Here is a 226537-nt window from a genome sequence, read left to right as displayed (position 1 = left end):
TACTGGAGCATCCGGGGATCTCGCAGGTTGCGGTGATCGGCGTGCCCGATCCGCGAATGGGTCAGGTGGGCAAGGCGTTTGTGGTGAGAAGTGCCGCGGCCGCGCCGCTCTCCGAGACGGATCTGATCGCCTGGAGTCGCGACCGAATGGCCGGGTTCAAGGTGCCGCGCTCGGTGTGTTTCGTCGACGCGCTACCGCTGAACGCCACCGGCAAGGTGGACAAAGCGCAGCTGGAGGCAAGGGCCCTCGAGACCGGGGCCTGACGCGCCGTGTATATCTGCTTGTGCGCCGGTGTGACCAGCCAGCAGGTCATCGACGCGGCCCGAGCCGGTGCCACGACCACCAAGCAGGTCGGCGAGTGCACCGGGGCCGGGACGGTGTGTGGACGCTGCCGAAACAACATCCGGGCCCTGATCTCGACGACCCTGCAGGAATCCAAAACGCTGACTTGAGTCACTCGCTGTGCGTCGGGCCGCCAAGCGGCTACTGTCGTGGCCGTGGTGGACAAGCCGGAGAAGATGACGGCGCGCGAAGCCCGGCGGCTGCAGACGCGCGAGCGGTTGCTGGGCGCGGCGACCGCGGAGTTCAAGCGCACCGGAATGGCTCAGGCCGACGTCGGCGCCATCGTGGCCGCCGCCGGCGTCGCGCACGGCACGTTCTTTTTCCACTTCCCCACCAAGGAGCATGTGCTGCTGGAGTTGGAGCGCCGGGAGGAAGAGCGAATCGCCAAGCAGTTTGAGAAGTATCTCGTCAAGCATCACGACCTTTCCGATGCCCTGGCCGAATCCGCGCGCCTGATCATCGATTTAGAGCGGCGCCTGGGCGATCCGCTGTTCACCGAGTTCCTGGCGCTGCACTTCTCGCCGACCCGGCCGCCGGCCGAGAACGGCGAGCATCACCCGCTGATCGTTCTGATCGCCGAGCGAATCGAACTGGCGCGGGAGTGCGGCGAGATCGACGATGACGTGGTGGCCATGAACAGTGCCGTCTTCTTTCTGCTTGGCCTGTATGCACTCCTGATCACCACCCACGACTGGCCGACCCGGCCGGAGTTGGTCGCCGACTACCTGACCAGAACGCTGCGCAGCCTGGGGGCCACGCGATAAGCCCTTGAGAAAGTTATTGACTTAAGTCAGTGAGTTTCTTACCGTCGTAGGCGTGCGACAGCTAGCGCGCGACGGCCTCGGGCTCGATGAGCACCTGGCGCAGTCACGGGCCGCGCAGCGCCGAGCAGACCGGTGGATGACCTGTGGGGGCATGCTTATCGGTACGGCAGCATGCGGTGTCTTCGGTCTACCGCTCTTTCTGCGGGGAATCTGGTTGCAGCGCAACGCCCAGCGCGACGGACTGACCGTGCGGCCCATGCTGGTGACACTGCTGGGCTACCTGGTGATCATCGACGCCGCGATCAACGCCGTGGGCTGGGCGCTGGACACGGTGGCCAATCACACCCTGCTGGCTCGGGTGCTGCTCAACGGCTGGGGCGCGATGTTCGACGGCGGCTACTTCTGGCACTACAACGAGCTGTGGATCGGCGGCGCGGCCGGCCCCGGTGAAAAAGGCTGGGAGATCGGCCTGATCTTCACCGTCTTCACCATGCGCATCGCCGCGGCGATCGGGTTTCTGCAGATGAAGCGGTGGGGTCATCAGTGGATGGTGGTGACCTGCTGGATGGGCGTGGTGATCTGGATCGGCTACGTGTTCAGCATGACCATGTACGCCGATGTGCGTTACGCCGGTGTGGTGTTCCCGGTGATCGGCTGGTGGCTCTACGACATCTTCTACATCACACCGTTTTTGGCGATCCCGTACCTGCACACCGTCAACCGGGAGATCTTCTCCGACTGACCAACGATAGGAAACCATGATGACCTGGCTTTGGGAGATTCTGCGCTACGTCGCCGCATGGGGCGGAACATGTTTGATCATCGCGTTCTGGTACTGGATGTTCTCCAGCATCGGAACCTTCTGACCGAGGCGGACGTGGACCCCCTGGCGTTGGAGACCAGCTGCGCGCTGACGGCAGTCGCATTGAGCGACCGACGCCGCGACTGTGCACGGTTGATGACCGGCGCCCGAAGAAGTTTCAGCCTGAACCCGAATCTGTCCACCGTCTATGTGCCGCATCCGCCGCATTCCTCAGGGCCGGGCTGGACCAGACGGACGCTGACTTGCGGGGTGGCGCTGCAATGCTCTCCCTCCAAGGAGCGAATCGCACAGTTCCGGTTGGCCGACCTATCGCCGCGTGAGCTTGCGGCCCTGACGTTCGTGGAGTCGCAGGTGGCCCTCGGTTGGGTGGCTGGGCGGTGGCCGGGCCTGGTGGCCGAGCTGCAGCGGGTGCTGCCGGACCTCGAACCCGCCGATCCCGAAATGGCGGCCGACGAGATGTTCGATCGCGCGGCCGCCTTGGCGCGCACCCGGCAACCGCTGGCCGGGCATCCACTGACCGGAACGCTCCCGGCCGCTTGGACCGAGCCGGGGCGGCTGGCCTCCTCGGTGCGCCGCCTTGGCCGCATGCCGTGGTCCAGCAACCAAAAGCGGCGCCCCCGTCCGTATTCGGTACCGGTGGGTGGTGACGGAGGAGTTCGCAACCCCACCATGCCGCTGCCGAGCCGACCCGAAGACGACGATCGCTTCCTGGGCCGCGACCGGCGAGCGGGTATCCCGTACCCCGAGTGGAACATGCACACCGGCAGCCTGTTGTCCGACTACGTCGCGGTGGTGGAATGCGACCGACGAACACCATCGGGCGAACCCTCACCGGCCGCGATCGAACTGCGTAAATGGTTCGAACAACACACCATGCGCGCTATGACCAATCGGCTCGCCGACGGATCCGATCTCGACGTCGACGCCTACGTCAGTCACCGTCTCGACGTGCTGGCCGGGGAGGCGGGGGAGCCGCGCATCTTCCGGGAGTTGCTGCCGGCAGGCCGGGACGTGACCACCGCGCTGCTTCTCGATGCGAGCTCGTCGCTGGGGGTGCACGGTGGCCGGCTGTTCGGCCTGGAGCTGGCCTGCGCGGACGCGCTCTCGGCAGCGATGACGAGCGCGCGTCAGCGCCACGGCATCTTCGCGTTCACCGGCAACACCCGCCACCACGTGGAAGTGAACTGCCTCAAAGACTTCGGCGACCGCAAGTTCGTCGCACCGAGCGGTCTGGGACTGCGCACCGGCGGCTACACCCGGTTGGGTGCACCGCTGCGTCACCTGACCAGCCGGCTGCTGGCGCAGCCTTCCGAGCGGCGGCTGCTCATCATGATCGGTGATGGACTGATGTCCGACGAGGGCTACGAAGGCCGATACGCCTGGGCCGATGTCGCGCATGCCGTCGAAGAAGCCGACCAGGCCGGCGTGTGCGTGTACTACGTCGGCGTCGGGCCCGTGCGCGTCGATCCACTCCCCGAGGTGTTCGGACCGCGCCGTTCCCAACGGATTCGGCGGGTCGCCGAACTACCGCGCGTATTGGCCCACGTACACCGCGAACTGACCGCAGCATGACCGACGACGTGCGAGGAGCCCGATGAGCAGCGATGTCTACTTCGCCAACGGCAACGAAGTGCAGTTGTTCGAGAGGGCCTACCTGCGCCGCATCCCGGTGATGCTCACCGGCCCGACCGGCTGCGGTAAGACCCGGCTCGTCGAACACATGGGCTTGCTGCTGGGCCGGCCGGTGATCACCATCAGTTGCCATGACGACCTGACCAGTTCGGATCTGGTGGGCCGCTTCCTGGTGGCCGGCGGTGACGTGGTGTGGACCGACGGGCCGCTGACCAAAGCCGTGCGGTCCGGGGCGATCTGCTACCTCGACGAAGTGGTGGAGGCACGGCATGACTCACTGGCCGTGCTGCACTCGCTGACCGATCACCGTCGCACCCTGTATCTGGATCGGGCCGGTGAAACCATCACGGCGCCAGACACCTTCATGCTGGTCTGCTCCTACAACCCCGCCTACCGGAGCTCGCTCAAAGAGCTGAAGCCTTCCTTTCGGCAGCGGTTCGCCACGCTGCCCATGCACTACCTGCCGCCGCAGCGCGAGGCACAGGTGATCGTGGCCGAGACCGGTATCGAACCGCAGATCGCCGATCGCCTGGTGCAGTGCGCCATCGCCCTGCGCACCGCCGACCAGGCTTTCCACTTCGAACCGCCCTCGACGCGCACCTTGGTCAACGCTGCGCAACTGGTCGCCGCCGGCGTCAGCGAGTCCGAGGCCGCCGAAGCGTGCATCCTGGCGCCGCTGACCACCGACGGCGGAATCCACGACGGCCTACGGGAAGTGGCCGCCAGCGTGCTCACCACCCAGACCGAGCGCCCCTAAGAAAGGAAGCGGACGTGGACCAGCAAGAACGTAACCGCAAGCGAGCATTGATCGTCTTTCAGGTCTTCATCTACGGCTATCTGGCCATCATGTTCGGCATCCAGCTGTACATGTCCTTCGCCCGGGGCTGGTGGCAACTGTGAGCGGGGCGGCCTCGGCGACAGACTTTGCCGCCCTCGAAGACCACGAGACGCAATCGCGTGCCGCCCAGCGTCGAGCCGACCGCTGGATGATTGCCGGCACAGCGTTGATGGGAATGTGGGTGCCCGGCTTCCTCGGTTTGCCGATCTTCCTGCGCGGGGTCTGGCTGCAACGCGAGGCCCAGCGTGCGGGTCTGGCGGTGCGGCCCATGATCGTGACCCTGATCGGATATCTGGTGCTGATCGACGGCATGCTCAACAGCCTGGGCTGGTCGCTGGACCTGGTCGCCAATCACACCCTGATCAACCGAGTACTGATGATCGGCTGGGGCCATATGTTCGACGCCGGCTATTTCTGGCACTACAACGAACTGTGGGTGGGAGGCGCCGCTGGGCCGGGTGAGAAATCCATGGTCTTCGGCATGATCCTCACGGTGTTCGCGATGCGCTGCGCCGCCGCGATCGGATTTCTGCAGATGAAGCGCTGGGGTCACCAGTGGATGATCGTCACCTGCTGGATGGGCGTACTCATCTGGATTCTCTACGTCTTCAACATGACCATGTACGCCGACGTGCGGTACGCCGGGGTGATCTTTCCGGTGATCGGCTGGTGGCTCTACGACATCTTCTACATCACACCGTTTTTGGCGATCCCGTACCTGCACACCGTCAACCGGGAAATCTTCTCCGACTGATAAAGGGGCACCACTATGGAAAGACCTGCCGCCGAAGGACTGCCGCCGGGGACCACCGCGTACTACGCGCGGATGCACACGTGGATCAAGCGCGCCACCCTGGTGTGCCTGGTGGCGCTCGTCATCGAGGGCGCATTCACCCTGCCGTTCATGGCGGTGTACTACGGGTATCCGACGCTGAGCCTCACCCAGATCTGCAGTGAGCTGCTGAAGACGCGGTTCTCCGACGACGCTTTGGAGTGCAAGTACCCTTACCCGCCGCTGGGTCCTCCGGAGGGCGCCGAGGGCAAGGACACCGCCAAGGACATCTGGGGTATCCAGCCTGTCCCGCAATACCACCGGCTCGGCTTCCGGGAGTTGGTTCGCATCCACGAAGAGCGGCTGGCCCACCAGAAGTAGGGATAGCGCATTACCGACTCCGGTGGTCAGCGCCGAACAATGCCGCGACATCGCCGGGCCGTACCTTCAATGCCGCGTTGCGTGGCAGCTCATCGACGATCGCAACGGCAACGGGCACATGATGGCTGGGCAGTGTCTCGCGCACCAGGCCGATGAGCTCATCGGCGGTCGGCGACGGAAAACCGTCTCGCAGTTCGACCGCGGCGGCCGGCACTTGGCCGAGCCGGGGATCGGGGATACCGACCACGCAGGCGTCGCGAACCGCCGGATGCGTGATGAGTACGGCACGCACCGTTTCCGGCAGGATCTTGAACCCGCCGCGATTGATCGCCCCGTCACCGCGGCCGTGCAGGGTGATGAAACCGTCGGAGTCCACCGACGCGATGTCGGTGGTGCGGATCCAGTCCGGACGCACCACGGCTATTCGGGCTTCCAGCAGGCCGCGCTCACCGACCGCGACCTCGTCGCCGCTGTCTGGATCGATGATGCGGACCTGCACGCCGGGCAGTGGCTTGCCGGAGCTGTCTGGCTTCGCCGCACCGTAGCGGCGGTAGAGCTCCGGTGTCCAGGCGCAGACGGATCCGGCGAACTCGGTTGCGCCGTAAGCCCACAGCAGGGGTATGCCGAAGCGAGACTCGAACTCTTCACGCAGCTGGGGCTCGAGCGGCCCGGAACCCCCGGGCAAGTACTCCAACGAGGCGAGGTCCTCCTTGGCGACGTCGGCGTCGAGCAGCATCCGCAGGATCGCGGGCTGCACACCCGTGCGCCTGATCCGGTAGGTCTTGACCGCGTGCACCCACGCGTCGACAGTGAACTTCTCCAGCAGTACGACCCGCTTGCGCAGGTACGGGCCGACCAGGAGTTGGCAGACCCCGATGCTGCCGAAAGGCCAGTACACCAGCTCCGGCGGGTCGTCGGGGAGCGGCGTTTGGCCGACCGTCATGGTCAACACGGTGTGCTGCAACGCCGATGTGTCGACCGGTACCCGTTTGGGCGGTCCGGTGGTGCCACTGCTGAGGATGTGCAGGCCGGGGCGGTGCTGTTGCGGCTCGGTCTGGTCATCGTCGAGCTGTCTTCGCCGGGTGAGCGCTTCGACGCCGAGGGGACGATCGGACAGCGCGATCGCGGCGGATCCGCGGGCGTCGGCAGCCTCGATCGCCACATCGCTCCAGTCCAGCCGGTCCGCCAGGATCGCCGGTAGCCGCAGCCCGGTGATGTCGCGTGCGATCGCCCGCGCGGATTGGTAGGAGTAGATCATCACGATCGGCCGTTCGGCGGCGATGAATCCCAGGATGACGGCGGCGTGGGGTACTCGGTTGCGCACCACCAGTCCGACCGGCTCGCCGGGACCGATTCCGGCCCGCCGCAGGTGATCTTCGACAGCAGTGATGTATCCGGTGATGTCGTCGCCGGAATACCAGTGCCGATCGAATTCGATACACGGTGCCGCGCCGTAGCTGGTCAAACTCGTAGACAGGGCCGCGCTGAACCGCTCCATGGCGTGCTCAGTACTGTGTGCAGCCCTGATCCACCGCAATCGCCGCGGCGGTGACCAGGTGCGAGTCGCCGCTGGCCAGCCAGCACACGGTGCCTGCGATGTCCTCCGGTTCGGCTACCCAGGTGGGCAGGAAGGGCGTGAGCATCTGGGACAGCTGGGGATTGGTCTCCATCGCCTGGCCCAGCGCGCTGACCATGTCGCCGGTGCCCATGTCGGTGTTGACCGGGCCGGGGTGCACGCTGTTGACCCGAATTGCGTGCTTGCCCAGTTCAGCGGCGAACGCGCGGGCCATTCCGGTGACGGCGTGCTTGCTGGCCGTGTAGTGGACCATGAACGGCTGCATCTTGATGCCGGCGGCCGAACTGATCAAGATGATCGAGCCGCCGCGCTTCCCGGCGATGATGTGCGGGGCTCCCGCCATCACGGTGTTCCAGGTGCCGGTCACGTTGATGTCCATGACATCGCGAAAGTCCTCCGGGGAGATGGCATCCCAGGCCTGCGGGGCAGCAACGCCGGCGTTGGCAACGATGATATCGAGGCGCCCGAGTTTGGCGACCCCATCGGCGACCGCCTCACGCAAGCCGTCGTAGTCGCGGGTGTCGACGATCGCGGAGACCATCCGCTGGCCGGTGGCCTGCACCCGTCGGGCGGTTTCGGCCAGATCCTCCGGACTTGCCGGGTGGTATGGCACGCAGTCGGGCAGTTTCCCGGCCACGTCCACCGCGATGATGTCTGCGCCCTCGCTCGCCATCCGTACCGCGTGGGCACGTCCCTGTCCTCGCGCCGCTCCGGTGACGAATGCCACCTTGTCGGCCAGTCGGCCTGTCATATCCGTTCCCTCCGTTGTTGGTTCACACCTGTGTCGGCGTAATACCCCGTGGTCAACATGTCTCGTACGCGCCGTTTGTCCACTTTGCCGGTCGGCCCGTGCGGGATGGCATCGGGCCCGGGGACCATCAGCCATACCGCCGGCACTTTGAAAGAGCTCAACAGGTCGCGGCATCGATCGCGCAGTCCTTCGATGCTCAGCCCGTCGCCGGCCACCATCGCTCCCACCCGGTTGCGTTCCCCGTCGGGCACGTTGGTGACGACCGCGGCCGCAACACCGGCGATGCTGCGCAGGGCCTTCTCGACTTCGCTGGGATAGACCGTGGCGCCGCTGACCTTGAACATGTCATCGGATCTGCCGTGGTAGAACAGGAATCCGTCGCGATCGAGGCGGCCCAGGTCGCCGGTGGGATAGAAGCCGTCGACGGTGAAGACCTCCTCGCGAGTGCGCCCGCAGATGCCGCGCAGCGTGTGCGGCCCGCGCAGCTGGATCGTCCCGACGGTGTCGGGAGGCACCGCAGCGCCGGTATCGGTGTCGACGATTCGAACCTCCATGCCGGCAAAGGGTTTACCGCAGCTGCCCCACGCCGAAGGCGGCAGGTCGGTGTCGGCGGCATAGCCACAGTAGGGCCCGAACGCTTCGGTCATCCCGAACAGGTTGGCTCGTGCCCCGGGCTCGGCGCGCAATCCCGGCGGTAGCAGTGCCTCCAGGCTGCCGGGCCGCAGCGCCGACAGGTCGGTGGCCCCGGCATGGCGTGCCAGTGCTTCGGCCTGGTCGGGCCAGCCACGGAACAACGTGACCCGCTCGGATTCCAACAGGCGCAAAGTGGTCTCGGGCTTCGGGATCTCCTCGGTGATCAAGGTCGCCCCGGCCAGCAGTGCCGAGAGCACGCCGCCACCGAAGCCGCCGACCCAGAAAAAGGGCATGGGCAGATACAGTCGGGTGTCCGCGTCGATGCAGCGGGCGGTCAGGCCGGAGGCGACCGCGCCCAGCGCGCTGCCGTGCGAATGCAGTACTCCCTTGGGTGGGCCGCTGCTGCCGGAGGTGAACATGATCAGCATCAGGTCGGCGGGAGTCACGGTTGCGGTCAGGGCGTCGATGATTCGAGTGGGTCCGGCTTCGGCGGCCGCGCCGGCCAACTGATCTGATGCCCAGATACGTTGCAGCGACGCAAGATCCCCGGGCAGGCCGTCGAGATAACGGCGGCCACGGAACTCCTCGACGCTGATCAGAAACTGCACCGAGGCAACACGCAGCTGCGCGGCCAGTTCCTGCGGTGTCAGCAGCGTGCTCAGGGGAACCAGTACCGCCCCGATCCGGGTCACGGCGACCGCGATGCGGACCCAGTCGACACCGTTGGGCATGATCAGCCCCACCCGGCTGCCCTTGCCGATACCAGCCTGCACGAGCACCGCGGCCAGCTCACGCGATGACACCTCGAGGTCGGAGTAGCTGAGCCGGTGGAGCGGGTCGATCACCGCCGGCTTGGCCGGATCGGCGGAGGCGCGCGAGCGCACCACGGTGTCGACAGTCAGAGCCTCAGGCATCGAGTACCTCCGCTAACCGTCGCAGATCGACTTTCCCACTGGACAGCAGCGGGATCTGGGCGGCGGGGACATAGCTGATCCGGCGCGGGATCTTGTAGGCGGACAGCTCGGCGGCAAGCCGCGCGCGTAACTGTCCCTCTTCGACATCGGTGTCGCCGGCCACGATGACCGCGGCCACCAGCTGACCCCGTCGCGGGTCGGGCACGGCGAACACATGCGCAACCGATCCGCCGGTGACCTTGGCGATGGCTCGCTCCACCTCGGCGGCAGACACATTGGCTCCCGCGGTCTTGATCACCCGGTCTTGCCGGCCCCGGTAGTAGAAGAAGCCGTCGGCGTCGGTGCGGACCAGATCACCGGTGTGAAACCACCCGTCGGCGTCGAAACACTCCTCCCGGCTGCGCTTGTAATAGCGCTGCATCAGGTAGGGGCCACGCACCCACAGTTCGCCGGACTCGACTCGGCACTCGAATCCGGGGGCCGGCACCCCGAAGCTGCCGCGCCGGTGTTCGGGCTGGTCGGTCTCGTCGCCGCTGAGCAGTACCACGCCGCCGGTCTCGGTCAGCCCGAGCATGTTGTGCCGCAGCTCGGGATCGGCCGGACGAACATCGGTCGCCATGATCGGGTAGAGGTTGCCACGGCGCAGGGTGGACACATCGCGTCCGGCGAAGCTCGGGTGCTGCGCAAGGGCGGCGATGCCGGCGACGAAACCATTGGTCAGCGTGGGCTTCTCGGCCTCCAGCAGGTCCAGCGTGGCAGCGGGGTCGGCGGAGTTGGAGCACAGCAGTGTCGATCCGGCCACCATCGTGGCCAGCAGCGCGAACGCGAACCCGCCGATCCAGAAGAACGGCGAGTTGCAGAACAGGATGTCGTCGGCGGTGAGTCGCCGGATCGCGTTGAGATTGCGTTGGTGGCCGATCAGGGCGGCATGGCTGTGCACCGCGCCCTTGGGCGTGCCGCTGGAGCCGGAGGTGTAGATGATCGCCAGCGCGTCGCCGCCGTCGACCCCGGATTCCAGGTTTTCCAAGCCTTCCAGGGTGTCCTGGTCGGTCGCTGCTTCCGAGCGTTCGGCATCGAACAGCACATGGCGCAGTTGCGGTGCGTGGACGCTGAACAGCGGTGCCGCGCCGTCGATATCGACATCGTCGAGGACCTCGGCCAACCGTGCCCGGTAGTCGTGCGATCGGTAGGATTCGGCGGCCAGCAGGATCTGCACGTCGCTGTGCACCAGTTGGTCACGCAGCTCGGGAGCAGTTGACAGGGTGGGGAAGGGCACCACCACCGCGCCGATCCGGCCGGCCGCGAGCATGCCGACCACAAACGCTGGGCCGTTGGGATACAACAACCCGATGTGGCTGCCCTTGCCGGCGCCCATTGCGACGAGCCGGCGGCCCAACGCCGCGGAGCGCAGCTCGGCGTCGGTGTAGCTGATCCGTTCGGTGTCGCAGATCAGCAGCGGGTGGGCGCCGCGGGTCCGCGCTTGGCTGCGCAGGATCTGCGGCAGGGTCTCAGTGGGCATGCTTGCCCGACATGCCGATCAGCTCCCGAACCGCGCCCAGGTCGGCCTTGCCCGACGGAGTGCGCGGGATGACGTCGACGATCGCGATCTCGGTGGGAATCTCATAACCGGCCAGCCGGCCGCGCAGAAATGCGGTCAGCATCCCGGCGTCGGCGACAGCTCCAGAACGCAGCTCGACCGCCGCCACCGGTGTCTGTCCCAGACGGTCGTCGGCACGGCCCACCACCGCCGCGCCTTTGACCGCCGGGTGTGCCTCCAGCGCGACCCGCACATCGTCGGGCAACACCTTGAATCCGCCGCGGATGATGGCCTGATCCGCCCGGCCCAGGATCCACAGGAAGCCGTCGGCGTCGATGCGGGCCAGGTCGGTGGTGCGCATCCAGTCCGCGGCGGGCCCCAGCTGGCCGGGCTTGACCTCGAGCAACCCGGACTGATCGGCGCCGAGCGGCGCGCCGTCGTCGTCAACGACGCGCAGTTGCGCGCCGAGGCTCGCCCGCCCGACACTGCCGCGTTTGTCCTGCCAGTACTGCTGATAATCGGCCAGGGTCCAGCCCGCCACACCGCCGCCGAATTCGGTTGCGGCGTAGGAGGTGAGCACCGGGATGCCGAACTTGGCGGTGAACGCGTCGGCGTCGTCGGCGGACAGCGGGGCAGTACCCGAGGTGACCGCACGGATCCCGGCCAGATCCTCGCGGCTCAGATTGGAATGCAGCACCGCGCGCAACGCGGCCGGCACCAACGAGACCGCGCGCGGCCGGCAGGTTCGTACCGCCTGGACCCAGCGCTGCAGCTCGAATCGCTCCAGCAGCACAAAGGGTCGTGCTTCGGCGATGCACTGCAACACCCGGTACACGCCTCCGATGTGCACCAGCGGCGCGTTGACGATCGCGATGCCGCGGCGCACCTCGGCCGGTGTGGGGAGATGCTCGGGGTCGGGGCCGATCACGCTGTGCGCCAGCATGTCGTAACGCAGGTCGACGCGCTTGGGTGGTCCGGTGGTTCCGCTGGTCAGCATCCACACCGCCACACCGGGGCGTCCGGGATCGGGGTTGGGCTCGCTGGCCGCGGCGATCTGTGGGTCTGCGGTGAGATCGGAGATCGTCACCAACGTGGTGTGCGGTGTCTCAGTGACCAGGGCGGCCAGATCATCGGCCTCCCCGATGATCACCGGCAGCTCCAGCGCAGCGATCTCGGAGCGGGTGCGGTCGTCGCCGCGCGACGGGTTGATCACCACCACACAGCCTCCGGCAAGCAAGACCCCGAGCAAGGCGGCCACCTGCGGGGGGCGGTTGCGCAGCAGGATCCCTACTCGTCCACCGGCCGGTGTCAGGTCCGCGATGCGCTGCGCCAGGGCTCCGAGTTGCGACCAGGAAGACCACCGGCCGTCGTACTGCAATGCCGGCGCCTCTGGCGCCAGATGAAGCACCTCGGCGATGCGCCGGCTCAGCGGATGCGTCATCAGCGGATCCGCGGCGGTGCGGCCGGGCGCGGCGCTAGCGTGTCGAGTTCGGCCTTGCCCAGTGGGTTGCCCAGTCTGGTGTAGATCAGGCCCTGGTCCAGGGCGGCGCGGTACGGCTTGTCCAGGGATTCCCAGATCGCCTTCACCGTGCCCTGGGTGGCCGACGGCGGCTTGGCCGCAATCGTGGCGGCAATCTCGTGTGCTCGCGTCCAGAGTTGTTCGCGCGACACGATTTCCGTTACCAGGCCGATGCGCAACGCGGTGTCGGCACTGACCCGCTCGTCGTTGCCCATCAACGCGATCCGCAGGGTTTCGCCCAACCCGATTCGACGCATCAGCCCGATCGGCTCGAGTGCGCAGACCAGTCCGGCGGAGACGTGGGAGTCGAAGAACGTGGCCTCGTCCGAGCAGATCACCACGTCTGCCTCGTTGATGAAGTAGAACGCACCCGCGGTGCACATGCCCTGCACGGCACAGATGACCGGCTTGAACATCTTCTGCCACTTGGGGCTCAGCAACTCGCCGGGATCTTCGTGGTTCCAGACGTTGTCGGGCTGGCCGTAGGAGGACTTGATGTCCAGTCCGGCGCTGAACGCCCGGTCCCCGGCGGCACGCAGCACGACGGCGTTGACCTCAGTATCAAGTTTGACGATCCGCCATGCCGCGGCCATCTCCTCGCACATGGTGCGGTCGAACGCGTTGAGCCGGTCCGGCCGGTTCAACGTGATGGTCGCGACGCGTGCGGTGCGGTCGAAGTCGAGCAGGACCGTGGTGAATTCGCCGCTCATCGGCACTGCCATTCCGGTGCGCGCTTCTCGACGAAGGCCCGCGGCCCCTCCAGTGAGTCCTGGGTGTGCAGGTTGCGCTCCCGGAACGACTCCGCGAGCATCTCCGCCTCGTGCAGTGGCAGATCCAGGCCCTTGAGGATCGCCAGCCGCGTTCCGCGTACCGCCAGCGGAGCGTTGGAGTTCAGCACGTCGGCGATCTCGTGTGCGCGGGTCAGCAATCGGTCGTGCTCCACCACCTCGCTGATCATTCCGAGGTCATAGGCGCGTTGGGCGTCCATGCGTTCGTGCTTGCCCATCATGGCCATCCGTAGCGCGATGGAGCGGGGTAGCACCCGGGCCAGCCGAACCACTTCGCGTCCGGCGACCAGGCCGATCGAGACGTGCGGGTCGAAGAACGTCGCGCGATCCGAGGCGATCACGATGTCACAGGTGGTCACCCAGTCCAGCCCTGCGCCGCAACAGATCCCGTTGATGGCTGCCAGCACCGGCTTGGCCATCGTCCGGAACGGGGGAGTGCCCTCCTGCGGCGCCTCCCACTGCTCGTAGGTGGACAGATAGGGGCGTTCATTGATCACCTTGCCGTCGCAGGGGATCTCCTTCACGTCGGCGCCGGTGCAGAACGCCCGCCCGGTGCCGGTGACGATGACCACCCACACCGCCTCGTCGCTCTCGGCCTCGGCATAGGCGGTCCGTAGTTCGGTGACCATGTGCGGGCTCAGCGCGTTGAGCGCCTCGGGGCGGTTCAGCGTGATGGTGGCGGTGTGCCCGCGCACGTCGTAGTCGATGGTGTCGAACGTCGGCATTGCCGTCTCTTTCCTTGTCAGCGGCCGGTGAATCCAGGTGGTCGCCGCTGTGCAAACGCGGCCAGGCCCTCTTTGAAATCTGCTGTACGGCAGCTGAGTTCAAGGTTGAACAGCTCCTGGGTCAGGGCTTGCGGCAACGTCGTGTGCTGTGCGTGATGCAGCGCCTGTTTTGTCAGGCCGATCGCTACCGTGGGTCCCTGCGCCAAGGCGGCTAGCAGCTCTTCGGTGGCCGAGTCCAGGTCCGCCGGCGCCACCGCCTGGTGGATCAGTCCCCAATCCTGCGCGGATGCGCCGCTGACCTGTTCGCCCAGCAGCAACATGCGTCTGGCCCGAGCCAGTCCCACCAGTCGTGGCAGCAGCCAGGTCGACCCCGAGTCGGGGCTGAAGCCGCGCGCTACGAACGGTTCCCAGAACACCGCGTCGGTGGCGGCCACCGTGAAGTCGGCGGCCAGCGCCAGGTTGCAGCCCAGGCCCACCGCCCAACCCCGGACGCTGCACACGACCGGCAACGCGATGGTCTGCAGCAGTTCGATCGCCCGGTGCGCGGCGTGCGGGACGCGGCGCACCAGATCGCCGGTGCGGGGTCGTTGGCCGCCGGCATTGGTGGCCACCCAGTCGGCGCCGGCGCAGAAATCATCGCCGGCGCCCCGGATATGGATGGCGCGCAGCGTGTCGTCGCTTGCCGCCTCGGTCAGGGTCGTGACCAGTGCATCGGTCATCGACGAGCTCAGGCTGTTTCGACGATCCGGGCGCGCCAGGGTCAGGCGGAGCAGCGTGCCGTCACGCTGCGCCGTCACTGTGCCATCGCGGGCGGAGCCGGGCCCGGAATCGGGGGAGTCGGCCACGGTGGTGTCCACCTTTCAACGCTATATCGTGATAGCTACAGTAGGCTATACGATTAGCGCGATTCGGCGGAGAAAGGCCTATGGCGGACGGTTCGGGGAACTCTGTGGTTTCGGCTGGCGATTCCGCCCGTTTCGGTGAGCTGCCGCTGGGGCAGACCGTCGCGGTGGCCGGTGCCATGCGGCGCCTGACCGGGCTGCTGCTCGCCTTGGAGCACCCGCATCCGGCGGTGGACGACATGCTGACGCAGTTCGCCGACTGGGAGCGGCGACTGGCTGGGGTCGCCCCGGTGGAGGCCATGCCCCGCCTGGAATCGGCCGACGGTCCGGACGGTCGGGTCTACCTGGCGCACGCATTCGACGTCGGATCGTTCAACCCCTGCTTTCCGGAATACCGGTTCGACCACCTCGATGGCGAGACCGCCTCGGGCACAGTCACCTTTCCGCTGCCCTACGAAGGTCCTCCGGGTCTGGTGCACGGCGGCTTTCTCGGGGTGTTCTTCGACTGCGTGACTCAACACCAGAACTGTGCGGCGGGCTCGGCCGGGCGTACCCGCTCACTGCTGGTCACCTACCGGCGCCCGACGCCGATCCTCACCGAGCTCGACTTCGACATCGTGCGAAGCGAGGTGGAGCGGGGTATCGCTTCCACCGCGCGGCTTCTCCACCGCGGCGAGCTGCTGTGTACCGGCGAGGTCACCACGGCGGCGCCGCCGCCGAACAAATTGAGTGCCATTCGCTTCGGCCGCAGACAAGATGAGGGGTCCCACCGATGAGCGCAGCCCAGACCGGCGACGACCGCGTGCTCTTCGATGTCGATCCCGACGGGCGCATCGCAACCATCACGCTGAACAATCCGGGCCGGCGCAATTCCTACGACGCCGCGATGCGCGACGCGGTCGCCCGTTGCCTGGACCGGGTCGCCGAGGACGACGATCTGGTCGTGGTGCTGCTTCGGGGCGCCGAAGGAGTTTTCAGCACCGGGGCCGACATGAACAACGCCTACGGCTGGTATGGCGAAGGCGGTGCGACTCCGCAGCCGGCGGCCAAGGGCAGGCCCAGTCAGCGACGCCGACTTGCCGTGGACCGCAAATCTTTCGGCTTCTACCACAACCTGATGGGCTTCCCCAAGGTCACCGTGGGTGAGATCAGCGGCTATGCGCTCGGCGGCGGTTTCGAGATGGCCCTGATGACCGACATCTCGGTGATCGCGCGGGACACCAAGATCGGCATGCCCGCGACGCGGTTTCTGGGCCCGGCGCTGGGCAGCCTGCACATGTTCTTCCATCGCCTCGGGCCGGTGCTGGCGCGGCGGCTGTTGTTGACCGGAGACATCATCGAGGCCGGCGCGGTCGAACACCTGGGTGTGTTCACCGAGACCTGCGATCCGGCGGCGGTGACCGCGCGGGCCCGATACTGGGCCTGCAAGGCCGCGAAGATGCCCGCCGACGGAGTCGTCATCGCCAAAGAGGCGTTTCGGCTCGTCGAGCAGAGCCAGGCGTATCAGGGCGAAGAGGTGGCCAGCTATCTGTTTCACGCCTATGGCACCAACCTGCAGTTCGCGCCGGGGGAGTTCAACTTCGTCAAGACCCGCGCGCAGCACGGAACCAAGGAGGCGTTCCGGCTGCGCGACGAGCACTTCCACGTCCCAGAGCCGGAGCTTTACAAAAACGCCGAATAATGTAAGGTCGGAAAAATGCCTACACCTGTCATCGTCGGCGCCGTTCGTACGGCCATCGGACGTTCGTTCAAGGGAACTCTGGTCAACACGCCCCCGGAGGCGCTGATCACCACGGTGCTGCCCGAGGTGGTGCGCCGGGCCGGCATCGAGCCGACCGAGATCGACGACATCATCTTCGCCGAATCCCACTACGGTGGCGGCGATCTGGCTCGCTACGCGGCCGCCGCGTGCGGCATGGAGTCGGTGCCCGGCCAGTCGGTCAACCGGCATTGCGCCGGCAGTCTGACCGCGATCGGCAACGCCTCCGCGCAGATCGGTTCCGGGATGGAGCGGGTGCTGATCGCCGGCGGCGTGCAGTCGCTGTCGATGACGCCGCTGACGAAGTGGCGGGTGCCCGGCCCCGAGGTGACGTTCGTCGAGCCCTGGATGCCGCCGACGCACCCGGAGACCCCGGACGCACCCACCCGCGACATGTCGATCACGGTCGGCTGGAACACCGCGCAGGCGGCGGGCATCACCCGCGAGGAGATGGACGCCTGGGCCGCGCGGTCGCATCAGCGGGCGATCGCCGCGATCGACGCCGGCAAGTTCTTGGACGAGATCATCCCGTTGAAGGTGGAACTGCCGGACGGATCGGTGACCGAGTTCAAGGTCGACGAGTTCCCGCGCCGCGAGACCACCGCGGAGAAGCTGGCGGCCCTGAAGGTGCTGCACCCCGAGATCGAGGGCTTCTCGATCACGGCCGGCAACAGCAGCGGCACCAACGACGCCGCGGCCGCGGTCGCCCTCGTCGACTCCGACTACGCCCGCGACAAGGGCCTGACCGTGATGGGCACCGTCAAAGCCTGGGGCTCGGTGGGTGTCGCACCGCGCGACACCGGGCTCGGCGGCGTCAAGGTGATCGGCAAGGTGCTGGAGCGGGCCGGGCTGTCCGTCGGCGACGTCGCGCTGTGGGAGATCAACGAGGCCTTCGCCTCGGTGCCGATCGCGGCGTGCAAGGAATACGGCATCGACGAAGAGCTGGTGAACTTCTCCGGCAGCGGCTGCAGCCTCGGCCACCCCATCGCCGCATCCGGTGCCCGGATGGTGACCACGCTGCTCTACGAACTGAAGCGGCGCGGCGGTGGCATCGGTGTGGCCGCCATGTGCGCCGGCGGTGGCCAGGGTGGCGCGGTGGTAATCGAGGTCTAGCCCGCCTCTAGCGTTTGGCCGAAGCCGGCGTGGCGCGACGCCGCGCCGGCTTGGCGTTCTGCTCGATCAGCCGCTCGGCGTGATCGAGGATGCAGTTGAGCCCGTATTCGAAGTTGGCGTCATCTGCCGCGCCGATTCGATGCCCCTGCCTGGTGGTCTCTGCCAGCAGCGGGGTCACGGCCGGGTCGATGACGAGGGCCTCCTCGAAATCGGACGGCCCCTCGGCATCCGATGCCCGGTTCTTCTCGTAGAGCCGCTGCAGCACCACCGACCCACGGATGTGTACCGAGACTGTCGAATAGGTGTCGAACGCATCCTGCGGCGACAAGCCGGCCTCCACCAGGCTGGCAATCGCCCGCTCCACTTCCTGGACGCCGAGCTGGGCGGCCCGCGGGCTCAACGCGGCCCGAATCAGGATGAGATCGCACAAGATCGGGTTGCCTAGAAACGTCGACCGCATGCTGTGTGCGTGATTGCTCAACGTCTGACGCCAGTCCTTGGCCTCCACGTACGGGGTGGCGAACGTGTACTGGCGCAGGGCCCGGGTGGTCATCGCATTGAGGAGGTCATCCTTTTTGCGGAAGTACCAGTAGATGCTCGTCACGCCGACGCCGAGATGCTTACCGAGCAACGGCATGCTCAGGTTGTCGACCCCGATCTGTTCGGCGAGTTCGAACGCGCCGTCGATGATGTCATCGGGGTTGATCGATCCGCGTTCGCGCCGTTGCCGTTTCTCGGCGACTGGCTGCTTTGCCACTGCGGGTACCTCCAGTTCTGGTCGACACGGCCGGATTCTTCGCTGTTAAACCTAGCCGTCAAACCTACCTGTGCCGCTCGCCTGCGCGGGGTAATGAGCTTCTCTTACCGTAAAGCCTATGGTAAGCATTTTGATATACCTTGTCACAACGCCTGAAGGGTGAGCCGTGTCAGAAGCGGTACTGCGTGAGCGTCGCGGACGGATTCTTGTCATCACGATCAATCGGCCGGAAGCGCGCAACGCGGCCAACAAGGCGGTCGCCGAGGGGTTGGCTGCGGCCTGCGACGAACTCGACGACACTGCCGAACTGTCGGTGGGGGTGCTGACCGGAGCCGGCGGCAATTTCTGTGCGGGAATGGATCTCAAGGCGTTCGCGGCCGGGGAGTTGGCGTACGTCCCGGGGCGTGGACTCGGCTTCACCGAGCGCCCGCCGCGCAAGCCGCTCATCTCCGCGGTCGAAGGGCATGCGGTGGCCGGCGGCACCGAGCTGGTCCTGGCCACCGACCTGGTGGTGGCCGCCAAGGACGCGAAATTCGGTATCCCGGAGGTCAAGCGGGGACTGGTAGCCGCCGGCGGTGGCCTGTTGCGGTTGCCGCACCGGATTCCGTATCAGAAGGCGCTCGAATTGGCTTTGACCGGTGAGAGTTTCACCGCCGAACAGGGCGCCCAGTGGGGATTCGTCAACGTGCTCACCGAGCCCGGCGAAGCGCTGGACGGAGCCATCGCCCTGGCCGAGCGGATCACCGCCAACGGCCCGCTGGCCGTCGCGGTGACCAAGGAGATCATGGTGAAGTCCGCCGGCTGGAGCCAGGATGAGATCTGGCAGAAGCAGGGCGAACTGATCGCGCCGGTGTTCACCTCCCACGACGCCAAGGAGGGTGCCATCGCGTTCGCCGAGAAGCGCGCCCCGAACTGGACCGGCGCCTGACACTGGTCTGCGGCCGTGGATCTGGGTTTGCGCAACGCGCGCGCCGTCGTCGTCGGTGGTGGCCGGGGGATGGGACTGGCCACCGCCCGTTGTCTGGCCGACGACGGGGCTCGGGTGGCGGTCATGGCGCGCTCGGCTGCCGACCTGGACCGCGCGTGTGACGACCTGAGGGGACGCGGCAGTCCGGAGGCGATCGGCATAGTCGCCGATGCCTGCGACGAGCAGCGGGTGCGCGAAGCCTTCGCCGAACTCGGGAGGCGCTGGGGCGGCGAACTCAACATCCTGATCAACGCGGCCGGCCCCGACGTGCAGGGCACCTTCGAGGATCTCACCGACGAGCAGTGGCGCCGGGCGATCGACCAGGGCGCGATGGGGATGGTGCATACCGTGCAGGCGGCGCTGCCGTTGCTGCGCAAGGCCGAATGGGCCCGGATCGTCAATTTCTCGGCGCAGTCGACGCAGCGCCAAAGCACAGTCCTGGTTGCCTATACCGCGGCCAAGGCGATGGTGAACAGCATCTCGAAGAACCTGGCGCTGCTGCTGGCGCCCGAGGAGATTCTGGTCAACGTGGTCTCGCCCGGAAGCGTCGCCTCCGAGGCGCTGGTCGGCTGGGCTCGCTCGGTCGGTGTGGACGACTCGGACGGGGTGGATCCATACCGGCTGATGGAGGCCATCACCGAGCATTTCGGCCACCCGGCGCAGCTGCCACGGGCGGGCCTGCCGGACGAAGTGGGCGCGGTCGCAGCCTTTCTGGCCTCCCGTCGCAACGCCTACATGACCGGCGCCAACGTCAACGTTGACGGCGGCTCGGATTTCACCTGATCAGCAGACCCGAATTTGCTCCTGACCTGCGTGCATAGTGGCTTAAGGCAGGAACCTCGGAGGTTGCGGAATGCGCTACCGAAAGGTATACAGTAAGAACTATCAGGTTGCTTCGAAGCGGAGGTTGCGGGGTCGATGACCGCGGTGCTCTACGACGTGCGTGACGGCGTCGGGCTGATCACCTTCAACCGTCCGGAGCGGCTCAACTCCTGGGGCCCCGATATCGCCGCCGGTTTCTACGCCGCCATCGATGGTGCCGAGGCGGATCCCGCGGTGCGGGCGATCGTGGTGACCGGTAGCGGCCGGGGATTCTGCGCCGGTGCGGATCTGGGTGGCGGCACTCAAACGGGTCCCGACGCCGTCGACGCATCCGGCACCGACGTGTCCCAACTGGTCGGGGACCGTCCCCCGCATTTCCTGACCGAACTGCGCAAACCCGTGATCGCGGCGATCAACGGCTCCTGCGTCGGGATCGGTCTGACGCACGCCCTGATGTGCGACGTCCGATTCGCCGCCGCCGGAGCCAAATTCGCCACCGCTTTCACCCGGCGCGGACTGATCGCCGAACACGGGATCACCTGGATTCTTCCGCGCTTGGCCGGCTGGGGCGCGGCGATGGACCTGCTGCTGTCCGGGCGCACCTTCTTCGCCGAGGAAGCCCGCGAGTTCGGTCTGGTCAACCACGTCGTGGCACCCGAGCTGCTGCTGGAACGCGCCGTGGACTACGCCGCCGACGTCGCCGCGAACTGCTCACCGGCATCGCTGGCGGTGATCAAGGCGCAGGCCTACGGCGACGCGCTCGACGACGTCGCCGCGGTGAGCGCGCGCGCCGAAACCCTGATGTACCAATCGTTGGCGCGCCCCGACCTCATCGAGGGCATCACGAGCTTCTTCGAGAAACGCCCCCCGAACTTCCCGCCCCTGTCTTGAGAAAGGTTGAGCGCATGACTGCCGCACCTGAACGGCTCCCGTACCTGGCCGTCGACGTCGACAACCACTACTACGAGCCGCTGGACGCATTCACTCGACACCTGCCCAAGGAATTCCGCAGCCGCGGTGTGCAGATGGTGCAGGACGGCAATCGCACCCTGGCGGTGTTCGGCGGGGTCGTCAACCACTTCATCCCGAACCCGAACTTCGATCCGATCATCGAACCGGGCTGCCTGGATCTGCTGTTCCGCGGCGAGATCCCCGAAGGCGTGGACCCGGCGTCGTTGATGAAGCTCGACCGGCTCTCCGAGCATCCCGAATACCAGAACCGCGACGCCCGCGTGCAGGTGCTCGACCGGCAGCGGCTGGAGACGGTGTTCATGCTGCCGACATTCGCCTGTGGTGTGGAGGAGGGACTCAAGCACGACATCCCCGCCACCATTGCTTCGGTGCACGCGTTCAACCTGTGGCTCGACGAGGACTGGGGCTTCGACCGTCCCGACGGCCGCGTGGTATCCGCACCGATCATCTCGCTGGCCGATCCCGAAAAGGCGGTCGAGGAAGTCGAATTCGTGATCGGTCGCGGCGCCAAGCTGGTGTGTGTGCGCCCGGCGCCGGTACCCGGCGAGGTTAGGGCCCGGTCCCTCGGTGACCCCGTGCACGACCCGGTGTGGGCGCGCCTTGCCGAGGCGGGCGTCGCGGTCGTCTTCCACCTGTCCGACTCCGGTTACATGGCGATCCCGGCGTTGTGGGGCGGCAGCGGTGTGTTCAAGGGATTCGGGAAGCGCGACCCGCTGGACATGGTGATCATGGACGATCGCGCGATCCACGACACCATCGCCTCGATGATCGTGCACCAGGTGTTCACCCGTCACCCCAAGCTCAAGGTGGTCAGCATCGAGAATGGCTCCTACTTCGTCTACCGGCTGATCAAGCGGTTGAAGAAGTCGGCCAACAACGCGCCCTACCACTACAAGGAAGATCCGATCGAGCAGCTGCGCAACAACGTCTGGATTGCCCCCTACTACGAGGACGACGTGAAGCTGCTGGCCGACACCATCGGCGTCGACAAGATCCTGTTCGGTTCGGACTGGCCGCACGGTGAGGGCCTGGCCGACCCGACCACCTTCACCGCCGACATCCCGCAGTTCCCCGAGTTCAGCGCGGAAGATACTCGAATGGTAATGCGGGACAACGCATTGACTCTGCTAGGTGATCCGAACCGCGCCGCGCCGGGCGTCGCCCACCTGACAGCTTCGGTCTGACGGTGGGCGAATGGACCCTGGGCGCGGTCCTCGACGCGATCGCCGAGGCCGTGCCCGACCGGGCCATGACCATCTGCGGGGACAGGCGAAGCACGTTCGCGCAATCCGCGGAGCGGGCCCGCCTGCTGGCCAACTACCTGGCCGGACGCGGGCTCGGGGTCCAGCGCGAGCGTTCGGAGTTGCGCAACTGGGAGTGCGGCCAGGACCGCGTCGCGCTGCTCATGCACAACGACCTGTACCCCGACATGGTGATCGGCTGTCTCAAGGCCCGCACGGTCCCGGTCAACGTCAACCACTACTACACCCCGGCCGAAGCCGGCGAGCTGCTCGACTATCTGCGTCCCCGAGCCGTGATCTACCACGCCAGTCTGGAGGCGAAATTCGTTGACACGCTCCGCGAATCCGGCGCCGAGCTGTTGATCCGGATCGACGACGGCGCCACCGACGGACTCGGGCTCGACGCGGTATCGCTGGACGATGCCCTGGCGCAGGGCGATACCGATCAGGCGGTGACGCCGTCCCCGGACGATCTGCTGATGATCTGCACCGGGGGAACCACCGGGCGCCCGAAGGGCGTGCTGTGGCGACAAAGCGACATCTACGTGTCATCGATGGTCGGTGACGACCACGCCTGTGCGGCGGAGATCCACCAGAAGGTGCAGTACGCCGGTGCGCCCTGGTTCGCGCTCTCGCCGCTGATGCACGCCGCCGGACTGTGGACCGCGTTCTCGGCGATCCTGAGCGGCCAGACGGTGATCCTCAATGACACCCGCACCAGATTCGATCCCCGTTCGGTGCTGGAAACCGCCGCACGGGAGAAGGTCGGCTTGATGACCATGGTGGGCGACGCCTACGCCGCGCCACTGGTCGCCGAACTGCGCAGGGGCCCCTATGACCTGCCTTCTTTGCACTCGATCGGAACCGGCGGTGCCGCAACCAATCCGAAGTACCAGGCGGCGCTGCTGGAACTGCTCCCGCAGATCACCCTGATCAACGGGTACGGCTCCTCGGAGACCGGCAATCTGGGCTTCGGGCGCAGCCAGCGCAACGCTCGGCGTGACACCTTCGACCTGCGGACCGGGGGATCGGTGGTGTCGCAGGACCGTACCCGGTTTTTGGAACCCGGTGATCCCGAGGTGGGTTGGGTGGTGCGGACCGGCCGGATCCCGCTCGGATACTTCGACGACGCCGACGCGACACAGCGCACCTTCGGTGAGATCGGCGGTCAGCGCATGGTGATCTCGGGCGATCGCGCCAGCATCGAGAAAGACGGCACACTGCGGTTGTTCGGCCGCGACTCCCTGGTGGTCAACACCGGCGGGGAGAAGGTGTTCGTCGAGGAGGTCGAGGACGTGCTGCGCGCTCACCCGGCGGTGACCGACGCGCTGGTGGTGGGCCGTCCGAGCGAGCGCTGGGGTGAAGAGCTGGTGGCGTTGGTTGTCCCGCTGGCGGATTCGGGCGCTACCGACGAGCAGTTGGACGCACACTGCCGATCGGTGCTGGCGGGCTTCAAAGTACCCAAGGCGTTCGTCACGGTGGCGCAGGTGCGCCGGCTGGGCAATGGCAAGGCCGACTACCGCTGGGCTAAACGTCAGGTGAATGAGGTGAGTACGGCATGAGCGAGCAGTCACAAGTCATCGATTGTCTGGTGAACGTGCACTTCGGCGAGAACGAGCAGCCGTCCTGGATGGTCAGAACGCGCGATGACTACTTCAAGGGACCCGAGTCGATGTTCGCGCCGGCCGACATGTCGGCGCTGCTCGACGAGATGGACGCCCACGGCGTGGCCAAGGCCGTCTTGATGGACAACCTGGTCAAACCGTCGGTGACCGCGCGAAAGTTCGTGGAAGCCAGGCCAGACCGGTTCGCGCTGGCAATGGGCGGCATGAACCTGCTGCGCCCGGTGGCCGCGCTTCGGGAGTTGAGTGCCGTCGCGGGCGACCTGCCGGTGGTCTACGCCGTTGTGGGGCCCAGCTTCTGGGGCGATGGCCAGTATCCGCCGAGCGACGCGGTTTACTACCCGCTGTACGCCAAGTGCGCCGAGCTGGATCTGCCGCTGTGCGTCAACACCGGAATTCCGGGGCCACCGATCCCGGGGGAGGTGCAACACCCGATCCACCTGGACCGGGTCTGCGTGCGGTTCCCCGAACTGCGGCTGTGCATGATCCACGGCGCCGACCCCTGGTGGGACGTGGCGATCCGGATGCTGATCAAATATCGCAACCTACGGCTGATGACCTCGGCTTGGTCGCCGAAACGACTGCCGGAAACCCTGCTGCACTTCATGCGCACCCGAGGCGCCGGCAAGGTCCTCTTCGCCTCGGACTGGCCGGTGCTGCGGATGGACCGGGTGGTGCCCGAGGCGCGCGCCCTGGACCTGCCACCCGACGTGCTCGACAAGTACCTCTACCGCAATGCCGCCGACTTCTTCTTCGCCGAACGCGGCGCCGTACCCGAACAGGAGAGCTGAGATGGATCGTTTCGAACTGCGCCGGTTGGACTACAGCCTGACCGAAGACCACGTTGCGTTGCAAGCTGCGTACAAACAGTTCTTCACCACGCACTGCGGAATCGAAACGGTTCGTGCCGCAGAGGAATCCGGTTTCGACAAGAACTTGTGGGAGCGGCTGTGTGCGATGGGCGCCACCACCATGGCGTTGCCGGAACCGGTCGGCGGCGACGGCGCCACGCTGGTCGATCTTGCGCTGGTCGCCGAGGAGATCGGTCGCTCGCTGGCGCCGGTTCCCTGGATCGACCAGGTCTGCGCCGCGCGCCTGCTGGGCCGCCTCGGTGGGTTATCGCCGGACGCCGACGACACCTCCGACATCGTCAGCGGGAATCGACTGATTGCGTTCGACCCGCACCAGGAGGCCACGGCCGGCCCCCGGCTGCTGCCGACCGGCTCGATCGCCGACACGATCATCGTCCGTGACGGGGATGCGGTGGTGCGACTCTCGTTCGCCACCCGGCCGGTTCGGGTCGACAACATCGGCCGGTTGCCGATGTCCTGGGTCGACCCGGCGGACGCCGACGCGGCGACCGTGCTGGCCAGTGGTCCTGAGGCGTTGGCGGAATATCAGCGGGCGCTGGATGAATGGCGGCTGCTGACGGCCTCCGCGCTGGTCGGGATGGTGGAGCAGACCATGACCATCGCCGCGGAGTTCGCCAAGACCCGATACACCCTGGGTGTGCCGATCGGAACCCTGCAGGCGATCTCGCATCCGTTGGCGAATATGGCGATCACGGTCGCCTCCGGGCGCAACCTGGCTTACCGCGCCGGATGGTTCATGGACAACGAGCCCGAGGAGCGTCCGGAGCTGGCGGCCTCGGCCTTCGTGTTCATGGCAGAGGAAGCCGCCAAGGCCGCCACCATGGCGGTGCACATTCAGGGCGGTCTGGGTGTGTCAGCCGAAGCCGCGGCCACCGCTTATCTGGTCCGGGCTCGCGGCTGGCCCCTGGCCGGGGGTGACCCCGGAGCCACCGCCTGCCGCATAGGCGACATCATCGCCGCCCGCGAAACCGCCACCCGCGCAGCCGAATAGGACACCGAACATCATGGACTTCTCACAACCGCAGCTGACCGACGACGACCTGGCTTTCCGCGACGAGGTGCGCGCATTCCTGGCCGCCCACGTGACCGAGGACGTCAAGCGCCGAGACCGCGAGACCGGGGACAACTTCGACGAGGTCGTTCACCTGGCGCTGGGCGCCGCGGGTTACCTGGAGGCGGAGTGGAAAACCGAGGCCGACGGCGGCTTCCCCCGCGTGCGGCGACGAATCTGGGAACTGGAGAAGCGCCGCGCCCATGTGCCGTGGGTCACCTGGGGAACCACCGCGATGGTGGCCCGCTCCGTCGCGTCGTTCGGCTCGCCCGAGCTGTGCGAGGAGATCCTGCCCGGGGTCTTCAGTGGCCACGTCCGGCTCTGCCTGGGCTACACCGAGCCCGAAGGCGGCTCCGACGTCGCAACCTGCAAGACCCGCGCGGTGCGCGACGGCGACAGCTGGGTCATTAACGGCTCCAAGATGTTCACCACCGGCGCGCACAACTGCCAGTACGTCTTCCTGATCACCAACACCGACCCGGACGCGCGGAAGCACCAGAGCCTCACCATGTTCCTGGTGCCGTTGAACACTCCGGGGATCGAGATCCAGGGCCTGCGCACCGTCGACGGCGACCGAACCAACATCGTCTACTACAGCGACGTGCGCGTCGACGACAAATACCGCCTGGGCGAGGTCAACGGCGGCTGGACCGTGCTGCGCGAGCCGCTCAACGTCGAACACGGCGCGGTGGACGCCAATCCCGATGGATTGCAGGATGTCTCGATCATGATGCACCAGGCGAACTTCATGGCTATCGCCGTCGACAAGGCGGGCGAGGTGGCCGGGCGGTCGGGGAGCATCGCGGATCGTTCGGTGGCCTACCGGCTCGGGCGCGCTGCCGCTCGGGTGGAGGCGTCCCTGTCGGCTCCCTCGATTTTCGGACGGGTGGCACTGGCGCAGGCGATGCGCGATGTCTCGCCGGACCTGATGGACTTGCTCGGAAGTGCGTCGGCGCTGCCCATCGACACCGACGGTGCCATCGACGGTGGGGCCTCGGACTACGTCTTCCGGTTCGCTCCACTGGTCGGCATCTACGGCGGGACCCTGGAGGTGTTCCGCAACATGATCGCCCAATACGTGCTGGGCCTGGGCAAGCCGAATTACTCGCCGCCAGTGGTCAAGGCGCCGAGTTGATGCGGCGGTGGTAGCTCGACGGGGCTTCACCGGCGAAGCGGGTGAACGCCCGGGTGAACGCGGACAGGCTGTCGAAGCCGATAGCCGTCGCGGTCTGCTGGACCCCCTGATCAGGAGCGGCCAGCAGCGCCATCGCCTGCAGCATTCGGGCGTGTAGCAGGTAGGTGCGCCAGGACATGCCGATCACCGCTTCGAACTGACGGCGCAGGGTGCGCTCGGAGACGGCGACCGCGTGGGCGACCTCGGCCGCGGTCACCGACGCCAGGTGCTCCTTGGTGTAGACCATGGCCGCGCCGACGATCGGATGATCCGAGGTGGGCAGGCTCAGCGGCGCCTCGTGGTCCAGTGCGGCGGAGACCAGGTGCCCCAGGGTGCGGAAGAAGTCGTCGGAGACCACGTCGCCGTCGGGCCGTTCGATCGGCCAGCGCAGCGAATGCAGCATCATCTCCCGGATCAGCGGCGAAACGGTCAGGATGCGGGCCCGGTCGCCGGCGTGGGCGACCAGCTCGGGGTCGAACATCACCGCCACCGTGCGCACCTCGGCACGCATGACGGCCTGATGCTCCAGGCCGGCGGGGATCCAGGCCGCCTGCTGCGGGGGCAACAGATAGTGCGCCGTGGTGGTCTCGACTTCGACCACACCACCGACGGCGTACTCGATCTGGTGCAAGTCATGGGAGTGCCAGCCGGTGACCAGTTGCCGTCCCTCGTAGAGGTAGCTGCCGGCCCGCGCGCGGCCGCCACGGCGCAGATCAATGTTGGCCGGTTCTGCAAAATCTATGGCCGAACGCGCGGAGACGGTCACGATTTTCCAGGGTACTAGTAGAGCCATGAACATCGACGACTTGATCCTGGTCAGCATCGACGACCACGTGGTGGAGCCGCCCGACATGTTCCTCAACCATGTCCCGGCCAAGTACAAGGCGGAGGCGCCGATCGTCGTCACCGACGACAAAGGCGTCGACCAGTGGATGTATCAGGGCCGCCCGCAAGGGGTCAGCGGGCTCAATGCCGTGGTGTCCTGGCCGGCCGAGGAGTGGGGGCGCGACCCCGCCGGCTTCGCCGAGATGCGCCCCGGCGTCTACGACGTGCACGAGCGGGTCCGCGACATGAGCCGCAACGGCATCCTCGCCTCGATGTGCTTCCCGACCTTCACCGGATTCTCCGCGCGGCACCTGAACATGACGCGCGAGAACGTCACGCTGGTGATGGTGTCGGCCTACAACGACTGGCACATCGACGAGTGGGCCGGTTCCTATCCGGGCCGCTTCATCCCGATCGCGATCCTGCCGACTTGGAACCCCGAGGCGATGTGCGCCGAGATCCGCCGGGTGGCGGCCAAGGGCTGCCGCGCGGTCACCATGCCCGAACTGCCCCACCTGGAGGGCCTGCCCAGCTACCACGACGACGAGTACTGGGGCCCGGTGTTCCGCACGCTGTCGGAGACCGGCGTGGTGATGTGTCTGCACATCGGCACCGGCTTCGGGGCGATCAGCATGGCGCCCAACGCCCCCATCGACAACCTGATCATCCTGGCCACCCAGATCTCGGCGATGTGCGCCCAGGACCTGTTGTGGGGCCCTGCGATGCGCAACTACCCGGACCTGAAGTTCGCGTTCTCCGAGGGCGGTATCGGCTGGATCCCCTTCTACCTCGACCGCAGCGACCGGCACTACACCAACCAGAAATGGCTGCGCCGCGACTTCGGCGACAAGCTGCCCTCGGAGGTGTTCCGCGAGCACTCGCTGGCCTGCTACGTCACCGACAAGACATCGCTGAAACTGCGCCACGAGATCGGCATCGACATCATCGCGTGGGAATGCGACTACCCCCACTCGGACTGCTTCTGGCCGGACGCCCCCGAGCAGGTGCTCGCCGAACTGGAGGCCGCCGGCGCCGACGACGCCGACATCAACAAGATCACCTGGGAGAACTCCTGCCGGTTCTTCGGCTGGGATCCGTTCGCCCACACCGCGCGCGAGCAGGCGACGGTGGGAGCGCTGCGGGCGACGGCCACCGATGTGGACGTGTCGATCCGGCCGCGTGCCGAGTGGGCACGCCGCTACACCGACAAGCAGCTGGCACAGGCGTAGCGGCGCCATGGTTTCGGTGATTACCGGCGGTGCCGGGGGGATGGGGTTGGCCACCGCGAAGATCGTCGGTCGCGAGCAGCCCGTGGTGCTCTGCGATGTCCGGCAAGACCGGCTGGACGCCGCGGCGGGTGTGCTGCAGGAGCTCAACGTCGTGACCGTCCACTGCGACGTCACCGATCGCGACGCGGTCGCAGCGCTGTTCGCCACCGCGGCAGGACTCGGGCCCCTCACCTCGGTGATCCACACCGCCGGAGTCAGTCCGAGCATGGGCGACGCCGACTACGTCATGCGGACCAATGCCGTGGGCACCCTGAACGTCAACGAGGTCTTCCACCAGATCGCGCCCGAGGGGGCCGCGATTGTCAACGTGGCGTCGATGGCCGCGCACCTGCTGCCCGAGGAGTTGATCCCGGTCGGGCAGTTCCCGCTGGCACTGCAGGACGTCCCGGCGTTCCTGGATGCCATGGCGGCCGGCTACAGCGGGTTTCCCGAAGAGGTGCGCTCGGGTTTCGCCTACGCCGTGAGCAAGGCGTTCGTCCGCTGGTACTCCAGCTCGCAGGCCGAGCGGTTCAACGGTCGCAGCCTGCGCATCGTCTCGGTCTCGCCCGGTTCGGTGGACACCGAAATGGGCCGGTTGGAGGAGCGGGCCGGCGCGGGGGCGATGGTCACCGACGCCGCGATCCCGCGCTGGGGAACGCCCGAGGAGATGGCTGAACTGCTGGCGTTCTGCGCCAGCAACCAGGCGGGATATCTCACCGGAACCGACATCCTCAACGACGGCGGCGTCGTCGCCTCGATGCGTGAGCGAGCGCGGGTGGCGGCCACCGGCTGACGCCCGCCGCGAACTTGCGCGCGTCGACTATTCGACGTACTTTTCGAAAGTATGACGGCAGCGACGGACGGCGACGGCACGGTGCGTCCGGTCTCCTCGCCGCCCACCGAGCGGGTGATGCGGATCCTGGAGCTGCTCGCCGCCGACCCGGAACGGCACTTATCTCTGTCGGAGATCTCGCAGACCCTGGGCATCAGCCACGGCACTTGCCACGCGATCCTCGCCACCTTGGCCAGCCGGCAGTGGCTCGTGCGGGACCGCCAGTCGGGCGGATATTCCTGGGGCCCAGCGCTGGCCGCGCTCGCCCGCCCCATCAACCGGCAGGCCTTCCGGCCCGAGCTGCAGCGGCTTTTCGACGCGGTCGGCCGACAGGTGATCCTCGGTGCTCGCCAGGGCGCGACAGTGGTGGTGACCGATTCGGTAGGGGAGTCGATCGCCGGTCTGCGGTTGGGCGCCGGCTTCCGGATTCCGCTGGTGGCGCCGTTCGGCCGTGAGTTCATCGCCGGCGCAGGCGAACCGGTCAAGAAGGAATGGCTCGGCGGGCTGGGCGCACCATCGCCGCGGTTGCGGCGACGGCTGGCCGCCGTGCTCGACGAGGTCGGCCGGCGCGGCTACGCAATCGACCGGATGAGCCGCGAATATGTGCGGGTGTACTCGGCGCTGCAGGCACTGGCGGCCGACGGCGAGCCCGACGCGATCACCGCCCGGTTGGCCACGGCGTTCGCCGATCTCACCGAGGTCGACTACCTGCCCGACGAACTCGGCAACACCGAGCGGCATCCGATCGCCAGTGTCTCGGCTCCGGTCCGCGACATCGACGGGACGGTGACGATGTCGGTGGGAGTCGCCCCCTTCGCAGCCCTGACCGCCGCGGAGGTCGACGAACTTGGTGCGGCCGTGCGCGAGACCGCCGCACGCATCCAATCCCAGTGGTCTGCACGTGGAGAACATGAGGAGAGCTCGTGAGCGTGACGCTCAGCGCCGAACAACGCCAGCTCGGCGAGTCGTTGCGGCAGTTCGCCGGCCGGCACGCACCGATGGCCGACACCCGCAAGGCCTTCGATGCGCTGGCCGCCGGGGAACTGCCGTCTTGGTGGGACGACTTGGTCGCCAACGGGTTTCACGCGATTCACCTGCCTGAACAGTACGGCGGACAGGGTGGCGGGCTGCTCGACGTCGCCGCGGTACTGGAGGCCGCGGGAACAGTGTCGCTGCCGGGTCCGCTGCTGCCGACAGTGACCGCCGGCGCGGTCGGTCTGCTCGCCGAGGCCACGCCGGCGCGGGAGGAGTATCTGCGTGCCCTTGCCGCCGGTGCGCCGGCGGCCGTCGTGCTTGGCGGGCAATCGGACTTCGTCGCACGACGAGCCGACGAGGGCTGGCTGATCAGCGGTGCCTCGGACGTGATCTCCGGTGCCCGCTCGGCCCGCCTCGCGCTGGTCTGCGCCCGCTGCGAGGACGGGACCGACCTGTGGACCGTGGTCGACACGGGCCGAGCAACGATCCAGACGGTGGCCGGCACGGACCTGCTCACCGACCTGGCCACGATCACCCTGGCTGATCACCCGGCGCGCGCCGCCGAGGTACTGACCGGGATCGACACCGGGCGCGCGGAGTATCTCGCGGTCGGTCTTGCCGCAGCGGTGTGTGCCGGCATCGCCGGGTGGTGCGTCGAGGCGGCCACCGCGCACCTGCACACCCGCGAACAGTTCGGCGTCCGGATCGGCACATTTCAGGCATTGCAGCACCAGGCGGCCATGTTGCTGGTCAGCGCCGAACTGGCCTGTGCCGCGGCGTGGGACGCGCTGCGAGCCGTCGCCGATTCCGCCCCGCAGCATCGCATCGCCGCCGCTACCGCAGCGTTGGCGGCGGTCGCGCCGTGTCCGGACACCGTGTTCGACACCTTGACGATGTTCGGCGCGATCGGGTTCACCTGGGAACACGATCTGCACCTGTACTGGCGTCGCGCCACCAGCCTCGCCGCGTCGATCGGTGCGGCCACCGACTGGGCTCGCCGGCTCGGCGAGCTGACCGTCGCGCAGCAGCGGGACTTCACCGTCGACCTCGGCGGTGCCGAAGCCGAGTTCCGGGCGGAAGTCGCAACGACTCTCGACGCAGCCCAGGAGCTGGCGAACGACGGTCCGGGACGCCAGGGCGACTACCCGCACTTCGAAACGGGCCCGCAGCGGACGCTGATCGCCGACGCCGGGCTGATCGCACCGCAGTGGCCCGCGCCGTGGGGACGCGACGCCTCCCCACTGCAGCAGCTGATCATAATCGAAGAGTTCGCCAAACGGCCCGGTCTGGTCCGGCCGTCACTGGGCATCGCCGAATGGATCCTGCCGTCGCTCGTGCGCGCCGCACCGGATGCCTTGCAGCAGCGGCTGATTCCCCCGACCCAGCGCGGCGAACTCGCCTGGTGCCAATTGTTCTCCGAGCCCGGTGCCGGCTCCGACCTGGCGTCGCTGACCACCCGAGCGGTCAAGGTCGACGGCGGATGGCGCATCAACGGCCACAAGATCTGGACCTCGGCGGCGCAACGCGCCGACTACGGCGCACTGCTGGCCCGTACCGACCCCGCGGCGGCCAAGCATCGCGGGATCGGCTACTTCATCGTGGACATGCGCTCGCCGGGCATTGAAGTCCAGCCGATCGTGATGGCCACCGGGGCAGCAGAATTCAACGAAGTGTTCCTCACCGACGTCTTCGTGCCCGACGAGATGCTGCTCGGGGAGCCCACCGAAGGCTGGCAGCTGGCGATCGCCACCATGGCCGAGGAGCGCACCGCCATCAGCGGATACGTCGAGAACGACCGAGCTGTGGCGCTGCGGTCCATCGCCGCGGCACCCGGCCGATCGCGCAATGACGCACTGCGCGCACTCGGCGAAATCGACGCCTACGCCAACGCGATCAGGGCGCTCGGGGTACGCGAGACCATCAGGCTGCTGGACGGCGAGGGCATGGGGGCGTCGTCAAGCATCGCGAAAGTGGCGATGAACGTGCTGCTGCGCCGCACCTTCCACGCGACGTTGGCGACCGTCGGGCGATTGGCGATGGTCGCCGATTCCGACCCGGCCGTCGTCGAACCGTATCTGTTGTCGCCGGCCGAGCTGATCGGCGGCGGTACCAAGGAAATTCAGCTGAACATCATCGCCCAGATGATTCTCGGCCTGCCCCGCAAATGAGATGAAGGATCGCCGCATGGGACTACGTGGAGACGCCGCGATCGTCGGCTATGTCGAGCTGGCGCCGGAACGGATGAACAAGGCCACCCCGGCCCCGTTCACGCTGGAGCAGTGGGCCGAGTTGAGCGCGGCGGCGCTGGCCGACGCGGGCCTTCCGGGCGAACTCGTCAACGGCATCGTCACCTCGCACCTGGGCGAATCCGAGATCTTCGTGCCCTCCACGATCGCCGAATATCTGGGGGTTCCAGCACGGTTCGCCGAGATCGTCGACTTGGGCGGGGCCAGTGCCGCGGCCATGGTGTGGCGCGCCGCGGCGGCGATCGAACTGGGCATCTGTGATGTGGTGCTGTGCGCGCTGCCGGCCCGCTACATCACCCCGATGTCGGAACGTAAACCCAAGCCACTGGTCGACGCCATGTTCTTCGGGTCCTCGAGCAACCAATACGGTTCCCCGCAAGCCGAGTTCGAGATTCCCTACGGCAACCTGGGGCAGAACGGCCCCTACGGCCAGGTCGCCACGCGCTATGGCGCCGTCTACGGCTACGACGAACGGGCGATGGCCAAACTGGTCGTCGATCAGCGTGTCAACGCCAATCACACCGACGGCGCCATCTGGCGCGACACCCCGCTGAGCGTTGAGGACGTACTGGCCAGCCCGGTGATCGCCGACCCGCTACACATGCTGGAGATCGTGATGCCCTGCGTGGGCGGTGCCGCGGTTGTGATCGCGAGTGCCGACATCGCCAAGCGAGCCCGCAACCGTCCGGTGTGGATCAAGGGATTCGGCGAACACGTGCCGTTCAAAACGCCGACATACGCCGCCGATCTGCTGGCGACTCCCATCCGCGAGGCCGCCGACACCGCCTTCGCCATGACCGATCTGACGCGCGCGGACATGGACATGGTCTCCATCTACGACTGCTACACGATCACCGTGCTGCTGTCGCTGGAGGACGCCGGCTTCTGCGAGAAAGGCAAGGGCATGCAGTTCCTCGCCGATCACGACCTGACCTTCCGCGGCGACTTCCCGCTCAACACCGCGGGCGGTCAACTCGGATTCGGCCAGGCCGGCCTGGCCGGCGGCATGCACCACGTCTGCGACGCTACCCGCCAGATCATGGGCCGGGCTCAGGCCGCGCAGGTGGCCGACTGCAACCGGGCCTTCGTCTCGGGCAACGGCGGAATCCTGTCGGAACAGACGACGCTGATCCTGGAAGGGGACTAGACCGGAGATGATCACTTTCGAACGGCCGATGCCGGTCAAGACCCCCACCACCGCTCCGTTCTGGGATGCGCTGGCGCAGCACCGCATCGTCATCCAGTACTCGCCGTCGACCGCGAGCTACGTGTTCTATCCGCGAGTCCGCGCTCCGCGCACCCTGGCCGATGACCTGGAATGGCGCGAGATCTCCGGGATGGGCACGCTGTACTCCTTCACGGTGGCCCGCCGCCCGGTCGGGCCGCACTTCGCCGACGCCGTCCCGCAGCTGCTGGCGATCGTCGAATGGGATGAGGGCCCCCGATTCTCGACCGAACTGGTCAACACCGATCCCGCCGATCTGGTGGTGGGAATGCGGGTGCGGCCGGTGTTCTGCGACTATCCGGAACACGACGTCACGATGCTCCGCTACGAACCGGCTCCGAGTCGTGGCTGACGACACCGCGGCGCAGATCGAGGCGATCAAACGCCTGAAGTCCCGCTACTGCCGCTACCTGGACACCAAAGACTGGGCGGCTTGGCGCACGCTATTCACCGATGACTTCGTCAGCGATACATCGCATGCGGGTGGCAAAGTCATCACTGGCGCCGACGAATTCGTGGCTTTCACCCGTAGAAGCCTGCAAGATCAACCCACGGTGCACCAGGTCCACGCGCCCGACATCGAGCTGGACTCGCCGACCTCGGCGCACGGGGTGTGGGCGCTGGAGGACGTGGTGCGGTTCGGCCCCGGCGTCAACCTGCGCGGCTACGGCCACTACACCGAGACCTACGAAAAGGTCGACGGCGACTGGCGGATCAAGACCTCGACGCTGACCCGGCTGCGCGAGGACATCTTCAACGGGGTGTTCGCGGTCTACCTCTCGCCGCGTATCCGATCGTCGCTGGCCAGGGTCGCCGGCCGGTTCCTCAACTGAGCGCCTGAACGCGCCTGCCGGACACCCTCGTACGCCATACTGAATGGATTACGGGAATAGCTATAGTATAGGCGCCGGGGTGGATCCCGGATCGTCGTGTCCAAACAAGGGGAGTGTTCGTGGAGATCGAAAACAAGCGCGCGATCATCGTCGGTGGCGCATCGGGTTTCGGTAGGGCGACAGCGGAGCTGTTGGCCAAACGCGGTGCCCAAGTGGCGGTCTTGGACCGGCCACAGTCCAAGGGCAAGGAAGTGGCCGAATCGATCGGCGGGCTCTTCTTCGAAGCCGACGTCACCGACTTCGCCGGTACCGAGCGGGTGCTGAACGAGGCGGTCGAGGCGTTGGGCGGGCTGCACATCGCGGTTACCACCGCAGGAGGCACCACCGCAGGCGGCGGTATCGGTGAGCGAACGATCAAACGCGACGGGCCGCACGACCTGGAGGCGTTTCGCAGCACCCAGGATCTCAACGTCGTCGGGACCTTCAACGTCAGCCGGCTCGCGGCCTGGCACATGAGCACCAATGAGCCGGAAGACGATGAGCGCGGCGTGATCATCAATACGTCCTCGATCGCGGCGTTCGAAGGCCAGATCGGGCAGATCGCTTACACCGCCTCCAAGGCTGCCATCGCCGGGATGTGCCTGACGATGGCCCGTGATCTGGGTGGAGTGGGCATCCGGGTGCTGGCGATCGCGCCCAGCCTGTTCGCCACGGGCCTCACCCAGGGCATCCCCGACGAATTCGCCGCCGTGCTGACCAAGGATGCGGCGTTCCCCAAGCGGCTGGGCCGCCCGGAGGAGTATGCCAAACTGGCGGCCGCCATCGTCGAGAATCCGATGCTCAACGGCCAGTGCATCCGCCTGGATGCCGGCCAGCGCTTCGCACCGAAGTGACCCGGCAACGTTAGGCGTCGGCGAGCGCCGGCGGCTTGAGCGCGGCCGGATCCGGATTCGCGATCGGGCGCCCCATGAACCGGCGGGCATTGTCGCCCATGAAGTCATAGGTGCGCCGAACGTCCATTCCCTCGGCGTAGCGCCAGAATCCCTTCGGCTCGGCCAGTCCCTCGGGATGCGGATAGTCCGACCCGAACAGCACCTTGTCCCAGCCGACGGTGTCCACCACGTCGGAGACGGCGCCCTCCCAGAACGGGCTGACCCAGATGTTGCGCCGGAACACCTCATGCGGATGCTCCGGGAAGTTCTGCGGCATCTTCCTGTAGAGGTCGCCGAAGTCGTGAAACAGCGGCCCGATCCAGGAGCTGCCGTTCTCCACGCTGGCGATGCGCAGCTTGGGGAATCGGGTCAGGGTGCCATGGCAGATCAGCGCGGTGATCATGTCGGCGATCTCGCGGTGCCCCAACACCATCCAGCGGAAAGCGCTCTGTGTCATGAAGTTCTGCGTGTACGGCGGCTCCCAGCGGCCGACGTAGTCGTCGAGCGGCGGGAAGCTGGCATGCAGCACGATGGGAAGTCCGGCGGCCTGGACATCACGCCAGAACGGGTCGAACTCCGGCAGCGCCGGAGAGCGCCAACCGCGGATACCGTTGACCGGTCCGGGTTTGATCAGCGCCACCGCAGCGCCCTGACCGAGGATGTACTCCAGTTCGCGCTGCGCGCCCTTGACCTCGGACAGGTTGATGATCGGCGTGGAGAACACCCGGCCGTCGTAGTCGTAGGACCAGTGCTCGGCCATCCACTGATTCAGCGCGTGAATGATGGCCAGCGTGAGCTCCGGATCGTCGGCGCTGGAATGCTCGACCAGGCTGGCCAACGTGGGGTAGTTCAACGCTTCGGTGACGCCCTGGCGGTCCAGCTCGGCGACCCGGTCCGCGGGGTTGCGGGTGGCCGACGGTGCCTCGATCGCCTGGCCTTGCATCTCACGCAGGGTCAGGCCCTCGGTGTTCTCCCCGGCGAAGAACTTCTCGTGTGCGCCCGGTGCGGCGACCCGCTCGAAGGTGGGGTTGGGGATGAAGTCGCTGACCTTGCCGTTGATGATGATCCGGGTCTGGCGGCCGATCTGGGCGAATTGGACCGCCCGCGAGTACTTCTCCGGCAGGTATTTGGTCAGTGCCTCGGGGGTCTCGTACATGTGTTGGTCGGCATCGAAGATCGGTGCGTCACGGAACTGGCTCATGGGTGTCTCCCGGTCGCTAGGTGGTGAGGATGGTGGCTGCGGCGGTGCCCGGCGCGCCGTAGAGCTGAGCGAATCCCACCTTCGGGCCCCCGGGCACCTGCCGGTCGCCGGCTTCGCCGCGCAGCTGGCGGACCAGCTCGTGGATCTGGCGCAGTCCGGAGGCGCCGATCGGTTCGCCGTTGGCGATCAGGCCGCCGTCGGTGTTGACCGGCAGTGACCCGGTGATCTCGGTCGCGCCGTCGGCCAGCAGCTTCTCCTGGTCGCCGTCGGCGCAGAAGCCGCACTCGGCCATGTGGATGATCTCGGCCCCGGCGTCGGTGTCCTGCAACTGGATGACGTCGACGTCTTCGGGTGCGACGCCGGCCTTTTCGAAGGCAGCGCTGGCGGCGTACACCGTGGGCGCAACGTCTTCGGTGACCGGGGCGAAGGTGGTGTTCACCTCGTAGGCGCCGTAGCGCCGCGTGCGGACCTCCACCGCGCGCAGGTATACCGGCTTGTCGGTGTAGCGGTGCGCGATGTCGGCGCGGCACATGACCACCGCCGCCGCGCCCTCGTCGGGAGCGCAGAACATGTATTGGGTCAGCGGATAGTTCAGCATCGCCGAGCCCAGGATCTCCTCCTCGGAGATCGGCTTGCGTCGGAACGCATTCGGGTTCAGCGCGCCGTTGCGGAAGTTCTTCGCCGCAACTTTGGCCAACGTCTGTTGGGAGATGCCGTGCTCGTGCAGGTAGCGATTGGCCTTCATGCCGAAGAACTGAGTGGTCAGGTACTGACCGTTCTCGGCATACCACCGCGGCATTCCGACCAGCGCCGGGTCTTCGGTGAACGCCCCGCGCGGGTGTTTGTCCAGGCCGACGGCGATGCCGATGTCGTAGTCGCCCAGCCGGATACCGTCGGCGCAGACCTTGACCGCGCTGGCCGCGGTGGCGCATGCGTTGAACACGTTGGTGAACGGGATGCCCGACAGCCCGACCATCCCGACGATCGCATCCGGATTGGCCACCGTCCAGCTGCCGCCGGTCGCGGCCCCGATGTCCTTCCAGTCCACCCCCGCGTCGGCCACCGCCGCAAAGATCGCGTCGACCCCCATTGTCATCGCGGACTTGCCCTCGAATCGGCCGAACGGGTGCAAGCCGACACCGATGATCGCTACGTCATGAGTCATAAGATCGCGTCTCCTAAACCGGCCGAAAGGCGAAGGTGATGACCTCGTTGCCGTCGGCATCGGAGGTGAACGGCACCATGACCAACTCCACCGGCATGCCGAATTCCAGCTTGTCCGGGTCGTTCTCGGTGAGGCGACCTTCGACCCGGATGACGTCGCCCAGCTGCACCAGACCGACACCGAACGGTACGAAGTCCTTACCGGTGGGACCCAGATACGGCGCCCCGGGCGGAAAGCCCTGGGTGGTCCAGGCCACCAGGGTTCCGGTGCGCGGCAGCAGCTCCTGGCTCATCCGGTCGCCGCTGCAGCTCGGACAGCGTGGCTGGGCCGGAAAGACCGTGGCGGCGCAGTCCGCGCAGCGACTGCCCACCAACTGCGGGCTTTCCTCCGGCCAGGTCGAGATGTCGGGAGCTAGCGCCTTCTGCATCGGTCCTCCGTTGACTCTGCGTTGGTGGTGGAAAAGGTCGGGTAGGCAGCGCCGTGGCCGCAGACTCAGCGATGGTTAGGCGATAGCGCCTGACTCCTTGAGCTTTTCGATGCGGTCCCAGTCGATCCCGAGCTCCGTCAACACGATCTCGGTGTGCTCGGATGCCTGCGGGGCGCGGGTCGTCTCCAGTGGCTCATGGTTGAACTGGACCGGGCCGCGGACCACTTTGAATGCCGGCCCGCCGTCGCCGGCCTCGACCTCGACGATCATGTCGTTGGCGATGGCCTGTTCGTCGGAGCCCAGGTCGACCAGGCTCTGGAACGGTGCCCACTGGCCCTTCATGGTCTTGAGGTGCTGACGCCAGTACTCGAAGGGCTTGGAGCCGATCGCGTCGACGATCAGAGCGCTGGCTGCCTCGGCGTTCTGCATCAACGGCAGCACCTCGGAGAACCGGGGGTCGTCGGCCGCATCGGGAATGCCCAAATGCTCGAAGGTGTCGCGGATGTATCCGGTCGGGCTGACGATGCACAGGTTGATGGTGCCGCCGTCGGAGGTGGTGTAGTTGCCCAGGAACGGATTCGCCGGTGAGCCACCGGATTGCGGCATGAGTGCACGCATGGCTTCGCCGGTCTCCATGCCCTGGGTCACGCTGGCGCCGGCCGCCCACCACGCGGTGGACAGCAGCGAGACGTCGACCTCGAGGGCTTCCCCGGTGCGCTCGCGATGCAGCAGTGCGGCGGCGATGCCGCCAGCGATGTTCATGCCGCCGACCGAATCGCCGAACGCCGGGATTCCCTGGGACAGTGGCGCACCGAGCTCTTCGGGGCTCAGGGCGTGCCCCACTCCGCTGCGGGTCCAGAACGCGGTGCCGTCGAAGCCGCCGGTATCGCGTTCGGGGCCCTTGTCGCCGTATGCGCTGCCGCGGGCATAGACGATGTTCGGATTCGCGGCGCGGATGTGTTCCACATCGAACCTGTTCTTCTGCCGCGCCCGCGGCAGGTAGTTGGTCAGGAACACGTCGGCGGTGGCTGCGAGCTCGTAGAGCACCTGCTGGCCGTCCGGGGTCGAGACGTCGATGCCGACGCTGCGCTTGCCGCGGTTGGGATGTTCGATCAGCGGATGTCGATCGGGGTCGAGTTCGAAACCGCCCATCCGGATAAAGCCGCGCTGGGTGTCGCCGCGCACCGGGTGCTCGACCTTGATGACGTCGGCCCCCCAATCGGCCAGGATCGCCCCGGCCGCCGGAACGAACGTGAACTGCGCGACCTCCAGCACCCGGAAGCCATCCATCACCTTGATCAACTCAGCGCGCTCCTGCCGCCGTGTGAACCTCGCAAGAACCAATTGAAGTATTCTACTGTAATGGTTACGGTTGGGCATCCGAAAGGGGTCAGGTGAGCGACGTCGGACAGCGGGTCAGCAGCGTTGAGATCGGCGAACGGGCTGCCGCGGCGGCAGAGTCGCGCCTGCTGATCGACGGCAAGCTGGTGGCAGCGGCCTCGGGTGCGCAGTTCGACAATGTCAGTCCGGCCACCGGGCGGCTGTTGGGGACCACCGCGGCCGCCGACCGCAACGACATGCTGCAGGCGATTGGGGCGGCTCGGCGAGCGTTCGACGACACCGATTGGTCGACCAACCGAGAACTGCGCAAGCGCTGCCTGGCGCAACTGCAGTCGGCGCTGGAGGCCGAGAAGGAGGAACTGCGCACCGAGCTGATCGCCGAGGTCGGCTGCCCGGTCATGACGACCCAACTGGCACAGCTGGATTGGCCGCTCGTTGACGGGCTGCGTTACCCGGGACGGTTGATTGATGAATTCGAGTGGGAGCGGCAGCTCGACGGCGGCGGACTGTTCGGCGACCGCAACATCCGCACCGTCGTCAAAGAGCCGGTCGGTGTGGTCGCGGCGATCACGCCGTCCAACTTTCCGATCGAGGTGATCCTCAACAAGCTGGGGCCGGCCCTGGCGGCCGGCAACACGGTGGTGCTCAAGCCCGACCCGAACACCCCGTGGAACGCTACCCGGCTGGGTCGCCTGATCGCTGAGCACACCGACATCCCCGCGGGGGTGGTCAACGTGGTGCCCACGCCGTCCAACGAGGTGGCCGGACTGCTGGGCACCGACCCTCGCGTCGACATGATCTCCTTCACCGGATCCACTACGGTCGGCAAGCTGCTGGCCCGCGCCAGCGCCGACACCATGAAGCGGACCTTCCTGGAGCTGGGCGGAAAATCGGCGCTGGTCGTGCTCGACGACGCCGACCCGGCCAAGGTCATCCCCGGTGCGGTAGGGGTGTGCGTGCACGCGGGGCAGGCCTGCGCGGCCACCACCCGGATGCTGGTGCATACCAGCCTCTTCGACGAGTTGGTCGCCGCGGTCACCGCGGCCTTTGCGGCCGTCGCCGTGGGTGACCCGGCGCTGCCGCAGACCCTGGTTGGCCCGCTGATCAGCGCCGCACAGAAGCGGCGGGTGCTCGATGCCTACGCCCAGGCCCGGCGCGACGGGGCCGAGATCACCATCGGCGGAGGCGAAGTCACCGGCCTGCCGGACGAGCTGGCGGGTGGGCACTACGTGGCGCCGACGGTGATCGTCGGGGTCGACAACAGCGCCGCCATCGCGCAGCGGGAGGTGTTCGGGCCGGTGCTGGTGATGCTGCCGTTCAGTGACGACGACGAGGCGGTGCGGATCGCCAACGACAGTGCCTACGGGCTGGCCGGCGCGGTGGTCTCGACATCGAACGAACGGGCGCTGGACGTGGCGCGCCGGATCCGAACTGGCGCGATCGGCGTCAACGGCGGCATGTACTACGGCGCCGACGCGCCGTTCGGCGGCTACAAGAGCAGCGGCTGGGGCCGACAGTGCGGAATCGAGGGGTTCGCGCAGTACTTGGAGACCAAGACGATCGGCTACCGCAAACCGCGCGGCGCCTGGCCCGCAGCCCCGCGCAGGCGCGAGCCGGCAGACTTATCAGGCGGTGAAGGTCACCGGAAGTGACCGCGGGGAGCGAAACGGCTGCCCATAGATGTGCGGGTTGTCATCGGTGACCAGGGTGATCTCGCCGAGGCGGTCCAGCAGGCATTCCATCGCGACCCGCATCTCCATGCGCGCCAGATGCAGACCCATGCAGGTGTGCTCGCCGGCGGCGAACGTGATGTGCGGAATCCACTTGCGGAAGATGTCGAAATCCTCCGGCCGTTCCCACCGGGCCTCGTCACGGTTGGCCGACCCGATGCAGACATCGACGACGGCGCCGGCGGGAACTTCCACGCCGGCCACCTCGGTGTCACGGATGGCGGTGCGCTGCACCGTGGTCAGCGGCGTCTCATAGCGCAGCCCCTCCTCGATGGCGGCGCCGATCAGATCGTGGTCGGCGCGCACCGCCGCGAACTGTTCGGGATGGGTGAGCAGCAGGTAGAGCAGGTTGCTGGTGGCCCGGTAGGTGGTCTCCAGACCCGCGGGCAGCAGCAGGCGCAGAAACGAGAAGATCGCTTCCTCGGTGAGCTTCTCGCCGTCGACCTCCGCGGTGACCAGGTCGCCGATGATGTCTTCGGTCGGCTGGGATTTGCGTTTCTCCATCTGAGCCAGGAAGTAGTCCTTCAACTCCACCGAAGCGGCGAACGCCCGCTCATAGTTGACGGTGTAGCTGATCAGCTCGATCGCGCGCTGGCGGAACCAGGGCAGATCCTCTTCGGGTAGGCCCAACAGCTTGGAGATGACCCGGGTGGGGAACTCGAAGGTGAAGCCGGACACCAGATCGGCGGTGCCGTCGACGATGAACTCATCGATCAGGGCGGTGCAGACCGGCCGCACCACCTCCGGCTCCCAGTGCACCAACGACTTCCGCTTGAACGCCGACGAGACCAAGTTGCGATGCTTGCGGTGCGGCTCGCCCTCCATCGCCAGGATGGTCGGTCCGATGAACAGGCCGATCGTGACGTCGTAGATGTGCGAGTTGAACGAATCCGCTTCGCGGAACACCTGATTCACTGCCTCGAAGGAGACCGCGGCGAACTGGGTCTTGGGCCGAAGCGATGCCGGGGTCTTGGAGTAGTCCATGACCGTTCCGGGGAAGACCCCGGGTCCCTCGCGCTTGCTCCGAAAGTACGGGTAGGGGTTCTTCAGGTAGTCGGCAGGCTTGTCGAGTGCGGCAGCGATGTCGTCAACCTGGCTTTCCACGGCTGATCTCCCGTCGGGCGTAGCAACATACTGTAAAGATTACAGTAAAGGATTAAGCAAGTGTCGCGCCAGCGTCAGGCCAGGCTGATCGGCATCCGCTTGATGCCGTGCACGAAGGTGCTCTGCAGGTATTCCGGCTCGCCGAGGGTGACCTCGGGCAACCGGGTGAGCAGCTCGTAGAACAGGTGCCGCAGCTCCATCCGGGCGACGTGGGTGCCCAGGCAGTAATGCGCGCCGCCGCCGCCGAAGCCCAAGTGCGGGTTGGTGGTGCGGGTGAGGTCGAACTCATGCGGCCGGTCGAACACCGACTCGTCGCGGTTGGCCGAGCAGTAGTACAGCGCCACCTTCTCGCCGGTCTTGATCTCGGTCCCGGCTACCTCGGTGTCCACCACCGCGTGGCGGGCGAAGGCGAGTACCGGTGTCGCCCAGCGCACGAATTCCTCGACCGCCCCGCCGATCCGATTGTCGTAGTCGTCCAGCAGCCAGGCGCGCTGCTCGGGATGTTCGACGAGGGCCTTGAATGCGTGCGTGGTGGCCTGCTTGGTGGTGTCGTTGCCCGCAGAGCCGAGCAGCACCATGAAGGAGCCGAGCTCTTCGTCGGTGAGACGGTGGCCGTCGACCTCGGCGTTGACCAGCTCGGTCATCAGGTCATCGTGTGGTTCGGCGCGGCGGCGCTGCGCCAGTTCGACGCCGGAACCGGCCAGCACGCCCAGCTGGGTCATGACGTGCACCGCCCGCTCCTCTAGCGAGGCGTACTCGTCGTCGCTGCCACTGAACAGGCATTCGGCGGCGTAGGCGACCTTCTGCTGGTCGGCCGGGTCGATGCCGATCATGTCGGAGACGGTGCGCATCGGCAGTTGGCCCGAACAGCTTGCGACGAAGTCGATCTGGTCGCCGCCGCGCAATTGGGTCAACAGGTCGTCGACAATGCTGCGGGAGTTGGCCTTGATCTGGTCCTCGATGCGTCGGACCTGCCGCGGTGTGAAGCCCGAACTGATGAGCTTGCGGTACCGGGTGTGCTCCGGCGGGTCCATCGCCAGGAAGAACGTCATGTTGCGTTGGATCTCGGCCGGCATCGGGTCGACGCTGACGCCTTCGCGGGAACAGAACAGCTCTTCGTGCTGGCTGATGAACTTGACGTCGGCGTGCCGGGTTGCCGCCCAGTAGCCGGTCTCCTGGTGGGGGAACACGGCGTCCATCGGCCGGTGCCAGGTCAGGCCCGGTTCGCCGCGCAGCGTGGCGAACGTTTCGTCTCGGGTCCGGAAGTCCTTGCCCCAGAACTCGGTTTCGGAGATGTCGAGGCGATGGTAGGGGTGCGGGGAAATCGGTGCGGCAGGTGACGAATCGATTGTCATGGTTTCCTCTCGGAAGGTTGTTCCCCGAAAAGTCGACAGTAAGCACGACTGTAACGAATTCGGCGCCCGTGAACAATGCTACGGTTGCCCTTACCGGATAGCCGAAAGCTGCCTTGAGGAGCCGAGAATGAGCGCAACGGGCCAGGTCGTCGGATTCGTGGGAGCCGGCCAGATGGGCGAACCGATGGTCGCGCGCCTGGTCGCCGCCGGGTATCGCGTTCAGGTCTATGCCCGACGGCCGGAGGTGCGTGAACGGCTCGCGGCCGCCGGCGCCGTGCCAGTGGAGTCAATCGCCGCGACCGCCCGCGACGCCGGCGTCGTGATCAGCTGCCTGTTCTCCGACGCGCAACTGCTCGAGGTTGCCACCGGCGCCGACGGCTTGCTGGCCAATGCCGACTCCAGCACCGTCGTGGTGTCGCACACCACCGGGACGGTGAGCACGCTGACCGCACTGGCGGCGGAGTTTCCGAACGGCCCGGCGCTGGTGGATGCTCCGGTCAGCGGCGGCGCGCATGACATCGAGGCCGGCAGGCTGACGGTGCTGCTCGGCGGCCCCGACGACGCGGTGGCCCGTGCGCAGCCGGTCTTGGCGGCCTACGCCGACCCGGTGATCCTCACCGGGGGACTGGGCACCGCGCTCAACCTCAAGTTGATCAACAACGTGCTGTTCGCCGCCAATGCGCAGCTGGTCGCCGCCGCGGTCGAGCTGGGCAAGAACCTCGGGGTGCGCGATACCAGCCTGTTCGAGGCGCTCGCGCAGTGCAGTGGCGGCAGCCGGGCCGCGGGATACGTGCAATCGGCCGGTGGGGTGGACAGTTTCGCCAAAGTGGTTGCACCCTTTATGCGCAAGGACGTTGCGGCCTGCATCGAGGCCGCCGCCGACCGTGGCGTCGAACTGGGCCAGCTGCAGACCGTGGCCCAAAACGGGCCACTGGATCTGTCGTGACCGCCGAGTTGGCGAGTCTGCTGGAGAAGCAGCGGCGATCCTTCGTCGACGACGGGCCGCCGGGTGCCGCGGTCCGGCGCAACCGCATCGATCGGCTGCTGGCGATGGTGCTGGACAACGTGGACGCCTTCACCCAGGCGATGGCGCAAGATTTCGGAACTCGGTCGCGGGCGGCCTCACTGGCCACCGAGATGATCGGCATCGTCCCCGTGGTCGAGCACACCAGATCGCATGTCCGGCAATGGATGCGTCCCAGCAGGCTGCTGCGAGCAGCCCGGCTGGTCGGGTTGCGTGCCGAGGTGCGGCCCAGTCCGCTTGGCGTGGTGGGCATCATCGGGCCATGGAATTTCCCGCTGCAACTGGTGGTGGTGCCGGCGGCGGCAGCCTTCGCGGCGGGCAATCGGGTGATGGTGAAGATGTCCGAGATCACTTCGCACACCGCTCAGCTGATGGCGCAACTGGCACCGAAGTACTTCGACGAGAACGAATTCGCCGTCGTCACCGGCGGCGCCGATGTGGCGGCCGCGTTCGCCGGGCTGCCGTTCGATCACGTCTTCTTCACCGGTTCGCCGTCGGTGGGTGCGTTGGTGCAGCGCGCCGCCGCGGACAACCTGGTCCCCGTGACCTTGGAACTGGGCGGGAAGAACCCCGTCGTGGTGGCGCCCGGCGCCGACATCGCGCGATCGGCGAAGCGGATCGCGGCGGCCCGCATGGTCAACGGTGGCCAAGTCTGCGTATGCCCGGACTACGTGCTGGTGCCCGAGCGCGACATGGACGCATTCTTCGATGTCGCCCGGAAAACGTTGCGGGACATGTTCCCGACGATCCTGACCAATGGCGACTACTGCTCAATTGTCAACGAAGCCAACTTCGACCGGGTGCTGGGCCTGATCGACGACGCGCGCGACCGCGGTGCCGTGGTAGAGACCATCGCGCCCGACGGGGAGGCGCTGCCGGATCGCGGTTCCCGCAAGATCGCCCCCACCCTCGTGCGCGGAGTCGATGCGTCCATGCGCATCTCCGACGAGGAGATCTTCGGTCCGGTGCTGATGGTGCAAGGCTATAGCACCCTCGACGAAGCGATCGAGACAATCAACGCGCGCCCCGCTCCGCTGGTCGCCTACTGGTTCGGTCCGGGCGGCAAGCGCTTCCGGTACTTCGTGCAGCGCACCCGAAGTGGCGGAGTGGCCCGTAACGACTTTGCAGCACAGATGATTCCGTCGGGGGCCCCGTTCGGCGGGGTGGGCCGCAGCGGCATGGGTGCCTACCACGGCAAGGCCGGCTTCGACGCGTTCAGCCACTACCGGACCGTGGTGGGCTCCGACCTGCCGTTCAGCATGACCGGCAGCGCGGCGCCGCCGTTTCGACCCGCGATGCGCTTCTACGCCGATGCGATGCTGCGCTCGGCGCGCAACCGGACTCGCCGCCGGATCACACGCGGCCGACGACGCTAGCCCTGCTCGGCCTGTTCGCGCGCCCACCGGTAGTCGGCCTTGCCGGCCGGGCTGCGCACGATCGTCGACCGGAACACCACTGCCTTGGGCAGCTTGTAGCGGGCCAGTGACCCGCCGGCATGCTCGATGAGTTCGGCGGCCGTGACGGCGGCATCCTCGGCGAGGGCCACCACGGCCACCACCTCCTGGCCCCAGCGTTCGCTAGGCCGGCCGGCGACCACCACGTCGACGACACCCGGATGTGAGGCGAGCGCCGTCTCGACTTCCTCGGCAAAGATCTTCTCCCCACCGGAGTTGATCGTCACCGAATCCCGGCCGAGCAGCTCGATCGACCCGTCGTCCAGGTGCCGAGCCCGGTCGCCGGGAACGGCGAAGCGCGCCCCATCGATCACCGGGAACGTCGCCGCGGTCTTGGTCGCATCGCCCTTGTAGCCCAGCGGGACGTAGCCGCGCTGGCCGAGCCAGCCCAGGCCGTCGTGCCCGGGCTGCAGCACGGCCCCAAGGTCCTCGGCCACCACGCAGGTGTCCGGTCCGCCGGCGAAGGTCCCGGTGGAGACGGCACCCGATGTCGACATGTGACGCATCTGGGCGCCGGTCTCCGACGACCCGACCCCGTCGATCACCATGGCGCCAGGCAGCGTCTCAACGATCTGCTGCTTGACATATGGCGTCAACAGGGCGCCGCCGTTGGCCACCACCAGCAGCGACGACACATCGGCGCCGCCCTTGCGGATCGCGTCCAGCAGCGGCCGGGCCATCGCGTCGCCGACCACGGTCACCGACATCACTTTCTCCCGCTCAATGGCGCGTACCACGTCATCGGCGTCGAAATGGTCCACAACCGAAGGGAAGACCAGGGTTTGGCCGGTGTTGATCGCGGTCATCACGGCCCACTGCGCGGCTCCGTGGATCAGCGGCGGCAGGATCATCAGCTTGATCCCCGGGTTCGCCCCGGCCGGCCCCACGATGTCGTCGATGGAGCTGACCTCTTCGGCGGTCATCAGGTTGCGGCCGCCGAACGAGCCCATGAAGATGTCATGCTGACGCCAGAGCACACCCTTGGGCATCCCGGTGGTGCCGCCGGTGTAGAGCACATACAGGTCGTCGGGCGAGGGTTGCACCGGTGGCGGCTCCGGGGAATTTTCCGCCAGCACCGTCTCGTAGTCGACCGCCCCGTCAAGTAGGGCGTTGCCGGAGTCGTCGGCGATCTGGATCAGGACCTTGAGCTGCGGCAGATCGGGGAGTACCTCGGCCAGGGTGGGGGCGAACGCGGCGTGATACACCAGCGCGGTGGCACCGGAATCGGCCAGCAGATAGGCCAATTCCTTGCGCACGTAGCGGTAGTTGACGTTGAACGGCGCCACTCGGGCCCGGAAGCTGCCCAGCAGGGTCTCGACGAACTCGTTGCCGTTGTAGGCGTAGATCCCCAACAGATCCTGGCCGGTCTCGTGCGCAGCCAGGTCTGCCCGCGGCGTGTGGCACCCCAACCCGCGGGAGTGCAGGTAGGACGCCAGCCGGTTGGACCGCTCGAGGACCTGCGCATAGGTGTAGCGCCGGTCGCCCTGGATGATCATGTCGCGGTCCGGAATCGCCGCGGCCACCGCGTCGGTGACCTCCGGCACGGTGAACTGGGTCAGGGTTGCCACGTGTCCATCAGCTCCTGTGTGGTGGTGATCGTCGCCAGCAGCGACAGCGTGTTGTCGATGATGGCAGCACCGTACTCGGCCGGGACACCGGCCACCGCGTCGCGGGGCACCACTACGCGGTAGGCGGCGTTGACCGCGTCCATGACCAGGTTGGGGATGGCGACGTTCAACGAGACCCCCACCGCGACAACGGTGGATATTCCCAGGTTGCGCAGGATTGCATCCAGATCGGTTCCGCCCATCGGCCCGAGGCCGTGGTAGCGGCTGAGGACCAGGTCAGAGGTCTCCGGCCCGAACTCGGGCAGCAGGGTGGCGCCGGCGCTGCCCGGATCGATGCGCACCGTGCGGCGGCCGGCGGAAAACAGCCGCGCGTTGTGGTTGGAGCCCAAGCCGTCCGGGCGACGGTGCACCAGGCAGTGCACCACCGCAACGCCGGCCGACCGCGCCACCGGCAGCAGCCGGCCGATGTTGGGCAAAGCCTCACGGCGCGCCTCGTCGGCGAGGGTCGCCAAGCCGGCGTCGGGTCCCACCACCGCGCCCTGCAGCTCCTGAGTGATGAGTGCGGTGTGTGCAGGCGCTACCAGGTCCGCCAGCGCGGCGGTCATGTCAAGACGGCCTCGGTGGGCGGCACATCGTAGAACTGTGTCGCCCATTTCCGCAGCGTCATAAACGGTTTCGCGTCGACCTTGGACAGTGCCGGATTCTGGATGTAGCGCTGGTAGCGCCAGATTCCCAGGTCGTCTTCGACGGTGGTCAGGAACTGCTTCTCGACCCGCGCGCGCACGTCGTCCGGCGGTGCCTCGGAGTCGTCACCGGGAATCCGCGGCCACCAGATCGAATAGAACAGGTCCGAGCGGCCCTCGTCGACCGGGGTGCAGGTGAAGATCAACCGGTGCTGCTGCACGCCCTCGAAGATGCTGATCGCCCCGCCGAGCCCGAACAGATGGCTGTGGAATCGCAACGCCATCTGCTCCGGGTCGTCGGCGCGCTCGTCGGGCCAGCCAGCAACGAACTGCCATTCCTGGTCGGCCATCTTCCAGTCGAGCACCCTCGGTGTCACCGTCGCATGGTGCACGTACTGGAAATGTGCACTGTCAGCGGCATTCTCGGCGACGATCTGCGGGTGGACCGGTTCGCCCTCGAGGCGTCGGGAGAACTCCGGGTAGGCGCGGTAGTAGTCCTGCGGGCCGGCGGTGAACTGGGGAAACGTGCCGAAGATGTCGGGCATCTCCCAGTGCGGTTCGGCGCCGTCGGGGTGGTGCCATGCGAACACGCAGCCGTGCTGTTCGCGGACCGGGTAGACCCGCAGGCGCAACGCCTTGTTCGGCCGGTCCGGCTGATAGGGAATGAACTTGTTGCAGCCGTCGGGGCCCCACTGCCAGCCATGGAACGGGCACTCGACGCGGTCTTCGACCACCGTGCCGCCGTGGCCCAGGTGGGCGCCCATGTGCTTGCAGTGCGCCTCCATCACATGCAGTTCGCCGCCGGCGTCGCGGTAGGCGACCAGGTCCTCGCCGAAGTAATGCAGGGCACGGGTCGTTCCGGTGGCGAACTCCGGTGACCAGCCGATCATGAACCAGCCGGTGACCTTCCAGGTGAACGGAACCTTCATCGCATTTCCTCCACAACATCCAACTGAATACCGTACCGTAAACCCATCGATAAGTGCACCCGTGCGGAATGGAGTGTGGTCATGGGCCGATCCGAGCGGGTCCTCGATGAACTGGGCTACTACCTGCTGGCCGGCGCCGGCGGGGAAGGCCCCGCCGTGTTGATGGATGAAGCCCGCCGTGGCGAGGAACTCGGGTTCGGGACCGCGTTCATCTCCGAACGCTGGAACGTCAAAGAGGCGTCGTCGTTGGTCGGGGCCGCGTGCGCGGTCACCGACCGAATGCAGATCGCCACCGCGGCAACCAATCACAACACCCGCCATCCGTTGATCACCGCGTCATGGGCGACCACCATGCACCGACTGTCCGGGGGACGGTTCACCCTGGGCATCGGCCGCGGCGTAGCTGCCATGTACGCCGCATTCGGGATCCCCAACGTCACCACCGCGCAGATGGCCGACTTCGCACAGGTGATGCGCCGACTCTGGCAAGGCGAGGTGATCTTGGGCCACGACGGGCCGATCGGCCGCTATCAGGTGCTGTTCTTGGACCCGGACTTCGCCGAAGACATCCGGCTGGCGCTGGTGGCATTCGGGCCGAAGACGCTCGAGCTGGGCGGAGCCTTGTTCGACGACGTCATCCTGCACACCTACTTCACCCCGGAGACCTTGCAGCGCAGCGTGAAAACGGTGAAAGATGCCGCGGAGCGAGCCGGCCGCGACCCGGCCGACGTGCGGGTGTGGTCGTGTTTCGCCACCGTGGGCGATCACCTGCCCGAAGAGCTGCGGCTGAAAAAGACCGTGGCGCGGCTGGCCACCTACCTTCAGGGCTACGGCGACCTGCTGGTGCGCACCAACAACTGGGACCCGGCCGTGCTGCAGCGCTTCCGCGAGGACCCGGTGGTGACGTCGATCCCGGGCGGTATCGACCACAAGGCCACCGCCGCCCAGATCGAGCACATCGCGACGTTGATCCCCGACGAGTGGCTGGAACCGGCGGCCACCGGTCCGGCGCGGCGCTGCGCCGAGCGCATCCGCGAGGAGTTCGGCTACGGCGCCGACGCGGTGATCTTGCACGGGGCCACCCCTGACGAGCTGGAGCCGGTGGTCACCGCGTACCGCGACGTCGTGGGTTGAGCGTCAGTCCAGGCCACCGCGGATCGCGTCGAACGCCTCGCCGAGAACCTGCGGCAACACCAGCGACTCATCGCCCAGCCAGCGTTCGTAGGCGCTGAGCGCCACCCCCAGCATCATCCACGCCACCGTCTGCGGCCGCAGGTCGTCGGCGTCCAGACCCGCCCGGCGTGCCACGAACTCCGCGATGACGCTGCGCCAGCCGGCGTACATCGTCATCGAGTAGGCCTGCAGCTCATCGGTCTGCAGGATCACCCGCATCCGCCTGCGGTGGCGCGCGGTCTCACTTGCGTCGAAGGTGTTGAACGCCAACAGTGCCGCACGCAGCGCGTCACCGAGTGGCGCCCCGGGTTCGATGCCGTCCAGCAGTTCCCGGAGCTGGTGCAGGTGCGCGTCGAAGTCGCCCCACGGGATGGCGTTCTTCGAGGCGTAGTACCGGAACACCGTGCGACGGCCGATGCCGGCGGCCTGGGCCACGTCGTCGACGCTGACCTCACCGAATCCGCGGGCGGCGAACAGGTCGATCGCTACGTCGGTGATGTGCTGCGGGGTGGTGGAGCGGCGCCGCCCGGCGCGGGGGTGCGGACCCGGCGTACCGCCCATCTGACAGCCCCACTTCCTTTACGGCACTCGATGCCATATTCTGTCCGAGATTGTGACCGACACGACAGTCTTTTGTCGAACCCGAACGTGAGAAAGGCCCGCGTCATGGACCAGAACCAGCAGAACGAGACTTCCGCCGAGATCGTCACCGAGACCCTGGTCGAAGAGGTGTCCATCGACGGCATGTGCGGCGTCTACTGACCATGCCGGAGGTCGCCGTGCAGTCGGAGGCAACAGCGTTCGACCCCGACCGCGGCTGGGAGCTGCACCCGCAGGTGGCGCTCCGCCCGGAGCCGTTTGGTGCGCTGCTGTACCACTTCGGCACCCGTAAGTTGTCGTTCCTGAAGAACCGCACCATCGTCGAGGTGGTGCGGTCCCTTCCGGACCACGACGATGTCCGATCCGCCTGCCGCGCAGCCGGAGTCGACGATGCCGATCAGGGTCCGTACCTGCATGCGCTGGGCGTGCTGGCGGACTCGAAGATGCTGATGCCCAGGGAGGGCCAATGACATCCGTGGCACCGGTGCCCCGGCTTATCGAACAGTTCGAGCACGGGCTTGACGCTCCGATCTGCCTGACGTGGGAGCTGACCTACGCCTGCAACTTGGCGTGCGTGCACTGCCTGTCCTCGTCGGGCAAGCGCGATCCCCGCGAGCTGTCCACGCAGCAGTGCAAGGACATCATCGACGAGCTGGAACGCATGCAGGTGTTCTACGTCAACATCGGTGGCGGGGAACCCACAGTGCGCTCGGACTTTTGGGAGCTCGTGGATTACGCCACCGAGCACCACGTCGGCGTGAAGTTCTCCACCAACGGCCTGCGGATCACCCCAGAGGTGGCGGCCAAGCTGGCGGCGAGCGACTACGTCGACGTCCAGATCTCCCTGGACGGTGCTACCGCAGAGGTCAACGACCCGATCCGTGGCCCCGGCTCGTTCGATATGGCGATCCGGGCGCTGGAGAACCTGGCCGCGGCCGGATTCTCCGACGCCAAGATCTCGGTCGTCGCGACCCGCCACAACATCGACCAGCTTGACGACTTCGCCGCGTTGGCCAACCGCTACGGGGCCACGCTGCGCATCACCCGGCTGCGGCCGTCGGGGCGCGGCGCCGACGTGTGGGACGACCTGCACCCGACCGCCGACCAGCAGGTCCAGCTCTACGACTGGCTGGTGGCCAACGGGGAACGGGTGCTCACCGGTGACTCCTTCTTCCACCTGTCCGGGCTTGGCGCGCCCGGCGCGCTGGCCGGGCTGAACATGTGCGGCGCCGGGCGCGTGGTGTGCCTCATCGACCCCGTCGGTGATGTCTACGCCTGTCCCTTCGCCATCCACGACCGTTTCCTGGCCGGAAACGTGTTGGCCGATAATGGTTTCGACAACGTCTGGAAGAACGCCCCGCTCTTCCGCGAACTGCGGGAGCCGCAGTCCGCTGGCGCCTGCGGAAGCTGCGACCACTACGACAGCTGCCGGGGTGGCTGCATGGCGGCAAAGTTCTTCACCGGCCTGCCACTGGATGGGCCCGATCCGGAATGCGTCCAGGGCTACGGCGCACCCGCGCTGGCCGCCGATCGCACCAAGCCCCGTCCGGCCGCGGACCATTCCCGCGGCAAACCGATCACCACTGTGGTGCCGTTGACGCTGTCCATGCGTCCGCCGGCCCGCCTCTGCAATGAAAGTCCAATCTGAAAATGGCTCGTGATGTCTGGTTCGAAACTGTTGCTATAGCCCAGGAACGAGCCAAAAAGCGGCTCCCGAAGTCTGCTTACTCCTCGCTGATCTCGGCCAGTGAAAAGGGCCTGACGGTCAGCGACAACGTGGCGGCGTTCAGCGAACTGGGATTCGCCCCGCATGTTGTGGGTGCGCCGGCCAGTCGTGAGCTATCGACAACGGTTATGGGGCAAGAGATCTCGATGCCGGTGATGATCTCGCCGACCGGGGTGCAGGCCGTCGACCCGGACGGCGAGGTTGCCGTCGCGCGCGCGGCGGCGGCGCGTGGCACCGCGATGGGTCTCTCATCGTTTGCCAGCAAGCCGATGGAAGAGGTCATCGCGGCCAACCCCAAGACCTTCTTTCAGATCTACTGGCTGGGCGGACGCGACGCGATTGCCGAGCGGGTGGAGCGCGCCCGGGCGGCCGGGGCCGTCGGGATGATCGCCACCACCGACTGGAGCTTCTCGCACGGGCGGGACTGGGGCAGCCCCACCATCCCGGAGAAGATGGACCTCAAGACCATGGTCAAGATGATGCCGGAGGCTCTCACCAGGCCGGGATGGTTCCTGCGGTGGGCCAAGACCATGCGTCCGCCGAGCCTGCGGGTGCCCAACCAAGCGGGCCGCGGCGAGGCCGGGCCGCCGTTCTTCCAGGCCTACGGGGAGTGGATGGGTACCCCACCGCCCACCTGGGAAGACATCGCCTGGCTGCGTGAGCTGTGGGGCGGGCCGTTCATGCTCAAGGGCGTGATGCGGGTAGACGATGCGAAACGTGCTGTGGATGCTGGTGTTTCGGCGATCTCAGTCTCCAATCACGGCGGCAACAACCTGGACGGAACCCCGGCGGCGATTCGGGCGCTGCCGGCCATCGCCGAGGCCGTGGGCGACCAGATCGAGGTGTTGCTGGACGGTGGCATCCGGCGGGGCAGCGACGTCGTCAAGGCGGTAGCGCTGGGAGCGCGTGCCGTGATGATCGGACGCGCCTACCTGTGGGGGCTGGGCGCCGCCGGGCAACCCGGGGTGGAGAACGTGTTGGACATCCTCCGGGGCGGCATCGACTCGGCCCTGATGGGGCTGGGCCGGGCCTCGGTGCACGATCTGTCGACGGACGACATCCTGATTCCGGCCGGATTCACCCGGGCGCTGGGTGTGCCCGCCGCCGAGGCCTAGTCAAGTGGCGCCGGTCCGCCGCTCGTCGGGCCGGCGTGCCCACCTGCCAAATCAGGGCCAATTCTGATACTCCCGTGGCGGACGGGACGGACGTGGTCACCCGGGAGCATTCCGGCCCCTGGCGCGAAAAATTTACGGCGGACGTACTCGTCAACAACTGGTGTACGACAGGTGAATTCGCTTACCATCGTCCGATGGCGGTTGGCGGCGAGCTCGGTGGTTCGACCTGGAGCGAGCTGCAGAACCGGCTACCGGGTCAGCTGTCGGGGCGGGGGATGATGCTTTTGGTCCCGGTGGGGTCGACCGAGCAACACGGCCCGCACCTACCGCTGGACACCGACACCCGGGTCGCGCAGGCGCTCTCCCAGGAGCTGGCCGAGCGGTCGGCGGGGGCTGGGACGGGGCACGGCTGGGCGGTCGCGCCGGCCATCGCTTACGGGGCCAGCGGGGAGCATCAGAGCTTTGCCGGCACCATCTCGATCGGCACCGAGGCGCTGATCCAGCTTTTGCTGGAGTACGGCCGTTCGGCCTGCTGCTGGGCGCAGCGGGTGGTTTTCGTCAACGGCCACGGCGGCAATGTGCCCGCCTTGATCGAGGCGGTGGGTCGGCTGCGCTTCGAAGGCCGCGACGTGGCGTGGCTACCGTGTGCCGCTCCTGGTGCCGATGCCCATGCTGGCCACACCGAAACGTCTCTGCTGCTGCATCTTTCGCCCGATAGTGTGAGGTTCGAGCGGGCGCTGCCCGGCAACAGCGCGCCATTGGCGCAGCTGCTGCCCGCGATGCGCGAGGGCGGTGTTGCTGCGGTGAGTGCCGTCGGGGTGCTGGGGGACCCGACCACCGCCACTGCCGTCGAGGGGCAACGACTATTCGGCGAGATGACCGAGGCCGGCCTGGCGGCCCTCGGCGCCTGGGCGCCCGGGCCCGACGGGATGCTGCGATGACCGCGGCTCGGCTGCCGGACGGTTTCGCCGTGCAGGTCGACCGGAAGGTGCGGGTCCTGGGGCGGGGCTCCACGCTTCTGGGCGGTTCGCCGACCCGGCTGCTGCGGTTGGCGCCGGCCGCTCAGGGGATGTTGTCCGATGGCCGGTTGGAGGTACGCGACGCCGTGAGCGCACAACTGGCCCGTACCCTGCTCGACGCCACCGTTGCCCACCCACGGCCTGCAGGCGGGCCATCGTATCGAGACGTGACGGTGGTTATCCCGGTGCGAGACAACATCGTCGGGCTGCAACGGCTGGTGGCGGCGCTCCGCGGCCTGCGTGTCGTGGTGGTGGACGACGGGTCACTGGTCCCGATCCGCCAGGAGGATCTGACCGCCGCGCCGTGTTGCGAGGTGCAGGTCCTGCGCCACGAGGAGAACCGGGGACCGGCGGCCGCGCGTAACACCGGGTTGATGGCCTGCACCACAGATTTCGTGGCGTTCCTGGATTCCGACGTGGTGCCGCGCCGGGGCTGGCTGGAGGCACTGCTGGGGCACTTCTGTGACCCGGCCGTGGCCCTGGTGGCCCCCCGTATCGTCGGCATGGCCGACAGCGGACACCTGGTCGCGCGATACGAGGCCATCCGTTCGTCGCTGGACCTGGGCGGCTGCGAGGCGCCGGTGGTGCCTTACGGCAAGGTCGCCTACGTCCCCAGCGCGGCGATCATCTGCCGCTCCAGCACGCTACGGGAGCTGGGTGGCTTCGACGAGGCGCTGCATTCTGGCGAAGACGTCGACCTGTGCTGGCGGTTGGTGGACGCGGGCAGCAGACTGCGCTATGAGCCGATTGCGCAGGTCGCCCACGATCATCGGATAGAGCTGCGGGATTGGGTGGCGCGCAAGGCGTTTTACGGGGGTTCGGCGGCGCCGCTGTCCGCGCGTCATCCCGACAAAGCCGCGCCCATGGTGATCTCGGGTTGGGCGCTGGCGGGCTGGGCGCTGATGGCGCTCGGCTCGGCGGTGGGCTATCTGGTCTCGTTGGCGATCGCCGCGATGACCGGACACCGGGTTGCCCGGTCTATGCGCGGCCCGGACACCGCGCCGGCAGATGTGCTGCTGGTGACATTGCGCGGACTGGCGAGCGCCGGGCTGCAGCTCGCCTCGGCTCTGTGCCGGCACTACTGGCCGGTCGCCCTGCTGGCCGCATGCGTGTCACAGCGATGCCGCAGGGCGCTACTGCTGGCGGCGGTCGCCGACGGGGTGGTGGACTGGCTGCGGCACGCGCGCAGCGAAGACGATTCCCGGCCCCTGGGGCTGCCGGCCTACCTGCTGCTCAAGCGAGTCGACGATCTGGCATACGGCGCCGGCTTGTGGACCGGGGTGGTGCGGGAACGCAATATTGCCGCACTCAAGCCGCAGATTCGCAGCTAGGCCGCCTTGACCGTTCCGGTGGTACACAGCGATGCGCTGGTGGTGGGGGCTGGAAGCGCGGGATCGATTGTCGCGGCCATGCTCTCGTCGGATCCGTCGTGCGCGGTCACGGTGATCGAAGCGGGGCCAAGTCTGGAGGACCCGGTCTTGGCTGCGCAGACCACCGATGCGCTCACGTTGCCGATCGGCCCGGCCAGCCGGCTGGTGCGTCGGTACCGCGCCGAGCTGATCAGCAGGGCCGACAATGCACTGACGATCGTGCGGGGTTCGACCGTCGGAGGCTCCGGCGCGGTCAACGGAGGGTACTTCTGCCGGGGGCTCCCGGCAGACTTCGCCGGCTACCCCGCGGGCTGGGCGTGGCCGCAACTGCTGGAGTCTTTTCGGGCCGTCGAGACCGACCTTGACTTCCGGGGTCCCCAACACGGCGACGCGGGCCCGATACCGGTGCGTCGCACCCGTGAAATGTGCGACAACACAAAGCGATTCAATGATGCCGTACAGCGGTCAGGGTTTGGTTGGATCGACGATCTCAACGACGCGACGCTGACGACGCAGGCCGGCGTCGGAGCGGTGCCGCTCAACGTCACTGAGGACGGCGTGCGTACCGGACCGGGTGTCGCATATCTGCGGCCGGCGCTGTCGCGGGACAATCTCACGGTCCTCGCGCAGACCCGAGCGGTAGGTGTTGCCATTGAAGCCGATCGAGCCATCGCAGTCGAAGCGATCGGTGAGCAGGGTCCCATGATGCTGACGGCGGATCGAATCGTGTTGTGCGCCGGTGCGATCGGATCGGCACATCTGTTGATGCTGTCCGGTGTCGGTGACGAGACCATGCTGCACGATGCGGGTGTCGCGGTAAAGGCAGCACTTCCCGTCGGCGCGCACTGCGCGGATCACCCGGAATGGCTGGTGGCAGCGGAATGGCCGGGCACGCCGGGCCGCCCCGTACTGGAGACCGTGCTGCACCATGAGAACTTGGAGATCCGGCCCTACACAGCCGGTTTCGCCACGATGGTTGGCGAGACCGACACGCCCGATCAGCCGCAGATCGGGGTGGCGCTGATGACTCCGCGAGCTCGCGGCCGGATAAGCCTGATCTCGGCGGATCCGCAGGTAGCGCCCCGCATCGAACACCGCTATGACACCGAACCCGAAGATCTGGTGGCGTTGCGCCGCGGAGTGGATCTGGTCAAGCAGATACTGGCGTTGAGAGGCGTTGGCGGCGAACCGCGCTGGTCGACATCACAGCACCTGTGCGGTAGCGCGCCGATCGGAGCCGACGACGACCAGGCGGCGGTGCTCGACGCGCAGTGCCGGGTGCGTGGCATCGACGGGCTGTGGGTGATCGACGGCTCGGCGCTGCCCCGGATCACCAGTCGCGGGCCGCACGCGACGATCGCGATGCTCGCGCACCGTGCCGCGACACTGGTGTCAGGTCAGGGCCGGAGCCGGTAGCGGATCGGCAGGTGCTTGAGGCCGCCGACGAACGTCGTCGACACCAACTGCGGCTCGCCGGCCAGTTCGATGGCTTCCAGCCGCGGCAACAGGGCGCTGAAGAAGCTGTTGATCTCCATGCGTGCCAAGGCCGAACCCACGCAGAAATGCACGCCGTGACCGAACGCCAGATGCTTGTTCGGGTCGCGGCCGACGTCGAACGCGAACGGGTCATCGAACACGTCCTCGTCGCGGTTGGCCGAAACATAGGACAGATAGACCGATTCGCCCTCGGCGATCGGCACACCGCGCACCTCGGTGTCCGCGGTGGCGGTGCGCATGAACTCCTTGACCGGCGTGACCCAGCGGATGATCTCCTCGACCGCGGTCGGCATCAGGCGCAGGTCGGAGCGGAGTCGCTCGCGCTGATCGGGGTGCTCGACGAGTGCGCGCAGGCCGCCACTGATGGCTGCGCTGGTGGTGTCGTGGCCGGCGGTGGCGATGATGACGTAGTAGGAAGCGGTGTCCACATCCGACAGCGGGGCGCCGTCGATGGTCGCGTTGGCGATCGTCGAAGCCAGGTCCTCGGTGGGTTGTGCTCGCCGCGCCGCGGTCAGCGCCCCGAAGTAGGAGAAGAAGTCGAGCAGCACCGGCAACTGCTCCTCGGGAGTCAACCCGCGGCGATACTCCTCGTCGTCGCCGCCGAACAGTTCCTGGGTCAGCCGCAGCATGCGGCCGAAGTCCGTCTCCGGCAGGCCCAGCAGCGACATGATGACGAACAGCGGGTAGTTGACCGCGACCTCCTGGACGAAGTCGCACTCCGGGCCGAGCTGCACCATCTTCTCGACGTATTGCTGGGCGAGCTCGTCAATGCGGGTCTTGAGCATTCGCATCGCCTTGGGGCGGAACCAATCTGAGACGATTACGCGCATCTGGTGGTGTTGCGGATCGTCCATGTGGATCAGGGTCCGCAGACCCATTCCGGACTCCAGCAGGGAGCGCTGCAGGTCGTCGGCGTCGGCGGGCGCCAGCACCGGACGCGGCGCGTTGATCCACAGCTGGTTGTCGCGTTCGATCTCCATGATGTCGGCGTGGCGGGTGATGGCCCAGAACGGGCGGTAGGGCCGACGATCGACCAGGGACACCGGTGCGTGTGCGCGCAGGTGGGTCAGGGCGGCGTGCAGACGAGGTTCATCGGCATAGGCGCTGGGGTCGACGAACACCTGGGCGGCCTGGTCGATGATCGGTGCGCTCATACCCTGCTCCTCGTCGAAATTTTTGACACGTGTCAGGTTTGAATCCAGTGTTGCGGATCACCGGCCGTCGTGGCGGCGCTTTGGGCTGATCCACCCCGATTAGGCTCTTCGGTCATGTCGATCGGATCGTGCCGGTGGGGTCGCCGGGTCGGCGCCGTCGTCCTGGCGCTGACTGCGGTATTGGCCGGCGGGTGCGCGCGCTCGGACGGGGCGGCGTCGCACCCGAGCGTGGGGCCCCGGGCGGTCGCGCTCAACGCCGACGTGGTGCGGACCGGCTCTGGCCTGCTGAGGGGGACCGTCGGTCCGGATCACCGGCTGTTTCAAGGGATCCCGTACGCCGCGCCGCCGGTCGGGCCGTTGCGGTGGCAACGCCCGGCGCCGATGCCGGCGTGGCCGGGTGTGCGGGACGCGGTCAGACGCGGGCCTTGGTGCATCCAGCCAGACGCTGCCGACGTCGATCCGATCAGCGAAGACTGTCTGACGCTCAACGTCTGGACGCCCACCGGCTCGGCCGCTGAACCGCTACCGGTCATGGTGTGGATCCACGGCGGCAGTTTCATGCGGGGGGCCGGCGACATCTACCACGCGCAACGGCTTGCGGTCCGCGGACGCATCGTCGTCGTCACGATCAACTACCGGCTGGGGGCGCTCGGCTTCCTGGCCGACCCGGCGTTGGGGGACCCCGGCAACTATGGGCTGGCCGACCAGCAGGCGGCCCTGCGTTGGGTTCGCGACAACATCGACGAATTCGGCGGTGACCCAGACAAAGTGACGATCGCCGGTGAATCCGCCGGTGGCATGTCGGTCTGTGACCACCTGGCCGCCCCGGAGTCGGCGGGCCTGTTTCGGGCCGCCATCATTCAGAGCGGGCCATGCCAGGCCCAGGTCGAGGTGCCCGAGGCGCAGCGGATCAGCCGCGAATACACCGAATCCCTGGGGTGTGGCGAGCGGGCCACGGCGCCGCACGACCCTGACGAGCTGACTGCATCGTGCCTGCGGGCGCTGCCGCCCGACCGGCTGGCCAAGCCGCTGTGGTACTCGCGGTTCGGCACGGATCACCTCAGCGGACCGGTGGTCGGCGGCGCGCTGCTGCCCAACGATCCGGTGCGAGCGTTCCGGGAATCCCCGGCGCAGGGCGGCCCCGCGGGCAAGCCGGTGTTGCTGGGGGTCAACCGTGATGAGTTCACTATGTTCGTCGCGCTGCGGTACCTGCGCGTCGGACAGGAGATCACCGCCGCGGAGTACCCCGACGAGCTGGCCGACACCTTCGGCCGCGACTCCGCCGCCGCGGTGGCGGAGCACTATCCGCCGGGCCGGTTCGACGGCAGCGTCTCGCTGGCCTACGCGGCCGCTGCCACCGACGACATCTTTGCCTGCCTGGCCGACCGGATGGCCCGCGGCCTAGCCGGTGGCGCGCCCGTCTACGGCTACGAATTCGACGACCCGCACGCCCCGGCTCCGGAGTTGTACGACCAGGTGCCGTTCCCGATCGGCGCCACCCATTCGCTGGAGATGCGCTATCTCTTCGATATCGGCGGCGCCCCGCCTCTGGACTCCGCCCAACGCCGGCTGTCCGACCAGATGATCGAGTACTGGACCGGCTTCGTGGCCACCGGTGCGCCGATCGCCGTCGACCAACCCGACTGGCCCGCGGTCGGAACCGGACCCGACCGGCGGTGGATGTCACTGCGCACCGACGGCAGTCGGATGATCACCGACTACGCCGCCGAGCACCAGTGCGACTTCTGGGCGACGATCCGCGGCTGACCCTTACTTCTTCGTCGCCGAGCTTCACGCTCGACGGGGGAGCGGGCCCGACTCGCCCGTGATCAGGCCGGCGTCACCCAGGTGGTGATATCGGCGTGCACCACCTCGACGCCCGCCTTGTCGGTGATGCTGACCGGCACCACCACCTCGGTGCCTTCGGTGATCGAACTGAAGTCCGGTGGGTCCAGCCGGGCCGTCGCCCGCAACGACGTCGTCGCCTTGGCAAGGTAAGCCACGTTCATCGCCTTGGGGATCCAGCGGTGACTGCGCGGCACGGTGGCCTCCATCAACATCCCCATCGCCACTTCGGCCGCGTTGCAGGACGCGATCGCGTGCACGGTGTGCAGGTGGTTGTAGACGAACGGCCACTTGGGCACCAGCACCTCGGCCAGCCCGGGCTCCATCCGGACCACGTGCGGAAGCACCGAGGCGAAGTAGGGGACCCGGGCCATCGCCGCGGCCGAGAACAGCCGGGTGCCGCCGGGGATGCCCGCCAGCCGTCGCCATGTCTGGTAAGTACTGGTAGATCCGGTCACGGCTCGCGATCTTACCGGCAAGTAAGATCAGCTTCCGGGCCGCTCACCGGCGGCTGGCCGCAAGGCCCCGGAACGCTATCGCTGGGTTGATGCTGCGGCTCCAGCCTGGCCTCTCCGTCGTCGAGCCTGGCTAAACCGCGGGGATTTGGCCGCTGACCCGATCTGGGGCATACTATTCAGGTTCGCCTGCGCCGGGGTTGACCCTGGCCGGGCATACGACCAGCGCCCACCCGGGCGCGTCCGGTCCCATTCTCGCCGTACGGAGCATTTTCGCCGTGCACGGGGCCGTGTGAGGGCGACACGCCCGACCGCGGGGACCGGTGGACCAGGACAGGTAAACAGCGGCGGCAGCGCCCAGCGCAGTGTCGACACCGGGCCCACGGGTTCGAAAAGGTAGCGACGAGCTGGGGCACATAAGGGTTCGAAAAACGGACCCCCTTTGCAGGAGTGAGGTAGCAGAAGCGTGGCGGGACAAAAGATCCGCATCAGGCTCAAGGCCTACGACCACGAGGCGATCGACGCCTCGGCGCGCAAGATCGTTGAGACGGTCACTCGTACCGGTGCGTCCGTAGTCGGCCCGGTGCCACTGCCGACCGAAAAGAACGTGTATTGCGTTATCCGGTCCCCGCACAAGTACAAGGACTCGCGGGAGCACTTCGAGATGCGCACCCACAAGCGGCTGATCGACATCCTCGATCCCACGCCGAAGACCGTTGACGCTTTGATGCGCATCGATCTGCCGGCCAGCGTCGACGTCAATATCCAATAGATCCCAGTAGGAAGCTACCGAAAACCATGGCACGCAAAGGTATTTTGGGTACCAAACTGGGCATGACGCAGGTGTTCGACGAGAACAACAAGGTCGTGCCGGTTACGGTCGTCAAGGCCGGGCCAAACGTGGTGACCCGTATCCGTACCCCCGAGCGCGACGGCTACAGCGCCGTGCAGCTCGCCTACGGAGAGATCAGCCCCCGCAAGGTGAACAAGCCGGTCACCGGTCAGTACGCCGCCGCGGGTGTGAACCCCCGCCGCCACCTGGCGGAGCTGCGGCTGGACAGCGAAGAGGCGGCGGCCGGCTATGAAATCGGCCAGGAACTGACCGCCGAGATTTTTAGTGACGGCAGCTACGTCGACGTCACCGGAACCTCCAAGGGCAAGGGCTACGCCGGCACCATGAAGCGGCACGGCTTCCGCGGCCAGGGCGCCGGTCACGGCGCTCAGGCGGTGCACCGCCGGCCGGGTTCGATCGGTGGCTGCTCGACCCCCGGCCGGGTGTTCAAGGGCACCCGGATGTCGGGCCGGATGGGCAGCGACCGTGTCACCACCCAGAACCTGGTGGTGCACAAGGTCGACGCCGAGAACGGTGTGCTGTTGATCAAGGGCGCCATTCCGGGCCGCAACGGTGGGCTGGTTCTGGTCCGCAGCGCGATCAAAAAGGGTGAGAAGTAATGGCCGGCATCAAGATTGACGTCAAGACTCCGGACGGCAAGTCCAGCGGCTCGGTTGAGCTGCCCGCCGAGCTGTTCGACGCTCCCGCCAACATCGCGCTCATGCACCAGGTGGTGATCGCTCAGTTGGCCGCGGCCCGTCAGGGTACGCACTCGACCAAGACCCGCGGTGAGGTCAGCGGCGGTGGCCGTAAGCCTTACCGGCAGAAGGGAACCGGCCGGGCCCGTCAGGGTTCGACCCGGGCGCCGCAGTTCACCGGCGGTGGCGTGGTGCACGGCCCCAAGCCGCGCGACTACAGCCAGCGCACCCCGAAGAAGATGATCGCCGCTGCCCTGCGCGGAGCGTTGTCGGACCGGGCGCGCAACGGCCGGATCCACGCGGTCACCGAACTGGTGAGCGGACAGACCCCGTCGACCAAGGACGCCAAGACGTTCCTGGGCTCGATCACTGACCGCAAGCAGGTGCTGGTGGTCATCGGCCGGGCCGACGAGACGGGCGCCAAGAGCGTGCGCAACCTGCCGGGTGTGCACATCCTGTCCCCGGACCAGCTCAACACCCACGATGTGCTGCGTGCCGACGACGTGGTGTTCAGCGTCGAGGCTCTGAACTCCTACATCGAGGCTCACACCGCCAAAACCGAGGAGGTTTCGGCCTGATGGCGACCATCACCGACCCCCGCGACATCATCCTCGCGCCGGTCATCTCCGAGAAGTCCTACGGACTGATCGAGGACAACGTGTACACGTTCGTGGTGCACCCGGACTCGAACAAGACGCAGATCAAGATCGCGATCGAGAAGATCTTCGCGGTCAAGGTTTCGTCGGTGAACACCGCGAACCGGCCGGGCAAGCGCAAGCGGTCCCGGACCGGCTACGGCAAGCGCAAGGACACCAAGCGCGCCATTGTGACCCTGGCGCCCGGCAGCAAGCCGATCGACCTGTTCGCCGCACCGGCCTGACCGGAGTGAGAGAGAGATCTAACTGACATGGGAATCCGCAAGTACAAGCCGACGACCCCCGGTCGTCGCGGTGCCAGCGTCTCCGATTTCGCTGAGCTCACCCGCTCTCACCCGGAGAAGTCGCTGGTCCGGCCGCTGCACGGCCACGGTGGGCGTAACGCCCACGGCCGGATCACCACCCGGCACAAGGGTGGCGGTCACAAGCGTGCCTACCGCGTGATCGACTTCCGTCGGCACGACAAGGACGGCGTCAACGCCAAGGTCGCCCACATCGAGTACGACCCGAACCGCACTGCGCGTATCGCGCTGCTGCACTACCTGGACGGTGAGAAGCGCTACATCATCGCCCCCCAGGGTCTGTCTCAGGGCGACGTGGTGGAATCGGGCGCCAACGCCGACATCAAGCCGGGCAACAACCTGCCGCTGCGCAACATCCCCGCCGGCACCCTGGTGCACGCGGTGGAGCTGCGCCCGGGAGGCGGGGCCAAGCTGGCCCGCTCGGCTGGGTCCAGCATCCAGCTGCTGGGTAAGGAAGGCGCCTACGCCTCGCTGCGTATGCCTTCGGGCGAGATCCGCCGAGTCGACGTGCGCTGCCGCGCCACCGTCGGCGAGGTGGGTAACGCCGAGCAGGCCAACATCAACTGGGGTAAGGCCGGCCGTATGCGGTGGAAGGGCAAGCGCCCGACCGTCCGTGGTGTCGTCATGAACCCGGTGGACCACCCGCACGGTGGTGGTGAGGGCAAGACCTCCGGCGGCCGGCACCCGGTCAGCCCGTGGGGTAAGCCGGAGGGTCGCACCCGCCGGCCGAACAAGCCCAGCGACAAGCTCATCGTCCGACGCCGGCGCACCGGCAAGAAGCGCTAGGAATCGGAGGGAAAGCGATGCCACGCAGCCTCAAGAAGGGTCCGTTCGTCGACGACCATCTGCTCAAGAAGGTCGACGTTCAGAACGAGAAGAACACCAAGCAGGTCATCAAGACCTGGTCGCGTCGGTCGACGATCATCCCGGACTTCATCGGGCACACGTTCGCCGTACACGATGGCCGCAAGCATGTTCCGGTATTCGTCACCGAGTCGATGGTCGGGCACAAGCTCGGCGAATTCGCTCCGACGCGCACCTTCAAGGGACACATCAAAGACGACCGGAAGGCTAAGCGCCGGTGAGTGCCACGACTGAATTTCCGTCCGCTGTCGCCAAGGCCCGCTTTGTGCGGGTTTCGGCCAGCAAAGCGCGCCGGGTGATCAACCTGGTCCGCGGCAAGTCGGTGTCCGACGCATTGGACATCCTGCGCTGGGCACCGCAGCAGGCCAGCCTGCCGGTGGCCAAGGTCATCGCCAGCGCGGCTGCCAACGCCCAGAACAACGACGGCCTGGACCCGGCCACCCTCGTGGTGGCCAGCGTCTACGCCGACGAGGGCCCGACCGCCAAGCGGATCAAGCCGCGCGCCCAGGGGCGTGCGTACCGGATCCGTCGGCGCACCAGCCACATCACCGTGGTGGTGGAGAGCCGGCCGTCCTCCGGTGGTGGCTCGGCGCAGTCCGCCAGCGCGGCCCGGGCGCGTCGTGCGCAGGGCAGCAAGGCGGCCTCCGACCAGGCGGGTTCGACGGCCCCGGCGAAGAAGGCTTCGGCGGCCAAGGCGACCGAGAAGGCGCCGGCCAAGAAGGCTTCCGCAGCCAAGGCTGCCGAGAAGACGACTGAGAAAGCGGCGGCGAAGAAGGCGCCCGCCAAGAAGGCGGCAGCCAAGAAGGCGCCTGAGACGTCCGACGCGAAGGAGGGCTCGGAGTAATGGGCCAGAAGATCAACCCGCACGGCTTCCGGCTCGGGATCACCACCGACTGGAAGTCGCACTGGTACGCCGACAAGCAGTACGCGGAGTACGTCAAGGAAGACGTGGCGATCCGCCGGCTGCTGTCGAGCGGCCTGGAGCGCGCCGGCATCGCCGACGTGACCATCGAGCGCACCCGGGACCGGGTCCGGGTCGACATCCACACCGCCCGGCCGGGCATCGTCATCGGCCGCCGCGGTACCGAGGCCGACCGGATCCGTGGCGACCTGGAGAAGCTCACCGGTAAGCAGGTGCAGCTGAACATCCTTGAGGTGAAGCAGCCGGAGGCCGTCGCCCAGCTCGTCGCGCAGGGTGTCGCCGAGCAGCTGAGCAACCGTGTGGCGTTCCGTCGCGCGATGCGCAAGGCGATCCAGTCGGCGATGCGTCAGCCCAACGTCAAGGGCATCCGGGTGCAGTGCTCGGGCCGTCTCGGCGGCGCCGAGATGAGCCGCTCGGAGTTCTACCGTGAAGGCCGGGTGCCGCTGCACACGCTGCGCGCCGACATCGACTACGGACTGTACGAGGCGAAGACCACCTTCGGGCGGATCGGCGTGAAGGTCTGGATCTACAAGGGCGACGTGGTCGGTGGCAAGCGTGAGCTGGCCGTCGCCGCACCGTCGGCCGACCGTCCGCGCCGGGAGCGCCCGTCGGGCACCCGCCCGCGCCGTAGTGGCGCCTCGGGTACCACCGCGACCAGCACCGACGCCGGGCGGGCCGCTGAGAGCACCGAGAACGCCGCTGCTGCGGAAACGGTCACCGAGACCGCTCCCGCCGCGGCGGAAACGCAGAGCACGGAGAGCTAATCATGTTGATTCCCCGTAAGGTCAAGCACCGCAAGCAGCACCATCCCAAGCAGCGCGGCATCGCCAGCGGCGGCACCGCGGTGACGTTCGGTGAGTACGGCATCCAGGCACTGGAGCACGCCTACATCACCAACCGGCAGATCGAGTCGGCTCGTATCGCCATCAACCGGCACATCAAGCGTGGCGGCAAGGTGTGGATCAACATCTTCCCGGACCGTCCGCTGACCAAGAAGCCTGCCGAGACCCGCATGGGTTCCGGTAAGGGTTCGCCGGAGTGGTGGGTCGCCAACGTCAAGCCGGGCCGGGTGCTGTTCGAGCTGAGCTACCCGAACGAGGCCATTGCCCGCGCCGCACTGACCCGGGCGATCCACAAGCTGCCGATCAAGGCGCGCATCGTGACCCGAGAGGAGCAGTTCTGATGGCAGTGGGAGTTACCGCTGGCGAACTGCGCGAGCTTAACGGCGAAGAACTCGTCGAGCAGCTGCGCGAGTCCAAAGAGGAGCTGTTCAACCTGCGTTTCCAGATGGCGACCGGGCAGCTCACCAACAACCGTCGGCTCCGCACGGTGCGCCACCAGATCGCGCGCATCTACACCGTGTTGCGCGAACGGGAACTGGGCCTGGCGTCCGGTCCCGCTGGTTCTGAAGGCGAGGCATCGTAATGGCACAGGCTGCAAAGGCTAACGCCGCGGAGAAGGGTCCCAAGCACACCGCGCGCACGGAGACCCCTCGGGGTCGCCGCAAGACCCAGATCGGCTACGTGGTCAGCGACAAGATGGAGAAGACCATCGTCGTCGAGCTCGAGGACCGTGTGAAGCACCCGCTGTACGGCAAGATCATCCGGACCACCAAGAAGGTCAAGGCTCACGACGAGAACAACACGGCCGGCATCGGTGACCGCGTGTCGCTGATGGAGACCCGTCCGTTGTCGGCGTCGAAGCGCTGGCGCCTGGTCGAGATCCTGGAGAAGGCCAAGTAATTCGACGGGCGTAGTCACGCCGTAGTCACGACCGAGCCCCGCGACCTGCGTCGCGGGGCTTCGTCGTGTTTCGGGTCGTGTTGGGGGTCGGGTCCGGGTCAGGCCGGCACTTTGACCCGCGCCAATGGTTGCGGCGCGGTCGGGCCGAGCGGAACCTGCAGCGAATCCTCGCCGTTGAGCACCCGGGCCGGGACCGCGAGCGTGCGTTGCGTCGGCGTCGGCAGGCTGGTACTCAATGCCGTCAACTGGCGGCCGTTGAGACGGTTCAATCCGGCCCAGGCGTTCCGGCGCAATCTGCTCGCGGTATGGTACCGCACCAGGACCGCGACGTCGGTGTGGCGCTGCTGCGGCGTCAGGCGCACCGTCACCGCGGTCGTATCGGTCTCCGGCAGCCACAGCCGCTCGAGGTTCTCCGTGGAGATGTCGCGCGGCGACATCCAGAATGTGGCCGCGAACTGCTTGGGGCCCTTGCTCTCTTTCTGCTTCAGTCGGCGGCGACGTCGGCGGAGCCGGGCGGGCTGCAGACCGGCCAAGAGAGCCGCGTCGACCTGGTCGAACTCGTCGGCGGACAGGATGCGCGCGTCCAGGTGACGTTCGCACAGGTCGCGGGCCAGTCGTTCGGTGGCTACGGCCAGGGTCGCGGCGACCGAGTCGCGAACCGCCACCGCCTCGGTGTTGTGCATCGGATCCATCCGCAGGATCAGCCAGTTGTCTTGTGGTCGGCAGGAGCCGGGCCCATGGACCGTCGCCGCGGCGGTGGTGCGTTCGTCATCGGGAGAGTCGGTGGGGGAGTCGCACGTTCGTACCGACACGATGTCGATCCCATCCAGGCGTACGTCGAACTGGCGCAGGCCGGCGGCGACGAGCTCAGCGGAGAGAGTCGGCACCGACGCCGGCACGCGGCGATGCCGCCCAGTCGCTTCGGTCGGTGTGGCTGGTACAGCGATCACCGACACCAGCCGCCCGCGGTATTCGCGTACTCCGACGACGTCGCGACTGTAGCGACGGCGGTGGTCGAAGCCGGGCGTACAGCCTTCGGTGAGAAACGCTGCAGGGGTCGCGAAGCGGTCGAGCAGCCGCGCGAGCACGATTGCCGTCAGCGGTACCCGACGGTGGGTGATCAACGCGGCCGTCGACAGCACCGCGGCAAGGCCCACCGCCGGCCACCATGCGCGCTCGGGGGGCCCGAGCTGGGCCGGCCAATGACCGCCGACCCACAAGATGCCGATGTCGATCAGAAACACCGTGGTCACGCGTAGCCAAGACAGATTGAGCCCCAACGAATGCTGCGCCCTCATCGCGGCGTCCAAGTCATGGTTCCCCCCAGAACTTCCATGAAGTGTGCGGTGACCGGGCTACCCGTTCCGTGCGCGGGCCAAACATCCCAGGCCCGGTGCGAGGGTGACCTGGGATGTTTGGTGGTCGGTTGTCTCGACCTGCGACGCGTGTCAGAGTCCGAACAGGCTTGCTGGATCGAACATGCCCGAGATGTCCGGGAAACCTCCGGCGAGGTCGGCCGCACCACCGGCGGCGTCCGCGGCGCTACTGGCCGCATCGGCGGCGCCTCCGGCTGCGGCGCTGGCTGCGTCGGCCGCGCCGCCTGCGGCATCGGCGCCCATCGCCGACAAACCGAAGGCGTCGCCCGGGTCAAGCAGCCCGGCCGCGTCGAAATCGGTCGGAATGTTGAAGTCGCCGAACGGCGTCGACAGGGTGTCGGTGATGGAATTGGCGGCGCCGTCGGCCCCGGGGATATCGGTATAGACGTTCTCGAACCCGTTGCCGAAGTTCATCACGTCATACACCGTTCCCACCGCGGGCAGGTCGGAGGCGGTCGCACCGGAGGCCGGATCTACGTCGGTGATCGTGAACTCGGTGTTGTGGATACCGCCGAACAGGTTCGTGACGTTCTCGCTGGCGGTCACGTTGCCGAGATCGGTGGCACTGCTTCCCGTGCCACTGGACACGTCGAACGACTGCTCACCCTCGCCGACCTGGAAGAACGGCGGTGCGCTGAACAGCGGACTGAGCGGGGTGAAGCCCGCCGATCCGTCGTCGAGGACGGGATTGAAGGTGGTGTCGCCGATGGTGAAGCCATCGCCGGTGCTGGGAGTGGCGTCGGGCCCGGCATCCGGGGCTCCGGCGGGCGTGGTGTCCGGTGTGCCGCTGATCGGCGGTATCGCGCCGGTATCACCGAGCGGCGATGGGCTGGGCGTACCGCCGGTGGGACTGAGAGCGCCCAGTTCGCCGAACGGATTTGGGGCGGGTGTGGATGCCTCTGGGCCGAGGGCGCCGGCGTCGCCCAGGGCTCCTGTTCCTGGCGTACCGGCGACGTTGCTCGCCAGGTCGACCGGAATCGCTGTGCTGCCGACATTTCCGGCCGCGCCGACACCGTTGTCGGCGAAAGCGACTGGCGCGGGCAGGAATGTGGTCGAGAGTAGACCCGCGGTGACCCCACCGGCCGACAAGATGATCCGACGATTCATTTTCGGTGCGTTCCTTCCGTACTTGGGTAGCCCCGGTCCTGTGCGTTCCCCTTCGAACGAGCCGGGCGTTCTGGACACCGGCGTTCGCCCCTCGCGCGCACGACAAATCCAGTCCAGGCGTTGTAGTGGCGGCGATAATGTTGTGCGACAACGGATGTCCGGATGTCAGGGACTGTGCCTCAACCCCCCTTGGCATCCTCGTCAGACGCTAACGGGTGGACGGCGCCGTCACCACCCCTGTGGGTGGATATTTCAACAGTTAATCTCAATGTAGAGAATCGTCAGCGTCGATCGACGCACGTGAGGGCGGCGATGTAAGTCATTGCGGCAGTGGGGTTGCAGCAACGATCAGCGTTCGTCGCGGGTTGGTCTCAGCCGCCTCAAAGTAATCATGGTGGCGTAAGCCAACATTGGATTTGACCAATCGGCGCTGGCCGTCACACTGATCGCTATGGAGCTGCGGCAGCTGAAACACTTTGTCGCTGTGGCCGAAGAGCTGCACTTCACTCGGGCGGCTGCGAAGGTGCACGTGGTGCAGTCCACCCTGTCCGCATCGATCAGCAGTCTGGAGCAGGAGCTCGGAACCGCGCTGCTGGTCCGCAACAATCGCCGCGTCGACCTCACCACGGCTGGACTGGCCCTGCTGCCGGATGCGCAGAATGCCCTGGCTGCGGCCGACCACGCGCGGGCCGCCGTCGACGCGGTCAGGGGAGTGCTGTGCGGGCGGCTGAGCATCGGGGTGATCCAGGGGCTGGGAACCGTCGATCTGCCGGGGTTGCTGGCCCGGTATCACCGAAATTTTCCGCGCATCGAGATCACGCTGCGACACGACTCCATCGACACGTTGGTACAGGCGACCGCCGACGGAGACGTGGACCTGGCCTTCGTTTGCCGGCCTTATGACGGAAGCCGGGTCAAGGACCTGTCGTTGGGAATCGAGCCGCTGGTGCTGGCGGTGCGCCGCGACGATCCGCTCGCGGCCAGCGATGTCGTCCCGCTGACGGACCTACGGGAGCGCGAGTTCGTCGAGCGCCGGGCGGACCTTCGGACCCGCCTGCACATCGATGGCATCTGCGCCGATCTGGGTTTTGTCCCAAGCGTCTGCGCCGAATCCAACAGTCCGCTCGACCTGGTCGACCTGGTTGCTGCGGGCTTGGGCGTGGCATTTCTGCCGCCGGCGTTGGTGGCGAAGTCAGATCAGCTGGTCGGGGTGGCAACCGATCCGGCGATCCCACGCGAGGTGGCGCTGATCACCCCGCTGGAGCGGGCACCCTCGCCGGCGGCCGCAGCCTTCCTCGGCGAGCTGGTGTCGGCCGGCGTCGGCGACAACCGGCCATCGGCTCCGCGTGAGCGGCCCCCGGCTTCAAACGCTGCCGCTTCGGCACCGGGCCGGTAGTGTCTCATCCGTTCCGGGGGCCGACAACGGAGTGAGCAATGGTGGAATTCACGGGCAAGGTCAGTCTCGATATCCGGGATTCCGAACCGGACTGGGGGCCGTTCGCGGCGCCGACCGCCCCCGAAGGTGCGCCCAACGTGCTGTACCTGGTCTGGGACGACACCGGCATCGCCACCTGGGACTGCTTCGGTGGGCTGGTAGAGATGCCCACGATGACTCGGATCGCCGAGCGCGGTGTCCGGCTGTCCCAGTTCCACACCACCGCCCTGTGCTCACCGACCAGGGCTTCGCTACTGACCGGGCGTAACGCAACCAGCGTCGGCATGGCCACCATCGAAGAGTTCACCGATGGCTTCCCCAACTGCAGCGGACGCATTCCCTTCGAAACCGCCTTGCTCAGTGAGGTTCTCGCCGAACGGGGCTGGAACACCTTCTGCGTCGGCAAGTGGCACCTGACTCCGCTGGAAGAGTCCAACATGGCCGGCGCACGACGGCACTGGCCCACCCAGCGGGGATTCGAACGGTTCTACGGCTTCATGGGAGGCGAGACCAACCAGTGGTACCCGGACCTGGTTTATGACAACCACCCGGTCGCGCCGCCCGCTGCGCCGGAGGACGGCTACCACCTGTCCAAGGACATCGCCGACAAGACCATCGAATTCATTCGCGACGCGCAGACCATCGCGCCCGGCAAGCCCTGGTTCGGCTACGTCTGCCTGGGTGCCGGCCACGCCCCGCACCATGTGTTCGCCGAATGGGCCGACCGCTACGCCGGGCGCTTCGACATGGGCTACGAGAAGTACCGGGAAGTCGTGTTGGCGAACCAGAAGAAGCTGGGACTGGTACCGCAGGACACCGAGCTGTCCGCGGTCAACCCCTACGCCGATGTCACCAGTGCCGACGGCCAGCCCTGGCCGCTGCTGGACATGGTCCGCCCGTGGGACAGTCTCGATGACTCCGAGAAGCGTCTGTTCGCCCGGATGGCTGAGGTGTTCGCGGGTTTCCAGACTTACACCGACGCCCAGATCGGGCGGATTCTGGACTACCTGGAGGAGTCCGGGCAACTCGACAACACCATCGTCGTGGTGATCTCGGACAACGGGGCCAGCGGCGAGGGCGGTCCGAACGGCTCGCCCAACGAGAACAAGTTCTTCAACGGCTACATCGACTCGGTCGAAGAGGCGATGAAACTCTTCGATCAGCTGGGTAGTCCAGAAACCTACAACCACTACCCGGTCGGTTGGGCAATGGCGTTCAACACGCCCTACAAGCTCTACAAGCGCTATGCGTCCCATGAGGGCGGCATAGCCGACCCCGCGATCGTCAGCTGGCCCAACGGAATCGCTGCGCGTGGCGAGGTACGCGACACCTATGTCAACGTCTGCGACGTGACCCCGACGGTCTACGACCTGCTCGGCATCACGCCGCCGGAGACCGTGCGCGGTATTGTCCAACGGCCTTTGGAAGGCGTGAGTTTCAAAGCAGCGCTGGATGATCCGGCCGCGGATACCGGCAAGCACACCCAGTTCTACACGATGTTGGGCACTCGCGGGATCTGGCACCGTGGCTGGTTCGCCAACACGGTGCATGCGGCGACCCCGTCGGGATGGAGTCACTTCGACGACGATCGGTGGGAGCTCTACCACCTGGCCGAGGACCGCAGTCAGTGTCATGACCTGGCCGCCGAGCATCCGGAGAAACTCGAGGAACTGCAGGCGATGTGGTTCGCCGAGGCCGAGAAGTACAACGGCCTGCCGTTGGCGGACTTGAACATCTTCGAGATGACCACCCGCCAGAGGCCGTATCTGTCCGGTGACCGGACCGGCTACACCTACTACCCGAACACCGCCGAGGTGCCGTTGGGGGCGTGCGTGGAGCTTCGCGGCCGGTCATTCTCGGTGTTGGCCCGCGTCACGGTGGATTCCGCTGCTGCCCAGGGGCTGCTGTTCAAGCAGGGGGCCCGACACGGCGGCCATGCACTGTTCGTTCAGGGCGGCAGACTGCACTACGTCTACAACTTCCTCGGCGAGCGCGAACAGTGGGTGTCGTCGCCCGGCCCGGTTCCGTTGGGGCAGCATATTTTCGGAATCCGTTTCGAGCGCACCGGAACGGTCGAGGGCAGTCACACGCCGGTCGGCGAGGCCTCGCTGTACATCGACGACGAGGTGGTCGCCATCCTGCCCGACATGGTCGCCCAGCCAGGTGCCTTCGCGTTGGCCGGCGGTGGGGTCAGCGTCGGGCGCAACACCGGTCAGGCGGTGTCGTCGGCGTACCGTGCACCGTTCGCCTTCACCGGCGGGACCATCGCGGACGTCGCCGTGGATGTCAGCGGTGAACCGTACCTGGATGTGAAAAAGACTATCGCTGCTGCATTTTCGCGGGACTGACGTGATGTTGACGGACCTCGTTGAGATCCCGGCCGGGGTGTTCCGGATGGGTTCGACGAGTTTCTATCCCGAAGAGGCGCCCATTCACAGCGTGGCGGTGCAGCCGTTCGCGTTGGAGCGTCATCCGGTGACCAACGCGCAGTACGCCGCATTCGTCGACGCCACCGGCCATGTGACGCTCGCCGAACAGGAGCTCGATCCCGCACTGTACGGCGACACCGAACCGGGCGCCCTGGTGTTTCACCCCACCGACGGGCCGGTCGACCTGCGCGACTGGCGGCAGTGGTGGCGGTGGATCCCCGGCACCAGCTGGCGGCACCCGTTCGGACCGGGCAGCACCTTTGAGGACAGGTTGGATCACCCGGTGGTCCAGGTGGCCTATCCCGACGCGGCGGCTTTTGCCCGATGGGCGGGGCGGCGGCTGCCGACCGAGGCCGAATGGGAGTACGCCGCCCGGGCCGGGAGCGTGAGCACGTATGCGTGGGGCGAGGACGAGAAGCCGGACGGTGCCTTGATGGCCAACACCTGGCAGGGCGACTTTCCCTACCGCAACGACGGTGCCCTGGGATGGGCCGGGACCTCACCGGTGGGAACATTTCCGCCGAACGCCTGGGGGCTCCTGGACATGATCGGCAACGTTTGGGAGTGGACGACCACCGAGTTCTCGGCCCACCATCGGCTCGAAGCGCCGCCGAACGCCTGCTGCGCGCCGGCCGGCCCCGCCCGCCCCGACATCAGCCAGACCCTCAAGGGCGGCTCGCATCTGTGCGCGCCGGAGTACTGCCACCGCTATCGCCCCGCGGCCCGGTCCCCGCAGTCACAGGACACCGCGACGAGCCATATCGGGTTTCGTTGCGCGACGGACGGGGAGACCTAGCGCGAGCGTGCGTGTCTGTACGTCCTGGCTCGGTGTGTCGCGGACAAACACGCACGCTGGACTGGAGGGTGGGGGAGGTGCGAGGCCTCAGGAGATGGCGTCGATCGCGGTCCAGACCCGCGATTGAAAATCCGGTGGCAGTGGGATGTAGCCCTGCTTGTTGAGGTTGGCCTGGCCCAGGCCGGCGGCCGCCTGCAGAAAGCCCTTGACCGCCTGGCCCACGATCGGGTCTGGATACTTCGAGCAGACGATCTCGTAGCCGGCCAACACGATCGGATACACGTCGCCTTGGGTCGGGTTGTAGAACGACGAGATATCGACCACGAGATCGTTGCCGGTTCCGATGATCTTCGCGCCGGCGATGGTTTTGCCGACCGAGTCGGTGCCGATTCGCACCGGGCGTTTGGACTTGCGGCTCGCCGGGGTCTTGATCTCGGCGGCGAAAAGTCCCTGGTCCATGGCAAAGGCCAACTCGTTGTAGCTGATTGAACCCTCGGTGGTCCGTACCAGCGCCGCGGTGCCCTCATTGCCCTTAGCTCCCACACCGACGCCACCGTTGAACGTCTTATCCGCCTCTTTGTCCCAGACGCCGCCGGATGCGGCCCGCAGGTAGGCCTGGAAGTTCTCGGTGCTGCCGGACAAGTCGCTGCGGTACACGACGCGGATGTCCTGAGCAGGCATGGGGCCGTTGAGCGCGACAACGTCCGGGTCGTCCCAGCGGGTGATGCTGCCGTTGAAGATCTTGGCGATGGTGGGCGCGTCCAGTACCAGCGATTCGACCTCGTGAAGGTTGTAGGTGATTGCCATCGGCCCGAACGCAATCGGTAGGTGCCAGGCATCCGCGCCCCCGCAGCGCTGCTTGGCCAGCCTCCGCTGCTCGGCGTTCAGGGGCGAGTCGGACGCAGCGAAATCGGTTTCGCCAGACAAAAAATCAGCGATGCCCGCGCCCGAACCGTTGGCGGTGTAGTCGAGAGTGCGATCGACGCAGGCGGTGCGGTAGACGCCGACGAACTCAGCCATCGCATGCGCCTGCGCGGTCGAACCGCTGGCTTTCAGATCGGTCTTGCCGCCGCAGGTCACGAGTTCACTGGCGTAGGCCAGCGTCATATGGGGAACGGTGCACGCCGACAGTGCCACTGCGGACGCGGCCAGCAGGATGCCGGCGGCCACGGCCGGCGTTCGGGTTGCGACAGCCCGAAATCGATTCATGGCCGTTTGTATAACAACCGAAACCCGCACATTGTCGAACAGAAGGTAAACGGTGTGCGGGCAAACAGTGACGTCTGAGCGCGTTGGATCGGATTCCGATATGCTTGGCGGCCAGCATGTTTCGGGACATCTCCTGCGCGGTACGGTCGCCGTTGCCGTTCGCTACCCTGACTGCCGATGACCACTGAGCCCCAATTGGACCCGGCCGGCGCTCCGGCGGCGAAGCGGCGTCAACGGCCGCGCTTCCTGACCAGCGCGGTGATCCTGGCCGCGATCGTGGTGGCCTACGCGTCATCGTTGTTCGGCGTTCACACCCTTCAGCGATCGGACAGTCCGCTTCCGCCGCTGGACCTGAGTGCGGCGAACCCGGCGGACACCATCGTGCAGGTGCGGCTGCAGGAGCTGAACCCGGTAGCCAACCGGCTCGCCGTGGACGTGCTCGTCCACCCCGGAGAGGCGTTGTACGACAAGCGATTCGATGTGCTGAACACCGAGCTTGCGGTGCGGTTGTATCCCCCGAACGACCTGGGGGACCTGCATTTCCCGGCGGGAGATGCGCCGGCTCGAGTCAGCACGACGATCGAGGCGTACGGCGCCCCGGGAAACTGGCCCTTCGACACCTACACCACCGAAGAGCTGTCGGCCGATGTTTTCGTGGGGACCGGAGAAGGCCGCAAACGGATCCCCGCCCGAGTGGAGATCACCGGATCGCTGGATGGCTGGGACGCCAGCGTCGCCCGGGTACACGACTCCAGCAGGACCCGAAACCAGCGAGGCGATGCCGACGCCGCGGTGGTGTTGAAGATCCAGCGCGCTAGGGGGCCACTGATCTTCGACCTCGGAATCTGCCTGGTCCTGATCAGCCTGCCCACCCTGGCCCTGATCGTGGCGGTGCCGATGGCGATGGGCAGGCGGAAGTTTCTGCCCCCATTCGCCACCTGGTACGCCGCGAATCTGTTCGCGATCATCCCGCTGCGCAACATCCTTCCCGGTGCTCCGCCGCCGGGCTCCTGGATTGACCAGGCAATTGTCCAGTGGGTCCTGATCGCGTTGGCGGCGGCGATGGGGCTGTTCATCTACGCCTGGGTGCGGCAAGGCGACGACTGAGCCGGGCCGGAATCGGAGCGGGCGCGACGCTGTCCCCGCCCGTTGCGGACCCCTCGACCAGCAATTTGGTGTTGGGCGATACGTCACCTAGACTTCAGGGGTTGCCGTGAGCAGACCTCGGCCAGCGAAAGTTGGCCCTGCGTGCTCATCGGCTCCGTAAGAAGAGCAAGACCACGCACGTCCGGGGAGATTCCGGCTGGTACCGCCATGCCGCGCGTCGACTCGATTATTTAGGAGATCTGGTGATTCAGCAGGAATCGCGGTTGAAGGTCGCCGACAACACCGGCGCCAAGGAGATCTTGTGCATCCGGGTGCTCGGCGGCTCGTCGCGGCGATACGCAGGCATCGGTGATGTCATCGTCGCAACCGTCAAAGACGCCATCCCGGGCGGCAACGTCAAGCGGGGTGATGTCGTCAAGGCCGTCGTGGTGCGCACCGTCAAGGAGCGTCGCCGCGCCGACGGCAGCTACATCAAGTTCGACGAGAACGCGGCCGTGATCATCAAGGCCGACAACGACCCGCGCGGAACCCGCATCTTCGGGCCGGTCGGTCGCGAGCTGCGCGAGAAGAAGTTCATGAAGATCGTCTCGCTGGCACCGGAGGTGTTGTAGATGAAGGTCCACAAGGGCGACACCGTTCTGGTCATCGCCGGTAAGGACAAGGGTGCCAAGGGCAAGGTCCTGCAGGCTTACCCCGCCCGCAACCGTGTGTTGGTCCAGGGCGTCAACCGGATCAAGAAGCACGTCGCGAACTCGGCCAACCAGGCCGGCGCCTCCTCGGGCGGCATCGTCACCCAAGAGGCCCCGATCCACGTCTCCAACGTGATGGTCGTCGACTCCGACGGACAGCCCACCCGGATCGGCTACCGGGTGGACGCCGAGTCCGGCAAGAAGGTTCGCGTCTCCAAGCGCAACGGCAAGGACATCTAGAGATGACGACTGCAGAGAAGATCCAGCCTCGGCTGAAGGTGCGCTACCGCGAGGAGATCCGGGACGCGCTCAACAAAGAGTTCAACTACGCCAACGTGATGCAGATCCCGGGCGTGGTGAAGGTCGTGGTGAACATGGGTGTTGGCGAAGCCGCCCGGGACGCCAAGCTGATCAACAACGCGGTCACCGACCTGGCCGCGATCACCGGCCAGAAGCCGGAGATCCGTAAGGCCCGCCTGTCCATCGCACAGTTCAAGCTGCGCGAGGGCATGCCGATCGGTGCTCGGGTCACCCTGCGTGGTGACCGGATGTGGGAGTTCCTGGACCGGCTTACCTCGATTGCTCTGCCGCGTATCCGCGACTTCCGCGGGCTGTCGGCCAAGCAGTTCGACGGTTCCGGCAACTACACCTTCGGGCTGGCCGAGCAGTCGATGTTCCACGAGATCGATGTGGACTCCATCGACCGTCCGCGGGGGATGAACATCACCGTCGTCACTTCGGCGACCAACGACGACGAAGGACGAGCGCTGCTGCGGGCTCTCGGCTTTCCGTTCAAGGAGAACTGACCACATGGCTAAGAAGGCGTTGGTTATCAAGGCGGCCCGCAAACCCAAGTTCGCGGTGCGCGCCTACACCCGCTGCAACAAGTGCGGCCGCCCGCGCGCGGTGCTCCGGAAGTTCGGCCTGTGCCGAATCTGCCTGCGCGAAATGGCGCACGCCGGCGAGCTGCCCGGTGTGCAGAAGAGCAGCTGGTGAGGGTGGAGGAGCAGCCTAAATGACTATGACGGATCCGATCGCGGACTTCCTGACCCGTCTGCGTAACGCCAACTCGGCGTACCACGACGAGGTGACCCTGCCGCACTCGAAGATCAAGGCGAACATCGCCGAGATCCTCAAGCGCGAGGGTTACATCACCGACTACCACGTCGAAGATGCCCGGGTGGGCAAGTCGCTGGTGGTCAACCTCAAGTACGGCCCGAACCGGGAGCGCAGCCTCGCCGGTCTGCGCCGGGTGTCCAAGCCGGGCCTGCGGGTCTACGCAAAGTCGACCAACCTGCCACGGGTGCTCGGCGGCCTGGGCGTGGCGATCATCTCCACGTCCTCGGGTCTGCTCACCGACCGTCAGGCGGCCAGGCAGGGCGTGGGCGGCGAAGTCCTCGCGTACGTGTGGTGAGGGAGTAGCAGACATGTCGCGTATTGGTAAGCAGCCGGTCCCGGTTCCCGCCGGGGTCGACGTGACCATCGATGGTCAGAACGTATCGGTCAAGGGGCCCAAGGGCACCCTGGAGCTCACCGTGGCGGAGCCGATCAACGTTGCTCGCAACGATGACGGCGCCCTCGTGGTGACCCGGCCGGACGACGACCGGCGCAACCGGTCGTTGCACGGCCTGAGCCGCACCCTGTTGGCCAACCTGGTCACCGGTGTGTCGGAGGGCTACGTCCGCAAGATGGAGATCTTCGGCGTCGGCTACCGCGTCGCGCTCAAGGGCAGCGACTTGGAGTTCGCGCTGGGCTACAGCCACCCGGTGCTGATCAAGGCTCCGGAAGGCATCACCTTCGCGGTGGAGACGCCCACCAAGTTCTCGGTCTCGGGCATCGACAAGCAGAAGGTCGGCCAGATCTCGGCGAACATCCGCCGTCTGCGTCGCCCCGACCCCTACAAGGGCAAGGGCGTGCGCTACGAGGGTGAGCAGGTTCGCCGCAAGGTCGGAAAGACAGGTAAGTAGTCATGGCGCAATCACAAAAAGGCACCCCGGACCGCAAACCCGTCGGGCAGAACATCTCCGAGGTTCGGCGTGCGCACCGGATTCGTCGGCACGCGCGGCTGCGCAAGAAGGTGTCCGGCACCGCCGAGCGTCCCCGCTTGGTCGTGCACCGCTCCTCGCGGCACATCCACGTCCAGCTGGTCGACGACCTCGCTGGTCACACGGTGGCTGCGGCGTCCTCGATCGAGGCCGACGTGCGGGGTGTGGACGGCGACAAGAAGGCCCACAGTGTGCGGGTCGGCCAGCTGATCGCTGAGCGTGCCAAGGCCGCCGGCGTCGAGAACGTGGTGTTCGACCGCGGTGGCTACACCTACGGTGGTCGCATTGCGGCACTGGCCGACGCGGCACGCGAGGGCGGATTGAACTTCTGATGACCGACGTGAAGATGACTGGAAGGACCGCATGATGGCGGAGCAGCCGACAGGGGCCTCCTCGGCAGGTCCCGACACGGGCAGTGCCCCCCGCAGCGACGGGCGCGACAACCGTGACAACCGCGGTGGACGTGGTGGCCGCGACGGCGGCCGTGGCGGCCGCGACAACCGGGACGGCGACAAGAGCAACTACCTGGAGCGCGTCGTCGCGATCAACCGGGTGTCCAAGGTGGTCAAGGGTGGCCGCCGGTTCAGCTTCACCGCTTTGGTGATCGTCGGCGACGGCCACGGCCTGGTCGGCGTCGGCTACGGCAAGGCCAAGGAAGTGCCTGCCGCGATCGCCAAGGGTGTGGAGGAGGCTCGCAAGGGCTTCTTCCGGGTGCCGCTGATCGGTGGAACCATCACCCACCCGGTGCAGGGTGAAGCCGCCGCCGGCGTGGTGTTCCTGCGCCCGGCCAGCCCGGGTACCGGTGTGATCGCCGGCGGCGCGGTGCGCGCCGTGCTGGAATGCGCGGGCGTGCACGACATCCTGTCCAAGTCGCTGGGCAGCGACAACGCGATCAACGTGGTGCACGCCACCGTTGCCGCGCTGAAGATGCTGCAGCGTCCCGAAGAGGTGGCGGCCCGTCGTGGCCTGCCCATCGAAGATGTTGCGCCGGCCGCGATGCTCAAGGCTCGTCGCGAGAGCGAAGCTCTGGCTGCCGCCGCGGCGCGGGAAGGCACGGCGTAATCATGGCTAACCTGAAGATCACCCAGGTCCGCGGCACCATCGGTGCACGTTGGAAGCAGCGCGAGAGCCTGCGCACCCTGGGCCTGCGCAAGATCCGCCAGTCGGTGGTGCGTGAGGACAACCCGCAGACCCGTGGGCTGATCCGGGTTGTTCACCACCTCGTGCAAGTGGAGGAAGCAGAATGACCATCAAGCTGCACGACCTGCGCCCTGCGCCCGGGTCGAACACCAAGAAGACCCGCGTCGGCCGCGGTGAGGGTTCCAAGGGTAAGACCGCGGGTCGCGGCACCAAGGGCACCAAGGCACGCAAGAACGTGCCGGTCCGGTTCGAGGGTGGGCAGATGCCGATCCACATGCGGCTGCCCAAGCTCAAGGGCTTCCGCAACCGGTTCCGCACCGAGTACGAGGTCGTCAACGTCGGCGACATCAACCGGTTGTTCCCGGAGGGCGGGACCATCGGTCTCGACGAGCTGGTCGCCAAGGGTGCCGTCCGGAAGAACACGCTGGTCAAGGTGCTCGGCGATGGGAAGCTGACGGTCAAGGCCGACGTCACCGCCCACAAGTTCAGCGGCAGCGCCCGCGACAAGATCACCGCAGCCGGGGGCTCCGCCACCGAGCTGTAGGGACTGTCTCTTCAGTTCCACAAAAGTCCACAGAATCGCACCCCGTGTTTATCACGGGGTGCGATTCTGTGTTTGCTGGACATTTGGTGAACCGCCAAAAAATTAATGATTGATATGCCGTTCACAGCCTTATATAACCATCGTAGGACGTGGTGATGTACGTCACTCGCCCCCGTTGCGTTCCGAGGAAGGCATGGGCATATGAGTCGTCGATTGGGTTCAGATTCCGGGCGGCGCACTGCCCCTCGCCGCGTCGCGGGCACCGGCGGCACGATCGCCGCCTTCCTGGCGTTCGGGATGACGCCGTTAGCTGCGCCGCCGCCCGCCGCGGCGGACTTCGGATTCGACGACATCCTGGCCTGGCTCGGCTGGGATGGCGACCCCCACGGGGGGCTCTCGAGCGGGGACGGCTTCAGCTGGCCGGCTGACGCGAGCTCCTGGGCCGAGCAATTCCAGACAGACCTATGGCTGCCGCTGCACGCCCAGCTCGAGGACTGGATCGCCAGTCCGTTCGGCTCCCAGGTCAACGACGTGATCAACGAGCTGCTCAAACCCTTCACCCTGCCGGGCTTCTGCGGCATCATCTGCGACGGCGCCGACGGGACAGCGGAGAATCCGGACGGTCAGGGCGGGGGCCTGTTCTTCGGCGACGGCGGCGCGGGATGGACGAGCACCGAGGCCGGAGTCGCGGGCGGTAATGGCGGTGTCGCCGGCGGCCTGGGCAACGGCGGTGACGGTGGTGCGGGCGGACTTGGCGCCGACGGCGGCATGGGCGGCGCCGGCGGGGAATGGATGGGCAACGGCGGCCGCGGTGGCGACGGTGGTGCGGCCGCCATCGTTGACGGCGTCCTGCTGGCAGCCGGGGACGGTGGCGCGGGCGGCGGCGCCGGCCATGTCCAGGACTTCTTCGGAATCGGCGCGGCCGGCAATGGCGGCGACGGCGGTAACGGCGGCGCGGGTCTGGGCGGTGCCGCGGGCGCCAATTCCAGTAGCGCCGGGGTTAACGGGGGTAATGGTGGCGCGGGCACCGCCGGGGGCAAGGGCGGTGCCGGCGGTGCCGGGTCCCTGTGGCTGGGCGACGGCGGCCGCGGCGGCAACGGCGGAACGGGCGGCAACGGCGGCGCGGGCGGTGCTGGGTTCGGCGGGCCGGCGGGGTCGTTCGCCAACGGCGGCGACGGCAACGGCGGGAACGGATCCAGCGGTGGCAACGGCGGCGACGCCGCCCGCGGTGGCCAGGCCGGCGCCGGGGGTGCGGGTGCGTACCTGTTCGGCGCGTCCGGCGCCGCGGGCACGGCGGGCTCGGACGGCCACGCAGGTGTCGGCGGAAACGGAGGCAAAGGCGGCGACGGCATCGACGGTGTCGCCGGCACCCTCACCGACCCCGACGGGACGGCCGGCGGCAACGGTGGTCGCGGCGGCAACGGTGGGCTCGGGGGCCTGGAGATCGACGGCAGCACCCACGCAGCGGACGGCAACGGCGGCGCCGGGGGCATCGGTGGAAACGGCGGCGCGGGATATGACGCCGCATCCGATGCCGGTGCTGGGCCCGGCCTCTCCGGCGGGCGCGGTGGGGCCGGCGGCGACGGTGGGGCTGGCGGTACCGGAGCCAGCGGAGGCGCCGGCGGTAATGCCGGGGACGGCGGACGCGGCGGGGATGCGACGGGTGGGCTGGCGGGAACGGCCGGCGTCAACCCTGGTGACGCCGGAACCGCCGGGAAGGCCGGTGGCAACGGTGGGGCGGGCGGTGCCGGCGGGCAGGGCGGCAATGGCGGCGCCGCGACCTTGCCGACCGGTACCGCCGGCGTCAACGGGAACGGCGGCGACGGTGGGGCGGGTGGTGATGCGGCGGCCGGCGGTGCGGGGGGCGACGGCGCCGCCGGCGGCGCGACCAACCGTGACGGCGGCAACGGAGGCGCGGCCGGGGACGCGGGCATCGCGGGCGGCGGCGGGACAGGCGGCGCGGCGGGGACCGGCGGGGCAGCCGGCACCGGCGTTGCGGGTTCGAACGGAGCCGACGGGTCAAACCCGGAGCCGGACGCCACGCACGGTGGCAATGGCGGGGAGGGTTTCACGTCGACGACGCCCGGTGTTGCGGGTGGCGCGGGCGGTGCCGGCGGCAGTGGTGGGACTCGCGGTACCGGCGGTGCCGGCGGCGCCGGTGGCGACGGGGGTGAGGATGCGGCCGGTGGCCGGGGCGGCGCCGGCGGGGCCGGCGGGACGATAACCGGCGACGGCGGCGCCGGCGGCAACGGCGGTGCCGGCCAAGGCAGCGGCAATGGTGGTGACGGTGGAGCGGGTGGCAACGCCGGCGCGACCGGCAACGGTGGGCAGGGCGGCACCGGCGGTGACGGAACCGGAATCGCAGGAAGCACCGGCGGCCATGGCGGCGACGGCGGCGATGGCGGCACGGAACGGGGTGACGGCGGCGCAGCCGGAAACGGCGGAGCCAACGGCGGCAGCGGCGGCAACGGCGGCGACGCCGTGGGCAGCGGCAACGGGGGCAACGGTGGCGACGGGACCGCGGGGGCTACCGGCGCGGACGGCGCCACCGCGCTGCTCCCCGGTGGCGCCGGGGGAGACGGCGTCGCTGGCCAGACCGGCGGCAGTGGCGGCATCGGGGGTGACGGCTCCGGTGCGGGCAACCACGGCGGAAAGGGCGGGGTCGGTGCCGCCGGCGGCAACGGCGGCAAGGGCGGTGACGGCGCCGACGGTGCCGACGGCACTTTCGCCAACGGTGGTACCGGCACCGGCGGCAACGGGGGCGCCGCGGGCAGTGGCGCGGCCGGCGGTGCCGGTGGCGCGGGCGGAGCCGGCGGGCAGGGCCTCAACGGTGCGACCGCCGGTCTGGCCGGTGGGGGCGGCGCGGGCGGCAATGGCGGTGACGCGGGCGCGGCCGCCGACGGCGGAGATGGCGCCGACGGCACCGCCGTACACCACGACGGTGGCAACGGCGGCAATGGCGGAGCCCTCGGTGGGGCCGGCGCGGCAGGCGCTGGAGGATCGGGCTCCACACCCGGCGACGACGGCCACGCCGGCGCCGGGCCGTCGGGCCCGCAGGGCAACGGCGGCGACGCGGGCCACGGCTACGACGCAGCGAGCGATCCGACCGCCCCGGCCGGCACGAGCGGCGGCAACGGTGGCGCCGGCGGCACCGCCACCGCATTGGGAACCGGCGGCCTGGGCGGCAACGGCGGCGACGGCGCCACGGGCGCACGGGGTGTCGATGGCGCGGTCGCGGGCGCTGACGGCACGACCGGCGGGGCGGGCGGTAACGGCGGCAACGCCGGCTCCGGAGGCGCCGGCGGTGCCGGCAATGGCGCTGACGGCGTGGCCGGTCATGGCGGTGCCGGTGGCCGCGGTGGTGATGGTGCCGACGGTGCGGCAGGTGTGGCGTCGACGCAGGCCGGGGTGGTTGGCGGCGCGGGTCAAGCCGGTGGCGCTGGCGGTGACGGGGGCATCGGGGGCACCGGGGGTTTGACCGCCGGTGGGGCGGCCAGTGGCTTCGACGGCGCGCAGGGTGCCGGCGGTGACGGGGGCGACGGCGGGGTGGGTGGCCGCGGGTTCGACGGGGTGAGCGGTGGTGTCGGTACGGCCGGCGATGACGGGGTCAATGGCACCGCAACCCAGGCGAGCACGGCCGGTACCGCCGGTGGTGACGGTGTCGCCGGCGGGTCGGGCAGTGCCGGTGGTGTCGGTGGTGCCGGTGGTGCCGCCGGGCATGGGTCCACCGATGGGTTGCAGGGCCTCGGTGGTGTGGGTGGCGCCGGCGGTAACGGCGGGACCGGCGGAACCGGGGGTTCCGGAGGCAAGGGTGGCGACGGGTATGACGCGGCCTCGGATCTGGGTGCGGCGGCCGGGACCCGGGGTGGTGATGGCGCGGTCGGTGGTGCCGGCGGCGCCGGGGGCGCCGGCGGCGCGGCGGGCGCCGGTGGTGCCGGCGGTGTAGGTCGCGGTGGTCAGGCCGCCGCGGGGGCTGACGGCAGTGTCGGCACCCAGGGCGGCGGCGGGGTTGGTGGTAACGGCGGATCCGGTGGCGATGGGTCGGTGGGTGCCCGGGGCGCTGATGGTGTCGCTGCGGGCGCTGCCGGCTCGACCGGTGGGACCGGCGGTGGCGGCGGTAATGCCGCAGCCGGCGGTCTAGGCGGTCTCGGGGCCGGCGGCGTGCGCGCCGCCAGCGGTGCCGATGGGGTGGCTGGCCATGGTGGTGCCGGTGGCCGCGGTGGTGACGGCGCCGACGGTGCTACGGGTGCGGCGTCGACGCAGTTCTTTGTGCCCGGTGGCGTGGGTCAAGACGGTGGTGCTGGTGGTGATGGGGGTGCTGGAGGCCTGGGTGGTTTGACCGCCGGTGGGACGGCCAGTGGCTTCGACGGCGCCCAGGGTGCCGGTGGTGATGGTGGCGACGGCGGCGTGGGTGGCCGCGGCTTCCATGGCACCGCCGGCGTCGTGGGGGCCTACGGCGGTGACGGGGCCAACGGCACCGCAACCCAGGCGAGCACGGCCGGTATCGAGGGTGGTGTCGGTGGTACCGGTGGGACCGGCACGCAGGGCGGTGCGGGCGGCAATGGCGGTGCCGCTGGTCACGGTTCCACCGATGGGCTGCAGGGCCTCGGCGGTATCGGGGGCACCGGCGGCGATGGCGGCACCGGTGGTGTCGGCGGCAACGGCGGCAACGGTGGTGACGGCTACAACGCCGCGGCTGACCCGACCGCGGCGCCGGGGACCAACGGTGGTGACGGTGCGGCCGGTGGTGCCGGAGGCAACGGCGGTGCCGGAGGAGTCGGGGGCGCCGGCGGCGCCGGCGGCATCGGCCGAACAGGGCAGGCCGCCTCGGGCGGGCAGGGCGCGGCCGGGGGCCAGGGCGGCGCCGGCAGCGGCGGCGACGGAGGCAAGGGTGGTGACGGTGCGGCCGGCGGAATCGGGCAGACCGGCGCGAACGGTGGCACCGGAACCGTGGGGACAAGTGGAACCCCGAACGGCGGCACCGGGGAGACCGGACACACCGGTGGGAAAGGCCTGACCGGCGGCAACGGCGGCAGCGGCGGTCAGGGCGGCGCGGCGGGCAGCGGGTCCACCACCGGCTCGGTGGGCCTCGGCGGCAAGGGTGGCAACGGCGGCACCGGAGGCACCGGTGGCACCGGCGGCAACGGCGGCACGGGCGGTGACGGCTACGACCAGACCGGCACCACCGGCCTGTCCGGCGGCAACGGTGGTGCCGGCGGTGTGGGCGGCACCGGCGGCGCGGGTGGCAGCGGCGGCCAGGCCGGCCTCGGCGGCCTGGACGGGGCCGGTGCCAACCAGGCGGCCTCGGGACTCGTTGGTGGCACCGGTTTGCAGGGGGCCGGCGGTAACGGCGGCCAGGGCGGCGCCGGTGGTGACGGCGCGACCGGCACCACCGGCGGCAACGGCAACGCCGGCGGCACCGGCATTGCCGGTACCGCCGGCACCCCGAACGGCGGCACCGGGGGCACCGGCGGCAACGGAGTCGACGGCGGCACCGGCGGCAACGGCGGAACCGGCGGTCAGGGTGGCGCCGCCGGAGTCGGGAGCACCAGTGGCAGCGTCGGCGCCGGCGGTAAGGGCGGCGACGCCGGCGATGGCGGTGCGGGTGGCGATGGCGGTGTCGGCGGCACCGGCGGCGCCGGTTACACCTCGCCGACCGCGAACGGCACCGACGGCGGAAACGGTGGAACCGGTGGCAGCGGCGGCAATGCCGGACACGGTGGTGCCGCCGGCACTGCCGGCAGTGGCGGTCTGAACGGAGCCGGCGTCAGCCCAGCCGCCTCCGGCATCGGAGGCACGACCGGCAGCGACGGCCACGCCGGTGCCGGCGGCGACGGCGGTGTCGGCGGCAACGGCGCGCAGGGCACCGCCTCCGGCTCGGTGAACACCACGGCCGGGACCGGCGGCAAGGGCGGCACCGGCGGGAACGGCGGTCAGGGCGGCCTGGAGACCGACAACGCCACCCGCGCCCAGCAGGGCGACGGCGGCGACGGCGGCAACGGCGGCAAGGGCGGCACCGGAAAGGACGGCTCCGACGGCAGCAACATCGCCGTCACCCCGCCGCAGACGGGCGGTACTGCCGGCGCGGGCGGTGTCGGTGGCACCGGCGGAGACGGATTCAACGCCGGCAACGGCGGCCAGGGCGGCACGGGCGGTACCGGCGGTACCGGCGGTGACGGCGCCGATGCCTTGGCCAGTCTTCTCGGGCCGCAGGTGGGTGGCACCGGCGGTGTCGGCGGTGTCGGCGGTGTCGGTGGTGTGGCCGGAACGGCCAACGGCGGAGCCGCCGGTAGCAACGGTGACGGCGGCAACGGCGGAGTCGGTGGCGACGGCGGCAAGGGCGGAAGCGTTCTGCTCGGCGTGATCGGCGCGGGCGCCCAGGGCGGCACCGGTGGCAACGGCGGGGTGGCCGGAGTGGGCGGCGGCAGCGGGGCCGGCCAAGGAGCCGCCGGGGTCAGCGGCGCCGGCGGTGACGGCGGGCACGGAGGCGACTCGGCCATCACCATCGTCGGAGCCAGCGGGGGACTCGGCGGCACGGGCGGCACCGGCGGGGCAGCCGCCAACCAGGCCGACAGTGTTGCCGGCCAAGGCGGCGCGGGCGGGCACGGCGGTGACGGCCTGGCCGGAACCATCGGCGGCGGCAAGGGCGGTACCGGCGGAAACGGCGGTGTGGCGAGCAACGCTGCTGGCAGCATCGGCGGCCAGGGCGGAACGGGTGGCACTGGCGGCACCAACCTCGCCGGTCTGGCAGTCGGCAGCGCCGGTGGCACTGGCGGTACCGGTGGCGCCGCCGGGAGCGGCGTCAACAGCGTCGGCGGCCAGGGCGGTACCGGCGGAACCGGTGGCAGCAACGTCGCCGGTGCCTTGTCCGGCGGCGCGGGCGGCTCCGGTGGGACCGGCGGAGCCGGCGGCAGCGGGATCGGCAGCATCGGCGGTGCCGGCGGCACCGGCGGCACCGGCGGTGACAACCTCCTCGGTGTCGCCCCGGGCAGCACCGGCGGCTCCGGTGGCACCGGTGGTGCCTCCGGGACTGCAGCCGGAAGCACCGGCGGCGCCGGCGGGACCGGCGGAGCCGGCGGCGGCAATGCCTTGAGTGTCTTGGGCGGTGACGGTGGCTCCGGCGGTAAGGGGGGTGCCGGCAGCGCGCCGGGCACCACAGGTGGCGACGGCGGCGACGGCGGCGCGGCCGGTGGCGACTTCATCGGTGTCCTCACCGGCTCCGGCGGCACCGGAGGCACCGGAGGAAACGGCAATGGGGCACCGGGCGGCACCGGCGGCGACGGTGGCTCGGCAGGCGGGACGGCAGGCCAGCCCGGTAGCGCGCCGAGTGGAAGCACGGGCGGGGCCGGCGGCGCCGGCGCGCCGGGGCACATCGTCGGCGGATAGCCGACCGGACTTTGGTCGCCCGGGTATGTCCGGCGGCGCCGGTAGGCTCAAAATCATGTTCTCCCTGTTGACCGGCGTGCCCGGCCTGGACGACCTGCGCAGCGTCGCGCGCCGCATCGACACCGCCCGGCACCACGGTGTGCCCAACGGCGTCATCCTCGAACTCGACCTGCAGGAGCTGCCCCACGAGACCGGGGCCTTCGACCCGCTGGCCCTGATCCGATCCGGTGGTCGGCCGCCGGTGCTGCGCGATGTGGTGGCCGCGGTCCACCGTGCCGCCGAAGACCCGCGCGTCGCGGGACTGATTGCCCGCGTGCAGCTTTCGTCGGCTGCCGCCGGACCGGTGCAGGAACTGCGGGCGGCGATCGCCGAGTTCTCCGCCGTCAAACCATCGCTGGCGTGGGCCGAAACCTACCCGGGCACGCTGTCTTACTACCTGGCTTCGGCGTTCGGCGAGGTCTGGATGCAGCCGTCGGGGACGGTCGGGCTGATCGGTTTCGCCACCAACGCGACCTTCCTGCGCAGTGCGTTGGGCAAGGCCGGCATCGAGGCGCAGTTCGTCGCCCGCGGCGAATACAAGTCGGCGGCCAACCTGTTCACCCAGGATTCCTACACCGATGCGCACCGCGAGGCCGACACCGCGTTGGTGGAGAGCCTGCACGCCCAGGTGCGCGCGGCCGTCGCCGAATCCCGCAAGCTCGATGCCGACACCGTCGATGCCCTGGCCGACAAAGCACCGCTGCTGCGTGACGACGCGGTGGCCTCGGGCCTGATCGACCGGATCGGATTCCGTGACGAGGCCTACAACCGGATTGCAGCGTTGGCCGGAGGCGAGGAGACCACCGGCGCCGACGACGACGGCGCACCACCGCGGCTGTACCTGGGGCGCTATGCCCACGCCACGGCCGGCGGGCCGGGGCCAACCCTGCCGGGGCGCAAGCCCAAGCCGGCGATCGCGGTGGTGACGGTGTCCGGGGCGATCGTCAGTGGCTCGGGCGGGCCGCAACTGTCGCCGCTGGGCAACCGCAATGTCGGTGGCGACACGATCGCCGCCGCGCTGCGCGAGGCCGCGGCCGATGATGAGGTCGCCGCAATCGTGCTGCGGGTGGACAGCCCGGGCGGCTCGGTCACCGGGTCCGAAACCATCTGGCGAGCGGTGCAGCAGGCCCGCGCGGCGGGTAAGCCGGTGGTGGCCTCGATGGGCGCGGTGGCGGCCTCCGGTGGGTACTACATCTCCGCGGGCACCGACGCCATCGTGGCCAACCCCGCCACCATCACCGGATCCATCGGCGTGGTGACCGGCAAGCTGGTCGCCCGCGAGCTCAAGGACCGGCTCGGCGTGGGGACCGACTCGGTGCGAACCGGCGCCAACGCCGACGCCTGGTCGATCAACGCCCCGTTCACCGCCGAGCAGCAGGGACAGGTCGAGACCGAAGCCGATTTGTTCTACAACGACTTCGTCGCGCGGGTGGCGCAAGGCCGCAACCTGTCCACCGATGCGGTGGACGCGGTGGCGCGCGGGCGGGTGTGGACCGGTGCAGATGCGGCCGAACGCGGGCTGGTCGACGAGCTGGGCGGCCTGCGCACGGCGGTACGACGCGCCAAGGTGCTGGCCGGGCTCGACGCGGACGCGCAGGTCCGCACCGTGTCTTACCCCGGCTCGTCGTTGTGGGAGTTCGTCCGGCCGCGCCAGTCGTCGCAGCCGGCGGCAGCGCTGTCCGATGCGGTCGGCAGCCTGCTGGTGCGGTCGCTGGCCGGGGTCGTTGACCAGGTCGAACGCTCGGTCAACGGTGCGCACGTGCTGTGGCTGGGGGAGTCGCGCTGGTAAAGCACGTAACTTCGAATCAACAATTCTCTTCGCGGCAGTAAAAGCTCGGTAACACCTCTTTAACGGGCGCCGCCCATGCTTACAGCCATGAAACGGTTACTGCTGCTGGCAGGTTTGAGCGCGATGGTCGGCCTGGCCGCCCCCGCCAACGCCACGCCCTCCGGCGTCGATGGGCAGTTTCTGGCCACACTCTCCGGTGCGGGGCTGAGCCACCGCGCCGGCGACCAGGCAACCGTGTCGGCAGGCCGCGCGGTGTGCCAGCTGATGGACGCCGGACTGTCCCCGATGGACACCGTCGTCGCGGTGCAGGCCACCAACCCGGGATTCACCATCCAGACCGCCGGCCAGTTCGCCGCGATCTCGACGGCGCACTACTGCCCCCAGTACATGTAGGGGTCAGGACTGCAGCCGGGAGCCCAACACGTCGCGGAACAAAGCCTGGCGCAGCGCGAGTTCGCGAGGATCGCTGTAGAGGTGAAAACCCAAGCGGTTCATCACATACGAATAGCCGATGCCGGTGTCGGGATCGGCGAATCCAAAAGAACCACCGAAACCCGGTGTGCCATAAGCCCTGTCCGAGGAACCGAAGGCCGAGGCGAACGCCGGCTTGGACAACCCCAGCGAGAACACCACCTCCACACCCAATACCTTGTCGCGTTCCCCGCGAGACGGGGGTGCCGGCATCGCGGTGAGTTCGTCGTGCACATCGGGCCTCAGCGGTAGCGCCGGATCCGCGGTTGCCGCAGCGCCGTAGAGCCGCGCGATCGCCGAGGCGGAGCCGATCCCGTTGGCCGACGGGATCTCCACGGCGCGCACCTCGTCGCGGTTGTAGTCCCCGTCCCAGGGTTTGATGTCGCGGGGCAGGGAACTCGCTCGTCCCAGCAGCCCGAACGGGTTGAACGACGCCGCCACCAGGGCCGCCGGCATCACATTGAGGTGCAGTAGCGACTCTGCGCGCTTCCATTGGTGCAGCAACGCCACCTGATCGCGGGTTACCGACGTCGGCAGGCCGATGTGCAGGTTCAGCCCGAGGGGCCGGGCGATCTCGTCGGCGAAGAACTTGCCCAAGGTGCGCCCCGCCGGGTCGGTGCGACGGATGAGTTCGGATTCGTACCAGCCCAACGTGATCGCGTGATAGCCGTGCCTGGTGCCGGGCGCCCACAGCGGTTTCTGCGCGGCGAGCATGGGCGCCAGTCGATCCGGGGCGGCGACATCGGCCAGCATGGGTGCGGGCTTCAGCGAGCTCAGCCCGGCCTGATGGCCCAGCAGCTGGCGGACTGTGACGTCCCCCTTGCCGGCCTGGGCGAACTCCGGCCAATGGGTTGCCACCTTGTCGTCGTAGCCGAACAGTCCCCGCGAGACGGCCAGTGCCACGGTCAGGGCCGCCACGCCCTTGGTGCTGGAGAAGACGTTGACCATGGTGTCGGGCTGCCATGGTGCACGCGTAGCCCCGTCGCGGTAGCCGCCCCACAGGTCAACGACTTTGACGCCGTTGCGGTACACCGAGACCGCGGCGCCCACCTCCCGGCCTGCTGCGAAGTTGGCCCGGAACGCATCGGCGACCTTGCCGTAGCCCACATCGACGTCGCCGCAGATCAGTTCTTGGGGAACCTTGACCTTGAGCACCATGGGCTGGTTATACCGTTGCCGGTCACCGGGCTATCGCCGAATGGCGATTTCGCCGGGGCCTTCCGTGGACGACCCCTTCAGTCAGCCGTCGCCCCGGCGCTGGCCAGGCGGCCCAACGTTGCGATCCCGCGACCGGTCCCAGCGGATGTCGGGTCGGTGCGCGGGATCGTCCGATAGGGCCTTTAGTCCTTTTCGAGGGCCTCGCTATTTCAATATGGGGGCTGACTCGTAGGCAATATTACCTAATACGTGGCGACGGTCACAGCCATCGGTAAATCATGATGTCGCCCATATGGCGCACCTCTCAATTTCGGCTAATTCTCAGGTCAATCATGGTTTATCGCAGCACGAGGCTCTGTGAATACCTAATTTTCAATTCGTCGGAGTCGTCAAATTCAGCTAACTTGCAGCGCGAGTGAGTCGTTACGGTTCGCGGATTTCATGCTGAACCGGCGATTAATTAGGCAATGAATTCAGAAATTGAGAGGTTCGGCATGAAACAGAGTCGTGACCGTCGGCAAAGTGGCCGTTCGGGTGCCGTCGCTCGGCGGGTGGCGGGCGCCGGAAGCGCAGTCGGGGCGTTCCTGGCTTTCGGGGTGGGGCCGGTGGCAACCGCACCGTCCGCCCGAGCGGACTTCGACGACCTGATCATGCAGCCAATCCTGGAGATGTTCGACTCCTGGTCGGTCGGCTCGGACCCATGGTTCACCGGATCGTCGGATGACCTTCTCGGCGGCCTCGACGCCGGCGCAGCGTTGGACTCCAGCATTTTCGCCTTCGACCCGACGCAACCGTTGGGCCCCTGGCTGGCGGAGATGGACCACGTGCTCTACACGGGCTTCCAGAACTACGTCTACCTGCCGCTGTACGCCATCAGCCAAGACCTGATGGGCTACGCCGAACCGCTGCTCAACATCGTCAACCAGCCCTTCGTCGACCTGTTCGGCCGGGTGCTGATCGGTAACGGCATCGACGGCTTCGACGGTGTCAACGACTCGTTGCTGGGCAGCTCGGGACTCTTCGGCAACCTCGGCGACGGTGGTTTCCTGTTCGGCGACGGCGGCGCCGGGGTGGCCGGTGACGCCATCAACGCCGACGGCGGGATCGGTGGAGCGGCCGGACTGATCGGCAATGGCGGCGCCGGTGGTGCCGGACTCGCTGGTATTGCCGGTGGCGACGCCGGTAACGGCGGTGACGGCGGTGCCGGTGGCTGGCTGCTGGGCAACGGAGGCCTGGGCGGTGCCGGCGGTGTCGGTGGAATCGGCGGTGGCGCAGGTGGTTTCGGTGGAACCGGCGGCGCGGCCATCTTCATCGGCAACGGCGGCGCCGGTGGTGCCGGTGGCGCCGGAGGTTTCGGTGGCGACGGTGCCGACGGAGCCACGTTCGGCGCGAGCGGTGATCACGGCGGCTTCGGCGGCATCGGCGGCAACGGTGGTACCGGCGGCCGCGCGGGCTTGCTGTTCGGTGCCGCGGGCAACGGCGGCAACGGTGGTGTCGGCGGCGACGGTGGCGCCGGCGGTGATGGTCAGAACGGCCTGCATGGCACCAACGCCGGTGGCGCCGGCGTCAGCAGCGGCCTGCCCGGGCAAGACGGCATGGACGCCGGTAACGGTGGCAACGGCGGCAACGGTGGCGCCGGTGGAAACGCGGGCAAGGGCGGAGCGGGCGGATTCCTCGGTATCCACCCGGCTGGTGCGTCCGGAGCGGCCGGGGCCGGCGGCAGCGCCGGTGACGCCGGCAATGCCGGCAACGGCGGCAACGGCGGTAACGGTGGCAACGACGGAACGGGCCTTTCCGCAGGCGACGGCGGTAACGGTGGCGCCGGCGGTGACCGTGGCATCGTCGGCATCGCGGGACTCGGTGGTCTGAACAGCGACGGCACCCGCGCCGCCTCCGGCGCGGACGGCGCGGTGGCCATCAGTGGTGGCAACGGCGGTCACGGCGGCAACGGCGGCAACGGCGGCGTGCTCGCCGACGGCCAGGGTCAGAACGGTGGTGCCGCCGGAAACGGTGGCGCCGCAGGCCGGATCGGCGACGGCGGTAACGGCGGTAACGGCGGCCATGGCGGCGACAGTGCCGCCGGTGCCGACGGCGCCAACCCCGGCGACGCCGGTGTGGACGGCAAGGTCGGCGGTTACGGCGGCAACGGTGGACACGGTGGCGCCGGTGGACGCGATGCCGGGAACTCCGGCAATGGCGGCAACGGTGGCAACGGCGCGGATGGCGGCGACGGCGGAGCCGGTGCCAACGGCGCGGACGGGATCCTTCCGGGCCAGGACGGCCAGGATGGTGGTCGCGGCGGCAGCGGCGGTGACGGTGGCGCCGGCGGTAACGGTGGCAACGCGGGCGTCGTCTACAACGGCGTGGTCGGGCTCAACGGCAACGGCGGCGACGCCGGTAACGGCGGCAACGCCAACACCCCCGGCAACGGTGGCAACGGCGCGGCCGGTAATGCCGAGAACCCCAACGGCGGCAAGGGCGGCAACGGTGGCGACCCCGGTACGGCGGGCAACGCCGGCGTGGCCGGTGTGCACGGCACCGGCGGCAATCCGGCCAGCGGTGTCAACGGTCTCGACGGAGTGGCCGGGACCGGAGTCACCGGGATTCACGGCAACGGCGGCAACGGTGGTGCCGGCTATGACGCCGCGGCCGACCCGAACGCCGTTCCGGGTGCCGACGGTGGGGCCGGCGGTGCCGGCGGTCACGGTGGCCTGATCGGCAACGGCGGCAACGGTGCCGCCGGCGGTGGCGGTGCGCTGGGCGCAGTGGGTGCTGACGGCGACGTGCCGGGCGCATCCGGTGGTACCGGTGGCGCCGGCGGCAACGGTGGTGCCGGTGGCGCGGGCGGTAATGGTGGCGCACTCGCCGGTAACGCCGGCAACGGTGGTAACGGCGGTGACGGGGCAACGGGCGGCAGCGGCGGTACCGGCCAAGACGGAGCAACCGGGGTGGCCGGCGTCGACGATGGCGCGGGTGGCAACGCCGGCGACGGCGGCAACGGCGGCGTGGGCGGTAACGGCGGCGTAGGCGGTAATGCCGGAACCGCGGCCAACGGCAACGGCGGCAGCAACGGTGACGGCGGGAACGCCGGTGACGGCGGAAACGCCGGGAACGCCGGCAACGGCGGAACCGGTGCCGCCGGTGACGCCGACAACCCCGACGGCGGTAAGGGCGGCGACGGCGGCAACCGCGGACAGGCCGGCCTGGGCGGCACGGGTGCCGGGGCCGGCACCGGCGGCAGCGGCGGCACCGCCGGAAGTGACGGCGCGGCCGGCGCGGACGCCACCGCGGGTGGCAACGGCGGCAACGGCGGGCGCGGCTTCGACGCCATCGACCCGGGAACCAACGGCGGTAACGGCGGTGCGGGCGGTAACGCCGGAGCTATCGGCACCGGTGGCGACGGCGGCGCGGGCGGTACGGGCGCCAACGGCCTGGCGGGTGTGACCGACGGCAACGGCAACGGCACCCTCGGCGGTGACGGCGGTCGGGGTGGTAACGGTGGCGCCGGTGGCGCCGGCGGGACCACCTCCGGTGATGCCGGCAACGGTGGTGTCGGCGGGGCCGGCGGCGTCGGCGGCATCGGCGGAAGCGGCGCCAACGGCACCGCCGGTGTCGACGCCACCCTGCCCGGCGGCAACGGGACCGACGGCGGCGACGCCGGCAACGGCGGTATCGGCGGCACGGGTGGTAGTGGCGGCAACGGCGGTGTCGGCGGCACTGCCACCGACGGCAAGGATGGCAACGCCGGCGACGGCGGAGTCGGTGGTGCGGGCGGAAACGCCGGCAACGCCGGTAACGGCGGTGCCGGTGGCGCCGGCCTAGGCGGTGGTGCCGGTGCGGCGGCCGGCAATGGTGGCGACGGCGGCGACGGCGGCGTGCGTGGCACGGCCGGGGCCGGCGGCCAGGGCGGAACCAGCGGCGACGGAGCCACCCAGGCGGCCAACGGTTCCACCGGCGCCAATGCGACCGGCGGCGACGGTGGCGCCGGCGGCAAGGGCGGTGCGGCGACCAACGCGAACCAGACCGGCGGCGACGGCGGCAAGGGCGGTAACGCCGGTCCCGATGGCCGCGGTGGTAACGGCGGTGCGGGCGGCAACGGCTACAACGGCGCCAACGGCACCAACTCCACGGACCCGAGCGTCGACGGCACCAACGGCGGCAACGGCACCGCAGGCGGTAACGGCGGTGCGGGCGGTCTGGGCGGCACCAACTCCGGCGTCGGGGGCAACGGTGGAGCCGGCGGTGCCGGTGGCAACGGCGGCAATGGCGGCCACGGCAGTAACGGCACCACCGGAGGCAATGGCACCGGTGCCAACCCGGATGGCTCCGCCGGCGGCGACGCCAGCAACGGCGGAAACGGTGGCAACGGTGCTGCCGGCGGTAACGGTGGCGTGGCCGGTACCGGCGCCAATGGCAGCGGCTCCGCCGGTGCCGGTGGCAAGGGCGGCAATGCCGGTAACGCCGGCAATGCCGGCAACGGCGGTAACGGCGGCGACGGGATCGCCACCAACACCACCGGATCGGGTGCGCACGGCGGTCACGGCGGCGCCGGCGGCGACGGCGGCGACCGCGGTACCGCAGGAACCGCCGGCACGGGCGGTACCGGCGGTGACGGCAGCCAGGCTGCGAACGGCAAGGCCGGGTCGACCGGCACCGGCGGTAACGGTGGCAACGGCGGCAAGGGCGCCGACGCGACCAGCACCGGCCAGTACGGCGGCAACGGCGGCAAGGGCGGCAACGCCGGCGCTGACGGCAACGGCGGTAACGGTGGTGACGCCGGTAAGGGCGCCAACGCCCCGACCGGTCCCGGCACGACCGGCGGGACCGGGTCGACCGGCACCGACGGCGATCAGTCCGGCAACCCCAACGGCGGCACCGGCGGTACCGGCGGCAATGGCACCGGAATCGGCGGCAAGGGCGGAAACGGCGGCACCGGTGGTACCGGCGCCGACGCCGGTAGCGCGCCTGGCGAGTCGGCAGGTGCCGGTGGCACCGGTGGTACCGGCGGCAACGGGTCCAACGGTGCCGACGGTGGCTACGGCGGTAAGGGCGGCGACGGCGGCCTCGGCGGTAGCAACTCCGGTAACGGCGGTAACGGCGGTCAGGGTGGCGCCGGCGGTAACGGCAGCAGGGGCGGCGACGGTGGCGCCGGCGGTGCCGGTGCCAGCGGCGGCAACGGCAGCGCGACGAACCCCAACGGTGGCGCCGGCGGTAACGGCGGCAGCGGTGGTAACGGCGGCAGCGGCGGAAACGCGGCCGGCGGCAACCTCGGCGGTAAGGGTGGTGCGGCCAACAACCCCAACGGCACCGCGGGCCAAGACGGTGGCAACGGTGCGGACGGCACCCCGGGTGGCCCCGGCGCCGCCGGGCCTGGTGGCCCGGCCGGCGGTGGCGGTTCGGCTGCCGGCGGCGGCACCGCGGGCCCGCCTGGACTGCCCGGCGAGGGCGGCAAGGGCGGCGGGGTCATTCCCCCGAGCTGATAGCGCGGCCACCTGCGCAACACGACAATGGCCGCCGGCCCTTCGGGACCGGCGGCCATCGTCGTTGTGGTGGCGAAATGCCGTTTAGAGCCGAATCGCCTCGATCGCAATCGAATTGCGCAACCGGGCCACGATCTCACCGTCGGGAAAGGTGCGACCGTAGTCGGCGAACACGGTCTCTCGGCCGCGCTCGCGCACCTGCCACCCGCGCTCGGTCAGGTATGTCCCAACCGGGTTTCGCTCGCCGGAGTACACCAGGGTGGTGATGTCGAGATCCAGCCCCTGGTCGGCGAACCGCTGACCCAGCGACTGGTTCGAGCCGCTCAGCGTGGCCGCGCCGTCGGGGTGGTACTCGGTGGCCACCCGGCTGCCCGGGGCGCTCAGCGCGGTGATGTGGTCGAACAGCCGGTCCTGCGCATCCGGCGGCAGGTAGATGAGCAGGCCCTCTGCGCTCCACGCGGTGGGCTTCGTCTCATCAAAACCGCTGTCGCGCAACGCAGCCGGCCAGTCATCGCGCAGATCGACGGCCACGGCGCGGCGATCGGCGGTCGGCTGGGCTCCCAAGTCGGCCAGCGTGCGGGACTTGAACTCGATCACGTCGGGCTGGTCGATCTCGTAGACCACGCTGCCCTGCGGCCAACCCAGCCGGTAGGCCCGCGAATCCAGTCCAGCGGCCAGGATGACCGACTGCCGAACGCCGGCGTCCGCGGCTTGGCCGAAGAAATCGTCGAAGAACCGGGTGCGCACTGCCATCACGGCGGTCATCGGTTCGGCGGCGGACTTGGCCTCGGCGGCCACCGCCGGATCCAGCGTGCCGTCGACCATCTTGGTGAAGAAGTCGATCCCGACCGCCCGCACCAGCGGCGCCGCGAAGGGGTCGGAGATGATCGGCTCGGCTTCCGCGGTGGCCAGCGCGCGGGCAGCGGCCACCATGGTGGCGGTGGTGCCCACGCTGGACGCCAGGTCCCAGCTGTCGTTCTCAGTGCGTGCCATGGCCGTCAGCCCCGGACCGCGCTGATGTAGGCCAGCTTGCCGAAGCCGGGCTCCTCATCGACGTCCAACGGTGGCAGCCCGTACTCGGCGAACAGCGCGCCGACGTCGTGGCTGTCGACCCGCCAGTCGTGCCCCGCCAGATAACTGCCGGCTTCGTTGCGGTCCCCGAAATAGAGCAGTTCGGCCAGGTTGATGTCGACCCCGTGGCTGCGCATCCGTTCCGCGGACTCCTGCATGCGCCGACGTGCCTGTTCTTCGGTGGCCGCGTCGAGGCCGGGAGTGCTCTCGGTGGCGATCCGGCTGCCCGGTGCACTCAGGGCGGTGACGGTGTCCAACAGCCGATCCTGCGCATCTGGGGGCAGGTACCCCAGCAGTCCCTCCGCGCTCCAGGCAGTCGGCAGGGCGGGATCGAAGCCGGCCGCCTGTAGCTCCGCCGGCCAGTCCTCGCGCAGATCGATCGAGACGGTCCGCCGATCGGCGGTGGGCTGCGCGCCGTGGGCGGCCAGCACCCGGGTCTTGAACTCGATCACCTCGGGCTGGTCGACCTCATAGACAATGGTGCCGGCCGGCCAGTCCAGCCGATAGGCACGCGAGTCCAGCCCGGAGGCCAGGATGACGGCCTGGCGGATGCCGGCGGCGCCCGCGTCGGTGAAGAAGTCGTCGAAGAAGCGGGTGCGGGCCGCCATGTTGTCGGCCATCCGGGCCATGTCCTTCGGGGCTTTATCGCCGAAGTCTTCCGGGGCGATCTCACCGTTGGCCAACCTGGTGAACAGGTCCAGTCCGACGGCGCGCACTAACGGTTCTGCGAACGGGTCGTTGATCAGGGGATGGGTGGCCCGGCTGGCGATCGCACGGCCCACGGCCACGCCGGTGGCGGTGATTCCCACGCTGGAGGCCAGGTCCCAGGTGTCTCCAGGAAATCGGCCGGTACTTGCCATGGTGCACACTCCTATCTCTCTAGCTGCTAGCTAGCTCTGCCGGTCGACCGCCGCCGGGAAGTTAGTTAGCGTATTTAACGAGCCATCGCCGACTGTACGCCGCTACGCTGATCGCGCGCTGGCAGTGCCGCCGACGCCCGCCCGGCCCGCGGTGCGCAGCTGTTACTCTCGTAGACTGCTGACGCGCTTAAGACACGCGTGGCCTCGTCGTGATCGGCCGGCACGTGGACGCGAAAACGCAGGACTAACCCAGGACTAACCGGGGCTGGGACACAACAGCCCATTGGAACGCCGCGACCGGACCTCGGCTGCGCAGGAGGAGAAGAGTGTTCTCGGCTTTCATCTCATCACTGCGGACGGTTGACCTGAGGCGCAAGATCTTGTTCGCGCTGGGCATCATCGTGGTGTACCGCCTGGGAGCCGCGATCCCGTCGCCCGGCGTCGACTACCAGAACGTGCAGCAGTGCATCAAGGAAGTCAGCGGTGGCGACGCCGCGCAGGTGTACTCACTGATCAACCTGTTCTCCGGCGGCGCACTGCTGCAGCTGACGGTGTTTGCCATCGGCGTGATGCCTTACATCACCGCCAGCATCATCGTGCAGCTGCTCACCGTGGTGATCCCGCGCTTCGAGGAACTGCGTAAAGAAGGCCAGTCCGGCCAGAACAAGATGACGCAGTACACCCGTTATCTGACGGTTGCACTGGCTGTTCTGCAGGCCACCAGCATCGTGGCGCTGGCCGCCAACGGCGGATTGCTGCAGACCTGCAGCCTGCGCCACGACATCATTTCCGACCACAGCATCTTCACCCTGATCGTGATCGTGCTGGTGATGACCTCCGGCGCGGTGCTGGTGATGTGGCTCGGCGAGCTCATCACCGAGCGCGGCATCGGCAACGGCATGTCGCTGCTGATCTTCGTCGGTATCGCCGCCCGCATTCCGATCGAGGGCAAGACCATCCTCGACTCCCGCGGCGCCGTGGTGTTCACCATGGTCTGCCTGGCCGCGTTGGCCATCGTCGTCGGCGTGGTCTTCGTGGAGCAGGGCCAGCGCCGTATTCCGGTGCAGTACGCCAAGCGCATGGTGGGCCGGCGCATGTACGGCGGCACCTCGACGTACCTGCCGCTGAAGGTCAACCAGGCCGGCGTTATCCCGGTCATCTTCGCCTCGTCGCTGATCTACATTCCGCAGCTGATCACCCAGCTGGTCCACAGTGGCAGCGGCGGCCCCGGCAACAGCTGGTGGGACAAGTTCGTCAGCACCTACTTGTCTGACCCGTCCAACTTCGTCTACATCGCGCTGTACTTCGGGCTGATCATCTTCTTCACGTACTTCTACGTGTCGATCACGTTCAACCCCGACGAGCGGGCCGACGAGATGAAGAAGTTCGGCGGCTTCATTCCGGGCATCCGGCCGGGACGCCCGACGGCGGACTACCTGCGCTATGTGCTCAGCCGGATCACGCTGCCTGGCTCGATCTACCTTGGCGTCATCTCGGTTCTGCCCAACCTGTTCCTGCACATGGGCAGTTCGGGCACCGTTCAGAACCTGCCGTTCGGCGGCACCGCGGTGCTGATCATGATCGGCGTCGGTCTGGACACGGTGAAGCAGATCGAGAGCCAGCTCATGCAGCGCAACTACGAAGGGTTCCTCAAGTGAGAGTCGTACTGCTGGGACCGCCGGGAGCCGGCAAGGGCACCCAGGCGGCGAAGCTGGCGGAGAAGCTGGGCGTCCCGCAGATCTCCACCGGCGATCTGTTCCGCCACAACATCGCCGAGGGCACCGAGCTGGGCAAGCAGGCCAAGCAGTACCTCGATGCCGGAGACCTGGTGCCGCCGGAGCTGACCAACGCGCTGGTGGACGACCGGCTCGACCAGCCCGACGCCGCAGGCGGGTTCATCCTGGACGGCTACCCCCGTTCGGTGGAGCAGGCCGAGGCACTGCACACCATGCTGGAGCGCCGCCAGACCAAGCTGGATGCGGTGCTCGAGTTCCGGGTCACCGAGAGCGAACTGCTCAAGCGGCTCAAGGAACGTGGCCGCGCCGACGACACCGCCGATGTCATCCACAACCGCATGATGGTCTACCGCGAGGAGACCACGCCGCTGTTGGACTACTACCAGGACGAGCACGACCTGCACGTGGTGGACGCACTCGGCACCCTCGATGAGGTCTTCACCCGCGCCCTGAACGCCCTGGGACAGTAGTGATCGGACTGCCGAAGCGGCGCAAAGCGGTGCCGCATCGCAGCCCCGGTGAGCTCGACGCGATGGCTGCGGCGGGTGCCGTCGTCGCCGCCGCGCTGGCCGCGGTCCGCGAAGCGGCGGCCGTCGGCGTCTCGACCCTGCAACTGGACGAAATCGCCGAATCGGTGATCCGGGACGCGGGCGCCACGCCCTCATTCCTCGGCTACCACGGCTTCCCGGCATCGATCTGCAGCTCGGTCAACGACCGGGTGGTGCACGGCATCCCGACGGCGGCCGAGGTGCTGGCGGCCGGCGACCTGGTGTCCATCGACTGCGGCGCGATCCTGGACGGCTGGCACGGCGACGCCGCGGTCACCTTCGGGATCGAGACGCTGAGCGTCGCTGACGAAAACCTGTCCGCGGCGACCCGGCAGGCGATGGAGGCCGGCATCGCGGCGATGGTGGTGGGCAACCGACTCAGCGACGTGTCACACGCCATCGAAATGGGCGCCCGGGCCGCGTCGACTCAGTTCAAGCGCTCGTTCGGCATCGTTGCCGGCTACGGCGGCCACGGTATCGGCCGCCAGATGCACATGGACCCCTTCCTGCCCAACGAGGGATCGCCGGGCCGCGGCCCATTGCTGGTGGCGGGCTCGGTGCTGGCCATCGAGCCGATGCTGACCCTGGGCACCGACCAGACCGTGATCCTCGAAGACGAGTGGACCGTCGTCACCGCCGACGGGTCACGCGCCGCGCACTGGGAACACAGCGTCGCGGTGACCGAGGACGGGCCCAGGATTCTGACCAGCCCGGCCGCCGGCTGACTCCGTAGGGGAATGAACCAAACACCCCGCTGAACCGTGTCACCACGGTGAAGGTGCGAGCCTTGAACGCGGCCTTGCGCGTCCTGGTGGTCGGCGCGGGTGTGGCGGGGATTTCCCTTGCTCGCGGTCTGCTGCGCGACGGGCACGACGTCACCGTTTTCGAGCAGCGGCCACACCCTCAGGCCGGCGGCGGTGCCGTGACCATCTGGTCCAACGGCGCGACGGTGCTGGGGCAGCTGGGCGTGGACATGGCCGGAGCCGGGCAGCCGTTGTCTGCGGTCCAGGTGACGACGTCCACCGGCCGCCCGCTGGCCACCCTCGACATGACCGCGATGGCGCGCGGGCTGGGTGCACCGGTTCGGATGGTCCCGCGCCGGGTACTGCTGGAACGCTTGCTGGATGTCTTTCCGGCCGAGCGCATTCGATGCAATGCCCGGGTGGTGGGCGTGAGCGGTACCGGCGGCGAGGCCCGCGTCGACTTCGACGACGGGAGCTCGGTCCGCGGCGATCTGTTGGTCGGTGCCGATGGCCTGCATTCGATGGTGCGGGATCTCACCGACGCCCCGCCGGCCAAGCCCACCGGTTGGAGCAGCTGGCAGGGACTGGTCAGCCTCCCGGACCTTGTCGTCGACAAACGGGTGGCGCTGATGATCGTCGGCAAGCACGGGAACCTTGGACTGTGGCCGGCCGGTGGCCCCGAGCTGCAGTGGTGGTTCGACCTGCCGTGGTCAGCGGACTTCGTTCGCCCGGCATCCCCGATCGACATGATCCGTCAACAGTTTTCCGGCTGGTCCGCTCCGGTGGATCGCGTGCTGGCGGCCTTGACCGACGACGACCTGGCCGGCTCGCCCTACCCGCATTTTCGCCACCCGGTTCCCGGTGCAGGCAGGGGTGTGGTCACCCTGATCGGCGACGCGTCGCACACCATGCCGCCCACCATGGCGCAGGGAACCAACCAGGCCCTGCTCGACACCATGGTGCTGTGCAAGGCGCTGGCTGATCTGCCGCCGGCGCCCTCGCCTGATGATCTGGCGCGCGCGTTGCGCTGGTATGAGAACACGCGCCGCCGCAAAGTGGCGGCGGTGTCGCGGGTAACGGCGCTGCAGCTGTCGCACAGCGAGCTGGTGCTGCGACCGGCGGCGTTCATCCCGGACCGATTGCACACCTGGGGGATGACCATGTTTCTGCGCTCGGTCAGCCACCGCCGGATGTCGGCTGAGATCAGCCGCACCCTCGGGCTGGCCGATATCAGTCCCATCGCCGGCTAGCCAACAGATCGCAGCCGTAAAGGAGGGCGGACCGATGTCGCTTCCCGCGCGTGAGGATGTGTCCGTTCGTCTCGTCTCGCCGGCACCGGCGGATCCGGTACGGGTGCGCGGTGAATTCGACAACCCCTCGCGCTGGCTCTGGCTGTTCAAATGGTGCGTGCTGGCCACCCCGCACTACCCGATTCTGATCCTGCTGTATCTGTCCTACCTTCCGCTGACTTTCGTTGCCGGAGTAGCGATTCTGGTCACCGGTCGCTATCCGCGCCCGATCTTCGACTTCAATGTGGGTGTGCTGCGCTGGTCGTGGCGGGTCATGAACTACCGGTTTCCGATGAACAGCACCGACCGATACCCGCCGTTCACGCTGGCGTCTCGGCCCGACTATCCGGCCGATCTGCACGTTGACTACCCCGAACGGCTCGAGCGCCGGGCGGTGCTGGCCAAATGGTGGTTGTTGGGGTTGCCGCAGATCCTGATGTGTTGGGCGCTGGAACCCGCGCTGCAGTTGCTGTGCGTGATCACAGCGGTGACGTTGTTGATCACCGGCACGATCCCGGTCGGCATGTCGGACCTGTTGTTGGGCATCGTTCGGTGGCGTTATCGGGTAGCGGTGTACGTCTCCTTGATGCGTGATGAGTATCCGCCGTTCCGGCTGGATCAGGGCGAGCTGTGGGCTACCGATGTCACGCCGTAACCCGTTGTTCCCGTATGTGTATCGACTCGGAATGCCGTTCTTCGACCGGCTGTTCTATCGCCGGTACCGGCGTACGGCCATGAGCTACGCGATGGGCCGGCTATTGATGATCGGCCTCGGGCCCGGAGCGGATCTGATGTTTCTGCCCGCGGCGGTGACGTCGGTCTCGGCCGTCGAGCCGGAGCCTGCGATGCGCCGGATGGCCGCCGCCATCGCGCGCCGTCACGGCATCCCGGTGGATATCGTCGACGGAGTCGGTGAGTCGATTCCCTTCCCAGACAACAGTTTCGATTCGGTACACGTCGGTCTCGTGCTGTGCTCGGTCGACGACGTCGATGCCACCCTCGGCGAGATTCGCCGGGTGCTGGCCCCAGGCGGCCGGCTGGTGGTACTCGAACATGTCCGCGGTGACGGCGCGATGGGCCGATTCCAGGATCTGATCGCAAACCCGTGGGCATGGCTGGCGTCCGGCTGCCGGCCCAACCGCCGGACGCTGGACGCCATCGCCGCAGCAGGATTCGACACCACCGCGCTGACCAGCATTCGACATACTCCGGTGCCGCCGCCGTGCACACCGCAGCTGCAGGGGTTCGCCACCGTGTTGGGTGAACCGCCGAGCAGACGTGAACGTGGGCTAGGTAACGTCGAAAGATTGGAGTTCCCACCATGAGTAGAACAGTTGCGAGCCGCCTTCGGGCGGCGATAGGTGTCGGTGCGGCCTTGGCCGCCGGGTTCGCCCCGTTGACGATCAGCCCCCCGGCCTATGCAGACGGGGGCGGTCGCAGTGTGGGCGCCGACTCCTGGCTCTTCGGTGATGTCGGCGACCCGGGTGCTGCCCTGTCCTCGGTGGTCGACGATCCGGACTTCATCAGTCACACTACCGATTTCGGGTTGTTCACCCTCACCTCGGCTGGCGACCCCGATGACGACAACTATGTTGCGGTCGTCCTGCAGACCGCGCTGTTCACCGACATTCTGACGTCAGGAACCGATCCGGAGGACAATCTGGGGTTCGGGGCCGCGAGCATCGGGGTAGCCGGGGAGACGGTCAATACGTTCATCGTTCCGGACAATCCGGACCTGGACTTCACCTTCTCGTTGCCGTTCACCGATCCGTTCGCCGCGCTGTTCATTGACCTCATTGAGCTCGGCCTGGTCTGAGCACGTTATTCCACCCTATTCGCTGGAGACCGCGTCGATGATGTTGAGCCGGGCGGCTCGTCGCGCGGGCGGCACCGAGCCGAGCAGGCTGATCGCTACCGCGCCCACGGCGTAGGCCGGTGCCGCCGCGCTCGGTTGGAACGTGACCGTGAAATTCATGATCTCGGCGCTGACCAGACTGTAGAGCCACTGATCGGTCAGACCGATCGCCAGCCCAACCAGGCCGCCGATCGCACCGATGCCGGCCGCTTCGGCCAGCACCATCTGCAGGGTGAAGCGGCGATTGGCGCCGATCGCCCGCAGCACACCGATCTCGCGGCGACGTTCGAGCACCGAGAGCGTCAAGGTGGTGAACAAGGCCACCGCGGCGACGAACACCACGATGAGCAGCACCGCGTTGGCGATCACCATGCTCTGACGCAGTGGCGCCTCGAGGCCCGCCAGAGCGGTGCGACCGTCGTAGACGTAGTTCGGCTCGGGGACCACTCGGCGAATGTCGGTGCGCAGCTGTGCCGTATCGACCCCGCCGGCGGCGGTCACCTGGAGCGTGGTCACCGCCGGGCGATCGAACCACGAGCGTAATTGGTCGAGGCCGATCCCGACGGTTCCGATGACCGTGGAGAAGTACGGCACCAGCGCCAGTACCGCGGCCTGCCGAGGGCCGCGCGGTGTCTGCAGGTGCAGCTCGTCGCCAACCCGTACGCCCAGGGTGGTGCCCAGGTTCTGCGACAGCACCACTCCTCGGCCCTCGAGCACATCGCGGCGCGTCTGGTCATCGAGTGCGTGAAACAGCGGATCGGCCGAGCCGGGGGAGAATCCGTCGAGCATCACCCGGGTGCCACTGATCACCGCAAATCCGTAGGCGCCCGGGCTGACTCGCTCTACCCCCGGTACCGCTGCCACGCGATCTTCCAGACCTTGCGGCAGCGCGTCGGTGGGAAAGCTGTCCGGAGCGTTCGCGCTGACCCACACGTCGACTCCCGCGACGGGCGCGAAGATGGCGCGCGCCGAGGAGATCATGTCGTTGTCGGTACCCGTGATCACCACGGTGGTGACCACGGCGATCAGCACAGTCATCACGGTGGCCCACACCCGCCGCGGCGCGCGCTCGATCGTCGCGGCCCCGACCGCGCCGACCGTCCCGAAGGTCCGGGCCGCGCCGGCGGCCGCGGCGACCAGGGACGCGGTGAGGGCAAAGCCAAGGGTGATCTCGGCGCAGAACACCGCGATCATCGCCGCCAGGGAGGTGGCGCCGCGATGGCCCACGATGATGAATAACGACACCGTGATCACCGCGACGGCCACGACTCCGGTCACCGCCCGCAGCCGGCGTGGCACGGTGTCGGCGGTGGAAGTCCCGACCGGCGCCAACGCCTCGATCGGCGACACCTTGTAGACCTGTCGCGCCGCCATGGCAGCCGCGGTCACGCTGCTGAGCACCGTCGCGGCTATCGCGACGGGCAGTGCGTAGCCGGGCAGCCAGTACTCGACCCGGGCTTCGAGTCCCTGCGTGATAGCCGGCGGCAGTCGGCGGATAGCCAAGTGGCCCAAGAATATTCCCAAGACGGCGCCGACCGCCCCGCCCAGCACACCGAGGGCCGCGGCTTCACCGATCAGGTCCGTGACGATGGTGGAGCGGCGGCCCCCGATCGCCCGCAGGGTCGAGATGGCCGGGCGGCGTTGGGCGATCGCCATGGTCATGGTGGTGTAGACCAGAAACGCGCCGACCACCAACGCAACCGCCGCGCCCATCAGTGCCATGTAGTTCATCAGCTTGACGCCGTCGCCGGCGCGAGTGGCGCGCATCCGTGGTTCGGCGACGATCGCGCGCCCGTTGACGGCGGAGGTCACCGCGGTGCGTACCGCGGCGGGGTCCGTGCCCGGCTTGGTGGTGATCAGTATCGAATCGAGCTGACCCAGCCGCCCGGTGATGTTCTGCGCCAAGGCAAGTGGGGCCAGTACATAGTTGCCGCCGTTGAGATCGGCGAGATGCTTGCCGGTGAGTACCTGCGTCACCGTGACCCAGGTCGTGCCCAGCCGGAAACCGTCACCTTTGCCATGGCCCACGCCGGGCCCGACCTGCACGCCGCTCGGTGTCGCCGACGGCCCCGTCGGCGGATGAGCCAGCGCGTCGGCCAAGGCGCCGGCCAGGGCCACGCTGCTGGCATCCGCGCCGAACAACAGCATTGGCCCGGTGGCCGTGGGAGTGGTTGCCCGGATCAGCGGAGCCGCGGTCGCGACGCCGGGAACCCGGGCCACCTCGGCCGCCAGCGAGTCGGGAAATCCGGCATCGGTGACGCCGGACACCTCGAGTGTGGCGATCCCGGCGATCTCATCGGAGAGCCGATTCACCGAACCGGTGATCGACCCGAAGATGCCTAGCACCGCAACCAGATACATCGCCGACACGGCCATGACGGTGACCGAGGCGAGGGTGCGCCGCCGGTGTACGGCCAGTTCGCGCAGGCTGAAGAGCCGAAGTCGGCTCGCGGTGGCGGCGATCGCCGACATCATCGCCGGACCGTCGCCCGTTCATGGCGTGGTGACCCGTTGCGCTCATGTCGTGGTGCCCCGTTGCGTTCGGGGCGCGGCGACCCGCCGTGTTGGTTGGGCGGCGACCCGCTTCGTCCGGCTTCGCCGCGCTTGCGATCACCGCGGTCTGACCCGACCCGGCCGTCCTGCAGGCTGATCACCCGGTCGGTGGCTGCCGCGGCATCGCGGTCATGGGTCACCATCACCACCATCCGGGAGCGGCCGCCCTCGTGCGCCACCTCGGAAAGCAGCCGCAAAATCGCGGCGCCCGTTGCGGAGTCGAGGTTTCCGGTGGGTTCGTCGGCGAGTATCAGTGACGGATCCATCATCAGGGCCCGTGCTATCGCGACGCGCTGCAACTGGCCGCCGGACAGCTCCGCCGGACGGTGCTCGACCCGGTTACCGAGCCCGACCCGCTCCAGCAAGCCGATCGCATCGTGCTTCACCCTGTCTAGTCGGCTGCCGTCGAGGAGCTTCGGAACGGCTACGTTCTCCCACGCCGACAGGGTTGGCAGCAGGTTGAAGAACTGAAAGATGAACCCCACTCGGTGCCGGCGAAACTCCGACGCCTGCTCGTCCCCGAGCCGGCCGATCTCGGCGCCGTCGAAGATGATCGACCCGCTGTCGGGGGAGTCCAGTGCCCCGAGCAGGTGCAGCAGTGTGCTCTTGCCCGCCCCTGACGGCCCGACGATCGATACGAACTGGCCACCGGTGAGATGCAGGTTGATCCGGTCGAGTGCGCGCACCCGTTGCCCGCCGATCCGGTACTCGCGGACGATGTCGCGCAGTTCGATGGTCAGCTCGCGCAGGCGCGACTGATCCCGATGAAGACCAAGATCGGTGTGCAAGGGCGTCACTCCCTATCCGCGGGTTCTGATCCTTGACACGCTTGGCGAGGCTGTGTGGTTCAGCGTGGGGGACCGGGTGCCGGGAAATGCACCGATGGACGCTAGGCCGCCGCGGCGTCGAACAGTGCGCGCACGGTGGTGTGGATCTGGCGGACAGCATCGTCGATGCCGCCCATCGGCTGCAGCAGATGGCTCAGCGTCAGCCGGACATCGACCTCGACGATCGAATTCAGCTGAAGGTCGATCGCGTCCGGCAGGTCGTGGGACGAGCGGACCGCGGCCGCCATGGCCTCGATCGCACCGGCCAGGATCGGTGTCGGTCCGACCGTCAGCAGCGGAGTCAGGCCCGCCTCGGCATCGTTCTCGTGGGTCAGCGTGGCGGTGACCAGGGGATCATTGGCGGCCGCGCGCAGCGTGAAGGCGGCGCCGGCGGCCAGGCCGGCGGCGGCGTCGTCGGGGTGGGACTGGATGGCGGCGATCACTCCGGTGATGAATCGGGTGGTCTCGCGCTGAACCAACGCCTCGCCCAGCGCCTGCTTCGCGCCGATCTCCTTGTAGAGCATCTGCCGGCTGATGCCGACGGTGGCGGCGATGCGCGACATGTTCACCGCTTGCCAGCCCTCGGCGCAGACCAGCGCGTGGGCCGCGTCGAGGATCCGGTTGTGCAGCATCTGCCGGACCTCGGCCTGAAAATTCGGCACGGCGGCCATGCCTCAAAGGATAGCCGACAAAAAGATAGAAATGTCGAGCAGAGGACATCTAGGGTGTGGTTGTATCGGTTCTATACAAGTGCTGGCTAGATGTGCGGGGTCGGAGGCGGAGCGGGATGGTGCCGTCGTCGGGAAGTGCGGACCAGCTCAAAGGTGCGCTGGCCCGGTTGTCGGGCCGGTACCGCGCGGTGATCTACCGGTCCTACTACCTGGGCTGGACGACCGCGCGGATCGCCGCGGATCTCGGCATAGACGACGACACCGTCAAAGGCGACCTGCACGACGCGCTGTGCGCATTGCGGGCCGGTCTCCCGACGGCCGGAATCAACAGCTGAAGCGTCGGGCTACCAGCCAAGCAACACGAGTTCGGAGCAGAATCCCGGCCCCATCGCGACCATCAGTCCGAACGAGCCCGGCGGCGGCGGATCGGCCATGGTCGCCCGCAGCACGTCAAGTACCGAGGCCGATGACAGATTCCCATTCTCTCGCAACGAGGTTCGGGTTCGATCCAGCGCATCGGTAGGCAGCTCCAACACGTCCTGGACCGCATCGATAACCTTCGGACCACCGGGATGGCAGACATAGGTCGACACGTCATCGGAGGTCATCCCGCAGTCGGCCAGGAAGTTGCGAACATCCTCGGCCAGATATTTCTCGACGACAGTGGCGACCTCGACGGACAGCTTGATCCGGAACCCGCTGGTGCCGATATCCCAGCCCATCACGTCCTGGGTGTCGGGGTAGAGCCGGCTGCGGGTGGCCAATACTTTCGGCGCTTTCGGTCGGACCGGGCGCCGATTCGCCCCGGTCGCGATCACGGCGGCCGCGCCGTCGCCGAAGAGGCTGGCCGCCACGAAATTGGCCATCGAACGGTCGTCGCGCTGGATGGTCAGCGAGCACAGTTCGACCGCGAGCAACGCCGCCACGTGGTCGGGGTAGGCGCGCAGATAGTCATACATCCGGGCCACCCCGGCCGCACCCGCAACGCAGCCCAGGCCGAACAGCGGGATTCGCTTGACGTCGGGCCGCAGCCCCACCCGGGCCGCCAGCCTGGCCTCCAATGTCGGTACGGCAAGCCCGGTCACCGTCGTCGACACCACCACGTCGACATCGGCCGGCTTGACCTTGGCGGCATCCAGGGCCGCCAGCAGCGCCTGCTCACCGAGGTCGAGGGCGACGTCGATGAAGGTGTTGTTCGCCTCGGTGAAACCGCTCAGCTCGGCGTAGCGCGGCAACGGCAACGCCAGATGGCGGGATGCGACGCCGCTGGCATCGAAGAACCGCCGAAACTCGGGACCGGCGAAGTCGCCCAATGCTTGGGCCGATTCGTCTTGGCTGTAGCGGTTCGGTGGGAATTCAACGGCTACCGCGGCAAGCGAAGGCGAAGAGGGGGTCATGTCGGTGTCACGTTGCCGAGGGCCCAACGGTTCAATTCCGCTACCGCGCTAACCCTTCCGACCTCTGCCTTCGCCTTCAGCGGCTTGCGCCGTGGTGGCAATTGCCGCACACCGACGTGACGGCATCGCGCGGTGCGGTAAGAAAAGGGCGTGGCAGCTTCCAGTTCCTCCGGCGATCTTGCCCCAGCCGACCCGATCGCGCTGGCCCGCGCCAACTGGGAGCGGGCCGGCTGGGGCGAAGTCGCCGACGGAATGGTGGCGGTGACGTCGGTGATGCGCGCCCACCAGATCCTGCTGGCGCGGGTGGAGGCGACCCTGCGGCCCTACGACTTGAGCTTCTCCCGATTCGAGCTGCTGCGGCTGCTGGCGTTCAGCCGCTCCGGGCAGTTGCCGATCACTAAGGCCTCCGACCGGCTGCAGGTCCACGTCACCAGCGTCACGCACGCGATCCGGCGTTTGGAGGCGGCAGGCTTGGTCGAACGGCTGCCGCACCCCACCGACGGCCGCACCACGCTGGTCTCGATCACCGACTTGGGCCGCGCCACCGTTGCGGACGCCACGGTCAGCCTCAACCGGGAGGTGTTCGCCGACGTCGGTATGTCGGTGCAGGAATCGCGGATGCTGTCTTCGGCGATCGAGACGTTGCGGCGCAACGCCGGAGATTTTTGATGCCGAGCAGTCGTGAAAGCCCCCGATTGCGACCCGGATTGGGGGCTTTCGCGACTGCTCGCCGGAGTCAGTGCCCCCCAGCGCGCGCGGCGGGGGACGGGATCGGGATGGTGGCGGTGACGGCGGTGCCGGCTCCGGGCCGCGACCGGATGTTGAGCCGGCCACCGACCAGCTCGGCGCGCTCGGCCATCGAGAGCACCCCGTAGCCGCCCATCTCGTCGCCGCCCACCGGGTGCTCGAAGGTGTCGAAACCCACCCCGTCGTCCACGATCTCCAGCCGCGCCGTGTCGGGGTCGGCGGTGATCGCGAATCCCAGCCGCACCGTCGTCGCGGCCGCGTGTTTGACCACGTTCTGCAGGCCTTCCTGCGCGATCCGGTACAGCGCCAGCTCGATGTGCTCGGGTAGCCGTGTCTCGGCCAGGTCCAACTCAATCGTGAGTTGCGGGATCGACTGGGCGAGGCTGGCCAGGCCACCGGACAGGCCCAGATCGTCGAGCACCGGTGGCCGCAACCCGCTGATCGCCACCCGGGTCTCCTGCAGGGTCAGCCCGGCGAGTTCACGAGCGGCCTCCAGCTGCGCCGACGCCTCGTCCGGGTCGTTGCCGACCGCGCGGGCGGCGGCGTCCAGCCGGTAGGACAGCGTCACCAGCCGCTGGGAGATGCCGTCGTGGATGTCGCCGGCCAACCGGCGCCGCTCGATCTCCTGGGCTTCGATCACCTGCTCGACGAAGAGCTCGTGGGCACGTTCACGCGCCACCAGCTGCCGGTGCAGCCGGGCCTGGTGCATGGCACCGGCAATGAGCCGGCCGATCACCCGCAGCAGTTCAACGTCGCCGGGGGTGAACTCGCGGCGCGTCACGGTGTGCACGTTGAGCACACCCACCAACCCGCCCGGATCGGTCTCCATCGGCACCGACACCATCGAGGTGAAGTCACGCCCACGCAGCGACTCGATCGGCAGGTAGCGCGGATCGGCCTCCTTGTTGTCGCTGATCACTACCGGCTCGCGGTGACGCGCCACCCAGCCCGACACCCCCGACCCCAGCGGCAGCCGGATCTTGCCCACCTCGGTGTCGAACGGTGGGGTCGCACCGGTCAGGGTCAGGGAACGCTCGGTGTCGTCGAGGACGTGCACGAAGCAGACGTCGGTGCCGGTGGCCGCGGTGATCATCCGGGCCGCCGCGGCGGCCAGCGGTTCCACTCCCGGACCGCTGGAGGCGGCCTGGATGAGCTCCCGCAGCAGCGCCAGCTCGTGGTTGGCGTCGACGAAATCCCGCACCGCCGTGGTCTTGCGGGGGCGGGAGCGCGGGACGCTGTTGGAGCTCACCGGTAGATGCCTTCGCGCAGCGCGGTGGCTACCGCGCCGGTCCGGTCGGACACCCCGAGCTTGCGGTAGATCGAGCGGAGATGGGATTTAACCGTCTCGTCGCCGATCACCAGCTTGGTGGCGATCCCGCGGTTGGACAGCCCGCTGACCATGTAGGCCAGGATCTCACTTTCCCGTTGGGTGAGCCCCTGGCGGGCGCCGGGCCAGAACTCGTCGCGTTGCAGTCGTGCGGCGGTGCCGGCCGCCCGCGCTGCCAGTCCGGGGTCGATCACCGTCTCACCGCGGTGGGCCAACTCGATCTGATGCACCAAGTCGTCACTGCTGATGCTCTTGAGCAGGTAGCCCGTCGCGCCGACGCGCAGCGCCTCGAACAGGTACTGCTCGTCGTCGTAGACCGACAGCATCACGACCTTGCGTTCCGGGTCGCGTTCCCGCAGGGCCAGGCAGAGGTCCAAGCCGCTCTCACCGCGCATCCGCACATCACACAGCACGATGTCGGGGTCGGTCTCGGCGATCACGGCCATGGCCTGTTCGGCGTTGATCGCCTGGCCGACCACTTCGATCCGGTCGGCGAACGCGGTGAGCATGGCCCGCAGGCCTTCGATCACCATCTCGTGGTCGTCGACGAGGACCAGGCGCACGGGCATAGCAAGACAATAGGGACCGTCGACTGAACCCGGCGGTGATTACCCCGCCCAGATCCCCCCAATGGGGGAGGACACCCGCGCCCGTTTCCGGCACGGTGTCTGTTATGCAGATCACAACTGAACTCGCGACATGGACCGGTCCGGGCCGCCCGTTCTGGTGGGACCAGGCGCACCCGGATGCCGAGGTTTATCCCCTACAAGCGGTGATCTTCGATCTTGACGCGCTCGCCGACGCCGACGGCGAGCCCCGCTCGGGCCTGGTGGACCTGGTGTTGAGCCTGTTCGCCACCGGTCTGTGGATCGCGGTGGTGGGCGCCGGCCCGCGCGCCTGGGTGCAGGAGCGGGTGCGGGAACTGATCGGTGACGGCATGGCCGAGACCGTGGTGAGCGCCGACGACCTGACCGGCCCCGCCGGGGACGCCGAGCTCTACCGGCTGGCGCTGTGGGAGCTCGGCATCGTGGCCGGGGAGGCGCTGGTGATCGCCGGCTACGAATCCGGGGCCCGCACCGCGGCCGCGATCGGACTGCCGGCGATCTACGCGGGTTCCAGCCGTTACGACGGGCTGCTGGCCAACGGCTGCCGGGAGTTGCAGGCGCAGCGGGTGGTCGCCCGGTTCAGCTGCCGCGAAGCGGGTTGATCTCGGCGCTGGTCACGCAGCGCCACAATCGTTGTTTGACGCTGACCCCTCCGGTCACCGACCATGCTGTGGTGCGTCGACTGGTGGTTCTTGTGTGCGCAGCGCTGTGCGCGATGGGCGTGACATCGGTGACCGCGCCGCTGGCCGCGGCGGTCGTCGACCCGTGGTTCGGGAATGCGGTCGGCAACGCAACCCAGGTGGTTTCGGTTGTCGGAGTGGGTCATTCGACCGCAAAGATCGACGTCTATCAGCGGACTGCCGCGGGCTGGGAAGCGGTCGCGGCCGGGATCCCGGCACATGTCGGCTCGGCGGGCATCACGCGAGAGACCAAGGAAGGCGAGCCCTCGACCCCGATGGGGTTTTACACGCTCGATTCGGCGTTCGGCACCGCGCCGAATCCCGGCGGTGGCCTGCCGTATGTGCAGGTCGTCGGATCCGACTACTGGTGGGACAGCGACTCGGGCAGCCCGACCTACAACACCATGCAGGTCTGCAAAAAAGCCCAGTGCCCGTTCAACACTGCGGCCAGCGAGAACCTCAACATCCCGCAGTACCGGCACGCGGTGGTCATTGGCGTCAACAAATCCCGTACACCGGGTGACGGCTCCGCCTACTTCTTCCACACCACCGACGGCGGGCCGACGGCCGGCTGTGTGGCGATCGATGACGCCACCCTGGTGAAGATCATCGGCTGGCTCCGGCCGGGCGCGGTGATGGCGATCGCGAAGTAGGCAGCGGGCAGCGCGCTCAGCTGCCGCGCAGCAGGTTGATCACCGCGCTGAAGTCCTGCGCGCCGTGTTCGGCGGCGAAGTCGCGGTAGATCTGGGCGGCGTGGCTGCCGAGCGGGGCAGCCGACCCGGTGGAGGCGACCGCGTCCATCGCCAGCCCGAGGTCCTTGTTCATCAGCGCGGTGGCAAAACCCGGCTCGAAGTTCCGGTTCGCCGGGGAGGTCGGCACCGGGCCCGGGACCGGGCAGTTGGTGTGCAGCGCCCAGCAGTTTCCGGTGGCGCCGGTCATCACGTCGAAGAGGGCTTGGTCGGCCAGGCCCAGCTTTTCGGCCAGCACGAACGCCTCGGCGACCGCCACCTGCTGTACGGCCAGCACCATGTTGTTGCAGACCTTGGCAGCCTGGCCGGCGCCCGCCGCACCGCAGTGGATGATCTTGGCGGCCATCGGTTCCAGCACCGGGGTGGCCCGTGCCACGGCGGCGTCCTCGCCACCGACCATGAACGCCAGCCGCCCGGCGACCGCACCGGTCACTCCACCGGAAACCGGTGCATCCAATTGGGCGAACCCGTGCGAGCCGGCCAGGGCGTGCACTTCGCGGGCGTCGGCGACCGAGATGGTGGAGCTGTCGATGAACAAGGTGTCGGGGGAGGCCGCGGGCAGGATGTCGGCGTAGCAGCTCTTCACCGCGTCCCCGTGGGGAAGCATCGTCACGACCGTGTCGGCACCGGCCACCGCCTCGGCGGCGCTGGCGTGGACGCTCACGCCGTGTTGCTCGGCGGCCGCGGTAGCAGCCGGCACCGGGTCGAAGCCGCGCACGGTGTGCCCGGCGGCAACCAGGTTCGCCGACATCGGCCCACCCATGTGGCCCAGACCGAGAAACGCGACGATTGCCATATGTGCTCCTAGGTACCGTTCCGGGGGTTACTGGCCGGACCGGACGCGGGCCGCCTCGGCCCGGCCGATCACCAGCCGCATGATCTCGTTGGTGCCCTCCAGAATGCGGTGCACCCGAAGATCGCGGACGATTTTCTCCAGACCATATTCGCGCAGATATCCATACCCGCCGTGCAGTTGCAGTGCCTTGTCGGCGACATCGAAGCACGCGTCGGTGACGTAGCGCTTGGCCATCGCGCACAGCTGGACCTTGTCGGGGGCGTTGTTGTCGAGCGCGGTCGCCGCGCGCCACAGCAGCAGCCGTGAGGTCTCCAGCGCGGTGGCCATGTCGGCCAGGGTGAACCGGATCGTCGGTTCGTCCAGCAGCGCCTTGCCGAATGCCGTCCGGTCGGCCAGGTAGCTGCCGGTCTTGTCGAACGCTGCCTGTCCGCCGCCCATCGAGCAGGCGGCGATATTGATCCGGCCGCCGTTGAGGCCGTTCATCGCGATAGCAAAACCATTGCCCGCTCCGTCGGGACCGCCGAGCATCGCCTCGGCCGGCACCCGCACGCCCTCTAAGATCACCTGCGCGGTCGGCTGGGAGTTCCAGCCCATCTTCTGTTCGGCAGCGCCGAAACTCAGCCCTGGCGTGTCCTTTTCGACGATGAACGTGGAAATACCCCGCGGGCCGTCACTGCCGGTGCGGGCCATCACCACGTAGACGTCGGAGACCCCCGCGCCGGAGATGAACTGTTTGACCCCGTCGAGCACGTAGTCGTCACCCGAGCGCACCGCGCGCGTGCTCAATGCGCTGGCATCCGAGCCCGCGCCGGGCTCGGTGAGGCAGTAACTGGCCACCGCGTCCATCGACGCCAGCCGTGGCACCCAGCTCTTGCGCTGGTCTTCGGTGCCGTAGCTGTCGATCATCCAGGCGCACATGTTGTGGATCGACAGGTAGGCCGCGATCACCGGGTCGGCGATCGAGAGCTGCTCGAAGATCCGCACCCCGTCCAGGCGGCGCAGCCCGGAGCCGCCCACGTCGTCGCGGCAGTAGATGGCCGCCATCCCCAACTGGGCCGCCTCCCGCATCACGTCGACCGGAAAGTGGTGGGTGGCATCCCATTCCAGGGCGTAAGGGGCCAGGCGCTTGTCGGCGAACGCTGCCGCGGTGTCGACGATCACCCGTTCTTCGTCATCCAAGATGGTGTTCATTGTCCTATTCCATTGTGGGGATGTGGAATTCAGCGCCGTCCTTGATCCCCGAGGGCCAACGCTGCGTGACGGTCTTCACCTTCGTGTAGAAGGTGATGGACGCCGTCCCGTGCTGGTTGAGGTCGCCGAATCCGGACCGCTTCCAGCCGCCGAAGGTGTGGTACGCCACCGGCACCGGAATCGGCACGTTCACACCGACCATGCCGACCTGCACCCGGGAGGTGAAGTCGCGCGCGGTGTCGCCGTCGCGGGTGAAGATCGCCACCCCGTTGCCGTACTCGTGCTCGCTCGGCAGTCGCAGGGCTTCCTCGTAGTCGTGGGCACGCACGATGCACAGCACCGGGCCGAAGATCTCGTCGGTGTAGATCGACATGTCGGTGGTGACACGGTCGAACAGCGTCGGGCCGGCGAAGAAGCCGCCGGTCAGATCGGCGTCCCCGAACTGGGTGTCGTCGCTGGCCCGTTCGCGGCCGTCGATCACCAGCTCGGCGCCGGCGGTCACGCCTTGGCCGATGTAGTCGTTGACCCGGTCCAGAGCGGCCCGGGTGACCAGCGGGCCGTAGTCGGCCTTGGGGTCCAGGCTGTGGCCGACCCGCAGGCCGTTGATGCGCTCCACCAGCCGGGAACGCAACCGCTCGGCGGTCTGCTCGCCGACGGGCACCGCCACCGAGATCGCCATGCAGCGCTCGCCCGCACTGCCGTAGCCGGCGCCGATCAGCGCGTCGACGGCCTGGTCCAGGTCGGCGTCGGGCATCACGATCATGTGGTTCTTGGCCCCGCCGAAGCATTGCGCGCGCTTGCCGTTGGCGGTGGCCGTGGAGTAGATGTACTGCGCGATGTCGGAGCTGCCGACGAAACCGATCGCGGCGACCTGCGGGTGGTGCAGCAGGGCGTCGACGGCTTCCTTGTCGCCGTGCACCACCTGCAGCACGCCAGGCGGCAACCCGGCCTCGACGAACAGCTCGGCCAGGCGCACCGGCACCGACGGGTCACGTTCGGACGGCTTGAGGATGAACGCGTTTCCGCACGCCAGGGCCGGTCCGGCCTGCCACAGCGGGATCATTGCCGGGAAGTTGAACGGGGTGATGCCGGCGACCACGCCCAGCGGCTGGCGCAGCGAGAACACGTCGATGCCGGGTCCGGCGCCCTCGGTGTGCTCGCCCTTGAGTAGGTGCGGGATGCCGACGCAGAACTCGATCACCTCGATGCCGCGCTGGATGTCGCCGCGGGCGTCCTCGAGGGTCTTGCCGTGCTCGCGGGAGAGCAGCTCGGCCAACTCGTCGACATGGGTGTTGACCAGGTCGATGAAACGCATCATCACCCGGGCCCGGCGCTGCGGGTTGTAGGCGGCCCAATCGCGCTGGGCCGCTGCCGCGGAGGTGACCGCGGCGTCCACGTCGGCGGTGTTGGCCAGCGGCAGGGTGGCCTGCGCCTGTCCGGTGTTGGGGTCGAAGACATCGGTGGTGCGCTGTGACGTGCCGGCGTCTCGGTGGCCATCGATGAAGTGCGGAATCTGTGTGCTCATGCCGTCATCCCGGGAGTGTTTTCAGTGGCGAGTGGTGGGCTGGATCGGCCCGGCCCCGAGAATACTAGGACATCCTAGTAATTGCTAGAGGGTCTGTTGCCGCGTTCACAGCGGGTGCGGAGCACCCGACACTAGGGTTGGCCTACCAGCGAATCCGGTCGTCCAGGGGGGCGTCGACGAACGGGTGAGGCAGGTGAGGCCATGACGCCATCCGCGCCGTTGGGCGATGAGTCGCCCACGGTGGCACTGCGGTCTGGACCGCCGATTTAGCCCGGCTGCTCCCACGTCGGTAGCAGCCCGGCGGCGCGGACCTGCTCCAGCGACGCGGCGCCCGCATCCCGGTCGGAGATCACCAACGGGTGATCGGCCGGCCAGTCGATCCCGATCGCGGGGTCAGTGGCGCAGATGGTGTGTTCGCGCTGCGGATCGTATTCGGCTGAGCACAGATACATCACTGTCGAATTGTCTTGCAGTGCAAGGAATCCATGCGCTAGCCCGGCGGCGAGGTATACCGATCGGCGATCGCGGGCGTCCAGCAGCACCGCATCCCAGCGGCCGTAGGTCGGGGAGCCCACCCGGATGTCGACCACGACGTCGAAGACCGAACCCGACACGCAGGTGACGTATTTGGCCTGCCCGGGCGGCAGCTGGGCGAAGTGCAGCCCGCGCAGCACGCCGGCACTCGACACCGAGCAGTTGGCTTGGCGCAGATCGAAACGGTGCCCGGCGAACGCGGTGAACTCGCGGTCGGTGAACCACTCGAAGAACACGCCGCGGGAATCGGAGTGCTGAGTCGGGGTGAGCTCCCAGGCCCCCGGGATCGCCAGCTCGCGCGCCTCCACGTCAGCGCCCCAGCTTCGCGTAACGGGCCTCGGCGGCCTCTTTCAGTGGGGCCCACCAGGATTCGTTGGCCCGGTACCACTCGATGGTCTCGCGCAGGCCCGCCTCAAAGTCGGTGTGCTCCGGCTTCCAGCCCAATTCGTCGCGCAACGCCGACGGGTCGATCGCGTAACGCAGGTCGTGACCCGGCCGGTCGGAGACGTGGTCGAAGTCGTCGGGGTCGTGGTCCATCAGCCGCAGAATGGCTCGCAGCACGCTGCGGTTGTCACGTTCCCCATCGGCGCCGATCAGGTAGGTGCGCCCAATGTGTCCGCCGGTCATGATCTGCCAGACGGCACTGTTGTGGTCGTCAACGTGGATCCAGTCGCGGACGTTGGCGCCGCTGCCGTACAGCTTGGCCCGGCGCCCGGTGAGCAGGTTGGTGATCTGGCGCGGGATGAACTTCTCCACGTGCTGATAGGGCCCGTAGTTGTTGGAGCAGTTGGAGATCGTCGCGCGCACCCCATAGGAACGCACCCAGGAGTGCACCAGCAGATCGGCGGCGGCCTTGGTCGACGAGTACGGGCTGGACGGGTGATACGGCGTTGTTTCGGTGAACCGGCGCGGGTCGTCGAGGGCCAGCTCGCCGTAGACCTCGTCGGTGGAGATGTGGTGCAGCCGTATTCGGTCGGCGCGCACCGCCTCCAGCACGGTGAAGGTGCCGACCACGTTGGATCGCAGGAACGGCTCCGGGTCGGCCAGTGCGTTGTCCACATGGGTTTCGGCGGCGAAGTGCACCACGGCGTCGGTCTCGGAATTCAGATCGGCGACCAGGGCGGCGACTAGCGCGGCATCGGTGATGTCGCCCTGCACCAACCGGATCCGATCAGCGACAGGGTCGAGGGATTCGCGGCTGCCGGCGTAGGTCAACGCGTCCAACACGGTGATCCTGGTTCCGGGGCGCTGCGCGAGTGTGCTGCGCACAAAATTGGCGCCGATGAACCCGGCGCCACCGGTGACCAGCAGATGCATGGGGCAACCTTAGCCGGGTTCTCCGGGCGATTTCGGCGCGATTTCACTCGCTCAGCGGGCACAATCGCGCCGAAATCACAAGCCCAGCGGCCCCGCCAGCTCGGTCAGGGTCGGCAGCAGGTTCTTCCAACCGCCCAGCACCTGGATGGTCACCTGATCCGCGCCGGCCTCCAAGTGCTCGCCCAGGCGGGCGGCGATCTCGTCGGCGGTGCCGTGCGCCACCACCGCGTCGATCAACCGGTCACTGCCCGGCGCGCGCACGTCGCGGTCGCTGAACCCCAGCCGCCGCCAGTTGTTGACGTAGTTGGACAGCCGCAGGTAGAAACCGACCGCCTCGCGTCCGGCCTCGCGGGCCGCGGTGGCATCCGTGGAGAGGACCACCTTGTGCTCGGGCGCCAGGAACACCGACGGGCCGACCAGCTCGCGTGCGCTCGCGGTGTGTTCGGGCGTGGTCAGGTAGGGGTGCGCCCCGGCGCTTCGCTGCGCCGCCAACTGCAGCACCTTGGGGCCCAGTGCGGCCAGCACTCGGCGGCTGGTCGGCACGCCGGCCTCATCGAGGACGTCCAGGTAGTCGGTCAGGGCGGCATACGGGCTGCGGTACTCGGCGGTGGCCTCGGAGTGGCCGACACCGATGCCGAGCAGGAACCGGTCCGGGTAGGCGGATTCGATGCGGTGGTAGGACTCGGCGACCTGCTCGGCCGGCGCGGACCAGATGTTGACGATCCCCGTGGCCACCTGCAGGGTCGAGGTCGCCGCCAGCAGCGGTTCGACAAACGCCAGGTCAGCGGGCGGCGAGCCGCCCACCCAGATCGCGCCGTAGCCCAGACGCTCGATCTCGGCGGCCTGCTCGGGAGTGGGGGATCCGAAGGTCCACACCGCGTAGCGGCCCAGGTCGGGCTTCAGTGACAATGCTTCGGTCATGTTCGTCCCATCGCTAAGTGGCGACGGCCGGTGCGGCCTGGGACCAGTGTCTCATCGCCGACGATTTTGGCCCCTGAGCCCGATGCGGGTATCGTAGGTCGACGGTGCGGCGTCCGCGTCGACTCTTGCGTGTCCAGTCTGAGATTCTTGGGGTTCTACCTGGAATTTCCTGTCACCGGCCCACGTTTTGCAGTCGCAGTCGATGCTGCGCCGTGGCGGGCGCATGCACACGCGACAAGTAAGTCAGACACGGAGGATCGCCGGAGAGTAATGGCCAAAAAAGACGGTGCAATCGAGGTCGAGGGTCGAGTGGTCGAACCCCTGCCCAATGCGATGTTTCGCATTGAGCTGGAGAACGGTCACAAGGTGCTCGCCCACATCAGCGGCAAGATGCGGCAGCACTACATCCGTATCCTGCCGGAAGACCGGGTGGTCGTGGAGTTGTCTCCCTACGACCTGTCCCGCGGACGCATCGTCTACCGGTACAAGTAGCTCTCCCGACCCGCCCGAAGTACGTCAACCAGCGATTAGAACAGGACCACAGCAGCCGTGAAGGTGAACCCCAGCGTCAAGCCGATCTGCGACAAGTGCAGGGTGATCCGTCGGCACGGCCGGGTCATGGTGATCTGCTCGGACCCGCGCCACAAGCAGCGCCAGGGCTAGACACAGATCGCCGGCCCGGCATAGCCGGGCACCAGCCACAACTGAATGCAGACCTCCCAGTACCAGTGAGCGGATAGGCCGCCCACACACGCCCGGATCGGAGGCCGGGCCCCGGAGTAGTAGGCCGGGAACGGGCTGGGATCACAACCTCCGTAACGAAGATGAAAGGGGCATGCCCCCATGGCTCGACTTGTGGGCGTCGACCTGCCGCGCGATAAGCGCATGGAGATCGCGCTGACCTACATTTACGGCATCGGCCGTACTCGCTCCAACGAAATCCTGGCCGCGACCGGTATCGACAAGGACCAGCGCAGCAAGGACCTGACCGACGACCAGCTCACCCAGTTGCGTGACTACATCGAGCGCAACCTGAAGGTCGAGGGCGACCTGCGCCGCGAGGTGCAGGCGGACATCCGTCGCAAGATTGAGATCGGCTGCTACCAGGGTCTGCGGCACCGTCGCGGCCTGCCGGTGCGCGGCCAGCGGACCAAGACCAACGCGCGCACCCGTAAGGGCCCGAAGCGCACCATCGCCGGTAAGAAGAAGGCCAGGTAAGACCCATGGCAACCAAGAAAGCGACCGGGCCCAAGAAGGGCCAGAAGACTCGGCGTCGGGAAAAGAAGAACATCCCGCACGGTGCCGCTCACATCAAGAGCACCTTCAACAACACGATCGTGACGATCACCGACCCGCAGGGCAACGTGATCGCGTGGGCGTCGTCGGGTCACGTGGGCTTCAAGGGCTCGCGTAAGTCCACTCCGTTCGCCGCGCAGCTGGCCGCCGAGAACGCTGCCCGCAAGGCGCAGGAGCACGGCGTGAAAAAGGTCGACGTGTTCGTCAAGGGCCCGGGTTCGGGTCGTGAGACCGCGATCCGCTCGCTGCAGGCCGCCGGCCTCGAGGTCGGTGCGATTTCCGATGTCACCCCGCAGCCGCACAACGGCTGCCGTCCGCCCAAGCGGCGTCGGGTCTAGGAGGACTGAAACAAAATGGCTCGTTACACCGGACCCGCCACCCGCAAGTCCCGCCGTCTGGGTGTTGACCTCGTCGGCGGCGACCAGGCATTCGAAAAGCGCCCCTACCCGCCCGGCCAGCACGGTCGCGCGCGGATCAAGGAGAGCGAATACCGGCTGCAGCTGCAGGAGAAGCAGAAGGCGCGCTTCACCTACGGCGTGATGGAGAAGCAGTTCCGTCGCTACTACGAGGAAGCCGTCCGTCGTGGCGGCAAGACCGGCGAGGAGCTGCTGCGCATCCTGGAGAGCCGGCTGGACAACGTGGTTTACCGCGCTGGCCTGGCCCGCACCCGTCGGATGGCCCGTCAGCTGGTCAGCCACGGCCACTTCACCGTCAACGGTGTGAAGGTCGACGTGCCCAGCTACCAGGTGTCGCAGTACGACATCATCGACGTCAAGGACAAGTCGATCAACACGGTGCCGTTCCAGATCTCCCGTGAGGTCGCCGGCGACCGCCCGATCCCGGGTTGGCTGCAGGTGGTCGGGGAGCGTCAGCGCATCCTGGTCCACCAGCTGCCGGAGCGTGCCCAGATCGACGTGCCGCTCACCGAGCAGCTGATCGTCGAGTTCTACTCGAAGTAGTACAGCTCGGGGTTCCGCCCCGAGTCCCCCAACCGGCATCAAATAGCGGGTGCCAGAAGGAGAAAGAAAACCATGCTGATCTCGCAGCGTCCGACCCTGTCCGAAGAGGTCGTGGCCGAGAACCGGTCGCAGTTCGTCATCGAACCGCTGGAGCCGGGATTCGGGTACACCCTGGGCAACTCGCTTCGTCGCACCCTGCTGTCGTCGATCCCCGGCGCGGCGGTCACCAGCATCCGCATCGACGGTGTGCTGCACGAGTTCACCACGGTCCCCGGCGTCAAGGAAGATGTCACCGACATCATCCTGAACCTCAAGGGCCTGGTGGTCTCGTCCGAAGAGGACGAGCCGGTCACCATGTACCTGCGCAAGCAGGGCCCGGGTGCGGTCACCGCGGGTGACATCGTTCCGCCGGCCGGCGTCACGGTGCACAACCCCGACATGCACATCGCCACCCTGAACGACAAGGGCAAGCTCGAGGTCGAGCTGATCGTCGAGCGCGGCCGCGGTTACGTCCCGGCCGTGCAGAACAAGGTGTCGGGCGCCGAGATCGGCCGCATCCCGGTTGACTCGATCTACTCGCCGGTGCTCAAGGTGACCTACAAGGTCGAGGCGACCCGTGTCGAGCAGCGCACCGACTTCGACAAGCTGGTGCTGGACGTGGAGACCAAGAACTCCATCAGCCCGCGGGACGCGCTGGCCTCGGCCGGTAAGACCCTGGTTGAGCTGTTCGGTCTGGCACGGGAACTCAACGTCGAAGCCGAGGGCATCGAGATCGGCCCGTCGCCGGCCGAGGCAGACCACATCGCCTCGTTCGCGCTGCCGATCGACGACCTGGACCTGACCGTGCGGTCCTACAACTGCCTCAAGCGCGAGGGTGTGCACACGGTTGGGGAGTTGGTCGCTCGCACCGAGTCCGACCTGCTCGACATCCGCAACTTCGGTCAGAAGTCCATCGACGAGGTCAAGGTCAAGCTGCACCAGCTCGGCCTGTCGCTCAAGGACAGCCCGGCCAGCTTCGACCCGTCGCAGGTGGCGGGCTACGACGTTGCCACCGGCACCTGGTCGGCCGACGCCGGTTATGACGAGCAGGACTACGCCGAAACCGAGCAGCTTTAACGCCCAACCTCTCGAAAGAGAGCCGTCCCGGCCCTACCTGATACGGGGGCCGGCCCCATTTAGGAGAAGTCGCAATGCCCAAGCCCACTAAGGGTCCCCGCCTCGGCGGAAAGTCCTCGCACCAGAAGGCGCTGCTGGCCAACCTGGCCACGTCGCTGTTCACCCACGGCCGGATCAAGACGACCGAGCCGAAGGCGCGGGCATTGCGGCCGTACGCCGAGAAGCTGATCACTCACGCCAAGAAGGGCACGCTGCACAACCGGCGTGAGGTGCTCAAGAAGATCCGCGACAAGGACGTGGTGCACTCGCTGTTCGCCGAGATCGCCCCGCACTTCGCGGACCGCAGCGGTGGCTACACCCGGATCATCAAGGTCGAGCCGCGTCAGGGTGACAACGCCCCGATGGCCGTGATCGAGCTGGTCCGGGAGAAGACCGTGACCTCGGAGGCTGACCGCGCTCGCCGCGCTGCGGCCAAGGCGGAGAAGGCTGCTAAGGCCGAGAAGCCCGCCAAGGTCGAGGAGAAGGTCGAAGAGCCGGCCGCCGAGGCGACCGAGGCTGCGGAAGCCACCGACGCCGCTGAGGCCACCGATGCGGCCGAGGGTACCGACGAGTCCTGATGGTACGGCCGAAGTCGTCCGGCTTCGGCTCGATATCGCCTACGACGGCACGGAATTCGCCGGCTGGGCGGTTCAGGCGGGACAGCGCACGGTCGCCGGAGTTCTCGACGAGGCTCTGACGACCGTGTTCCGCACTCCGGTGCGGTTGTTCGCGGCGGGACGCACCGACACCGGCGTGCACGCCACCGGCCAGGTGGCCCACATCGATGTTCCGGCTTCGGCGCTACAGCATGCCTATTCGCGGACCCGGCGTGACGGCGAGCCGGAATTTTTGGCGCTGACCCGGCGATTGGCGCGCTTCCTGCCGACCGACGTGCGGGTGCTGCGGGTGCTGCGCACCGTCGCTGACTTCGACGCCCGATTCTCCGCGCTGCGCCGCCACTACGCCTACCGGTTGTCGACCGCGCCCTACGGGGTGGTGCCTCAGCAGGCCCGCTACATCACCGCGTGGTCGCGGCCGCTGGACGTCGACGCGATGGCGCAGGCCTCCCGAAATCTGGTGGGGCTGCACGACTTTGCGGCCTTCTGCCGGCACCGCGAGGGTGCGACCACCATTCGCGACCTGCAGCGGTTGGACTGGGTGCGTGACGGTGATCTGGTGACCGCACACGTCAGCGCCGACGCATTCTGCTGGTCGATGGTGCGCTCCCTGGTCGGGGCGGTGCTGGCGGTCGGCGAGCATCGGCGCGACGCCGCGTGGTGCGCGGATCTGCTGAACGCGCAGCGCCGATCCAGTGATTTCACCGCCGCGCCCGCACGCGGGCTGACGTTGGTCGGGGTGGATTACCCGCCCGACGATCAGCTGGGGGCCCGCACCATCATCACCCGGGATATCCGCACCCGCTGATTGCCTTGGGCACGAGCGAGCATAGTTGTCCACGCGTAGCGGCGTGTCGTGGTACAGACACGCACGCTCGCGGGGGAAGGGGACTACAGCAGGCCGGCGACGAACGATGCGGCCTGATTGGTCATGCCGGGTGTGTAGCCGGAGTGCGCGGAGAAGATGCGCCCGGGGGAGCAGACCGGGTCGCCATCGGTACACAGGTCGATGGTCTTGAATCCGTAGACCGGACTGTTGGTCAGCGGCTGCCCGATCTTGGTCGAGGGGTTGCCGAACACCGCGATCGCCGCGACGTGGTCGGCGGCCTCGGGCGGCAGCGGCGCGGTGAAGCCGAAGCCGGGCACCGGTGCCGCCGCCACAATGTCGATGATCGCCGCGCCCTGCGAGTAGCCGCCGAGGACCAGGCGGGTGCCCGGGCAGTTCTCCACCATCCACATGATGTGGCCGCTGGCGTCGTTGGCGCCGTCGGCTGCCCGGCCGAAGTCATAGCTGGCCGGGTAGTTAACCGCATAGGCGCCAACCGAGCGGGACGTCTGGTTCCGCAGGGCGTTGACTAGGCCGTCGCCGACCCGACCCAGGCCCGGCGGCTCGCTGGTCCCGCGGGCGAACACCACCTCGACGTCTGGGCAACCGTCAGCCGAGGCTGTCGGCATCGACGACGCGGTGGGGTCCATCAGCAGCGCTGCGGCAGCGGCTCCTGCCGCCAGGATGCGGAATGCCTTCATGGTGAACGATAGTAGCGAAAATAAGCCTTGACGAGCTAACTAAAACGGGGTGGGCCCGATCACGGCTCCAGCGTCGGCGCCGGACCCGCAGCCCGCAGCCGGCCCGCGATGAAGTTCGCCGCTTGGCTGGTCAGCGCCGGAATGTAGCCATCGGTGTGATCGGTCCATTCGTTGCCGGGGCCCTCATGGCAGATCGGGTCACCCGGATTGCACAGGTCGAGAGCCTTGGAGCCGAACAGGGCGCTCTGCACGCTGATCGGGCCCCCAGTGCGCACAGCCGGGTTGCCGAACGCCACCACGGCCACCACCTGGTTGGCAAGGTCCGCGGGCAACTGGTTGCCCCAGGTGATGCCGCCGACCTGCGTACCGGTAACGATGTCGATGACCGAGGCGCCCTGCGAGTAACCGCCCAGCACCAGCTGGGTGTTGGGGCACACATTGGCGGCGTCCTTGACGCGACGGATGACGTCGTTGGCGCCGTCGCCGCCGCCCAACTGCAGGCGGCCGGCGGGGTAGTTGACCGCGTACTCGTCGATCTTCTTGGACGTCTGCTGGCGCAGCGAGTCGATCAGGGCCCGGCCGACCCGGCCGACACCCGGGGGCTCGCTGGTGCCGCGGGCGAAGATGACCTCAGCGTCCGGGCAGTCGTAGGCGGTCGCCACCGGGGCGACGCTCGGCGCTACGGCCGGAAGCGTCAGCAGTGCGCCCGCCATCAATGTCGCGGAGAAAATGCTGCTCAGCTGAACAAAACGCATACCCGAGATGGTACCGAAGCCCGAATTCGATACCGACGGGACTGTGGATGGGCGAGTACGGCCACACCGGTCTCCCGAATAGCCTGTGGCCGATATGGCCGGGCGATCGACGACACAGCTTCAACTCAGCGCACACCGCTTCCTGTCCCGCCGGATGGAACGGGCGCTGCGGTGCGGACAGATCACGGGCAGCCCCGTCCCCGGTCGAAGCGCCCTGGCCCTGGGCTGGTTATTGAGCATGGTCGTGGTCGTCGGCGCGGTGATGCTGGCCGTCCTACGGCCACAGCCGGTCCTGGGTGATGCGCCGATCCTGCTGGACCGCGCGGCCGGGGCGCTCTATGTCCAGATCGGCGACACGGTGCATCCGGTGTACAACCTCGCCTCGGCGCGACTGATCACCGGGGCCGCCGACCCGCGACCGGTGGACGGCAATGCGCTCGGCCGGGCTCGGCGCGGGCCGCCGCTAGGCATCCCGGGGGTGCCGGGCGTGCTCGGGGCGCCACTGCCGGACGCAGCGACGTGGTCGTTGTGCGAGGACTCCGCCGGCACCGTCCTCATGGTCGGTGCCGATCCGCTGCAGTCCGGCAGCCTCGACCCGCGGCAGGCGCTACCGGTCAGCTCCGAGTCCGGGGCAACCTTTCTGCTCCTCGACGGACGGCGGGTTGCGGTCGACCCCGCCGACCCGCTGCTGGACGCCGCCGTGCCGAGCCGGGTTTCGGCGTTGCTGCTCAACGCGATCCCCGAAGCCCCGCCGGCCGACCTTCGCCGGGTGGGCTCCACGGTGGGCTTAGCCCCGGCCACGCTGTGCGTGCACTGGCGCGCCGACGATCCGGCCGGGGTCACTCTGTCGAGCGGGGTACGTCTACCGGCGGGGGAGTCGCCGACGGTGCTGGCCCAGGCCGACGGGCCGGGCCCCGCCTTGGACGGGGTCTATCTGCCGCCGGGCCATAGTGCCTATGTGCGCGCGGCCGACACCTCCGGTCACGCCGGCGGTGTCGGTTGTCTGATCGCCGAGAGCGGGGTGCGGTTCACCGTCGACGACGACGATGCGGCGCGCAGGTTGGGGCTGCCCGCGGCGGCCATCGGGGTGCCGTGGCCGCTGTTGGCCGGGTTGCCGGCCGGCCCCCGGCTCAGTCGGGACCAAGCGCTGCTGGGCCGCGACGCGGCGCCCGGCGCGACAGCGCCCGACCGGTGACGGCTGACAGGAGCAACGCCAATAGGAGCGCGGTGCCGACGATCGCGGTGCGCAGCCCGGCGGGCGCGGCGTCGGCAGCGGGCTCGGTAACGGGGGCAAGGCGGGGCAGGGGTGGGGCGGGCGGGGACAGTACGCGTGGGGTGGCCACGTCAAAGGTGAGTGCTGCCAACACGTCCACCACACCGTCGCCGACGAGATCGTCACGCCCGCCCGGCGGGTGGTGGGCGGTGGCCTTGATCCGGTCCATCACCTGGCGCGGCGTCCACTGCGGAAACCGCGAGCGGATCAGCGCCGCCAGCCCGCTGACCACCGGCGCGGCGAAGCTGGTGCCGCGCAACGGCGAGCCGTCGAGGGTGTCGGCCATCGCATCGCCCACGGTGCTCAACGAGAGGACCGCTTCGCCGGGCGCTGCCACGTCCACCCACGGGCCGGGCAAGGTGAACGCCGAGGCGACGCCGCGGGCATCCACCGAGCCGACGGTCAGCACATAGTCGTCGTACCAGGCCGGTGTGACGATCATGGCTCCCTCGGCGCCGCAACCCTCGTCGGTGTTGCCCGCTGCCGCGACGACGACGCTGTTCTTGACCTCGACCGCATACGCCAGGGCGGCGCCCAGCGCTCGGTCGTCGAGTCCGGTACGTGCGGGCCGGCAAGCCACCGTGGAGATGTTGATTACCGACGCGCCCAGGTCGGCGGCGGTACGCACCGCCTTGGCCAGGGTGTCGACATCGCCGATACCGGCAGCGTCGCCGAGCGCGGCGAACCGTTCGCTGGAGGCCCGGATACCGATCACGGTTGCCAACGGCGCCACGCCACTGAAGCGGTCGATCACGGGATCCGGTGCAGCCGCGATGATTCCGGCGACCAGGGTGCCGTGCCCGTCGCAATCCCGGGTGCCGTCGCCGGTGGAGACATAGTCGCCGCCGCCGATCAGTCCGGGCAACCGCCGGTGCGGCGCGACACCGGTGTCGATCACGGCGACCCGTTGGCCGGCGCCCCGAGTGAGTGCCCACGCCGCGGCCAGGTCCAGCCCGTCGAGCTGGGTCGAGGTCTCACCGGGCCCCAGTGTGCCCACCGTGCACACCTCGCGCTGCACCGTGGGGTGTGCCGGTGCGGCCGGGGCAGCCGCGGGCAATCGGGTGGGGTCGACCGGGGGCGGAGCGACCGCGTTCGCCGGCGGTGCGCACCGTGTCGCCGCGATCATGGCGACCGCCGCCATCCGAGCGATCCGGGTACGCGGCACGGGTCAGCCCAGATTCCATCCGCGGGCAGCGCTGTAGAACCCGCACAGCCAGCACGCCAGCGGCGCCAACGAGCCGAGGGCCAGGCCCTCCACGACTTCGGCGGCACGCCGGATCAGTGGGGATGTGGGCGGAGCGGCGAAACCCAGGCCGAGCGCCGCCGCGACCAGCACCACGGCCAGCGCCGCCGGCCATTGCGCCGTTGTGTGGCCCGCCGCGCCGAGCAGGCCGATCCCCAATGTGGCGGTACCGCCGGCGATCAGCGCCGCGATCTGCATGCCATCGGTGTGCGAGCGGGCGCGCAGCGCCAGCGCCAGGCCAGCCGACGCCGCGAACATTGCGCCGACCAAGTGGTGCGTTTCGGCAACCGGCGTCCCGACGACCACCGCGGCGGCACCCAGAGCCGCCAACGTCCCGGCTGCCGCAACCAATCCGGTCAGCAGGTCGTGCGTCTCGCCTACCTGCGACGGCAGCGATTGTCCTCGGCGGAACAGCCCGGTGGCCGCGGCCGCCACTCGGCCGGCGCCGCGGATCATCCCGACTCCGGCGACAACCGCCGCGGCTCCCACCCGGGGCAGTTCAATCCCGGTCACCGCGACGGCCATTCCCGCGACCGCGACCAACACCGCCAGCCCGGCCAGGCAGCACAACGTCGTACGCACCAGTCCACTGCAGCCGCTCGGTGGGACGGTCATCAGCGCGACCGCGCCGCTGGCCGCGACCGCCAACAGCGCGTTCGGGGCGCCGGGGCCCCCGGGAATCGCCACGAAGCCGGCCACCCCGGCCAGCCCGGACGCGGTCAGCGCGGCGCCGAGACGGCGCGCCGCCGGATTCCACGGGCGCTCGATGGTCCGTACCGCGGCCGCCACCTGTTCGGCGGGATCGTCGAACGACACCTGCGGGGCCGGGCATTCGGCGCGGGTCAGCACCAAGGTGGAGCCGTCGCGGATGCCTTGCTGGGAAAGGGTTTTCGTGCTGTCTAGTGCAGCTCGTCCTGGTTCGGAGAGTCGATAGGGGTGCAGCGAGTCCGGGCTGGCCCGGTGCGGCATCAGCTCTACGACAGCCGGGATCAGGGTCGCCACCGGCACGCCGGACGGTAGCGTCAGATCAGCGTGCGCGTTATCGGCGTGTACGGCGACCCGGCGCAGGCCCGAATCTGGATTCGACACGTCCCGTTCTCCTTTCGGCTTCGTTGCCCGCACGCTACTGAGCCAGTAGCCGAGACGTTTTCGGCTATCCACAGCTGACTTGTCGGTGGAGTAGGCGCTGCCTACGGTGTGCCGATGACCGGTCCCGCGCCGACCGCCCTCCCGCCCCCATCGCCATCACGGGGCGAAGTCGCCGTCGCTGTACCGCCAGCGGTTCCGGAGTCCGAGTCGCGAATGATTCTGACGCGGTTGCTGCCCGCCGTTATGGCGGTGGGGATGCTCGCCGTGACCGCCGTCGCCCACCGATCGGGCTCCCCGGCCGCACGCAGCCCCGTGTTCGCACTGTTCCCGCTGATGATGCTCACCTCGGCGGTGGCAGCCGTTTTCGCCGGGCGAAACCATGGGCGTGGCAACGACATCGACGACGACCGCGAGAACTACCTGGCGTACCTCGCAGGATTGCGGAAGTCCGTGGCGGATAACGCTGCGGCCCAGCGCGCCTGGGCGCTGTGGTCGCACCCAGAGCCGGACGCACTCTGGCTGTTGGCCGGTGGAGCCCGCATGTGGGAGCGCCAACTTGCCGACCCCGACTTCGGCTCTGCGCGGGTCGGAATCGGCCCGGCCGCACCGGCCCGTCGACTGGTGGCGCCATCGCGCGATCCGGTGCGACGGGTCGATCCGGTCACCGACGCGGCGCTGCGCCGATTCCTGGACACCCACGCAGCGGTGCCCGACGTGCCTGTCGTGCTGACGGTGCTGGGACCGTCGCCGCTGCTGCTGGACGGCGACATCGAGCGGGCTCGCGGTCTGTTGCGTGCGCTGATCTGTCAGCTCGCCGTGCTGCACGGACCGGATGCGCTGCTGATCGCGGCCGTGGACGGTCGGCATCGCGGCGACTGGGATTGGCTGAAATGGCTGCCGCACCATCAGCATCCGTCGGCCGTCGATGCCGGCGGACCATTGCGCCTGACCTACCCCGACCTGGCTGCCGCCGAAACCAGCCTCGCCGGCTGCAGGGCCGTGGTAGTCAGCGACGACGCGGGCGGTCTTCAGGTGACCGAGTTAGGCGCGCGAGGCGCGGCCCGCCGCCTGCACGTGACCGCGATGGTGCTGAGTGACGCCGGTGATCACCTTGGCCGGCCGGACTTTCTGCCCCTCGCCGACGCGGCGGTGTGCGCCCGGCGCCTGGCCGCGCACCGGCCCGTCGGCTCCGGGAGCGTGGCGTGGGCTCATCTGCTGGGCATCGGCGACATCGACCGCTTCGATGCCCCGGCGGAATGGGCACGCGCATCGGCGCAGTCACTGTGCGTCCCGATCGGCACGGACTCGAGCGGAGAGCCGGTACGGCTGGACATCAAAGAGGCCGCCGAGCGGGGCAGCGGGCCGCACGGGCTGTGTGTCGGCGCCACCGGCTCGGGGAAATCGGAGTTCCTGCGCACCCTGGTGTTGGGCATGACAGCGCGGCATTCGCCAGCGGAACTCAACCTGGTATTGATCGACTTCAAAGGCGGTGCAACCTTTCTCGGCTTCGAGCAGACCAAGCATGTCTGTGCGGTCATCACCAACCTCGCTGAGGAGGCGTCGCTGGTGGAACGGATGCGTGACGCGCTGTCCGGCGAGATGCAGCGGCGCCAGCAACAGCTGCGCGCCGTCGGGGCGCCCGGCATCGCCGCGTATCGGCAGGCACGAACCACGCGTCCGCAGCTACCGCCCCTGCCGGCGCTGCTGGTCATCATCGACGAATTCTCCGAACTGCTCCACCAGCACCCCGATCTCCTCGACACCTTCGTCGCCATCGGCCGGTTGGGCCGTTCGCTGGGAATGCATCTGTTACTGGCCAGCCAGCGGCTCGATGAGGGCAGGCTCCGGGGTCTGGAATCGCACCTGTCCTACCGGGTGTGTCTCAAGACGATGTCGGCCGCCGAATCCCGGATCGTGCTGGGCACCACCGACGCCCACGATCTGCCCAATATCCCCGGGGTTGGGTTCTTGCGCACCGCCGACGGCGCGGTGCGGCGATTCCAGACCGCCTACGTCTCCGGGATCCGCCCGCCAGTCCGGGCAGACCCCGTCGCGGTACTCCCGTTCACCGCAATGCCACTCGGTCCGGCTCGGGACGCGGCCGATGTGGGCGGGCGCACCGTGCTGCAGGCAATGCTGCAGCGATTGTCCGGGCACGGCCCGGCGGCGCGGCAGATATGGCTGGCGCCCCTGGGGGATTCCCCAATGCTGGGAACACTCCTTGACGCCGACTACGCGGATCTGACGGTCCCGATCGGCGTCGTCGATCGGCCCTTCGAGCAGCGTCGGACCACCCTGTCGATTCGGTTGGACGGTGCGGCCGGCCATGTCGCCGTCGTGGGCGCCCCGCAATCGGGCAAATCGACCGCGCTGTGCACCCTGATCGCCGCGCTGTGCGCCACCCACGATGCGACCCGGGTCGCGTTCTACTGCTTGGATTTCGGCGGCGGGGTGCTCTCCGCGACCCGAACCCTGCCGCACGTCGGTGCGGTCGCCGCGGTTGGGCAACCGGACCTGGTGCGGCGGGTGGTCGCCGAGATGGAGTCCATCGTGGCGCGGCGCGAATCCCAGCGCGCCGCCCGCATCACGGACGACGAAGGCCTTGGCCCGGACGTCTTCCTGGTGATCGACGGATGGGCCGCCCTGTGCCGCGAATTCGAGGTGGAGGCCAGGGTTGTCGCGCTGGCCGCCCGTGGCCTGTCCTTTGGTGTGCACGTGATGCTGGCCGCGTCGCGTTGGGCCGAGGTGCGGCCCGCCTTGCGGGACTTGATCGGCACCCGTATCGAGCTGAGGCTGGGCGATCCGGCCGAATCCGAACTGGACCGCCGCCAGGCCCAGCGGGTGCCTCAGGACCGGCCCGGGCGCGGCCTGACCCAGGACGGCATGCACATGCTGCTGGCCCGCCCGCAAGGCTGGGAGCCGGTGCACCACCCCGACGGTGCCGTCGCACCACCGATCCGGCTGCTGCCGACTGTCCTCACCCGGGAAGAACTAGTCGCCGCCCCCGCTGGCCTGCCGGTTCTGGGCATCGACGAACGTGAACTCGACGCTGTCGCCATCGATTTCGGGCGGCAACCGCACCTGCTCATCGTGGGCGGCGGCGAGTGCGGCAAGACCTCCGTGCTGCGAACCTTGTGCCGGGAGCTGGTCCGGTGCCACCCCGGCGGGCAGGCTCGGCTGCTGGTGGTCGACTACCGGCGCGGCCTGCTGGACGTCGTACCGACCGGGCACTTGGCCGGTTACGCGATGTCGAGACCCGCGCTGACAACGCTGCTGCCGGGCCTGATTGACCAGCTGGCGAGACGGATGCCCGGTGCCGACCTTGCCCCGCAGCAGCTGCGCGCCGGGGCGTGGTGGTCTGGCCCGCAGTTGTACGTGGTGGTCGATGACCACGACCTGGTGGCCGCCGGCACCGTAAATCCGCTGACGCCACTGTTGGAATACCTCCCGCACGCCGCGGATCTCGGGCTGCACCTGATCGTGGCCTGTCGCAGCGGGGGAGCGGCCCGGTCGATGTACGAGCCGTTGCTGGCCGCGCTGACCGACCTGGGCGCGATGACGCTGATGATGAGTGGTCCGGCCGGCAGCGCCGCGGACGCCCTGTGGGGTTCGGTCCGCCCGGCATCGCTGCCGCCCGGGCGTGGCATCCTGGCCACCCGGTCCGAGGGCGAGCGGCTTATTCAGGTGGCTTGGGTGCCATGAGCGTCGGGCATCGGTCGGTGATTGAGGCGGGTCCCGCGACCATCCGCCGATTGTGTTGCGGCGGGGCTGAATCGGTCGATGCCGCCGTGGCCCTGGAGTGGATCGATGACCCGGTCGGACTGGTCGATGGGCAACCGGTCGCGGTGCCCGAGCTACTGCGCGAGGTGCTCAACTGCGCGTTGCCTGGCGAGTCGGTCGAGCTCATCCACCCGTCGTGGTGGCCGGTGCGAAGGGTGCAACTGCTCGTCGCGGCGGCGCGAGAGCTGGCCGGCGAGGTGGTCACCCGATCGCGAGCAACGGTGCACGGCGCCGCGGTCGTCGTGGAGATCGCCGCTGGCCTGGTGGCCGTCACCGGCGCCGATAGCGCCGACATCGCCGCCGAGCCGCGCATCGGTTCTCCCGACGAGGTCGCCGACGCGGTGGCGCGCCGGATAAGTGCGGCCGTTCGGCGTCATCCCGGAGCGGTCCTGATCGACGCACCAGCCGGGATCGGCGGGGCGGGGGTCCTCTCCGCTCTGATCGTGGAGCGGCTGGGGCCCGAGGTGCGGGCGACCGTGGCCGATCGGCTGCCGTCGATCCGCCGCACGGTCGATGCACCGGCCGCCGAACCGGCCCCCAACGCTCGTCGCCGGCGACTGGCCCCGGCCGCCCTAGTCGGCGGTGTGGTCGCGCTGGCCCTCCTGGCACGGCACGACGCTCGGTCGGACACCGATAATCCCTTGACCTACCTAGTGGAAGGCCATGCGGCGGTGCAGGTTCCGGCGGGTTGGGTAACCCGACGGGTGACTGACGGGCCAGGATCGGCGCGGGTGGAGGTGGTGTCGCCCGGCGACCCGCAGCTGGTGTTGCACGTCACCCAAGCGCCGGCTGCCGGCGATACCCTGGCCGCCATCGCAGAACCGCTGCAGCGAGCACTGCAACGGGCCGACGCCGAGACACCCGGAGTGTTCACCGGTTTCGATCCGGCCGGCGCCAGTGCCGGACGGCCCGCCGTGACCTATCGGGAGGTGCGCGACGGCCACCACGTCGACTGGGCGGTCGTGGTCGACCACGCGGTGCGCATCGGTATCGGGTGCCAGAGCCGAACGGTGGACGAGGACGCGCTGCGCGCGGTGTGTGAGCAGGCGGTGCGCTCCGCCCACGCCATCAGCTGAGGGCGGGAGGCGCCGACTGTCAAAGAGGGGGTGGTGGGGACTTTCGCCACTGGCTGGGTGAAACACCGTGTGTCTGGCGGAACTGCCTGGTGAAATAGGCCGCATCCGGTAGTCCGACCCGATGCCCGATTTCGGTTATCGATAGTCGGGTATCGGTCAGCAGGCGGCGGGCTTCGCCCATGCGGCGCTGGGTGATCCACTCCAGCACCGTGCGGCCGGTACGTCGGCGCACGACGGTAGTCAGGTGCCCCGCCGACACGGACACCTCACGCGCGACTTCGCGTAGCGACAGCGGTTCGGTGAAGCGCCGGTCGATGGTGGCGAAAACCTCGGCCAGCAGCGGTTCGTCTTCCTGGCGCAGGCCCCCGACGGTGTCGGCGGCGAGTCGGTTGAGCTTGACCAGCAGCAGGGTCAGCAGCGCCGATATCGCTTGGCGGTCTCCGTCTTGGCGTTGCGCGAGTTCGGATTTCATCGCATCGAGGATGTTATAGATCGCTGGACGATCGGCGACGGGTAGCTCCACGCGCAGCAGACCGTCTTCGCGCTCATGCAGGAACAGGCAGAGCAGAGGATGGGAACGCCAGGAGAGCCATGGCGATGCGCCGTCGTCGCCGACCGCTGTCGGGTCGAAGAACACCGCGATGCCGTCGTCGGCGCATTCCACCGCTTCGGGGCCGACAGTGGCGCCCATAGCGACCACGTAGACCATCCCGGTCTGCCGGTCGCACCACAGGGCCGGGAAGTTGTGGATCTGGCCGTGCTGGGAGAGCCGTTCCTGTCCCACCCGGGCCACCACCACCGGCGGCAGATGTGGGTCGGTCGGATAGTCGTAGACCTTCACCCCGGCGCGCTGACGCACCAATCGAGCCGTAGGAACCATGCGCCGACGATAATCCAAAACTTCGGAAGAAGGTCCTAACTTCACAGAAAAATGACGGTTAGCTTTAAGTTGTGCTGACTGAGATGCGCTGTTATTGCTGCGGTTTCATATCACGGGAGCGGTCGCCGCTGCCGGATTCCTGCATTTGCCTGAGAAAACTCTGGTAAGCCTTGCCTTTCTTTCAGTGCGCTAGCTGACGTAAAACCGACCCGTGCTCGTGCCACGACTTTGAGGAGATTTCCCTTGCGCGCAACTATCCGCCCCTACGCCAGTGTTGGTGTTGCGATTGTGGGCGCTGGCCTGATCGCGGCCACGCCGGTGGTTGCACCGCTACCCGAGGTTGGGGTGGTGCGTGATGTGGCTTTGACTGCGTCCAGTGCGTGGGACGAGGTGTTCAATGCGGCTTCGCAGAACCTGACCCAGATTCTGAACAACTACTACTTGGCGCCGCATGTCGAGTTTCAGCAGTTCATCGCTAACCAGCTGCACTATGCCCAGCAGCTGATGGATGACCCGGCGAATATCACTGCGGTCACCGAGCAGATGCGTCACAACCTGGATGCGTTGCTGACCGGGTACACGCTTTCCAACCCGAGCCAGGAAACCCTGGAGATCGTGATGAGTCACACTCTGGCTGCTGGTGATTCCTCGACGTTTGCGTTGGGTTGGTATGACCTGTTTGCTGGGCCGTTGTCGTCGCTGATGGGTGGGATGTTCCCGGCGGAGATGGTTCCGATCATCCACTTCCTGTCGTCGCCGCTGAGTGGGTTGATCATGGGCTCGGTGGGGCCGTGGATCGCGCCGTGGGTGGGTTTGCTCAACAGCATCAGCGAGGGCGACAGTTTCGGTGACACCTTGGCCAATATGGTCGGGGCCTCGTTCAACGGTGCCACGCTCAACCTGGACAGTTTGCTGCCGATGATCAATGAGGCGGCTGGTGACTTCCTGCCGGACGGCATGGGGATTGGGCATCTGGACATCGCGTTCGGTGGCTGGTTGACGGCCGGTCACGTGGCGATTGACCCGTATCAGGTGCTTGGCGCTGGCGGTGCCGTGGTGAGTGAGACGCCCGCGGTGGGTGGTTCGATCCTCAACAGTGTTGGTATCGAGCTCACCGGTGCCCCGGTGATCGGCAGCTTGAACATCGGTAGTAATGCGGTCGGCCCGCTCGGGGCGATGCTGGGTCTGGGGCAGACCATCGGTGCGCTGCTGGGTTCGGGCTGGGATGGCAAGGGTGCGGTGCCGGTTACTCCGCCGCTGGCCGGTGCTGAGCTGCCGGTGATCAACGATCTCGATGACGGTGGTGCCGGTGGTGCTGCGGCTACCGATTGGTTCGCTGACTTGCTGGGGCTGTAGCCCGCGCCTGGCGTAGATCCCCTAAAACCCTTCCCAAACCAGACTTTTCGCACGAGAGGTATTCACAGATGAGTTACCGCAACCGCATGATCGGTACCGGCAGCGCCGTGGCGGCGTTCCTGGCCTTCGGTATGACGCCGTTGGCGCCGGCGCCGGCCGCCCAGGCCGACTTCTTCGAGGATCTGATCAGTTTCGACTGGGCGGTCCCAGTCGCCGACGTCGATGTCTCTGGCTCGGCGGACGCCTTCGATTTCGGTGACATGTCCGCCGTGTTCGGCGACTTCAACCTGGCGATGCTGTTTGACCAGATGTTCTACAGCCCGTTGCACATGCTGACGGAGTTCTGGATCAATAACCCGTTCGGGGAGATGGTCAATGGCGCTATCAACACGATTTCGGGGCAGTACTTGATCGGTGACGGTATCGATGGCACCGCGGAGAATCCCGACGGCGGCAACGGTGGGTTGTGGTTCGGCGATGGTGGTGCTGGTTGGTCCAGTGATGTGGCCGGGGAGGTCGGCGGCAACGGCGGTAACGCTTTGGGCTTCGGCAACGGCGGCGACGGCGGTGACGGTGGTGCGGGTGCCGCCGGTGGCAACGGTGGTATCGGTGGCGTCTGGATGGGCCACGGCGGCGACGGCGGCGCCGGCGGTGACGGAGTGGGCACCGATATCGACGGTAACGGCATGAACGGCGGGCTCGGCGGCGACGGTGGTGCGGCAATGGCCTGGCTATTCGGCAATGGCGGCGCCGGCGGGGCCGGCGGCCTCGGCCTCGCCGGTGCGCAGGGTAGCTACGCCAACGGCGGCACCGGTAACGGCGGAATCGGTGGTAACGGCGGTAACGGCGGTAACGGTGGCGTCTCCGGTTTCCTGTTCGGCAACGGCGGCAGCGGTGGCGCCGGCGGTAACGCCGGCAACAGCGGCAACGGCGCGGCGGGCACCGCCGGCCACGTCAATGGCGGAAACGGTGGCAGCGCCCCGTCATTCGGCGTCGCCACCGGCCGGGGTGGCAATGGTGGGGAGGCCGGCGCCCGTGGCTCCAACTTCTACGACTCCCCGCTCTACGGCCACGCCGGCCAGGTTGGCGATGGCGGGCACGGCGGCAACGGTGGCGCCGGCGGTGAGGCCTTCAAGGACGCAGCCGGAAACTACTTAGGCGACGGCGGTCGTGGCGGGTCGGGCGGCCACGCCGGCAACGGCGACCAGGGCGGCAACGGCGGCAACAACGGTGACGGCGGCGACGGCATCAACGGCGGCAACGCCGGCGAATGGGCCGGTGCCGGCGGTGAGTCTCTGGGCGCCAACGCCGGCGGTACCGGTGGCAACGGGGGTAATGGCGGTAATGCGACCGGCGCTGCCGGGGTGACTGGCATCGCCGGCAACGGCGGCAACGGCGGTAGCGGCGGCACCAACGTGACCGGCGTCGGCGGCAACGCAGGCAACGGCGGCGCGGGCGGCAACGGCGCTACGACCGACAACACCATCAAGACCATCGGTGGCAGCGGTGGTTACGGCGGAACCGGCGGCAACGGCAACACCGCCGGGACCGCGGGTAACGGCGGCGCGGCCGGCACCGGCACGTTTAAGGGTGGGAACGGCGGCGGTGGCGGCAACGGCGCACAAGCCGCCAACGGCGGCAACGGTGGCGACGGCGCTGACGGTGGAGTTGCCACCGGCTGGAAGGACGCCGACGGCACCATCTGGAGCATCGGTGGCAACGGCGGCGCCGGCGGCAGCGGCGGCTCGACCACCTCCAGCATCCTCACCGGTGGCAGCGGTGTCGGCGGCGACGGTGGTCACGGCGGTGCTGGCGCCAACGGCGCGACCGGCCCCGGCGTGGTCAGCGTCGGCGGCAACGGCGGCTACGCCGGCAACGGCGGTCAGGGTGACGGTGGTGCAGGCGGTGCCGGTGGCTCTGGCGGTGACGGCGGCAACGGCACCGCCTCGGGCGGCAACGGCGGCAACGGCGGCGTCGGCGGGCTCACTGCGAGCGGCGGAGTCGCCGGAGTCGGCGGTGCCGGCGGCAACGGCGGTAACAGTGGCGGCGTGCAAACCCCGACCAACACCCTTGGCATCGGGCCCAGCCACGCCGGCAACGGCGGCAACGGCGGGAACGGCACCACGGCTTACGACGGCGGCACCAGCAGTGTCGGCGGAGTCGGCGGCAACGGCGGCAACGGCGCCGGCAATGTCAACGGCGGCAACGGCGGTAACGGCGGGACCGGCGGAACCGGCGGCTACGGCAGCGACGGCTCGACCGGCAACAACCCGATCACCGGGGCCCCCGGCAAGGTGGCCGGTGGTACTGGCGGCAACGGCGCCGTCGGCGGCGCCGGCGGCAAGGGCGGCGGCGGTGGCACCTCGGAGAACGGTGTCGGCGGTAACGGCGGTAACGGCGGTCAGGGCGGTAACGGCGGCGGTGCCGGTGCCGGCGGTGCCGGCGGCGTCAACCCGGACACCGGCGCCGGTCTGGCCGGCGGTAACGGCGGTAACGGTGGCGATGGCGGCGCCGGTGGTGCGGCTGGCACGGCCGGACACGGCGGAGCCGGCAACGGCAATGCCGGTGCTGTGGGTGCCGGTGGTGCCGGTGCCGCGGGCGGCGCAGGTGGCGCCGGTGGCGCCGGAGACCCCGTCGGGCCTGACGGCAACCCCGGCAACCCGGGCAACCCCGGCTAGCCAGTAACTCTCTCGACACGGTCGCCGGGTCCCTTGGGCCCGGCGACCGTGTCATTTTGCGGATTTGCTCTTTCCGAACGGCGCGCCCTCGGTGCTCACCGTCGGGCGCCGACGATCATCCAAACCTGCGTAAAAACGTCCTAACTTCACAGAAAAACTACGGATAACTTAAAGATGTGCTGAACGGAATGGACTGTTGTCCCAGAGGATCTGCCTTCTGTCGAACAAACGATCGACGGATTCCTGCATTTGCCTGAGAAAACTCTGGTAAGCCTTGCCTTTCTTTCAGTGCGCTAGCTGACGTAAAACCGACCCGTGCTCGTGCCACGACTTTGAGGAGATTTCCCTTGCGCGCAACTATCCGCCCCTACGCCAGTGTTGGTGTTGCGATTGTGGGCGCTGGCCTGATCGCGGCCACGCCGGTGGTTGCACCGCTACCCGAGGTTGGGGTGGTGCGTGATGTGGCTTTGACTGCGTCCAGTGCGTGGGACGAGGTGTTCAATGCGGCTTCGCAGAACCTGACCCAGATTCTGAACAACTACTACTTGGCGCCGCATGTCGAGTTTCAGCAGTTCATCGCTAACCAGCTGCACTATGCCCAGCAGCTGATGGATGACCCGGCGAATATCACTGCGGTCACCGAGCAGATGCGTCACAACCTGGATGCGTTGCTGACCGGGTACACGCTTTCCAACCCGAGCCAGGAAACCCTGGAGATCGTGATGAGTCACACTCTGGCTGCTGGTGATTCCTCGACGTTTGCGTTGGGTTGGTATGACCTGTTTGCTGGGCCGTTGTCGTCGCTGATGGGTGGGATGTTCCCGGCGGAGATGGTTCCGATCATCCACTTCCTGTCGTCGCCGCTGAGTGGGTTGATCATGGGCTCGGTGGGGCCGTGGATCGCGCCGTGGGTGGGTTTGCTCAACAGCATCAGCGAGGGCGACAGTTTCGGTGACACCTTGGCCAATATGGTCGGGGCCTCGTTCAACGGTGCCACGCTCAACCTGGACAGTTTGCTGCCGATGATCAATGAGGCGGCTGGTGACTTCCTGCCGGACGGCATGGGGATTGGGCATCTGGACATCGCGTTCGGTGGCTGGTTGACGGCCGGTCACGTGGCGATTGACCCGTATCAGGTGCTTGGCGCTGGCGGTGCCGTGGTGAGTGAGACGCCCGCGGTGGGTGGTTCGATCCTCAACAGTGTTGGTATCGAGCTCACCGGTGCCCCGGTGATCGGCAGCTTGAACATCGGTAGTAATGCGGTCGGCCCGCTCGGGGCGATGCTGGGTCTGGGGCAGACCATCGGTGCGCTGCTGGGTTCGGGCTGGGATGGCAAGGGTGCGGTGCCGGTTACTCCGCCGCTGGCCGGTGCTGAGCTGCCGGTGATCAACGATCTCGATGACGGTGGTGCCGGTGGTGCTGCGGCTACCGATTGGTTCGCTGACTTGCTGGGGCTGTAGCCCGCGCCTGGCGTAGATCCCCTAAAACCCTTCCCAAACCAGACTTTTCGCACGAGAGGTATTCACAGATGAGTTACCGCAACCGCATGATCGGTACCGGCAGCGCCGTGGCGGCGTTCCTGGCCTTCGGTATGACGCCGTTGGCGCCGGCGCCGGCCGCCCAGGCCGACTTCGAAGATCTGTTCAGTTTCGAGTGGCTGGCGCCGACCGCTGACATCGATGTGCCCGGCTCGGCTGACGCGTTCGACCTGTCGGGTCTGATGGGCGACTTCAACGTGGCCACGATGTTTGACCAGATGTTCTATGAGCCGTTGCACATGCTGACGCAGTTCTGGATCACCAACCCGCTCGGGGAGATGGTCAACGGCGCTATCAACACCATTTCCGGGCAGTACCTGATCGGCAACGGTATCGACGGCACCGCGGAGGACCCCGACGGCGGCAACGGTGGACTGTGGTTCGGCGATGGCGGTGCCGGCTGGTCCAGCGATGTGGCCGGGGAGGCCGGCGGCAACGGCGGTAACGCTTTGGGCTTCGGCAACGGTGGCGACGGCGGTGACGGTGGTGCGGGTGCCGCCGGAGGCAACGGTGGTATCGGTGGCGTCTGGATGGGCCACGGCGGAGACGGCGGCGCCGGCGGCATAGCGACTGTGGCTGGTGGCTTCGGCGGCGCCGGCGGCGATGGCGGTGCCGCGATGGCGTGGATGTTCGGCAACGGCGGCAGTGGTGGCGTCGGCGGCGCCGGCATGGACGGCACCCAAAATGCCAGCGGCACGGGCATGAGCGGCGGCCAAGGTGGCACCGGCGGCAACGGCGGGGTCAGCGGCTACCTGCTCGGCAACGGCGGCAAGGGCGGCTCCGGCGGCGCGGCCGGCAACGGTGGAGCCGGCACCAACGATGGCACCAATGGACTGGCCGGTGGCGTCGGTGGCCGCGGCGGTGCGGGCGGCCTGGGTGGTGCCCGCGGTTCCATGTTCTACGGCGCCCCGCTCTACGGCAGCGCCGGCCAGGCCGGCGACGGCGGGCACGGTGGCAACGGCGGCGCCGGCGGCGACGCAGTCAAGGACGCCAACGGCCACTTCCTCGGCAACGGTGCCGAGGGCGGCATCGGCGGTGACGGCGGGGCCGGGTCCACCGGTGGCAACGGCGGCAACAGCGGCGACGGCGGCTCCGGCGTCAACGGCGGCAACGCCGGCGGTTGGGGTGGAAGTGGCGGCGCGTCCCTCGGTGACAACGCCGGCGGCACCGGTGGCAACGGTGGGGTCGGCGGTACTGCCACCGGCGCTGCCGGGGTGACCGGCACCGCAGGCAACGGCGGCTCCGGCGGCCAGGGCGGCGACAGTGAGACCGGTACCGGCGGCGCCGCCGGCAAGGCCGGCGTCGGCGGCAACGGTGTCACCACCGACAACACCATCAAGACCATCGGCGGGCGCGGCGGCTACGGCGGCGGCGGCGGCAATGGTCAGACCGCCGGGGCCAGCACCAACGGCGGCGCCGGCGGCACCGGCACCTACAAGGGCGGCGACGGCGGCGGCGGCGGCAACGGCGCCCGCGGCGCCGACGGCGGAGCCGCCGGCAATGGCGGAGACGGCGGGGTGGCGACCGGGTGGAAGGACGCCGACGGCACCATCTGGAGCATTGGCGGCAACGGCGGCACCGGCGGCATGGGCGGTGAGACCACCACCAACATCCTCACCGGCGGTACTGGTGTCGGCGGGGCCGGCGGTGACGGCGGCAACGGTGGCCACGGCGCGACCGGCCCCGGAGTGGTTAGCATCGGCGGCAACGGGGGTAACGGCTCCCTGGGTGGCGGCGGCAACGGCGAGTCCGGCGGTGCCGGCGGTACCGGCGGTAACGGCGGCAACGGCACCGCCTCCGGCGGCAACGGCGGCGCCGGCGGCGGCGCCGGCTACGACCTGGGCACCGGCACCGGCGGCGTGGGCGGTACCGGCGGCAACGGCGGTAACAGCGGCGGCGTAACCACCCCGACCAACACCTTGGGCATCGGCCCCAGCCACGCCGGCAACGGCGGCAACGGTGGCGTCGGCGGCATGGGCGGCGCCGCCAATGTGGGCGGTGTGGGCGGCGCCGCCGGCAACGGCGGCAACGGCGCCGGCAACGTCAACGGCGGTAACGGCGGCACCGGCGGCCAAGGCGGCACCGGTGGTGACGGTGCAGTCGGTTCGACGGGCAACAACCCGCTCACCGGGGCGCCCGGCAAGGTGGCCGGCGGTGTCGGCGGCAACGGCGGCAACGGCGCGGTCGGCGGCAAGGGCGGTAACGGCGGCAGCTCGGAGAACGGTGTCGGCGGCAACGCCGGCAACGGCGGTCAGGGCGGTAAGGGCGGTGCCGGTGGCACCGGCGGTGCCGGTGGCGTCAACCCCGACACCGGCGCCGGCCTGGCCGGCGGTAACGGCGGTAACGGCGGCAACGGCGTGGCCGGTGGCGCAGCCGGCACGGCCGGACACGGCGGAGCCGGCAACGGCGCCGCGGGTACAGCTGGTGTCGGTGGTGCGGCCGGCGGTGCGGGAGCCGGTGGCCCCGGCGGCGCCGGAGACCCCGTTGGTGCTGACGGCACCCCCGGCAACCCGGGCAACCCGGGCTAGCCAGTACCCCCTCGACACGGTCGCCGGGTCCCCAAACGGGGCCCGGCGACCGTGCCATTTGCGGGCCGTCGTTACCGCGAGCCCCTTCTACCGCGAGCGTGCGTGTCTGTACACAACACGCCGCGCAGAACCGTGCGTCTGCGCGCGCTCGCGCCGTCGCGCCGAAACGTCTAGAAGATCGCCCCCACCAGCATGAGCGGGGCCAGGCCGATCAGCGCCGCCAGCGGCTCGCCGATCGCGTCGAGTGGGTTGCCGGCGGCCATCTCGGTGTTGAAGAGCTCCACGGCGAGCGGGGGCAGGGTGAACAGCAGTGCGCTGGCCATGTCGATCGCGGGGAGGCCGGTGTGGGTGAACGACAACTCCCCGAAGCCCTGCGTGAACCAGTTGGCGGCGCCGGCGAGGAACGTCGAGAGGTAGTTCGAGATGTCGTCCGGTGAGCCGTCGAGGTTGAACGCAGCGATCGCGGAGTTGATGATCGGACCGAGTACGTAGTCCATCGTCTGAGGCGAGATCAGTTGGTAATTGGTCGGATCCATCAGGGTGTTGAACGCGTCCTGGACGCCTTGTTGTAAGCCGTTCAGCAGGGCGTCGGGAACTTGGTCCAGGACACTTTGGGGCGGCAGGAACCCCAGGGGAGTGGGCACATCGGCGAACCCCGGCGACCAGCCGTTGTCGATGCTGCCGTAGCCCAGATTGACCAACACTGACAAGCTCGGCTGCAGCAGATCCGCCAGGGGATTGCCGACGACCGGAATCAACCGCAGCGGGTCCAGCAGCGGCAGGCTCGGCGACTCGATCATGAAGTAGTTGGTCAACGAGTCGGTCGTGGACGTCGGCAGTTGGATCGCGTTGGCGACCTGATCCGGCGTCAGGCCCAGGTACGCGGTGTGGTTGAAGACGATGCCGAGGTAGGCGTTGAGATCGGACAGCAAGTTGATCGGGTATTTCGGAAAGTCGGCGAAGCCGTCGTATTCGTAGGTGTAGATGTCGGTCGGGGAGATATCCGACGGCGTCGCGCCGCTGAAGGTGAGTCCCAGGCTGGTGGCGTCGGGCGTGTTGCCGTCCGGGATCGCGAAGCGTTCCAGCAAGCCGCCGTTGGGATTGCTGGGGTCGCCCAGCAGCACGAAGTGCACGTCGTGGGGGTCAACCCCTTCGGCGGTCAGCCGCGACATCAGCAGCGAGTCGATCGTGGAACTCTGCGAATAGCCGCTGACCACAACGGGATTGGCGTGACTGACTCCGCCGGCGGCGATCTGCGCTTTGATCGCGTCCAGGATGATCTGCTGGCCCTGGGTCGTCGCGTTGTCGAACGTCATGCTGAACGGGCCGGTGAAGGGATACAGCGACTCCGGCGTGGTCACCGCCCGCATGTCACCGGTGAAGCCGTGCGGTTGCAGGTACAGCTTGTCGAAGGCGTTCAGCCAACCCTGGCTGGGCGTCGCGATGAAGCTGGCACCCATGATCAGGGCGGTGCCGTCCCCGAGCGAGGATTCAGCGCCGGCCAGTAGCACTCGCGCGTGCTCCGCCGCCGGTTGTAGCGGCGGAACGACCGGCACGCCGGCGCCGGTGACGGCCAGTCCGACGGTGAGATAGGCGCCCAGAGCACGCTGCATTTCCCCTCCTACATGCCTCGTTCTGCATTTATGTCATTAGGCGGTGGTCGTTGAGGCGGAATGCGCAGATTGACGCGTCGCCCGGGGTCGCCAAGCCGATGGAACCAAAACCCGCCGAGTGCAGTCGAACTACATATCAGCGCGACTCGATCGCGGCCGCCGACGGCAGGAGACGATGTGAGCACACCCGCAGCCACCACCACACTCAGCGCCGACTTCGAGGTCATGCTCGCCGTCGCGGCGGCCACCGACGCCCGCAACGAGGAGATCCGGGGGATGCTGCAGGCGTTCGTCGGCCGGATGCGGGCGGTGCCGCCGTCGGTGTGGTCGGGTCTGGCGGCTGCCCGGTTCCAGGATGTCGTGGACCGCTGGAACGCCGAATCCTTGAAGTTGCACCACGCGCTGGCGCGCATCGCCGAGACCATTCGTCACAACGAGCGTGCACTGCGCGAGGTCGCCGAGACCCACTCGCATCGCATCGCCGCCGCCGGCGACGGAATCTGAGCGGGCCCGGACATGGATGCGTTGTCCTACAACTTCGACGAGATCGACTACGTCGTCCGCCAGGAGATCCACTCCACGGCCGCCCGGCTCAACGGGGCGCTGGAGGAGTTGCGGTCGCAGATCGCACCGCTGCAGCAGGTCTGGACGCGGGAGGCGGCCGGCGCGTACCACGCCGAGCAGATCAGATGGCAGCACGCCGTCAGTGCGCTGAACCAGATCCTGTTCGACCTGGGCAGCGCCGTGCGCGACGGCGCCGCCGACGTCGCCGACGCCGATCGTCGCGCCGCGGGAGCTTGGGGGCGGTAGGAGAGGCCACCCCCGAATACGGTGTGGCCCCGACGGTGGAGAGCCGACGGGGCCACACCGGCTCAAACGCCGGCGATCGCCGTTTTGACCCGCCCCGATCACCGCCGGTAAGCTGCACCGTTGGCGTGCGGTGCCTCCTGGTGCAGCGGGTCCTCGGGTCACTGTCGGTCGCCGAGAACCATTCCGTATGACACGCCGGACCGGCACCCGGCTCGCTCCGGGATCCGCTAGAACCGGGGAACCCCGGCTCGAGTTAAAAGAAGAGGTAAGCGCTGTGCCCACCTATGCGCCGAAGGCGGGTGACACCACACGTTCGTGGTATGTCATCGACGCCACCGACGTGGTGCTCGGCCGGCTCGCCGTTGCGGCAGCAACCCTGCTGCGCGGCAAGCACAAGCCGACATTCGCACCGAACGTTGACGGTGGTGACTTCGTCATCATCATCAACGCCGACAAGGTTGCCATCAGTGGCAACAAACTGCAGAAGAAGATGGCTTACCGCCACTCGGGCTACCCGGGCGGACTGCGCAAGCGCAGCATCGGTGAGCTGATGGAGACCCGTCCCGACCGTGTCGTGGAGAAGGCGATCCTCGGGATGATCCCGCACAACAAGCTGGGGCGTCAGATTCAGCGGAAGCTGCACGTCTACGCCGGCCCGGTGCACCCGCACACCGCTCAGCAGCCGATCCCGTTCGAAATCAAGCAGGTGGCGCAATGACCGAGACCGCATTTGAAGGTACTGAGGCCATCGACGAGGCCGCCGAGGCCCCCGTGGTTGACGGGACCGTAGAGGTGTACGAAGAGGTCGCGCCGGCTTACGAGCCGCACGACCTGGGTCGTCCCATCCAGACCGTCGGCCGCCGCAAGGAGGCCGTGGTGCGTGTGCGCCTGGTGCCCGGCACCGGCAAGTTCAACCTGGACGGGCGCACCCTGGAGGCCTACTTCCCCAACAAGGTGCACCAGCAGCTGATCAAGGCCCCGCTGGTCACCGTGGACCGGGTGGACAGCTTCGATGTCTACGCCCACCTCGACGGCGGCGGCCCCTCCGGCCAGGCCGGTGCGCTGCGGTTGGCTCTGGCCCGCGCGCTGATCCTGGTGCAGCCCGAAGACCGTCCGGCCCTGAAGAAGGCCGGCTTCCTGACTCGTGACCCCCGGGCCACCGAGCGCAAGAAGTACGGTCTCAAGAAGGCCCGCAAGGCTCCGCAGTACAGCAAGCGCTGATCTGCGATTGCATTCTGGCAGCGAGTTGGGGGTGCCTTCCGCACGCGGAAGGCACCCCCGGCTTGCGTTTGAGGGTGCGTGTTTTCGGCTCGACACCGGCGTGTCGGGCCGCGGACACGCGCGCTCGCGGCGATAAAGGATAGTTATGGGTCGACTTTTCGGCACCGATGGCGTCCGCGGGGTTGCCAACCGCGAGCTGACCGCCGAGCTGGCGGTCGCACTGGGCGGCGCGGCGGCACAGCGGCTCGCCACCGGCACCGGGCGCCGGGTGGCCGTCGTCGGCCGTGACCCGCGGGCCAGCGGCGAGATGCTGGAGGCCGCGGTCATCGCCGGTCTGACCAGCCAGGGCGTCCATGCGCTACGCGCCGGTGTGCTGCCGACCCCGGCAGTGGCCTATCTGACCAACGCGTATGAAGCCGACTTCGGGGTGATGATCTCCGCCTCGCACAACCCGATGCCCGACAACGGCATCAAATTCTTCGGTCCCGGCGGACACAAGCTCGACGACGCCACCGAGGACCAGATCGAAGACCTGGTGGCCGCCGGACCGGGCTTGCGCCCGATCGGCGCCGAACTGGGCCGGGTGGTGGACGCCAAGGATGCGCTGGACTGCTACCTGCGGCACCTGGGCGAATCCAATCCCGGCCGGCTGGACGGCTTGACCGTGGTGGTGGACTGCGCTCATGGCGCAGCGTCGGACGCGGCGCCGCGGGCCTACCGGGCCGCCGGGGCCACCGTGATCACCATCAACGCCGACCCCGACGGGCTCAACATCAACGAGGGGTGCGGCTCCACGCACCTGGAACCGTTGCGGGCCGCGGTGCGCCACCACGGCGCCGACCTGGGCCTGGCACACGACGGTGACGCCGACCGCTGCCTGGCCGTCGATGCTGACGGCAACGTCGTCGATGGTGACGCCATCATGGTCGTGCTGGCCCTGGCCATGCGCGAAGCCGGAGAACTGGCGGACGACACCCTGGTGGCGACCGTGATGAGCAATCTCGGTCTACACCTGGCCATGCGCGAGGCAGGGGTGACGGTGCACACCACCGACGTCGGCGACCGCTACGTCCTCGAGCAGCTGCGCGCCGGCGGATTCACCCTCGGCGGTGAGCAGTCCGGCCACATCGTGCTGCCCCAGGTGGCCACCACCGGTGACGGCATCATGACTGGCCTGCGTCTGATGGGGCGAGTGGCGCAGACCGGCACTCCGCTGGCCCGCCTGGCCTCGGCGATGCGCACGCTGCCGCAGGTGCTGATCAATGTCGAGGTCACTGACAAGGCCGAGGCGGTGGGCCGCCCGGCAGTGCGTGATGCGGTGCGGCGCGCCACCGACGAGCTCGGTGACACTGGGCGAATTCTGTTGCGCCCGTCGGGAACCGAGCAGCTCGTCCGGGTGATGGTGGAGGCCTCTGACGAGGAGACGGCTCGCCGGATCGCGGCCGAGGTCGCCGACGCGGTACGCACCCGGAACTGAGCCCAGCGAACCCAGGGGAACCCCTCCAGCGCTGTCACCGTCAAACCCGTATGGGACGACAACAGCTCTACCTCGACGCCTCCGCGCTGCGCTCGGTCGCGGACCACATCGATGGAGTCGCATCGGTCATCGATACGGCTTCCCGTAACCGGTTGGGCGGCTTGCTATTCGACGGCGCCGCTGCCGGGCGCGACCATATCGGGGCGGGGGAGGCGCTGCGCCGTGCTCTACAGGCCTGGTTGCCCGAGCTGATGCGCTGGTCGCGGGCCAATACCGAGATCGCCACGGCACTGCGGGCAGCGCTGACGCGTTACGGACAGGCCGAGGCCAGCGCTGCCGAACGGGTTGGTTGACGTGGCCCAGCGATATGACGTGTCCACCCGGCTGGCCGAGGGGCGCGAGGCGGTCATGCACACTCAGACCTATGTGTCGGCGTGCTATCGACGGGGATACCGGCATCCGGAGCTCACCGGCTACGACGGCCAGCTCGCCGGCCGCTACGACAGCGAAGCCGGCCTGGACCTGCGATCGCTCGATAGTGACTGTGCCGCACTGAATGCACTCGCCGACACCGCCGACGACGCACTGCGTACCCAACGACAGCAACTGGTAGAGCTGGCCAATGCCTGGCGGGGGCCGGGCGGCGACGTGGCCGCGGAATTCCTGCGTCAGCACTGCGACGCCGCAGCACAGCTGACGGCCCGGTTGCGTGCGGCGGCCGTGGGTTGCGGTGTGCTGCGTGATGAGCTGTGGCGGTTGGTCGACGCCAAGGTGGCCGCGATGGTCGCCGTCGATGAGCGGGTGGGTGCGCACCGGCAGTCCTGGCTGGCGGCAGCCCACGCGGTGAGCTCCGGCACCGGCGAGGAGGGTGCCGCCGCGGTGGTAGACAATCAGGTAATTCCCTACGTGGACAACGATGTTCGCGGCGAGTGGGTGACGGCCATCCGAACCGCGCGGGACGGGATTGCCGCGGCATACGGCGCCGCGATAGCGGCGGCTGATCCTGGGGCGGGCGTGGTGTTCGCGATTCCGGGGGATCTGGGACCGGTGCTTCGACCCGAGATGGCGGTGCCCACGGTGCCTGTCCCGATTGCGCCGATCTCCGGCCCACTCGATGTTTCGCCGGCCCACACGGCCCAGGTGGCGCCGGATCCACCGGCGCAGACGGTGCACAACGCTGCTCCCGCCGGACCACTCGATGACCAACCCGGTGGTTTAGCGAGCCTCGACGAAGGAGAGGCGAAGCTGGAACCGCCGCATAAACCGGGTGATCTGGGGCTGCCGGGCGCGCTCGGCCTGCCCGGCGACCTGGGCATGCCGTCGGCGGGACTACCAGGTGGCCTGGGCGGTGGGCTCGGCGGACTCGCCGGCCTAGGCGGGCTGATCCCGCGACTTGTCGATGCGCTCGGCGATCCCGGCGCCGGCCAGGCGTTCGATGAACCGTTCGACGATCCAATCCGGGAAGGCGTCGAGCCCACCGACTCCGACGACCCCGAGCCGGAGTCCGAGCTGGAGACCGAACCGGAGACCGAACCGGCGGTGGAGGCGGCCAAGCAGTCCGACGCCGAGGACCCCGCGGGGGACGCGGCAATCGGCGATGTCGCAGTGGAGCCAGCACCCGGCGCCGGGGATTCCGAACCCGTAGACGACACCGGAGACGGCGAGGCCGAACCGGCTGCCGAGCCGACAGACGCCAACCCGCCGAAGACGCCGTGTGACATGGCGGCCGAGGAATTACCGCAGGTGGGGGAGTGATCCGAGCAATCGCATCATGATGCGTTAAGTCTCGCATCATGATGCGTAAGGAGTACCATGCTCGATATGAGAACCACCGTGGTGATCGACAGCGACGTCGCCGCCGAGATCGAGCGGCTTCGCCGGCGGGGTCTGGGTATCAGCGAGGCGCTGAACCTGCTTGCCCGCCGCGGCATCGCCGCAGAGGCCAGCGCCCCCGAGTATCGATACCGTCATCGCACCGCGCCGATCGGCCTGAAGGTCGATGTCAGCAACGTGGCCGAGGTGCTCGACCTCCTCGATGGCGACCGATGATTGTCGACGCGAACCTTCTGCTGTACGCCGTCGATGCCGATAGCAAACACAATCCGGTGGCCGCAGCGTGGCTGGAAGAAACGTTGAACGGCGCCAACCGGGTTGGGCTGCCGTGGCAGACCATCGGCGCGTTCTTGCGGATCGTCACACATCCCAGGGCGGCCGCCAACCCATTGACCGGGCCCGAAGCGTGGACGCACGTTTCGGACTGGTTAGCGGTCCCGGTGGTGTGGATCCCGCCCGCCACCGAAGCGACGGCACAGGCCTACGCGAAGATCTGTACGCAGGTCGATGTCACCGGCAACCTGGTACCGGATGCCCAGCTTGCCGCCCTCGCGATCGAGCACGGCGTCGCACTCGCCTCTGCCGACACCGATTTCCAACGTTTCCCCGGCCTGCGCTGGATCAACCCGCTGGCTTCCGGCTAGGTCCCCGGCGCGTCGTTCAGCCTTGGCGGGCTCCCCAGGACTGCAGTGTTGAGACGATCTTGGCGGCCGCCTCCAGCTCTTCCAGCGACAGTTCCCGGGTGGGTGTACGCCACTCGGCGACGGTCGCCAGCTTGCCCTCGACGAAGTTCTGCTTGGACTGGCCGCGCTGGACCTTGCCGCTCGAGGTGGTGGGCAGTGACACATGATGCACCAGCACCACCGCGTCTGCCGCGATCCCGTGATGGGTGGCGACCGCCAGCCGAATCGACTCGATGACGGCGTCGAGGTCGGTCTCACCGGCTCGCGCACTGTCCACTTCGTGTACGACCACAAGTTGTTCGACACCGCCGGGCGGCGCGTCGGTGGCAAAGACTGCCCCGCGGCCCGACACCAGCACCGGGTCGCATTGCTGCACGGTGAACTCGATGTCGTTGGGGTAGTAGTTGTGACCGTCGATGGTGATCAGGTCCTTGCATCGCCCGGTAGTGAAAATCTCACCGGCACACAGGAATCCGAGGTCGCCAGTGCGCAGGAACGGGCCGCGCGTAGGGTCGCCCGGCTCGGCCAGCACCGCTCCGAACGTCGCCGCCGTCTCTTCCGGACGGTTCCAATAGCCCTGCGCGACATTGGGTCCGGCGACCCAGATCTCGCCGACCTCGTCGGGGCCGCAGGGCTGGCGGGTCACGGGGTCGACGATCGCGATGTCAGCTTGGCGTGGCTGACCACAGCCCACGAACGTCGCGGCGGCGGGGTCATCCGGCGACACGTCGACGATGCGGTCCTGCTCCAGCGCAACGCGATCCAGGTAACGCACCCCCGGCGTGCCGGTAGCACATCCGGCCGCGACCTGCAGAGTGGCTTCGGCCAGCCCGTAGACCGGATAGCACGACGACAACTGGAAGCCGGCCGGCGCGAAGGCGTCGGCGAACGCCGCCAGGGACGTGGCACGCACCGACTCGGCGCCGTTCATAGCGACTCGCAGGCAGGAAAGATCCAGTGCGGCGCGCTCTTCGGGGGTGCTGGTCTCCACGCACCGGTCGTAGGCGAAGTTCGGTGCGGCGGTGATCACGCCGCGATGCGCCGACACCAGTTCCAGCCAGCGCATCGGGCGCTTGATGAACGCCGTCGGCGACATCAGTGCCGTGCTGACCCCGACGTAGAGCATCGACAAGATCCCGCCGATCAAACCCAGATCGTGGTGCGGGGGCAACCAGAAGACGCCCTTGTCGTTCTCGTCGCCGTTCCAGGCCTGACGGATGGCATCGCAGTTGTGCAGGATGTTGCCGTGGCTCAGCAACACGCCCTTGGGGGAGCGAGTTGAACCCGACGTGTACTGGATGGCGGCCGGGGAGTTGATATCGATATCGGGGGCGACCCAGGTGTCGGGGTCGGCGCCGGCGTCGGTGAAGAACCATTGCTCGGGTTCCCCGGGAATCCCGGCGACCGCGGCCCGGGTGTCCTGGCTCTTCTCGGCGGCGGTGAGCGCGAACCGGGCCTGGGCGTCGGGGACGACGACCTGCAGGCGTGGCGCCAGCTTCTGGTGCACTGGCACGGCCACGGCGCCCGCGTACAGGCAGCCGAAGAACCCGGCGATGAAGTCCAAGCCCGGCCGCACCAGCACCAGCACCCGTTCGCCGGTGACGTCGTAGCGCTGCAGATTCGCCGCGATCGCGCGTGCGCGGCGATCCAGCTCGTTGAACGTCAGCTCGCTGCGGCCGTCGTCGTCGCCGTTGTAGGAGAAGCTGAAGGCGACCTTGTCGCCGAACCGCTCGGCTTGCCGCCGTAGCAGCTCTACCAGGGTTTCGGCAAAGGGGGTGGTCACGGTGGGCGTGAATTCCATGGGCCCATTTTGGCGTGTGGGGTGTTCTGGACCACACCCGGCCCCCGCGCGCCGAGTCAGGACGGCACCAGGGCGCGCAGCTCCTCGACGTAGCGCAGCGCCTCGTCGGGTCCGGTGGCCAGCGGGCCGACCAGCAGCGTGGTCACCCCGGCGTCGGCGTAGGCGGCCAGCCGTTCGGCCACTAGGCCCCGCGGCCCGACCAACGACGTGTTGCGCACCAGCTCGTCGGGCACCGCGTCGATCGCCTCGGTCTTGCGTCCGGACAGGTAAAGCTCCTGGATGCGATCCGCGACATCGCCGAAGCCGTAACGGGTGGCCAGGTTGTGATAGAAGTTGCGACCTTTGGCGCCCATTCCACCGATGTAGAGCGCCAGCTGCGGTTTCACCCATGCCAGCCGGTCCTCGACGTCATCGCCGATGGCCAGCGACGCCCCCACGATGACGTCGAGCGGTCCCAGCTCCGGATCACGTTTGGCCGCACCGGCTTTCAGGGATTCGCCCCACACGTCATTGGATCGTTCCGGGTAGAAGAACACCGGCTGCCAACCGTCGGCGATCTCGGCGGTCAATTCGACGTTCTTGGGCCCCAACGCGGCGATCGAGATCGGAATCCGCTCGCGCACCGGGTGATTGATCAACTGCAATGACTTGCCCAGTCCGGTTCCACGGTCGGCCGGTAGGGGCAACTGGTAGTGCTTCCCGTGGTAGTTGAGGCGTTCGCGGCGCCACACCGCCCGGCAGATCTCCACGACCTCGCGAGTACGGCCCAGGGGTGCGTCGAACGGCACGCCGTGGAAGCCCTCCACCACTTGCGGGCCCGAGGTGCCCAGCCCCAGGGCGAACCGGCCGTCGGAGACGTAGTCCAAGCCGGCGGCCGTCATCGCCAGCAGTGCGGGCGTTCGGGTGTAGATCGGCAGAACACCGGTGAGGAGCTCGACTCGCGACGTCTTGGCCGCCAGGTAGCCCAGCTGGCTGATGGCGTCGAACGAATAGGCCTCGGCGACCGAGACCACGTCGATCCCGACTCGCTCCAGCGCGACGACCTGCTCTACCGCTTCCTTGAACCCACCCGCATAGGCCAGCTGTACACCGATCCGCACTCAACAGGCATACCACGGCACTCCCTACTGCGACCTACTGCAACGGCTTCGGTGGTGCGCCATATCGGCAACAAGTCCACCGATCGGTCTCAGGTTTTACTTACAGTTGACCAGGCAAGTTAAGGCCAGTGCTTGGATCGAGCTTCAAAAACGCTGGAAAAACATCTAACGAATTTGCTTGCCTCTAAGGTTACTCACCGGTAGTGTCGCCTTTCACATCCGTGGACAAATGTGACCACAGACGCAATACGGCGGCGCCACGGCCTTCGAGGCGCTGGTCAAGGGCGGTACCCAACAACAAGGAGATGGCTGTGCAACAAACCCTTCGTCCCTACGTCACCGCCGCCGGCGTCGCGATCGTGGGCGCAAGCCTGATCGCAGCCACCCCGGCCGCGATGTCGCCGCCAAACATCAGCACCGCGCGCGATGTGGCGCTGACCGCGAACAGTGCGTGGGACGAGGTGTTCAACACCGCACAGCAGAACCTGACCCAGATGCTGAACAACTACTATCTGGCGCCGGGTGTGGCGTTTCAGCAGTTCATCGCCAACCAGAACGACTACGCCCAGCAGTTGCTCGACGACCCGGCGAACATCACCGCTGTCACCGAGCAGATCCGCCACAACCTCGACGCCGTGCTGACGGGGTACGCCCTGAGCAATCCCTCCGAGGAAACCCTCAACATCGTGCTCAGCCACACGTTGGCGGCCGGCAACTCGGCGGACTTCACCTTCGGCTGGTATGACCTGTTCGCGGGCCCGTTGGCGTCGATCGCGGGCGGTATGTTCCCGGCGGATCTCATCCCGATCATCCACTTCCTGGCCTCGCCCGTGAGCGGCATCATCATGGGCTCGCTGGGACCGGCGATCGCTCCCTGGGTCGCGCTGCTCAACAGCATCAACGACCATGACGGTCTCTCCGAGACGCTGGCCAACATGTTCGGGGCCTCGCTCAATGGCGCCACCCTCAACCTGGACAGCCTGCTGCCGATGATCAACGAGGTCGCCGGTGGCATGCTGCCGGCAGGATTGGGAATCGGCCACTTGGACATCGCTTTCGGCGGCCTGCTCAGCGCCGGCCATGTGGCCATCGACCCCTACCAGGTGCTCGGCGCCAATGGCGAGGTCGTCGCCGAAACGCCCGCGGTGGGCGGCTCGATCCTCAACAGCGTGGGCATCGACCTGACCGGTGTTCCGGTGCTGGGCAGCATCAGCATCGACAGCAATGCGATCGGACCGATCGGCGCGATCCTGGGTCTGGGGCAGACCATCGGTGCGCTGTTGGGCTCGGGCTGGGACGGCAAGGGCGCGGTGCCGGTCACTCCGCCGCTGGCCGGGTCCGACCTGCCGCTGATCCCCGATCTCGATGACGGCGGCGCCGGTGATGCTGCGGCTACCGACTGGTTCGCCGACCTGGTCGCGGGCTTGGGCCTGTAGCCCGCCCATCCGCTCCAGGCGTATATCCCACCCAAACCTGTTACCCCAAAACGACTTTCACACGAGAGGCATTCGCATGACGCAAGGCAAGGCCGCATCGCGGCACCGCAACCGCATGATCGGTACCGGCAGCGCCGTGGCGGCGTTTCTGGCGTTCGGTATGACGCCGTTGGCGCCGGCGCCGGCCGCTTCGGCCGATTTCGAGGATCTGTTCAGTTTCGATTGGTTGGCACCGGCCGCAACCGTCGACGTCGCCGGCTCGGCGGACGCCTTCGATTTCGGGGACATGTCCGCGGCGTTCAGTGATTTCAACATCGCCACGCTGTTTGACCAGATGTTCTACAGCCCGTTGCACATGCTGACGGAGTTCTGGATCAATAACCCGTTCGGGGAGATGGTCAATGGCGCTATCAACACGATTTCGGGGCAGTACTTGATCGGTGACGGTATCGATGGCACCGCGGAGAATCCCGACGGCGGCAACGGTGGGTTGTGGTTCGGCGATGGTGGTGCTGGTTGGTCCAGTGATGTGGCCGGGGTGGCCGGCGGCAACGGCGGTAACGCTTTGGGCTTCGGCAACGGTGGCGACGGTGGTGACGGTGGTGCGGGTGCCGCCGGTGGCAACGGTGGTATCGGTGGCGTCTGGATGGGCCACGGCGGCGACGGCGGCGCCGGCGGTGACGCCGCCGGCCTGGCGGCCAACGGCAACGGTCTGATGGGCGGTGCCGGCGGTGACGGTGGAGCGGCCATGGCGTGGATGTTCGGCAACGGCGGGGCCGGCGGCGCCGGCGGCCAGGGCGCCAACGGCGCGCAGGGCAGCTTCGCCAATGGCGGCACCGGTAACGGCGGAATCGGTGGCAACGGCGGCGCCGGGGGTGCCGGCGGGGTCTCGGGCTACCTGTTCGGCAACGGCGGTAGCGGTGGTGCCGGCGGTGTTGCCGGCGACAGCGGCAACGGCGCCGCGGGCACTGCCGACCACCACAACGGTGGTAACGGAGGCTCGGCCACGTTCAACCAGGGCTTGGGAGGCGCGGGCGGCGCGGCCGGCGCCCGCGGCTCCAACTTCTACAACTCCCCGCTCCTCGGTGCGGCCGGCCAGGTCGGCGATGGCGGCGACGGTGGTGTCGGCGGCAGCGGTGGCGCGGGCTTCAAGGACGCCACCGGCGCCTTCCTCGGTGACGGGGGCAGGGCCGGCCTCGGTGGTTACGGCGGTAACGGCAACGTCGGCGGTGACGGCGGCGCCGGCGGTAACGGCGGCGAAGGCATCAACGGCGGCGGCGGTGGTCAGGGTGGTCAGGGCGGCTCGTCGGTCGGCGGCAACGCGGGCGGCACCGGCGGAAACGGTGGTGTCGGTGGCAACGCCACCGGTGCGGTCGGGGTGACCGGCACCGCCGGCGACGGTGGTCGCGGCGGCACCGGCGGGGCCAGTGAGGCAGGCGCCGGCGGCACCGGTGGCAATGCCGGCGCGGCCGGCAACGGCGCCACCGACGACGCCACCATCAAGACCGTCGGCGGCAGCGGCGGTGCCGGCGGTGGCGGTGGTGCGGGCCTGACGGGCGGCAACGGCGGCAACGGAACCGCCGGCGGCACGGGCACCTTCAAGGGTGGGACCGGCGGCTTCGGCGGTACCGGCGGCTCCACGATCACCGGCGGCACCGGCGGCAACGGCGGGAATGGTGGTGCCGGCGGTACCAGCACCGGCTGGAAGGCCGGCGACGGCACCGTCTACAGCCAGGGCGGCAACGGTGGTGCCGGTGGCAGCGGTGGTGGAGTCTCGGGCGTGTTGATCGGTGCCTCTGGTGTGGGCGGCAACGGTGGTGTCGGCGGTGACGGCGGGGCCGGTGCCACCGGCGCCGGTGTGGTCAGCGTGGGCGGCAACGGCGGCAACGGCGGCAACGGCGCCGAAGGTTACGGCGACCAGGTCGGGGGTACCGGCGGCGCGGCTGGCAACGGCGCTGACGGCACCGCCTCCGGCGGCAACGGTGGCGTTGGCGGCAAGGGCGGCGACGCCGAGCACGGGGCTGCTGGAGTCGGCGGAGCCGGCGGTAACGGCGGCGACAGCGGTGGCGTGCAGACCACCGTCGGCAACCCTGCCGGCTTCGGGGCCAGCCACGCCGGTAACGGCGGTACCGGCGGAATCGGCGGCAGCGGCAACGGCACCAGCGGCGTCGGTGGGGTCGGCGGTAACGGGGGCCACGGCGCCGGTGACGTCAACGGCGGCAACGGCGGCACCGGCGGCGTCGGTGGCGCGGGCGCACGCGGCGAAACCGGGTCGACCACCAACGGCGCCTTGACCGGCACCGGCGGAACCACGCCCGGAGGCGTCGGCGGCGACGGCACCAACGCCGCCGCCGGCGGCAAGGGCGGCAACGGCGGCACCTCGGAGAACGGGACCGGCGGCAACGCCGGCAGGGGTGGTGCCGGTGGCCGCGGTGGCGCGGGTGGCGACGGCGGTGCCGGCGGCAACGACCCCACCACGGGCGTTGGTCTGGCCGGCGGCAACGGCGGTAACGGCGGTATCGGTGGGGCCGGCGGCGCTGCCGGACAGGCCGGGCACGGCGGAGCCGGCAACGGCGCCGCGGCCACCGACGGCGACGGCGGTCTGGGCGGCTTCGGCGGTACGGGTGGCGCCGGTGGCAACGGCGCCGCCGGCACCAGCTCGGCGACCGCGGCCGGCGGTAACGGCCAGGCCGGTGGCGCCGGCGGTCAGGGCGGCAACGGTGGCGCGGGCGGCACCTCGGGCACCGGCAACGGTGGTGCTGGCGGCGTGGGCGGTCAGGGCGGCGATGCCGGCTCGGGCGGTGCCGGTGGTACCGGCGGCGTCGACGCCAACGGCAACGGACTGGCCGGCGGTAACGGCGGTGCCGGTGGCATCGGCGGGCACAGCGGCACCGGCGGCGCGGGTGGTTCCAGCACCAGCGGCACCGCTGGCACCACCGGGACCGACCTGTTCGGTGGCGCGGGCGGCGCGGGCGGCGCCGGCGGGGCCGGCGGCAATGGCACCGACGGTGCCAGCGTGCCTACCAAGCCTGGTGACGATGGCGGCAACGGCGGGGCCGGCGGCACGGGCGGTACCGGTGGGGCCGGTGGCGGTTCCAACGCCAACACGGGCGGCGCCGGCGGCGCGGCCGGTGCGGGAGGCCACGGTGGCAACGGCGGCGACGGCGGGACCGGCAGCGCCGGGTCCGGCGCCAACGGCAATGGCCTGGACGGTGGCACGGGCGGTAGCGGCGGTAAGGGCGGCAGCGCCGGCACCGGCGGCAACGGCGGCGCCAGCACCAGCGGTAACCAGGGGCGCGGCGGCGCCGGTGCGAACGGCGGCGGCGGTGGCAACGGCGGCGACGGTGGCGACGGCGGCAATGCGGCCGGCACCGGCACCCCCGGCGACGGCGGCGCCGGCGGCACGCTCGGGACCGGTGGTGCGGCGGGTGCGGGCGGCACCGGCACCCCCAACGGCAACCCCGGCGTCTCGGGCGCCGACGGGACCGCCGGCACCCCGGGCAATCCCGGCAGCTAGTTACACCGCGTCACCTCACGGTCGCCGGGTCCCCGCAAAGGGGGCCCGGCGACCGTCGTTTGCGGGGCGTCCACCGATTTGCCCATATCACATTGACTAGACCTGTTGCGGGCATGTGCCCTGCCCGAAAAAGGACGACCGTCTACTCTCAGGCGAAGATTATGCAGGATCACGAGATATCTGAAAGTTAACGCCTGTGAGCTTTGAAAACGGAGGAAAAATATTTGACGAAGGTGCTTGTGCCTTAAGTTACTCACGGTTAGTGTTTCGTCTCACATCAGTGAATAAGTGTGAATCCAGGAGCAACACGGCAGCGCCACAGCTTCTCCAGGCGTTTGCCGAGGGCGGCACCTCACCAAAGGAGATGGCTGTGCAGAAAACCCTTCGCCCCTACGCCACGGCGGGTGTCGCGATCGTGGGCGCCACCCTGATCACCGTCCCCCCGGCGGTCGCGTCGTTGCCCGACGTACCCCAGGCCCGCGACGTCGCGCTCACCAGCTTCCTGACCGACGCGATGGCGCCGTGGATCGAGCAGTACAACATCGCGGCCGAGAACGCCACGGTGCTCGCCAACAACTTCAACCTCGCGCCGTTCGTGGCGTTCCAGCAGTTCATCGCCAACCAGTACGGCTACTTCCAGGAGATCCTCAACGACCCGTCGAAGATCCCCGACGTGGTCAACGAGATGCAGGAGCATCTGCGCGCGGTGAACAACGCCTACACCATGCTCGGCATCGCCGCGGATGACCCGACCGCCGCTACCACGATTCTGCACACCCTTAGTGGGGGTGCTGACCTATCCACCTTCACCCTCGGCCACTCCCTGCTGTTCGGACTCCTGCCCGCACTGTTGCCGGCCTTTTTGCCGCCCGGGACCGATGCCGACGCGATATTGCCGATCATCAACTTCATCTCCTCACCGATGAGCGGCATGATCATGGGGATGATCGGGCCGGGGATAAGCCCCTGGATCGCGTTGATGAACAGCATCAACGACGGCGACGGCCTGAACGAGATCCTGGCCAACATGACCGGCGCCTTCTTCAACGGCGCCACCCTCAACCTCGACTTCATCCTGCCGATGCTTGACGGCGTGGTGCCGCCCGGCACCATCTCCCACCTGGACTTCGCGTTCGGTGGCCTGCTTACGCCCGGCTCGGTGGCCAACGCGGCGTACACCACCTATGACGCCTCCGGAAACATCGTTTCCGAGGTGCCCGCGGTTGGCGGTTCGATCTTCAACAGCGTCGGCCTCGCTATCGACGCGTCGGGCTTTCTGGGGCAACCGCTGACGCTCACCGTTGAGAGCCACGGGGTCGGCCCGATCGGCGCCATGATGGGCTGGGAGCAGGCCATCACCGGGTTGCTGGGCGGGCCTGCCTGGAACTGGGACGGCAAGAACCCTGGCCAACCGCCCGTGGAGCCGCCGCTGTCCGGCTTCTCTTTCCCCGTCGTCCCCTCCGACTTCTTCGATGACGGCGGTGCCGGCTCGAGCGTAGGGGATGCGGCCGATTGGACGAGCCTCCTGGATGCCCTGGGTCTGTAAACCCGTACAGCCCGCACATCGCATGACCCGAACTGAGAAGTCACAACCGCTCAACAGGACTGTTCACACGAGAGGTGTTCGAAAATGAATCGTCGTCACACCAGCAGCCAGCGTGGCACTCAGCCCGGAAGTGGCGCGCGGTGCCGCAACAGGGTGGCCGGCGCCGGCAGCGCCGTCGCCGCGTTCTTGGCGTTCGGCATGGCGCCGTTGGCGTCCGCGCCCCCGGCGCAGGCCGACGTCGATGATCTGTTCAACTTCGACTGGCTCTCCGACCTGTTCCCCCAGTCGGATGCTTCGCCGGCGGACTTCAGCTTCAACTTCGAACCCATGCCCGCAGCCGACTTCGGCACGGACCTGCTCACCAACTTCTTCTACAACCCGCTCCACATGGTGATGGAGTTCTGGATCAATAACCCGTTGGGCGAGTTGGTCAACGGTGCCATCAACGACATCTCCGGGCTGTACCTGATCGGTAATGGTGCCGACGGCACCGAGGTCAACCCCGATGGCGGTGACGGGGGCTTATGGTTCGGCGACGGTGGCGCCGGCTGGAGCAGCGACGCGGCCGGTGTTGCCGGCGGTGACGGCGGCAGCGCCCTCGGCTGGATCGGTAACGGCGGTGACGGTGGAGCCGGCGGCGCCGGCGCGGCCGGCGGTGACGGCGGCGCGGGTGGCTGGTTCATGGGTCTCGGCGGCAACGGCGGTGCCGGCGGTGACGCCATCACCGCCGGCTTCAACGGCGGCGCTGGCGGTGACGGCGGTGCCGCGGTGGCCTGGTTCTTCGGCACGGGCGGTAACGGCGGTGCCGGCGGTGACGGTGCTAACGGCGCGGCCGGCACCTTCGCCAACGGCGGCAGCGGCAATGGTGCCGGGGGCGGCAACGCCGGCGTCGGCGGTGACGGCGGCCGCAGTGGCTACACCTTCGGCGCCGGCGGCAACGGTGGTGCGGCCGGCACAGCCGGTAACGGCGGTGCGGGCGCTGCCGGTGACGCCACCCACCTCAACGGCGGTATCGGTGGCGCCGGTGGTAATGGCGCCGCCGGCGGTGTCGGCGGTGAGAAGTTCAACGGCCCCCTCGGCGGGGCCGGCCAGCTCGGCGCCAGTTCGGCCGGTGGTGCCGGCGGCGCCGGCGGCGACGCGGCCAAGGACGGCGGGGGCAAGTTCCTGGGCAACGGCGGCGCTGGCGGTGCCGGCGGTCAAGGCGGCGGCCTGACCTACGGCGCCAAGCAAGGCACCGGAGCGGACGGCGGTGCCGGCGGTGCTGGCGGTGCCGGCATCAACGGCGGTATTGGCGGTGGCGGCGGCACGGGCGGTGGCGGCTTCGGGACCGGCACCGGGGGAGCCGGCGGCAATGGCGGTGCCGGCGGTGCCGCCACTGGTTCCGCACTTGCTGCGGGCGTCGGCGGGGCCGGCGGTCAGGGCGGCTTCGGCGGTAGCGGCAACGGCACCGGGGCGGCCGGGGCCGGCGGTAACGGCGGTGCCGGCGGTGCCGGCGCCACCAACGATGCCACCGTCAAGACCACCGGTGGAGCGGGTGGAGCCGGCGGTAACGGCGGGTTCGGTTCCAAGGGCCTCGGCGGTAACGGTGGTGCCGGTGGTTCCGGCGGTACCGGCACCTTCGCCGGCGGTAACGGCGGTAACGGTGGTATCGGGGCCTACTCAGGCGCCAACGGCGGTGCTGGAGGCGCCGGCGGTAGCGCGACCGGCTGGAACAACGGGGTCGGTGTCTACAGCCGGGGCGGCAACGGCGGCTCGGGTGGCTATGGCGGCGGCGGGTCCGGCCTCCTGGGCTTCGCAGGTGGTAACGGCGGTGCCGGCGGTGCCGGCGGAGCCGGCGCGACCACCGGCGTCAGCGTGGGTGGCAATGGCGGTGCCGGCGGTGCCGGGGGTGCCGGCGGTGCCGGCCTCACCGGCGGCACGACGAATGGTGGTAACGGCGCTAATGGTGGTGCCGGCGGCAGCGGCACGGTCATCGGCGGGAACGGTGGTGCCGGTGGCGCTGCCGGTGCTCCGGGCGGTACGGCTGGGGCCGGCGGTAACGGCGGTGCGAGCAGCGGCAGCGCGGTGGCGGCGGTCGGCAACCCACTCGGAATCACGCCCGGTACGGGCCACGCCGGTAACGGTGGTGACGGTGGTGTCGGTGGCGGCCAGGGCGGTAACGGCGGCGCCGCTACCGGCACGGCCGATGGCGGTAATGGCGGTAACGGCGGTGCCGGCACGGCCGGCGCGGCCGGTGCGGCCGGTACCGCGCTGGCCGGCGCGGCCGGCGGTAACGGCGGTGACGGCTCGGCCGGAAACGCAGGAGGCAAGGGCGGTGCCGGTGGTACTGCGACCACCGGTGACGGTGGCAAGGGTGGTAACGGCGGAGTCGGCGGCACCGGTGGAGCCGGTGGCAAGGGCGGTAACGGTGGCACCGACGCCAATGGCAACGGCCTGGCCGGCGGTAACGGCGGTAAGGGCGGTGCCGGTGGGGACGGTGGCGCGGCCGGTGCGGGTGGCGCCAGTACCAGCGGAACCGCTGGTGCCGCGGGAACCGAGGGGCTCGACGGCAGCGGCGGCACCGGTGGTGCCGGCGGTAACGGCGGGGCCGGATCTGCCGGCACTGACGGCGCCAGCTCGGCGAGCGCGGCCGGTGGCAACGGCACCAACGGAGGTAACGGCGGCAGTGCCGGCAACGGCGGGGCAGGCGGTACCTCGGGCACTGGTGCCGCCGGCAGCGGCGGAGTCGGCGGCACCGGCGGAGCCGGCGGTGCGGGCGGTAACGGTGGGGCCGGCGGCCAGGGCCTGGACGGCGGTAACGGCGGCAACGGCGGGATCGGCGGTAAGGCCGGCATTGGCGGTGCGGCCGGTACCAGCACCAGCGGCCCCGCGGGAACGGTCGGTGGCGACGGTGACGGCGGTGCCGGCGGGGCGGGCGGTAACGGCGGGGTCGGCGGTGCCGGTGCGGCGGGCGCTAACCACTCGAACGCGGCCGGTGGCAACGGCAGTGCGGCCGGTGATGGAGGCAACGGCGGCAAGGGTGGTGCCGGTGGCACATCGACGGGCGGCACCGGCGGTGCCGGTGGTGCCGGCGGCCTCGCCGGCGCGGGCGGTGCCGGCGGCAACGGCGGCACGGGCGGCACCAACGCCACCGGCGACGGCTTCGACGGCGGTAACGGCGGGGTCGGCGGTACCGGCGGTCAGGGCGGCATCGGCGGGGCTGGTGGCAGCGGCGCCACGGCCGGTAGCGATGGTGCTGATCGGGCCGGCGGATCCGGCGGCCATGGCGGGGCCGGCGGTAAGGGCGGTACCGCCCAAGGCGCTGGCAACACCGGCGGCGACGGCGGCGATGGCGCGAACGGCGGCAAGGGTGGCACTCCGGGTGGTCCCGGCGGTGCTGGTGGGGCGGCCGGCGCCGGCGGCACCGGAACCGGCGGTGCCGGCAACGGCGCCCCCGGTACCCCGGGCACCAACGGGGCGCCCGGCGCCTAGCCGATACCTGAACGCGACCACGGTCGCCGAGTCCCTCGTGGGCTCGGCGACCGTGGTCGTTTTGGTGTGGTTTTCGCCTTCGATCCGGGCGGGCGTGGCTTGTCCCCGCGCGACTTGAACGGCCTTAGAGCCAGATATGACCTCGGGAGTCCACTCGAAGGGCGTTCAGCGCACCTCTTCCAGCCTCTGATCCACCAACGAAACCATGCTGCGAAGCGGGCGCAAGTTATCGGCCATGCGGATTCGCCCCGGTCCGGGGTGCTTGCTTACGCTAATCGCCATTCCTAAGGCAGTTCACAGCATGTCGGATAAGTCCACTTACGTGAACGAAGCTTCCGGAGGTTTGGAGTGCGGGAGTCTAGCGTTAGCGTGACCGTTAACTGCAGGTCAATGGGGGTTCATGCCGGCCGATTCGAGGTGGGAATCACATTTTTTCCCGCTTGCGGGGCAATTCACGTTTCCAGTTGCCTCTAAGTTAAATATTAGCTATGTTGCCTCTGGTCCTACCTGCGCCTCAGGGTGCGGCGACACGTTGTGAGGAGAAAATTGATGCAGCAAGCCCTTCGCCCCTACGCCACCGCCGGTGTCGCGATAGTGGGCGCAAGCCTGATCGCCGCCACCCCCGGTGTGATGCCGGCGAACCACATGGTCATTGCCCGTGACTTCGCGCTGACCGCTGACTTCAGCTTCTCCGACCTGACCGCCCCGTATGTCGCGGCGTACAACACCGCCCAGGAGAACATCGCGCAGATGATGGCCTCCTACAACGCGGCGCCCAACATCGGGTTCACCCAGTTCACGAATAACGTCGAGGGCTACATCCAGAGCATGATCGACGACCCGTCGACCATCCCGGCGATGGTCAGCGCGATCCAGACGGACCTCAAGAACGCGTGGTCGGCCATCACGTTGATGAATGCCGACCAGGCCACCATCAACGACGTCATCCGCCACACGATGGACAGCAGCTACACAATCGGCAACCTCAGCGGTGGCCACGAAATCATCTTCAACCAGGTCCCGGGCTTCCTGCCGGAGGATCAGGCCGCGACGCTCACCCCGATCATCAACTTCCTGGGCTCGCCGATGAGCGCGATCATGCTCGCCTCGGTGAGCCCCTGGATCGCCCCCTGGGTCGCGTTGGGCAACAGCTGGGAGGACATCTCCGAGGCGCTGCGTGACGGTGACACGTCAGGGGCGCTGCAGGGCCTGATCAACATCCCGGCGAACATGTTCGACGCCTCGCTCAACGGCGCCACCCTCAACCTGGACGGTCTGCTGCCGGCGATCAACGGCGCTGGTGTCCTCCCGGAGCCCATGGAGCTGACGCACCTGGACTTCGCCTTCGGCGGATGGTTCAGCACCGGCGGTCACGTCACGGCCGGCCCGATGCACATCCTGGACGCCGACGGAAACGAGATCGCCACGGCGCCGGCATCCGGCGGCTCCATCTTCAACAGCATCGGCTTCAACCTCAACACCGGTGTCGCGCTGTCGCCCACCATCGACGCGCCCAGCGACGCGATCGGCCCGCTCGGTGCCTTGCTGGGGCTGTCGCAGGTCATCGGCTCGCAGCTCGGCTGGGGCTCGTGGAGCGGCAAGGACCCGATCTTCAGCATCCCGGCGCCCGAGGGCTTCGTCGTCGACGACGGCGCCGACGACGGCGGTGCGGGCAGCGCGATGGCGGACAGCTTCAGCTTCGGCGACTTGTTCTCCGACCTCGGCCTGGTCGGCTGATCCGTCGCTCGTCCTCCCACCAACTTTCACTACTAGCCGAACTTTTCATCAGGAGAGGTATTCGCAATGACTCGTCGTCACACCGGTAGCCAGCCGGGTTCAGAAGTTCAGGCCGGAGCGCGGCGCGGCAGCCGGGCGGTCGGCACCGGCAGCGCGGTGGCAGCGTTCTTGGCCTTCGGCATGGCCCCGCTGGCCGGCGCGCCGGCGGCCCAGGCCGACGGCTTCGAGGACCTGTTCGACTTCAGTTGGCTCACCCCGGCCGACGTCACCACCGATGTCGACCCCGGACTGGCGGCCTTCGATCCCGCCGCCTTCGACATGATCACCATCCTCGACCAGTGGTTCTACACCCCACTGCACATGGGTATGACCGCCTGGATCGACAGCGACTTCGGCGCGATGGTCAACAACGCCATCAACGACATGTCCGGGAAATTCCTGATCGGTAATGGTGCCGACGGCACCGAGGTCAACCCGGATGGCGGTGACGGCGGGTTGTGGTTCGGCGACGGCGGTGCCGGCTGGAGCAGCGATACCGACGGCGTGGCCGGCGGCAACGGCGGTGCCGCGCTTGGCTGGCTGGGCAACGGCGGCGACGGCGGCGCCGGCGGCTTCGGCGCGGCCGGCGGCGACGGTGGCGCGAGCGCATGGGGCCTGGGTCACGGTGGCGTCGGCGGTGCCGGCGGTATCGGTGGTGATGGTGGCGATGGTGGCGCCTCCGTGGCCTGGTTCTTCGGCAACGGTGGTACCGGCGGCGCCGGTGGTGACGGCGTGGCCGGCAGCTTCGCCAATGGCGGCAACGGAAACGGCACCGCGGGTGGTAACGGTGGTGCCGGCGGACGCGGCGCCTTCAACCTCGGCAACGGCGGCGACGGCGGCAAGGCCGGTGCCGGCGGTAACGGCGCTGCTGGCACGGCCGACCACGTCAACGGTGGCAACGGCGGCGCCGGTGGCGCCGGTGGCGCGGCCGGTAGCAACTTCTGGGAGAAGGGCCACGCCGGTATCGGAGCCGCTGGAGGCGCGGCCGGCAACGGTGGTGACGGCTTCAAGGACGCGAACGGCAACTTCCTCGGCAACGGCGGTAACGGTGGTGCCGGTGGTGCGGGCGGTGGCAGCGGTGACCCGCTGAGCAGCACCAGCGGTGGTGTCGCGGGCAACGGTGCTGCCGGCGGTATCGGCGGTGACGGTCTCAAGGGCGGCAATGGCGGCGCGGGCGGCGCCGGCGCGAACGCCGGTGACGGCACCGGGGGTACCGGTGGTACAGGTGGCGCCGGTGGCGCCGGCGTCACCAACGGTGGCAACGGTGGTGTCGGTGGCGCCGCTGGTGCCTCGACCGGATTCAACGTGGGCGCTGCCGGTGGTGACGGTGGCCGCGGTGGTGACGCCAGCGGTGCCGCCAACGTCCAAGGCGTAGCGGGCAACGGCGGCAATGGCGGTGCCGGCGGTGCCGCTGCCAGCGCGCCCGCGGGGGCAGGCGGCAACGGTGGCGCGGGCGGTAACGGCGCCACCGATGACGACACCGTCCAGACCTTCGGCGGCAACGGCGGTAACGGCGGCACCGGCGGCGCGCCCGGTTCCGGCGTCGGCGGCACCGGTGGTAACGGTGGCGCCGGCGGCAATGGCACCGTCGGCGCCGGCGGCGGCCTGCTCTCCGGCAACCACGCTCAAGGCGGTAACGGCGGTGCCGGTGGTGGTACCGGCCTGGCCGGCGCGGGAACCGCCGGTAACGGCGGTGACGGCGGTGCGGGTGGCTCCGGTACCGGCTGGCGCGACGTCAACGGCGACCACTTCACCGCGGGCACCGTCTACAGCGTCGGCGGTAACGGCGGTAACGGCGGATCCGGTCCGTCCTCCACGGCTGGTACCGGCGCCACGGGCGGCGACGGCGGTGCCGGCGGCAACGGTGCGGCCACCGGGGTGAGCATCGGCGGCAACGGCGGCAACGGCGGTAGCAGTGCGGTCGGTGTCGGCGGCGCGGGCGGTAACGGTGGCAACGGCACCGCCAGCGGCGGCAACGGCGGCAACGGCGCCACCGGTGGCGCCGATTCGGCCGGCGGCGCGGGCGGTAAGGGTGGCAACAGCGCCGGAACTGCAGTGCCGACCAACAACATCGGTGTCGCGCCCAGCCATGCCGGTAACGGCGGTAACGGCGGCGCAGGCGGTGCCAATGGGGTCGGCGGTGCCGGTGGTGCCGGCGGCAACGGCGCCCTCGCGGCCAACGGCGGCAACGGCGGTAACGGGGGCACCGGCGGTACCGGCGCCGCGGGCGGCGCCGGTGGCAACGGTGGCACGGCGGATGCCGGCAAGGGCGGTAACGGTGGTGCTGGCGGCACCGGCGGCACGGGTAGCACGGGCAGCACCGGTGCGACCGGTGCCACGGCGACGGACACCGTCGCCGGCACGGCCGGTGGCAACGGTGGGAACGGATCCGCCGGCGGCGTCGGTGGCACCGGCGGCAACGGCGGTACCTCGAACACCGGCAACGGTGGCAACGGCGGTGCCGCGGGCAAGGGCGGCAACGGCGGTACCGGTGGTGCCGGTGGGACCGGTGGCGTGGACAGCGCCGGCAACGGTCTGGCAGGCGGCATCGGCGGTGACGGCGGGGCCGGCGGAGCGGCCGGGACTGCCGGCAACGGCGGTGCCAGCACCAGCGGAACTGCGGGCAACGCTGGGGCCGGCGCGCTGGACGGCAACGGCGGCACGGGCGGCCGGGGTGGTACCGGTGGGGCCGGGGTCGCAGGGACGGCCGGCGATGCCGGCACGACCGCGGCCGGCGGCAACGGCACCACTGGTGGCAACGGCGGCGCGGCCGGCGCCGGCGGTAACGGTGGTACCTCGGGAACCGGTAACGGCGGCGCCGGCGGCGCCGGCGGCACCGGTGGTGCCGGCGGTAAGGGTGGTGCCGGCGGTGTCGGTGGCACGAACAACGGTGCCGGCTTCGACGGCGGTACCGGTGGTGCCGGTGGCAACGGTGGCACCGCCGGGTCCGGCGGGCTGGGCGGTACGAGCACCTCGGGTACCAATGGTTCGACCGGAGCCAGCGGCACCGGTGGAGCGGGCGGCGTCGGTGGCACCGGTGGTGCCGGCGGCGCGGCCAGCGGTGCGGGCAACGCCGCCGGTAACGGTGGCGCGGCCGGAACCGGTGGCAACGGCGGTACCGGTGGAGTCGGCACCGGTGGTGTTGCCGGTGGCAAGGGCGGTCTTGGTGCGGCCGGCGGGGTCGGTGGAGCCGGTGGTGCCGGCACCGATGGGGCCGCTGGCGGCAATGGTGCAAACGGTGGCCAAGGCGGCAACGGCGGCACCGGTGGCGCGAGCACCGGAACCCCTGGCGCTGGCGGGGCGCTCGGCAAGGGTGGCGCCGGCGGCGCGGCCGGTACCGGCACCCCGGACGGGACACCCGGCACGGTCGGCGCCTCGGGCACCGCAGGTGCGGGCGGCTAACCGCCCCACAACAACGGCAGCGGCCGTCGGGTCTGAAAGGACTCGGCGGCCGCTGCCGTATGTAGAACTACTTGAACAGTGCGGCGATCTTCTCTTCCGGGCTCACCGGCTCCGGCAGGGCGTCGAGCGCCTGGGTCTTAGGCAGGGCCGCCTGCGGGTTAGCAAAATCTCGGAACGTCTTGTCGCCCACCAGTTGTGCCAACAGATAGCCAGTCAGCAGGGCCCGCACCCGCCGCTGCGTGCGCCGATCCGAGGTCGGCAAGCCGAAGAACCCGGTCAGCCGGCGGCCCTGCGGCAGGCCCGCTGGCGACACCTTGTCGATCATGCGCAGGGTGGAAGGCTGCCAGGCGTGTGCCAGCTCGATCGCGTTGGACCGCAGAGCTTTCGGGTCGTCGGGACTGCTGAACACCACGCCCGGGACGTCCAGCGTCAACGCCGCCTGCTCGGCGGGCGGGGTGGTGACGGTCGGGAAAATCGCCGCCACCGCTTTGGGTTTCACCGACAATGTGGCCGCGGCGAACACCGCGGCCGAACCGCCGAACCCGTGTCCGGCCACCGCAAGCCGATTGCGGTCGACGCTAATTCGACCCGGCCCCAACCGCACCTCGGTAGCGATCTCCAGGGCGCGGCCCAGATCGGCGGCCAGGTCCAGCACCGACGGTGCCAGCCCCCGTCCGGTGTCGGGGGCCGCCGCCACGATGCCCCACGAGGCCAGGTGTTCCAGCAGCCCCGCGTAGCGATCGGCCCCGGTCAGCCAGTCGTGGCCGAAGGCCACCGCGGGAAGCCGATACCCGGACTGCGGGGTGTACACCACCCCGGCCAGCCCGGCATAAGCCAGATCTCCGCGCAGGACGCGGTGCGGTCCGGGTCGGGTCAACGTGGCGTAAAGGCGCTTGAGGCTGGCCATCTGATGACCGTAACGCACGCCGGCGCGGACGTTGAGCGGTCAGCCCTGCCGTGCCTTCCAGTACTGCAGCGCCACCGCTCGCTGCGCCGCCGCGGCGGTCTGGGCCGCCGCCAGGGGCTCACCGGGGCCGTTGCCGGAGCCCTGCGCGGCGCGCCATTGGGCCAGTGCGGTGAACCCTCTGTCGAGGAACTTCTGGCGGGCGGCCTGTCGTTGGATCTTGCCGCTGGAGGTGGTCGGGATCGTGCCTGGCTCCACCAGGACCACGGCGTGGGCCCCGATGCCGTGGTAGCGGGCGAGCGCCGCGTTGACCGCCTTCAGTACACGGGTGAAGGCCGCAGCGTCACCGGAGGCTCCGATCTCTTGCACCACCACGAGCTGTTCGCCGGCGCCGGGTTTCGGCGTCACCGAAAACGCCGCGCCGCGGCCGGACAGTAGCGCGGGATGGCTGCCCTGCACCGTCTTTTCGATGTCGTTGGGGTAGTAGTTGTTGCCGCGGAGAATGATCAGGTCCTTGCAGCGCCCGGCGATGAACACCTCGCCGTCTCGCAAGAAGCCCAGATCGCCGGTGCGCAGGAAGGGGCCTTCGCCGGTGTCGGCCAGGTAGGCGCCGAACGTCTGCTCAGTGTCGTCTGGCTTGCCGCGGTAGCCCTGCGCGACGCACGGACCGGAGACCCAGATCTCGCCAACCTGCTCGGCGTCTCGGCGCCGGCGAGTCTCCGGGTCGGCGATCACGATCTGCTGACCGCCTCGGGGTCGGCCGCACCCGACCAACTCCACGACGCCGGAATCGTCGGCGGCGTCGGTGATCTCGACGACCCGATCTTCGCCGAGCGCGTTGCGGTCGATGCAGCGGATTACCGGTGCGGCGGCGTCCGATCCGCCCGAGACCAGCAGGGTCGCTTCGGCCAATCCGTACACCGGCAGGAACGCCTCTGGCCGGAAACCGGCGGGCGCGAAAGCCTCGGCGAAGGCGCGCAGGGTGCCGGCTTGAACCGGTTCGGCGCCGTTCATCGCGGCCGACCACTGCGACAGATCCAGTGCCGCGCGCTCTTCGACGGTGCTGCGCTCGACGCAGAGCTGGTAGGCGAAATTCGGTGCGGTGGCGATGGTGGCGCGGTACCGGGACATGGCCTCCAGCCAGCGCATCGGGCGGGTGATGAAGCCGGCCGGCGACATCAGCACCGTGGTGCCGCCGACGTACACGCTTTGCAGGATGCCGCCGATCAAGCCCATGTCGTGGTGCTGGGGCAGCCAGCAGACTGCGACCTTCTGGTCGTCGCCGCCCCACGCCTCATGGATTGCGACCAGGTTGGCCAGTAGGTTGCCGTGCGTCAGGACGACACCCTTGGGCGCCCTGGTGGAGCCCGAGGTGTACTGCAGCATCGCTGTGGTGCCGGCGCCGATGTCCGGCGGCGTCCAGCTGTCCGGGTCCGCGCCGGGGTTCTCTGGGGCCAGCCATCGCAGCGGCCGTTTGGTCAAACCGTCGACCCTCGCCCTGAGCGTGTCCTGCGTGGCGGAGTCCGCCAGGGCGAAACCGGCGCGCGCATCGGGGGCGATCAGTGTCAACCTCCCGAGCCGGTCCTGCACCGGCACGGCAACCGCCCCGGCATACAGGCAGCCGAAGTAGGCCGCGACGCTGTCGAGACCAGGCCGGCAGACGACAAGCACACGACGTCCGGCCGCTCCCTGTTGCTGCAGACTCGCCGCTATCGCCCGCGCGCTGCGGTCGAGTTCGGCGTAGGTCAGCCGACCCTGTTCCTCCAGACCATCCGGGGCGAACACGAACGCGACCTTGTCCCGGTAGCGATCGGCCTGCTGACGCAGCAGTTCCACCAGGGTGCGCGCGGTGGCTGGGCTGTCCTGTGGCATGTCGTCACCTAGACCGTCGTTTGCTGGCCGACCCCGCCTCGGGTCTTCGTGCGGATTCCCAACATAACCGCTGCCGGCCGGAGCCGAGCCGGGTTAGCCGCAACCTGCTGGGAACAGCCCAAGAAAGTGTCGGGGTCGAAAAGACCGCATCGGTGCCGAAACGCTCGGCGCAGATGCCGTGAAACTGGGATCTGAGCCTTGTGTCACAGCTATTTATTAAATATGATCTTCCTCACACTCAGTTGTTTCCCCAGGCACGACACTGGATCTTGAGGAGTTGCTCAAATGAATCCGACACTGCGTCCCTTCGTCACCGCCGGCATTGCGGTGGTCGGAGCTGGAATGATCACTGTCACGCCGGTGGCTACGCCGTTGCTCGAGTCTCAGATGGTTCATGACGTCGCGCTGACCGCTGATATCGATTTCACGGGGGCTTGGGCCGACGCCTTCAATACCGCGGAAGTGAACTTCGACCACCTGCAGACCGCGCTGCAGGACGCCAACAGCGCGCTGAGCGATGCGCTCAGCAACGCCGATCTGAGCAACCTGGACTTCGAGCAGCTAGGTGCCGCCCTGACGTTCCTTGGTGGCGACCAGAAGGGCTTCCTGAACCCGCTAGCTGAATTCACGACGAGTCTCCCGTCGGGCGACGGCGGGCTTGGCAGCCCAGACTTCTTCCTGGGTAACTTCTTGCTCTACGGCCTGCTCAGCAACCAAGGGGAAGCATTAGCCCCGGGACTCATTCCGGCAATTCCCGATCCGATCCCGGAGATCGTCCAAGTCCTGGCCTCGCCGCTGTCCGGCCTGCTGATCGGCGCGCTGGGGCCGTCCCTGTCGCCGTTGGTGGCGCTCATCAACAGCGTCGAAGCCATCAGCGCCAATCTCGGCGGCGACAACCCGGACACCACCGCGGCGTTGCAGGAGCTGATCAACATCCCGGCCAACATGGTCAACGGCCTGCTCAACGGTGCCACGCTCAACCTGGATTTCCTGATCCCGACGGTCACTGAAGCCGGCCTGCTGCCGGAGGGCGTTGGCATTTCCGGCTTGAGCTTCGCCTTCGGCGGGTTGCTGTCCCCGGGAGAAGTCGGCGGCAATATCGATGCGTTGTCCGCGGAAGAACTTCCGCCGCCCATCTTCGGCGGTGGCTCCATCCTCAACGCGCTCGGTATCACCGTTTCGGTCACCGACCCACTCACCCTGGACCTGACATTCGGCCCGGGGCACGGAGTCGGGCTGACCGGCGCGTTGGCCGGCCTGGAGCAGGTGCTCGCGTTGCTGCTCACCGGCGACCTGGACTTCGACGGGCCTCCTCCCGAGGTGGAGCCGGATCCTGGGGCGGCCACGGACTTCGACTTCGGAGCCCTGCTGGCAGATCTGTTCGGAGGCGCGCAGTAGCGAGCAGCGCGCAATAGTCGGCCTGAAGCGGTAGGTGTATGGCCCGGATGCTGGACGTCACTGACCTGCGCGGCTGACGGGGCGGTGCTGTCGGTGCACTACCCTGAACAGCTATGTGTGGAATCGTCGGCTACGTCGGGCAACGCCCTGCTCGCGACGTCGTCGTCGAGGCCCTGCGTCGCATGGAATACCGCGGCTATGACTCCGCGGGAATCGCCGTCGTCGACGGGATCGGGCAGCTGACCGTCCGGCGCCGTGCCGGCCGGCTGGCCAACCTGGAAGCCGAACTGGCCGCCACCGATCCGGCCCTGCTGGCCGGGGGTACCGGGCTGGGCCACACCCGGTGGGCCACCCATGGCCGTCCCACCGACCACAACGCCCACCCGCACTGCGACGCGGCCGGCAAGTTCGCCGTGGTGCACAACGGCATCATCGAGAACTTCGCGGTGCTGCGCGACGAACTGGAACGCGCCGGCGTGGAGTTCACCAGCGAGACCGACAGCGAGGTGACCGTCCACCTGCTGGCCCGCCAGTACCGCGAGGGCGACACCGCCGGGGACTTCGTGGCCTCGGCGCTGGCCGTGCTCCGCCGGCTGGAGGGCCACTTCACTGTGGTGTTCGCCCACGCCGACGAACCGGGCACCATCGTGGCGGCGCGTCGGTCCACCCCGCTGGTGGTCGGCATCGGCGACGGCGAGATGTTCCTGGGCTCGGATGTGGCGGCGTTCATCCCGTTCACCCGTGAAGCTGTCGAGCTGGGCCAGGACCAGGCGGTGGTCATCACCGCCGACGGCTACCGCATCTCTGACTTCCACGGCAACGATATGACCGGCGCTGCTCGGATTTTTCATATCGACTGGGACCTGTCTGCCGCCGAGAAGGGCGGCTACGAGTACTTCATGCTCAAAGAGATCGCCGAGCAGCCCACCGCGGTGGCCGAGACTCTGCTGGGGCACTTCGAGGACGGCCGGATCGTCCTCGACGAGCAGCGCCTGAGCGACCAGGAACTGCGCGAGATCGACAAAGTGTTCGTGGTGGCCTGCGGCACCGCGTATCACTCCGGTCTGTTGGCCAAGTACGCGATCGAGCACTGGACGCGGCTGCCGGTCGAAGTCGAACTGGCCAGTGAGTTCCGTTACCGCGACCCGGTGTTGGACCGCAGCACCCTGGTGGTGGCGATCAGCCAGTCCGGCGAAACCGCCGACACCCTGGAGGCTGTCCGGCACGCCAAGGAGCAGAAGGCCAAGGTACTCGCGGTCTGCAACACCAACGGCTCGCAGATTCCGCGGGAGTGCGACGCGGTGCTCTACACGCGGGCCGGACCGGAGATCGGCGTCGCGTCCACGAAGACGTTCCTGGCGCAGATCACCGCGAACTACCTGGTCGGTCTGGCCCTGGCGCAGGCCCGGGGCACCAAGTACCCCGACGAGGTGGAGCACGAGTACCGGCAACTAGAGGCGATGCCCGAACTGGTGTCGCATGTGCTGGCAGGCATCGACTCGGTCGCCGAGTTGGCACAGCAGTTCGCGTCGTCCAGTGCGGTGCTCTTCCTGGGGCGCCACGTCGGCTACCCGGTGGCCCTCGAGGGCGCACTCAAGCTCAAGGAACTGGCCTACATGCACGCCGAAGGCTTTGCCGCCGGTGAGCTCAAGCACGGCCCGATCGCACTGATCGAGGACGACCTTCCGGTGATCGTCGTGATGCCGTCGCCCAAGAACGCGGCGATGTTGCACTCCAAGCTGCTCTCCAACATTCGCGAGATCCAGGCCCGCGGGGCCGTCACCATCGTGATCGCCGAGGAGGGCGATGAGACGGTGCGCCCCTACGCCGACCACCTGATCGAAATCCCTGCGGTATCAACGCTGTACCAACCGCTGCTGTCGACCATCCCGCTGCAGGTGTTTGCTGCCGGGGTTGCGCAGGCTCGCGGCTACGACGTGGACAAGCCGCGCAACCTGGCCAAGTCGGTCACCGTCGAGTAGCGGGAGCTTTCAATGCGACAATTGTTGGCGATGGCGTGCGCCGCGATGGCGGTGCTTATTCCGGTACCCAATGCCGGTGCGGCAAACGAGGTTCCCGATCTCGATCCGCTCTTCGACGACAGTGGGCCGCTGCCCGGCTCGGTTGCCGACCTCACCGGAATCCCGGATCTGGCGTTCACCACCCCGTCGGGTCTGGCTTGCCGCAAGAGTCGCGGGAAAGTGACGCACAGTGTGGCCTGTGCCGGGAATCTCGTCGGCGCCCCGGCGGGAACCCGCAGCGTGAGTCTTGGGACCGTCTATGCCGACGGCAGCGGCCCGGCGCAGTTCATGCCAATGGCGCCCGCCGGGCTCCTCGGAGATCCGGCGAAGGTTCCGTCGATCATGCTGGCGCCCGGCCACAAGATCGTATTCTGGGATTTCTCACCCACCGAGTCGCTGGTCTGCGGCGCTCCAATGGGTACCGAGGTGGCCTGTGTGCTCAAGGCCGCGCGTGAGAACGGCGGCAAGAGCGGCGGCCCGACAGTGACGCACGGGTTCGTCATCTCGGCGCCGCACAGCGAAGTCTTCTAACGCGCCACAGATACCCGGCAGAGCCGGAATCTGGTTGCAGCAGCTCGATTTGTGTGCCGCGCGTCCGCCGAAAACTCGGCGGCGATCGCAGCGACGATGAGACGATGCAGCCGTCGTTGTCGACCATCAAGCTGACGTCAGGGAGAACAGGCTTGTCCAACGCTGATCCTGCTGTTCACATCAACCGGCCCAGGCTGCTGCTGATCCTCGGCATGACGGTCTTCTTCGTCGCGTCCTACATTGTGACCGTCGCGCTGTATGAGCGGGCGGGATGTGGCTGCCCCCGCCACCTCACGGAAGGTCTGGTGTCGGCCGATGGCACCACCGTGACCATCGACATCGAAGATCTTCAGACCGTGAAAGGCACCCTGACCGGCAAGGTCACCATCAGCCCGGGGCCTGCACTGCTCGATCCGGTCAGGCACGGGCTCACCGAAGACTTGAGCATCGCGGTGCACTCCGCGGTCACGCCGACCAAGCGCACCTGGACGAAGGGCATGGTCCCCGGCGAATTCCCGGTCCCGTTGACCATCTCCGGTAATTCGGCGAAGTGGCCGTTCGATCATTACCAGACCGGGCCGATCACCGTCGACGTCGTGCGCGGGAATGCCACGATTCCGGAACGGATGTCGGTGACGTTTGTCGACCACATCGCCGGTTGGAAGAACGAGATTGTCAGCGACCGCGAGGACGGTGGCCCGTACCGCATCACGCTGCATCGGTCACCGAGCACCATGGCCTTTGGTGCCGTGATCGTCGGTGTCTTGATCGCCTTGGCCGCGGTGGCCGTGGTCGTCGCGAATCTGACGTTCCTGGGCTGGCGCAAATTCCAGCCGCCGATGACGACCTGGTACGCGGCAATGCTTTTCGCGGTGGTTCCGCTGAGAAACGCGCTACCTGACGCGCCGCCGATCGGATCCTGGATCGATGTCACGATCACGCTGTGGGTGATCGTCGCGCTGGTGATGTCGATGCTGCTGTTCATCTACTGCTGGTGGCGCGATCTGAAACCCGAGCCTGTTACGCCGGGCTGACAAAGATGCGCGGCATGTCCATCACCGTCGACGAACTCCATCTTGCCGATCCGGCCGACACGTGGCGGTCGGCCGGGTTCAGCGTGGACCCCGACGACGTCTGCCGGGTGGGTGGGGTTCGGCTGCGGCTGACCGGGGCCGGCACCGGCATCCTCGGGTGGGCACTGCGGGGCCTGCCCCAAGACGGCCCGCTCGACGGTATCCCCACCTCCCGTTCCGCCGCGGCGGCCACCCAGCCGGCCACGCATCCGAACGGCGTGATCTCGATCGATCACGTTGTGCTGTTGTCGCCCAACCTGTCTCGCACCGTCGAGGCATTGGTCGCCGTCGGGCTGCAGTCGCGCCGGGTACGCGACGCCGAACTCGGCGGCCGCCCGATGCGGCAGATCTTCTTCCGGCTGGGTGCGGTGATCCTCGAAGTCGTCGGGTCGCCCGACACGGCGGCGGACGGCCCGTCATCGCTGTGGGGTATCACCTACGTCGTCGACGATATCGAGGCGACGGCGTCGTTCTTCGGCGAGCGCACCTTGCCGGTGAAGGACGCCGTGCAGCCCGGTCGCCGGATCACCACGCTGCGGCATCGCGATCTGGGTATGTCGGTCCGCACCGCGATGATCTCGCCCCCTATCCTCAGCCGATGACCGAATCCACCGATGACGTCGTCGTCATCCACACCGACGGTGGGTGCCGCCCCAACCCGGGACCCGGTGGTTGGGGCGCGGTGCTGCGCATGCGCCACCACGTCCGCGAGATGTACGGGGGCGAGCCCGGCGAGACGAGCAACAACCGGATGGAGCTGACCGCTCCGATCGTGGCGCTGGAAGCCCTCACCCGGCCCGTGGTGGTACATCTGCACACCGACAGCACCTACGTCCGCAACGGCATCACTAAGTGGGTGTCAGGCTGGGAACGCAACGGCTGGCTGACCGCCGCCAAGCAGCCGGTGAAGAACGTCGACCTGTGGCAGCGGCTTCAGGCCGCCTGCGCGCGTCACCAGGTCGAGTGGTTCTGGGTGAAAGGCCATTCGGGGGTTGCCGACAACGAGCTGGCCGACGAGTTGGCGACGCGGGGCCTACAGGAGGCGATCGCCGATGCAGCCATGCGCACCGTGGCGGCGGCTCAGCCGCCCACCGCAGCGAGATAGCCTCCAATGCCCACAGCGCACGCCGCGGCGGTCAACACCAAGGTTGCGGCCCCAGAATCGCAGCCACACCACCGCCGATGACGGTCAGGACCAATGTGCAGAGGGGACCAGCGAGATCTCCCCTCGAGATCGGCGGCTTCGGCGGCGGGTAGCTCTGGGCCACCCTCAGGGGCACTACCGATGCGGGTGTTCGATGTGGCGAGGTTCGCGCTCCCTGGATGCACACTGGCCGATCACGTTGACCCGCGAGCCCGGTCGCTCGTAGTTTGAAGATTTACGCGGATAAGGAGGCTTCGGGTGGCGCGGCGTGTCCTGGCAGTGGCGGTCACCTCGTTGGTGGTGCTGACGACGGTGCCGAATGCCGTGGCGGCACCGAGGATCCCCGATGTGGACTCCCTGATCGACGACAGCGGACCGCTGCCCGGTTCCGTCAGCGACCTGCAGAACGTGCCCAACGTGGTCTTCGCGACCGATTCCGGGCTGGTCTGCCGGGTGCGGCAGGGCAGGATCACTCACGACGTCAACTGTGCGGGCGATATTCCGGGGGCCCCGCGTGACGCCGGCTCGGTGGAGCTGCCCGGGATCTACGGCAAGGAAAGCATCCCCGCTCGTTTCCTTCCCGCCCCGCCGGATGCCCTGCTCGCCGGAAACCCGCCTGCCGCAACGCTTCCGGTGGGCCACAAAATCGTGTTTTGGGACTTCTCACCCGCCCAGTCGATGGTTTGCGGGGTTCCGCCGTCCACCGACTTGGTCTGTGTGCTCCGCGAGCCGCAGGTGCGCGGTGAGGTGAGTAGTCCGGTAGCCACCCACGGCTTCGTCATCGCCGCACCGCAGAGCTGGGTCTTCTGAGCCGCTATGGATGCCGGGCGGTGACTCCACCGTCGACGACGATCTGAGTTCCGGTGATGAACGACGCCCGGGGCGACATCAGGAACGCCACCGCCTGGGCTACCTCCGCCGGTTGACCGATGCGCCCCAGCGGCGCCGCGGCCACAAAGCCGGCGGCGACTTCTTCGACGTCGAGCGCGATCTGCAGCATGGGGGTTTCGATGAAGCCGGGGCAGACCGCGTTGACGCGGACTCCGGCCGGACCCAACTGGGCGGCCATCGACCTGGTCAGCCCCAGCAGGCCGGCCTTGGAGGCGCAGTAGGCGGGGATGAACGGGTTGGCGGTCAGGCCCTCGATGCTGGAGATACCGACCACCGCTGGGTCGCCGCCGGCCCGCGCGACAGTCTCCAGGTGCGGCAGCATCAGTTGCACGAGCATCGCCTGGGCGCGCAGGTTGACCGCCATTACCGCATCCCAGGATTCCCCGGTGTAGGCGCCCACCGGTTCGGGCAGCACTCGGCCCGCGGCATGCACCAGCCCGTCGATTCCGTCGAGTGCCTCGGCCGCTGCCGCGACCGCTGCGGGCAGCCCGGCGTCGTCACAGACGTCGACCACTGCGCCGGGCATCCCCAAACTATCGGCCACTTCCTGAACCGCCGGGGCTATGTCCCACAACGCAACCCGGCGGCCTTCGGCGGCCAGGGCCTCGGCGCAGGCCCGGCCGATTCCCGATGCAGCCCCGGTGACGACTACTCCGCTCAACTCAGCGCTCCTTTGCGATAACGAACTGCGACCAATCCGGTTCGCGTACAGCCGACCAGTATTCGTCGAGCCGCCACGGGCTCACCGTGTGGATCTCGCCGTCGGCGTTCTTGAAGTAGGAATGCTTGACCGCCGGATGTGCCCACACCGTCTGGGCGATCGCGGTCTGGGTGGCCTGATGCCAATCGGTGGCCGCTTGCGCGGTCGGCTCGATCGAGTGCAGTTGTTCGTCGGCGAGCTTGGCCAGACAGGCGTCGATGTAGCGCATCTCCAACTCGGAGTTGAAGATCAGGCTGCCACCGTGCGCCAGATGCGCGCCGGGCCCGTAGAGCACAAAGAAGTTGGGGAACCCGGGCACCGTGATACCCAGGTACGCATACGGTTTGCTGCCCCACAGCGCGTGCAGATCGGTGCCGTCGCGGCCGGTGATACGCATCGGCCACAACACATCGGTGTGCCGAAATCCAGTGGCGTACACGATCACATCCACCTCGTGGTGCACGCCGTCGTCGGTCTCCACACCTTGCGGGGTGATTCGCCGTATCGGGGTGCGTATCAGTTCGACGTTGTCGCGCCGCAGGGTTTTGAGCCAGGTGCCATTGTCTTGCAGGGTGCGTTTGCCGGTCGCCGGATAGTCGGGCAGCACCTTGGCCAGCAGCTCGTCGTCGTCGCCAACCTGATCGGTGATCCAGCCGGTGAACATCTGCCGGGCCAGGGCGTTGATCTCGCTCACCGCGTAGTCCTGGTCGGGATAGTCCGGATCTACTCGGGCGGCCTCCAAACCCTTGTCGGCGCCGGGCCACAGCAGCAGGAAACGGTACCAGCGGCCGTAGAACGGCAGGTGCTGCAATGCCCAGCGCACCCCGTCGTGGACGGCGTCGTGATACATCGGGTTGGGGAACATCCACTGTGCGGTGCGCTGAAACACCGTGAGGTGAGCCACTTTGTCCGCGATCGCGGGTGCGATCTGAAATCCGCTGGCACCCGCCCCGATCAGCGCCACCCGCTTACCGGTCACCTCGACGCTGTGGTCCCACGCCGCGGAGTGAAACGACGGCCCGGCGAAACTATCCGCTCCGTCGAGGTCGGGCAGATGCGGCCGGTTGAGCTGGCCGACCGCGGTGATCACCGCGCGCGCTGTCATCGTGGACACCGCACCGTCGGCGGTGCGGATGGTCAGCGTCCATGTTCCGTTGCCCTCGTCCCAGACGGCGTCGGTGACCTCGGTGCCCCACCGAATATGGTCAGCCAGACTGTGTTTGGTGACCAGATCGGTGAAGTATGCCCGCAGCTCGGGCTGCTCGGCGAAGTAGTGCCCCCAGTCGTTGTTGGGTTCGAAGCTGTAGCAGTAGAAGTGGTTCGCTACGTCCACCCGAGCTCCCGGATAGTCGTTCTCCCACCACGTTCCGCCCGGGCCCTCGTTCTTCTCGATGATCGTGAAGGGAATGCCGGCCTGAGCGAGCCGGATTCCAGCCAGCACGCCCGATTCACCGCAGCCGATCACGACCACCGACAGCTCTGCCGCGCGTTCCGGGTCCAGGGGAGCGGGGCTTCGTGGATCGCGGCCGTCCAGGTCGAGTTCTTCGGAGAGTAGCCCCAGGTAGGCATCCGGCACGGTCTCGCAGGCCGCCCAGTCCATCATCTCCTTGACCAGCTCGGCGGGCAGGGGAGCGGGCTGCGGACAGCCGCGGTCGCGGTAGTCGACGATCACCGGCAGCGCTTCGGCGCGGGCGCGGGCCTTGTCCTCTTCGGACATGAACCCCTGGATCTCGTTGAGGAAGATCCCGTTCTGCCTGTAGTCCCGGATGAAGCGGGGGTCACCGGTGATGTGCACGCACGACAGCAACAAGGTGGGGATCGAGACCTGCTCCAAAGCGGCAGCGATCTCAGAATCGGTGGTGGTGAACGGTTCCCCGGCGTAGCGGTTGCGCAACGGCTCGGCCCTTTCCCTGTATTCGCTACTGTGCGACGCGAAATTGAATCGGACGATACGCGAGGCGCAGGGGCCGATCAAGGGTTGGGTGGCGCCGGCTCACCCGGCGCGGTCAGCTCACCCGGCGGCGTCGACCTTCGGGGTGATCGAGCCGAGGATGTCCTGCGCAGCATTGGCCGGGATGCTGTTTCCACACACATCGGCCTGCGCGACGATGTTGTTGCGGATGGTGAGGGCGTCCTGGCACGCCCAGCCACCGCCGCCCTCACTGATCGCGGTCGTCTTGACTAGCTCATCGGACTCGGTGACCTCGGTGACGGTCCAGAAGACGCGCGGCTCATTGTCGCCGTTGGTGACAGTCATGTTCAGGGTGCGGCCGGCGCACCTTTTCCACTTGTCGCTCTGTTTCGCGTAGAACGCCTGCGCGTTCTCCGCCCGCGGAAAGGTCGCCACCGACACCAGCAGGCCGTGCTTCAGGTCGTGGGTGTCGATGTCGGGCGGGCTGTACCAGCGCTGCCAGCGGATCGCGGTCCAACCCGTACCGGCGTAGACCGGTCCCGAGGCGACCGAACTGATGCCCTGGCAATCCGCGTCCACCACGGTGACCTCATCCATCGCCTCACCGCTCATCACGACACCGAGTTCGGGATCAGCTACCGCCGCGGCGAGGGCTTCCTGGCGAGGCAACAACCCGTCGATCTTGGAGACAGGTACCGGTGCCTTCTCAGAGGCTGCTGAGGCTGTCGCCGAGGTTCCGGTTTTTGCAGCGGGTTTGGCCGTGTCGTGCTGGCCGCGGCCGGACAGCGTCACGGTGAGCACGACGCCGATCACTGCAAGCACGCAGACCGTGGCCAACAGCGTCCACATCTTGCGGCGGTTGGGCCCTGGTGATCCCGGGGGCGGACCGCCGAGTCCCGGCGGCAGCAGCGGCGGCGGGAACGGTCCGCCGCCGACCGGCGGGAAGGGCTGGCTCATGGACGTGAAGGGGGGCTGCTGGTACGGATTGGGCGTCGGACCGTGCGGTTCGCTCATGAGGTGCCCCCACATCCCCTCAGGGCCGATCGCAGGCGGATGGCCCGATTTTCACCGAGGCTATCAGCGGTCGGTCTGTCCGTGTCTGCATCAACCATGCGACGCTGTACGCCGTGGCGGACGTCAGAACGCGCCTGGCCGCGGTGTGGCACTTTGTGCACACCGCGCCGCTGACCTACCTGTGGCTGGCGGTGTTGGGGGTCACCACCGTCATCCAGCACCTGGTCGGCCCGCGCCTGCACACCATGCTCGTGGAGCAATCCACCAACCTGCACCACCTGGCCACCGACCCGCTGGAGGTGCTGGTCTCCAGCCTGCTGTGGATCGACGGCAAGGACTGGTCGCCGTATCTGGTGCTGTTCACCCTGTTTCTGGCGCCGGCCGAACACTGGCTGGGGCACCTGCGTTGGCTGATGGTCGGAGTGATCTCCCATGTCGGCGCCACCTATGTCAGCGAGGGCGCGCTCTACTTGCTGATTCACCTGCACCGCGAATCGGAGCGGTTGACCTACGCCCGCGACATCGGCGTCAGCTATTTCCTGGTGGGCGTGATGGCGGTGCTGACCTACCGGATCCGTCGGCCGTGGCGCTGGTTCTACCTGGCCGGCCTAGTCGTGATCTTCACCGTGCCCCTGCTCATCAATCCCGACTTCACCGCGATCGGCCACGCCGCCGCGGTGGTCATCGGGTTGTGCTGTTACCCGCTGACTCACCCCCACCATCCGCTGCGACATCACCCGAGCGCCGTCGGCGGCCACTAGCCTGACAATCGCGGGCAGGGCGAGGAGGGCAAGTGCGGCATTACTACAGCGTCGAGGTCATTCGCGCCGCCGAGGCACCGCTGTTGGCGAGCCTGCCCGAGGGGGTGCTGATGCGCCGGGCCGCGTTCGGGCTGGCGACGGCGATCGCTCGGGAACTGGCCGCGCGCACCGGCGGGGTCGCCGGTCGCAATCTGTGCGCGGTCGTGGGTTCCGGCGACAACGGCGGCGACGCGCTGTGGGCGGCCACCCTGCTGCGCAGACGCGGGGTGGCGGCCAGCGCCATCCTGCTCGACCCCGAGCGCGCCCATGCCAAGGGCCTTGCAGCTTTCCGGCGGGCCGGCGGCCGGGTCGTCGGTACCGTGCCGCCCGCAACGGATCTGGTGATCGACGGAGTGGTCGGGATCTCCGGGCGCGGCCCGTTGCGGCCGAACGCCGCCGAAGTCTTCGCCGCCGTCGAGGCGGCGGGTATTCCGGTGGTGGCCGTCGACATCCCCAGCGGCTTGGATCCGCACACCGGTGCGGCGGACGGTCCCGCGGTGCACGCCGCTCTCACCGTTACCTTCGGCGGTCTCAAGCCGGTGCACGCCCTGGGGCAGTGCGGGCGGGTTGAGCTGGTCGAGATCGGCCTGGACTTGCCGGACACCGACATTCATTCGTTAACCGCAGCAGACGTCGAGGCCTGCTGGCCGGCGCCCGGCCCACGCGACGACAAATACACCCAGGGCGTCACTGGAATCCTGGCCGGCTCGGCGACCTACCCGGGCGCGGCGATCCTGTGCGCCGGGGCAGCGGTGGCGACCACCTCCGGCATGGTGCGCTACGCCGGAAGCGCTGACGCCCAAGTGGTTTCGCACTGGCCGGAGGTGGTGGCGGCGCCTAGCCCGGCCGCCGCCGGGAAAGTGCAGGCGTGGGCGGTCGGTCCCGGTCTGGGCACCGGCGAGCAGGCTGCTGCCGCACTCTGGTTCGCGCTCGGCACCGATCTGCCGGTAATCGTCGACGCCGACGCGCTGACCATCCTGGCCGCCCACCCAACTCTGGTGGCCGAGCGCAGCGCCCCGACGGTGCTCACCCCGCATGCCGGCGAATACGCCCGGCTGGCCGGGCACCCGCCCGGGCCGGACCGGGTCGGCGCGGCCCGCGAGCTGGCCGACCGATTCGGGGCCACCGTGCTGTTGAAGGGCAACGTCACCGTCATCGCGGATCCATCCGGCGGTTCAGCGAGGCTCGACGGAGGAGAGGCGAAGCTGGGACCGGCGCATGAACTCGGCGGCCCGGTCTATCTCAACCCGGCCGGCGGGTCCTGGGCGGCCACCGCGGGCTCCGGGGACGTGTTGTCCGGGATGATCGGCGCGTTGTTGGCATCGGGCCTGCCGCCCGCCCGGGCCGCGGCCGCCGCCGCCTTCGTACACACCCGTGCCGCCGCAGCCTCTGCCGCCGACCCCGGACCCGGCGACACCCCGACGTCGGCCTCGCGCATCTTGGCCCACATCCGCACCGCTATCGCCGAACTGTAGGAGTCGTTGTGACCCATTCCCATCCGTCCGTGCCCGCGCACACCATCGCCCCGGCCTACACCGGCCGGATGTTCACCTCGCCGGTGCCGGCGCTGCGCTTGCCCGACGACCCGATGGACCCGCAGACCGCCTACCGATTCATCCACGATGAGCTGATGCTCGACGGCAGTTCTCGGTTGAATCTGGCCACCTTCGTCACCACCTGGATGGACCCCGAAGCATCGGCGCTGATGGCGGAGTCGTTCGACAAGAACATGATCGACAAGGACGAATACCCGGCCACCGCGGCCATTGAGCAGCGCTGCGTGTCCATGGTCGCCGACCTGTTCCACGCGGAGAACCTGCGCGACGACGACCCCGCCAGTGCGATCGGGGTGTCCACCGTCGGGTCCAGCGAGGCGGTGATGTTGGGCGGGCTGGCGATGAAATGGCGCTGGCGGGCCAAGGTCCAGGCGGCAGGGCAGGACTGGAAAACCAGGACGCCCAACCTCGTGATGGGCGCCAATGTCCAGGTGGTGTGGGAGAAGTTCTGCCGCTACTTCGACGTCGAACCGCGCTACCTGCCGATGGCCGAAGGCCGCTACGTGATCACCCCCGAGCAGGTGATCGACGCCGTCGACGAGAACACCATCGGGGTGGTGGGCATCCTGGGCACCACCTACACCGGCGAACTGGAACCTATCGAGGCGATCTGCGCGGCACTGGACACCCTGGCCGACGGTGGCGGGCCGGACGTGCCGGTGCACGTGGACGCGGCCAGCGGTGGATTCGTGGTGCCGTTCCTGCATCCCGGCCTCAAGTGGGATTTCCGGCTGCCGCGGGTGGTCTCGATCAACGTCAGCGGCCACAAGTACGGCCTGACCTATCCGGGCATCGGTTTCGTGGTGTGGCGGGGCGCCGACTATCTGCCCGAGGAGCTGATATTCCGGGTCAACTACCTGGGCGGGGACATGCCGACGTTCACGCTGAACTTCTCCCGGCCGGGCAACCAGGTCGTCGGCCAGTACTACAACTTCCTGCGGCTGGGCCGCGCCGGCTACACCGAGGTGATGCGGACCCTGTCCGACACCGCCCGCTGGCTGTCGCATCAGTTAGCCGCTTCGGAGCATTTCGAGGTGATCAGCGACGGCTCGGCGATCCCGGTGGTGAGCTGTCGGCTGGCCGGTGAGCGCGGCTATACCGAGTTCGACGTGTCCCACGAGTTGCGGACGTTCGGCTGGCAGGTGCCGGCCTACACCATGCCCGAGGGCGCCGAGGACGTCGCGGTGCTGCGTGTCGTGGTCCGTGAGGGGCTGTCGGCGGACCTTGCCCGGGCGCTCTTCGACGACATCATGAAGGCCGTCAAGGCGCTCGACAAGGTGAAGCCTGGCGGGCACTACGACGCGCAGCACTTCGCCCACTGAGCGGCCCCGCCGAGTGTGCGTTTTCGTTGGCAAAACCGCGTTGAGGCCGACTAAACCGCACACTCGGCGCGAGAGGTCACCAGGTTTTCTGGCAGCCGCGGCTGATCAGGGCTGCTCCGACTCGGTCCAGGAACCGGTCCGGAGCCATGTGCAGCGTGCGGCTGGTCAGCTTGATGTCGATCCAGCCGAGTTCGAGAAGGGTGTTGTAACGCTCGGCGTCACGTTCCCGCTGCTTGGGATCGGTCCAATGGTGGGCGCCTTCGAAGTCGACGCCGACTAGGTGCTCCTTCCACCCCATGTCGATTACGGCGACAAGTTGCCCGTAGTCGCCATACAACGGGATCTGGGTCTGCGGCCGGGGAAACCCAGCCTGCACGAGCAGCAGTCGGGTGAGCGATTCGTATGGGGAGTCGGCTCCTCCATCGACAAGCTGCAACGTCGCATCGAGTTGCCGTAGGCCCCGCGCACCCCGGTGCGCGTCGGCCAGCGCCATGACCTCCACCGCCTTGAGATTGGTGGCATTCATCAAGGCGTCGACGCGCTGCACCCCCTCGGTGAGATTGAGCTGCCTGCCCAGGTCGAACGCCGTACGCGCAGCTGTCGTCACCGGCAGCCCGCGTACCGTCCGAGTCTCGCCGGCCAGCAGCGTGTCGCTGTGCACGGTGAGCAGCGGTGGCGCCCGCCGGTTGGCGTGGATGAGTTCCGCTGGGCTGTCGGCGTCGATCCACTTCGCGCCGAGCATCGCTGACGCCGACAGCCCCGCAAGAACGCCACGCCGACGCGACCACAGCCAGGCGGCCCGGGCCCGCTGGACCGCCGTGAGCTCCACCTCACGTGGCACCCAAACACCGGGGTAGACGCCGACGTAGTCGCGGCGCAGCCGATCGGGGGTTACGGTGCCGGCAGCCAACGCCTCGGCCGCGCGAAACGGCCACCCCGGTGCTGGCATGACCGCAGCGTGGCACCTTGGGGCGGCTCGGCGACGACGCCGATCCACAGGCGGGCGTCGAGTGTGCGTTTTCGGTCACAAGACGGCCTCCGGGCCGATCAAACCGCACACTCGGCGATCTGACGGGCCGGTTTGGCAGGTTCTGGGACAATCGAGGCTGACATGACTGCCATATCCCGAACGTCCGGCCTGCTCGCGCAAGCGCTGGTGGACCTGGACGCCATTGCCCACAACGTGCGGGTGCTGGACGAACACGCTGGCACCGCCGGGGTGATGGCTGTGGTCAAGGCCGACGGTTACGGCCACGGCGCGGTCCCAGTGGCCCGTGCGGCGCTGGGCGCCGGCGCGGCCGAACTCGGGGTGGCCACCGTCGACGAGGCCCTCACATTGCGGGCGGCCGGTATCACCGCACCCGTGCTGGCGTGGCTGCACGGGCCGCACACGGACTTCGCTCCCGCCCTAGCCGCCGACGTGCAGATCGCGGTCTCCTCGGTGTTGCAGCTGGACGAGCTGCTCGACGCGGTGCGACGTACCGGACGGACCGCGACAGTCACGGTCAAGGCCGACACCGGCATGAACCGCAACGGGGTGGGCGCCGCCGACTTCCCGGAACTGGTGACCGCCTTGCAGCGGGCTGTTGCCGACGACGCGATCCGGGTGCGCGGCCTGATGTCGCACCTGGCCTGCGCCGACGAGACGGCTAATCCGGTTAATAATATTCAGGCCCAACGCTTTTCCGATCTGCTGAGCGTGGCCCGCGAGCAGGGGCTGAAGTTCCCGGTCGCCCACCTGGCCAACTCGGCCGGGGCCATGACCCGCCCCGATCTGGCGTTCGACATGGTCCGGCCCGGCATAGCGATGTATGGCCTGAGCCCGATCCCCGAACGTGGTGATATGGGCCTGATTCCGGCGATGACGCTGAAATCGCTTGTGGTGCTGGTCCGTCCGATCAAAGCCGGCGAGGGGGTCTCCTACGGCCACACTTGGGTCGCCCCGGTCGACACCACCGTGGCATTGGTGCCGATGGGCTACGCCGACGGCGTGTTCCGACCGCTGAGCGGACGGTTCGACGTGTTGATCAACGGCCGGCGTCGGCGCAGCGTGGGCCGAGTGTGCATGGACCAGTTCGTCGTCGATCTGGGCCCCGGCCCCGTCGACGTCACCGAGGGTGACGAGGTCATCCTGTTCGGCGCCGGAGCCGACGGAGAACCGCTGGCCCAGGACTGGGCCGATACGTTGGGGACCATCCACTACGAGGTGGTCAACAGCCCACGCGGGCGGGTCGCCCGGACATATCGGGGTGCCGATGGCGGGTAGTCGGCGTGGGTCGCGGCGGGCCGGCGGCTGGCTGGCGGGGATGGCCGGTCTGGCGGCCGTGGGCACCATCGCCGGAAGCACCATCGCCCGGTCGGTGACCCGACGCACCACCGCCGAAGACGCTTACGCCGACGAGGATTTCGAGATCCTCGACCACGACCACAGCTCGGTGGTGGTCACCGACGACGGCGTCGAACTAGCGGTGCGCGATACCGGCCCGCGTAACGCCCCGTTGACCGTGGTGTTCGCGCACGGATTCTGCCTGCGGATGGGCTCTTTCCACTTTCAACGGGCGCGGCTGGCCGCCGAGTGGGGCGATCAGGTGCGCATGGTCTTCTACGACCAGCGCGGGCACGGCGATTCCAGTGTCGCCCCGCCGGGGACCTACACCGTGCCGCGACTCGGCCAGGATCTGGAGGCGGTGCTGCGGGCGGCCGTGCCGCGCGGCCCGATAGTGCTGGTCGGGCATTCGATGGGCGGAATGACGGTGCTGGCGCACGCTCGGCAGTTTCCCCAGCGCTACGGTAGCCGGATCGTCGGTGCGGCGTTGATATCGTCGGCCGCCAAAGGTGTTTCGCGGTCCCCGCTGGGCCAGATCCTGCGTAACCCGGCGCTGGAGGCCGTGCAGTTCAGTGTGCGCTACGCGCCGAAGTTGGTGCACCGCGGCCGCGGCGCGGCGCGCGGGGTGATCGCACCGATTCTGCGGGCCGCCTCCTACGGCACCGACCAGATCAGCCCGAGTGTGGTGGCCTACTCCGAAGAGATGATGCACTCCACCCCGGTCGCCACCATGGTGGGCTTCCTGCACGCCCTGGAAGTGCATGACGAGAGTGCCGCGCTGCCGACGCTGGCCACGATCCCTACGCTGGTCGCCTGTGGCGACCAGGACCTGCTCACCCCGCCGGGGTACTCGCGGGCGATGGCGGCCACGTTGTGGGATTGTGAGCTGGTGATCGTGCCCGGGGCCGGGCATCTGGTGCAGTTGGAGGAACCCGATGTCATCGACGAGGCGCTGGTGCGACTGGTGGAGCGGGCCACCCCGCGCCGTGGCATGCTGACTCACCGGTTGCGCCGGAAGGCCGGGCGCAGTGGCTGATCCGCAGGAGGCGACCTTGGTCACCGCCGAGGACACCGTTGCGCTGGGAGCTCGGCTGGGCGAACAGCTGCGTGCCGGCGACGTGGTGGTGTTGTCGGGGCCGCTGGGCGCCGGAAAAACCGTGTTGGCCAAGGGGATCGCGGCGGCGCTCGATGTCGACGGTCCGGTCACCTCGCCGACGTACGTGCTGGCCCGCGAGCATCGGCCCCGCCGCCCCGACCGCCCGGCGATGATCCACGTCGACCTCTACCGGCTGCTCGACGAGTCGGGCCTGGACCTGTTGGCCGAGCTGGACTCCCTGGATCTTGACACCGAACTCGACGACGCGGTCGTCGTGGTGGAGTGGGGCGAAGGACTGGCCGAGCGGCTCTCCGAACGGCACCTCGACATCCGGTTGGACCGCGCGGCTAACTCCGAGACACGCACCGCGAGCTGGCGGTGGCACGCGTCATGACCGGAGCGATTCTGACCATCGACACCGCCACCCCTGCCGTCACCGCGGGCGTGGTGGCTGCCGATCGGCGCACGGTGTTGGCCGAACGAGTCACCCCCGACGCGCGGGCTCACGCCGAACGATTGACCCCCAATGTGCTGGGGGCCCTGGCCGACGCCGGCCTGAGCATGGCCGACCTCGCTGCGGTCGTGGTGGGTTGCGGGCCGGGACCGTTCACCGGCTTGCGGGTCGGGATGGCCAGCGCCGCCGCCTGCGGCCACGCCCTGGGAATCCCGGTCTACGGCGTGTGCAGCCTGGACGCGATCGGCGTGCGCACCACGGGGCCGGTCCTGGTGGTCACCGACGCTCGCCGTCGGGAGGTCTACTGGGCGCGCTATCGCGACGGCGCCCGGGTCGCGGGCCCCGCGGTGTGTGCCCCGGCCGACGTCGACCCCGCCGATGCCGTCGCGGTGGCCGGTTCGCCCGCCCATACCGAGCTGTTCGACCTTCCCTGCCTCGACATCACCTACCCGTCTCCTGCGGGACTGGTTGCCGCAGTGCGAGATTGGAACGAAGTTCCGGAATCGCTGGTGCCGCTGTATCTGCGCCGCCCGGACGCCAAACCGCCGGCGACGGCCGCGGTGCCGGTGACGCTGGACGCACTGGTGGACAGCGACGCGGAGCGCTGCGCCGAATTGGAAGCCCAACTGTTCGGCGGCGACGACCCGTGGCCCGCCGAGGCATTCAGCCGGGCGATCGGTGCGCGCGACCACCACTACGTCGCGGCCCGGGTCGGCGATGCCGTGGTGGGCTACGGCGGAATCGCGCGACTTGGGCGCACCCCGCCGTTCGAGTACGAGGTGCACACCATCGGGGTGGACAAGGCCCATCAGGGGCGTGGGATCGGGCGGCGACTGCTCACCGACCTGCTGGAGTACGCCGACGGCGGCGTGGTGTACCTGGAGGTACGCACCGACAACGCCGCGGCGATCGCGCTCTACCGCGACGTCGGTTTCGTCGAGACCGGACTGCGTAAGCGCTACTACCGCAACGGCGCAGACGCCTACACAATGCGGCGGGAGGCCCTGTCTTGACAGTAGTCCTGGCCATCGAATCCTCTTGCGACGAAACAGGTGTCGGCATCACCCGCCTGGAAGCCGATGGCACTCTGACGCTGCTGGCCGACGAAGTGGCCTCCAGCGTGGAGGAGCACACCCGCTTCGGCGGGGTGGTACCCGAGATCGCGTCGCGCGCACACCTGGAGGCGTTGGGGCCGACCATGCGCCGGGCGCTGGACAAGGCGGGCATCAAGCGTCCCGACGTCGTGGCGGCCACCATCGGGCCGGGGCTGGCCGGGGCGTTGCTGGTGGGCGCGGCCGCGGCCAAGGCCTACGCGGCGGCCTGGGAGGTCCCGTTCTACGCCGTCAACCACCTGGGCGGGCACCTGGCCGCCGACGTCTACGCGCACGGCCCGCTGCCGGAGTGCGTGGCCCTGCTGGTCTCCGGCGGCCACACCCACCTGCTGCACGTGCGGTCGCTGGGGGAGCCGATCGTCGAGCTGGGCAGCACCGTCGACGACGCCGCGGGGGAGGCCTACGACAAGGTGGCCCGGCTGCTCGGGCTGGGCTATCCGGGTGGGCGGGTGCTCGACGAGCTGGCCCGCACCGGCGACCGCGAGGCGATCACGTTTCCGCGCGGCATGACCGGCCCGCGCGATGACCCGTACGTGTTCAGCTTCTCCGGCCTGAAGACCGCGGTGGCCCGCTATATCGAAAAGCACGGGGCGCAAGCCGCTTTCTCGCCCGCCGACGTGGCGGCCGGGTTCCAGGAGTCGGTCGCCGACGTGCTGACCGCCAAGGCGGTGCGGGCGGCCACCGATCTCGGGGTCGGCACCCTGCTGATCGCCGGGGGAGTGGCCGCCAACTCCCGGCTGCGCGAACTCGCCGAACAACGCTGCGCGGCAGCGGGATTAACGCTGCGCATCCCGCCGCTGCGGTTATGCACCGACAACGGGGCGATGATCGCGTCGTTCGCGGCGCATCTGATCGCCGCGGGGGCGGCGCCGTCGCCGCTGGACGTAGCCACCAACCCGGGCCTGCCGGTGGTGCAGGGACAGGTCTCCTGACCATTCGCAGCGGGGTCCCCTTGAGTGCTAGCACTCTCATGTATAGAGTGCTAGGTGGCAGTCGGTCGGACTCCCGCTCGGCACCCGCGACGACGACGCGAGGGCTCGCACGAATGCCGAACACCTTAAGTAAGTACGTTCCGATGGGCTCGGCATCGGCCGGGTCGCATCCAGACAATGTGGAGGGCTCCAATCGTGGCGAGCGTGAACATCAAGCCACTCGAGGACAAGATCCTCGTTCAGGCCAACGAGGCCGAGACCACGACCGCTTCCGGTCTGGTCATTCCGGACACTGCCAAGGAGAAGCCGCAGGAAGGCACTGTCGTCGCCGTCGGCCCCGGCCGGTGGGACGAGAGTGGCAGCAAGCGGATCCCGCTGGACGTCGCTGAGGGTGACGTCGTCGTGTACAGCAAGTACGGCGGCACCGAGATCAAGTACGGCGGCCAGGAGTACCTGATCCTGTCCGCGCGCGACGTGCTGGCCATCGTCGGCAAGTAGCCACAAAGCAACCACCGTGCCCGCCCCGGAGATCCCCGTTTTACGGGTGATGTCCGGGGCGGCACGCGTAGAGAAAAGGGCTTAAACAGCTATGAGCAAGCAGATTGAGTTCAACGAGGCCGCGCGCCGGGCGATGGAAGCCGGCGTCAACAAGCTCGCCGACGCAGTCCGGGTGACGCTGGGGCCGCGCGGCCGCACGGTGGTGCTGGCCAAGTCCTTCGGCGGCCCGACGGTGACCATGGACGGTGTCACCGTGGCTCGCGACGTGGACCTGGAAGACCCGTTCGAGAACCTCGGCGCGCAGCTGGTGAAGTCGGTGGCCACCAAGACCAACGACGTGGCCGGCGACGGCACCACCACCGCCACCGTGCTGGCCCAGGCCATCATCTCCGGCGGACTGCGCAACGTTGCGGCCGGCGCCAACCCGATCGCGCTGGGCGCCGGCATCGCCAAGGCCGCCGATGCGGTGTCCGAAGCGCTGCTGGCCGCGGCCATCCCGGTCTCCGGCAAGGAATCGATCGCGCAGGTGGCCAACGTGTCCTCGCGTGACGAGGAGATCGGTGAGCTGGTCGGCGAGGCGATGACCAAGGTCGGCAGCGACGGCGTGGTCAGCGTGGAGGAATCCTCGACGCTGTCTACCGAGCTGGAGATCACCGACGGCGTCGGCTTCGACAAGGGTTTCCTGTCGGCCTACTTCGTCACCGACTTCGACTCGCAGGAAGCCGTCCTCGAAGACGCTCTGATCCTGCTGCACCGCGACAAGATCAGCTCGCTGCCGGACCTGCTGCCGCTGCTGGAGAAGGTCGTCGAGGCGGGCAAGCCGCTGCTGATCATCGCCGAGGACGTCGAGGGCGAGCCGCTGTCGACCCTGGTGGTCAACGCAATCCGCAAGACGCTCAAGGCCGTTGCCGTCAAGGCGCCCTACTTCGGTGACCGTCGCAAGGCGTTCCTGGAAGACCTCGCGATCGTCACCGGCGCCCAGGTGATCAACCCCGACGTGGGCCTGACGCTGCGGGAGGCCGGCCTGGACGTGCTGGGCACGGCCCGCCGGGTGGTGGTTAGCAAAGACGACACCGTGATCGTCGACGGCGCCGGGACCGCCGAGGCCATCGCCGGGCGGGTCAAGCAGCTGCGCGCCGAGATCGAGGCGACCGACTCCGACTGGGACCGCGAGAAGCTCGAGGAGCGGCTGGCCAAGCTGGCCGGCGGGGTGGCCGTGATCAAGGTCGGTGCCGCCACCGAGACCGCTCTCAAGGAGCGCAAGCACCGGGTCGAGGACGCGGTGGCGGCGGCCAAGGCCGCGGTGGAGGAGGGCATCGTCACCGGCGGCGGCGCGGCGCTGGTGCAGGCCCGCGCGGCGTTGGCGGGGCTGGCGTTGACCGGCGACGAGGCGACCGGCGCGGAGGTGTTCGCCGCGGCGCTGAGCGCACCGCTGTACTGGATCGCGACCAACGCCGGCGTCGACGGCGCCGTGGTGACCAGCAAGGTCGCCGAGTTGCCGGCCGGGCAGGGCTTCAACGCCGCGACACTGTCCTACGGTGACCTGGCCGCCGACGGTGTCATCGACCCGGTCAAGGTGACCCGCTCGGCGGTGCTCAACGCCGCCTCGGTGGCGCGGATGATCCTGACCACCGAATCGGCTGTGGTCGACAAGCCCGTCGAGGTCGACGCGCACGCCGGCCACGGGCATCACGGGCACGCGCACTAGGTAGTCCGCACGGAACGCACCCCCGGTCCCAATTGGGCCGGGGGTGTTTTCGGTTTGGTGGATGTCGGCGCTGTGGTTGTTGCGATTTGTCGGTCGCTGGCGTAGGACAGGCGGGTGAGCGAAACCGGGAGTGGCGCGCAGCTTGGCCGGTCTGCTTCATTGTTGTGGGACTCAGTCGGAGATGCGGCGCCCACTCTTCCTCGCCATCGCCACGGGTTGACGCGCGAGGAAGTCCGTCGTTCCCAAGAGGTGCGGCTGCGGATCGCAACCGTCGAGGTAGTGGCCGAGCATGGCTACGCCGGGGCCAGTGTTCGCCAGATCGCAGCGCGCGCAGGGATTTCCACCAAGACGTTCTACGAATTGTATCCCGATAAAGAAGCGGCGTTTCTTGCCACCTACGCGGCAGTGGAACTTGTCACCGAGCAGATGCGGGAGGCTGCCGCTGGTGCGCGCACAGCAGCCGAGGTGATCGAGGCCGGGTTGCGAACCTACCTGGAGACGCTGGCCTCGCAACCGGCGTTCACCCAGAGCCTGGTGGTCGAGGCGGTTGCCTCCACCGACCGCATTCGCGCCCGTCGTTCGCAGGGCTTGTGGGACTTCGCCGCGGTCACCGTGGAGCACCTGCGCCGGGTCAGGGGCCCGGCCGGACCCGATCCCGCTCCCACCGCGGCCGACTATGCGTTGCTGATCGGTGCCCTCGGCGGCGTGAACGAGTTGATGGTGCAACACCTTGGATCGGCCCCTGCCTCGACACTGCTCGACATCCTCGACCCGGCTCGCGTCTTGCTGCAGCGCATCGTCCTGACCGCCGAAGAATGCTCGCCCGACGTGCGTGTTTCCCGGTAGGAACAGATGTTCTGTCAGTGCTGTGAGCAGCGATAACGTCCCCAGCTTCGCCTGAGGGCTAGGAGGCCGGCTCCGCTGCGTGCTACCGTCGGCCCAAATGAGACTACGACCGTTTTATCAGTCGTAGAGCGCGAGGAGTTGGAAATGACGTCTATCCCCGAAGTGGATCCAGAAACTGCCCGCGTGCCGGCCACCTTGGCGGGAGGTGCCGACGACCCGTTGGCCCAAGGATCGCTCGGGCGGCACATTGTCGGGCATCCACTTGTGCTGCTGTACGCCAACGTCCCGGCGCTGATCATGCCCACCCTGCACCCGAAGATCGCCCATGTACTCAGCGAGAAGGACCGCGCGCTCAACGGCAGCGAAGACCTGCCCACACTGCAGGCCGCCAGTCGCCGCCTGTTCAGCACCTACGAGATGGTGATGGGCATCGTGTTCGCTGGGCCAGAAGCCGACGATGTGGCCCACGGCTTGCACGAACTGCACCGTCCGATCACCGGGTCGATGCCGGACGGCACCAGCTACCACGCCTGGAACAAAGACGTCTGGAATTGGACCTGGGGGTCCATCCTCAAAGGCGGCCTCGACATCGCTGACGAATTCCGGCTCTTCGCCGACACCGATGAGCGGGAGCAGGCCTACCGGGCGCTCAACGAAGTGGGGCGGCGATTCGGGGTCCGTAGCCTGCCCGACACCTATGCCGGGTTCTGCGAGTATTGGCAGCCGATCGTCGACGAGACGTTGGCCGTCAACCCGCAGGTGCAGTTCATCGTCGACCATGCCCTGAGCCCGGCCAAGCCTCGGGGTTGGCGCCTGGTCCCCATGCCGCTGTGGCGAGCGATCTCCCTGCCGTTGACGCGGACACTGCGCGTCGGGGTGCTTGCCGGAGTACCCGAGAAATTCCACGCCGACATGGGGCTGCGGATAACCGGCCTCGATCGAATCGAACGCAGAGTGCATGCAGCATTCTGGCGCGCAATTCCGATGCCTCTGGCGGGACGGTTCGGCCCGGCCTACTTCTCCCTACGCCGTCGCTTCGGTCAGCCCGGCTGGCGCACCCACTATTCCCGCGCCCAGCTGGAAGCCAACCGCGCGGCCGCAGGCGCGGCCCGTGGAAGCTGAACGGCGAGACTGCAAGGCGTCGAACCCTGTGCAGTTTTCGACCCGACATGCTTGACGCGCCGCCGCCCGCGGCGCAGTGTGATACACGTCATAAGACCACTGGTCACACCCGGTAAAGGCGGCAGCGTATGACCACCAGGGACAAGTACACCGAAGTGCCCGAGCCCTACTCGTGGGAGGTCGCCAGCGTCGGCGACGCGCGCTTCACGTGGGAGTACGACGACGGGCGGGCCCGATTGCTGTCGCTGTATCAGAAGGGTAAGGACAAGCAGTGGGACGCCCAGTCGCGCATCGACTGGTCCCAGGACGTCGACCCGATGAACCCGATCGGTCTGCCCGACGAGTTCCATCCGCTGTTCGGCAGCCCGATGTGGGAGTCCGCGAACGAGGCGCGTCGCGCCGAGATGCGCCAGCACTCCCAGGCCTGGCAGTTCTCCCAGTTCCTGCACGGCGAGCAGGGCGCGATGGTGTGCGCGGCCAAGATCGTCCAGGTCGTCCCGGATCTGGACGCGAAGTTCTACGCGGCCACCCAGACCATGGACGAGGCCCGCCATGTCGAGGCGTTCTCGCGGTTCCTGCAAGAGAAGATCGGCCTGGTCTACCCGATCAACAAGAACCTAACGGCGCTACTGGATGACACCCTGCATGACTCGCGTTGGGACATGCCGTATCTGGGCATGCAGGTCCTCATCGAGGGGCTGGCACTGGCGGCATTCGGCGTGCAGCGTGACCTGGCGGCACCGGACTCACTGGCCAAGAAGGTGCTGGCCTATGTCATGCAGGACGAGGCCCGCCATGTCGCCTTCGGGCGAATCTCGTTGAAGGACTACTACTCCGAGCTCACCCAGGCCGAACGTGACGACCGCGAAGAGTTCGTCGTGGACGCCTGTTACCTGATGCGTGACCGATTCCGTGGCGAGGAGGTCTTCGAGACCCTCGGCCTGGACGTCAAGGAATGCGCGAAATGGGTCGACTCGTCACCGTCGATGACGCAGTTCCGCTCACATCTGTTCAGTCGCATCGTGCCGATCGTCAAAGACATCGGGCTGTGGGGCCCCAAGGTGCAGAAGGCGTTCCGGGACATGGGTGTGCTCGACATGGCCGGCTTCGACATCGAGGCGTTGATGAAGGCAGACGAGGATCAAGCCGAATCCCTGGACCGGGCGCACGCCGAGATGGCGATGCGGGCCGTCGAGGTCAACGAGGTCATCACGGCCGGCGCGAGCTGACCTTGCTTGCGGTAGGTATGACGGCGTTCCTATCGGGCGACCCGAAACCGAATGCATTTGCATCGGTTGTCAATTCATTTTTGGCCCAATGGTGAACAGTCAGCGATGGGTGATTAGCCGCCGCGCAGAACGGGTATGAATCTCCCGCGGCGCTGACCGGGGCGGCGCTAAGGGTGTCGAAAAGGAGATCACCATGAACGCAGTGGCGGCCACCGAATTCCTGGCCCGTTCCACAACGTTGACCAGTGTGGGGTGGATCGGCTACATCGTGATCGGCGCTATCGCCGGCTGGATCGCGGGCATGGCCATGAAGACCAAATATGGCTTGCTCGCCGACGTGGTCGTAGGTGTCGTCGGAGCGTTGATCGGCGGATTCCTGCTCAGCTTCGTCGTCGACACGGCGAGCGGCGGCTGGTGGTTCACCTTGTTCACCGCAATTCTGGGTGCGATCATCCTGCTCTGGCTGCTGCGCCTCTTCGGGCGTGGGGCGTAAGGAATGTCGAAGATGAAAAGCGTTGCGTTTGCCGCCTTTGCGCTGGGTGTGCTGTTTTCCAGCGGGTGTTCGGCCTCGCAGGTGATCAACACCGGCGGCGACACCAAGTGCAAGGATTTCGTCGATCAGGACGAGAAGAAGCAGGACGACGAAATCACCAAGATGCTCAAGGACAAGAGCGGTGCCGACCCATCGAGTCTGGAGATCTCGGCGACCCGTCTGTCGGTGTCCACCTACTGCAAAACACTGGGCAAGCCGGACAGCAAGATATCCGAGGCGCCGCACGGCTGAGGGCACAGCGTGGATAGGTCTGGCTGAGCTCAGTACGAGTTGGTGAACAGCAGCACCAGCGAGTCCCACACGCTCTGGAGCGGATCGCTGGTGGCCACCCCGTTGAACAACAGCGCGTTGATCCAGGCGTCGAAGCCGTTGATGTCGTCGTCGTTGATGTTGACGTAGGTCAGCAGTCCGTCGGTGATGGTGGTGGCGTCGGCGATCTGCTCTGGGGTCAGGCCCAAGTACTCCACGTGCGGGCCGAAGATGTTCAGCAGCGCGCCCCACAGGCCGTTTTCGGCGTAGGAGTCCACGAAGTTGGCCACCGGGTCGGTGGGCAGGCTGTAAATGGTGGTGGGGTACAGGTCATTCGGCGTAGAGCTTCCGATGCTGTCATCCATACCGGTGAAGCTGAGGAAGGCGTCGGTGAACTTGGCCCCCAGTGTCGCATCCATGGCAGCTTCCAGGTGCTGCCAGACGCCGTCCGGGTTTGAGGGATTGCCGATGAATACGAAATGCAGTGCATCGCTGGGGATTCCGTACGCCGCGAGTTGGGCCATGGCCATCGACCCGGCGGTGGCGCTCTGCGAGTAGCCGAAGATTGTCAGCGGGTGGTCGGCATCGAATGCGCCTGGGTTTGCGTCGAATTCCTTCTCCACGGCCAGGACGAGCGCTGTTGCGTCGGCAAGGCTGCTCTGCTGGAACAGTTCGGGTGTCGTCAGCACCTGTAGCGGGGCGCTGCACGGGTCGGTGCCGTCCATGTGGCAGACCATCGAGCCGGTCGAGCCGCCGTTGAAGCCCAGCGCGTTGAGGTACAGCTCTTCTGCGGAGCGTGCATACTCCGGCGACGGCGTCGGCTGGCCGGTTCCGCCGAGGATCAGTGCGGTCTGGCTGCCCGCGAGAGGACCGGTGGTGGCCAGCAGAGTGGCCGCGGCGTGGACGACCGGTTGGCTGGTTGCCACACCGGCCGTAGCCGCCATCAGGCCGACGACGGCGACGTGAGCAACCGTGTTTTTGCCTGCCCTGCCTTGCGATGTCATCGCGCGTACGGCTTGGAGGCTGTCAGAGGGTGTCGGGGCACAGGTGATGCTGCGCGGCGTTGATCAGCATGCGGCCCTTGTCGGCATCGTTCGGGTTCACCTGGGCCAGCGTCTGTTCGGGCTTCTCGCCCAGACGCAGCCGGTTGCAGGCCATCCAGCCGTTGGCCACCACCACGCCGTCGGGCAACTGCTGGTCTCCCAGCGTCAGGCCCGGAAACCCATTGGATCGCAGTTCATTGAGGAATCCCTCGTCGTCAGCGCTCGCGATGGGTGCGCCGATCAGGCCCACGGCGAACCCCGCTGCGACGGTGGCGAACAGCAGGTGCTTCTGCACGGTGCTCTCCTTGCTCTTCTTGACCTCGCAGCCCCGCGGGCTGCCGAAAGAAAAGCGTAATGGCGCAACCGGCCTGTGGTCGCCAGAACCGAGTGATCCGCGCTCAAGCGAGCGAACAGCCCCCGGCTAACCGGGGGCTGCTCAGGGTGCCCACGGGCCGCGGATGTGACGCCGCGGCCGGTCGGGAAGTAATCAGCCGCTGGGGCGCAGGTTGCAGCGCAGCGCGGCGTGCCGCTCGGCTTCGGACATGCCGCCCCAGATGCCATAGGGCTCACCTACGGCGAGTGCGTGCGTCCGGCACTGTTCCAGAACGGGGCAACTGCGGCACCACTTCTTGGCGTTCTGCTCGCGCTGGGCTCGGGCGCGGCCGCGCTCGCCGTCGGGCGGGAAGAACACCGATGAGTCGACCCCCCGACATGCTCCCCGGAGCTGCCAATCCCATACGTCCGCGTTGCGGCCGGGCAATTGCTCAACCTGTGGCATGGGAACCCCTCTCAAAACGCTGTTGGGGCCGGATCTTTGGGATGCGGCTTGTCGAGCGGTATCTCGGGTGGTGCGCGTAAAACAGCGCCGGCTGTCTTCCGGCGCCGAGGGGACGGTAACTAAACGATCTGAAGTAAAACCAACGCGATGGTTAAGAAAGGCTGGCCTAAACGGGTGGAGTTTCCGTGAGAGTGGATGTTATTCCGCATTCTGTGGAGTGGTTATGCGAAGGCGGTACCGCGTAACGTCGCCCAGCGATGATTGACGACCCACATGCCGTCCTGGTGGCCGCCGCTTTCGGCGATGAACCCGGCCGCTGGCCCTTGCCCAAGGCGACCAATCCCCGGCAGCGGTGGCTTCGTGCCGTCGCGGCTGGGGGGCAGGGGCGCTACGCCAGCGCCGCCGCCGACCTGGCGGCGTTGGTGCGGGAGGTGCCGGCCGGACCGCTGGCCTCCCTGGCATACAGCACCCGGGGCTCGTTCCTGCGCCAACTCGGCGGGCACGATTTGGCCCGCGGCTTCGACGGCCGGGCGCTGGCGCTGGCCCTCAACGACCGCGAAGTCGACCCGCAGGCCCGCGCCGATGCGCTGGTCGGGCTGGCCGCCGACGCCCTGGGAGTTGGCCGTTTCGCGGCGTCGGCGGCACTGCTGGCCCGGGCCGAACCGGAGCCGGCCGCCGCGCCGTCGCGCCTGGTGGTCCGCCGGCATTGGGTGACCGCAGAATTGGCGATGGTCACCGGCGACGGAGCCACCGCGGTGCGTCATGCCGAGCAGGCATGCGAGCTCGTGAGTGACGGCATGGTGCGACATCGGGTGAAAAGTCAGGTGGTGCTGGCCGGTGCGCTGTGCTGTGCGGGGAATCTCGATCGAGCGCGCGTCGTGGCCGAAGCGGCATTGCGGGACACCGGCCGGCTGGGGCTGATTCCCCTGCAATGGGCGCTGGCGTGCATGTTGGCCGATTTGAACGACGCCGCCAGCACGTACTCGGCGGAAGAGTTACGCGGTCTGCGTGACGAGGCCGCACAGCTGGTGGTCCACCGCGGCGGAACCTGGCAGCGCCGGGATCAGCGGTAGCCGTCGGCTTCCCTGGTCACCCCGTTGAGCGACGCATCGGCGTAACCGCGGCAGTAATCCCACGTCACGTAACTGTCCGGCTCCGGGTCGTAGGCCGGCTCGTGCGGCCGGACGGTGCCGTCGATGAGCAGCTGCAGCAGGTTGGCGCGCAGCATGTCCCAGTCGTGGTAGTGGTCCTGCTGGCAGTCGTCGCAGCACACCACCAGGCCGCGAATTCCCCTGTGCGCCAGTAACGCTTCGTAGACCGCCAGATCGGCGAGGTCGGCCTCGACTGCGGACCGTTCCTGCGGGTCCAGCGGCTGGCCCGGTTCGACGGCGTCCAGTGCGGCAGACGGGTCATGCGGATCGTCGGCGAACGGGTCGGGCGGTAAACCGGGTGGCAGGTGGTCACGCACGCCCATCAGGGTACGCAGTCGCCATGACAGAACGCCAGCGGCGGGTCCAGGGGCCCGCCCAAAGGGCAAGGGTGGTGGGGGGCGAAAGCAGCTGTGCGCCGCTATTAGGATGGACTTCTCACCCCGGCTTTGTAGTGGAGGCTCCCAGATGGCCGTTGGTTGTCCAAAACAGAGGTCAGCGCTCCGATGATTGATGCCATGGGCCCGCAAGGCGATGCGGTATACCCCGGCGGCGCGCTCGACGGACAGTCGCCCAAGATCGCAATGTTGGGGCTGACCTTCGACGACGTCCTGCTGCTTCCGGCAGCATCCGACGTGGTGCCGGCCACCGCCGACACCGCGAGTCGGCTCACGCGCAACATCGCGCTCAAGGTGCCGCTGGTCAGCTCCGCGATGGACACGGTCACCGAGGCCCGGATGGCGATCGCGATGGCCCGCGCCGGTGGCATGGGCGTGTTGCACCGCAATCTGCCCGTCACCGAGCAGGCCGGCCAGGTCGAGACCGTCAAGCGGTCCGAGGCCGGGATGGTCACCGACCCGGTCACCTGTACGCCGGAGAACACCCTGGCCGAGGTGGATGCGCTGTGCGCCCGCTTCCGGATCTCCGGGTTGCCGGTAGTGGACTCCCTGGGCCAACTTGTTGGCATCATCACCAACCGGGACATGCGCTTCGAGGTCGACCAGAACAAGCCGGTCGCCGAGGTGATGACCAAGACGCCGCTGATCACCGCACAGGAGGGCGTCTCCGCCGACGCCGCACTGGGTCTGCTGCGCCGGCACAAGATCGAGAAACTGCCGATCGTCGACGGCCACGGCAAGCTGACCGGGCTGATCACCGTCAAGGACTTCGTCAAGACCGAGCAGCACCCGCTGGCCACCAAGGACAGCGACGGCCGGCTGCTGGTCGGCGCCGCGGTGGGTGTTGGCGACGACGCCTGGATTCGGGCGATGACGCTGGTGGACGCCGGAGTTGATGTGCTGATCGTGGACACCGCGCACGCCCACAACCGCGGGGTGCTGGACATGGTGGGCAAGCTCAAAGCCGAAGTGGGGGAGCGGGTCGATGTGGTCGGCGGCAACGTGGCCACCCGAAGCGGCGCCGCGGCGTTGGTCGAGGCCGGCGCCGACGCGGTGAAGGTCGGGGTGGGTCCCGGCTCGATCTGCACCACCCGGGTGGTCGCCGGGGTGGGCGCCCCGCAGATCACCGCCATCATGGAGGCCGTCGCCGTGTGCGCCCCGGCCGGTGTGCCGGTGATCGCCGACGGTGGACTGCAGTACTCCGGAGACATCGCCAAGGCGCTGGCCGCCGGCGCCTCGACGACGATGCTGGGTTCACTGTTGGCCGGCACCGCAGAGTCGCCCGGCGAGCTGATCTTCGTCAACGGCAAGCAGTTCAAGAGCTATCGCGGGATGGGGTCGCTGGGCGCCATGCAAGGCCGCGGCGGAGCCAAGTCCTACTCCAAGGACCGCTACTTCCAGGACGACGCGCTCTCCGAGGACAAGCTGGTGCCAGAGGGCATCGAGGGCCGGGTGCCGTTCCGGGGCCCGTTGAGCACGGTCATCCACCAGCTCACCGGCGGGCTGCGGGCGGCGATGGGATACACCGGTTCGGCCACCATCGAGCAGCTGCAGCAGGCACAGTTCGTGCGCATCACCGCCGCGGGTCTGAAGGAAAGCCACCCGCACGACATCACCATGACCGTCGAAGCCCCCAACTACTACGTGCGCTGAGCAGACGTTCGTTCCCGCGTCTGCGCGCAGACAAGCAGAGCAACAGAAACGAGGCTGACCCGTCATGCGTGACATGGTTGAGATCGGCATGGGCCGCACCGCCCGTCGCACCTATGAGCTCGACGACATCAACATCGTGCCGTCCCGGCGTACGCGTTCCTCCAAGGACGTGTCCACCGCCTGGCAGCTGGACGCCTACCGGTTCGAGATGCCGGTGCTGGCTCATCCCACCGACGCGCTGGTCTCCCCGGAGTTCGCCATCGAACTGGGCCGGCTCGGTGGACTGGGTGTGCTCAACGGCGAAGGACTGATCGGTCGCCACGCCGACGTCGAGGCCAAGATCGCCCAGGTGGTCGAAGCGGCCGCCAAAGAACCCGAGCCGTCGGCGGCGATCCGGCTGCTGCAGCAGTTGCACGCCGCGCCGCTGAACCCTGAGCTGCTCGGCGCCGCGGTGGCGCGGATCAGCGAGGCCGGCGTGACCACCGCGGTGCGGGTGAGCCCGCAGAACGCCGCGGCACTGACCCCGGCGCTGGTGGCAGCCGGCGTCGACCTGCTGGTCATCCAGGGCACCATCATCTCCGCCGAACGGGTCGCCGTGGACCGCGACGGTGCCGGCGAACCGCTCAACTTGAAGACCTTCATCTCCGAGCTGGACATCCCGGTGGTGGCCGGCGGCGTGATCGACCACCGCACCGCGCTGCACCTGATGCGGACCGGCGCGGCCGGGGTGATCGTGGGTTACGGCTCCACCTCCGGGGTGACCACCTCCGATGAGGTCCTGGGCATCTCGGTGCCGATGGCCACCGCGATCGCCGACGCGGCCGCTGCGCGCCGTGAATACCTCGATGAGACCGGCGGGCGCTACGTGCACGTGCTGGCCGACGGCGACATCCACACGTCCGGCGATCTGGCCAAGGCGATCGCCTGCGGCGCCGACGCGGTGGTGCTGGGCACGCCGCTGGCGGGCGCAGCTGAGGCGCAGGGCGACGGCTGGTACTGGCCGTCGGCCGCCGCCCACCCCTCCCTGCCGCGTGGCGCGCTGATGCAGGTCGCCTACGGGGAGCGCCCCAGCCTGGCGCAGGTGCTCGAGGGCCCCTCCGATGACCCGTTCGGTTCCTTGAACCTGGTCGGCGGGCTGCGTCGCGCGATGGCCAAGGCCGGCTACTGCGATCTCAAGGAATTCCAGAAGGTCGGCCTGACCGTCGGTTCGTGAGCCCGCCAGGTAAGGGCAGCCTATCTAGCAAGTTACCGGTGAGTACGGTCATACTTGCTGGCTATGGAGCCTGACTACGACGTCCTGATTATCGGCTCGGGTTTCGGTGGCAGCGTGAGCGCGCTGCGGCTGACCGAGAAGGGCTATCGGGTCGGCGTACTGGAAGCCGGTCGCCGATACGCCGACGCCGATTTCGCCAAGAACTCCTGGCACCTGCGCGAGTTTCTGTGGGCGCCGAAGCTGGGGTGCTACGGCATCCAGCGCATCCACCTGCTCAACAACGTCATGGTGCTGGCCGGGGCCGGGGTCGGCGGCGGGTCGCTGAACTACGCCAACACGCTCTACGTACCGCCGGAGCCGTTCTTCGCCGACAAGCAGTGGGCGCACATCACCGACTGGCGCGCCGAGCTGACGCCGCACTACGACCAGGCCCAGCGGATGCTCGGCGTGGTCAAGAACCCGACCTTCACCGACGCGGACCGCATCGTCAAGCAGGTAGCCGATGAGATGGGGGTCGGCGACACCTTCGTGGCCACCCCGGTCGGGGTGTTCTTCGGCCCGGACGGCGCCAGCGGAGCCAAGGAGCCGGGCAAGACGGTGGCCGACCCGTTCTTCGGCGGCGCCGGCCCGCAGCGCACCGGGTGCATCGAGTGCGGCGAATGCATGACGGGTTGTCGCTGGGGCGCCAAGAACACCTTGGTCAAGAACTACCTGTATCTGGCGGAATCGAATGGCGCACAGGTGCATCCGATGACGACGGTGACCGCCTTCGAACAGGGGGCCGACGGGTTGTGGCAGGTGACGACGGTGCGAACCGGCCTGCGTGCGCGCCGGCACCGCAAGACCTTCACCGCCCGGCATCTGATCCTGGCCGCCGGCACCTACAACACCCAGCGGCTGCTGTTCAAGATGCGCGATAAGGGCAAGCTGCCCAAGTTGTCCGACAAGCTCGGAGTGCTGACCCGCACCAACTCCGAATCCATCGTGGGTGCGGCGACATTGAGCGTGAATCCGGATCTGGACCTGACCCACGGCGTGGCGATCACCTCCTCGATTCATCCCACTGCCGACACCCACGTCGAACCGGTCCGCTACGGCAAGGGCTCCAACGCCATGGGGCTGTTGCAGACCTTGATGACCGACGGCACCGGGCCGAGCGGGACCGATGTGCCGCGCTGGAAGCAACTGCTGAACCAGGGCCGTGAAGACCCCCGCAACATCCTGCGGCTGCTGAACCCCAAAGACTGGAGCGAACGCACCGTGATCGCCCTGGTCATGCAGCACCTGGACAACTCCATCACCACCTTCACCAAACGCGGCAAGCTGGGCATCCGCCGCTACAGCAGCAAGCAGGGCCACGGCGAGCCGAACCCGAGCTGGATTCCGGTCGGCAACGAGGTCACCCGCCGCATCGCCGCCAAGATCGACGGGGTGGCCGGCGGCACCTGGGGCGAGCTGTTCAACATCCCGCTCACCGCGCACTTCTTGGGCGGCGCCGCGATCGGAGACAGCCCCGAGCACGGCGTCATCGACCCCTACCAGCGGGTGTACGGCTACCCGACCATGGCGGTGATGGACGGTGCGGCGGTCTCGGCCAATCTCGGGGTCAACCCGTCGCTGTCGATCACCGCGCAGGCCGAGCGGGCCGCCTCACTGTGGCCCAACAAGGGCGAGGCCGATCTGCGGCCGGCCCAGAACGAGCCCTACCGGCGACTGGACCCGATCGCGCCGAAGAACCCGGCGGTGCCGGACAGCGCCTTCGGTGCACTGCGCTGGTCTGGGTGATTTCGGCGCGATAATTCCCGCTGAGCGGGCGCAACCGCGCCGAAATCGCACGGGTTCACCGCGCCACCTCCCGGCGGTGCTTCGGCTCGCGCCCGGGCGGCTGCGGCGGGGCGGGCAACAGCGGTTCACGCCGACGGGCGGGCAGCGTGGTCGGGGACTGCGTACTGAGTTCGACCTCCCTGCCGGCATGGTTGATCGTCAGCCGACCGTCGGGGCCATCGCGCAGGGTGTAGGTGACCTTGCTGTGGTTGGCGTCGACCGTCACCCGAAATCCCTGCCAGCGCAACCCAAACCGTAGCCGTGAGATCCCGTCCGGCAGTGCGGGATCCAACGACAGCACGCCGGCGTCGTCACGCAGGCCGCCGAACCCGGCCACCAAGGCGAGCCAGGTCCCGGCCAGCGACGCCATATGCAGGCCGTCGCGGGTGTTGTCGTGCAGATCGCGCAGGTCGACGAACGCCGTCTCGTAGGTGTAGTCGTGGGCCAACTCCAAATGCCCCACCTCGGCGCACATCACGGCCTGGGTGCACGCCGACAGCGACGAGTCGCGCACCGTGCGCCGCTCGTAGTAGTCGACGTTGCGGGCCTTCTGCTCGTCGGTGAACGCATGGCTGCGCCACTGCATGGCCAGCAGCAGATCGGCCTGCTTGACCACCTGGGCCGGATACAGCCGCACATAGGGTTCGTTGAGCAGCAGCGGGTAGGTGTTGCGGGTGTCGAAGTCCCATTCCGCGGCCGTGGTGAAACCGTCGCACTGCGGATGGACCCCGAGTTCCTCGTCATAGGGGATGTGCGCCGCGTCGGCCGCGTCCCGCCAGCCGGCCATCTCCTCGGTAGTGACCCCCAGTTCGTGGGCGGCATCGGGATGGCGGGCGCACGCTTGCGCGGCGGTGCGCAGATTGTGAGCGGCCATCAGATTGGTGAACACGTTGTCGCGGACGATCGCGGTGTATTCGTCGGGGCCGGTGACCCCGTACAGGTGCCACACCCCGTGCCGATCGTGGTGCCCCAGCGAGCGCCAGAGCCGCGCGGTCTCGACCAGCACCGCCAGCCCGCACTCCTGCTCCACCGTGTTGTCGCCGGTGACCACCCGGTACTGCTCGAACGCCGCCGCGATATCGGCGTTGATGTGCCAGGCGGCGGTGCCCGCCGGCCAGTACCCGGAGCACTCCTGGCCACGGATCGTCCGCCACGGGAAAGCCGCGCCGGACAGCCCCAGCTCGGTGGCTCGCCCGCGCGCGAGATCGAGCGTGGTCGCTCGCCAGCGCAGCGCGTCGGCTGCGGCGTGCGGAGCGGTGTAGATCAGCACCGGCAGGATGAAACTCTCGCTGTCCCAAAAGGTATGGCCGTCATAACCGGTGCCGGTCAGACCCTTGCTGGGGATGGCACGCCGTTCGGCGCGGGCGCTGGCCTGCAGCAGGTGGAACAGCGCGAAGCGGATCGCCTGCTGGCAGTCCGGGTCGCCGTGGACCTCGACGTCGGCGCCGTCCCAGAACTCGTCGAGGTAGGCGCGTTGGGCGTCGACCAGCCCCTGCCAGCCGCTGTAGCGGGCACCGGTCAGCGCCGCGATGGCCTGATCGCGCAGCGCGGGCCGGGACCGCTCACTGGACCAGCCGTAGGCCAGGTATTTGACGATGCGCAGTTTCTGCCCCGGGCGCAGGCCGCACACCACGGTGGTCGCCGCCACGTCGGAGATCGTCATCGTGGAGACCTGGACCCGGCCGGGTACCTCGACCTCGTGATCCATGGCCGCGGCCATCATCAGTTCGCTGGCCCGGGTGCGATGCACCAGCACTGCGCCGGTGTTGGTGTTCTCGCATTCGACGGCCTCCAGCGGATTCTCCAGGATCGCCGCAACTCGCGGGTCGGTGGAGGTCGGTGGCTGGTCCTCGTTGGCGACTAGCTCGGATTGCACTGTCACACGGACGAATTCGTCGATTGCCTCGACGACGTATTCGATGGCCGCGACGGCGCGGTGCGCCAGCGACACCAGCCGGGTCGAATGGACCTTGACCTGTTTTTTCGCTGGGGAGCGCCAGTGGATGTGGCGGGTCAGGGTGCCTGCCCGCAGGTCGAGGATGCGCTCGTGGTCGATCAGCTCGCCGTAGCGGACGTCCAGCGGTTCGTCGTCGACCATCAGCCGGATGATCTTGCCGTTGGTCACGTCGACGACGGTCTGCCCGGCCTGCGGGTAGCCGAATCCAGACTCGGCGTGCGGCAGCGGCCGCACCTCGTAGAACGAGTTCAGGTAGGTGCCGGGCAGGCCGTGCGGTTCGCCCTCATCGAGGTTGCCGCGTAAGCCGATGTGTCCGTTGGACAGCGCGAACAGGGACTCGGTCTGGCCAAGCAGATCCAGATCGAGGTGGGTTTCGCGGATCTGCCACGGTTCTATCGGAAAGTAATCCTCGGAGATCATCGGCCCGCTTTCACAACAGTTGATCCAGATCGGTGACTACGACATCGGCGCCGTGGCTCAGCAGGTCATCGCGCTGGCCCACCCGGTCGACGCCCACCACGAAGCCGAACCCGCCGGCTCGACCGGCCGCCACCCCCGACAGCGCATCCTCGAAAACCGCTGCCGCGGTGGGGGTGACCCCGAGTAGCTGCGCGGCCCGCAGGAACGAGTCCGGTGCGGGCTTGCCCGCGATGTGTTCGGTACGCAGCGTCACCCCGTCGACCCGCTGCGCAATGAACTTCTCCAGACCGGTGAGCGCTAGCACGTCACCGGCGTTGGCGCTGGCCGACACCACGGCGGTGGCCAGGCCGGCAGCGGTGACCGCCGCCAGGTAGCGTCGGGACCCCTCGAACACCTCCACGCCGTCGGCCTGCAGCGTCACCCGGAACGCCTCGTTCTTGCGGTTGCCCAGACCGTGCACGGTTTCGGCGTCGGGCGGGTCGTCGTCGGCGCCGTCGGGCAGCGTGATGCCGCGGCTGGCCAGAAACGCGCGCACCCCGTCGTCGCGTTTGCGGCCGTCGACGAAGCGCCGGTAATCACCTTCCGCGTCGAACGGCACGAACGGCTCGCCGGTGCGTTCGGCACGCGCCGACAGGTAGGCGTCGAACATGGATTTCCAGGCGCGGGTGTGCACGCTGGCGGTGTCGGTGAGCACTCCATCGAGGTCGAACAGGCAGGCACGCACCGTTTCGGGCAGACCCAGCACGTGTCCTCCCTCCGGCGATCCGGCGTGCCTACACTTCACCATGCCCGCCGTTGGTCCGGCTGACTTTCGCCGCCACTAGACTCTTTGCGTGTCATCACCATCGTCTCGCCCCGTCTTGGTCATCGACTTCGGCGCGCAGTACGCCCAATTGATCGCCCGCCGGGTTCGGGAGGCACGGGTGTTCTCCGAAGTCGTCCCGCACACCGCGACCGTCGAAGAGATCGCCGCGCGCGATCCGCTGGCGATCGTGCTGTCCGGCGGGCCGTCCAGCGTCTACGCCGAGGGTGCCCCGCAGCTCGATCCGGCGCTGTTTGACCTCGGCCTTCCGGTGTTCGGCATCTGCTACGGCTTCCAGGCCATGGCGGCCGCGCTCGGCGGCACCGTCGAGCACACCGGGACCAGTGAGTACGGCCGCACCGAACTGACGGTGACCGGCGGGGAACTGCACTCGGGCCTGCCGGGCACCCAGCCGGTGTGGATGAGCCACGGTGACGCGGTGACCGTGGCGCCGGACGGGTTCACCGTGGTGGCCGGCACCGCGGGCGCACCGGTGGCCGCATTCGAGAACCGCGCCCGCCGGCTGGCCGGGGTGCAATACCACCCCGAGGTGCTGCACACCCCCTACGGGCAGCGGGTGCTCAGCCGGTTCCTGCACGAGTTCGCCGGCATCGACGCGGCCTGGACGCCCGCCAACATCGCCGATGCGCTGATCGAGCAGGTACGCGAACAGATCGGCGACGGCCACGCCATCTGCGGACTGTCCGGCGGGGTGGACTCCGCGGTGGCCGCGGCACTGGTGCAGCGTGCCATCGGTGACCGCCTGACATGTGTGTTCGTCGACCATGGGCTGTTGCGCGCCGGGGAGCGCGAGCAGGTGCAGAACGACTTCGTCTCCGCCACCGGCGCCAAGCTGGTCACCGTGGACGCCGAAGCGGTGTTCCTCGACGCGCTGTCCGGGGTGTCCGATCCCGAGGGCAAGCGAAAGATCATCGGGCGCCAGTTCATCCGGGCGTTCGAGGGTGCGGTGCGAGACACCTTGGGAGACCACGCTTCTGAAGGGGGAGTCGAGTTCCTGGTGCAGGGCACGCTGTATCCGGACGTGGTGGAATCCGGCGGGGGGACCGGCACCGCGAACATCAAGAGCCACCACAACGTCGGCGGGCTGCCCGACGACCTGAAGTTCAGTCTCGTCGAGCCGCTGCGGCTGCTGTTCAAGGACGAGGTGCGTGCGGTCGGGCGCGAGTTGGGACTGCCGGAGGAGATCGTTGCCCGCCAACCGTTCCCGGGTCCCGGGCTGGGCATCCGGATCGTCGGCGAGGTCACCGGCCCGCGGCTGGCGACGCTGCGGGCGGCCGACGCGATCGCCCGCGAGGAGTTGACCGCCGCCGGTCTGGACCACCAGATCTGGCAGTGCCCGGTGGTGCTGCTGGCCGATGTCCGTTCGGTGGGCGTGCAGGGCGACGGCCGCACCTACGGCCACCCGATCGTGCTGCGGCCGGTGTCCAGTGAGGACGCCATGACCGCCGACTGGACGCGGGTGCCCTACGAGGTGCTGGAGCGGATCTCAACCCGGATAACCAATGAGGTTCCCGAGGTCAACCGCGTAGTGTTGGACGTCACCAGCAAACCACCCGGCACTATTGAGTGGGAGTAGCCACGATGATTGCTGCGCTTTCGGCTGCCGACGTCCAGCGTCGTGAATTCTGGGCGCAACTGTGCCCGGAAATGTCGATCGAAGCCGGGGGCGCCCGCCCGTCCGCCGCGGTCGGCGAGCTCGACACCCAGCTGGCCAACCTGAAGCGCGAGGGCTACGTCCAGGTTCCCGACGCCCTGCCGGAAGCGGCCATCGCGCCCATTCGCGCGGGCGTGTCGACGCTGTTCCAACAAGGAATCCCACTGGCTTTCGCCTTCGTCTATGACGAGCTGTGGCTGGCTTTCCAGGGGCTTTCGGAGTTCCTGTCCAGCGTGATGGGCGAGGGGTATCAGGCGTTGCCCGACTTCTGGGTCTGGCACGTCAACCCCAGCGATAGCGCCGTGGGTTGGGGGCCGCACCGCGACCGGGTGATCGGGACTCTCGATGCCGACAACTCACCGCGGACGCTGACGGTGTGGCTCCCGTTCACCGATGCCACCCCGCTCAACGGGTGCATGTACGTGCTGCCGGCTCATCTCGACGATCGTTTCGTCCAGCGTCGATGGGACGGGCCGGACAACACGACGGTCCGCAATCTCCAGGACATTCGGGCGCTGCCGGCCACGGCGGGCACCATGTTCGCCTGGAATCAGGCAGTCCTGCACTGGGGCGGGCGCGGCAGCCGTCTCGGAGCCGCGCCGCGGATCAGCGCCGCCTTCGAGTTTCAGCGTTCCGACTGCGCGCCGTTCAACACGCCGTTGCTGGATCCAGGTCGCATGCCGACGTTCACCGAGCGGCTCGGGTTGATCGGCAAACAGGTTCTGCAATATCGCCACATGTATCCACTGGCCAGTGATGTCGAGGCCATCGCGACCCTGCTCGCGGAGCGCTACATGCCCGAGGTGGCTGCCTCGATGGGAGTCAGTGCGGCTCTCTGATCGAGTGGGGGTAATCCCTACATCGGCATTGCGCGCAGTGCGGCGGGAAGACTCGGCAGAAAATGCGCGGTCGCGAACGTGCGGATGTCCTCGGCGGACTCCAGCGGTTCGCGCGACGGCAATAACAGTGCCATCGCGGCGTAGCGCAGGATGGTGTCGGCCAATTCGGTGACGACCGCCGCGCCGATGCGTTCGGCGAATCCGGCCGGGAAGATCACCTGCAGCGCTTCGGACATCCGGTCCATGATCGCGTCGTAGTGCCGTTGGCCCAGTTCCAGCGCCAGCGCCGGCTCGTCGGTGATCATCCGGTTGAGCACCCGATGCCGGCGAAACTGCATGATCGCCGAGGTGAACGCCTCGACATAGTAATTCGACTGGGGACCAGAGTTTTTCAGCTCGGCGGCGATGTCGTCGTAGAGCGCGGCGTTCTCCCGGTCGATGACCGCGGCGACCAGCTCATCGCGGCCGGCGAACCGGCGGTAGATGGTGGTGCGGCTGACTCGCGCGCGGCGGGCGACGTCGTCGAGTGCGACCCGCCGGAAGCCGTGCTGCTCGAATTCGGCGACCGCGGCATCGAGGATGGCGGTGGTCGTCGGGTCAGCCCCGGGTGTAGCCGGCATAGGCGAATTGGTTGTAGCGCAGTCGCATCGGCAAATGATCCCACGCCCAGTTGACCGGCCGCGACCGGCAGACCGCGGCGAACCGCTGATAGCGCCGCTCGTGGCGATCACTCCACGGCAGGCCCAGTTGGGCACGGGTGCTCGGCGGCATACCGCCGGTGGTGAGAAACGCCGCGAGCGGATTGAAGACCACCGAGATCGCCCGCCACAGCGTCGGCGGCACTCCCTTGGGGCAGGGGAAGCCCTTGGTGACATAGCCGACGCCGTACTTGGCGGTCGGGTGGTCGACGAGAACCTTGTCCAGCATCTGATTCCAGTAGCGCTCGAACGCGGCGTAGTCGGCCGGCATCGCCCGGTCGCTGACACCGTAGCGGCGATACCAGGTCTTCGATTCGAGGTAGATCCGCTCCTTCTCGGCGGGGGTCAGCCGCTTGACGAAGGTGTCGGCGAAGTACAGCACCTGCTCGACGAAGGTGGCGTGTGCCCAGAAGTAGGTCTCGGGATCCAGTGCGTGATACCGGCTCCCGTCAGGCATCTTCCCCTTGATGTTGTGGTGGAAGTCGCGCACCTGCTGGCCGGTGTTATCCGAGTCGTCGCCGTAGACGGTCATGAAGATCGGCGGCAGCGAACGTTTGACGCGGGCGGCGGTGTCGGTGAAGAACACCGAGTGGTCCAACACGCCCTGGCCGAGCTCGGCGAGCATGTTCTGCAGCACCGCGGGCCGCGGCCCGATCAAGAACATCCGGTTGTCGCCGAAGTAGCGCCACACCAAGGACTGCGGTCCCAACGGCAGTGCATCGGTAGCCGCGTCGGACTCCACGGATTGGGTCATGCGGAACAGTGTTACATATTTTGAACTCTGTACCAATCGTCGGCGGTTCACAGCCTTCTGTGCGGTGCTGATGGGGCGCGCGGGGCCCTTGGTGCGCCGTCGGGAAATCCGGCTTGACGGTTGTCGGTGGGGAAGTGTTCACTCGGGTCAATCGAACATAGTTTCGAACATATTCGAGCGGTTTCCGGAGGCGATCATGACGGCGGCGGTGGACTTGGGGCAACGTCATAGCTCCGGAGAAAATCGCGCCGACCAGCTAGAACGGCTGCGTCGGCAGATGGCGGCGGTGTCGGGCAAGGTGGGTGCGGGCCGGCGGGGGGCCGGATCGTCGGCGACGACCACTCTGGTGGCCCCGGCCGCCGACTCCGTGCTGCCGGTCCCGTCGCTGCTGGCCGGGGTGTTGCCCGCCGGACTACCGCGCGGCACGGTGGCGGCGCTCTCGGGGGCCCGCTCGCTGATGCTGAGCATGGTGGCCGCGGTGACGGCGGCCGGCGGCAACGCCGCCATCGTCGGTCAGCCGGATCTCGGGTTACTGGCCGCCGCCGAGATGGGGGCCGACCTGAGCCGGCTCGCGGTGATCCCCGACCCCGGCAACGACCCGGTGGAGGTGGCCACGGTGCTGATGGACGGCATGGATCTGGTGGTGCTCGGACTGGGCGGCCGATCGGTGCCGCCAGCGCGCACCCGGGTGGTGCTGGCCCGCGCGCGGCACCGGGGCTGCGCCCTGCTGGTCTCCGGCGGCGCCTGGCAGGGCACGGCGCTGCAGTTGGACGCCCGGGTGAGCGGCTATGAGACGGTTGGCGACAAGATGCCGGGCTGCGGCGCCATCTCCGGCTTCGGGCGGATCGGCGCGGTGCGGCTCGAGGTGCGGGCCGCCGGACGCGCGGCCGGGCGAACCAGGGCCGGGTAGCGAGCCTTCGCATGGCCGACTCTCGAGTACTGGCGCTGTGGTGCATGGACTGGCCCGCGGTCGCCGCGGCGGCGGCGGCGGGGCTGCCGGCCACCGCGCCCATTGCGGTCACCCTGGCCAACCGGGTGGTCGCCTGTTCGGCGGGCGCCCGTGCGGCGGGGGTGCGGCGGGGGCTGCGACGCCGAGAGGCGGCGGCCCGCTGTCCGGCGCTGCATGTGGTGGCCGCCGACACCGATCGCGATGCCCGGCTGTTCGAGCCGGTCCTGGCCGAGGTCGACGAACTGATGCCGGCTGCCGAGGTGTTGCGGCCCGGGCTGCTGGTGGTGTCGGTGCGCGGTGCGGTGCGCGCCTTCGGCTCCGAGGAGCGGGCCGCCGAACGCCTCGTCGATGCGGTGGCCGCGGCCGATGTCGAATGCCAGGTCGGGATCGCCGACGGGCTCTCCACCGCGGTGCTCGCCGCACGTGCCGGCGCCGTGGTGCCGCCCGGGACAGACGCCCGATTCCTGTCAGCGCAGTCGATCCGGCAGCTGGCCGCCGAGCCCAGCCTGTCCGGTCCGGGGCGTGACGGCCTGGTCGACCTGTTGTGGCGCTTGGGTATTCGAACCATCGGGCAATTCGCTGCGCTGCCCCGCCCGGATGTCACCTCGCGGTTCGGCCCCGACGCGCTCATCGCGCACCGGTTCGCCCGCGCCGAGCCGGAACGCGGGCCGTCCGGGCGGGAGCCCACGCCGGATCTCGAGGCCGTGCTGCACTGCGATCCGCCGATCGACCGGGTCGACGCCGCGGCGTTCGCCGGGCGCTCGCTGGCCGGTGCGCTGCACCGGACGCTGATGGCCGCCGGGGTCGGCTGCACCCGGCTGGCCATTCACGCCGTCACCGACACCGGGGAAGAGCTGACCCGGGTGTGGCGATGCGCCGAGCCGTTGACCGAGGACGCCACCGCGGATCGGGTGCGCTGGCAGCTGGACGGCTGGCTGAACAGCCGCGTCGGCTCCGACCGGCCCACCGGCCCGGTGACACTGCTGCGGCTGGAGCCGGTGGAGGTGCTCTCGGCGACCGAGGCGCTGCAGTTGCCGCTGTGGGGCGGTCTGGGGGAGGAGGACCGATTGCGTGCCCGCCGCGCCCTGGTGCGGGTGCAGGGCCTGCTCGGCCCCGAAGCGGTGCGGGTGCCGGTGCTCTCCGGCGGCCGCGGCCCCGCCGAGCGCATCACCTTGACCCCGCTGGGGGATGAGCCGGTGCCGCTGGCCGACCCGCGCCAGCCGTGGCCCGGCCGGCTCCCCGAACCCTCGCCGTCGGTGCTGCTCGACGACCCGGTGGAACTGCTTGATGCCGAACGCAATCCGATCCGCGTGACGGGCCGGGGGCTCTTCTCCGCCGACCCGGTGTGGCTGGTCGCCCGGGGCCGCGACGACCGGCTGCGCTGGTGGGCCGGTCCCTGGCCGGTCGACGAGCGATGGTGGGACCCGCAGCGGGAGGGGCCGGGTTCCGGGCGTACCGCCCGGGTCCAGGCACTGCTGGAGGACTCGCCGGGAAGCGCGGCGCCCGGGCGGGCGCTGCTGCTGTGTTACCGGCTGCGGCGGTGGTATCTGGAGGGGGTGTACGAGTGAACCGGCGCCGGCTACCCTGCCCGGGCGCCTCGCCCGGCTTCGCCGAGCGTGTCATGACTGCGAAAAAACTCGGCTCGAATCGCAGTGGTTACACGTTCGGCGGTGTGTGACCGGCGAATGCGCTGACCCGCTGCACGAACCGGTCGAAGAACGCCGCCGGATCGATGCCCACCCCGATCAGCGCGTTGGGCTGTGCGGCATCCCAGTCGGGGATCGTGCGCCCGCGCGTATCGCCGGGCGCAAGCTCGACCCGCACCGCAGCCGGGCGAGTCGTCACCAGCGTGGGTTCCAGTGCGACCGCCGCGGCCAGCGGATCGTGCAGATACGCCAGGTAGCCGTGGCCGTGCGCCTCGTGCGCCTCGAAATAGAACCGCAGTGCGTCGCCCAGCATCTGGACCACCGGACTGTCCGCCGGCAGCTCGGCCAGGATCTCCGGCGTGATCGCGATGTGCCGGGTCAGATCCAGGCCGCACACGATCGGGAGCCGTTGCGGCGCAACCTTTCCCCATATCGTGAATACCTCGGCGGCCGCCTCGGGATCGAACCCGATGTTGAACTCGGCCCAGCCGGAACGTTCGCCGGAGAACGCACCGCCCATGATCACCAGCCGACGCAGCAGCGTGGGCAGTGCGGGTTCGGCCCGCAGCGCCAAAGCCAGATTGGTCAGCGGGCCGGTGGCCAGACCGATCAGCTGCCCCGGATGGTCCCGCGCGGCGGCGACCCAGGCTGCGGCAGCGTCGGATCCGGTGAGCTGTCCGGTGCCGGGCGGCAACTCGGCGTACCCCAGCCCCTGCGGGCCGTGGATGTTCTCCGCGGTGCGGGCCAGTCCGTCGGCGCCTTTGGACACCGGGACACCGGTCGCCCCGCACAACTCCAATAGGGCCAGGTTGTTGCGGCAGACCTGCTGCACCGCAACGTTTCCGCCGGTAGCGGCGATCCCGACAAGTTCGGCATCCGGGCTGGCCAACAGGTACACCAGCGCGACCGCGTCGTCGACGCCGGTGTCGAAGTCGGCGAAGACGGGCAGCGTCACGAGCGCAGGCTCACCAGTACACGCCCGGAACCAACCGCACCGCCCGCTTGACCGGGCGGGGCGCCCGTACCCGGGGGATCGCCCGCGACGGCCGCTTCGGGCGCCGTCGAGTCGGGTGTGCCGCAACGGGGGCAACGGCTTCGGTGGTTTCTGGGGGCGTCACGCCGCGTGCCGCGGCCGAGTCCGGGTAGCCCAGGTACAGCTGGTGCAGGACCCGTCGGGACAGCTTGGGGGTGAAGTAGTTGCCGGCCGCGCCCAGCGTGCCCGATGGGGTGTCGATCCGGTCCGGCTTCTCGACCAGCCCGCGCACCACCATGGCCGCCGCGTGTTCGGCGCTGATCGCCCCCATCGGAACCAGCTTTCCGGTCGGCGCGATCATCGGAGTGGCTACCAGCGGCATGTGGATGGTGGTGAACGTGATGTGGTCCGACAGGGTTTCGGTCGCCACCACATCGGCGAACGCATCCAGCGCCGCCTTGGTGGGCACGTACGCGCTGTATTTGGGGCTGTGCGCCTGTACCCCCACGCTGGAGACGTTGACGACGTGACCGAACCGCCGTTCCCGCCAGTGCGGCAGCAACGCCAGCACCATCCGCACCGCACCGAAGTAGTTGACCGCCATCGTGCGCTCGTAGTCGTGCAGTCGATCGGTGGAGTTGACTACCGATCGGCGGATCGACCGGCCGGCGTTGTTCACCAGGTAGTCGACGTGCCCGAACCGGCCCAGGATGTCCTTGACGGTGTGCTCCACCGAGGCCGAATCGGTGACGTCACAGGTGAACGCGTGCGCCTGCCCACCACCGGCCCGGATCTCGGCCACCAGATCGTCGAGTGCCGAGCCGTTGCGGGCCAGCGCGAAGACCGTGCCGCCGCGCTCGGCGACGGCGATCGCCGAGGCCCGGCCGATACCGCTGGACGCCCCGGTGATGATGACGTGCCGGCCGACCAGGGGCCCGGCCGGATCGTCGCGGCGGGCGCGGTCGGGATCCAGGTGCTGCGCCCAGTACCGCCACAGCCCCGGCGCGTAGTCGGCGAACTCGGGCAGCCGGACACGGTCACCCAGCGCCGCGCGGGTGGCGTCGGCGACGAACGTCGGCCGCAGGTTCACCAGGTCGAGCACCTCGGCGGGCAGGCCCAGTTGGGTGGCCATCATGTTGCGCCACACCCGGGCCCGCCCGCGGACGTTGAGTACCGGGGCCGCCACGGCGCCGGGCAGCGTGGCGCGGAGCGGCGGGAGCCCGGCCTCTCGGGCGACGGCGCGGTAGATGTCGGGCAGCCCGATGGAGCGCGGCGCGGTGAGGTGGAAGGTGCGCCCGTCATACCCGTCGGCGTGCATCAACTCGATCAGTGCATCGACGACGTAGTCGACCGGTACGACGTTGGTGCGTCCGGTGTCCGGCACCGCCATCGGGGTGAGCCGGGGCAGTGCTGCCAGCTTGGCCAACAGCGGAAAGAAGTAGTACGGCCCGTCGACCTTGTCCATCTCGCCGGTGCGGGAATCGCCCACCACCACCGCCGGCCGGTACACCCGGTAGCGCAGTCCCGGCGTCGAGCGCACTAGCGCCTCGGCCTCGAACTTGGTCTGGTGATACGGGGTCGGTAGTTCCTGGCCGATGTCGAAGTCGTCTTCGGTGAACTCACCGGCGTAGTTGCCGGCCACCGCGATCGATGACACGTGCGACAAGGTGGCGTCGAGCCGCTTCGCCAGCCCGATCACCGCGCGAGTGCCTTCGACGTTGGCGGCCTGTTGTTCGGCCGCGCCGGCGGTGATGTCGTAGACGGCCGCACAGTGCAGCACGTGGTCGATGTCGCCCAGCTCGGTGAGGGCCGAGTCGGTCAACCCCAGATTCTCTTCCGTCAGGTCGCCGACCAGCGGATTCACCCGCTGGCCCCATGCCTGATCGTGCTGAGCGGCCAGGGCCTCAAAGCGGCCCAGCGAGGCGCGGCGCACCAGCACCCATACCTGCGCTTCCGGCCTGGTCTCCAGCAGACGGGCCACCGCCCGCCGTCCAATAAACCCGGTACCGCCGGTAACGACATAACGCATGCGGTCATGGTGGTCGCTCGGGTCGGCTACGTCAATGGTGAGTTGAGTCTCGCCGGGTCATGCCCGGGATATTGATCGCGTAGAAGGCCGGCATCACCACGAAAACCGCCAGCGCGACCATCGGCAACCACGCCACGCCGATCACACCCGCCACCAGATAGGCGACGATCCCGGTCACCGACCGAAACCGTTGGGCGGCGAACACACGCGGGTCCACCTCGTCTGCGACCAGCCGGTCGGGGCATCGGCTGACCTGGTCGAACAGCAGCAGCCAACTCGCGCACATCGCCGCCAGAATGCCGGCGTACAGGGCCACGGCGGTACGCGCGTCGGGGGTGTCAGCCCCGTCGATGAACGCGCGGGAGAGCACCGCGGTCGGAAACGGGATGAGCGCCGTGGTGAACAGCAGGGCGATGTTGGCCAGGTGGACGCCCTTGTTGACCTGTTTGATCGCGGTGAACGCCTGGTGGTGGTTGAGCCAGATCACCGCGACGTAGCCGAACGACGCGAGGTAGCCGAGGTAGGCCGGCCACTGCCGGATCAGGCCCTCCAGCAGCTGCCCGGGGGCGTGCTCGGGTGCTTTGAGATCGAGCACCAGCAGGGTCACCGCGATCGCGAATACACCGTCGCTGAACGCCTCCACGCGTCCGGTGTCGGTCAAGCCGGCCGGAGCGTCGGAGCCCTCAGGCGTGCTCATCGGCGCCAGATCAGAATGCGCGAATCCCGTCCCAGTCCAACAGTTTCCAGCCGGTGGCCGGGTTGCCGGTGATCACCACCTTGCCGAGGTTGGGCAGTGGATGGTCGATCAACAGCTCATCGCGGGGGTTCTTGACATTCATCAGGATCCACGTCGCGATCGACGCCCCATGCGCGAACGCCACCGGGTTGGTGTCGCCGGAGTCGTAGATCTGCTGGACTGCGGCGCCGAACTCGTCGTTGAACTGGTTGCCGTCGATCGAGCCGGGGATGGCCGCGGTCCGGTCACCGTGCAGCCATGCCTGCGGGGCAAGCCAATATGCCGAATTGGCCACATCTCGGGGCTTGTCGCCGAACCAACCGGCGCTGATCTCTCGCAGCCCGGGCAGGATCTGCACCTGACGGCCGAGTTCGCGGGCCAGCGGGGCGGCGGTCTCCTGTGTGCGCACCATCGACGAGGCGTAGACACCGTCGTGGTGGCCGCGGGAGAGCTGATCCGCGATCTCCTGAGCCTGGACGCGGCCTTTCTCGGTCAGTCCCGGACCGGGCACCGACGTGTCGAGGATTCCGGCGGCGTTGGCTTCCGATTCCGCGTGCCGGACCAGCGTCAGGGTGATGTTGCGCGGGTGCGGTGTCCCCGAACAACCGCTGAGCACCAGCACCGCGGCCAGCGCTGCCGCCAACAGTGCGAACAGGGTGCCGGTGCGGTTCCAGATGCGCTTCCCCATGTTCGACAGCCTGCCGTGTGGATGGCGCTGGCGCGACCGGTTCTGCTGAAATGGTGGGGGCCAGTTCGTCCGAGGTGAAGGAGAATCCATGGCACTGGACCCTACGGCCATTGGCGCGACCGCCGACCCGATGCCGTTCGTATGGACCGATCGCGACACCATGCTCTATGCACTCGGGGTCGGCGCCGGAACAGCCGATCTGGCATTCACCACCGAGAACAGCCATGACACCCCGCAGCAGGTGCTGCCCACCTACGCCGTCATCTGCTGCATGGGCTTTGCGGCCGTAGGCAAGATCGGCACGTTCAACCCGGCGATGCTGCTGCACGGCTCTCAAGAGGTGCGACTGTTCGCGCCGCTGCCGCCCGCCGGAAGCCTGCAGGTGGTGGCCGAGGTGGCCGACATTCAGGACAAGGGCGAGGGCAAGAACGCCGTCGTGATGCTGCGGGCGCGCGGCACCGATTCGAAGACTTCCGAGCTGGTCGTCGAGACGCTGACCACCCTGGTCATCCGCAAGGCCGGCGGCTTCGGCGGGGAACCCGGGCAACGGGCGGTCGCGCCGCAGATCCCCGACACCGAACCGGATTCCCGCGTCGCGTATGCGACCCGAGAGGACCAGGCGCTGCTCTATCGGCTCTCCGGCGACCGCAACCCGCTGCACAGCGATCCGTGGTTCGCCACCACCCTGGCCGGTTTCCCCAAGCCGATCCTGCACGGGCTGTGCACCTACGGTTTCGCCGGTCGTGCGCTGGTCGCCGAGCTCGGCGGCGGCGACGCCAGCCGGGTGGGCGCCATCTCGGCACGATTCACCGACCCGGTGTTCCCGGGGGAGACGCTGACCACCTCGATCTGGCGGACCGAGCCGGGCAAGGCGGTGTTCCGCACCGAGGCGGCCGGTCCCGACGGCACCAACCCGCGGGTGGTGCTCGACGACGGCGCGGTGGAATACCAGGACTAACGTCGCGGATCAGCCGGCGGCTAGGCGCTCCGCCAGCCGTGCGGTGAACTCGGCGGCCTGCGCCGGGCTGTCCAGACCGTAGCGTGCGGCGGTCGCGCGGTCGCCGTCGTCGTTGTGCCGTACCACTATTCCGGTGCCCGACAGTTCGGTGACCGCGTCGAACGCGTCCTCGTCGGTGATGTCGTCGCCGAGAAACAGTGGTGTGGCCACCCCGGGCATCCGATCCAGCAGCCAGTGCAGCGTACGGCCCTTGTCCCAGTCGATCTCGGGGCGCAGCTCGATCACCTCACGCCCCGTCGTGACTCGCAGGCCGCGGCGCCGACCGGTCTCGCGCACCGCCGCCAGTACCTCACCGACCCGATCCCGGGCAGCATTGCGGTAGTGCACGGCGACCGCGAAGCGCTTGTGTTCCACCATGATTCCCGGGATCGCACCGAGCTGCTCGTTCAGCGAACCGGCCGCGGCGGCCAGCACCAGCACCGCATCGACGGCGGCGTCGTTCTGGTGGTGAGCGCCGTCCGGTCCGATCAGCTCGAAGCCGTGACTGCCCGCATACCAGATCCCGTCCAGGCCCACCCGGGTTCGCACGTCGGCCAGATCCCGACCGGACAGCACCGCGACCGGGCACTGGGCGGCCAACGCGGCCAACGCCTCCACCGCGCCGGCCACCGGCCGGGCCGCGTCGGGATCGTCGACGATATCGGAGAGCGTCCCGTCGAAATCGAAGAACACCGCGGGGTGATCGAGGTCGCGCAACGCTCCGGCGTTCAAGGCCGTCATCGCATCCGGCAACGCCGACATCGGCCGATCACCGCTACGCACCTGCACCGCGCTCGGATCAGCCACCACCGCGTCACCGCCGTCGCACCCCACGCCGATCACCAGGGCGAATCCGGCACTGCGAGCGGCGATTACCTGCGATTGTGAGTCGGTGAGCACCACACAGCGGCCCGGCCGTGCCGCCAACCCGGCGGCGGCGGCCAGCAGTTCGGCGCTCGAACTGTCGGAGCCGCTGGGGGCCGCCGCAGCTACCCGCACGCCGGCTCGCTGCAGCCGCTCGGTCAGGGCTTCAGTGTCGGCATCGCCGTCGAGCCGCAACAGCACCGCGTCATGCCGGCGCGGGTCGATCGTCACCGACATGCCAACCATGTCCACCACGGTGCCACAGCCGCGCTCCGATTAGCGTGGTAGGGGTCTAGAGTTCCCCGAACACAAGGAGAGCCCCGATGTCGTCCACTCCCGGAATCCTGGTCGGTGTCGACGGATCGCCGTCGTCGGTAGCGGCAGTCGACTGGGCGGCGCGTGACGCCGCGCTGCACAACCTGCCGCTCGTCCTGATCCACGTGCTGGCTTCCCCGGTGGTGATGACGTTCCCCGAGACGCCGATGCCGCCCGGCTACACCGAGTGGCAGCGTGACCAGGGCGAACGTTACCTGCGTGAGGCCGTCGAGATCGCCGAGGCGGCCGGTGCGAAGCAGGTCACCGCCGAGACCGTGGTGGGCTCCACGGTGCCGATGCTGGTGGACATGAGTCGCGAAGCCGCCCGCCTGGTGGTCGGGTCGCGCGGGCACGGGCGGATGCGCCGGCTGTTGCTCGGCTCGGTCAGCTCGTCGCTGGTGCGGCACGCGCACTGCCCGGTCGTGGTCATCCACGAAGACCATTCGCGCCCCGACACCGCGCCGGTGGTTGTCGGTATCGACGGATCCCCGGTGTCGGAGGCCGCAACCGCGCTGGCGTTCGAAGAGGCCTCGTTGCGTGGGGTGGAACTGGTCGCGGTGTATGCCTGGCACGACACCGGACTGATGGACTTCCCCGGCATCGACACCGCGGCGATGGCATCCGAAGGCGAACTGGCCCTGGCCGAACGACTGGCGGGCTGGCGGGAGCGCTACCCCGACGTCACGGTGCGCCGCGTGGTGGTCGATGACCGACCGGCCGACCAACTCGTCGACCAATCCCAGGAGGCCCAGCTGGTGGTGGTGGGCAGCCACGGCCGCGGCGGCTTCACCGGCATGCTGCTCGGCTCGGTCAGCCAGGCAGTGGTGCAGTCAGCCCACACCCCGGTGGTCGTCGTCCGCCCGGAGTCGTAACGGTCAGCGTCAGCCGGCCGACACCGGCTCACTCGCCCGGGCCACGGCCTGCTGCGCCACCGGACTCGGCCGCAACGGCACCCGCTGCGGCCACCAGAACCAGCGGCCCAGCAGCGCGGCGATCGACGGCGTCATGAACGAGCGGATCACC

The 226537-nt window shown here is 68.5% G+C and carries 209 protein-coding genes and 2 pseudogenes (2 of these 211 cut by a window edge); 143 read left to right on the top strand and 68 right to left on the bottom strand.

The window, feature by feature from the left end; all coding sequences use genetic code 11:
- The 9 genes from ACKY0X_RS18415 to ACKY0X_RS18375 form a co-directional block, all read left to right on the top strand.
- Positions 1–263: the 3' portion of a FadD3 family acyl-CoA ligase gene (locus ACKY0X_RS18415; protein ID WP_409427194.1), read on the top strand. The gene continues 1201 nt to the left of window position 1, outside the view; 263 of the gene's 1464 nt are visible here — the last part of the coding sequence; the start codon falls outside the window, past its left edge; the stop codon is at positions 261–263.
- 6 nt (positions 264–269) lie between these two features.
- Positions 270–452 carry a bacterioferritin-associated ferredoxin gene (locus ACKY0X_RS18410; protein ID WP_409427193.1) on the top strand — a complete coding sequence of 61 codons (183 nt, stop codon included), beginning with the start codon at positions 270–272 and terminating at the stop codon, positions 450–452.
- A 39-nt stretch (positions 453–491) separates the two neighbouring features.
- Positions 492–1106, top strand: a complete 615-nt coding sequence (locus ACKY0X_RS18405; protein WP_409427192.1) for a TetR/AcrR family transcriptional regulator — start codon at positions 492–494, stop codon at positions 1104–1106.
- Positions 1107–1158: 52 nt separating this feature from the next.
- Positions 1159–1848, top strand: coding sequence for a hypothetical protein (locus ACKY0X_RS18400; protein ID WP_409427191.1), 690 nt, complete (start codon positions 1159–1161; stop codon positions 1846–1848).
- A gap of 120 nt (positions 1849–1968) precedes the next feature.
- Positions 1969–3501 carry a nitric oxide reductase activation protein NorD gene (locus ACKY0X_RS18395; RefSeq protein WP_409429693.1) on the top strand — a complete coding sequence of 511 codons (1533 nt, stop codon included), beginning with the start codon at positions 1969–1971 and terminating at the stop codon, positions 3499–3501.
- 22 nt (positions 3502–3523) lie between these two features.
- On the top strand, positions 3524–4318 hold the full coding sequence (locus tag ACKY0X_RS18390) for a CbbQ/NirQ/NorQ/GpvN family protein (protein ID WP_409427190.1): 795 nt from the start codon (positions 3524–3526) through the stop codon (positions 4316–4318).
- Between the two features lie 14 nt (positions 4319–4332).
- Positions 4333–4461, top strand: coding sequence for a hypothetical protein (locus ACKY0X_RS18385; RefSeq protein ID WP_308484318.1), 129 nt, complete (start codon positions 4333–4335; stop codon positions 4459–4461).
- Positions 4462–4547: 86 nt separating this feature from the next.
- Positions 4548–5153 carry a hypothetical protein gene (locus ACKY0X_RS18380; RefSeq protein WP_409429692.1) on the top strand — a complete coding sequence of 202 codons (606 nt, stop codon included), beginning with the start codon at positions 4548–4550 and terminating at the stop codon, positions 5151–5153.
- A gap of 15 nt (positions 5154–5168) precedes the next feature.
- Positions 5169–5552 (top strand): hypothetical protein, encoded by a 384-nt coding sequence (locus tag ACKY0X_RS18375; protein ID WP_409427189.1) that lies wholly within the window; start codon positions 5169–5171, stop codon positions 5550–5552.
- A gap of 10 nt (positions 5553–5562) precedes the next feature.
- Here ACKY0X_RS18375 and ACKY0X_RS18370 read toward each other — a convergent pair whose 3' ends face one another.
- From ACKY0X_RS18370 to ACKY0X_RS18335, 8 genes are read right to left on the bottom strand one after another with little or no spacing between them, the layout of a single operon-like run.
- A complete protein-coding gene (locus tag ACKY0X_RS18370) occupies positions 5563–7050 on the bottom strand; it encodes a class I adenylate-forming enzyme family protein (RefSeq protein ID WP_409427188.1) in 1488 nt (495 codons plus the stop codon).
- A 7-nt stretch (positions 7051–7057) separates the two neighbouring features.
- Positions 7058–7879 (bottom strand): mycofactocin-coupled SDR family oxidoreductase, encoded by an 822-nt coding sequence (locus ACKY0X_RS18365; RefSeq protein WP_409427187.1) that lies wholly within the window; start codon positions 7877–7879, stop codon positions 7058–7060.
- On the bottom strand, positions 7876–9426 hold the full coding sequence (locus ACKY0X_RS18360; RefSeq protein WP_409427186.1) for a class I adenylate-forming enzyme family protein: 1551 nt from the start codon (positions 9424–9426) through the stop codon (positions 7876–7878). The genes ACKY0X_RS18365 and ACKY0X_RS18360 overlap by 4 nt, the downstream gene beginning before the upstream one ends.
- Entirely contained in the window at positions 9419–10945 is a 1527-nt protein-coding gene (locus ACKY0X_RS18355; protein WP_409427185.1) for a class I adenylate-forming enzyme family protein, read from the bottom strand. The genes ACKY0X_RS18360 and ACKY0X_RS18355 overlap by 8 nt, the downstream gene beginning before the upstream one ends.
- Positions 10935–12404, bottom strand: coding sequence for a class I adenylate-forming enzyme family protein (locus ACKY0X_RS18350; RefSeq protein ID WP_409427184.1), 1470 nt, complete (start codon positions 12402–12404; stop codon positions 10935–10937). The genes ACKY0X_RS18355 and ACKY0X_RS18350 overlap by 11 nt, the downstream gene beginning before the upstream one ends.
- Complete coding sequence (locus ACKY0X_RS18345) at positions 12404–13204, bottom strand: enoyl-CoA hydratase/isomerase family protein (protein ID WP_409427183.1); 801 nt, start codon at positions 13202–13204, stop codon at positions 12404–12406. Before ACKY0X_RS18345 ends, ACKY0X_RS18350 begins: the two co-directional genes overlap by 1 nt.
- Positions 13189–13995 (bottom strand): enoyl-CoA hydratase/isomerase family protein, encoded by an 807-nt coding sequence (locus ACKY0X_RS18340; RefSeq protein WP_409427182.1) that lies wholly within the window; start codon positions 13993–13995, stop codon positions 13189–13191. Before ACKY0X_RS18340 ends, ACKY0X_RS18345 begins: the two co-directional genes overlap by 16 nt.
- Positions 13996–14012: 17 nt before the next feature.
- The gene (locus ACKY0X_RS18335; protein ID WP_409429691.1) at positions 14013–14792 is read right to left on the bottom strand and encodes an enoyl-CoA hydratase/isomerase family protein; all 780 of its coding nucleotides are present in this window, start codon (positions 14790–14792) and stop codon (positions 14013–14015) included.
- 128 nt (positions 14793–14920) lie between these two features.
- Here ACKY0X_RS18335 and ACKY0X_RS18330 point away from each other — a divergent pair, with 128 nt between their 5' ends.
- The 3 genes from ACKY0X_RS18330 to ACKY0X_RS18320 are packed head-to-tail and all read left to right on the top strand — an operon-like array spanning position 14921 to position 17709.
- The gene (locus ACKY0X_RS18330) at positions 14921–15613 is read left to right on the top strand and encodes a hypothetical protein (protein ID WP_409427181.1); all 693 of its coding nucleotides are present in this window, start codon (positions 14921–14923) and stop codon (positions 15611–15613) included.
- Complete coding sequence (locus tag ACKY0X_RS18325; protein WP_409427180.1) at positions 15610–16518, top strand: enoyl-CoA hydratase/isomerase family protein; 909 nt, start codon at positions 15610–15612, stop codon at positions 16516–16518. The genes ACKY0X_RS18330 and ACKY0X_RS18325 overlap by 4 nt, the downstream gene beginning before the upstream one ends.
- Before the next feature lie 15 nt (positions 16519–16533).
- Positions 16534–17709, top strand: coding sequence for a thiolase family protein (locus ACKY0X_RS18320; RefSeq protein ID WP_065153093.1), 1176 nt, complete (start codon positions 16534–16536; stop codon positions 17707–17709).
- Between the two features lie 7 nt (positions 17710–17716).
- Here the strand turns inward: ACKY0X_RS18320 and ACKY0X_RS18315 are convergent, their stop codons facing one another.
- Positions 17717–18466, bottom strand: coding sequence for a TetR/AcrR family transcriptional regulator (locus ACKY0X_RS18315; protein ID WP_409427179.1), 750 nt, complete (start codon positions 18464–18466; stop codon positions 17717–17719).
- Positions 18467–18632: 166 nt separating this feature from the next.
- On the opposite strand from ACKY0X_RS18315, the gene ACKY0X_RS18310 reads away from it, so the two are divergent.
- From ACKY0X_RS18310 to ACKY0X_RS18275, 8 genes are all read left to right on the top strand, one after another.
- Positions 18633–19394 (top strand): crotonase/enoyl-CoA hydratase family protein, encoded by a 762-nt coding sequence (locus ACKY0X_RS18310; RefSeq protein WP_065153095.1) that lies wholly within the window; start codon positions 18633–18635, stop codon positions 19392–19394.
- 15 nt (positions 19395–19409) lie between these two features.
- Positions 19410–20216 carry an SDR family NAD(P)-dependent oxidoreductase gene (locus ACKY0X_RS18305; RefSeq protein ID WP_409427178.1) on the top strand — a complete coding sequence of 269 codons (807 nt, stop codon included), beginning with the start codon at positions 19410–19412 and terminating at the stop codon, positions 20214–20216.
- A gap of 135 nt (positions 20217–20351) precedes the next feature.
- Positions 20352–21146, top strand: coding sequence for an enoyl-CoA hydratase (locus ACKY0X_RS18300; protein WP_409427177.1), 795 nt, complete (start codon positions 20352–20354; stop codon positions 21144–21146).
- 14 nt (positions 21147–21160) lie between these two features.
- On the top strand, positions 21161–22411 hold the full coding sequence (locus ACKY0X_RS18295) for an amidohydrolase family protein (protein WP_409427176.1): 1251 nt from the start codon (positions 21161–21163) through the stop codon (positions 22409–22411).
- 2 nt (positions 22412–22413) lie between these two features.
- Positions 22414–24030, top strand: coding sequence for an acyl-CoA synthetase (locus ACKY0X_RS18290; RefSeq protein WP_409427175.1), 1617 nt, complete (start codon positions 22414–22416; stop codon positions 24028–24030).
- Entirely contained in the window at positions 24027–24881 is an 855-nt protein-coding gene (locus tag ACKY0X_RS18285) for an amidohydrolase family protein (RefSeq protein WP_409427174.1), read from the top strand. The genes ACKY0X_RS18290 and ACKY0X_RS18285 overlap by 4 nt, the downstream gene beginning before the upstream one ends.
- A gap of 1 nt (position 24882) precedes the next feature.
- Positions 24883–25953 carry an acyl-CoA dehydrogenase family protein gene (locus tag ACKY0X_RS18280; protein ID WP_409427173.1) on the top strand — a complete coding sequence of 357 codons (1071 nt, stop codon included), beginning with the start codon at positions 24883–24885 and terminating at the stop codon, positions 25951–25953.
- Between the two features lie 13 nt (positions 25954–25966).
- Positions 25967–27148 carry an acyl-CoA dehydrogenase family protein gene (locus ACKY0X_RS18275; protein ID WP_409427172.1) on the top strand — a complete coding sequence of 394 codons (1182 nt, stop codon included), beginning with the start codon at positions 25967–25969 and terminating at the stop codon, positions 27146–27148.
- On the opposite strand, the gene ACKY0X_RS18270 is transcribed toward ACKY0X_RS18275, so the two are convergent.
- Entirely contained in the window at positions 27132–27953 is an 822-nt protein-coding gene (locus tag ACKY0X_RS18270) for an AraC family transcriptional regulator (protein ID WP_409427171.1), read from the bottom strand. The two genes, ACKY0X_RS18275 and ACKY0X_RS18270, sit on opposite strands and share 17 nt — an antisense overlap.
- Before the next feature lie 25 nt (positions 27954–27978).
- On the opposite strand from ACKY0X_RS18270, the gene ACKY0X_RS18265 reads away from it, so the two are divergent.
- The 8 genes from ACKY0X_RS18265 to ACKY0X_RS18230 all read left to right on the top strand — a co-directional run bounded on the left by ACKY0X_RS18265 (position 27979) and on the right by ACKY0X_RS18230 (position 36284).
- The gene (locus ACKY0X_RS18265; protein ID WP_409427170.1) at positions 27979–29241 is read left to right on the top strand and encodes an amidohydrolase family protein; all 1263 of its coding nucleotides are present in this window, start codon (positions 27979–27981) and stop codon (positions 29239–29241) included.
- Between the two features lie 7 nt (positions 29242–29248).
- Positions 29249–30073, top strand: coding sequence for an SDR family oxidoreductase (locus tag ACKY0X_RS18260; RefSeq protein ID WP_409427169.1), 825 nt, complete (start codon positions 29249–29251; stop codon positions 30071–30073).
- A 51-nt stretch (positions 30074–30124) separates the two neighbouring features.
- Positions 30125–31039, top strand: coding sequence for an IclR family transcriptional regulator (locus ACKY0X_RS18255; protein WP_409427168.1), 915 nt, complete (start codon positions 30125–30127; stop codon positions 31037–31039).
- On the top strand, positions 31036–33255 hold the full coding sequence (locus tag ACKY0X_RS18250; protein WP_409427167.1) for an acyl-CoA dehydrogenase family protein: 2220 nt from the start codon (positions 31036–31038) through the stop codon (positions 33253–33255). Before ACKY0X_RS18255 ends, ACKY0X_RS18250 begins: the two co-directional genes overlap by 4 nt.
- Before the next feature lie 16 nt (positions 33256–33271).
- Positions 33272–34480 (top strand): thiolase family protein, encoded by a 1209-nt coding sequence (locus ACKY0X_RS18245; RefSeq protein ID WP_409427166.1) that lies wholly within the window; start codon positions 33272–33274, stop codon positions 34478–34480.
- Between the two features lie 7 nt (positions 34481–34487).
- Positions 34488–34910, top strand: a complete 423-nt coding sequence (locus ACKY0X_RS18240) for a Zn-ribbon domain-containing OB-fold protein (RefSeq protein ID WP_409427165.1) — start codon at positions 34488–34490, stop codon at positions 34908–34910.
- Entirely contained in the window at positions 34903–35391 is a 489-nt protein-coding gene (locus tag ACKY0X_RS18235) for a nuclear transport factor 2 family protein (protein WP_409427164.1), read from the top strand. The genes ACKY0X_RS18240 and ACKY0X_RS18235 overlap by 8 nt, the downstream gene beginning before the upstream one ends.
- Positions 35392–35510: 119 nt before the next feature.
- Entirely contained in the window at positions 35511–36284 is a 774-nt protein-coding gene (locus ACKY0X_RS18230) for an SDR family NAD(P)-dependent oxidoreductase (protein ID WP_409427163.1), read from the top strand.
- A gap of 10 nt (positions 36285–36294) precedes the next feature.
- Here ACKY0X_RS18230 and ACKY0X_RS18225 read toward each other — a convergent pair whose 3' ends face one another.
- From ACKY0X_RS18225 to ACKY0X_RS18210, 4 genes are all read right to left on the bottom strand, one after another.
- Positions 36295–37524, bottom strand: coding sequence for an amidohydrolase family protein (locus ACKY0X_RS18225; RefSeq protein ID WP_409427162.1), 1230 nt, complete (start codon positions 37522–37524; stop codon positions 36295–36297).
- Between the two features lie 16 nt (positions 37525–37540).
- Complete coding sequence (locus tag ACKY0X_RS18220; RefSeq protein ID WP_409427161.1) at positions 37541–38689, bottom strand: thiolase family protein; 1149 nt, start codon at positions 38687–38689, stop codon at positions 37541–37543.
- A 13-nt stretch (positions 38690–38702) separates the two neighbouring features.
- Positions 38703–39116, bottom strand: coding sequence for a Zn-ribbon domain-containing OB-fold protein (locus tag ACKY0X_RS18215; protein WP_409427160.1), 414 nt, complete (start codon positions 39114–39116; stop codon positions 38703–38705).
- Between the two features lie 75 nt (positions 39117–39191).
- The gene (locus ACKY0X_RS18210; RefSeq protein WP_409429690.1) at positions 39192–40406 is read right to left on the bottom strand and encodes a CaiB/BaiF CoA transferase family protein; all 1215 of its coding nucleotides are present in this window, start codon (positions 40404–40406) and stop codon (positions 39192–39194) included.
- A 104-nt stretch (positions 40407–40510) separates the two neighbouring features.
- Between ACKY0X_RS18210 and ACKY0X_RS18205 the strand changes: the two genes are divergently transcribed.
- The gene (locus tag ACKY0X_RS18205; RefSeq protein WP_409427159.1) at positions 40511–42109 is read left to right on the top strand and encodes an aldehyde dehydrogenase family protein; all 1599 of its coding nucleotides are present in this window, start codon (positions 40511–40513) and stop codon (positions 42107–42109) included.
- Here the strand turns inward: ACKY0X_RS18205 and ACKY0X_RS18200 are convergent.
- Positions 42083–43291: a cytochrome P450 gene (locus tag ACKY0X_RS18200; RefSeq protein ID WP_409427158.1), complete on the bottom strand. Its 1209-nt coding sequence runs from the start codon at positions 43289–43291 to the stop codon at positions 42083–42085. The two genes, ACKY0X_RS18205 and ACKY0X_RS18200, sit on opposite strands and share 27 nt — an antisense overlap.
- A 74-nt stretch (positions 43292–43365) precedes the next feature.
- A complete protein-coding gene (locus ACKY0X_RS18195) occupies positions 43366–44646 on the bottom strand; it encodes a cytochrome P450 (protein ID WP_409427157.1) in 1281 nt (426 codons plus the stop codon).
- A 127-nt stretch (positions 44647–44773) separates the two neighbouring features.
- Between ACKY0X_RS18195 and ACKY0X_RS18190 the strand changes: the two genes are divergently transcribed.
- Both ACKY0X_RS18190 and ACKY0X_RS18185 read left to right on the top strand, forming a co-directional pair.
- Positions 44774–45592 (top strand): NAD(P)-dependent oxidoreductase, encoded by an 819-nt coding sequence (locus tag ACKY0X_RS18190; RefSeq protein ID WP_409427156.1) that lies wholly within the window; start codon positions 44774–44776, stop codon positions 45590–45592.
- Between the two features lie 17 nt (positions 45593–45609).
- Positions 45610–47046: an aldehyde dehydrogenase family protein gene (locus tag ACKY0X_RS18185; protein WP_409429689.1), complete on the top strand. Its 1437-nt coding sequence runs from the start codon at positions 45610–45612 to the stop codon at positions 47044–47046.
- Here the strand turns inward: ACKY0X_RS18185 and ACKY0X_RS18180 are convergent.
- Genes ACKY0X_RS18180 through ACKY0X_RS18170 form a run of 3 tightly spaced genes read right to left on the bottom strand, consistent with a single transcriptional unit; the run spans position 47043 to position 50304 of the window.
- Positions 47043–48692 carry an acyl-CoA synthetase gene (locus ACKY0X_RS18180; RefSeq protein WP_409427155.1) on the bottom strand — a complete coding sequence of 550 codons (1650 nt, stop codon included), beginning with the start codon at positions 48690–48692 and terminating at the stop codon, positions 47043–47045. The two genes, ACKY0X_RS18185 and ACKY0X_RS18180, sit on opposite strands and share 4 nt — an antisense overlap.
- The gene (locus ACKY0X_RS18175) at positions 48680–49297 is read right to left on the bottom strand and encodes a cysteine hydrolase (RefSeq protein ID WP_409427154.1); all 618 of its coding nucleotides are present in this window, start codon (positions 49295–49297) and stop codon (positions 48680–48682) included. Before ACKY0X_RS18175 ends, ACKY0X_RS18180 begins: the two co-directional genes overlap by 13 nt.
- Entirely contained in the window at positions 49294–50304 is a 1011-nt protein-coding gene (locus tag ACKY0X_RS18170; protein WP_409427153.1) for an aromatic ring-hydroxylating oxygenase subunit alpha, read from the bottom strand. Before ACKY0X_RS18170 ends, ACKY0X_RS18175 begins: the two co-directional genes overlap by 4 nt.
- An 81-nt stretch (positions 50305–50385) precedes the next feature.
- Here ACKY0X_RS18170 and ACKY0X_RS18165 point away from each other — a divergent pair, with 81 nt between their 5' ends.
- Entirely contained in the window at positions 50386–51438 is a 1053-nt protein-coding gene (locus ACKY0X_RS18165; protein WP_409427152.1) for a TIGR03857 family LLM class F420-dependent oxidoreductase, read from the top strand.
- Between the two features lie 3 nt (positions 51439–51441).
- Here the strand turns inward: ACKY0X_RS18165 and mftR are convergent, their stop codons facing one another.
- Positions 51442–52038 (bottom strand): mycofactocin system transcriptional regulator, encoded by a 597-nt coding sequence (gene mftR / locus ACKY0X_RS18160; protein WP_409427151.1) that lies wholly within the window; start codon positions 52036–52038, stop codon positions 51442–51444.
- A 105-nt stretch (positions 52039–52143) separates the two neighbouring features.
- On the opposite strand from mftR, the gene mftA reads away from it, so the two are divergent.
- From mftA to mftG, 7 genes are all read left to right on the top strand, one after another.
- Positions 52144–52239 carry a mycofactocin precursor MftA gene (gene mftA / locus ACKY0X_RS18155; protein ID WP_082981083.1) on the top strand — a complete coding sequence of 32 codons (96 nt, stop codon included), beginning with the start codon at positions 52144–52146 and terminating at the stop codon, positions 52237–52239.
- A 2-nt stretch (positions 52240–52241) separates the two neighbouring features.
- Positions 52242–52547: a mycofactocin biosynthesis chaperone MftB gene (gene mftB / locus ACKY0X_RS18150; RefSeq protein WP_409429688.1), complete on the top strand. Its 306-nt coding sequence runs from the start codon at positions 52242–52244 to the stop codon at positions 52545–52547.
- Positions 52544–53725, top strand: a complete 1182-nt coding sequence (gene mftC / locus ACKY0X_RS18145; RefSeq protein WP_065041402.1) for a mycofactocin radical SAM maturase — start codon at positions 52544–52546, stop codon at positions 53723–53725. Before mftB ends, mftC begins: the two co-directional genes overlap by 4 nt.
- A gap of 2 nt (positions 53726–53727) precedes the next feature.
- The gene (mftD, locus tag ACKY0X_RS18140; protein ID WP_409427150.1) at positions 53728–54918 is read left to right on the top strand and encodes a pre-mycofactocin synthase MftD; all 1191 of its coding nucleotides are present in this window, start codon (positions 53728–53730) and stop codon (positions 54916–54918) included.
- Positions 54919–55112: 194 nt separating this feature from the next.
- Positions 55113–55859, top strand: coding sequence for a mycofactocin biosynthesis peptidyl-dipeptidase MftE (gene mftE, locus ACKY0X_RS18135; protein WP_409427149.1), 747 nt, complete (start codon positions 55113–55115; stop codon positions 55857–55859).
- Positions 55856–57268 carry a mycofactocin biosynthesis glycosyltransferase MftF gene (gene mftF / locus ACKY0X_RS18130; RefSeq protein WP_409427148.1) on the top strand — a complete coding sequence of 471 codons (1413 nt, stop codon included), beginning with the start codon at positions 55856–55858 and terminating at the stop codon, positions 57266–57268. The genes mftE and mftF overlap by 4 nt, the downstream gene beginning before the upstream one ends.
- A 6-nt stretch (positions 57269–57274) precedes the next feature.
- Entirely contained in the window at positions 57275–58723 is a 1449-nt protein-coding gene (gene mftG, locus ACKY0X_RS18125) for a mycofactocin system GMC family oxidoreductase MftG (RefSeq protein ID WP_409427147.1), read from the top strand.
- On the opposite strand, the gene ACKY0X_RS18120 is transcribed toward mftG, so the two are convergent.
- Positions 58705–59958 carry a cytochrome P450 gene (locus ACKY0X_RS18120; RefSeq protein ID WP_409427146.1) on the bottom strand — a complete coding sequence of 418 codons (1254 nt, stop codon included), beginning with the start codon at positions 59956–59958 and terminating at the stop codon, positions 58705–58707. The genes mftG and ACKY0X_RS18120 overlap by 19 nt on opposite strands.
- Positions 59959–60072: 114 nt before the next feature.
- On the opposite strand from ACKY0X_RS18120, the gene ACKY0X_RS18115 reads away from it, so the two are divergent.
- Entirely contained in the window at positions 60073–61725 is a 1653-nt protein-coding gene (locus tag ACKY0X_RS18115; protein WP_065041408.1) for a carboxylesterase/lipase family protein, read from the top strand.
- A 62-nt stretch (positions 61726–61787) separates the two neighbouring features.
- Here the strand turns inward: ACKY0X_RS18115 and ACKY0X_RS18110 are convergent, their stop codons facing one another.
- The gene (locus ACKY0X_RS18110; RefSeq protein ID WP_409427145.1) at positions 61788–62261 is read right to left on the bottom strand and encodes a hotdog fold domain-containing protein; all 474 of its coding nucleotides are present in this window, start codon (positions 62259–62261) and stop codon (positions 61788–61790) included.
- A gap of 463 nt (positions 62262–62724) precedes the next feature.
- Here ACKY0X_RS18110 and rpsJ point away from each other — a divergent pair, with 463 nt between their 5' ends.
- Genes rpsJ through rpsQ form a run of 11 tightly spaced genes read left to right on the top strand, consistent with a single transcriptional unit; the run spans position 62725 to position 68274 of the window.
- Positions 62725–63030: a 30S ribosomal protein S10 gene (rpsJ, locus tag ACKY0X_RS18105; RefSeq protein ID WP_003883485.1), complete on the top strand. Its 306-nt coding sequence runs from the start codon at positions 62725–62727 to the stop codon at positions 63028–63030.
- A 26-nt stretch (positions 63031–63056) separates the two neighbouring features.
- Complete coding sequence (gene rplC / locus ACKY0X_RS18100) at positions 63057–63710, top strand: 50S ribosomal protein L3 (protein WP_409427144.1); 654 nt, start codon at positions 63057–63059, stop codon at positions 63708–63710.
- Positions 63710–64366, top strand: coding sequence for a 50S ribosomal protein L4 (rplD, locus tag ACKY0X_RS18095; protein WP_046285393.1), 657 nt, complete (start codon positions 63710–63712; stop codon positions 64364–64366). Before rplC ends, rplD begins: the two co-directional genes overlap by 1 nt.
- Entirely contained in the window at positions 64366–64668 is a 303-nt protein-coding gene (gene rplW / locus ACKY0X_RS18090; RefSeq protein WP_046285394.1) for a 50S ribosomal protein L23, read from the top strand. Before rplD ends, rplW begins: the two co-directional genes overlap by 1 nt.
- A 27-nt stretch (positions 64669–64695) precedes the next feature.
- Complete coding sequence (gene rplB / locus ACKY0X_RS18085) at positions 64696–65532, top strand: 50S ribosomal protein L2 (protein WP_024440413.1); 837 nt, start codon at positions 64696–64698, stop codon at positions 65530–65532.
- A 17-nt stretch (positions 65533–65549) separates the two neighbouring features.
- On the top strand, positions 65550–65831 hold the full coding sequence (gene rpsS / locus ACKY0X_RS18080; RefSeq protein WP_006245110.1) for a 30S ribosomal protein S19: 282 nt from the start codon (positions 65550–65552) through the stop codon (positions 65829–65831).
- Positions 65828–66454 carry a 50S ribosomal protein L22 gene (gene rplV, locus ACKY0X_RS18075; RefSeq protein WP_409427143.1) on the top strand — a complete coding sequence of 209 codons (627 nt, stop codon included), beginning with the start codon at positions 65828–65830 and terminating at the stop codon, positions 66452–66454. Before rpsS ends, rplV begins: the two co-directional genes overlap by 4 nt.
- A complete protein-coding gene (rpsC, locus tag ACKY0X_RS18070) occupies positions 66454–67296 on the top strand; it encodes a 30S ribosomal protein S3 (protein WP_064888756.1) in 843 nt (280 codons plus the stop codon). Before rplV ends, rpsC begins: the two co-directional genes overlap by 1 nt.
- A gap of 2 nt (positions 67297–67298) precedes the next feature.
- Entirely contained in the window at positions 67299–67715 is a 417-nt protein-coding gene (gene rplP, locus ACKY0X_RS18065) for a 50S ribosomal protein L16 (protein WP_046285397.1), read from the top strand.
- The gene (rpmC, locus tag ACKY0X_RS18060) at positions 67715–67957 is read left to right on the top strand and encodes a 50S ribosomal protein L29 (protein ID WP_409427142.1); all 243 of its coding nucleotides are present in this window, start codon (positions 67715–67717) and stop codon (positions 67955–67957) included. The genes rplP and rpmC overlap by 1 nt, the downstream gene beginning before the upstream one ends.
- The gene (gene rpsQ / locus ACKY0X_RS18055) at positions 67957–68274 is read left to right on the top strand and encodes a 30S ribosomal protein S17 (protein WP_024440407.1); all 318 of its coding nucleotides are present in this window, start codon (positions 67957–67959) and stop codon (positions 68272–68274) included. The genes rpmC and rpsQ overlap by 1 nt, the downstream gene beginning before the upstream one ends.
- Before the next feature lie 98 nt (positions 68275–68372).
- Here the strand turns inward: rpsQ and eccE are convergent, their stop codons facing one another.
- Both eccE and ACKY0X_RS18045 read right to left on the bottom strand, forming a co-directional pair.
- On the bottom strand, positions 68373–69572 hold the full coding sequence (gene eccE, locus ACKY0X_RS18050; RefSeq protein ID WP_409427141.1) for a type VII secretion protein EccE: 1200 nt from the start codon (positions 69570–69572) through the stop codon (positions 68373–68375).
- Positions 69573–69722: 150 nt separating this feature from the next.
- Complete coding sequence (locus ACKY0X_RS18045) at positions 69723–70757, bottom strand: hypothetical protein (protein WP_409427140.1); 1035 nt, start codon at positions 70755–70757, stop codon at positions 69723–69725.
- A 451-nt stretch (positions 70758–71208) separates the two neighbouring features.
- Here ACKY0X_RS18045 and ACKY0X_RS18040 point away from each other — a divergent pair, with 451 nt between their 5' ends.
- The 3 genes from ACKY0X_RS18040 to ACKY0X_RS18030 are packed head-to-tail and all read left to right on the top strand — an operon-like array spanning position 71209 to position 75417.
- Positions 71209–72153: a LysR family transcriptional regulator gene (locus ACKY0X_RS18040; protein WP_409427139.1), complete on the top strand. Its 945-nt coding sequence runs from the start codon at positions 71209–71211 to the stop codon at positions 72151–72153.
- A gap of 38 nt (positions 72154–72191) precedes the next feature.
- On the top strand, positions 72192–74540 hold the full coding sequence (locus tag ACKY0X_RS18035) for an arylsulfatase (protein ID WP_409427138.1): 2349 nt from the start codon (positions 72192–72194) through the stop codon (positions 74538–74540).
- Between the two features lie 4 nt (positions 74541–74544).
- Positions 74545–75417 (top strand): formylglycine-generating enzyme family protein, encoded by an 873-nt coding sequence (locus ACKY0X_RS18030; protein WP_409429687.1) that lies wholly within the window; start codon positions 74545–74547, stop codon positions 75415–75417.
- 87 nt (positions 75418–75504) lie between these two features.
- Here ACKY0X_RS18030 and pstS read toward each other — a convergent pair whose 3' ends face one another.
- Positions 75505–76626, bottom strand: a complete 1122-nt coding sequence (pstS, locus tag ACKY0X_RS18025; protein WP_409429686.1) for a phosphate ABC transporter substrate-binding protein PstS — start codon at positions 76624–76626, stop codon at positions 75505–75507.
- Between the two features lie 177 nt (positions 76627–76803).
- Here pstS and ACKY0X_RS18020 point away from each other — a divergent pair, with 177 nt between their 5' ends.
- The 14 genes from ACKY0X_RS18020 to ACKY0X_RS17955 all read left to right on the top strand — a co-directional run bounded on the left by ACKY0X_RS18020 (position 76804) and on the right by ACKY0X_RS17955 (position 91758).
- Positions 76804–77733, top strand: coding sequence for a DUF4436 domain-containing protein (locus ACKY0X_RS18020; protein WP_409427137.1), 930 nt, complete (start codon positions 76804–76806; stop codon positions 77731–77733).
- Between the two features lie 242 nt (positions 77734–77975).
- Positions 77976–78344, top strand: coding sequence for a 50S ribosomal protein L14 (gene rplN / locus ACKY0X_RS18015; protein WP_024440402.1), 369 nt, complete (start codon positions 77976–77978; stop codon positions 78342–78344).
- On the top strand, positions 78345–78662 hold the full coding sequence (gene rplX / locus ACKY0X_RS18010; RefSeq protein ID WP_065041417.1) for a 50S ribosomal protein L24: 318 nt from the start codon (positions 78345–78347) through the stop codon (positions 78660–78662).
- Between the two features lie 2 nt (positions 78663–78664).
- Entirely contained in the window at positions 78665–79228 is a 564-nt protein-coding gene (gene rplE / locus ACKY0X_RS18005) for a 50S ribosomal protein L5 (RefSeq protein WP_046285615.1), read from the top strand.
- A gap of 4 nt (positions 79229–79232) precedes the next feature.
- The gene (locus tag ACKY0X_RS18000; protein WP_024440399.1) at positions 79233–79418 is read left to right on the top strand and encodes a type Z 30S ribosomal protein S14; all 186 of its coding nucleotides are present in this window, start codon (positions 79233–79235) and stop codon (positions 79416–79418) included.
- 19 nt (positions 79419–79437) lie between these two features.
- On the top strand, positions 79438–79836 hold the full coding sequence (gene rpsH / locus ACKY0X_RS17995) for a 30S ribosomal protein S8 (RefSeq protein WP_046318371.1): 399 nt from the start codon (positions 79438–79440) through the stop codon (positions 79834–79836).
- 13 nt (positions 79837–79849) lie between these two features.
- Positions 79850–80389 carry a 50S ribosomal protein L6 gene (rplF, locus tag ACKY0X_RS17990; protein ID WP_065041419.1) on the top strand — a complete coding sequence of 180 codons (540 nt, stop codon included), beginning with the start codon at positions 79850–79852 and terminating at the stop codon, positions 80387–80389.
- A 2-nt stretch (positions 80390–80391) separates the two neighbouring features.
- Positions 80392–80799: a 50S ribosomal protein L18 gene (gene rplR, locus ACKY0X_RS17985; protein ID WP_409427136.1), complete on the top strand. Its 408-nt coding sequence runs from the start codon at positions 80392–80394 to the stop codon at positions 80797–80799.
- Positions 80800–80833: 34 nt separating this feature from the next.
- Positions 80834–81529, top strand: a complete 696-nt coding sequence (rpsE, locus tag ACKY0X_RS17980) for a 30S ribosomal protein S5 (protein ID WP_105295603.1) — start codon at positions 80834–80836, stop codon at positions 81527–81529.
- A gap of 2 nt (positions 81530–81531) precedes the next feature.
- Positions 81532–81714 carry a 50S ribosomal protein L30 gene (gene rpmD / locus ACKY0X_RS17975; RefSeq protein WP_019738973.1) on the top strand — a complete coding sequence of 61 codons (183 nt, stop codon included), beginning with the start codon at positions 81532–81534 and terminating at the stop codon, positions 81712–81714.
- Positions 81711–82151 (top strand): 50S ribosomal protein L15, encoded by a 441-nt coding sequence (rplO, locus tag ACKY0X_RS17970; RefSeq protein WP_065041421.1) that lies wholly within the window; start codon positions 81711–81713, stop codon positions 82149–82151. Before rpmD ends, rplO begins: the two co-directional genes overlap by 4 nt.
- A gap of 201 nt (positions 82152–82352) precedes the next feature.
- Positions 82353–89537 carry a PGRS repeat-containing protein gene (locus ACKY0X_RS17965; protein WP_409427135.1) on the top strand — a complete coding sequence of 2395 codons (7185 nt, stop codon included), beginning with the start codon at positions 82353–82355 and terminating at the stop codon, positions 89535–89537.
- Positions 89538–89592: 55 nt separating this feature from the next.
- Positions 89593–91365, top strand: coding sequence for a signal peptide peptidase SppA (sppA, locus tag ACKY0X_RS17960; RefSeq protein WP_409427134.1), 1773 nt, complete (start codon positions 89593–89595; stop codon positions 91363–91365).
- Between the two features lie 87 nt (positions 91366–91452).
- Positions 91453–91758, top strand: coding sequence for a DUF732 domain-containing protein (locus ACKY0X_RS17955; RefSeq protein WP_067969804.1), 306 nt, complete (start codon positions 91453–91455; stop codon positions 91756–91758).
- 3 nt (positions 91759–91761) lie between these two features.
- Here ACKY0X_RS17955 and ACKY0X_RS17950 read toward each other — a convergent pair whose 3' ends face one another.
- On the bottom strand, positions 91762–92994 hold the full coding sequence (locus tag ACKY0X_RS17950; RefSeq protein ID WP_409427133.1) for a serine hydrolase domain-containing protein: 1233 nt from the start codon (positions 92992–92994) through the stop codon (positions 91762–91764).
- Between the two features lie 494 nt (positions 92995–93488).
- Between ACKY0X_RS17950 and ACKY0X_RS17945 the strand changes: the two genes are divergently transcribed.
- Positions 93489–98474 (top strand): PE family protein, encoded by a 4986-nt coding sequence (locus tag ACKY0X_RS17945; protein WP_409427132.1) that lies wholly within the window; start codon positions 93489–93491, stop codon positions 98472–98474.
- 84 nt (positions 98475–98558) lie between these two features.
- On the opposite strand, the gene ACKY0X_RS17940 is transcribed toward ACKY0X_RS17945, so the two are convergent.
- Both ACKY0X_RS17940 and ACKY0X_RS17935 read right to left on the bottom strand, forming a co-directional pair.
- Positions 98559–99467, bottom strand: a complete 909-nt coding sequence (locus ACKY0X_RS17940; protein WP_409427131.1) for an SAM-dependent methyltransferase — start codon at positions 99465–99467, stop codon at positions 98559–98561.
- Positions 99468–99472: 5 nt separating this feature from the next.
- Positions 99473–100405, bottom strand: a complete 933-nt coding sequence (locus ACKY0X_RS17935; protein ID WP_409427130.1) for a class I SAM-dependent methyltransferase — start codon at positions 100403–100405, stop codon at positions 99473–99475.
- Positions 100406–100731: 326 nt separating this feature from the next.
- Here ACKY0X_RS17935 and secY point away from each other — a divergent pair, with 326 nt between their 5' ends.
- The 7 genes from secY (at position 100732) to ACKY0X_RS17900 (ending at position 106537) form a co-directional block, all read left to right on the top strand.
- Positions 100732–102063, top strand: coding sequence for a preprotein translocase subunit SecY (secY, locus tag ACKY0X_RS17930; RefSeq protein WP_064888766.1), 1332 nt, complete (start codon positions 100732–100734; stop codon positions 102061–102063).
- The gene (locus tag ACKY0X_RS17925; protein WP_409427129.1) at positions 102060–102611 is read left to right on the top strand and encodes an adenylate kinase; all 552 of its coding nucleotides are present in this window, start codon (positions 102060–102062) and stop codon (positions 102609–102611) included. Before secY ends, ACKY0X_RS17925 begins: the two co-directional genes overlap by 4 nt.
- On the top strand, positions 102611–103414 hold the full coding sequence (map, locus tag ACKY0X_RS17920; protein ID WP_409427128.1) for a type I methionyl aminopeptidase: 804 nt from the start codon (positions 102611–102613) through the stop codon (positions 103412–103414). The genes ACKY0X_RS17925 and map overlap by 1 nt, the downstream gene beginning before the upstream one ends.
- Positions 103415–103476: 62 nt before the next feature.
- Positions 103477–104682, top strand: coding sequence for an FAD-dependent oxidoreductase (locus ACKY0X_RS17915; protein ID WP_409427127.1), 1206 nt, complete (start codon positions 103477–103479; stop codon positions 104680–104682).
- Positions 104683–104785: 103 nt separating this feature from the next.
- A complete protein-coding gene (locus ACKY0X_RS17910; protein ID WP_409429685.1) occupies positions 104786–105376 on the top strand; it encodes a DUF4389 domain-containing protein in 591 nt (196 codons plus the stop codon).
- Positions 105363–106046 carry a class I SAM-dependent methyltransferase gene (locus ACKY0X_RS17905; protein ID WP_409427126.1) on the top strand — a complete coding sequence of 228 codons (684 nt, stop codon included), beginning with the start codon at positions 105363–105365 and terminating at the stop codon, positions 106044–106046. The genes ACKY0X_RS17910 and ACKY0X_RS17905 overlap by 14 nt, the downstream gene beginning before the upstream one ends.
- Positions 106043–106537, top strand: a complete 495-nt coding sequence (locus tag ACKY0X_RS17900) for a hypothetical protein (RefSeq protein ID WP_409427125.1) — start codon at positions 106043–106045, stop codon at positions 106535–106537. Before ACKY0X_RS17905 ends, ACKY0X_RS17900 begins: the two co-directional genes overlap by 4 nt.
- Positions 106538–106552: 15 nt before the next feature.
- Here the strand turns inward: ACKY0X_RS17900 and ACKY0X_RS17895 are convergent, their stop codons facing one another.
- The 3 genes and pseudogenes from ACKY0X_RS17895 to ACKY0X_RS17885 form a co-directional block, all read right to left on the bottom strand.
- On the bottom strand, positions 106553–109051 hold the full coding sequence (locus ACKY0X_RS17895) for an ABC transporter permease (RefSeq protein ID WP_409427124.1): 2499 nt from the start codon (positions 109049–109051) through the stop codon (positions 106553–106555).
- A gap of 143 nt (positions 109052–109194) precedes the next feature.
- Positions 109195–109869 (bottom strand): annotated as a pseudogene (locus ACKY0X_RS17890) (ABC transporter ATP-binding protein); the annotation flags it as partial.
- Positions 109870–110018: 149 nt separating this feature from the next.
- Entirely contained in the window at positions 110019–110627 is a 609-nt protein-coding gene (locus ACKY0X_RS17885; protein WP_409427123.1) for a TetR family transcriptional regulator, read from the bottom strand.
- 116 nt (positions 110628–110743) lie between these two features.
- On the opposite strand from ACKY0X_RS17885, the gene ACKY0X_RS17880 reads away from it, so the two are divergent.
- Positions 110744–110962 (top strand): sigma factor-like helix-turn-helix DNA-binding protein, encoded by a 219-nt coding sequence (locus ACKY0X_RS17880; RefSeq protein WP_409427122.1) that lies wholly within the window; start codon positions 110744–110746, stop codon positions 110960–110962.
- 9 nt (positions 110963–110971) lie between these two features.
- On the opposite strand, the gene ACKY0X_RS17875 is transcribed toward ACKY0X_RS17880, so the two are convergent.
- Entirely contained in the window at positions 110972–112024 is a 1053-nt protein-coding gene (locus ACKY0X_RS17875) for a type III polyketide synthase (protein WP_409427121.1), read from the bottom strand.
- Between the two features lie 150 nt (positions 112025–112174).
- Here ACKY0X_RS17875 and ACKY0X_RS17870 point away from each other — a divergent pair, with 150 nt between their 5' ends.
- Entirely contained in the window at positions 112175–112693 is a 519-nt protein-coding gene (locus ACKY0X_RS17870; RefSeq protein ID WP_046284760.1) for a MarR family winged helix-turn-helix transcriptional regulator, read from the top strand.
- A gap of 67 nt (positions 112694–112760) precedes the next feature.
- Here ACKY0X_RS17870 and ACKY0X_RS17865 read toward each other — a convergent pair whose 3' ends face one another.
- A complete protein-coding gene (locus ACKY0X_RS17865; protein ID WP_409429684.1) occupies positions 112761–113972 on the bottom strand; it encodes a GAF domain-containing protein in 1212 nt (403 codons plus the stop codon).
- 44 nt (positions 113973–114016) lie between these two features.
- The gene (locus tag ACKY0X_RS17860) at positions 114017–114667 is read right to left on the bottom strand and encodes a response regulator (protein ID WP_024440321.1); all 651 of its coding nucleotides are present in this window, start codon (positions 114665–114667) and stop codon (positions 114017–114019) included.
- A gap of 104 nt (positions 114668–114771) precedes the next feature.
- Between ACKY0X_RS17860 and ACKY0X_RS17855 the strand changes: the two genes are divergently transcribed.
- Together ACKY0X_RS17855 and ACKY0X_RS17850 are read left to right on the top strand one after the other, a co-directional pair.
- Positions 114772–115305 carry an HAD family hydrolase gene (locus ACKY0X_RS17855; RefSeq protein ID WP_308484224.1) on the top strand — a complete coding sequence of 178 codons (534 nt, stop codon included), beginning with the start codon at positions 114772–114774 and terminating at the stop codon, positions 115303–115305.
- 71 nt (positions 115306–115376) lie between these two features.
- Complete coding sequence (locus tag ACKY0X_RS17850) at positions 115377–116036, top strand: L,D-transpeptidase (protein ID WP_409429683.1); 660 nt, start codon at positions 115377–115379, stop codon at positions 116034–116036.
- A 16-nt stretch (positions 116037–116052) separates the two neighbouring features.
- Here the strand turns inward: ACKY0X_RS17850 and mmsB are convergent, their stop codons facing one another.
- The 6 genes from mmsB to ACKY0X_RS17820 all read right to left on the bottom strand — a co-directional run bounded on the left by mmsB (position 116053) and on the right by ACKY0X_RS17820 (position 122416).
- Positions 116053–116928, bottom strand: a complete 876-nt coding sequence (gene mmsB, locus ACKY0X_RS17845; RefSeq protein WP_409427120.1) for a 3-hydroxyisobutyrate dehydrogenase — start codon at positions 116926–116928, stop codon at positions 116053–116055.
- A 27-nt stretch (positions 116929–116955) separates the two neighbouring features.
- Positions 116956–118119 carry an acyl-CoA dehydrogenase family protein gene (locus tag ACKY0X_RS17840; protein WP_409427119.1) on the bottom strand — a complete coding sequence of 388 codons (1164 nt, stop codon included), beginning with the start codon at positions 118117–118119 and terminating at the stop codon, positions 116956–116958.
- A gap of 4 nt (positions 118120–118123) precedes the next feature.
- Positions 118124–119644 carry a CoA-acylating methylmalonate-semialdehyde dehydrogenase gene (locus tag ACKY0X_RS17835; protein WP_409427118.1) on the bottom strand — a complete coding sequence of 507 codons (1521 nt, stop codon included), beginning with the start codon at positions 119642–119644 and terminating at the stop codon, positions 118124–118126.
- A gap of 266 nt (positions 119645–119910) precedes the next feature.
- Complete coding sequence (gene rfbC / locus ACKY0X_RS17830) at positions 119911–120486, bottom strand: dTDP-4-dehydrorhamnose 3,5-epimerase (RefSeq protein WP_409427117.1); 576 nt, start codon at positions 120484–120486, stop codon at positions 119911–119913.
- Position 120487: 1 nt separating this feature from the next.
- The gene (gene rfbB / locus ACKY0X_RS17825) at positions 120488–121495 is read right to left on the bottom strand and encodes a dTDP-glucose 4,6-dehydratase (RefSeq protein WP_409427116.1); all 1008 of its coding nucleotides are present in this window, start codon (positions 121493–121495) and stop codon (positions 120488–120490) included.
- A 75-nt stretch (positions 121496–121570) separates the two neighbouring features.
- Positions 121571–122416, bottom strand: a complete 846-nt coding sequence (locus ACKY0X_RS17820) for an LLM class F420-dependent oxidoreductase (RefSeq protein ID WP_409427115.1) — start codon at positions 122414–122416, stop codon at positions 121571–121573.
- A 270-nt stretch (positions 122417–122686) separates the two neighbouring features.
- Here ACKY0X_RS17820 and infA point away from each other — a divergent pair, with 270 nt between their 5' ends.
- The 8 genes from infA (at position 122687) to truA (ending at position 127251) form a co-directional block, all read left to right on the top strand.
- Entirely contained in the window at positions 122687–122908 is a 222-nt protein-coding gene (gene infA, locus ACKY0X_RS17815) for a translation initiation factor IF-1 (RefSeq protein ID WP_003418601.1), read from the top strand.
- A gap of 57 nt (positions 122909–122965) precedes the next feature.
- The gene (gene rpmJ / locus ACKY0X_RS17810) at positions 122966–123079 is read left to right on the top strand and encodes a 50S ribosomal protein L36 (RefSeq protein ID WP_003879483.1); all 114 of its coding nucleotides are present in this window, start codon (positions 122966–122968) and stop codon (positions 123077–123079) included.
- A gap of 180 nt (positions 123080–123259) precedes the next feature.
- Positions 123260–123634 (top strand): 30S ribosomal protein S13, encoded by a 375-nt coding sequence (gene rpsM / locus ACKY0X_RS17805; RefSeq protein WP_024443769.1) that lies wholly within the window; start codon positions 123260–123262, stop codon positions 123632–123634.
- A 5-nt stretch (positions 123635–123639) separates the two neighbouring features.
- Positions 123640–124050: a 30S ribosomal protein S11 gene (rpsK, locus tag ACKY0X_RS17800; protein ID WP_024443770.1), complete on the top strand. Its 411-nt coding sequence runs from the start codon at positions 123640–123642 to the stop codon at positions 124048–124050.
- A 15-nt stretch (positions 124051–124065) separates the two neighbouring features.
- Entirely contained in the window at positions 124066–124671 is a 606-nt protein-coding gene (gene rpsD / locus ACKY0X_RS17795; protein ID WP_046284771.1) for a 30S ribosomal protein S4, read from the top strand.
- Positions 124672–124743: 72 nt separating this feature from the next.
- Positions 124744–125787 (top strand): DNA-directed RNA polymerase subunit alpha, encoded by a 1044-nt coding sequence (locus ACKY0X_RS17790; RefSeq protein ID WP_046189663.1) that lies wholly within the window; start codon positions 124744–124746, stop codon positions 125785–125787.
- A gap of 74 nt (positions 125788–125861) precedes the next feature.
- Positions 125862–126404 (top strand): 50S ribosomal protein L17, encoded by a 543-nt coding sequence (gene rplQ, locus ACKY0X_RS17785; protein WP_409427114.1) that lies wholly within the window; start codon positions 125862–125864, stop codon positions 126402–126404.
- The gene (truA, locus tag ACKY0X_RS17780; RefSeq protein WP_409427113.1) at positions 126376–127251 is read left to right on the top strand and encodes a tRNA pseudouridine(38-40) synthase TruA; all 876 of its coding nucleotides are present in this window, start codon (positions 126376–126378) and stop codon (positions 127249–127251) included. Before rplQ ends, truA begins: the two co-directional genes overlap by 29 nt.
- 83 nt (positions 127252–127334) lie before the next feature.
- On the opposite strand, the gene ACKY0X_RS17775 is transcribed toward truA, so the two are convergent.
- Complete coding sequence (locus ACKY0X_RS17775) at positions 127335–127970, bottom strand: cutinase family protein (protein ID WP_065042155.1); 636 nt, start codon at positions 127968–127970, stop codon at positions 127335–127337.
- A gap of 59 nt (positions 127971–128029) precedes the next feature.
- On the bottom strand, positions 128030–128725 hold the full coding sequence (locus ACKY0X_RS17770) for a cutinase family protein (RefSeq protein ID WP_409427112.1): 696 nt from the start codon (positions 128723–128725) through the stop codon (positions 128030–128032).
- Between the two features lie 94 nt (positions 128726–128819).
- On the opposite strand from ACKY0X_RS17770, the gene eccB reads away from it, so the two are divergent.
- Entirely contained in the window at positions 128820–129920 is a 1101-nt protein-coding gene (eccB, locus tag ACKY0X_RS17765; protein WP_409427111.1) for a type VII secretion protein EccB, read from the top strand.
- On the opposite strand, the gene mycP is transcribed toward eccB, so the two are convergent.
- Both mycP and ACKY0X_RS17755 read right to left on the bottom strand, forming a co-directional pair.
- The gene (mycP, locus tag ACKY0X_RS17760; RefSeq protein WP_409427110.1) at positions 129856–131163 is read right to left on the bottom strand and encodes a type VII secretion-associated serine protease mycosin; all 1308 of its coding nucleotides are present in this window, start codon (positions 131161–131163) and stop codon (positions 129856–129858) included. The two genes, eccB and mycP, sit on opposite strands and share 65 nt — an antisense overlap.
- Before the next feature lie 3 nt (positions 131164–131166).
- A complete protein-coding gene (locus tag ACKY0X_RS17755; RefSeq protein ID WP_409427109.1) occupies positions 131167–132330 on the bottom strand; it encodes an EsaB/YukD family protein in 1164 nt (387 codons plus the stop codon).
- Positions 132331–132444: 114 nt separating this feature from the next.
- Between ACKY0X_RS17755 and eccCb the strand changes: the two genes are divergently transcribed.
- On the top strand, positions 132445–136032 hold the full coding sequence (gene eccCb / locus ACKY0X_RS17750) for a type VII secretion protein EccCb (RefSeq protein ID WP_409427108.1): 3588 nt from the start codon (positions 132445–132447) through the stop codon (positions 136030–136032).
- Positions 136029–137186, top strand: a complete 1158-nt coding sequence (locus tag ACKY0X_RS17745) for a type VII secretion-associated protein (RefSeq protein WP_409427107.1) — start codon at positions 136029–136031, stop codon at positions 137184–137186. Before eccCb ends, ACKY0X_RS17745 begins: the two co-directional genes overlap by 4 nt.
- A 19-nt stretch (positions 137187–137205) precedes the next feature.
- Here ACKY0X_RS17745 and ACKY0X_RS17740 read toward each other — a convergent pair whose 3' ends face one another.
- Positions 137206–138066 (bottom strand): helix-turn-helix transcriptional regulator, encoded by an 861-nt coding sequence (locus ACKY0X_RS17740; protein ID WP_409427106.1) that lies wholly within the window; start codon positions 138064–138066, stop codon positions 137206–137208.
- 243 nt (positions 138067–138309) lie between these two features.
- Here ACKY0X_RS17740 and gjpA (ACKY0X_RS17735) point away from each other — a divergent pair, with 243 nt between their 5' ends.
- The 4 genes from gjpA (ACKY0X_RS17735) to ACKY0X_RS17720 all read left to right on the top strand — a co-directional run bounded on the left by gjpA (ACKY0X_RS17735) (position 138310) and on the right by ACKY0X_RS17720 (position 146166).
- Positions 138310–139422 (top strand): outer membrane porin GjpA, encoded by a 1113-nt coding sequence (gene gjpA / locus ACKY0X_RS17735; RefSeq protein WP_409427104.1) that lies wholly within the window; start codon positions 138310–138312, stop codon positions 139420–139422.
- 68 nt (positions 139423–139490) lie between these two features.
- On the top strand, positions 139491–142100 hold the full coding sequence (locus ACKY0X_RS17730; protein ID WP_409427105.1) for a PGRS repeat-containing protein: 2610 nt from the start codon (positions 139491–139493) through the stop codon (positions 142098–142100).
- A gap of 347 nt (positions 142101–142447) precedes the next feature.
- Positions 142448–143560: an outer membrane porin GjpA gene (gene gjpA, locus ACKY0X_RS17725; protein ID WP_409427104.1), complete on the top strand. Its 1113-nt coding sequence runs from the start codon at positions 142448–142450 to the stop codon at positions 143558–143560.
- 68 nt (positions 143561–143628) lie between these two features.
- Complete coding sequence (locus ACKY0X_RS17720) at positions 143629–146166, top strand: PGRS repeat-containing protein (protein WP_409427103.1); 2538 nt, start codon at positions 143629–143631, stop codon at positions 146164–146166.
- A 170-nt stretch (positions 146167–146336) separates the two neighbouring features.
- Here the strand turns inward: ACKY0X_RS17720 and ACKY0X_RS17715 are convergent, their stop codons facing one another.
- Positions 146337–147779, bottom strand: coding sequence for a PE-PPE domain-containing protein (locus tag ACKY0X_RS17715; RefSeq protein WP_409427102.1), 1443 nt, complete (start codon positions 147777–147779; stop codon positions 146337–146339).
- 177 nt (positions 147780–147956) lie between these two features.
- Here ACKY0X_RS17715 and ACKY0X_RS17710 point away from each other — a divergent pair, with 177 nt between their 5' ends.
- The 9 genes from ACKY0X_RS17710 (at position 147957) to ACKY0X_RS17670 (ending at position 153764) form a co-directional block, all read left to right on the top strand.
- Positions 147957–148283, top strand: coding sequence for a WXG100 family type VII secretion target (locus ACKY0X_RS17710; protein WP_409427101.1), 327 nt, complete (start codon positions 147957–147959; stop codon positions 148281–148283).
- Positions 148284–148295: 12 nt separating this feature from the next.
- Positions 148296–148589: a WXG100 family type VII secretion target gene (locus ACKY0X_RS17705; RefSeq protein ID WP_409427100.1), complete on the top strand. Its 294-nt coding sequence runs from the start codon at positions 148296–148298 to the stop codon at positions 148587–148589.
- A 274-nt stretch (positions 148590–148863) separates the two neighbouring features.
- Positions 148864–149307, top strand: coding sequence for a 50S ribosomal protein L13 (gene rplM / locus ACKY0X_RS17700; RefSeq protein ID WP_065040035.1), 444 nt, complete (start codon positions 148864–148866; stop codon positions 149305–149307).
- 29 nt (positions 149308–149336) lie between these two features.
- The gene (rpsI, locus tag ACKY0X_RS17695; RefSeq protein ID WP_409429682.1) at positions 149337–149810 is read left to right on the top strand and encodes a 30S ribosomal protein S9; all 474 of its coding nucleotides are present in this window, start codon (positions 149337–149339) and stop codon (positions 149808–149810) included.
- A 145-nt stretch (positions 149811–149955) separates the two neighbouring features.
- Positions 149956–151287, top strand: a complete 1332-nt coding sequence (gene glmM, locus ACKY0X_RS17690; protein WP_409427099.1) for a phosphoglucosamine mutase — start codon at positions 149956–149958, stop codon at positions 151285–151287.
- Positions 151288–151337: 50 nt separating this feature from the next.
- Complete coding sequence (locus ACKY0X_RS17685) at positions 151338–151640, top strand: type VII secretion target (protein ID WP_065040032.1); 303 nt, start codon at positions 151338–151340, stop codon at positions 151638–151640.
- A gap of 1 nt (position 151641) precedes the next feature.
- Entirely contained in the window at positions 151642–153042 is a 1401-nt protein-coding gene (locus ACKY0X_RS17680) for a hypothetical protein (RefSeq protein ID WP_409427098.1), read from the top strand.
- Positions 153043–153108: 66 nt separating this feature from the next.
- Complete coding sequence (locus ACKY0X_RS17675) at positions 153109–153336, top strand: CopG family transcriptional regulator (RefSeq protein ID WP_409427097.1); 228 nt, start codon at positions 153109–153111, stop codon at positions 153334–153336.
- Complete coding sequence (locus ACKY0X_RS17670) at positions 153333–153764, top strand: TA system VapC family ribonuclease toxin (RefSeq protein WP_409427096.1); 432 nt, start codon at positions 153333–153335, stop codon at positions 153762–153764. Before ACKY0X_RS17675 ends, ACKY0X_RS17670 begins: the two co-directional genes overlap by 4 nt.
- Before the next feature lie 16 nt (positions 153765–153780).
- Here ACKY0X_RS17670 and ACKY0X_RS17665 read toward each other — a convergent pair whose 3' ends face one another.
- Positions 153781–155604 carry a fatty acyl-AMP ligase gene (locus ACKY0X_RS17665; RefSeq protein WP_065040028.1) on the bottom strand — a complete coding sequence of 608 codons (1824 nt, stop codon included), beginning with the start codon at positions 155602–155604 and terminating at the stop codon, positions 153781–153783.
- A 56-nt stretch (positions 155605–155660) separates the two neighbouring features.
- Complete coding sequence (locus ACKY0X_RS17660; RefSeq protein WP_409427095.1) at positions 155661–156704, bottom strand: LLM class F420-dependent oxidoreductase; 1044 nt, start codon at positions 156702–156704, stop codon at positions 155661–155663.
- A gap of 305 nt (positions 156705–157009) precedes the next feature.
- Between ACKY0X_RS17660 and gjpA (ACKY0X_RS17655) the strand changes: the two genes are divergently transcribed.
- From gjpA (ACKY0X_RS17655) to ACKY0X_RS17630, 6 genes are all read left to right on the top strand, one after another.
- Positions 157010–158140, top strand: coding sequence for an outer membrane porin GjpA (gene gjpA / locus ACKY0X_RS17655; protein WP_409427094.1), 1131 nt, complete (start codon positions 157010–157012; stop codon positions 158138–158140).
- Positions 158141–158216: 76 nt separating this feature from the next.
- The gene (locus tag ACKY0X_RS17650) at positions 158217–161657 is read left to right on the top strand and encodes a PGRS repeat-containing protein (RefSeq protein ID WP_409427093.1); all 3441 of its coding nucleotides are present in this window, start codon (positions 158217–158219) and stop codon (positions 161655–161657) included.
- 364 nt (positions 161658–162021) lie between these two features.
- Positions 162022–163203, top strand: coding sequence for an outer membrane porin GjpA (gene gjpA / locus ACKY0X_RS17645; RefSeq protein ID WP_409427092.1), 1182 nt, complete (start codon positions 162022–162024; stop codon positions 163201–163203).
- An 84-nt stretch (positions 163204–163287) separates the two neighbouring features.
- The gene (locus ACKY0X_RS17640; RefSeq protein ID WP_409427091.1) at positions 163288–166674 is read left to right on the top strand and encodes a PGRS repeat-containing protein; all 3387 of its coding nucleotides are present in this window, start codon (positions 163288–163290) and stop codon (positions 166672–166674) included.
- A gap of 549 nt (positions 166675–167223) precedes the next feature.
- A complete protein-coding gene (gjpA, locus tag ACKY0X_RS17635) occupies positions 167224–168411 on the top strand; it encodes an outer membrane porin GjpA (RefSeq protein WP_409427090.1) in 1188 nt (395 codons plus the stop codon).
- A 66-nt stretch (positions 168412–168477) separates the two neighbouring features.
- Positions 168478–171852 carry a PGRS repeat-containing protein gene (locus tag ACKY0X_RS17630; protein ID WP_409427089.1) on the top strand — a complete coding sequence of 1125 codons (3375 nt, stop codon included), beginning with the start codon at positions 168478–168480 and terminating at the stop codon, positions 171850–171852.
- A 67-nt stretch (positions 171853–171919) separates the two neighbouring features.
- Here ACKY0X_RS17630 and ACKY0X_RS17625 read toward each other — a convergent pair whose 3' ends face one another.
- Both ACKY0X_RS17625 and ACKY0X_RS17620 read right to left on the bottom strand, forming a co-directional pair.
- Complete coding sequence (locus ACKY0X_RS17625; RefSeq protein WP_409427088.1) at positions 171920–172759, bottom strand: dienelactone hydrolase family protein; 840 nt, start codon at positions 172757–172759, stop codon at positions 171920–171922.
- A gap of 39 nt (positions 172760–172798) precedes the next feature.
- Positions 172799–174628: a fatty acyl-AMP ligase gene (locus tag ACKY0X_RS17620; protein ID WP_409427087.1), complete on the bottom strand. Its 1830-nt coding sequence runs from the start codon at positions 174626–174628 to the stop codon at positions 172799–172801.
- Between the two features lie 285 nt (positions 174629–174913).
- Here ACKY0X_RS17620 and gjpA (ACKY0X_RS17615) point away from each other — a divergent pair, with 285 nt between their 5' ends.
- From gjpA (ACKY0X_RS17615) to ACKY0X_RS17585, 7 genes are all read left to right on the top strand, one after another.
- Positions 174914–176026: an outer membrane porin GjpA gene (gene gjpA, locus ACKY0X_RS17615; protein ID WP_409427086.1), complete on the top strand. Its 1113-nt coding sequence runs from the start codon at positions 174914–174916 to the stop codon at positions 176024–176026.
- Positions 176027–176139: 113 nt separating this feature from the next.
- Positions 176140–178008 carry a glutamine--fructose-6-phosphate transaminase (isomerizing) gene (gene glmS / locus ACKY0X_RS17610; RefSeq protein ID WP_065040018.1) on the top strand — a complete coding sequence of 623 codons (1869 nt, stop codon included), beginning with the start codon at positions 176140–176142 and terminating at the stop codon, positions 178006–178008.
- Between the two features lie 12 nt (positions 178009–178020).
- Positions 178021–178578 carry a hypothetical protein gene (locus tag ACKY0X_RS17605; RefSeq protein WP_409427085.1) on the top strand — a complete coding sequence of 186 codons (558 nt, stop codon included), beginning with the start codon at positions 178021–178023 and terminating at the stop codon, positions 178576–178578.
- A 212-nt stretch (positions 178579–178790) separates the two neighbouring features.
- Positions 178791–179612: a DUF4436 domain-containing protein gene (locus ACKY0X_RS17600; protein ID WP_409429681.1), complete on the top strand. Its 822-nt coding sequence runs from the start codon at positions 178791–178793 to the stop codon at positions 179610–179612.
- A 14-nt stretch (positions 179613–179626) separates the two neighbouring features.
- Positions 179627–180253, top strand: a complete 627-nt coding sequence (locus tag ACKY0X_RS17595) for a VOC family protein (RefSeq protein ID WP_409427084.1) — start codon at positions 179627–179629, stop codon at positions 180251–180253.
- Positions 180250–180756, top strand: a complete 507-nt coding sequence (rnhA, locus tag ACKY0X_RS17590) for a ribonuclease HI (protein ID WP_409427083.1) — start codon at positions 180250–180252, stop codon at positions 180754–180756. Before ACKY0X_RS17595 ends, rnhA begins: the two co-directional genes overlap by 4 nt.
- Positions 180757–181053: 297 nt before the next feature.
- Positions 181054–181605 (top strand): hypothetical protein, encoded by a 552-nt coding sequence (locus ACKY0X_RS17585; RefSeq protein ID WP_409427082.1) that lies wholly within the window; start codon positions 181054–181056, stop codon positions 181603–181605.
- A 4-nt stretch (positions 181606–181609) separates the two neighbouring features.
- On the opposite strand, the gene ACKY0X_RS17580 is transcribed toward ACKY0X_RS17585, so the two are convergent.
- The 3 genes from ACKY0X_RS17580 to ACKY0X_RS17570 all read right to left on the bottom strand — a co-directional run bounded on the left by ACKY0X_RS17580 (position 181610) and on the right by ACKY0X_RS17570 (position 185312).
- Positions 181610–182347, bottom strand: coding sequence for an SDR family NAD(P)-dependent oxidoreductase (locus ACKY0X_RS17580; protein WP_409427081.1), 738 nt, complete (start codon positions 182345–182347; stop codon positions 181610–181612).
- Between the two features lies 1 nt (position 182348).
- Entirely contained in the window at positions 182349–184280 is a 1932-nt protein-coding gene (locus ACKY0X_RS17575) for a flavin-containing monooxygenase (RefSeq protein WP_409427080.1), read from the bottom strand.
- 117 nt (positions 184281–184397) lie between these two features.
- Positions 184398–185312, bottom strand: coding sequence for a sensor domain-containing protein (locus ACKY0X_RS17570; protein WP_409427079.1), 915 nt, complete (start codon positions 185310–185312; stop codon positions 184398–184400).
- A 113-nt stretch (positions 185313–185425) separates the two neighbouring features.
- Here ACKY0X_RS17570 and ACKY0X_RS17565 point away from each other — a divergent pair, with 113 nt between their 5' ends.
- The 3 genes from ACKY0X_RS17565 to ACKY0X_RS17555 are packed head-to-tail and all read left to right on the top strand — an operon-like array spanning position 185426 to position 188990.
- Entirely contained in the window at positions 185426–186073 is a 648-nt protein-coding gene (locus tag ACKY0X_RS17565) for a rhomboid-like protein (RefSeq protein ID WP_409427078.1), read from the top strand.
- 32 nt (positions 186074–186105) lie between these two features.
- The gene (locus tag ACKY0X_RS17560) at positions 186106–187587 is read left to right on the top strand and encodes a bifunctional ADP-dependent NAD(P)H-hydrate dehydratase/NAD(P)H-hydrate epimerase (protein WP_409427077.1); all 1482 of its coding nucleotides are present in this window, start codon (positions 186106–186108) and stop codon (positions 187585–187587) included.
- An 8-nt stretch (positions 187588–187595) separates the two neighbouring features.
- Positions 187596–188990: a glutamate decarboxylase gene (locus ACKY0X_RS17555; RefSeq protein WP_409427076.1), complete on the top strand. Its 1395-nt coding sequence runs from the start codon at positions 187596–187598 to the stop codon at positions 188988–188990.
- Between the two features lie 76 nt (positions 188991–189066).
- On the opposite strand, the gene ACKY0X_RS17550 is transcribed toward ACKY0X_RS17555, so the two are convergent.
- Positions 189067–189939 (bottom strand): hypothetical protein, encoded by an 873-nt coding sequence (locus ACKY0X_RS17550; protein WP_409427075.1) that lies wholly within the window; start codon positions 189937–189939, stop codon positions 189067–189069.
- A 162-nt stretch (positions 189940–190101) separates the two neighbouring features.
- On the opposite strand from ACKY0X_RS17550, the gene alr reads away from it, so the two are divergent.
- The 13 genes and pseudogenes from alr (at position 190102) to ACKY0X_RS17485 (ending at position 201097) form a co-directional block, all read left to right on the top strand.
- Positions 190102–191256: an alanine racemase gene (alr, locus tag ACKY0X_RS17545; RefSeq protein ID WP_409427074.1), complete on the top strand. Its 1155-nt coding sequence runs from the start codon at positions 190102–190104 to the stop codon at positions 191254–191256.
- Positions 191246–192352 (top strand): alpha/beta fold hydrolase, encoded by a 1107-nt coding sequence (locus ACKY0X_RS17540; protein ID WP_409427073.1) that lies wholly within the window; start codon positions 191246–191248, stop codon positions 192350–192352. Before alr ends, ACKY0X_RS17540 begins: the two co-directional genes overlap by 11 nt.
- Positions 192345–192806, top strand: coding sequence for a tRNA (adenosine(37)-N6)-threonylcarbamoyltransferase complex ATPase subunit type 1 TsaE (gene tsaE, locus ACKY0X_RS17535; protein ID WP_409427072.1), 462 nt, complete (start codon positions 192345–192347; stop codon positions 192804–192806). The genes ACKY0X_RS17540 and tsaE overlap by 8 nt, the downstream gene beginning before the upstream one ends.
- Positions 192803–193417, top strand: a pseudogene (gene tsaB / locus ACKY0X_RS17530) (tRNA (adenosine(37)-N6)-threonylcarbamoyltransferase complex dimerization subunit type 1 TsaB); the annotation flags it as partial. The gene tsaE and the pseudogene tsaB, both read left to right, overlap by 4 nt.
- A 9-nt stretch (positions 193418–193426) precedes the next feature.
- Positions 193427–193879: a ribosomal protein S18-alanine N-acetyltransferase gene (gene rimI, locus ACKY0X_RS17525; RefSeq protein WP_409429680.1), complete on the top strand. Its 453-nt coding sequence runs from the start codon at positions 193427–193429 to the stop codon at positions 193877–193879.
- Positions 193876–194910: a tRNA (adenosine(37)-N6)-threonylcarbamoyltransferase complex transferase subunit TsaD gene (tsaD, locus tag ACKY0X_RS17520; RefSeq protein WP_409427071.1), complete on the top strand. Its 1035-nt coding sequence runs from the start codon at positions 193876–193878 to the stop codon at positions 194908–194910. The genes rimI and tsaD overlap by 4 nt, the downstream gene beginning before the upstream one ends.
- Positions 194911–195105: 195 nt before the next feature.
- The gene (gene groES / locus ACKY0X_RS17515) at positions 195106–195408 is read left to right on the top strand and encodes a co-chaperone GroES (protein ID WP_046286723.1); all 303 of its coding nucleotides are present in this window, start codon (positions 195106–195108) and stop codon (positions 195406–195408) included.
- 91 nt (positions 195409–195499) lie between these two features.
- Positions 195500–197116: a chaperonin GroEL gene (groL, locus tag ACKY0X_RS17510; RefSeq protein ID WP_409427070.1), complete on the top strand. Its 1617-nt coding sequence runs from the start codon at positions 195500–195502 to the stop codon at positions 197114–197116.
- Positions 197117–197332: 216 nt separating this feature from the next.
- Positions 197333–197962, top strand: a complete 630-nt coding sequence (locus tag ACKY0X_RS17505; RefSeq protein ID WP_409427069.1) for a TetR/AcrR family transcriptional regulator — start codon at positions 197333–197335, stop codon at positions 197960–197962.
- Positions 197963–198106: 144 nt separating this feature from the next.
- On the top strand, positions 198107–199084 hold the full coding sequence (locus ACKY0X_RS17500; RefSeq protein ID WP_409427068.1) for an oxygenase MpaB family protein: 978 nt from the start codon (positions 198107–198109) through the stop codon (positions 199082–199084).
- A gap of 128 nt (positions 199085–199212) precedes the next feature.
- Positions 199213–200313 (top strand): ferritin-like domain-containing protein, encoded by a 1101-nt coding sequence (locus ACKY0X_RS17495; RefSeq protein WP_409427067.1) that lies wholly within the window; start codon positions 199213–199215, stop codon positions 200311–200313.
- Between the two features lie 193 nt (positions 200314–200506).
- Positions 200507–200806, top strand: coding sequence for a GlsB/YeaQ/YmgE family stress response membrane protein (locus ACKY0X_RS17490; protein WP_409427066.1), 300 nt, complete (start codon positions 200507–200509; stop codon positions 200804–200806).
- A 12-nt stretch (positions 200807–200818) separates the two neighbouring features.
- Positions 200819–201097, top strand: a complete 279-nt coding sequence (locus tag ACKY0X_RS17485; protein WP_409427065.1) for a hypothetical protein — start codon at positions 200819–200821, stop codon at positions 201095–201097.
- Between the two features lie 29 nt (positions 201098–201126).
- On the opposite strand, the gene ACKY0X_RS17480 is transcribed toward ACKY0X_RS17485, so the two are convergent.
- From ACKY0X_RS17480 to ACKY0X_RS17470, 3 genes are all read right to left on the bottom strand, one after another.
- Positions 201127–202059 carry a PE-PPE domain-containing protein gene (locus ACKY0X_RS17480; RefSeq protein ID WP_409427064.1) on the bottom strand — a complete coding sequence of 311 codons (933 nt, stop codon included), beginning with the start codon at positions 202057–202059 and terminating at the stop codon, positions 201127–201129.
- A gap of 82 nt (positions 202060–202141) precedes the next feature.
- Complete coding sequence (locus tag ACKY0X_RS17475; protein WP_409427063.1) at positions 202142–202453, bottom strand: DUF732 domain-containing protein; 312 nt, start codon at positions 202451–202453, stop codon at positions 202142–202144.
- Positions 202454–202645: 192 nt separating this feature from the next.
- Positions 202646–202936, bottom strand: coding sequence for a WhiB family transcriptional regulator (locus tag ACKY0X_RS17470; RefSeq protein ID WP_046189106.1), 291 nt, complete (start codon positions 202934–202936; stop codon positions 202646–202648).
- 257 nt (positions 202937–203193) lie between these two features.
- Between ACKY0X_RS17470 and ACKY0X_RS17465 the strand changes: the two genes are divergently transcribed.
- Positions 203194–204009, top strand: a complete 816-nt coding sequence (locus ACKY0X_RS17465; RefSeq protein ID WP_409427062.1) for a hypothetical protein — start codon at positions 203194–203196, stop codon at positions 204007–204009.
- Here ACKY0X_RS17465 and ACKY0X_RS17460 read toward each other — a convergent pair.
- A complete protein-coding gene (locus ACKY0X_RS17460; protein ID WP_046285244.1) occupies positions 204000–204404 on the bottom strand; it encodes a DUF5319 domain-containing protein in 405 nt (134 codons plus the stop codon). The two genes, ACKY0X_RS17465 and ACKY0X_RS17460, sit on opposite strands and share 10 nt — an antisense overlap.
- A 198-nt stretch (positions 204405–204602) precedes the next feature.
- Here ACKY0X_RS17460 and guaB point away from each other — a divergent pair, with 198 nt between their 5' ends.
- The 3 genes from guaB to ACKY0X_RS17445 all read left to right on the top strand — a co-directional run bounded on the left by guaB (position 204603) and on the right by ACKY0X_RS17445 (position 209133).
- Positions 204603–206135 carry an IMP dehydrogenase gene (guaB, locus tag ACKY0X_RS17455; RefSeq protein WP_046285235.1) on the top strand — a complete coding sequence of 511 codons (1533 nt, stop codon included), beginning with the start codon at positions 204603–204605 and terminating at the stop codon, positions 206133–206135.
- Positions 206136–206208: 73 nt separating this feature from the next.
- Entirely contained in the window at positions 206209–207348 is a 1140-nt protein-coding gene (locus tag ACKY0X_RS17450; protein WP_152665945.1) for a GuaB3 family IMP dehydrogenase-related protein, read from the top strand.
- A gap of 63 nt (positions 207349–207411) precedes the next feature.
- Positions 207412–209133, top strand: a complete 1722-nt coding sequence (locus ACKY0X_RS17445; RefSeq protein WP_409427061.1) for a GMC oxidoreductase — start codon at positions 207412–207414, stop codon at positions 209131–209133.
- 55 nt (positions 209134–209188) lie between these two features.
- Here ACKY0X_RS17445 and ACKY0X_RS17440 read toward each other — a convergent pair whose 3' ends face one another.
- Together ACKY0X_RS17440 and ACKY0X_RS17435 are read right to left on the bottom strand one after the other, a co-directional pair.
- Positions 209189–211549 carry a glycoside hydrolase family 65 protein gene (locus ACKY0X_RS17440; RefSeq protein ID WP_046285232.1) on the bottom strand — a complete coding sequence of 787 codons (2361 nt, stop codon included), beginning with the start codon at positions 211547–211549 and terminating at the stop codon, positions 209189–209191.
- Between the two features lie 10 nt (positions 211550–211559).
- Positions 211560–212336 (bottom strand): beta-phosphoglucomutase family hydrolase, encoded by a 777-nt coding sequence (locus ACKY0X_RS17435; RefSeq protein ID WP_409427060.1) that lies wholly within the window; start codon positions 212334–212336, stop codon positions 211560–211562.
- A gap of 46 nt (positions 212337–212382) precedes the next feature.
- Here ACKY0X_RS17435 and guaA point away from each other — a divergent pair, with 46 nt between their 5' ends.
- Positions 212383–213948 (top strand): glutamine-hydrolyzing GMP synthase, encoded by a 1566-nt coding sequence (gene guaA / locus ACKY0X_RS17430; RefSeq protein WP_046285230.1) that lies wholly within the window; start codon positions 212383–212385, stop codon positions 213946–213948.
- A 5-nt stretch (positions 213949–213953) separates the two neighbouring features.
- Entirely contained in the window at positions 213954–214865 is a 912-nt protein-coding gene (locus ACKY0X_RS17425) for a phytanoyl-CoA dioxygenase family protein (protein ID WP_409427059.1), read from the top strand.
- A gap of 17 nt (positions 214866–214882) precedes the next feature.
- Here ACKY0X_RS17425 and ACKY0X_RS17420 read toward each other — a convergent pair whose 3' ends face one another.
- Both ACKY0X_RS17420 and ACKY0X_RS17415 read right to left on the bottom strand, forming a co-directional pair.
- Positions 214883–215485, bottom strand: coding sequence for a TetR/AcrR family transcriptional regulator (locus ACKY0X_RS17420; protein WP_409427058.1), 603 nt, complete (start codon positions 215483–215485; stop codon positions 214883–214885).
- Entirely contained in the window at positions 215463–216317 is an 855-nt protein-coding gene (locus ACKY0X_RS17415; protein ID WP_409427057.1) for an oxygenase MpaB family protein, read from the bottom strand. Before ACKY0X_RS17415 ends, ACKY0X_RS17420 begins: the two co-directional genes overlap by 23 nt.
- A gap of 196 nt (positions 216318–216513) precedes the next feature.
- On the opposite strand from ACKY0X_RS17415, the gene ACKY0X_RS17410 reads away from it, so the two are divergent.
- Together ACKY0X_RS17410 and ACKY0X_RS17405 are read left to right on the top strand one after the other, a co-directional pair.
- Positions 216514–217227, top strand: a complete 714-nt coding sequence (locus ACKY0X_RS17410) for a hypothetical protein (RefSeq protein ID WP_409427056.1) — start codon at positions 216514–216516, stop codon at positions 217225–217227.
- An 11-nt stretch (positions 217228–217238) separates the two neighbouring features.
- Positions 217239–218834, top strand: a complete 1596-nt coding sequence (locus ACKY0X_RS17405) for a DNA polymerase Y family protein (protein ID WP_409427055.1) — start codon at positions 217239–217241, stop codon at positions 218832–218834.
- A gap of 88 nt (positions 218835–218922) precedes the next feature.
- Here ACKY0X_RS17405 and ACKY0X_RS17400 read toward each other — a convergent pair whose 3' ends face one another.
- Genes ACKY0X_RS17400 through ACKY0X_RS17385 form a run of 4 tightly spaced genes read right to left on the bottom strand, consistent with a single transcriptional unit; the run spans position 218923 to position 223338 of the window.
- Positions 218923–219867: a nucleoside hydrolase gene (locus tag ACKY0X_RS17400; protein ID WP_409427054.1), complete on the bottom strand. Its 945-nt coding sequence runs from the start codon at positions 219865–219867 to the stop codon at positions 218923–218925.
- Between the two features lie 10 nt (positions 219868–219877).
- Positions 219878–221914: an SDR family oxidoreductase gene (locus tag ACKY0X_RS17395; protein ID WP_409427053.1), complete on the bottom strand. Its 2037-nt coding sequence runs from the start codon at positions 221912–221914 to the stop codon at positions 219878–219880.
- A gap of 31 nt (positions 221915–221945) precedes the next feature.
- Entirely contained in the window at positions 221946–222611 is a 666-nt protein-coding gene (locus tag ACKY0X_RS17390; protein WP_409427052.1) for a TMEM175 family protein, read from the bottom strand.
- 10 nt (positions 222612–222621) lie between these two features.
- On the bottom strand, positions 222622–223338 hold the full coding sequence (locus ACKY0X_RS17385; protein ID WP_409427051.1) for a histidine phosphatase family protein: 717 nt from the start codon (positions 223336–223338) through the stop codon (positions 222622–222624).
- An 88-nt stretch (positions 223339–223426) separates the two neighbouring features.
- Between ACKY0X_RS17385 and ACKY0X_RS17380 the strand changes: the two genes are divergently transcribed.
- Positions 223427–224296: a MaoC/PaaZ C-terminal domain-containing protein gene (locus tag ACKY0X_RS17380; protein WP_409427050.1), complete on the top strand. Its 870-nt coding sequence runs from the start codon at positions 223427–223429 to the stop codon at positions 224294–224296.
- A 9-nt stretch (positions 224297–224305) separates the two neighbouring features.
- Here ACKY0X_RS17380 and otsB read toward each other — a convergent pair whose 3' ends face one another.
- The gene (gene otsB / locus ACKY0X_RS17375) at positions 224306–225436 is read right to left on the bottom strand and encodes a trehalose-phosphatase (RefSeq protein WP_409429679.1); all 1131 of its coding nucleotides are present in this window, start codon (positions 225434–225436) and stop codon (positions 224306–224308) included.
- Positions 225437–225522: 86 nt separating this feature from the next.
- Between otsB and ACKY0X_RS17370 the strand changes: the two genes are divergently transcribed.
- Positions 225523–226386, top strand: a complete 864-nt coding sequence (locus tag ACKY0X_RS17370; RefSeq protein ID WP_409427049.1) for a universal stress protein — start codon at positions 225523–225525, stop codon at positions 226384–226386.
- Positions 226387–226395: 9 nt separating this feature from the next.
- On the opposite strand, the gene ACKY0X_RS17365 is transcribed toward ACKY0X_RS17370, so the two are convergent.
- Positions 226396–226537, bottom strand: partial view of an RND family transporter gene (locus ACKY0X_RS17365; protein ID WP_409427048.1) — the 3' end only. 2756 nt of this gene lie beyond the right edge of the window; only the last 142 of its 2898 coding nucleotides appear in the window; its start codon lies off the right edge, out of view; its stop codon occupies positions 226396–226398.

This window comes from Mycobacterium sp. SMC-11 (assembly GCF_046250095.1).
Classification (GTDB): domain Bacteria; phylum Actinomycetota; class Actinomycetes; order Mycobacteriales; family Mycobacteriaceae; genus Mycobacterium; species Mycobacterium heraklionense_A.
This window is presented reverse-complemented; position numbering and strand designations above follow the sequence as displayed.

What these genes read in the sequence shown, in the direction of transcription:
- ACKY0X_RS18390 (WP_409427190.1), top strand. Translation starts at nt 3,524, where the DNA reads ATGAGCAGCGATGTCTACTTCGCCAACGGCAACGAAGTGCAGTTGTTC.
- ACKY0X_RS18380 (WP_409429692.1), top strand. Translation starts at nt 4,548, where the DNA reads ATGATTGCCGGCACAGCGTTGATGGGAATGTGGGTGCCCGGCTTCCTC.
- ACKY0X_RS18375 (WP_409427189.1), top strand. Translation starts at nt 5,169, where the DNA reads ATGGAAAGACCTGCCGCCGAAGGACTGCCGCCGGGGACCACCGCGTAC.
- ACKY0X_RS18370 (WP_409427188.1), bottom strand. Translation starts at nt 7,050, where the DNA reads ATGGAGCGGTTCAGCGCGGCCCTGTCTACGAGTTTGACCAGCTACGGC.
- ACKY0X_RS18365 (WP_409427187.1), bottom strand. Translation starts at nt 7,879, where the DNA reads ATGACAGGCCGACTGGCCGACAAGGTGGCATTCGTCACCGGAGCGGCG.
- ACKY0X_RS18360 (WP_409427186.1), bottom strand. Translation starts at nt 9,426, where the DNA reads ATGCCTGAGGCTCTGACTGTCGACACCGTGGTGCGCTCGCGCGCCTCC.
- ACKY0X_RS18355 (WP_409427185.1), bottom strand. Translation starts at nt 10,945, where the DNA reads ATGCCCACTGAGACCCTGCCGCAGATCCTGCGCAGCCAAGCGCGGACC.
- ACKY0X_RS18350 (WP_409427184.1), bottom strand. Translation starts at nt 12,404, where the DNA reads ATGACGCATCCGCTGAGCCGGCGCATCGCCGAGGTGCTTCATCTGGCG.
- ACKY0X_RS18345 (WP_409427183.1), bottom strand. Translation starts at nt 13,204, where the DNA reads ATGGCAGTGCCGATGAGCGGCGAATTCACCACGGTCCTGCTCGACTTC.
- ACKY0X_RS18340 (WP_409427182.1), bottom strand. Translation starts at nt 13,995, where the DNA reads ATGCCGACGTTCGACACCATCGACTACGACGTGCGCGGGCACACCGCC.
- ACKY0X_RS18330 (WP_409427181.1), top strand. Translation starts at nt 14,921, where the DNA reads ATGGCGGACGGTTCGGGGAACTCTGTGGTTTCGGCTGGCGATTCCGCC.
- ACKY0X_RS18325 (WP_409427180.1), top strand. Translation starts at nt 15,610, where the DNA reads ATGAGCGCAGCCCAGACCGGCGACGACCGCGTGCTCTTCGATGTCGAT.
- ACKY0X_RS18320 (WP_065153093.1), top strand. Translation starts at nt 16,534, where the DNA reads ATGCCTACACCTGTCATCGTCGGCGCCGTTCGTACGGCCATCGGACGT.
- ACKY0X_RS18300 (WP_409427177.1), top strand. Translation starts at nt 20,352, where the DNA reads ATGACCGCGGTGCTCTACGACGTGCGTGACGGCGTCGGGCTGATCACC.
- ACKY0X_RS18295 (WP_409427176.1), top strand. Translation starts at nt 21,161, where the DNA reads ATGACTGCCGCACCTGAACGGCTCCCGTACCTGGCCGTCGACGTCGAC.
- ACKY0X_RS18285 (WP_409427174.1), top strand. Translation starts at nt 24,027, where the DNA reads ATGAGCGAGCAGTCACAAGTCATCGATTGTCTGGTGAACGTGCACTTC.
- ACKY0X_RS18280 (WP_409427173.1), top strand. Translation starts at nt 24,883, where the DNA reads ATGGATCGTTTCGAACTGCGCCGGTTGGACTACAGCCTGACCGAAGAC.
- ACKY0X_RS18275 (WP_409427172.1), top strand. Translation starts at nt 25,967, where the DNA reads ATGGACTTCTCACAACCGCAGCTGACCGACGACGACCTGGCTTTCCGC.
- ACKY0X_RS18265 (WP_409427170.1), top strand. Translation starts at nt 27,979, where the DNA reads ATGAACATCGACGACTTGATCCTGGTCAGCATCGACGACCACGTGGTG.
- ACKY0X_RS18260 (WP_409427169.1), top strand. Translation starts at nt 29,249, where the DNA reads ATGGTTTCGGTGATTACCGGCGGTGCCGGGGGGATGGGGTTGGCCACC.
- ACKY0X_RS18255 (WP_409427168.1), top strand. Translation starts at nt 30,125, where the DNA reads ATGACGGCAGCGACGGACGGCGACGGCACGGTGCGTCCGGTCTCCTCG.
- ACKY0X_RS18245 (WP_409427166.1), top strand. Translation starts at nt 33,272, where the DNA reads ATGGGACTACGTGGAGACGCCGCGATCGTCGGCTATGTCGAGCTGGCG.
- ACKY0X_RS18240 (WP_409427165.1), top strand. Translation starts at nt 34,488, where the DNA reads ATGATCACTTTCGAACGGCCGATGCCGGTCAAGACCCCCACCACCGCT.
- ACKY0X_RS18225 (WP_409427162.1), bottom strand. Translation starts at nt 37,524, where the DNA reads ATGAGCCAGTTCCGTGACGCACCGATCTTCGATGCCGACCAACACATG.
- ACKY0X_RS18220 (WP_409427161.1), bottom strand. Translation starts at nt 38,689, where the DNA reads ATGACTCATGACGTAGCGATCATCGGTGTCGGCTTGCACCCGTTCGGC.
- ACKY0X_RS18215 (WP_409427160.1), bottom strand. Translation starts at nt 39,116, where the DNA reads ATGCAGAAGGCGCTAGCTCCCGACATCTCGACCTGGCCGGAGGAAAGC.
- ACKY0X_RS18210 (WP_409429690.1), bottom strand. Translation starts at nt 40,406, where the DNA reads ATGGATGGCTTCCGGGTGCTGGAGGTCGCGCAGTTCACGTTCGTTCCG.
- ACKY0X_RS18195 (WP_409427157.1), bottom strand. Translation starts at nt 44,646, where the DNA reads ATGACAATCGATTCGTCACCTGCCGCACCGATTTCCCCGCACCCCTAC.
- ACKY0X_RS18190 (WP_409427156.1), top strand. Translation starts at nt 44,774, where the DNA reads ATGAGCGCAACGGGCCAGGTCGTCGGATTCGTGGGAGCCGGCCAGATG.
- ACKY0X_RS18175 (WP_409427154.1), bottom strand. Translation starts at nt 49,297, where the DNA reads ATGACCGCCGCGCTGGCGGACCTGGTAGCGCCTGCACACACCGCACTC.
- ACKY0X_RS18170 (WP_409427153.1), bottom strand. Translation starts at nt 50,304, where the DNA reads ATGAAGGTTCCGTTCACCTGGAAGGTCACCGGCTGGTTCATGATCGGC.
- ACKY0X_RS18165 (WP_409427152.1), top strand. Translation starts at nt 50,386, where the DNA reads ATGGGCCGATCCGAGCGGGTCCTCGATGAACTGGGCTACTACCTGCTG.
- mftR (WP_409427151.1), bottom strand. Translation starts at nt 52,038, where the DNA reads ATGGGCGGTACGCCGGGTCCGCACCCCCGCGCCGGGCGGCGCCGCTCC.
- mftA (WP_082981083.1), top strand. Translation starts at nt 52,144, where the DNA reads ATGGACCAGAACCAGCAGAACGAGACTTCCGCCGAGATCGTCACCGAG.
- mftB (WP_409429688.1), top strand. Translation starts at nt 52,242, where the DNA reads ATGCCGGAGGTCGCCGTGCAGTCGGAGGCAACAGCGTTCGACCCCGAC.
- mftC (WP_065041402.1), top strand. Translation starts at nt 52,544, where the DNA reads ATGACATCCGTGGCACCGGTGCCCCGGCTTATCGAACAGTTCGAGCAC.
- mftD (WP_409427150.1), top strand. Translation starts at nt 53,728, where the DNA reads ATGGCTCGTGATGTCTGGTTCGAAACTGTTGCTATAGCCCAGGAACGA.
- mftE (WP_409427149.1), top strand. Translation starts at nt 55,113, where the DNA reads ATGGCGGTTGGCGGCGAGCTCGGTGGTTCGACCTGGAGCGAGCTGCAG.
- mftF (WP_409427148.1), top strand. Translation starts at nt 55,856, where the DNA reads ATGACCGCGGCTCGGCTGCCGGACGGTTTCGCCGTGCAGGTCGACCGG.
- ACKY0X_RS18120 (WP_409427146.1), bottom strand. Translation starts at nt 59,958, where the DNA reads ATGAGCGCACCGATCATCGACCAGGCCGCCCAGGTGTTCGTCGACCCC.
- ACKY0X_RS18115 (WP_065041408.1), top strand. Translation starts at nt 60,073, where the DNA reads ATGTCGATCGGATCGTGCCGGTGGGGTCGCCGGGTCGGCGCCGTCGTC.
- rplC (WP_409427144.1), top strand. Translation starts at nt 63,057, where the DNA reads ATGGCACGCAAAGGTATTTTGGGTACCAAACTGGGCATGACGCAGGTG.
- rplD (WP_046285393.1), top strand. Translation starts at nt 63,710, where the DNA reads ATGGCCGGCATCAAGATTGACGTCAAGACTCCGGACGGCAAGTCCAGC.
- rplW (WP_046285394.1), top strand. Translation starts at nt 64,366, where the DNA reads ATGGCGACCATCACCGACCCCCGCGACATCATCCTCGCGCCGGTCATC.
- rplB (WP_024440413.1), top strand. Translation starts at nt 64,696, where the DNA reads ATGGGAATCCGCAAGTACAAGCCGACGACCCCCGGTCGTCGCGGTGCC.
- rpsS (WP_006245110.1), top strand. Translation starts at nt 65,550, where the DNA reads ATGCCACGCAGCCTCAAGAAGGGTCCGTTCGTCGACGACCATCTGCTC.
- rpsC (WP_064888756.1), top strand. Translation starts at nt 66,454, where the DNA reads ATGGGCCAGAAGATCAACCCGCACGGCTTCCGGCTCGGGATCACCACC.
- rplP (WP_046285397.1), top strand. Translation starts at nt 67,299, where the DNA reads ATGTTGATTCCCCGTAAGGTCAAGCACCGCAAGCAGCACCATCCCAAG.
- rpmC (WP_409427142.1), top strand. Translation starts at nt 67,715, where the DNA reads ATGGCAGTGGGAGTTACCGCTGGCGAACTGCGCGAGCTTAACGGCGAA.
- rpsQ (WP_024440407.1), top strand. Translation starts at nt 67,957, where the DNA reads ATGGCACAGGCTGCAAAGGCTAACGCCGCGGAGAAGGGTCCCAAGCAC.
- eccE (WP_409427141.1), bottom strand. Translation starts at nt 69,572, where the DNA reads ATGAGGGCGCAGCATTCGTTGGGGCTCAATCTGTCTTGGCTACGCGTG.
- ACKY0X_RS18045 (WP_409427140.1), bottom strand. Translation starts at nt 70,757, where the DNA reads ATGAATCGTCGGATCATCTTGTCGGCCGGTGGGGTCACCGCGGGTCTA.
- ACKY0X_RS18040 (WP_409427139.1), top strand. Translation starts at nt 71,209, where the DNA reads ATGGAGCTGCGGCAGCTGAAACACTTTGTCGCTGTGGCCGAAGAGCTG.
- ACKY0X_RS18035 (WP_409427138.1), top strand. Translation starts at nt 72,192, where the DNA reads ATGGTGGAATTCACGGGCAAGGTCAGTCTCGATATCCGGGATTCCGAA.
- ACKY0X_RS18030 (WP_409429687.1), top strand. Translation starts at nt 74,545, where the DNA reads ATGTTGACGGACCTCGTTGAGATCCCGGCCGGGGTGTTCCGGATGGGT.
- pstS (WP_409429686.1), bottom strand. Translation starts at nt 76,626, where the DNA reads ATGAATCGATTTCGGGCTGTCGCAACCCGAACGCCGGCCGTGGCCGCC.
- ACKY0X_RS18020 (WP_409427137.1), top strand. Translation starts at nt 76,804, where the DNA reads ATGACCACTGAGCCCCAATTGGACCCGGCCGGCGCTCCGGCGGCGAAG.
- rplX (WP_065041417.1), top strand. Translation starts at nt 78,345, where the DNA reads ATGAAGGTCCACAAGGGCGACACCGTTCTGGTCATCGCCGGTAAGGAC.
- rplE (WP_046285615.1), top strand. Translation starts at nt 78,665, where the DNA reads ATGACGACTGCAGAGAAGATCCAGCCTCGGCTGAAGGTGCGCTACCGC.
- ACKY0X_RS18000 (WP_024440399.1), top strand. Translation starts at nt 79,233, where the DNA reads ATGGCTAAGAAGGCGTTGGTTATCAAGGCGGCCCGCAAACCCAAGTTC.
- rpsH (WP_046318371.1), top strand. Translation starts at nt 79,438, where the DNA reads ATGACTATGACGGATCCGATCGCGGACTTCCTGACCCGTCTGCGTAAC.
- rplF (WP_065041419.1), top strand. Translation starts at nt 79,850, where the DNA reads ATGTCGCGTATTGGTAAGCAGCCGGTCCCGGTTCCCGCCGGGGTCGAC.
- rplR (WP_409427136.1), top strand. Translation starts at nt 80,392, where the DNA reads ATGGCGCAATCACAAAAAGGCACCCCGGACCGCAAACCCGTCGGGCAG.
- rpsE (WP_105295603.1), top strand. Translation starts at nt 80,834, where the DNA reads ATGGCGGAGCAGCCGACAGGGGCCTCCTCGGCAGGTCCCGACACGGGC.
- rpmD (WP_019738973.1), top strand. Translation starts at nt 81,532, where the DNA reads ATGGCTAACCTGAAGATCACCCAGGTCCGCGGCACCATCGGTGCACGT.
- rplO (WP_065041421.1), top strand. Translation starts at nt 81,711, where the DNA reads ATGACCATCAAGCTGCACGACCTGCGCCCTGCGCCCGGGTCGAACACC.
- ACKY0X_RS17965 (WP_409427135.1), top strand. Translation starts at nt 82,353, where the DNA reads ATGAGTCGTCGATTGGGTTCAGATTCCGGGCGGCGCACTGCCCCTCGC.
- sppA (WP_409427134.1), top strand. Translation starts at nt 89,593, where the DNA reads ATGTTCTCCCTGTTGACCGGCGTGCCCGGCCTGGACGACCTGCGCAGC.
- ACKY0X_RS17955 (WP_067969804.1), top strand. Translation starts at nt 91,453, where the DNA reads ATGAAACGGTTACTGCTGCTGGCAGGTTTGAGCGCGATGGTCGGCCTG.
- ACKY0X_RS17950 (WP_409427133.1), bottom strand. Translation starts at nt 92,994, where the DNA reads ATGGTGCTCAAGGTCAAGGTTCCCCAAGAACTGATCTGCGGCGACGTC.
- ACKY0X_RS17945 (WP_409427132.1), top strand. Translation starts at nt 93,489, where the DNA reads ATGAAACAGAGTCGTGACCGTCGGCAAAGTGGCCGTTCGGGTGCCGTC.
- ACKY0X_RS17940 (WP_409427131.1), bottom strand. Translation starts at nt 99,467, where the DNA reads ATGGCACGCACTGAGAACGACAGCTGGGACCTGGCGTCCAGCGTGGGC.
- ACKY0X_RS17935 (WP_409427130.1), bottom strand. Translation starts at nt 100,405, where the DNA reads ATGGCAAGTACCGGCCGATTTCCTGGAGACACCTGGGACCTGGCCTCC.
- ACKY0X_RS17905 (WP_409427126.1), top strand. Translation starts at nt 105,363, where the DNA reads ATGTCACGCCGTAACCCGTTGTTCCCGTATGTGTATCGACTCGGAATG.
- ACKY0X_RS17900 (WP_409427125.1), top strand. Translation starts at nt 106,043, where the DNA reads ATGAGTAGAACAGTTGCGAGCCGCCTTCGGGCGGCGATAGGTGTCGGT.
- ACKY0X_RS17895 (WP_409427124.1), bottom strand. Translation starts at nt 109,051, where the DNA reads ATGATGTCGGCGATCGCCGCCACCGCGAGCCGACTTCGGCTCTTCAGC.
- ACKY0X_RS17885 (WP_409427123.1), bottom strand. Translation starts at nt 110,627, where the DNA reads ATGGCCGCCGTGCCGAATTTTCAGGCCGAGGTCCGGCAGATGCTGCAC.
- ACKY0X_RS17880 (WP_409427122.1), top strand. Translation starts at nt 110,744, where the DNA reads ATGGTGCCGTCGTCGGGAAGTGCGGACCAGCTCAAAGGTGCGCTGGCC.
- ACKY0X_RS17875 (WP_409427121.1), bottom strand. Translation starts at nt 112,024, where the DNA reads ATGACCCCCTCTTCGCCTTCGCTTGCCGCGGTAGCCGTTGAATTCCCA.
- ACKY0X_RS17860 (WP_024440321.1), bottom strand. Translation starts at nt 114,667, where the DNA reads ATGCCCGTGCGCCTGGTCCTCGTCGACGACCACGAGATGGTGATCGAA.
- ACKY0X_RS17855 (WP_308484224.1), top strand. Translation starts at nt 114,772, where the DNA reads ATGCAGATCACAACTGAACTCGCGACATGGACCGGTCCGGGCCGCCCG.
- mmsB (WP_409427120.1), bottom strand. Translation starts at nt 116,928, where the DNA reads ATGGCAATCGTCGCGTTTCTCGGTCTGGGCCACATGGGTGGGCCGATG.
- ACKY0X_RS17840 (WP_409427119.1), bottom strand. Translation starts at nt 118,119, where the DNA reads ATGAACACCATCTTGGATGACGAAGAACGGGTGATCGTCGACACCGCG.
- ACKY0X_RS17835 (WP_409427118.1), bottom strand. Translation starts at nt 119,644, where the DNA reads ATGAGCACACAGATTCCGCACTTCATCGATGGCCACCGAGACGCCGGC.
- rfbB (WP_409427116.1), bottom strand. Translation starts at nt 121,495, where the DNA reads ATGCATCTGCTGGTCACCGGTGGCGCCGGGTTCATCGGCGCCAATTTT.
- ACKY0X_RS17820 (WP_409427115.1), bottom strand. Translation starts at nt 122,416, where the DNA reads ATGACCGAAGCATTGTCACTGAAGCCCGACCTGGGCCGCTACGCGGTG.
- infA (WP_003418601.1), top strand. Translation starts at nt 122,687, where the DNA reads ATGGCCAAAAAAGACGGTGCAATCGAGGTCGAGGGTCGAGTGGTCGAA.
- rpsM (WP_024443769.1), top strand. Translation starts at nt 123,260, where the DNA reads ATGGCTCGACTTGTGGGCGTCGACCTGCCGCGCGATAAGCGCATGGAG.
- rpsK (WP_024443770.1), top strand. Translation starts at nt 123,640, where the DNA reads ATGGCAACCAAGAAAGCGACCGGGCCCAAGAAGGGCCAGAAGACTCGG.
- rpsD (WP_046284771.1), top strand. Translation starts at nt 124,066, where the DNA reads ATGGCTCGTTACACCGGACCCGCCACCCGCAAGTCCCGCCGTCTGGGT.
- ACKY0X_RS17790 (WP_046189663.1), top strand. Translation starts at nt 124,744, where the DNA reads ATGCTGATCTCGCAGCGTCCGACCCTGTCCGAAGAGGTCGTGGCCGAG.
- rplQ (WP_409427114.1), top strand. Translation starts at nt 125,862, where the DNA reads ATGCCCAAGCCCACTAAGGGTCCCCGCCTCGGCGGAAAGTCCTCGCAC.
- truA (WP_409427113.1), top strand. Translation starts at nt 126,376, where the DNA reads ATGCGGCCGAGGGTACCGACGAGTCCTGATGGTACGGCCGAAGTCGTC.
- ACKY0X_RS17775 (WP_065042155.1), bottom strand. Translation starts at nt 127,970, where the DNA reads ATGAAGGCATTCCGCATCCTGGCGGCAGGAGCCGCTGCCGCAGCGCTG.
- ACKY0X_RS17770 (WP_409427112.1), bottom strand. Translation starts at nt 128,725, where the DNA reads ATGCGTTTTGTTCAGCTGAGCAGCATTTTCTCCGCGACATTGATGGCG.
- eccB (WP_409427111.1), top strand. Translation starts at nt 128,820, where the DNA reads ATGGCCGGGCGATCGACGACACAGCTTCAACTCAGCGCACACCGCTTC.
- eccCb (WP_409427108.1), top strand. Translation starts at nt 132,445, where the DNA reads ATGACCGGTCCCGCGCCGACCGCCCTCCCGCCCCCATCGCCATCACGG.
- ACKY0X_RS17745 (WP_409427107.1), top strand. Translation starts at nt 136,029, where the DNA reads ATGAGCGTCGGGCATCGGTCGGTGATTGAGGCGGGTCCCGCGACCATC.
- ACKY0X_RS17740 (WP_409427106.1), bottom strand. Translation starts at nt 138,066, where the DNA reads ATGGTTCCTACGGCTCGATTGGTGCGTCAGCGCGCCGGGGTGAAGGTC.
- ACKY0X_RS17730 (WP_409427105.1), top strand. Translation starts at nt 139,491, where the DNA reads ATGAGTTACCGCAACCGCATGATCGGTACCGGCAGCGCCGTGGCGGCG.
- ACKY0X_RS17720 (WP_409427103.1), top strand. Translation starts at nt 143,629, where the DNA reads ATGAGTTACCGCAACCGCATGATCGGTACCGGCAGCGCCGTGGCGGCG.
- ACKY0X_RS17715 (WP_409427102.1), bottom strand. Translation starts at nt 147,779, where the DNA reads ATGCAGCGTGCTCTGGGCGCCTATCTCACCGTCGGACTGGCCGTCACC.
- ACKY0X_RS17705 (WP_409427100.1), top strand. Translation starts at nt 148,296, where the DNA reads ATGGATGCGTTGTCCTACAACTTCGACGAGATCGACTACGTCGTCCGC.
- glmM (WP_409427099.1), top strand. Translation starts at nt 149,956, where the DNA reads ATGGGTCGACTTTTCGGCACCGATGGCGTCCGCGGGGTTGCCAACCGC.
- ACKY0X_RS17685 (WP_065040032.1), top strand. Translation starts at nt 151,338, where the DNA reads ATGGGACGACAACAGCTCTACCTCGACGCCTCCGCGCTGCGCTCGGTC.
- ACKY0X_RS17675 (WP_409427097.1), top strand. Translation starts at nt 153,109, where the DNA reads ATGAGAACCACCGTGGTGATCGACAGCGACGTCGCCGCCGAGATCGAG.
- ACKY0X_RS17670 (WP_409427096.1), top strand. Translation starts at nt 153,333, where the DNA reads ATGATTGTCGACGCGAACCTTCTGCTGTACGCCGTCGATGCCGATAGC.
- ACKY0X_RS17665 (WP_065040028.1), bottom strand. Translation starts at nt 155,604, where the DNA reads ATGGAATTCACGCCCACCGTGACCACCCCCTTTGCCGAAACCCTGGTA.
- gjpA (WP_409427094.1), top strand. Translation starts at nt 157,010, where the DNA reads ATGGCTGTGCAACAAACCCTTCGTCCCTACGTCACCGCCGCCGGCGTC.
- ACKY0X_RS17650 (WP_409427093.1), top strand. Translation starts at nt 158,217, where the DNA reads ATGACGCAAGGCAAGGCCGCATCGCGGCACCGCAACCGCATGATCGGT.
- gjpA (WP_409427092.1), top strand. Translation starts at nt 162,022, where the DNA reads ATGGCTGTGCAGAAAACCCTTCGCCCCTACGCCACGGCGGGTGTCGCG.
- ACKY0X_RS17640 (WP_409427091.1), top strand. Translation starts at nt 163,288, where the DNA reads ATGAATCGTCGTCACACCAGCAGCCAGCGTGGCACTCAGCCCGGAAGT.
- gjpA (WP_409427090.1), top strand. Translation starts at nt 167,224, where the DNA reads ATGCAGCAAGCCCTTCGCCCCTACGCCACCGCCGGTGTCGCGATAGTG.
- ACKY0X_RS17630 (WP_409427089.1), top strand. Translation starts at nt 168,478, where the DNA reads ATGACTCGTCGTCACACCGGTAGCCAGCCGGGTTCAGAAGTTCAGGCC.
- ACKY0X_RS17625 (WP_409427088.1), bottom strand. Translation starts at nt 172,759, where the DNA reads ATGGCCAGCCTCAAGCGCCTTTACGCCACGTTGACCCGACCCGGACCG.
- ACKY0X_RS17620 (WP_409427087.1), bottom strand. Translation starts at nt 174,628, where the DNA reads ATGCCACAGGACAGCCCAGCCACCGCGCGCACCCTGGTGGAACTGCTG.
- gjpA (WP_409427086.1), top strand. Translation starts at nt 174,914, where the DNA reads ATGAATCCGACACTGCGTCCCTTCGTCACCGCCGGCATTGCGGTGGTC.
- glmS (WP_065040018.1), top strand. Translation starts at nt 176,140, where the DNA reads ATGTGTGGAATCGTCGGCTACGTCGGGCAACGCCCTGCTCGCGACGTC.
- ACKY0X_RS17605 (WP_409427085.1), top strand. Translation starts at nt 178,021, where the DNA reads ATGCGACAATTGTTGGCGATGGCGTGCGCCGCGATGGCGGTGCTTATT.
- ACKY0X_RS17600 (WP_409429681.1), top strand. Translation starts at nt 178,791, where the DNA reads ATGACGGTCTTCTTCGTCGCGTCCTACATTGTGACCGTCGCGCTGTAT.
- ACKY0X_RS17595 (WP_409427084.1), top strand. Translation starts at nt 179,627, where the DNA reads ATGTCCATCACCGTCGACGAACTCCATCTTGCCGATCCGGCCGACACG.
- rnhA (WP_409427083.1), top strand. Translation starts at nt 180,250, where the DNA reads ATGACCGAATCCACCGATGACGTCGTCGTCATCCACACCGACGGTGGG.
- ACKY0X_RS17570 (WP_409427079.1), bottom strand. Translation starts at nt 185,312, where the DNA reads ATGAGCGAACCGCACGGTCCGACGCCCAATCCGTACCAGCAGCCCCCC.
- ACKY0X_RS17550 (WP_409427075.1), bottom strand. Translation starts at nt 189,939, where the DNA reads ATGCCAGCACCGGGGTGGCCGTTTCGCGCGGCCGAGGCGTTGGCTGCC.
- alr (WP_409427074.1), top strand. Translation starts at nt 190,102, where the DNA reads ATGACTGCCATATCCCGAACGTCCGGCCTGCTCGCGCAAGCGCTGGTG.
- ACKY0X_RS17540 (WP_409427073.1), top strand. Translation starts at nt 191,246, where the DNA reads ATGGCGGGTAGTCGGCGTGGGTCGCGGCGGGCCGGCGGCTGGCTGGCG.
- groL (WP_409427070.1), top strand. Translation starts at nt 195,500, where the DNA reads ATGAGCAAGCAGATTGAGTTCAACGAGGCCGCGCGCCGGGCGATGGAA.
- ACKY0X_RS17500 (WP_409427068.1), top strand. Translation starts at nt 198,107, where the DNA reads ATGACGTCTATCCCCGAAGTGGATCCAGAAACTGCCCGCGTGCCGGCC.
- ACKY0X_RS17495 (WP_409427067.1), top strand. Translation starts at nt 199,213, where the DNA reads ATGACCACCAGGGACAAGTACACCGAAGTGCCCGAGCCCTACTCGTGG.
- ACKY0X_RS17490 (WP_409427066.1), top strand. Translation starts at nt 200,507, where the DNA reads ATGAACGCAGTGGCGGCCACCGAATTCCTGGCCCGTTCCACAACGTTG.
- ACKY0X_RS17485 (WP_409427065.1), top strand. Translation starts at nt 200,819, where the DNA reads ATGAAAAGCGTTGCGTTTGCCGCCTTTGCGCTGGGTGTGCTGTTTTCC.
- ACKY0X_RS17480 (WP_409427064.1), bottom strand. Translation starts at nt 202,059, where the DNA reads ATGGCGGCTACGGCCGGTGTGGCAACCAGCCAACCGGTCGTCCACGCC.
- ACKY0X_RS17470 (WP_046189106.1), bottom strand. Translation starts at nt 202,936, where the DNA reads ATGCCACAGGTTGAGCAATTGCCCGGCCGCAACGCGGACGTATGGGAT.
- ACKY0X_RS17465 (WP_409427062.1), top strand. Translation starts at nt 203,194, where the DNA reads ATGATTGACGACCCACATGCCGTCCTGGTGGCCGCCGCTTTCGGCGAT.
- guaB (WP_046285235.1), top strand. Translation starts at nt 204,603, where the DNA reads ATGGGCCCGCAAGGCGATGCGGTATACCCCGGCGGCGCGCTCGACGGA.
- ACKY0X_RS17450 (WP_152665945.1), top strand. Translation starts at nt 206,209, where the DNA reads ATGGTTGAGATCGGCATGGGCCGCACCGCCCGTCGCACCTATGAGCTC.
- ACKY0X_RS17445 (WP_409427061.1), top strand. Translation starts at nt 207,412, where the DNA reads ATGGAGCCTGACTACGACGTCCTGATTATCGGCTCGGGTTTCGGTGGC.
- ACKY0X_RS17440 (WP_046285232.1), bottom strand. Translation starts at nt 211,549, where the DNA reads ATGATCTCCGAGGATTACTTTCCGATAGAACCGTGGCAGATCCGCGAA.
- ACKY0X_RS17435 (WP_409427060.1), bottom strand. Translation starts at nt 212,336, where the DNA reads ATGGTGAAGTGTAGGCACGCCGGATCGCCGGAGGGAGGACACGTGCTG.
- ACKY0X_RS17425 (WP_409427059.1), top strand. Translation starts at nt 213,954, where the DNA reads ATGATTGCTGCGCTTTCGGCTGCCGACGTCCAGCGTCGTGAATTCTGG.
- ACKY0X_RS17420 (WP_409427058.1), bottom strand. Translation starts at nt 215,485, where the DNA reads ATGCCGGCTACACCCGGGGCTGACCCGACGACCACCGCCATCCTCGAT.
- ACKY0X_RS17415 (WP_409427057.1), bottom strand. Translation starts at nt 216,317, where the DNA reads ATGACCCAATCCGTGGAGTCCGACGCGGCTACCGATGCACTGCCGTTG.
- ACKY0X_RS17410 (WP_409427056.1), top strand. Translation starts at nt 216,514, where the DNA reads ATGACGGCGGCGGTGGACTTGGGGCAACGTCATAGCTCCGGAGAAAAT.
- ACKY0X_RS17405 (WP_409427055.1), top strand. Translation starts at nt 217,239, where the DNA reads ATGGCCGACTCTCGAGTACTGGCGCTGTGGTGCATGGACTGGCCCGCG.
- ACKY0X_RS17395 (WP_409427053.1), bottom strand. Translation starts at nt 221,914, where the DNA reads ATGCGTTATGTCGTTACCGGCGGTACCGGGTTTATTGGACGGCGGGCG.
- ACKY0X_RS17390 (WP_409427052.1), bottom strand. Translation starts at nt 222,611, where the DNA reads ATGAGCACGCCTGAGGGCTCCGACGCTCCGGCCGGCTTGACCGACACC.
- ACKY0X_RS17385 (WP_409427051.1), bottom strand. Translation starts at nt 223,338, where the DNA reads ATGGGGAAGCGCATCTGGAACCGCACCGGCACCCTGTTCGCACTGTTG.
- ACKY0X_RS17380 (WP_409427050.1), top strand. Translation starts at nt 223,427, where the DNA reads ATGGCACTGGACCCTACGGCCATTGGCGCGACCGCCGACCCGATGCCG.
- otsB (WP_409429679.1), bottom strand. Translation starts at nt 225,436, where the DNA reads ATGTCGGTGACGATCGACCCGCGCCGGCATGACGCGGTGCTGTTGCGG.
- ACKY0X_RS17370 (WP_409427049.1), top strand. Translation starts at nt 225,523, where the DNA reads ATGTCGTCCACTCCCGGAATCCTGGTCGGTGTCGACGGATCGCCGTCG.